At 32.8% G+C, this 230,686-nt stretch carries 196 protein-coding genes, 7 tRNA genes and 4 pseudogenes (2 of these 207 only partly in view); 36 read left to right on the forward strand and 171 right to left on the reverse strand.

Features of this window, described 5'->3' with window-relative positions; all coding sequences use genetic code 11:
- From IPJ23_01910 to IPJ23_01935, 6 genes are all read right to left on the reverse strand, one after another.
- On the reverse strand, positions 1-2,227 hold the 5' portion of the coding sequence (locus IPJ23_01910) for an NADP-dependent malic enzyme (GenBank protein ID MBK7629475.1). The gene continues 32 nt to the left of window position 1, outside the view; the window shows 2,227 of its 2,259 coding nt (coding positions 1-2,227); the start codon lies at positions 2,225-2,227; its stop codon lies off the left edge, out of view.
- 306 nt (positions 2,228-2,533) lie between these two features.
- A complete protein-coding gene (locus IPJ23_01915; GenBank protein MBK7629476.1) occupies positions 2,534-3,292 on the reverse strand; it encodes a queuosine precursor transporter in 759 nt (252 codons plus the stop codon).
- A gap of 103 nt (positions 3,293-3,395) precedes the next feature.
- Positions 3,396-4,796 carry a hypothetical protein gene (locus IPJ23_01920; protein ID MBK7629477.1) on the reverse strand — a complete coding sequence of 467 codons (1,401 nt, stop codon included), beginning with the start codon at positions 4,794-4,796 and terminating at the stop codon, positions 3,396-3,398.
- A 141-nt stretch (positions 4,797-4,937) separates the two neighbouring features.
- Positions 4,938-6,074: a glycosyltransferase gene (locus IPJ23_01925; protein MBK7629478.1), complete on the reverse strand. Its 1,137-nt coding sequence runs from the start codon at positions 6,072-6,074 to the stop codon at positions 4,938-4,940.
- Positions 6,067-7,059 carry a flippase-like domain-containing protein gene (locus IPJ23_01930; GenBank protein MBK7629479.1) on the reverse strand — a complete coding sequence of 331 codons (993 nt, stop codon included), beginning with the start codon at positions 7,057-7,059 and terminating at the stop codon, positions 6,067-6,069. The genes IPJ23_01925 and IPJ23_01930 overlap by 8 nt, the downstream gene beginning before the upstream one ends.
- Positions 7,060-7,061: 2 nt before the next feature.
- Entirely contained in the window at positions 7,062-7,979 is a 918-nt protein-coding gene (locus IPJ23_01935) for an SPASM domain-containing protein (GenBank protein MBK7629480.1), read from the reverse strand.
- Between the two features lie 245 nt (positions 7,980-8,224).
- On the opposite strand from IPJ23_01935, the gene bshC reads away from it, so the two are divergent.
- Entirely contained in the window at positions 8,225-9,853 is a 1,629-nt protein-coding gene (gene bshC, locus IPJ23_01940; protein MBK7629481.1) for a bacillithiol biosynthesis cysteine-adding enzyme BshC, read from the forward strand.
- Between the two features lie 36 nt (positions 9,854-9,889).
- Here bshC and aroA read toward each other — a convergent pair whose 3' ends face one another.
- The 7 genes from aroA to IPJ23_01975 are packed head-to-tail and all read right to left on the reverse strand — an operon-like array spanning position 9,890 to position 15,437.
- The gene (gene aroA, locus IPJ23_01945; GenBank protein ID MBK7629482.1) at positions 9,890-11,170 is read right to left on the reverse strand and encodes a 3-phosphoshikimate 1-carboxyvinyltransferase; all 1,281 of its coding nucleotides are present in this window, start codon (positions 11,168-11,170) and stop codon (positions 9,890-9,892) included.
- Positions 11,171-11,761 (reverse strand): RNA methyltransferase, encoded by a 591-nt coding sequence (locus IPJ23_01950; GenBank protein MBK7629483.1) that lies wholly within the window; start codon positions 11,759-11,761, stop codon positions 11,171-11,173.
- Between the two features lie 5 nt (positions 11,762-11,766).
- A complete protein-coding gene (locus IPJ23_01955) occupies positions 11,767-11,988 on the reverse strand; it encodes a hypothetical protein (protein MBK7629484.1) in 222 nt (73 codons plus the stop codon).
- Complete coding sequence (gene deoC / locus IPJ23_01960; protein ID MBK7629485.1) at positions 11,988-12,761, reverse strand: deoxyribose-phosphate aldolase; 774 nt, start codon at positions 12,759-12,761, stop codon at positions 11,988-11,990. Before deoC ends, IPJ23_01955 begins: the two co-directional genes overlap by 1 nt.
- Positions 12,758-13,639: a bifunctional methylenetetrahydrofolate dehydrogenase/methenyltetrahydrofolate cyclohydrolase FolD gene (gene folD, locus IPJ23_01965; GenBank protein MBK7629486.1), complete on the reverse strand. Its 882-nt coding sequence runs from the start codon at positions 13,637-13,639 to the stop codon at positions 12,758-12,760. The genes deoC and folD overlap by 4 nt, the downstream gene beginning before the upstream one ends.
- A gap of 6 nt (positions 13,640-13,645) precedes the next feature.
- Positions 13,646-14,629: a site-specific DNA-methyltransferase gene (locus IPJ23_01970; protein ID MBK7629487.1), complete on the reverse strand. Its 984-nt coding sequence runs from the start codon at positions 14,627-14,629 to the stop codon at positions 13,646-13,648.
- Positions 14,601-15,437, reverse strand: coding sequence for a TIGR00282 family metallophosphoesterase (locus tag IPJ23_01975; GenBank protein MBK7629488.1), 837 nt, complete (start codon positions 15,435-15,437; stop codon positions 14,601-14,603). Before IPJ23_01975 ends, IPJ23_01970 begins: the two co-directional genes overlap by 29 nt.
- 106 nt (positions 15,438-15,543) lie before the next feature.
- Between IPJ23_01975 and IPJ23_01980 the strand changes: the two genes are divergently transcribed.
- The gene (locus IPJ23_01980) at positions 15,544-17,271 is read left to right on the forward strand and encodes a GIY-YIG nuclease family protein (protein ID MBK7629489.1); all 1,728 of its coding nucleotides are present in this window, start codon (positions 15,544-15,546) and stop codon (positions 17,269-17,271) included.
- Here the strand turns inward: IPJ23_01980 and IPJ23_01985 are convergent.
- A complete protein-coding gene (locus tag IPJ23_01985; GenBank protein MBK7629490.1) occupies positions 17,268-18,620 on the reverse strand; it encodes an MATE family efflux transporter in 1,353 nt (450 codons plus the stop codon). The genes IPJ23_01980 and IPJ23_01985 overlap by 4 nt on opposite strands.
- Positions 18,621-18,860: 240 nt before the next feature.
- Positions 18,861-19,076, reverse strand: a complete 216-nt coding sequence (locus tag IPJ23_01990; GenBank protein MBK7629491.1) for a hypothetical protein — start codon at positions 19,074-19,076, stop codon at positions 18,861-18,863.
- Between the two features lie 120 nt (positions 19,077-19,196).
- On the opposite strand from IPJ23_01990, the gene IPJ23_01995 reads away from it, so the two are divergent.
- Positions 19,197-20,237 (forward strand): nucleoside 2-deoxyribosyltransferase, encoded by a 1,041-nt coding sequence (locus tag IPJ23_01995; GenBank protein ID MBK7629492.1) that lies wholly within the window; start codon positions 19,197-19,199, stop codon positions 20,235-20,237.
- A 7-nt stretch (positions 20,238-20,244) separates the two neighbouring features.
- Here IPJ23_01995 and IPJ23_02000 read toward each other — a convergent pair whose 3' ends face one another.
- The 4 genes from IPJ23_02000 to IPJ23_02015 are packed head-to-tail and all read right to left on the reverse strand — an operon-like array spanning position 20,245 to position 22,529.
- Entirely contained in the window at positions 20,245-21,141 is an 897-nt protein-coding gene (locus tag IPJ23_02000; GenBank protein MBK7629493.1) for a homocysteine S-methyltransferase family protein, read from the reverse strand.
- A complete protein-coding gene (locus IPJ23_02005) occupies positions 21,134-21,547 on the reverse strand; it encodes a hypothetical protein (GenBank protein MBK7629494.1) in 414 nt (137 codons plus the stop codon). Before IPJ23_02005 ends, IPJ23_02000 begins: the two co-directional genes overlap by 8 nt.
- A gap of 29 nt (positions 21,548-21,576) precedes the next feature.
- Positions 21,577-21,852: a hypothetical protein gene (locus IPJ23_02010; protein MBK7629495.1), complete on the reverse strand. Its 276-nt coding sequence runs from the start codon at positions 21,850-21,852 to the stop codon at positions 21,577-21,579.
- Positions 21,853-21,857: 5 nt separating this feature from the next.
- Positions 21,858-22,529, reverse strand: coding sequence for a corrinoid protein (locus IPJ23_02015; protein ID MBK7629496.1), 672 nt, complete (start codon positions 22,527-22,529; stop codon positions 21,858-21,860).
- Between the two features lie 188 nt (positions 22,530-22,717).
- Here IPJ23_02015 and IPJ23_02020 point away from each other — a divergent pair, with 188 nt between their 5' ends.
- The 5 genes from IPJ23_02020 to IPJ23_02040 are packed head-to-tail and all read left to right on the forward strand — an operon-like array spanning position 22,718 to position 24,956.
- Positions 22,718-23,443 carry an amino acid permease gene (locus IPJ23_02020; protein ID MBK7629497.1) on the forward strand — a complete coding sequence of 242 codons (726 nt, stop codon included), beginning with the start codon at positions 22,718-22,720 and terminating at the stop codon, positions 23,441-23,443.
- Positions 23,341-23,910: an amino acid permease gene (locus tag IPJ23_02025; protein MBK7629498.1), complete on the forward strand. Its 570-nt coding sequence runs from the start codon at positions 23,341-23,343 to the stop codon at positions 23,908-23,910. The genes IPJ23_02020 and IPJ23_02025 overlap by 103 nt, the downstream gene beginning before the upstream one ends.
- 16 nt (positions 23,911-23,926) lie before the next feature.
- On the forward strand, positions 23,927-24,127 hold the full coding sequence (locus IPJ23_02030) for a hypothetical protein (protein ID MBK7629499.1): 201 nt from the start codon (positions 23,927-23,929) through the stop codon (positions 24,125-24,127).
- A 20-nt stretch (positions 24,128-24,147) separates the two neighbouring features.
- Positions 24,148-24,510, forward strand: coding sequence for a sulfite exporter TauE/SafE family protein (locus IPJ23_02035; protein ID MBK7629500.1), 363 nt, complete (start codon positions 24,148-24,150; stop codon positions 24,508-24,510).
- A 44-nt stretch (positions 24,511-24,554) separates the two neighbouring features.
- Positions 24,555-24,956, forward strand: a complete 402-nt coding sequence (locus tag IPJ23_02040) for a response regulator (protein ID MBK7629501.1) — start codon at positions 24,555-24,557, stop codon at positions 24,954-24,956.
- Positions 24,957-25,510: 554 nt separating this feature from the next.
- On the opposite strand, the gene IPJ23_02045 is transcribed toward IPJ23_02040, so the two are convergent.
- A complete protein-coding gene (locus tag IPJ23_02045) occupies positions 25,511-26,020 on the reverse strand; it encodes a UpxY family transcription antiterminator (protein ID MBK7629502.1) in 510 nt (169 codons plus the stop codon).
- Between the two features lie 108 nt (positions 26,021-26,128).
- Between IPJ23_02045 and IPJ23_02050 the strand changes: the two genes are divergently transcribed.
- Entirely contained in the window at positions 26,129-26,470 is a 342-nt protein-coding gene (locus tag IPJ23_02050) for a hypothetical protein (GenBank protein ID MBK7629503.1), read from the forward strand.
- 61 nt (positions 26,471-26,531) lie between these two features.
- On the opposite strand, the gene kduD is transcribed toward IPJ23_02050, so the two are convergent.
- The 48 genes and pseudogenes from kduD to IPJ23_02290 all read right to left on the reverse strand — a co-directional run bounded on the left by kduD (position 26,532) and on the right by IPJ23_02290 (position 91,295).
- Positions 26,532-27,290 (reverse strand): 2-dehydro-3-deoxy-D-gluconate 5-dehydrogenase KduD, encoded by a 759-nt coding sequence (gene kduD, locus IPJ23_02055; GenBank protein MBK7629504.1) that lies wholly within the window; start codon positions 27,288-27,290, stop codon positions 26,532-26,534.
- 73 nt (positions 27,291-27,363) lie between these two features.
- Positions 27,364-28,662, reverse strand: a complete 1,299-nt coding sequence (locus IPJ23_02060) for a TRAP transporter large permease (GenBank protein MBK7629505.1) — start codon at positions 28,660-28,662, stop codon at positions 27,364-27,366.
- 14 nt (positions 28,663-28,676) lie between these two features.
- A complete protein-coding gene (locus tag IPJ23_02065) occupies positions 28,677-29,180 on the reverse strand; it encodes a TRAP transporter small permease (protein ID MBK7629506.1) in 504 nt (167 codons plus the stop codon).
- Positions 29,177-30,160, reverse strand: coding sequence for a TRAP transporter substrate-binding protein (locus IPJ23_02070; protein ID MBK7629507.1), 984 nt, complete (start codon positions 30,158-30,160; stop codon positions 29,177-29,179). Before IPJ23_02070 ends, IPJ23_02065 begins: the two co-directional genes overlap by 4 nt.
- 53 nt (positions 30,161-30,213) lie before the next feature.
- On the reverse strand, positions 30,214-31,047 hold the full coding sequence (gene kduI / locus IPJ23_02075; GenBank protein MBK7629508.1) for a 5-dehydro-4-deoxy-D-glucuronate isomerase: 834 nt from the start codon (positions 31,045-31,047) through the stop codon (positions 30,214-30,216).
- Between the two features lie 31 nt (positions 31,048-31,078).
- Positions 31,079-32,445: pseudogene (gnd, locus tag IPJ23_02080) on the reverse strand (decarboxylating NADP(+)-dependent phosphogluconate dehydrogenase).
- A 57-nt stretch (positions 32,446-32,502) separates the two neighbouring features.
- Entirely contained in the window at positions 32,503-33,777 is a 1,275-nt protein-coding gene (locus tag IPJ23_02085) for a DUF2088 domain-containing protein (protein ID MBK7629509.1), read from the reverse strand.
- Positions 33,778-33,779: 2 nt separating this feature from the next.
- Positions 33,780-34,670, reverse strand: coding sequence for an HAD family hydrolase (locus IPJ23_02090; GenBank protein ID MBK7629510.1), 891 nt, complete (start codon positions 34,668-34,670; stop codon positions 33,780-33,782).
- Between the two features lie 139 nt (positions 34,671-34,809).
- Positions 34,810-35,889, reverse strand: a complete 1,080-nt coding sequence (locus tag IPJ23_02095) for a sugar kinase (GenBank protein MBK7629511.1) — start codon at positions 35,887-35,889, stop codon at positions 34,810-34,812.
- Positions 35,890-35,951: 62 nt separating this feature from the next.
- The gene (locus tag IPJ23_02100; protein ID MBK7629512.1) at positions 35,952-36,797 is read right to left on the reverse strand and encodes an SDR family oxidoreductase; all 846 of its coding nucleotides are present in this window, start codon (positions 36,795-36,797) and stop codon (positions 35,952-35,954) included.
- Between the two features lie 11 nt (positions 36,798-36,808).
- A complete protein-coding gene (locus IPJ23_02105) occupies positions 36,809-37,456 on the reverse strand; it encodes a bifunctional 4-hydroxy-2-oxoglutarate aldolase/2-dehydro-3-deoxy-phosphogluconate aldolase (protein ID MBK7629513.1) in 648 nt (215 codons plus the stop codon).
- A 5-nt stretch (positions 37,457-37,461) separates the two neighbouring features.
- Positions 37,462-39,021, reverse strand: a complete 1,560-nt coding sequence (locus IPJ23_02110; GenBank protein MBK7629514.1) for a hypothetical protein — start codon at positions 39,019-39,021, stop codon at positions 37,462-37,464.
- Positions 39,022-39,035: 14 nt separating this feature from the next.
- On the reverse strand, positions 39,036-40,448 hold the full coding sequence (gene uxaC / locus IPJ23_02115; protein MBK7629515.1) for a glucuronate isomerase: 1,413 nt from the start codon (positions 40,446-40,448) through the stop codon (positions 39,036-39,038).
- Between the two features lie 12 nt (positions 40,449-40,460).
- Positions 40,461-41,705 (reverse strand): DUF4861 family protein, encoded by a 1,245-nt coding sequence (locus tag IPJ23_02120; GenBank protein MBK7629516.1) that lies wholly within the window; start codon positions 41,703-41,705, stop codon positions 40,461-40,463.
- Positions 41,706-41,714: 9 nt separating this feature from the next.
- On the reverse strand, positions 41,715-42,482 hold the full coding sequence (locus IPJ23_02125) for a rhamnogalacturonan acetylesterase (protein MBK7629517.1): 768 nt from the start codon (positions 42,480-42,482) through the stop codon (positions 41,715-41,717).
- A gap of 66 nt (positions 42,483-42,548) precedes the next feature.
- Positions 42,549-43,583, reverse strand: a complete 1,035-nt coding sequence (locus IPJ23_02130; protein MBK7629518.1) for a pectin esterase — start codon at positions 43,581-43,583, stop codon at positions 42,549-42,551.
- A 37-nt stretch (positions 43,584-43,620) separates the two neighbouring features.
- Positions 43,621-44,664: a LacI family DNA-binding transcriptional regulator gene (locus IPJ23_02135; GenBank protein ID MBK7629519.1), complete on the reverse strand. Its 1,044-nt coding sequence runs from the start codon at positions 44,662-44,664 to the stop codon at positions 43,621-43,623.
- Between the two features lie 55 nt (positions 44,665-44,719).
- Positions 44,720-45,898, reverse strand: coding sequence for a glycoside hydrolase family 88 protein (locus IPJ23_02140; GenBank protein MBK7629520.1), 1,179 nt, complete (start codon positions 45,896-45,898; stop codon positions 44,720-44,722).
- A 32-nt stretch (positions 45,899-45,930) separates the two neighbouring features.
- A complete protein-coding gene (locus IPJ23_02145) occupies positions 45,931-47,334 on the reverse strand; it encodes a glycoside hydrolase family 28 protein (GenBank protein ID MBK7629521.1) in 1,404 nt (467 codons plus the stop codon).
- A 3-nt stretch (positions 47,335-47,337) separates the two neighbouring features.
- On the reverse strand, positions 47,338-48,855 hold the full coding sequence (locus IPJ23_02150; protein ID MBK7629522.1) for a right-handed parallel beta-helix repeat-containing protein: 1,518 nt from the start codon (positions 48,853-48,855) through the stop codon (positions 47,338-47,340).
- Between the two features lie 47 nt (positions 48,856-48,902).
- Positions 48,903-50,603: a T9SS type A sorting domain-containing protein gene (locus tag IPJ23_02155; protein ID MBK7629523.1), complete on the reverse strand. Its 1,701-nt coding sequence runs from the start codon at positions 50,601-50,603 to the stop codon at positions 48,903-48,905.
- A 67-nt stretch (positions 50,604-50,670) separates the two neighbouring features.
- On the reverse strand, positions 50,671-53,691 hold the full coding sequence (locus tag IPJ23_02160) for a TonB-dependent receptor (GenBank protein ID MBK7629524.1): 3,021 nt from the start codon (positions 53,689-53,691) through the stop codon (positions 50,671-50,673).
- 216 nt (positions 53,692-53,907) lie between these two features.
- Positions 53,908-54,876 carry an alpha/beta hydrolase gene (locus tag IPJ23_02165; protein ID MBK7629525.1) on the reverse strand — a complete coding sequence of 323 codons (969 nt, stop codon included), beginning with the start codon at positions 54,874-54,876 and terminating at the stop codon, positions 53,908-53,910.
- Positions 54,866-55,993, reverse strand: coding sequence for a pectate lyase (pelA, locus tag IPJ23_02170; GenBank protein MBK7629526.1), 1,128 nt, complete (start codon positions 55,991-55,993; stop codon positions 54,866-54,868). Before pelA ends, IPJ23_02165 begins: the two co-directional genes overlap by 11 nt.
- 94 nt (positions 55,994-56,087) lie before the next feature.
- Entirely contained in the window at positions 56,088-56,567 is a 480-nt protein-coding gene (locus IPJ23_02175) for a cupin domain-containing protein (GenBank protein ID MBK7629527.1), read from the reverse strand.
- 12 nt (positions 56,568-56,579) lie between these two features.
- The gene (locus IPJ23_02180) at positions 56,580-60,125 is read right to left on the reverse strand and encodes a glycoside hydrolase family 88 protein (protein ID MBK7629528.1); all 3,546 of its coding nucleotides are present in this window, start codon (positions 60,123-60,125) and stop codon (positions 56,580-56,582) included.
- Positions 60,126-60,162: 37 nt separating this feature from the next.
- On the reverse strand, positions 60,163-61,353 hold the full coding sequence (locus IPJ23_02185; protein ID MBK7629529.1) for an alginate lyase family protein: 1,191 nt from the start codon (positions 61,351-61,353) through the stop codon (positions 60,163-60,165).
- Positions 61,354-61,367: 14 nt separating this feature from the next.
- Positions 61,368-63,137 (reverse strand): T9SS type A sorting domain-containing protein, encoded by a 1,770-nt coding sequence (locus IPJ23_02190; protein ID MBK7629530.1) that lies wholly within the window; start codon positions 63,135-63,137, stop codon positions 61,368-61,370.
- Positions 63,134-65,527 carry a heparinase II/III family protein gene (locus tag IPJ23_02195; protein MBK7629531.1) on the reverse strand — a complete coding sequence of 798 codons (2,394 nt, stop codon included), beginning with the start codon at positions 65,525-65,527 and terminating at the stop codon, positions 63,134-63,136. The genes IPJ23_02190 and IPJ23_02195 overlap by 4 nt, the downstream gene beginning before the upstream one ends.
- A 92-nt stretch (positions 65,528-65,619) precedes the next feature.
- Entirely contained in the window at positions 65,620-66,888 is a 1,269-nt protein-coding gene (locus IPJ23_02200; protein MBK7629532.1) for an MFS transporter, read from the reverse strand.
- Between the two features lie 29 nt (positions 66,889-66,917).
- Positions 66,918-67,280: a cupin domain-containing protein gene (locus tag IPJ23_02205; GenBank protein ID MBK7629533.1), complete on the reverse strand. Its 363-nt coding sequence runs from the start codon at positions 67,278-67,280 to the stop codon at positions 66,918-66,920.
- Positions 67,281-67,293: 13 nt separating this feature from the next.
- Positions 67,294-69,489 carry an alginate lyase family protein gene (locus IPJ23_02210; GenBank protein MBK7629534.1) on the reverse strand — a complete coding sequence of 732 codons (2,196 nt, stop codon included), beginning with the start codon at positions 69,487-69,489 and terminating at the stop codon, positions 67,294-67,296.
- A 14-nt stretch (positions 69,490-69,503) separates the two neighbouring features.
- Positions 69,504-70,259 carry an SDR family oxidoreductase gene (locus tag IPJ23_02215; GenBank protein ID MBK7629535.1) on the reverse strand — a complete coding sequence of 252 codons (756 nt, stop codon included), beginning with the start codon at positions 70,257-70,259 and terminating at the stop codon, positions 69,504-69,506.
- 45 nt (positions 70,260-70,304) lie between these two features.
- Positions 70,305-71,102 (reverse strand): FadR family transcriptional regulator, encoded by a 798-nt coding sequence (locus tag IPJ23_02220; protein MBK7629536.1) that lies wholly within the window; start codon positions 71,100-71,102, stop codon positions 70,305-70,307.
- Complete coding sequence (locus IPJ23_02225) at positions 71,092-72,126, reverse strand: sugar kinase (protein MBK7629537.1); 1,035 nt, start codon at positions 72,124-72,126, stop codon at positions 71,092-71,094. The genes IPJ23_02220 and IPJ23_02225 overlap by 11 nt, the downstream gene beginning before the upstream one ends.
- A 14-nt stretch (positions 72,127-72,140) precedes the next feature.
- Positions 72,141-72,803 (reverse strand): bifunctional 4-hydroxy-2-oxoglutarate aldolase/2-dehydro-3-deoxy-phosphogluconate aldolase, encoded by a 663-nt coding sequence (eda, locus tag IPJ23_02230; protein MBK7629538.1) that lies wholly within the window; start codon positions 72,801-72,803, stop codon positions 72,141-72,143.
- Between the two features lie 32 nt (positions 72,804-72,835).
- A complete protein-coding gene (locus tag IPJ23_02235; GenBank protein MBK7629539.1) occupies positions 72,836-74,212 on the reverse strand; it encodes a T9SS type A sorting domain-containing protein in 1,377 nt (458 codons plus the stop codon).
- A 138-nt stretch (positions 74,213-74,350) separates the two neighbouring features.
- The gene (locus tag IPJ23_02240) at positions 74,351-76,135 is read right to left on the reverse strand and encodes a T9SS type A sorting domain-containing protein (protein ID MBK7629540.1); all 1,785 of its coding nucleotides are present in this window, start codon (positions 76,133-76,135) and stop codon (positions 74,351-74,353) included.
- Between the two features lie 36 nt (positions 76,136-76,171).
- Positions 76,172-78,082 carry a T9SS type A sorting domain-containing protein gene (locus IPJ23_02245; protein MBK7629541.1) on the reverse strand — a complete coding sequence of 637 codons (1,911 nt, stop codon included), beginning with the start codon at positions 78,080-78,082 and terminating at the stop codon, positions 76,172-76,174.
- A 4-nt stretch (positions 78,083-78,086) separates the two neighbouring features.
- Entirely contained in the window at positions 78,087-80,804 is a 2,718-nt protein-coding gene (locus IPJ23_02250; protein ID MBK7629542.1) for a T9SS type A sorting domain-containing protein, read from the reverse strand.
- Between the two features lie 59 nt (positions 80,805-80,863).
- On the reverse strand, positions 80,864-82,333 hold the full coding sequence (locus tag IPJ23_02255; GenBank protein MBK7629543.1) for a T9SS type A sorting domain-containing protein: 1,470 nt from the start codon (positions 82,331-82,333) through the stop codon (positions 80,864-80,866).
- 57 nt (positions 82,334-82,390) lie between these two features.
- Entirely contained in the window at positions 82,391-83,914 is a 1,524-nt protein-coding gene (locus IPJ23_02260) for an outer membrane protein transport protein (GenBank protein MBK7629544.1), read from the reverse strand.
- A gap of 22 nt (positions 83,915-83,936) precedes the next feature.
- The gene (locus IPJ23_02265; protein MBK7629545.1) at positions 83,937-84,917 is read right to left on the reverse strand and encodes a PorV/PorQ family protein; all 981 of its coding nucleotides are present in this window, start codon (positions 84,915-84,917) and stop codon (positions 83,937-83,939) included.
- A gap of 23 nt (positions 84,918-84,940) precedes the next feature.
- Complete coding sequence (locus IPJ23_02270) at positions 84,941-87,244, reverse strand: T9SS type A sorting domain-containing protein (GenBank protein ID MBK7629546.1); 2,304 nt, start codon at positions 87,242-87,244, stop codon at positions 84,941-84,943.
- Between the two features lie 24 nt (positions 87,245-87,268).
- Positions 87,269-89,710, reverse strand: a complete 2,442-nt coding sequence (locus IPJ23_02275; GenBank protein MBK7629547.1) for a TonB-dependent receptor — start codon at positions 89,708-89,710, stop codon at positions 87,269-87,271.
- A 51-nt stretch (positions 89,711-89,761) separates the two neighbouring features.
- A complete protein-coding gene (locus tag IPJ23_02280; GenBank protein MBK7629548.1) occupies positions 89,762-90,133 on the reverse strand; it encodes a carboxypeptidase-like regulatory domain-containing protein in 372 nt (123 codons plus the stop codon).
- Between the two features lie 529 nt (positions 90,134-90,662).
- Entirely contained in the window at positions 90,663-90,920 is a 258-nt protein-coding gene (locus IPJ23_02285) for a transposase (GenBank protein ID MBK7629549.1), read from the reverse strand.
- Between the two features lie 288 nt (positions 90,921-91,208).
- Positions 91,209-91,295 (reverse strand) — tRNA-Ser (locus IPJ23_02290).
- Positions 91,296-91,399: 104 nt separating this feature from the next.
- On the opposite strand from IPJ23_02290, the gene IPJ23_02295 reads away from it, so the two are divergent.
- Positions 91,400-91,488: transfer RNA gene (locus tag IPJ23_02295), tRNA-Ser, on the forward strand.
- 334 nt (positions 91,489-91,822) lie between these two features.
- On the opposite strand, the gene IPJ23_02300 is transcribed toward IPJ23_02295, so the two are convergent.
- The 13 genes and pseudogenes from IPJ23_02300 to IPJ23_02360 form a co-directional block, all read right to left on the reverse strand.
- The gene (locus tag IPJ23_02300; protein MBK7629550.1) at positions 91,823-93,991 is read right to left on the reverse strand and encodes a T9SS type A sorting domain-containing protein; all 2,169 of its coding nucleotides are present in this window, start codon (positions 93,989-93,991) and stop codon (positions 91,823-91,825) included.
- Between the two features lie 556 nt (positions 93,992-94,547).
- On the reverse strand, positions 94,548-94,796 hold the full coding sequence (locus IPJ23_02305) for a helix-turn-helix transcriptional regulator (protein MBK7629551.1): 249 nt from the start codon (positions 94,794-94,796) through the stop codon (positions 94,548-94,550).
- Between the two features lie 102 nt (positions 94,797-94,898).
- Positions 94,899-95,156 (reverse strand): response regulator, encoded by a 258-nt coding sequence (locus tag IPJ23_02310; protein ID MBK7629552.1) that lies wholly within the window; start codon positions 95,154-95,156, stop codon positions 94,899-94,901.
- A gap of 216 nt (positions 95,157-95,372) precedes the next feature.
- Positions 95,373-96,017: a hypothetical protein gene (locus IPJ23_02315; GenBank protein ID MBK7629553.1), complete on the reverse strand. Its 645-nt coding sequence runs from the start codon at positions 96,015-96,017 to the stop codon at positions 95,373-95,375.
- Positions 96,018-96,243: 226 nt separating this feature from the next.
- Positions 96,244-96,510, reverse strand: a pseudogene (locus tag IPJ23_02320) (hypothetical protein).
- Between the two features lie 297 nt (positions 96,511-96,807).
- Positions 96,808-97,326 (reverse strand): hypothetical protein, encoded by a 519-nt coding sequence (locus tag IPJ23_02325; GenBank protein MBK7629554.1) that lies wholly within the window; start codon positions 97,324-97,326, stop codon positions 96,808-96,810.
- On the reverse strand, positions 97,293-97,730 hold the full coding sequence (locus IPJ23_02330; GenBank protein MBK7629555.1) for a hypothetical protein: 438 nt from the start codon (positions 97,728-97,730) through the stop codon (positions 97,293-97,295). Before IPJ23_02330 ends, IPJ23_02325 begins: the two co-directional genes overlap by 34 nt.
- A 289-nt stretch (positions 97,731-98,019) precedes the next feature.
- Positions 98,020-98,373 carry a hypothetical protein gene (locus IPJ23_02335; protein MBK7629556.1) on the reverse strand — a complete coding sequence of 118 codons (354 nt, stop codon included), beginning with the start codon at positions 98,371-98,373 and terminating at the stop codon, positions 98,020-98,022.
- 902 nt (positions 98,374-99,275) lie between these two features.
- Positions 99,276-99,656 carry a CxxxxCH/CxxCH domain-containing protein gene (locus IPJ23_02340; GenBank protein MBK7629557.1) on the reverse strand — a complete coding sequence of 127 codons (381 nt, stop codon included), beginning with the start codon at positions 99,654-99,656 and terminating at the stop codon, positions 99,276-99,278.
- Positions 99,611-100,216 (reverse strand): hypothetical protein, encoded by a 606-nt coding sequence (locus IPJ23_02345; protein MBK7629558.1) that lies wholly within the window; start codon positions 100,214-100,216, stop codon positions 99,611-99,613. Before IPJ23_02345 ends, IPJ23_02340 begins: the two co-directional genes overlap by 46 nt.
- Entirely contained in the window at positions 100,209-101,423 is a 1,215-nt protein-coding gene (locus IPJ23_02350) for a cytochrome C (GenBank protein ID MBK7629559.1), read from the reverse strand. Before IPJ23_02350 ends, IPJ23_02345 begins: the two co-directional genes overlap by 8 nt.
- Positions 101,424-101,433: 10 nt before the next feature.
- Entirely contained in the window at positions 101,434-102,552 is a 1,119-nt protein-coding gene (locus IPJ23_02355) for a hypothetical protein (GenBank protein ID MBK7629560.1), read from the reverse strand.
- Positions 102,553-102,730: 178 nt separating this feature from the next.
- Entirely contained in the window at positions 102,731-103,276 is a 546-nt protein-coding gene (locus IPJ23_02360) for a cytochrome c family protein (GenBank protein ID MBK7629561.1), read from the reverse strand.
- A gap of 477 nt (positions 103,277-103,753) precedes the next feature.
- Between IPJ23_02360 and IPJ23_02365 the strand changes: the two genes are divergently transcribed.
- On the forward strand, positions 103,754-104,164 hold the full coding sequence (locus tag IPJ23_02365) for an SET domain-containing protein-lysine N-methyltransferase (GenBank protein ID MBK7629562.1): 411 nt from the start codon (positions 103,754-103,756) through the stop codon (positions 104,162-104,164).
- Here the strand turns inward: IPJ23_02365 and IPJ23_02370 are convergent.
- Complete coding sequence (locus IPJ23_02370) at positions 104,161-104,451, reverse strand: ATP-dependent Clp protease adaptor ClpS (GenBank protein MBK7629563.1); 291 nt, start codon at positions 104,449-104,451, stop codon at positions 104,161-104,163. The genes IPJ23_02365 and IPJ23_02370 overlap by 4 nt on opposite strands.
- A gap of 165 nt (positions 104,452-104,616) precedes the next feature.
- Here IPJ23_02370 and IPJ23_02375 point away from each other — a divergent pair.
- From IPJ23_02375 to IPJ23_02385, 3 genes and pseudogenes are all read left to right on the forward strand, one after another.
- Positions 104,617-105,367 (forward strand): annotated as a pseudogene (locus IPJ23_02375) (electron transfer flavoprotein subunit beta/FixA family protein).
- Positions 105,368-105,375: 8 nt separating this feature from the next.
- Complete coding sequence (locus IPJ23_02380; GenBank protein ID MBK7629564.1) at positions 105,376-106,344, forward strand: electron transfer flavoprotein subunit alpha/FixB family protein; 969 nt, start codon at positions 105,376-105,378, stop codon at positions 106,342-106,344.
- Between the two features lie 16 nt (positions 106,345-106,360).
- Positions 106,361-106,948, forward strand: coding sequence for a bifunctional nuclease family protein (locus IPJ23_02385; protein ID MBK7629565.1), 588 nt, complete (start codon positions 106,361-106,363; stop codon positions 106,946-106,948).
- Here IPJ23_02385 and IPJ23_02390 read toward each other — a convergent pair.
- From IPJ23_02390 to IPJ23_02440, 11 genes are all read right to left on the reverse strand, one after another.
- Positions 106,945-108,420 (reverse strand): DUF2851 family protein, encoded by a 1,476-nt coding sequence (locus tag IPJ23_02390; protein MBK7629566.1) that lies wholly within the window; start codon positions 108,418-108,420, stop codon positions 106,945-106,947. The two genes, IPJ23_02385 and IPJ23_02390, sit on opposite strands and share 4 nt — an antisense overlap.
- Before the next feature lie 133 nt (positions 108,421-108,553).
- On the reverse strand, positions 108,554-109,357 hold the full coding sequence (gene pyrF, locus IPJ23_02395; protein MBK7629567.1) for an orotidine-5'-phosphate decarboxylase: 804 nt from the start codon (positions 109,355-109,357) through the stop codon (positions 108,554-108,556).
- Between the two features lie 8 nt (positions 109,358-109,365).
- Complete coding sequence (gene rodA, locus IPJ23_02400) at positions 109,366-110,595, reverse strand: rod shape-determining protein RodA (protein MBK7629568.1); 1,230 nt, start codon at positions 110,593-110,595, stop codon at positions 109,366-109,368.
- Positions 110,585-112,387, reverse strand: a complete 1,803-nt coding sequence (mrdA, locus tag IPJ23_02405) for a penicillin-binding protein 2 (protein MBK7629569.1) — start codon at positions 112,385-112,387, stop codon at positions 110,585-110,587. Before mrdA ends, rodA begins: the two co-directional genes overlap by 11 nt.
- Positions 112,384-112,875, reverse strand: coding sequence for a rod shape-determining protein MreD (gene mreD, locus IPJ23_02410; GenBank protein ID MBK7629570.1), 492 nt, complete (start codon positions 112,873-112,875; stop codon positions 112,384-112,386). The genes mrdA and mreD overlap by 4 nt, the downstream gene beginning before the upstream one ends.
- The gene (gene mreC / locus IPJ23_02415; protein MBK7629571.1) at positions 112,875-113,705 is read right to left on the reverse strand and encodes a rod shape-determining protein MreC; all 831 of its coding nucleotides are present in this window, start codon (positions 113,703-113,705) and stop codon (positions 112,875-112,877) included. Before mreC ends, mreD begins: the two co-directional genes overlap by 1 nt.
- Complete coding sequence (locus IPJ23_02420) at positions 113,705-114,733, reverse strand: rod shape-determining protein (GenBank protein ID MBK7629572.1); 1,029 nt, start codon at positions 114,731-114,733, stop codon at positions 113,705-113,707. Before IPJ23_02420 ends, mreC begins: the two co-directional genes overlap by 1 nt.
- An 8-nt stretch (positions 114,734-114,741) precedes the next feature.
- Complete coding sequence (gene purH, locus IPJ23_02425) at positions 114,742-116,259, reverse strand: bifunctional phosphoribosylaminoimidazolecarboxamide formyltransferase/IMP cyclohydrolase (protein ID MBK7629573.1); 1,518 nt, start codon at positions 116,257-116,259, stop codon at positions 114,742-114,744.
- Positions 116,260-116,296: 37 nt separating this feature from the next.
- Positions 116,297-116,902, reverse strand: coding sequence for a phosphoribosylglycinamide formyltransferase (locus IPJ23_02430; protein MBK7629574.1), 606 nt, complete (start codon positions 116,900-116,902; stop codon positions 116,297-116,299).
- 77 nt (positions 116,903-116,979) lie between these two features.
- The gene (locus IPJ23_02435; protein ID MBK7629575.1) at positions 116,980-118,488 is read right to left on the reverse strand and encodes a DUF3808 domain-containing protein; all 1,509 of its coding nucleotides are present in this window, start codon (positions 118,486-118,488) and stop codon (positions 116,980-116,982) included.
- Positions 118,485-120,134, reverse strand: a complete 1,650-nt coding sequence (locus IPJ23_02440; protein ID MBK7629576.1) for a CTP synthase — start codon at positions 120,132-120,134, stop codon at positions 118,485-118,487. Before IPJ23_02440 ends, IPJ23_02435 begins: the two co-directional genes overlap by 4 nt.
- A gap of 279 nt (positions 120,135-120,413) precedes the next feature.
- Between IPJ23_02440 and IPJ23_02445 the strand changes: the two genes are divergently transcribed.
- Genes IPJ23_02445 through IPJ23_02455 form a run of 3 tightly spaced genes read left to right on the forward strand, consistent with a single transcriptional unit; the run spans position 120,414 to position 124,173 of the window.
- The gene (locus tag IPJ23_02445) at positions 120,414-122,000 is read left to right on the forward strand and encodes a sel1 repeat family protein (protein ID MBK7629577.1); all 1,587 of its coding nucleotides are present in this window, start codon (positions 120,414-120,416) and stop codon (positions 121,998-122,000) included.
- Between the two features lie 8 nt (positions 122,001-122,008).
- Positions 122,009-123,163 carry an aminotransferase class I/II-fold pyridoxal phosphate-dependent enzyme gene (locus IPJ23_02450; protein ID MBK7629578.1) on the forward strand — a complete coding sequence of 385 codons (1,155 nt, stop codon included), beginning with the start codon at positions 122,009-122,011 and terminating at the stop codon, positions 123,161-123,163.
- Between the two features lie 23 nt (positions 123,164-123,186).
- Complete coding sequence (locus tag IPJ23_02455; GenBank protein MBK7629579.1) at positions 123,187-124,173, forward strand: cation transporter; 987 nt, start codon at positions 123,187-123,189, stop codon at positions 124,171-124,173.
- A gap of 14 nt (positions 124,174-124,187) precedes the next feature.
- On the opposite strand, the gene IPJ23_02460 is transcribed toward IPJ23_02455, so the two are convergent.
- From IPJ23_02460 to IPJ23_02525, 14 genes are all read right to left on the reverse strand, one after another.
- Positions 124,188-125,405 carry an MFS transporter gene (locus IPJ23_02460; protein MBK7629580.1) on the reverse strand — a complete coding sequence of 406 codons (1,218 nt, stop codon included), beginning with the start codon at positions 125,403-125,405 and terminating at the stop codon, positions 124,188-124,190.
- Positions 125,405-125,890 (reverse strand): transcription antitermination factor NusB, encoded by a 486-nt coding sequence (gene nusB / locus IPJ23_02465; GenBank protein ID MBK7629581.1) that lies wholly within the window; start codon positions 125,888-125,890, stop codon positions 125,405-125,407. The genes IPJ23_02460 and nusB overlap by 1 nt, the downstream gene beginning before the upstream one ends.
- A gap of 29 nt (positions 125,891-125,919) precedes the next feature.
- Positions 125,920-126,939 carry a YdcF family protein gene (locus IPJ23_02470; protein MBK7629582.1) on the reverse strand — a complete coding sequence of 340 codons (1,020 nt, stop codon included), beginning with the start codon at positions 126,937-126,939 and terminating at the stop codon, positions 125,920-125,922.
- Between the two features lie 153 nt (positions 126,940-127,092).
- Positions 127,093-127,752 (reverse strand): energy transducer TonB, encoded by a 660-nt coding sequence (locus tag IPJ23_02475; protein ID MBK7629583.1) that lies wholly within the window; start codon positions 127,750-127,752, stop codon positions 127,093-127,095.
- A gap of 94 nt (positions 127,753-127,846) precedes the next feature.
- Positions 127,847-128,278: a VanZ family protein gene (gene vanZ / locus IPJ23_02480; protein MBK7629584.1), complete on the reverse strand. Its 432-nt coding sequence runs from the start codon at positions 128,276-128,278 to the stop codon at positions 127,847-127,849.
- Positions 128,271-129,827 carry an NAD(P)H-hydrate dehydratase gene (locus IPJ23_02485; protein MBK7629585.1) on the reverse strand — a complete coding sequence of 519 codons (1,557 nt, stop codon included), beginning with the start codon at positions 129,825-129,827 and terminating at the stop codon, positions 128,271-128,273. Before IPJ23_02485 ends, vanZ begins: the two co-directional genes overlap by 8 nt.
- 112 nt (positions 129,828-129,939) lie before the next feature.
- A complete protein-coding gene (locus IPJ23_02490; GenBank protein ID MBK7629586.1) occupies positions 129,940-131,367 on the reverse strand; it encodes an NADH-quinone oxidoreductase subunit N in 1,428 nt (475 codons plus the stop codon).
- A gap of 25 nt (positions 131,368-131,392) precedes the next feature.
- Complete coding sequence (locus IPJ23_02495) at positions 131,393-132,943, reverse strand: NADH-quinone oxidoreductase subunit M (GenBank protein ID MBK7629587.1); 1,551 nt, start codon at positions 132,941-132,943, stop codon at positions 131,393-131,395.
- A 1-nt stretch (position 132,944) separates the two neighbouring features.
- Positions 132,945-134,882 (reverse strand): NADH-quinone oxidoreductase subunit L, encoded by a 1,938-nt coding sequence (nuoL, locus tag IPJ23_02500; protein MBK7629588.1) that lies wholly within the window; start codon positions 134,880-134,882, stop codon positions 132,945-132,947.
- Between the two features lie 24 nt (positions 134,883-134,906).
- Positions 134,907-135,212 (reverse strand): NADH-quinone oxidoreductase subunit NuoK, encoded by a 306-nt coding sequence (gene nuoK, locus IPJ23_02505; protein ID MBK7629589.1) that lies wholly within the window; start codon positions 135,210-135,212, stop codon positions 134,907-134,909.
- 15 nt (positions 135,213-135,227) lie between these two features.
- Positions 135,228-135,743 carry an NADH-quinone oxidoreductase subunit J gene (locus tag IPJ23_02510; GenBank protein ID MBK7629590.1) on the reverse strand — a complete coding sequence of 172 codons (516 nt, stop codon included), beginning with the start codon at positions 135,741-135,743 and terminating at the stop codon, positions 135,228-135,230.
- A gap of 52 nt (positions 135,744-135,795) precedes the next feature.
- A complete protein-coding gene (gene asnS, locus IPJ23_02515; protein ID MBK7629591.1) occupies positions 135,796-137,091 on the reverse strand; it encodes an asparagine--tRNA ligase in 1,296 nt (431 codons plus the stop codon).
- Between the two features lie 171 nt (positions 137,092-137,262).
- The gene (locus IPJ23_02520) at positions 137,263-137,910 is read right to left on the reverse strand and encodes an HAD family hydrolase (protein MBK7629592.1); all 648 of its coding nucleotides are present in this window, start codon (positions 137,908-137,910) and stop codon (positions 137,263-137,265) included.
- The gene (locus IPJ23_02525) at positions 137,900-138,568 is read right to left on the reverse strand and encodes a CoA pyrophosphatase (GenBank protein MBK7629593.1); all 669 of its coding nucleotides are present in this window, start codon (positions 138,566-138,568) and stop codon (positions 137,900-137,902) included. The genes IPJ23_02520 and IPJ23_02525 overlap by 11 nt, the downstream gene beginning before the upstream one ends.
- Positions 138,569-138,692: 124 nt before the next feature.
- On the opposite strand from IPJ23_02525, the gene IPJ23_02530 reads away from it, so the two are divergent.
- Complete coding sequence (locus tag IPJ23_02530; protein ID MBK7629594.1) at positions 138,693-139,394, forward strand: hypothetical protein; 702 nt, start codon at positions 138,693-138,695, stop codon at positions 139,392-139,394.
- 472 nt (positions 139,395-139,866) lie between these two features.
- On the opposite strand, the gene IPJ23_02535 is transcribed toward IPJ23_02530, so the two are convergent.
- From IPJ23_02535 to IPJ23_02580, 10 genes are all read right to left on the reverse strand, one after another.
- Positions 139,867-139,940 (reverse strand) — tRNA-Ile (locus IPJ23_02535).
- A gap of 874 nt (positions 139,941-140,814) precedes the next feature.
- The gene (locus IPJ23_02540; GenBank protein ID MBK7629595.1) at positions 140,815-141,330 is read right to left on the reverse strand and encodes a toxin-antitoxin system YwqK family antitoxin; all 516 of its coding nucleotides are present in this window, start codon (positions 141,328-141,330) and stop codon (positions 140,815-140,817) included.
- Positions 141,331-141,361: 31 nt separating this feature from the next.
- On the reverse strand, positions 141,362-141,865 hold the full coding sequence (locus IPJ23_02545) for an HIT domain-containing protein (GenBank protein ID MBK7629596.1): 504 nt from the start codon (positions 141,863-141,865) through the stop codon (positions 141,362-141,364).
- A gap of 45 nt (positions 141,866-141,910) precedes the next feature.
- Positions 141,911-144,004, reverse strand: coding sequence for an elongation factor G (gene fusA, locus IPJ23_02550; protein MBK7629597.1), 2,094 nt, complete (start codon positions 144,002-144,004; stop codon positions 141,911-141,913).
- A 42-nt stretch (positions 144,005-144,046) separates the two neighbouring features.
- Positions 144,047-144,433 (reverse strand): hypothetical protein, encoded by a 387-nt coding sequence (locus tag IPJ23_02555; protein ID MBK7629598.1) that lies wholly within the window; start codon positions 144,431-144,433, stop codon positions 144,047-144,049.
- Between the two features lie 10 nt (positions 144,434-144,443).
- Positions 144,444-144,860 (reverse strand): YtxH domain-containing protein, encoded by a 417-nt coding sequence (locus IPJ23_02560; GenBank protein MBK7629599.1) that lies wholly within the window; start codon positions 144,858-144,860, stop codon positions 144,444-144,446.
- 236 nt (positions 144,861-145,096) lie between these two features.
- The gene (locus IPJ23_02565) at positions 145,097-146,071 is read right to left on the reverse strand and encodes a flippase-like domain-containing protein (GenBank protein ID MBK7629600.1); all 975 of its coding nucleotides are present in this window, start codon (positions 146,069-146,071) and stop codon (positions 145,097-145,099) included.
- Positions 146,072-146,650 (reverse strand): septum formation protein Maf, encoded by a 579-nt coding sequence (gene maf, locus IPJ23_02570; protein MBK7629601.1) that lies wholly within the window; start codon positions 146,648-146,650, stop codon positions 146,072-146,074. It lies immediately after the preceding gene.
- On the reverse strand, positions 146,643-147,917 hold the full coding sequence (locus IPJ23_02575) for a SpoIID/LytB domain-containing protein (GenBank protein ID MBK7629602.1): 1,275 nt from the start codon (positions 147,915-147,917) through the stop codon (positions 146,643-146,645). The genes maf and IPJ23_02575 overlap by 8 nt, the downstream gene beginning before the upstream one ends.
- A 6-nt stretch (positions 147,918-147,923) precedes the next feature.
- Positions 147,924-148,319, reverse strand: coding sequence for a hypothetical protein (locus tag IPJ23_02580; protein ID MBK7629603.1), 396 nt, complete (start codon positions 148,317-148,319; stop codon positions 147,924-147,926).
- A gap of 135 nt (positions 148,320-148,454) precedes the next feature.
- On the opposite strand from IPJ23_02580, the gene IPJ23_02585 reads away from it, so the two are divergent.
- Complete coding sequence (locus IPJ23_02585; GenBank protein ID MBK7629604.1) at positions 148,455-149,630, forward strand: MFS transporter; 1,176 nt, start codon at positions 148,455-148,457, stop codon at positions 149,628-149,630.
- Here IPJ23_02585 and IPJ23_02590 read toward each other — a convergent pair.
- Together IPJ23_02590 and IPJ23_02595 are read right to left on the reverse strand one after the other, a co-directional pair.
- The gene (locus IPJ23_02590) at positions 149,627-150,988 is read right to left on the reverse strand and encodes an MATE family efflux transporter (GenBank protein ID MBK7629605.1); all 1,362 of its coding nucleotides are present in this window, start codon (positions 150,986-150,988) and stop codon (positions 149,627-149,629) included. The genes IPJ23_02585 and IPJ23_02590 overlap by 4 nt on opposite strands.
- Positions 150,989-151,091: 103 nt before the next feature.
- Positions 151,092-151,164, reverse strand: a tRNA-Ala gene (locus IPJ23_02595).
- A gap of 115 nt (positions 151,165-151,279) precedes the next feature.
- Here IPJ23_02595 and IPJ23_02600 point away from each other — a divergent pair.
- On the forward strand, positions 151,280-151,687 hold the full coding sequence (locus tag IPJ23_02600; protein ID MBK7629606.1) for a hypothetical protein: 408 nt from the start codon (positions 151,280-151,282) through the stop codon (positions 151,685-151,687).
- Here the strand turns inward: IPJ23_02600 and IPJ23_02605 are convergent, their stop codons facing one another.
- Positions 151,688-152,680, reverse strand: coding sequence for an NAD-dependent epimerase/dehydratase family protein (locus IPJ23_02605; protein MBK7629607.1), 993 nt, complete (start codon positions 152,678-152,680; stop codon positions 151,688-151,690). It lies immediately after the preceding gene.
- A 106-nt stretch (positions 152,681-152,786) separates the two neighbouring features.
- On the opposite strand from IPJ23_02605, the gene IPJ23_02610 reads away from it, so the two are divergent.
- From IPJ23_02610 to IPJ23_02620, 3 genes are all read left to right on the forward strand, one after another.
- Positions 152,787-153,977: a pyridoxal phosphate-dependent aminotransferase family protein gene (locus IPJ23_02610; GenBank protein MBK7629608.1), complete on the forward strand. Its 1,191-nt coding sequence runs from the start codon at positions 152,787-152,789 to the stop codon at positions 153,975-153,977.
- Between the two features lie 63 nt (positions 153,978-154,040).
- Entirely contained in the window at positions 154,041-155,162 is a 1,122-nt protein-coding gene (locus tag IPJ23_02615; GenBank protein ID MBK7629609.1) for a hypothetical protein, read from the forward strand.
- 1,490 nt (positions 155,163-156,652) lie between these two features.
- Entirely contained in the window at positions 156,653-157,201 is a 549-nt protein-coding gene (locus IPJ23_02620; protein ID MBK7629610.1) for a peptidylprolyl isomerase, read from the forward strand.
- 4 nt (positions 157,202-157,205) lie between these two features.
- On the opposite strand, the gene IPJ23_02625 is transcribed toward IPJ23_02620, so the two are convergent.
- Positions 157,206-158,081 carry a DUF4835 family protein gene (locus IPJ23_02625; protein MBK7629611.1) on the reverse strand — a complete coding sequence of 292 codons (876 nt, stop codon included), beginning with the start codon at positions 158,079-158,081 and terminating at the stop codon, positions 157,206-157,208.
- Between the two features lie 74 nt (positions 158,082-158,155).
- Here IPJ23_02625 and IPJ23_02630 point away from each other — a divergent pair, with 74 nt between their 5' ends.
- A complete protein-coding gene (locus IPJ23_02630) occupies positions 158,156-159,010 on the forward strand; it encodes a hypothetical protein (protein ID MBK7629612.1) in 855 nt (284 codons plus the stop codon).
- 1 nt (position 159,011) lies between these two features.
- Entirely contained in the window at positions 159,012-161,024 is a 2,013-nt protein-coding gene (locus IPJ23_02635) for a helix-hairpin-helix domain-containing protein (protein MBK7629613.1), read from the forward strand.
- A gap of 118 nt (positions 161,025-161,142) precedes the next feature.
- Here IPJ23_02635 and IPJ23_02640 read toward each other — a convergent pair whose 3' ends face one another.
- From IPJ23_02640 to IPJ23_02660, 5 genes are read right to left on the reverse strand one after another with little or no spacing between them, the layout of a single operon-like run.
- Positions 161,143-162,369 (reverse strand): ABC transporter permease, encoded by a 1,227-nt coding sequence (locus IPJ23_02640; protein MBK7629614.1) that lies wholly within the window; start codon positions 162,367-162,369, stop codon positions 161,143-161,145.
- Positions 162,370-163,605: an ABC transporter permease gene (locus IPJ23_02645; protein ID MBK7629615.1), complete on the reverse strand. Its 1,236-nt coding sequence runs from the start codon at positions 163,603-163,605 to the stop codon at positions 162,370-162,372.
- Positions 163,606-163,627: 22 nt separating this feature from the next.
- Positions 163,628-164,341, reverse strand: a complete 714-nt coding sequence (locus tag IPJ23_02650) for an ABC transporter ATP-binding protein (GenBank protein MBK7629616.1) — start codon at positions 164,339-164,341, stop codon at positions 163,628-163,630.
- Positions 164,342-164,362: 21 nt separating this feature from the next.
- The gene (locus IPJ23_02655) at positions 164,363-165,664 is read right to left on the reverse strand and encodes an efflux RND transporter periplasmic adaptor subunit (protein ID MBK7629617.1); all 1,302 of its coding nucleotides are present in this window, start codon (positions 165,662-165,664) and stop codon (positions 164,363-164,365) included.
- A gap of 26 nt (positions 165,665-165,690) precedes the next feature.
- Complete coding sequence (locus IPJ23_02660; GenBank protein ID MBK7629618.1) at positions 165,691-167,037, reverse strand: TolC family protein; 1,347 nt, start codon at positions 167,035-167,037, stop codon at positions 165,691-165,693.
- A 277-nt stretch (positions 167,038-167,314) separates the two neighbouring features.
- Here IPJ23_02660 and IPJ23_02665 point away from each other — a divergent pair, with 277 nt between their 5' ends.
- On the forward strand, positions 167,315-167,743 hold the full coding sequence (locus IPJ23_02665) for a hypothetical protein (GenBank protein MBK7629619.1): 429 nt from the start codon (positions 167,315-167,317) through the stop codon (positions 167,741-167,743).
- A 17-nt stretch (positions 167,744-167,760) separates the two neighbouring features.
- On the opposite strand, the gene IPJ23_02670 is transcribed toward IPJ23_02665, so the two are convergent.
- From IPJ23_02670 to IPJ23_02685, 4 genes are read right to left on the reverse strand one after another with little or no spacing between them, the layout of a single operon-like run.
- A complete protein-coding gene (locus IPJ23_02670) occupies positions 167,761-169,173 on the reverse strand; it encodes an HD domain-containing protein (GenBank protein MBK7629620.1) in 1,413 nt (470 codons plus the stop codon).
- A gap of 29 nt (positions 169,174-169,202) precedes the next feature.
- Complete coding sequence (locus IPJ23_02675) at positions 169,203-171,407, reverse strand: hypothetical protein (protein MBK7629621.1); 2,205 nt, start codon at positions 171,405-171,407, stop codon at positions 169,203-169,205.
- A 48-nt stretch (positions 171,408-171,455) separates the two neighbouring features.
- Complete coding sequence (locus tag IPJ23_02680; GenBank protein MBK7629622.1) at positions 171,456-173,390, reverse strand: protein kinase; 1,935 nt, start codon at positions 173,388-173,390, stop codon at positions 171,456-171,458.
- The gene (locus tag IPJ23_02685) at positions 173,387-174,115 is read right to left on the reverse strand and encodes a serine/threonine-protein phosphatase (protein ID MBK7629623.1); all 729 of its coding nucleotides are present in this window, start codon (positions 174,113-174,115) and stop codon (positions 173,387-173,389) included. The genes IPJ23_02680 and IPJ23_02685 overlap by 4 nt, the downstream gene beginning before the upstream one ends.
- Positions 174,116-174,358: 243 nt before the next feature.
- On the opposite strand from IPJ23_02685, the gene IPJ23_02690 reads away from it, so the two are divergent.
- The 6 genes from IPJ23_02690 to IPJ23_02715 all read left to right on the forward strand — a co-directional run bounded on the left by IPJ23_02690 (position 174,359) and on the right by IPJ23_02715 (position 180,649).
- A tRNA-Leu gene (locus IPJ23_02690) sits at positions 174,359-174,440 on the forward strand.
- Positions 174,441-174,482: 42 nt separating this feature from the next.
- The gene (gene tig / locus IPJ23_02695) at positions 174,483-175,799 is read left to right on the forward strand and encodes a trigger factor (GenBank protein ID MBK7629624.1); all 1,317 of its coding nucleotides are present in this window, start codon (positions 174,483-174,485) and stop codon (positions 175,797-175,799) included.
- The gene (clpP, locus tag IPJ23_02700) at positions 175,789-176,409 is read left to right on the forward strand and encodes an ATP-dependent Clp endopeptidase proteolytic subunit ClpP (protein ID MBK7629625.1); all 621 of its coding nucleotides are present in this window, start codon (positions 175,789-175,791) and stop codon (positions 176,407-176,409) included. Before tig ends, clpP begins: the two co-directional genes overlap by 11 nt.
- Positions 176,410-176,484: 75 nt before the next feature.
- Positions 176,485-177,936, forward strand: a complete 1,452-nt coding sequence (locus IPJ23_02705; protein MBK7629626.1) for a serine hydrolase — start codon at positions 176,485-176,487, stop codon at positions 177,934-177,936.
- Between the two features lie 93 nt (positions 177,937-178,029).
- Positions 178,030-179,130: a hypothetical protein gene (locus tag IPJ23_02710; GenBank protein MBK7629627.1), complete on the forward strand. Its 1,101-nt coding sequence runs from the start codon at positions 178,030-178,032 to the stop codon at positions 179,128-179,130.
- Positions 179,131-179,137: 7 nt separating this feature from the next.
- Complete coding sequence (locus IPJ23_02715) at positions 179,138-180,649, forward strand: AAA family ATPase (protein ID MBK7629628.1); 1,512 nt, start codon at positions 179,138-179,140, stop codon at positions 180,647-180,649.
- Positions 180,650-180,707: 58 nt separating this feature from the next.
- On the opposite strand, the gene IPJ23_02720 is transcribed toward IPJ23_02715, so the two are convergent.
- The 37 genes and pseudogenes from IPJ23_02720 to IPJ23_02900 all read right to left on the reverse strand — a co-directional run bounded on the left by IPJ23_02720 (position 180,708) and on the right by IPJ23_02900 (position 224,711).
- On the reverse strand, positions 180,708-183,599 hold the full coding sequence (locus IPJ23_02720) for a T9SS type A sorting domain-containing protein (GenBank protein ID MBK7629629.1): 2,892 nt from the start codon (positions 183,597-183,599) through the stop codon (positions 180,708-180,710).
- Positions 183,600-183,731: 132 nt separating this feature from the next.
- A complete protein-coding gene (locus tag IPJ23_02725) occupies positions 183,732-185,075 on the reverse strand; it encodes a c-type cytochrome (GenBank protein MBK7629630.1) in 1,344 nt (447 codons plus the stop codon).
- A gap of 24 nt (positions 185,076-185,099) precedes the next feature.
- Positions 185,100-185,966 (reverse strand): protoheme IX farnesyltransferase, encoded by an 867-nt coding sequence (locus IPJ23_02730; protein MBK7629631.1) that lies wholly within the window; start codon positions 185,964-185,966, stop codon positions 185,100-185,102.
- A 4-nt stretch (positions 185,967-185,970) separates the two neighbouring features.
- Positions 185,971-186,621: a cytochrome c oxidase subunit II gene (coxB, locus tag IPJ23_02735; GenBank protein MBK7629632.1), complete on the reverse strand. Its 651-nt coding sequence runs from the start codon at positions 186,619-186,621 to the stop codon at positions 185,971-185,973.
- A gap of 2 nt (positions 186,622-186,623) precedes the next feature.
- Entirely contained in the window at positions 186,624-186,929 is a 306-nt protein-coding gene (locus tag IPJ23_02740) for a cytochrome C oxidase subunit IV family protein (GenBank protein MBK7629633.1), read from the reverse strand.
- Between the two features lie 10 nt (positions 186,930-186,939).
- Positions 186,940-187,503: a cytochrome c oxidase subunit 3 family protein gene (locus tag IPJ23_02745; GenBank protein MBK7629634.1), complete on the reverse strand. Its 564-nt coding sequence runs from the start codon at positions 187,501-187,503 to the stop codon at positions 186,940-186,942.
- 53 nt (positions 187,504-187,556) lie between these two features.
- Positions 187,557-189,220, reverse strand: a pseudogene (gene ctaD, locus IPJ23_02750) (cytochrome c oxidase subunit I).
- 8 nt (positions 189,221-189,228) lie between these two features.
- Positions 189,229-190,020 (reverse strand): SCO family protein, encoded by a 792-nt coding sequence (locus IPJ23_02755; GenBank protein MBK7629635.1) that lies wholly within the window; start codon positions 190,018-190,020, stop codon positions 189,229-189,231.
- An 11-nt stretch (positions 190,021-190,031) separates the two neighbouring features.
- Complete coding sequence (locus IPJ23_02760) at positions 190,032-190,961, reverse strand: cytochrome c (protein ID MBK7629636.1); 930 nt, start codon at positions 190,959-190,961, stop codon at positions 190,032-190,034.
- Positions 190,962-190,985: 24 nt separating this feature from the next.
- Positions 190,986-192,020, reverse strand: a complete 1,035-nt coding sequence (locus IPJ23_02765; GenBank protein MBK7629637.1) for a quinol:cytochrome C oxidoreductase — start codon at positions 192,018-192,020, stop codon at positions 190,986-190,988.
- 142 nt (positions 192,021-192,162) lie between these two features.
- Positions 192,163-193,329, reverse strand: coding sequence for a DUF3341 domain-containing protein (locus IPJ23_02770; protein ID MBK7629638.1), 1,167 nt, complete (start codon positions 193,327-193,329; stop codon positions 192,163-192,165).
- Positions 193,322-194,614, reverse strand: coding sequence for a polysulfide reductase NrfD (gene nrfD / locus IPJ23_02775; protein MBK7629639.1), 1,293 nt, complete (start codon positions 194,612-194,614; stop codon positions 193,322-193,324). The genes IPJ23_02770 and nrfD overlap by 8 nt, the downstream gene beginning before the upstream one ends.
- Positions 194,615-194,697: 83 nt before the next feature.
- Positions 194,698-197,787 carry a TAT-variant-translocated molybdopterin oxidoreductase gene (locus IPJ23_02780; protein ID MBK7629640.1) on the reverse strand — a complete coding sequence of 1,030 codons (3,090 nt, stop codon included), beginning with the start codon at positions 197,785-197,787 and terminating at the stop codon, positions 194,698-194,700.
- On the reverse strand, positions 197,780-197,956 hold the full coding sequence (locus tag IPJ23_02785) for a hypothetical protein (GenBank protein ID MBK7629641.1): 177 nt from the start codon (positions 197,954-197,956) through the stop codon (positions 197,780-197,782). Before IPJ23_02785 ends, IPJ23_02780 begins: the two co-directional genes overlap by 8 nt.
- A gap of 33 nt (positions 197,957-197,989) precedes the next feature.
- Positions 197,990-198,562, reverse strand: coding sequence for a cytochrome c3 family protein (locus IPJ23_02790; GenBank protein MBK7629642.1), 573 nt, complete (start codon positions 198,560-198,562; stop codon positions 197,990-197,992).
- 660 nt (positions 198,563-199,222) lie between these two features.
- A complete protein-coding gene (locus IPJ23_02795) occupies positions 199,223-200,884 on the reverse strand; it encodes a S41 family peptidase (protein ID MBK7629643.1) in 1,662 nt (553 codons plus the stop codon).
- The gene (tmk, locus tag IPJ23_02800; GenBank protein ID MBK7629644.1) at positions 200,885-201,505 is read right to left on the reverse strand and encodes a dTMP kinase; all 621 of its coding nucleotides are present in this window, start codon (positions 201,503-201,505) and stop codon (positions 200,885-200,887) included.
- Positions 201,506-201,547: 42 nt separating this feature from the next.
- On the reverse strand, positions 201,548-202,462 hold the full coding sequence (locus IPJ23_02805) for a hypothetical protein (protein ID MBK7629645.1): 915 nt from the start codon (positions 202,460-202,462) through the stop codon (positions 201,548-201,550).
- A gap of 8 nt (positions 202,463-202,470) precedes the next feature.
- On the reverse strand, positions 202,471-203,352 hold the full coding sequence (locus tag IPJ23_02810) for a BMC domain-containing protein (GenBank protein MBK7629646.1): 882 nt from the start codon (positions 203,350-203,352) through the stop codon (positions 202,471-202,473).
- A 5-nt stretch (positions 203,353-203,357) separates the two neighbouring features.
- Positions 203,358-203,636 (reverse strand): BMC domain-containing protein, encoded by a 279-nt coding sequence (locus tag IPJ23_02815; protein MBK7629647.1) that lies wholly within the window; start codon positions 203,634-203,636, stop codon positions 203,358-203,360.
- A gap of 70 nt (positions 203,637-203,706) precedes the next feature.
- Positions 203,707-204,153: a Holliday junction resolvase RuvX gene (gene ruvX, locus IPJ23_02820; GenBank protein ID MBK7629648.1), complete on the reverse strand. Its 447-nt coding sequence runs from the start codon at positions 204,151-204,153 to the stop codon at positions 203,707-203,709.
- Entirely contained in the window at positions 204,153-206,324 is a 2,172-nt protein-coding gene (locus IPJ23_02825; protein ID MBK7629649.1) for a bifunctional (p)ppGpp synthetase/guanosine-3',5'-bis(diphosphate) 3'-pyrophosphohydrolase, read from the reverse strand. The genes ruvX and IPJ23_02825 overlap by 1 nt, the downstream gene beginning before the upstream one ends.
- Positions 206,325-206,419: 95 nt before the next feature.
- Positions 206,420-207,460, reverse strand: a complete 1,041-nt coding sequence (locus IPJ23_02830; GenBank protein ID MBK7629650.1) for a tetratricopeptide repeat protein — start codon at positions 207,458-207,460, stop codon at positions 206,420-206,422.
- Positions 207,435-208,064 carry a uracil phosphoribosyltransferase gene (gene upp / locus IPJ23_02835; protein ID MBK7629651.1) on the reverse strand — a complete coding sequence of 210 codons (630 nt, stop codon included), beginning with the start codon at positions 208,062-208,064 and terminating at the stop codon, positions 207,435-207,437. Before upp ends, IPJ23_02830 begins: the two co-directional genes overlap by 26 nt.
- 14 nt (positions 208,065-208,078) lie before the next feature.
- On the reverse strand, positions 208,079-209,389 hold the full coding sequence (gene der, locus IPJ23_02840) for a ribosome biogenesis GTPase Der (protein ID MBK7629652.1): 1,311 nt from the start codon (positions 209,387-209,389) through the stop codon (positions 208,079-208,081).
- A 213-nt stretch (positions 209,390-209,602) separates the two neighbouring features.
- Positions 209,603-210,457 carry a hypothetical protein gene (locus IPJ23_02845; protein MBK7629653.1) on the reverse strand — a complete coding sequence of 285 codons (855 nt, stop codon included), beginning with the start codon at positions 210,455-210,457 and terminating at the stop codon, positions 209,603-209,605.
- Positions 210,458-210,468: 11 nt separating this feature from the next.
- Positions 210,469-213,594, reverse strand: coding sequence for a PD40 domain-containing protein (locus IPJ23_02850; protein MBK7629654.1), 3,126 nt, complete (start codon positions 213,592-213,594; stop codon positions 210,469-210,471).
- A 29-nt stretch (positions 213,595-213,623) separates the two neighbouring features.
- Entirely contained in the window at positions 213,624-216,674 is a 3,051-nt protein-coding gene (locus tag IPJ23_02855; protein MBK7629655.1) for a T9SS type A sorting domain-containing protein, read from the reverse strand.
- A gap of 6 nt (positions 216,675-216,680) precedes the next feature.
- Positions 216,681-217,838, reverse strand: a complete 1,158-nt coding sequence (locus IPJ23_02860; GenBank protein MBK7629656.1) for a PorV/PorQ family protein — start codon at positions 217,836-217,838, stop codon at positions 216,681-216,683.
- A gap of 104 nt (positions 217,839-217,942) precedes the next feature.
- Complete coding sequence (gene porU / locus IPJ23_02865) at positions 217,943-221,923, reverse strand: type IX secretion system sortase PorU (GenBank protein ID MBK7629657.1); 3,981 nt, start codon at positions 221,921-221,923, stop codon at positions 217,943-217,945.
- 122 nt (positions 221,924-222,045) lie between these two features.
- Positions 222,046-222,495: a redoxin domain-containing protein gene (locus tag IPJ23_02870; GenBank protein MBK7629658.1), complete on the reverse strand. Its 450-nt coding sequence runs from the start codon at positions 222,493-222,495 to the stop codon at positions 222,046-222,048.
- Positions 222,492-223,058, reverse strand: coding sequence for an HDIG domain-containing protein (locus IPJ23_02875; protein ID MBK7629659.1), 567 nt, complete (start codon positions 223,056-223,058; stop codon positions 222,492-222,494). The genes IPJ23_02870 and IPJ23_02875 overlap by 4 nt, the downstream gene beginning before the upstream one ends.
- Positions 223,055-223,714: an endonuclease III gene (nth, locus tag IPJ23_02880; GenBank protein ID MBK7629660.1), complete on the reverse strand. Its 660-nt coding sequence runs from the start codon at positions 223,712-223,714 to the stop codon at positions 223,055-223,057. The genes IPJ23_02875 and nth overlap by 4 nt, the downstream gene beginning before the upstream one ends.
- Positions 223,707-224,042, reverse strand: coding sequence for a (2Fe-2S) ferredoxin domain-containing protein (locus IPJ23_02885; protein ID MBK7629661.1), 336 nt, complete (start codon positions 224,040-224,042; stop codon positions 223,707-223,709). Before IPJ23_02885 ends, nth begins: the two co-directional genes overlap by 8 nt.
- A 46-nt stretch (positions 224,043-224,088) precedes the next feature.
- Positions 224,089-224,162 (reverse strand) — tRNA-Glu (locus IPJ23_02890).
- A gap of 35 nt (positions 224,163-224,197) precedes the next feature.
- A complete protein-coding gene (locus IPJ23_02895; protein ID MBK7629662.1) occupies positions 224,198-224,440 on the reverse strand; it encodes a GIY-YIG nuclease family protein in 243 nt (80 codons plus the stop codon).
- Positions 224,441-224,636: 196 nt separating this feature from the next.
- A tRNA-Gln gene (locus IPJ23_02900) sits at positions 224,637-224,711 on the reverse strand.
- Positions 224,712-224,847: 136 nt separating this feature from the next.
- Here IPJ23_02900 and IPJ23_02905 point away from each other — a divergent pair.
- Genes IPJ23_02905 through IPJ23_02920 form a run of 4 tightly spaced genes read left to right on the forward strand, consistent with a single transcriptional unit; the run spans position 224,848 to position 226,987 of the window.
- A complete protein-coding gene (locus IPJ23_02905) occupies positions 224,848-225,693 on the forward strand; it encodes an NHL repeat-containing protein (GenBank protein ID MBK7629663.1) in 846 nt (281 codons plus the stop codon).
- Between the two features lie 7 nt (positions 225,694-225,700).
- The gene (locus IPJ23_02910) at positions 225,701-226,183 is read left to right on the forward strand and encodes a DUF2085 domain-containing protein (protein ID MBK7629664.1); all 483 of its coding nucleotides are present in this window, start codon (positions 225,701-225,703) and stop codon (positions 226,181-226,183) included.
- Positions 226,173-226,691 carry a DUF4199 domain-containing protein gene (locus tag IPJ23_02915; GenBank protein MBK7629665.1) on the forward strand — a complete coding sequence of 173 codons (519 nt, stop codon included), beginning with the start codon at positions 226,173-226,175 and terminating at the stop codon, positions 226,689-226,691. Before IPJ23_02910 ends, IPJ23_02915 begins: the two co-directional genes overlap by 11 nt.
- On the forward strand, positions 226,688-226,987 hold the full coding sequence (locus IPJ23_02920) for a hypothetical protein (GenBank protein MBK7629666.1): 300 nt from the start codon (positions 226,688-226,690) through the stop codon (positions 226,985-226,987). Before IPJ23_02915 ends, IPJ23_02920 begins: the two co-directional genes overlap by 4 nt.
- On the opposite strand, the gene IPJ23_02925 is transcribed toward IPJ23_02920, so the two are convergent.
- The 4 genes in view from IPJ23_02925 to IPJ23_02940 are tightly spaced (at most 21 nt apart) and all read right to left on the reverse strand, a layout consistent with a single transcriptional unit that may run on beyond the window.
- Entirely contained in the window at positions 226,959-227,657 is a 699-nt protein-coding gene (locus IPJ23_02925; GenBank protein MBK7629667.1) for an energy transducer TonB, read from the reverse strand. The two genes, IPJ23_02920 and IPJ23_02925, sit on opposite strands and share 29 nt — an antisense overlap.
- An 8-nt stretch (positions 227,658-227,665) precedes the next feature.
- Positions 227,666-228,070, reverse strand: coding sequence for a biopolymer transporter ExbD (locus IPJ23_02930; GenBank protein MBK7629668.1), 405 nt, complete (start codon positions 228,068-228,070; stop codon positions 227,666-227,668).
- 8 nt (positions 228,071-228,078) lie between these two features.
- Positions 228,079-228,735 (reverse strand): MotA/TolQ/ExbB proton channel family protein, encoded by a 657-nt coding sequence (locus IPJ23_02935; GenBank protein MBK7629669.1) that lies wholly within the window; start codon positions 228,733-228,735, stop codon positions 228,079-228,081.
- A 21-nt stretch (positions 228,736-228,756) separates the two neighbouring features.
- A protein-coding gene (locus tag IPJ23_02940) for an SPOR domain-containing protein (protein MBK7629670.1) crosses the window boundary here: on the reverse strand, positions 228,757-230,686 show its 3' portion. Its footprint extends 134 nt past the window's final position; only the last 1,930 of its 2,064 coding nucleotides appear in the window; its start codon lies off the right edge, out of view; the stop codon is at positions 228,757-228,759.

Genomic DNA, 230,686 nt, shown 5'->3' on the forward strand with positions numbered 1-230,686 from the left:
CTGCGATTGCAGTCATATTATAAATGTCATCTACAGTAGCTCCGCGCTGCAAAACGTGAACAGGTTTTCTCATACCCATTAAAATTGGTCCAATAACTGTCGCTTGTCCAATTCTCGCCATTAACTTGTATGCAATATTTGCGGCATCAAGATTTGGGAAAACGAGAACATTTGCGCCTCCTTTAATTCCGGTAAAAGGAAAAGTCTTGTCCAAAATTTCAGGAACAATTGCTGTATCAGCTTGCATTTCACCATCAATAATTAAATCAGGTTTTTTAGCTTTTACAATTTTAACTGCTTCTTTTACTTTTATTGACTCTGGATATAATGCAGTTCCAAAATTACTAAATGAAAGCATAGCTATTTTTGGTGTTATATCGAATGCAGTTACCGTTTCTGCAGCAGAGATAGCTATTTCTGCAAGTTGCTCAGCAGTTGGATTAACATTAACAGTACAATCTGCAAAGAAATAAGTTTCTTTCTTTGCAATAACAATGTACATTCCTGACACAATTTTAAATCCATCTTTAACACCAACACAATGTAAAGCAGGCTTAATTGTATTTGGATAGCTCGTTGTGTAACCGCTAATAAGTGCATCAGCTTCGCCAACTTCAACCATCATAGCGCCGTAATAATTTGGTTTGCGAATTAAATTATTCGCATCCCAAAGCGTTGCACCTTTTCTTTGTCGTTTCTTAAAATAAGCTTCAGCATAAGGGTCACATTTATCACAATTTCCCGGATCAATTATTTGAAATTCTTTTTCATCAAAACCAATTCTTTGAATTTCTCTTTTGATTATTTTTTCATTTCCTAAAAGAATCGGAAAAGCAATTCCATCATGAAAAACAGTGTGCGCTGCACGAATTATATTTTCTTCTTCGCCTTCGGGATAAACGACTTTCTTGGGTCGTTTCTGAGCTTTATGAATCATTACCCTCACAACTTCTTTTGAAAGCCCTAATCTTTCTTTAAGTTGTTCTTCATAAGCAACCCAATCCATTTCTTTAATTTTTGCAACTCCTGTTTCAATTGCAGCTTTAGCAACTGCTGGTGCAACGTACCAAAGAACTCTTGGATCAAAAGGTTTTGGAATTATATATTCTTTACCAAATACAAATTCTTCACCCCCGTAGGCTTTCATTACCATTTCAGGAACTTTTTCTTTTGCCAATTTTGCTAGAGCTAAAGTAGCAGCCATTTTCATTTCATCATTAATGCTTGTTGCTCTTACATCTAAAGCACCACGGAAAATAAATGGAAATCCAAGTACATTATTTACTTGATTTGGAAAATCACTTCTACCAGTTGCCATTATTAAATCTTTTCTAACAGATGTCGCATCATCATACATAATTTCCGGATCCGGGTTAGCCATTGCAAAGATTATTGGATTTGGAGCCATAGTTTTTACCCATTCTTTTTGAACAACACCACCTACCGAAAGCCCAATAAATACATCAGCATCTTTGAATGCTGCTTCTAAAGATGGAAAACCTTTTTCCTGTGCAAATCCATCTTTGTATTTGTTCAAATCTTTTCGATCCGTTGTAATGCAGCCTTTAGAATCAAACATATAAATGTTCTCTTTTTTAACTCCTGCACGCACATAATGTTTACAGCAAGAAATTGCAGAAGCACCGGCGCCATTTACAACGATTCTAACTTTATCTAATTTTTTCCCAGCTACTTCAACAGCGTTTATTAAAGCTGCACAAGAAATAATTGCCGTTCCGTGCTGATCGTCATGAAAAACAGGGATTTTCATTGTTTCTTTTAAAGCTTCTTCAATCTCAAAACATTCGGGAGCTTTAATATCTTCTAAGTTAATTCCACCAAAGGTCGGCTCAAGCATTTGAGTAAGCCTGATTATTTCTTTCGGGTCGTGAGAATTAACTTCAATATCAAAAACATCAATGTCGGCAAATCTTTTAAACAAAACTCCTTTTCCTTCCATCACTGGTTTACCGGCTTCGGGACCGATATCGCCCAAACCTAAAACGGCAGTTCCATTTGAAAGTACCGCAACTAAATTTCCTTTAGCGGTATATTTATATACATTTTCTACATCCTCGTGAATTTCCCGACAAGGATCTGCAACACCCGGAGTGTATGCCATTGAAAGATCTCTTGCAGTTAAACAGGGCTTTGTAGCAACAACTTCAATCTTTCCTTTACGCTCGCTGCTGTGATAATTAAGTGAGTCTTCTTTAGTAAGTTTCATTCTGAACTCCTTTTATGTAAGGATAAATTATTAATTAAAATCTGGTTAATTATTTTATTGAAATGTGAAATATATGGCATTTTCATTAGGCTCTGTGAGTTTATAGAATGATTTGATACTTGAAAATTAGTTATCAATATATCATCGTAAACATTTGAACCGAGGTAATAGTAGATTTTCATCTAAAGGTACTAAACACAATTAAATTTTTATGTAAAAATTAGTAATACTAATATTTGATACATCAAAATTAGCGAAAATTAAATTGTTGTGCTAAATAAATTATTCTATTAAATCTTAACTTCATTATTTACTCATTGCTTCAGTTTGAAGTTTTTCGGATAACTCTTTTCCCAGATATTTATCTATTATGGAATGAATCAGATACAAAACAGGAGTAACAATCACAGCAATAACGAACTTATAAATATAATTTACCAAGCCGATAATAAGCACCAATTTCAAATCCCAACCGGCCCCGATATAAAAAGCTATAAACAAAACAACAAAACTATCAACTAGTTGAGAAACCAAGGTTGAACCAGTAGCTCTTAACCATATTTTAGATGAACCGGTGAAAGATTTGAAATAGTGAAAAACCGTCACATCAACTAATTGCCCAACTAAAAAAGCAATTAGCGAACCGATAATTATCCAAAGCCCTTGACCAAATATTATGTTAAAAGCCTGATGCATGTCAACTGTGCCATTAGGAGTAATACGCTCAATCCAGAAACCAGCTGGTGTTAGATTCATAGCAAAGTAAACCATTAAAAAAGCATAAGCGATGAGAATTGCAGCAGTAAAGGAGAGAAATCTTACACCCTTTCTACCAAAATATTCGTTGATAATATCAGTCATTACAAAAACAACTGGCCATAGTAAAACACCGGCTGTGAGATTAAATGAAAGATTTTCCACTCCAAGAAATGTGAGATTTAACGGTTCAAATCCAAAAGTAGATTCTAAAGAAAAAATTTTAACACCTATAAACTCAGCAAGAATTGCATTAGCTACAAAAAAAGAACCGAGTATATAAAACAGAATTGAGGATTTATCTTTCATACTTTATCCAAATTTTAATCTAAAATTATTCTAATTATGTTTTAAAACAAAAAAGCGGCTCTGTTAATTCAGGAGCCGCTTTATGGAGAGAGTTGAATCAGGTTTATCTTGTACGTCCGCTACTATTTTTATCTGAAGTTCTTGTATCTTTTTTAGTTTCTGTATTTGTATTGTTTCTTTTTACTTCAGTATTTCTGTTAACGTTATTGTTCTGATTTCTTTGTTCAACTTTTTGAGTTTCTTGTCTTTGCTGAACTTTTTGCTCGTTATTCTGTTCACGTTTTTGAATTGTAACTTCGTTTCTTTTTTGTGTTTCTTCTTTGGTTTTTTTCTGACGTTCGATTTGTTCATTATTCTTAATTTGTTCGTTACGTTTTATTTCTTCTGTTCTTTTAATCTGTTCATTCCTTTTTATTTCTTCATTTCTTTTATTCTGTTCAATATTTCGTTTTTCGATTTCAGAGTTTCTTTGTTCAACTTTTTTTCTTTCTTGAACTTTTCTTTCTTCTTCAACTTTGTTACGAGTAACATCATTGTTTGTTTCTTTTCTTGTGTTTTCGGTTCTTACACGAGTATTATCATTATTTTCTTCGCGAGATGTTTTGTTAATTTCACGAGTCTCAACTTTTCTTGTGTCATTTGTTTTATCAAGAGTTCTATCTCTACCAAGCTCCAATTTTGAAATTTCAAGAGTAGATTTTCTCTCTTTTCGTTCAATCTTTACATCTTGTAAACCGTCGCGAGAAATATCTTCTCTGCTTGCAATGTAAGTTCTTATTTCACGATTATTTTTCTCATTATCTCTAACCTTAGTTCTCTGCATAGGATTACTGTAAGTTACAATGTTTCTCTTTTCGATATTTCGTCCGCTTCGTTCACGGATTCTATCAAAATCAACCCCATCGTTTCTAACTCTACCCTCATAATACGAGTAGTTAGTTCTCATCTTAGTTTTATTATATACAGCATATTTGTACTTAGGCGCTAAATAATAGTTATAAACATTGTGATCACAGAAGTTATTATACTTTACGTAATTCCAATGACTATAAGGAACGTAATAATCATAAGTGTAATGTATTCCAATATTTATCGTAAATAATGCATAAGGTGATAATGGAGCCCAGCCGATATAATCATCATCATATCTCCAATCAACCCAAGCAGGTGCCCATTCATAATCAGGAATCCAAATCCAACCATAAAAGTCATCATAGTACCATCTTCCGTAATGATAAACTATTTCACCAAAATCTTCGTAAGAATCCCAGTACCAGCCATAATCAGTATAAATCCATTGTCCTTGTGTATAAGGTGACCAATTTCTTCTCATATTTATTGGGCGCCAAACGGGCGTTCCGAAACCAATTTCCATCCATGTTCCGTAAGGTGAGAGTGAAGTATAAAAATATCCTCCAACTCTGTTTGCGTAGTTTGTGTTCGCATCAGCACTTGCTGATAAAGCAAAAAGTATTACGATTACTGCAAATATTAACTTTTTCATGACGTTCTCCTTTGTGTCTTGGTAATATAAACCAACGTTTGTGCCACCAAAAAAGATTTGATTTTTAATTATAATTAATGGTTTTAGAATAAAATTGTATAGAATAGTAAACAGTTATGTATGATCGAATTAATTTAAAGTCTAACGCTTAATCTTGCGTTCTTTCCAGATAAGATTACCAAACATTCCCATAAACCCAGAAATTATTATATATGGCACTTGTAGAATTTCAGTAATGAAAAATGGTTTTAAAATTTTAGAATCGAATAATAATCCGGTTCCCCTTTTAAGAATAAAATACTCGGCAGAGATTTTAATTACATATGAAATAAAAAAAGTTAAGAAAAATTTTGAAGATAATAATATTCCTAAAAATGGTTGAATAATTAGTGATAGATAAAACAGAAAAATCAATATAAGTTTAAGAAGAAGCAATTTATCACCATAAAACAATCCTTTACTTGCCCATCTTTTGCGTTGATGATAAAAATCTTTTAACGTTGGATTTGCCTTTGTCGATACAATCGTATTCTTCTCAAGAGCAAATCTTATTTTATAATTAGTAACACGATGAATCTTCTGCATTAACAATTCATCATCCCCGGATGAAAGACCCATTTGATATGTAAATCCACCAACTTCTTCAAATGCTTTTTTGCGATAAGCTATATTTGCAGCATTACAAATAATTGGATTACCTGAACCAATTAATCCGGCACCAGTAATCACCAAACCAGCAAATTCTAATCTTTGTATTTTACTAAACATATTTGGATTAGAAATAAATTCAACGGGACCCGAAATAAATCCGGTTTCTTCATCCATAAACTTCAAAAGATTTTTTAACCAATCATTTTTGTGGACGCAATCAGCGTCGGTAGTAACAATTATCTCTCCTTTTGATTTTTCTATTCCAAATCTTATTGCTCTCTTTTTGTGAGCATTTATGGAATAGTCATTTGGTACTGAATAAATAGAAACATTTTCTTGAATATTAAATTTTTCTAAAAGATTTAGTGAATTATCATCCGAACAATCATTAATAAATATTATTTCAAATTTTTCTTTGGGATAATTTTGGTTTGAAAGACTTTCATATGTTTTTAAAATATTTTTTTCTTCATTCCTAAATGGGATGATTATTGAAACAAATTCCTTTGGAATGAATTGCTGTGGAGTACCAGAAAGTTTATTTAATCCCAAATATATTTGAAGAAGAAACATTGCATAATGTATAGTAAGAATCAGAATAATTGTAATTAAAAAAATCTCAATCATCATTTTTTTTGAGTAGAAGTATCATTCCAATTAAAGATGGAATTAACACATTAATAAAGAATAAAAAAATTGATGCATTAAATCCCGTTGAAGCAGTTTCATTAAACTGGGTTATAAAAAAGACAGACGCGCCTTCACGGATTCCCAATTCACCCAATGAAACAGGAGGAATAATCGTTTTAGCAAACATCATTAAATTACCAGCCCAAAAGAAATCCATAAAATTATTGTGATTTGAGAATGCAGAAACGAGTAATGCATATTGCAAAAGAAAACACAAATAAAAGAGCAATGAAACCACAAACATTTTAGTTGCATATTTTTTATCGAGCTTGCGAAAAACTTTTATTTTTTCAAATAACCAATGCAGCTTTATTGAATCTCTTAATTTTGTAAAAAGTATGTTGTCCCAAAACTTATCGTTAAAAATTAACATAAAGAAAAAATAAAATAGAATGATGAGCGTTATGAATAAACCAATTGTTAAATAATAAGCGACGTGATAGTAGTAATGCAAGAATAATATGCTGGAAACCGAACCAAGAAATACAACTATTACTAAAGGGAAAAATTTATCTAAAAGAGTTGCAAGAGTTACACGAATTAATGAGTGATTTTTAAAAACTAAAGCGCGGCCAAAATATTCTCCTATTCTTGCTGGTGTAAAAATTCCCGCAGAAAATCCGTAAAACATTGATAACCAAATTTTGGAATTATGATTTTCTTGCAAAACTACTTTTGCGGTAATTTTCCATTTATAAAACTGCAAATAAATATTAATAATACTTAATAGAAAAGCAGCAGCAATCAAATAAACATTTGCTTGTTTTATAGCTATTAGTATTTCTTGAAGATTTACTGAATAAATAATGTAGAGGAGTAACCCAGTCGCAATTGCAATTTTTGCAGATATAATAATCGCAGACTTATAACGAGAGATAAAACTATTTTGCTGTAAAATATTTTTTACTTGTTCTGTTGTCACTTTTATTGTTCAATTTCAAGAATATTAATTTTTAATCCTTCAGTGCAATTTGTGCACATTGAATTTTGTGTTCTATCGTCTAAAACTGAGGTTCTAAACTTTTGGTACTCATCCGAAATCCAAATATCTGAAAATTTATTTCCATTTTGAATTCCTAAAGTGAATTTCGCATCTTTATCAAAACAGCACGGAACAACTTTACCATCCCACGTAATTACAGAAGTGCGCCACAAAGCAAAACAATGATTCTTTAATTTATTCTTTATAGAAAATTTTCCATCCTTAACTAAATATCTCCTAAACTTTGGGTTACTTGGCAGAAACTTTACCGCATTTTCGTAAGATGATATTTGCATAGTTTTAAAAACAAGTTTATCAACTCCAACTTCATCACAATATTTTTGTACTTCATCAAGTTGATGCTCGTTTTGTTTCATCACAATAAATTGGAATTCAACAAACGGCTTTTGTTTCTTCAAATCCTTTTTACGATTAATTAAAAGTCGCAATCCTTCATCAGCTTGTTTAAATGTACCGCCTACACGATACTTTTGATAACTTTCCTCATCAAGTCCATCCACTGAATAAATTAATTTGTCTGGAGCATTTTCTAAAACCTGATCAACATTTTTTTCATTTACAAAATGCCCGTTTGTGCTGATGGAAATGTAAACATTATTTGCTTGCGCATACCTTATCATTTCTGGCAGATGCTTGTTAATGTATGGTTCACCTTGAAAAAATAATTGAACATAAAACCCGGTATCTTTTATTTGGTCAATCCAGTTTTTAAAATCATCAAAGTTAAGTAAACCCAAGGGTCGTGTAAGTGTTCCCAGCCCTGAAGGACATTCCGGACATTTTAAATTGCAATGATTTGTTGGCTCGATAGAATAGGAAATCGGTAAGCCCCAAACTATGGGTTTTCTTATCACTTTTGAGACACTAAAAGATGTAATGATTTTAACAATGTTTATTACACGTTTGAATGTAAAATATTTTATTAGATTTATTTCCAAAGTATTCCAGTTTTTTCAGGTATGAAGATAACCAAAGGCATAGTTTGATAAAAGTTAATCTCGCCTGTGATATGTATGTAACAATATTGTGATGCAAACTGCTTTTTCTTACTTTTGTTTATACTTTTTCAATACTTGAGGCAAATATGTTTATTAATTTCAGTGATATTCCTAAAAATCAAAATTTGTTTCTTGACTATATATATGAGTTCGAGAATGTAAAAGGATATTATAAACATGATTTCCGTAACAAAGATGGTTATGCACAATTATTCAAAAATATTTCCGAATCAAAGAAGAACAAATCATTCAATTTATCACCAATAATAAAAAATCAATACGCTTCATTACAGAATATTTCAGAAATAACTTTACAGAACATCGAACAAATTGATAGTCTAAAAACAATTGCAGTTGTTACGGGTCAGCAGCTTGGCATTTTAGGTGGACCTCTTTATACGATTTATAAAATTATAACTGCCATAAAATTAGCAAATCAATTATCCAAACGTTATGATGAATACAATTTCGTTCCTGTATTTTGGTTAGAAGCTGATGACCACGATTTTAATGAAGTTCGCTCTATAAATTTATTTGATAATGAAAATCAGGTTATTAATGTTGGATACAAAGAACAGATTAGCGATGATGATGCAAAGCAAAGTATCGGCAATATTAATTTTGATGAATCATTAAATGACTTTTTAATTCGATTTGAAAGCTGTTTAAGAGATACTGATTTTAAAAATGAATTAATTCTTAAAATCAAAGATTGTTATAAAGTTGGAAATTCATTTAAACAGAGTATTAAAGAATTATTGTTCTGGCTTTTTGATGAACGTGGGCTTATAATATTTGACCCACAAGATTCAGCAGTAAAAACTTTGCTTAAACCTATATTTAAAAAAGAAGTAAATGATTTTGCCACTCATACACAAAAATTAATTCAAACTAGTGCTAAGCTTGAGGAAAATTATCATGCTCAAGTAAAAGTTAAACCCGTAAATATGTTTTATCATACTGATGATGGAAGATATTCAATTGAACCTGTTGAAGATATTTTTAAACTAAGAAGAAAACGAAAACAATTTACAAAAGAAGAGATTCTTAAGGAGATTGAAAACTCACCTGAAAGATTTAGTCCAAATGTTTTGTTGAGACCAATTTGTCAGGATTATCTTTTACCGACAGGCTTTTATATAGCTGGTCCAAGTGAGATTTCCTACTTTGCGCAGATAACTCCGCTCTATGATTTTTATAAAATTATAGCTCCAATTATCTACCCAAGATCTTCTGTTACTCTGATGGAAAAAAATGTGGGAACAGCATTGGATAAACATGATTTAACTCTAACGGATATTTTTCTTGGATTAGACGAACTGAAAGAAAAAGTTATTGCAGGACTTTCTGAGTACAACATCGAAAAAGCATTTGAAGACTCCGTAAATGAAATTGATTTAACTTTTGATAAGTTAAAGGAAAATCTTTTTGCGATTGACAAAACACTGGTCGATTCAAGTGCACGATATAGAGAAAGAATTATTTCTTCAATTAATGAATTAAAATCTAAAGCCACTAAAGCCCAAGAAAACAAGCACGAAACTACAATTCGCCAATTAACACGATTATCAAATTTACTCTATCCATTAGATAATTTGCAGGAACGGGAGATCAATTTTACATACTTCTATAATAAGTATGGAAAAGATTTAGTTAGCAAAATTCATAATGATATTTCAATAAGCGAGTTTGAACATCAGGTGATTACTTTATAGAATTGATGTAGTGCTTATATAAGATTCTGAAATTACTTAACTAACAATTTGTTTTATTTGTTCTTCAAACTTTGGATTTGAAATTGCGACACATTCAAATCCGTTTATTTCTCCCCCACTATCTAATAACATACTTAGAATTGCAAATGCCATTGCTATTCTGTGGTCACCAAAACTTTCAAAAACTGGATTTGAATTTTTAATTGAACCACTAACGCTAAACCCATCTTCAAATTCATCAACATTTAGTCCAAGTAACTTAAGATTGGAACAAATAGATTTGACTCTGTCTGATTCTTTAACTCTTAGTTCATTAGCATTTTTAATTAAAAAATCGCCGTCAGCAAAAATTCCAGCTATAGTTAATATTGCAATTTCATCAATAATATTTGGAATGCATTCCGAATCAATATTAATATTTTTTAGCTGGGATGATTTAATGATTACATTTCCATATTCTTCATTGCTGGAAGTTTTAACATCCTCAAATAAAATATTAGCACCCATTTTTTTAAGTATATCAATAAATCCAATTCGCGTTGGATTTAAGGAAACAGCTTTAATTAACAATTCCGAATTTGGTGTGAGTAAAGCTAGGACAATGTGGAATGCAGCCGAAGAAATATCACCGGGAATAAAATAATCATTGGCATTCGGATAGAATTGTCTTGATGAGGATGAAAATATTTTTCCATCAGTCTTTTGTATCGGCAAACCAAGCATTTTTTCTGTATGATTTCTAGTTTGCTCATTTTCAATAACAATGGTTTCATCTTCTAAATGAAGCCCGGCTATTAAGATTGAACTCTTAACTTGGGCACTTGCAACAGGCATTTCATAACAAATATTCTTTAATGTTCTACTTGACTTAATTATCAAAGGAAGTGTTTGATTTTTGGAAGTTTCAAATTCAACACCCATTTTTTGAAGAGGATCAGTTACTCTTTTCATCGGACGTTGAGAAAGTGATTGATCTCCCACAAGCGTTGAATTAAAATCCTGAGCAGCTAACAATCCAGAAATTAATCTTGCGGATGTTCCAGAATTTCCACAATCTAAACTTGATGAAGGAGCCATAAAACCTTTATAACCAAGGCCACCAATGATTATTTTTCTATCTTTAGTTAAAATGCTTGCACCTAATTTGTGCATTATAACCATTGTTGAAACTACATCTTGCCCTTGAGATAAATTTGTAATAATAGATTTGCCAGAAGCCATTGCTGAAAAAATAACTGCACGATGCGAAATTGATTTATCACCTGCTAAAGCAATCTCACCACCTACTTTTTTTATTTTTTCAAAACGTTCTTTCAACTATTTCTCGCACCAATTATCAATCATTTTTTCGAGCATATTTTCATCAAGTTCACTCAAGTCGTACATTCCCGCTGAATACCTTTGGCGCATGGCCTCATAAAGAATCACAGCAGTTGCTACTGAAACATTTAAGCTTTGCACCATACCAAATTGAGGAATAAGAAATGTTTCGTCTGCTAGGCGTGCTGCTTCATCAGAAACACCACGATGCTCATTACCAACCACTATTGCTGCTTTTTGCGCCAAATTAAGTTCATAAAGATTTTTTGAATTCCCAGAAAGCGATGATGCGAATATTTTAAATCCATTTTTTTGTAATTCAGAATAACATTCTTCAATAGTTTTATATTTTTCTTTATCAACCCATTTAAAGGCAGAGGCGGAAGATTTTTTTCCAATTCTTGGAAATGTTTCATAGTTGTAAACTAAATTAACATTTGGAATTCCAACTGCATCACAAGTTCTAAAAATTGCAGAAACGTTGTGTGGGTCGTGTATATTTTCCATTACAACTGTTAGAGAATGCTGGCGGGAACTTATTACACGAGTGATTTTTTCTAATCGTTTTTCAGTTTTACTACTTCGCAAATATTTTATTTATTAAAAATAAGTTTGTAAATAATTTTATTTTCTTCTTTACGTGCTCTATCTAGTCTGAATTCCTTAGGCGATAGTTTTACATAATAAGAAGTTAGTTCTATTATTTTTTCGATAACTGTTTCTTCATCGTGAGCCCAACATTCGCATCCTTTAATCGATGGAACTTCAGCAGTATAGCCATCATTAGTTTTTATTACAACTAAATCAATGACCACTAATAACTGCTTTCAGACTTTTGCCCTGCTATTATTTTAACTCCTGCACTTGCACCTAATCTTGTTGCGCCTGCATTTATCATCTCAATTGCATCTTCATAAGAGCGAATTCCGCCAGAAGCTTTAACTTGCAATTTATCTCCAACAACAAATTTCATTAATGCAACATCATGAATCGTTGCTCCACCCTTAGAAAATCCGGTTGAGGTTTTTACAAAATCTGCTCCAGCTTCTTTAGACAATAAACAAGCAACAATTTTTTCTTCATCGGAAATTAAACAGGTTTCAAAAATCACTTTTGAGGAACATAGATGTTTTTTAGATAAATCGGCAATAGATTTAATATCATTATAAACATAATTGTAATCTTTGTCTTTTAATTTTCCAATATTGATTACCAAATCAAGTTCTTCAGCACCATTTTTTATTGCTTCTTCAGCTTCTAAAACCTTTGATTGAGTGGTCGTTGCGCCTAATGGAAATCCAATAACAGTACATACTTTAACATTTGATGATTTTATCATCTCAAAACATTTTGAAACATAAGAAGGGTTTACGCAAACGGAAGCAAAATTATACTGCATCGCTTCATCACAAAGTTGTTCTATTTCTAAACTGGTTGCATCTGGTTTTAATAAAGTGTGATCAATCATTCCGGCAATTTCTTTTGTAGATAATCGTAATTCAGTTTTTTGGTTTGATTTTTCAATCAAAGAAATATCATTCAATATCTTTTTAATATTTTCTTCAGTTACTAATTCTTTCCAATTCATTTTTCACCATATAAATTATATGCCTTAAAAGTATTACTTAACAACATAGCAATTGTCATTGGTCCAACTCCACCAGGCACAGGAGTAATAAACGAAGCCTTTTTTGAAACGGTTTCAAATTCAACATCACCAACAATTCGGTAACCTTTTGGTTTTGTTGAATCTTCAATCCGATTAATTCCGACATCAATAACAATAACACCATCTTTAACCATATCTGCTTTTATCATTTCTGCTTTACCAATTGCAGCGATCAAAATATCAGCTTGTTTTGTGTAATAAGAAATATCTTTTGCGGCTGAGTGAACAATTGTAACAATTGAATTTGCACCTTCAGCTTTTTGCAGCATAATATTTGCAATTGGTTTGCCTACAATATTACTTCTTCCAACAACTACAACATGTTTACCTTTTGTTTCAATTTTGTATCGCATCAATAATTCCTGAATGCCGGCTGGAGTGCATGATGCAAAAGTATCTTTTCCAATTACAAGATTGCCCACTGATATTGGATGAAACCCATCAACATCTTTTTTAGGGGAGATTGTTTCAATTACTTTATCTTCATTTATATGTTTTGGCAAAGGGAGTTGAACAAGAATACCATGATAATCTTTATTTTCATTGTAAGATTCTATGATTGACAGAAGTTCTTCTTCAGAAATATCAGGGCTAAGTTTTTCGGTTTTACTCAGCATCCCTATCTCTTCACATGCTTTACCTTTGCTTGAGACATAAATATGTGATGCCGGGTCATCACCTACAATAATTGCCACTAAACCAGGAATATTTTTTCCATCAGATTTAAGCTTTGTAATTTTTTCTTTTAGTTCATTGCGGATTTCTGCAGCAACTTTTTTACCATCAATTAGAATCATAATTACTCAACTATAAGTTATGTTATATTTTTTCTTTAGGTGAATTAGAATTTTTTTATCTTCTAAAATTTCCTTGTAAAATGGATTTGAATTTTGCCAACCCGTTTTACCATTACTTCTAAAATTTTCTAATCTTCGCAAAGTTATTTCGCAGTAAATTGGGTTGTAATCAAAAGTGATACATTTTCTATTTAGCATTTCACTTGCTATTAATGTTGTACCTGAATGAGAGAAGAAATCTGTAACCAATTCATTTTTATTTGATGAAGCTTCAATAATTCTTTGAATTGATTTTATAGGTTTTTGTGCATAACAACCATTTACATTTTCTTCCATTCTGTAAAATACCTGTTGTATATCTATCCAAACATTTCCTGCACGAATAAATTGTGATTTACTTCGTTCCAGGTTTTCAGTTTTACTACCACCAACATCTTTAAAATATCCTTTTAAAACTTTTGGAATATCAGTGTATTCTGATTTGATATTAAAATTTGGTTTACCCTTTGTATAATAAAGTAGCTCTTGCCGAATTGCCATCCAATTGTACTGCGTGCCATAACCTCTTTGGTTGCGCATCGTAATAAAGCTGCGAGAATTTAATCCTGTTGATTTCATCATCTCAATAAATCCGCCAAAAGGTTCAAAATGATTTGATTGGTCAGCACCGAGCCAAAAGTAAAATGAGGAATTTTTATCTGATATTTCTAAATTTAATTTTACCCAATCACTGCACCACTTTATAAAATCATCATTCCCTTTTTCTGTGAAAGCAATAAAATTATATGGTGGATCTTGAACTGATAATTTTGTTTTCTTATTTCCAAAGGTTTTTTTTACTTCATCACTTTTGGATACATCGACACAAGCAATTTTATGTCTTTGTTTTTCATCAACCCAAACTGTGCCCTCTATAAATCTGCAATATTGCAGAAGCATCTCTCTAAGTTTTTCATCTTTATCAATTCTGGGCAGCGGATGATTGAGCATCTTTGTCTACAATTATTTTATCAAATTCCGGAAAGAAAATTCTTTCCAGCTCTAAAGTTTTTCCAGTTTCAGTGTCAATCTTAAAAAACATTCCTGTTAAGTGAACATTGTCTTTAGCTGTTTCATACTTCTGCGGTGTTGCAAATAAAAATCTATTAATTGCTGCACTGGATTTCATTCCAATTACAGAATCATATGGTCCCGTCATTCCAACATCTGTGATGTAGCCTGTACCGTTTGGTAAAATTCTTTCATCAGAAGTTTGAATGTGTGTATGAGTTCCAACAATAGCACTAATTTTCCCATCTAAATAAAGACCCATTGCCATTTTTTCAGCAGTAGCTTCTGCGTGAAAATCTACAAACACAACTTTAGTTTCTTGTTTAATTCTTGTAAGTATCCAATCCATCGTTCTAAAGGGGCATTCGATTGCAGTCATAAAAGTTCTTCCTTGTAAACTAATAACCGCAACTTTTCCTTTTTTTGTATCAGCAATATGATAACCATTTCCGTGTGTGCCACGTGGATAATTAAGTGGGCGCAGCGAACGAGGTTCAGCTTTTAGATAATCTTGAGATTGATGTTTATCCCAAGTGTGATTTCCACCGGTGATAACATTTACGCCAATATCAAAAAGTTTTGGGCCTTCTTTATCAGTACAGCCTTTTCCATCAGACAGATTTTCACCATTCACAATGACAAAATCAGCTTTATGTTTTTGGATTAAACCCGGAAGCCAAGTTTGTACAATATCCATTCCGGGTTGACCTATTACATCCCCAACAAATAATAAATTAATTGAACTCATACTTTCCTAAATCTTTAAAAGAAATATATCTAAATTGAGAGTAATTGAGAAATAAAGTTGTAGTGGAATACTTTGAATGAAATGATTTTATCAGTTAGATTTAAATATGAAATTTGAGAATCCTTTAGATATTCCATTAGAAAAAGCCGCATTTAGTGTTGTGGATGTTGAGACCACGGGATTATCTGCAAATAAAAATAGGGTTATTGAGATAGCCTTAGTTAAAATTGAGAACTTAAAGATTACCGATAAACTTAATTATTTAATTAATCCACAAACTTACATTCCACCTTTCATTACTTCGTTAACAGGAATTAGTAATGATGATATTATTGGTGCCCCAATTTTTTCAGAAATTGTTGACGAGATAATTTCTTTTACTGATAACACAATCTTAACCGCACATAATTTTTCTTTTGATTCTTCATTTTTGAACACAGAATTTATGATTTCAGGACGCGAATTTATTAATGAAAACTCCTGCTGCACTTTAAAGATTGCACGAAAAATTTATCCTACTTTAAAAAGTAAATCGCTTAGTTCTGTTGCCCAATCATTAAATCTAAAAAACACAAATGCACACCGTGCTTTGGGCGATGCTGAAATTACTGCAAAAGTTCTTATAAAGATGATTAAAGACTTACAGAAAAGTGATAGTATTAAGACTGTAGGTGAATTACTTTCATATCAAATGGGATTGAATGAATCTCCTCTGTTAAATATAAAAAAAGAACTTCAGGAGGATTATAGAGCTTTACCAAATGCACCTGGGATTTATTATTTCACAAATAAAAAAGATGAAATAATTTATGTGGGGAAAGCAAAATCAATTCGTGATAGAGTTAAAACATATTTTTCAACTTCTGCTCCGCGCAAAGCACAAAAGATTGTTAAACAAGCGGCCAGATTAAGGCATATAATTACAAATAGTGAACTAACGGCACTGCTAACTGAAGCTGAAACAATTAAAATTTTAGAGCCAAAACATAATGCACAACTAAAAAAATTTGGCAATAAGTATTTCATTCGTATTACACACACTCACAAAGCACCTGCAATTGAGTTAACAAATCATTTTGATTTTGATGGGAACGATTATTTTGGGTTATTTATTTCACGCAAAAGAGCAGTTGAGATTATTGAATTTATACACAAAGCATTTGCCATTAGAGAATGTACGGATAAAGAATTTAAGAAAAGTAAAACTTGTTTTCTTTATGATATTCATCGCTGTACCGGCCCATGTATTGAGATAGAAAAAAACAAAAAAGATCATTCGGATGAATTGGAAAAAATATACGATTTTCTTTATGGAAAAAATCAATTTGCTTTGGATAGACTGTTAAATAAAATGAAAGACTATTCTACAAAACAAAAGTATGAGCAAGCTGCCGAGATAAAAGATTTAGTTGATTTTATTTTAGACCAAACGCATAAATCTTCGATACTTGCTGAGCCTGTAAATCGTGCTAATGTTTTGTTTGAAATATATTCTCGTTTTGAAAACGATTACGTGTTAATGCTGGAGGGAAAGTTTTATATAAAAAAATATATACACGATAAGAAAGACAAGTTTGAACAAGCATTGGATGATTACTACAGTGATACTATTAAATCTGACTCAAATCCAACTGAAGAAGATTTAGAAAAAATGAAAATTACTTTAAACTGGTTGATTAAAAATAGAAATCAAGTGAAAGTTTTTTATTTAAAAGACTATTTTTCAAAAAATGAATTGTTTGAAAATATTTCACGCACTTTTGATAAAATAAATGGAGAAACAGAAAAAGTTATTCAAGTAAAAGATGATCCAACTTATGATTATGATTTTTAGATATGGATAATCTTTTTACTTTTATGATTAAATCGCATAGTCAAAAGAATTGCCGAAACCGTAAGTCCGATTAACAAACCTATCCAAACACCATCAACTCCTAAATTAAATTTAAATGCCAGTAAATAAGCAATTGGAAGACTTATAATCCAATACGCAACGAATGTGATAATTGTAGGACCTTTAACATCAGTTAAGCCTCGCAAAACACCAATCCCAACTGCTTGTGTTCCATCAGAAAGTTGAAACAACGCTGCGATAATTATTAGTCTTGATGCAATCGATATTACTGCCTTATCATCGATATATAAGGTCGGTAAAAATTTATTTAATAAAATAAAAGTTAGTCCAGCTATCGACATAATTGCTGCGCCAAGACCGATTGCAGTAAACCCGGCTTTGCGAACATTTGGAATATTTTGTTCACCCATTGCGTTTCCAACTCGAATGCTTGCGGCTTGTGAAATTCCAAGTACAGCCATAAAAGATATTGAAGCAAGATTTATTGCAATCTGATGCGCCGCAAGCTCATTTGAACCAATCCATCCAATCATAATAACAGCAAAAGTAAATGCTCCAACTTCAAAGAAATATTGGAATCCGCTTGGTAGGCCTAAACTAAGAAGTTTTTTCATTACTGGAATATTGATTCCACGAAAATGAAATGTTACATCATATTGTTTGAATTTTTTATTCCGCATAACATAAATCATAATCACAATAACCATAAAAACTCGCGATAAAAAAGTTGCCCATGCTGCTCCAGCCAAACCAAGTTGCGGGAAACCAAATTTGCCAAAAATTAAAATCCAATTAGCAAATGCATTTATAATGTTTGCCAACAGTGAAATTATCATTGCAGGTTTCATTATCGATAAACCTTCAATGAATTGTTTATAGGTCTGAAATAGCATAAGTGGAATTGCAGAAAATCCAACGATTGTCATATAAATAATTGTTGATTCAATCACTTCCGGTGGTTGGTTTAAGTATTTAATATAATTTACACTGATTAAAATTATTCCAACCATCAATAAAGAAAGAATAATATTTACTAAAAGTGATTGTCTAAAATAAATTCCACATTCAGAAAACCGCTTTCCGCCAACAAGAATTGCAACCAATGGACTTACAACAATTGAACTGCCGATTCCAATAATTAAAATTAAAAAAATCAAACTGTTCCCAAGAGATGCTGCTGCGAGTGGAACAGACCCAAGTCTTCCTACCATCATACTATCTACAACACCCATCATAATTATTCCTAGTTGCCCAATAATTACGGGGTATGCTAATTTGATAGTTTTGGATATCTCTGTTTTAATATCTTTTAATTGCTTTGGATTCATTTTTTAGATTTTTCCTGAATCTTAAAATAGGTTTAGGATAGCTATAAATAAAGAATTGTGAAAATAAAAACCCGGTCTTTCGACCGGGCCTTCAACCAACCAGGAGCACTTATGCGGAATAGATGTATAACATCTGTGACAATTATAGAGTAAAAATATTGAGTTATAAATTGATTATTGATGAAAGGTAATTCAGCTGGATAAATCTAAAAAATCAGTTTCGAACAAAGAACCAGATTATTACCTAAGAGAATTTGAAGAAGTAAATCGATAATTATCTGCAGCAGTAACTGATTCAATTTCTTTTATTGAAAGTTTATTATCTTTCTTTTCAGACACTTGAGCTACCACATTGTAATCATCTATGTTTGATGAGCTAAACATAATATTAACTGTACCAATTAAACCAGCAAATAAAAACAATGTTAAAGTGAAAGATAATAAAACACGAAACATAGAATTTCTCATATTATTGTTTTGATATTAGTGAAATTGATCAATAATAATCTAAAAATCAATAGTTGTAACAATTAAATAATTTTTATTTTTGATCAACACAAATTGATTTACAAGAATATGTCAAAAATCGTTAGTCCAAATATCAATGCATTTTTAAATACATTAAGAAAAGAAAAAGTTAACTACTACCCACTTGCTGAACTTGGTGTTCATCCAAAAATAAAAGAACAATTCCTTTCAAAAAGTATTTTAAACCTAAAAGATGAAATTCAGTTTTGGCATCAAGCAGGATATGATTATGTAAAACTTCAGCCAAAAGCGGATTTCAACCCAATGAGAATAGGATTAGGCAATAATGTTTCATACAACGATGATGGAACTATTTTTAGAAAATGGGCTTCAGAAAATAACGGTGTGATTTCAAATTTGGATGACTTTCAGAAATATGTGTTTCCATCAATCTCTGATTTTGATTTTTCAAATTTCGAAAAAATCAAATCAATATTACCCGATGGAATGGGTGTTGTTGGACAATACGGAGATATTTTTACAATGACATGGGAGATGATGGGATTTGAATCGTTTTCCATTGCATTATTTGAAAATGAAGATCTCGTTAAGACACTTAATGATCATTTGGGCGAGCGAGTATTATGTATGTTTGAATATTTTGCACAGTCTGATGTTGTAAATGCAATTTGGTACAGTGATGATATTGCATATACAAATAGTCTTATGGTTTCTCCCGCTATTCTTGATAAATATTTTTTCCCTTGGTTAATAAAAATTGGTGATTTAGCAAAAAAATATAACAAACCTTTTATATTCCACTCAGATGGAATTTTATATGATGTGATTGATAAAATAATTGATTGCGGAGTAGACGCAATTCATCCAATAGAACCAAAGGCGATGAACATTGCTGATGTAAAAAAGCGATATGGAAATAAGTTGTGCCTTATTGGAAATATTGATGTTGATTTGCTTTCCAGGGGAACAACGGATGAAATAAAAAATAATGTTTATAAGAATATTGAAGAAGCTGGTTTAAATGGTGGTTACTGCGTAGGATCAGGAAATTCTATTCCGGAATACGTTAAACTTGAAAATTATATGGCTATGATTGAAACTGTTAAAGAAATTAATTCTAATCTTTAATTTTCCATTAAGACCGATTAAGGTTATACTCATTAATAATTTCAGAAATTACTTTAATATGATCCGGAGTTGTACCGCAACATCCGCCGATAATATTTGCACCTGCTTGGATGATTTCAGGAATAATTTCTTTTATTATCTCTGGAGTTTCAGAATAAATTAAGTTTCCTTTTTCTATTATCGGTAAACCCGCGTTGGCTTGAATTATTATTGGAATTACACTGGAAACCTCTCTTATATTTTTTACAATTTCAATCATATCCTTAAATCCGGCACCACAATTTGCACCAATAATATCAGCACCACAAATAATTAATTTTTCTGCCATTGCTTGAGGAGTGATTCCCATTAGAGTTTTTATCCCGGTCTCAGTTTTATCAAATGTAAAAGTACAAATTACCTCTAATGAAGTATTTTCTTTAACAGCTTTTATCGCTTGCTCAGCCTCATCTAAATCATAAAAAGTTTCTATACAAACGGCATCAGCGCCACCACTCTCAAACGCAGTTGCCTGTCTCGCAAATGAATTATACAATTCTTCTTTAGTAACATCACCCATAATTAAAAATTTACCAGTTGGCCCAAGTGAAGCCATTACAAATTTGTTCTTACCTGCAGCTTTTCGAGAGATCTCTGCCGAAATCTTACAAATTTCAGCAAGCTTATCTTGAAGATTGTATTGAGCAAGCTTAAATGAATTTGCGCCAAAACTATTTGTTGAAATTATATCTGCGCCAGCTTGTACATAACTGTTAGCAATATCAAAAACATCGTCTGGATGTGTAAGATTCCACTCCTCAGGACAACTTCCATTTACCAATCCTTTTTTGAATAGATAAGTTCCCCAAGCTCCATCGGATGTTAGCAGTATGTCGTTACTTACAATATCTGAAATCTTATGCATTTCTTTCCCTCTTATAACAAAATTCTATATCGCAAATTGAGCACTCATATTCTTTTTTCTCAACATTTTTTCCGACACCAATTACTGCGCTAACGGATTTAACCGGCATCATCATTGAGTTTTGATTTACGGAAACTCCACAAAAGTTCAAAGGGAGAAGAGAAAATAAATTGTTTTGATCTGCAACATTCCATCCACAATAACCAGGACTATAACGATTAGTTACTTTTAATTCAAATTCATCTAATTCATTTTCAAGTACTAATTGAGTTTTATCAGCAAGCTGTTCAACCAATTCTGATGCTATTTTATCAATTAAATATCCTTTTAACATTTCATTATTATCCATAAAGTGTTTGGATAACTTTTCTATTTCTTCACCAATGGATGCAACAATAAAAGTCATCGTTTCAGAATCTTTTAATTGAGCATAAATTATCTTTTACAATTAAAATTTCTGTTATCTATTATAAAATGATAATCTTCAATTTTTACTTTTCTTGGATTAAAAATTTTATAACCGCTTTTTAATCGTACTCGATTAGGAATTTCTTTAATTATTGAATGGATAGTTTCAGACACTGGTTCGGGAACACAATCAGAATCATAACCTAGTAATGCAATAATTTTATCTTCAGTTATTGAACAAGCTTCATAATTGAATTCAAATTCCTTTACTATAGATTTTTTTATTTGAATTATACCATCCATGAATATTAAATTTTTATATGCAGATTTAGATAATCAAGCATTCCTTGTGGGTCAGGGAAATACTCATCAGCGTTTACTGAATCTGCAAAAACTTTTGTAACAGGTGCACCGCCAACAACTACAAAAACATCTTTTGTTTCTAATTTTATTTTTCGAATAATCTCATTCATATTTTGCATAGTGGTTGTAAGTAAAGCACTTAATCCAACTACTTTAACAGAGTTAGTTTTTATGGCTTCAATAAATTTTTCCGCCGGTACATTTGTCCCTAAATCTATAACTTGCCAGCCACCTCCCTCTAAAACCATTTTAACAATACTTTTCCCAATATCATGTAAATCGCCTGTAACAGTACCCATAATTACTTTACCTTTATAATTTATTTCCCCTGATTGGAAATACGGTTTTAATAATTCCATTGAATTTCTCATTGCTTTTGCCGAGATGAGAACTTCAGGTAGAAATATTTTTCCATCTTTAAATTTATCACCGACTTTTTTCATCCCGGTTAAGAAGCCAATATTCAAAACATCTTGTGCAGATATACCTTCGCTTAAAGCTTGTTGAGTTAATTCCACCGCACCGAATTGTCCTTTCATATCTGTTGGGTAATTTGAATCTTTGTTTATTCTTCCCTTTTCGATACAAAGGCTTAGTTGATGAAGTGTTTCTTGCATAATAATTTTTTTATAATAGTTATTTGTTCTTAGGTAAAAATAAACATTACTTTATTGATTGGAAATTCAATATTATTTTTATTTAACGATTGTTCCTTTTAAAAAACTTAATTATGTTCATGCACAATTTATTCTTTAGATATTATCAACCGGAGAAAACATCTTAATCATCTACAAAATCCAGCCAAATGAATAAACCCAAAACAGAACTTGTTCGCGGATTAACATTAACTGCCGCCATTATGATTGCTGCAGGCTCAATGATTGGTTCAGGTATATTCAGAAAGCCAGCAACAATGGCTGGTCAACTGATGTCACCAGAATTGCTTCTTATTGTATGGTTAGTTGCCGGTATCATTACTTTTATTGGAGCGCTTTGTAACGCAGAAGTTGCTGGTATGATAGATGCAACCGGCGGACAGTATGTTTACTTTCAGAAAATGTATGGAAATTTTGTTTCCTACTTGTACGGATGGTCTGTTTTTGCTGTAATCCAAACGGGTGCACAGGCTGCAATCGCTTACGTGTTTGGTGAATATATTTGTTACTTCGTTAAATTTCCTAATTTACCAGCCTCTCTACAGAATTTTTCTTTTTATATACCAATTGTTGGAAACATTTTCCCTCTTGCGGAGTATGGTGCAAAGTTATCTGCTATCATTTGTATTCTATTTTTAACGGGAATCAATTATGTAGGCGTGATGTTTGGTGGAGCTGTTCAAACATTAATTACATATATAAAAATTGGTTCAATGGTTCTGTTATCTGTACTTTTATTGACAAGTGGTGTTGGCAGTATAAATAATTTGTCATCCGGATTCGTAATTCCAAATGCAATTTCATCAAACTTATTTACTGTATTGGGGTTGGCGATTGCAGGTGCTTTTGGGCTTACGATGGTTGGAATAATTTAACATTTGTAGCAGGCGAAATTAAGCAGCCTCAGCGAAATGTTCCGCTTGGATTGTTATTTGGTACGCTGATAGTGATAGTAGTTTATATGCTAATTAATGCAGCTTACCTGTATGTACTTCCAATTGATATAATGGCAAAATCACCATTAGTTGCCGCATCAGCTGCAGAAGTAGTTTTTGGATCAAGCGGTGCAGCATTAATTTCAATAGCTGTAATTATTTCAACTTTTGGAGCACTTAATGGAAGCATACTTGCAACTGCAAGAGTTTGTTTTGCTATGGCAAGAAACAATATGTTTATTAAGAGCTTAGATAAGATTCATCCAAAATTTGCAACACCGCACACTTCACTCGTTGCTCAAGGATTATGGTCTTGTCTGCTTGTTCTTTCCGGTAGTTTTGATACAATTACAGATTACGTAATGTTTGCAGATGGTTATTCTATATGCTTGGCGCTTATGGAGTAATAGTTTTAAGAAAAAAATGCCCGATGTTCATAGACCATATAAAGTTTGGGGTTACCCTTACACACCAATGATTTTTGTGATCTTTTCATTTTTGTTTCTTTTAAATACTTTAATTTCTGATTATGAAAATGCTGCAATGGGATCTCTTCTCATTTTATTAGGTCTGCCATTGTACTTTTGGAGAATTGCAAAAAACAAAAAAAACAATAATAATTGATCTAAAATTTAGAGGTTTACATGCCAAAAGAAGTTCTATTTATAATTCTTGGGTTATTAGCTGGAACATTTAGCGGTGTAATTGGCTTAGGCGGCGGTGTAATAATTGTACCAGCTTTAGTTTTTTTATTTGGACTATCTCAGCAGCAAGCACAAGGTACAACTTTAGCCCTAATGGTTCCGCCAATTGGAATACTTGCAGCTTATGCATACTATCAACAAGGATTTGTTGATTTAAAAATCGCCGCACTAATTTGTGTGGGTTTTATAATTGGCGGCTGGTTAGGCGCTAAATTAGCCGTAAATCTATCTCAAAATGTTCTTCAAAAAATATTTGCAGTATCTTTATTTTTAATATCAATAAAAATGTTTTTTTCAAAGTAGTGATGTATAATTAATAATTTGTAAAATTGAACCAACTAGATTAAATGGAATTAACTCTAAAAAGAAATATTAAAATTCTTATAGTTGAAGATGACGAACTTAATATTAAGATGATTTCATCTTTTCTTAAGGACAAATATGAGATTGAAGCTGCACGATCAGGGGATGAAGCACTAAAGAAATCCGTTGATGATCATTTTGATATTTTTTTAATGGACATTGGACTAAAAAAAGAAATGAGTGGATTAGATGTTACAGCAAAACTTAGAAAAACCTCTGAATATAAAAACACACCAATAATTGCAATAACAGCCTATGCGCTTTCTGGTGATAGAGAAAAGATTTTAAGTGCAGGATGTTCACATTATTTATCAAAACCTTTTACAAAACAACAATTATTACATCTATTAGGAAAAATTGTAAATGATATTGAGAAGATGGATTAATAAATAATAGTAATCCCCCAATAAACCAAAATTTGCGGAGAGGGTGGGACTTTCTATTCTGTCCATATTTCTTTTAATTTCAATCTAAAATTACCTTTTTTATTACACCTCCTTACAATGTCTCCATCTATTATGCAAAATATTAGATAAAAAAATAGCCATCATCGATGGCTATATCAATTAAATTTATGTTTAAACTATGCGGTTAGAAGATTATCCAGCTTCTGAACATCCGAGAAGTTACCTGCACCACCCTATTTTCAATTTCGATTTACGGCATTTACAAATATTAAAAGGGAAAATAATTACAATAAAATTGTAATAAATTTTTAATTGTTAAATAATTTTACTACTCGTAAAATTATTCATTATCGAGGGGTGATGTTACATTAATCAATCTGCTTTTTGCTGATTTTTAAATTTTCAAACAGGGATAATATTTGTGTTTTAAAGCGTTTTAATTGAGGGATGAATGTTTTTTAATTTCCAACTATTGTAAAAAAATTTTATCAAGATCAAGCAAAAAATATAATCATAATAAACTCAAAGATTACTCATAATTTATTAATCGATGTCTCACTATTTAAATGGACAAGTACTGTTCTGTTTATGAGTTCTATAGAAATCGCCAAATGGCTTTTATTATCAATATTAACAATCACCCCTCGAATGCCTTTAAAAGGTCCAGAATTTATTTCAACTAATGTCCCTTTATAAAAACCGTCGATAACATTTATTCTAGGATTTACAATAATCATTTTTTGTAAATTTTCTATTTGCCAGTCTGGTACAATTGAAGGTTTACCTGCGTCTGATAGACATCGTGTTACTTGCTTATTTTCAAGTGAGATTAGTCTTTCTTTTTCTGTAGCATTTATAAAAATATAACCAGTAAATAAAGGCGAGATGATTTCTTTTGCTCTATCACTCCATTTTTTTATAGCCTTTTTTACAGGTAGAAAGACTGTGATACCTTGAGCCTTGAACGATTCTTCAACTTTAAACTCACAACGAGAATGAGTGTAAAGGACATACCAATATTTAGTGATTTGTTTATCTGTCATATATGTCTACTAAAACAATTAATTATTAAAAATAATTAATACTAACATCATCATAACTATAAATTAACGATTGATTAAATTATATTTATTAAAAAGATAAAGATATTTATGAAATTTTCAATACTAATAATAATTATTACCCAATTGCTTTTTACAGGAAGCGATTTATTGGCCAGATTTAATATGACTAAATATGGCTTTAAGTTTTCAGCTTTTTTATCGATTTGGTTTTTACTTTACTTTATTATCAGAAATGTGGCCATGTTTGGTCAGTTATATATCTTTACAACTATTGAATTGGGCAAAACAATGGCATTGTTTGGCGCTATTTCCATAATCCTTTCTAATCTATTGGGGTTTTTAATTTTAAAGGAGGTTTTACCGCTTGGAGTTTATATAGGCGTGTCTTTTGCAGTAGTAGCTTTTTTGATTTTAGCTGTAAGTAAATAGCGTATTGAATAAAAAATATTATCGTAGTAAAGAATTAAATCTTTACTAGGAGAAATAAGATTCATCTGCCCATCCACCCGCCATCAACCGTAACAACGCTACCATTGAGATAATTTGAAGCATCTGAGCAAAGAAAAATTATTGTGCCCATTAAATCTTCTGGTGTTCCCCATCTTCCGGCAGGAATTCTATCCAATATAGATTTATTTCTTACAGCATCCTCACGAAGCGCTTTTGTATTTTCTGTCGCGATGTATCCAGGAGCAATTGCATTTACGGTTACTCCTTTTGATGCCCATTCATTTGCGAAAGCCATAGTTAATTGTTTTATTCCACCCTTAGATGCAGCGTAACCCGGGACAGTAATTCCACCTTGAAAAGAAAGTAATGAAGCAATGAAAACAATTTTGCCATAGCCCCGTTCCGCCATTTCTTTCCCGAATTCTCTTGTAAGAATAAACTGTGCGGAAAGATTAACATCAATTACTTTATCCCAGTATTCATCAGGATGTTCTGAGATTGGTTTACGTAAAATCATTCCAGCATTGTTTACAAGAATATCAATCTTATTAAAATCAGATTTTACATCTTTGATAAATTGATAAATTGAATCACGATCAGAAAAATCCGCCACATATGATTTAAATTTCCTTCCTGTTGCACCAATAATTTTTTCTGTTTCTGTAAAATCACTTTGAAATGAAACTCCAATTATATCTGCACCAGCTTCTGCAAGTGCTTGAGCATAAGCCTGGCCAATTCCTTGATTTGATCCTGTGACAATTGCAGTTTTTCCATCTAATTTGAATTTATCCAATATCATAAAAACCTACTCTGTATTATTTTTATTTGTACTACTTTATTTAACGATAAATGATAGACGAGTATTAATTTTAATATCCAAAGTATTTTGGAATAAACAAACTTAAATCTGGTATATATGTAATTATTAACAGCGAAATAATCATAGCAATAAAAAAAGGAATTAATGGCTTAATAACTTTCGTGATTGGAAGATCAGCTACAGAACATCCAACAAATAAAACACTGCCGACCGGAGGAGTGCATAATCCAATACTCAGATTAACAACCATAATAATTCCAAAGTGTATTGGGTCAACTCCAAGTTGAGTTGCGACAGGTAAAAATATTGGAGTGAAAATTAAAACCGCTGGGGTCATATCCATAAACGTTCCAACAAAAAGTAAAATCAAATTTATTAATAAAAATATTACGATCTTACTATCTGATAGTGCAATTAAACCTGAAGCAACATTCTGCGGTATGTTTTCGTAAGCCATCACCCAGGACATTGCCATTGAGGTAGCAATTAACATCATTACTACTGAGGTTGTTATAGCACTGCTAAGTAGTATTTGAGGTATGTCTTTAAACTTAACTTCTCTATAAATAAATACTGAGAGAAAAAACGCATAGAATACTGCTATTGCAGATGCCTCAGTTGCTGTGAAATAACCGGCAACAATTCCACCAATTACTATTATTATAAGTAAAAGACTTGGTACTGCTTTAAAGAATACTACAACCCCTTCTTTTGAAGTAGTGCTACTTTCAACTCTATAATTATGTTTTTTCGCATAAATGCCTGCAACTACCATTAATGATACACCTAATAAGATTCCCGGCAAATAACCTGCAAGAAACAAAGCAGCAATCGATACTCCACCACTTGCAAGTGAATAAACAATTAGAATGTTGCTTGGCGGTATTATCATTCCAGTTGTGGCAGAAGTGATATTTACAGATGCAGCAAATGCAGGATCGTAACCTTCTTTTTTCATAACGGGAGTCATAAATCCACCAATTGCAGAAGCAGCAGCAACAGCAGAACCAGAAATGGCACCGAACAACATAGCAGCAAGTATGTTTACAAATGCTAAACCTCCTGGTAATCTACCAACAAGAATTTTGGCGAAATCAATTAACCTTCTGGCTATACCGCCACTGTTCATCAATTGACCGGCTAAGATGAAAAACGGTATTGCAAGAAGTGCAAAACTATCCAACCCAGTTGCCATACGCTGTGATACTGTTGTTAATGCAGGTATTACTTTAATACTAACCAGCATTGTTAAAATGCTTGATATACCAATACTATAAGATATTGGAACGCCAAGTGATAATAGAACAACAAATGAAACTACAAGGATTAAAATTTCTACTATTTCCATTACATCCCTAATAACTATCTTTTATCAGTTACAATATGTTTTAATTTGTTTATCTCTTCGAAAATAAAATAGAATGAATAAAACATCATCAATAAACCACTTATCGGTAAGATTAGATAAACAAATCCTAATTTTATTTGCAGTGCTGCAGATATTTGATTTAATGCTAATGTAATCGTAACCAATCTCATTCCTCCGATTACCATTACAAATAATGCAAAAACAAAAACGAAAAATTGAATGAGAATCTCTAGAAATGATTTATACTGAGTTGATAATTTTGTTGCTAGCAAGTCAATTGCAAGATGCATTTTCTGACCTGCAACATAGCTCGCCCCTAAAATGCCTATCCAAACAAGCATGTATCTTGCAAGCTCTTCAGTAAAAGAACTTGGTTTTGCTAAAATAAATCTTGATAACACCTGCCAAAGCACATTAATTGTCATAATCGCAAAGATGATTATAACAACCCATTTTAAAATAAAGTCAATATTTTTTTTAATTGAAGTAAGAATCATTTGATTGCCTTTATTTTTTGAATAAGTTCATAGATTTCAGGTTCACTATTAAATTCATCGATTAAAGATTGGACTTTTTCATTAAAAAGATTTTTATCAGGATAATAAATTTTAACTCCAGCTTTTTGGACTTCATCTAATGCTTCAATTGTTGCAATCTGCCAAAGTTCTTTTTGATACTGATACGATTCATCTGCCGCTTCTTGTATCCATACTTTTTCTTCTTGTGATAAATCTTCCCAGATAATTGTACTAATTAATAATACATCCGGTACAGAAGTATGTTCATCAAGAGAATAATGTTTACATACTTCATAATGCTTAGATAAATAAAAACTGGGTGGATTGTTTTCTGCTCCATCAACAACACCTTGCTGTAATGCGGTATACAATTCACCCCAGGAAATTGGTGTTGCAGAACCTCCCAAAGCATTCACAAGCTTCACCGAAGTCGGACTTTCCTGTGTTCTTATCTTTAATCCTTTAAGATCATCCGGCTTAATGATAGGTTTATTTTTAGTATAAAAACTTCTGCTGCCAGCATCGTAATAACATAAACCTCTTAACCAGAATTTTTCGGTGCTTCTTAAAAGTCCTCTTCCAAAATCACTTTCAAAGAATTTGAACTTATGCTCATCATCTCTAAAAATGTAAGGAAGAGAAAACACTTTAAAGTTTGGACTAAAGCCCTCCAGCACTGATGATGAAACTTTTGTCATTCCCAAACTGCCTATTTGCAATAGCTCTAAGCATTCACGTTCAGTTCCAAGCTGCTGGCTTGGATAAATTGACATCAAAATTTTTCCATTGGATTTTTCAGCAACTCGACCTGCCATAAATTCCATCGCCTTGTGTACAGGATGAAATTGGTCAAGCCCGTGCCCAATCTTAATGGTTCTAATATCAGTTGTTTTTACACAGCCAGAGAAAAATATTAATACAAATATTCCAGCAATAAAATTTTTATTTAGATAATTCATTCGAAACAGATGTTTTTAAAAAATTAAGTATTTAAGTCTTTAAATGATTATAACTATTTCAGATTCTGCATTGGTATCCAATCCATATCATCAAAAACCTGATTCTCACCACCCATTGCCCAGATGAATGAGTAATTTTGAGTCCCAACACCTGAGTGCATTGACCAGCTAGTTGAGAGAACGGCCTGTTTATTTCTTATTATTATATGTCTTGTTTCGGTTGCTTCTCCAAGAATATGTATAACAAATGAATCAGGTTTCAAATTAAAATACATATAGACTTCAGATCTTCGTTGATGTGTGTGGGCAGGCATTGTATTCCAGACGCTTCCTTCATCCAGTTCGGTCAATCCTAAAACCAATTGACATGTTTTCATTGTGCCGGGATGGATGTACTTATAAATTGTTCTTTTATTTGAATCTGATGATGAGCCTAATTTTACTGGAGTTGATTGTGAAAACTTAATATGCTTATCGGGATAAGTCTTGTGAGCAGGATAACTTACGAAGTAAAATAAAGCTGGTTTACTAGCTGATTTACTTTTAAACTCAATGGTTTTTTCACCACGACCTATATACAGCCCATCTTTATTATCCATTTTATAAACTTTCCCATTAACTAATACGGAACCGTTATCGCCAATGTTAATAATTCCAAGTTCTCTACGTTCAGTAAAATAATTTGCTGCCATTTCTTTTTTTGTCGCAACGAGTTTAAGCGCTTTACCTGCCGGAACAGCTGAACCTGTTATTGACCTATCAACATCAGAATAAGTCATCAGCATTTTATTTTTCTGAAAAAGGTCTTCAATCAAAAAAGATTTTCGTAATTCATCTGTTCCAAGTTTTTTAAATCCATTTTGATTGGGTGAATATCTTACATCCATTTTGTATTCCCTTATTTAATAATTAATTCTCTCACCAGTTTGTATGAAAAAACTCTCCACGAGGTTTATCTGTTCTCTCATAAGTGTGCGCACCAAAGTAATCTCTTTGTGCTTGAAGCAGATTTGCTGGCAATCTTGAATTTCTATATCCATCAAAATATGTAAGCGCACTGCTTAACGCAGGAACCCAAATACCATTATTGATTGAAGTTGAGACAACTCTTCTCCAAGATTCCTGTGATTCTTCAATTTTTTGTTTGAAAATTGATCTAGCAAAAGATTCATAAGATTTGGATTTTTATCAAATGCTTCCTTAATCTTACCAAGAAAAACCGATCTAATGATACAGCCTCCGCGCCACATCAAAGCAATCCCGCCGTAATTAAGATTCCAATTATATTCTTTTGCAGCATTACGCATTAAGATATAGCCCTGTGCGTAAGAAATAATTTTAGAAGCATATAATGCTTTGCCAATATCGTCTATAAATACTTTCTTATCGCCAGTAAAATTTGGTTTAGGACCAGACAATATTTTTGATGCCTCGACTCTTTCCTCTTTTAATGCAGAAAGCGCACGAGCAAAAACTGATTCACTTATTAACGTTAAGGGCACCCCCATATCCAGCGAAGCTATTACTGTCCATTTACCAGTTCCTTTTTGTCCTGCAGTATCAAGAATCTTTTCAACAAGGGGCTCACCATTTTCCTTTGTATTTAATATATCTCTTGTTATTTCAATTAAATAACTTTGCAGTTCCCCTTTATTCCATTCCTTAAATATCTCAAACATTTCTTCATATGAAAGGTCAAGTAAATCCTTCATTATTTGGTAAGCCTCACAAATAAGCTGCATATCTCCATATTCAATTCCATTGTGAACCATCTTTACAAAGTGTCCTGCACCATTTTCTCCAACCCATTCACAGCAGGGAATATTACCTTCAACTTTTGCTGAAATAGATTGAAAGATTGGTTTAACAAATTCCCATGCTTTGAACGACCCACCGGGCATAATCGATGGACCCGTAAGCGCACCTTCTTCCCCGCCAGAAACTCCGGTTCCAACAAAAAGAAAACCTTTTTCTTCAAGATAGCTTGTTCGTCTTGTTGTATCAGGGAAGTGTGAATTGCCTCCGTCAATGAGAATATCACCTTTATCCAAATAGGGAATTAATTCTTCAATCAATTCATCAACCGCTTTACCAGCAGGAACCATAATTAGTATTTTCCTTGGTAGTTCCAATTTTTGAACCAACTCTTCTAATGATTTTACACCAGATATTTTTTTGCCAGACGATTTCTCTTTAAGATACTTTTCAACTTTTGATGAGTCTTTATCAAACACAACAACTGAATAGTTTTTGCTTTCCATATTTAAGGCAAGATTTCCGCCCATAACTCCAACCCCAATTAATGCAATATTTGAGAGTTCCAATTTTTATTCTCCAACCAATTAAATATTAAAACGATTTTTAGATGCCCATAACCCAAGCGCAGGATTTGAAATGTAAAAGATTTCTTCTCCATCAGGCATTTTATTAATTCCATCAATAAGTTTTTCTGGGTTATATTTTTTTATCATCTCATCTAATGATGCATATTCAAAATTTACACTTTCAATTTCTTCTTTTGTAAGATTACCAGGACAATAAGTTATCTTAAACCTGTTTTCTGATGACCCATGAATTAAATGAGCTGCCGCAGCAAGATTATTATTTATATCGCTATAATTTTTAACATAGTTTAATATCTCTGGAGTCGTTTTATATCCATACTTTCTAATGAGTGAATCAATTTCCTTATCTTCGCCAAAAGTGCTTAGCCCTGGTGCAAGGACTATCAATTCCCCATCATCAGCAATTGCCATTCGGGTTCGATAAATACTTTTGTTTCCAAGCCAGGTACTTTTGAATTCCATAGGGTCAAGGTAAACCACAACTTTATTGAGCGGTTTATCAAGCATAATAAAGTTTGCTTTTAAAGATAATTCTGCTGCAAGCTTGAAGCATTCATAATCATCTCCAATAAACAGACCTTTAATTACAAGCTTATTGTTTTCATCTTTTCCGATAACAGTTAAGATATAAATGATAGGCAAATGTTTTGCAAAGTTGTCTGATGCATAATTCAATACTTTTCTTACCGGTGTATCTGCCCTTCCCATAATTCTTTCCATTCCATAAACAGCCCCAAGATAATGGCTTTTGTGAATTCCACCCTTCCCGCCGGTGCCAACAAAAATATTTTTATTGTAGTTAGCCATTCCAATAACTTCGTGTGGAACAACTTGACCGATTGAAAGAATTAAATCGTGATTTCCTTTTGCGAGAAGATTATTTACTTGTGCCGGCCAGGTAAAATCTAATTTACCTTCGGAAATTTCTTTAATGTATTCAGAAGGAACTTCACCTAAAGTCGCAAGATCTTCTTTCCACTTGTGTACTCTAAATAGATTTGCGGGGACAGAACCAAACATCATTTTTTTTTCTTCATCACTAACAGGAAAGTGTGTTCCTGTTGCTGGAAGAACATCAACTAATTTCTCTTTATAATATTCATAAACAAATTCTGTGATTATTCCAGCTTGCGAATGATATCTTGTGAAATCTGGTGGAACAGCTAATACTTTTTTTCTATCGCCAAGTTTTTGCAAGGTAGAAAAGATAAATTCTTTTAACTGTGCATTACTTATTGATTCGTTCTCTGATCCTTTAGAAAAGTATAACATATTTATTTTTCCCATCCAGGAAGTTCAGGCAAATAACTTTCAAACTCTTTTAAAAGTTTTTCTTCATAATCGCCAGCAAAAGTTCCTGAAAAAAATTTATCCGCAGACTCTTCATAAAATCTTTTCCAGCTTTCTTCTTCATGTCCGGGATTGATCGGATAAAACAATACACCATTTGATTTTGCCGCTGATTGATCACCAGGAGCATCACCAATCATCAATATTTTTTTATCAGAATATTTTCCTTTTGCTGCATATTTAAGATGTTCAGTTTTAGTTCCATATTCTTGCCCGGCAATCACTCTAACATAGTCCTGAATGTTGTGTTCTTCCCATTCTCGAGTTAATGCTTCCCCAGGGGTTTGAGACACCACAATCAAATCCGCTTTCTCCTTCATTTTATCTAACGATTCTTTAACAAATGGAAATGGTGGAATATCAAATACCATTTCTTCAATAATTTTATTTACTTCTTTGGACCAATCTAAAGTTAAATTTATCAAGTAATCGTCTTTTTCTTTAGCATATTTTTCAAGAGCGGGATTACCAAGTTTGTTTTCTATGTTAACCCATTCAGCTACAGCAGTCATATCTAAAAATTTCATTCCACGTGCTTTAACTTCAGGTCTCCTTTCAAGAAGTTCAATTGCTCGTAACAATGCTTTAAATCTATTTACACCACGAGTTTTTGAATAAAGATTTACAAACTCCCAAACTTCACGAGCATATTTAGAAATCTTTTGCAATTTGTAATGTTTGATGAACGTTGGACAAAAAGCCTCTTTCTGTTTTATTTCCATTGTATCAAACACACAACCATCAGAATCTATTCCAACAAAAAATTCTTTTGTGGGTTTTAAATCTTCCAACACTTTTTGTGGATTGTCAATCATCTATCACTCTAATATAAATTTAATTAAACAGTATTCTAATTTTGTGTAAAAGAAACCGGAGTGAAAAAGGAGTAACACTCCGGCTCTACTAACTAACTGCAAATTAACTAACACGATTAATTTGCTCCAGAAATTTCGATTATCGTTTTACTCTTGCATTACCTTCCCAAACACTCCAAACCATTTCTTCATCAGCAGGCTGAGCATAATCTGTTTGGAAAGTTGTGGCGAGCGCACCGGAGGCCCATCCGAATTGAATCCATTTTGCTGGTTCCCAATTCTTTAGAATTGCATAAATTAATCCACCAACAAAACCATCGCCGCCACCGATACGATCAAGTACATTTATCTCTCTTGGATTTACAACATGCCAGTTGCTGCCTTCCAGCATTATTGCTCCCCACAAATGTTTATTTGAATTTACAACTTCACGTAAAGTGGTTGCAAAAACTGATGCATTAGGAAATGTTTTCTTTACTCTTCCAATCATCTCTTTAAAGTTTCCAATTTTTTCTTCAATCTCTTTTCCACCTGCTTCAGGTCCCTCTATACCAAGACAGAGTTGATAATCTTCTTCATTGCCAACGAGTATATCAGAGAGAGAAGCTATTTCAGTAAATGCTGATCGTAATTCTTTATCACGATCTTTCCAGAAAGTAGCGCGATAATTTAAATCGAAAGAAATTTTAGTACCATGTTTTTTTGCAGCTCTTGCTAATTCTAAACAGAAGTTACAAGTTTCTTCAGATAGCGCAGCAATTAATCCTGATAAATGAATTATCTGAACGCCCTCTTTTCCAAATATTCTATCCAAATCAAAATCTTTTGCATTCAATGTTCTGCCAATCTCACCAGCTCGATCATTATGAACTCTTGGTCCACGTGAACCAAACCCGCTATCAGCAATATTAAATTGATGACGATATCCCCAAGGGCCACCTTGAGGAACATCTTTACCTTCAAAATCCATATTTCTACTTTTCAAATTGCTTTTTATGAATTTTGCAATAGGACTATCTTTTACAAAAACGGTTAAGACTTTTACAGGAAGTCCAAGAAAAGAAGAAATACTCGCCACATTCGTTTCTGCACTTGTCGCTTGAAGTGTATATGTATCACTACAATGAACAGGTTGTCCATTTATGGGAGTTATTCTAACGCCCATACTTGTTGGTACTATTAAAGAATATTTGTAATCTTTTTTTAATTCTAGATCCATTTACATTAACCTCGTTATAGATTTATTTGGATTAACATTTTAATGTTTTTTTATTATGATTTTTAAACACCACTATAAGAATTAAAGCCGCCATCAACGGGAATGACAATTCCTGTAACGAATTTTGATAAATCAGAAATCAGGTAAAGTAATGTTCCGATAAGTTCATCAGGTTCACCAAATCTGCCCATAGGCGTGTTGGATAATATTTTTTCTCCACGTGGTGATAGCTTTCCTGATTCTTTATCATAAAGTAAAAATCGATTTTGATCTGTTACAAAAAAGCCCGGGGCTATTGCATTAACACGAATATTAACTTTAGCAAAATGAACTGCGAGCCATTCCGTTAAATTGTTTATACCAGCTTTTGCTGCTGAATAAGCTGGAATCTTTGTTAGTGGATGGAATGCATTCATTGAAGAGATATTAATTATACTTCCACCATTTTTTAGAAGATCTTCAGCGTAAACCATTGTTGGAAGAACTGTACCCAAAAAATTCAAATCAAATACTTTTCTAAATCCATCAATGTCTAATCCAAATAAAGTTCCAGATAAATCATCAAGCTTAGTATCAACTACAAATTCTTCTTTTGTTGTAGCAGATGGAGCATTACCGCCGGCACCATTTACTAAAACATCAACCTTACCTAGCTTGGAATGAATTTGATTTCTGCTTTCAATCAGTAAATTTTTATCAAGTACATTTGCAAAAATTCCGATAGCACCAGAATTAGTTTTTTCATTAATAAGATTTGCAACTTCGTTGGCACGTTCAAGATTAAAATCTACAATTGCAACTTTAGCTCCTGCTTCTGCTAATCCTAACCCAAGCGAAGTGCCGATTACACCGGCACCACCTGTAATTACACAAACTTTATTTTTAACACCAGGTATTTCGTATTTCATTTACTATCCCTCTAATTTTTATTTACTGAATTGATACTGTTCATAATTGTTTTAGCATTTTCAGTAAGCTTCAAATAATTTTCTTCTTTAATCGCTTTATCATCAAGCAAAGCAGAACCAATTCCAACTGCACAAGCACCTACTTTCAGCCAATCGCCAGCATTAGTTAACGTAACACCTCCAGTCGGCATTAGTTTAAGATGAGGCATTGGTGCTAAAATAGCTTTGAAAAAAGGCATCCCAACTACATCAGCAGGAAAAACTTTTGCTATATCTGCACCCATCTCAAAAGCTGAATAAATTTCACTCGGAGTAAAACAACCAGGCATAACTGGAACATCATACTTTTGCGCCATCTCAATAATTTCTTTTTTTAGGATTGGACTAACAACATATTTGGCTCCAGCTTTTATTGCATCTTCGGCAGTTTGTTTATCTAATACTGAGCCAACTCCAACGATAATATTCTCATCTAATTCCTGAGACATTTTTTCAATCAATTTAATTGCGTTTGGAACCGTCATTGTTATTTCAACAATTGATACTCCGCCATCAGAAATCGCTTGAATTACTTTCTTAAGCTTGTCCTCCTCTTTTACTCTTAAAACAGCAACAGCTTTACGTTTAAATATTTCATCAAGTATTTGTTTTTTATTCATAATATTTATTTAAAAGGATCTAAATGTTTATGGAAATGAATTTCTATTATCTCGTAATAAGTTTCTTCATAGGTTTTTAAATAATCCAAAAGTCTATCTTTAAACTTAGAATCACCATTTGTAGTCTTGTCAGTTAACACACGGCCAAAAGTAACATGAAGTACTTGCCTTACATTATCATCATAGAATAAAGATTCTAACTCTTCATCGGAATAATCTTTAGCGGATTTGATTTTATTTAAATTGGCTGAAACGTGGTAAGTTTTCTTTTCCTGTTCATATAGTGCAGTGCAATAATCAAGTATTTCTCTAAAAAAATTTGGTTCTTTTATTGCCATAACTTTTAGTGCTTCAAGGTAACTTGTCCCGGCAGTTTTAATATGTGTGTATGCACCTTTAATACTTCCGATAACTTTATAAACACTAAACTTATCACTTCCAGAATGCAAACTGATTTTATAGTTTCCGAAATATTTTGTGATTGAAAGATGTTTCAGATATTCCTGCTTAAACAAATCTAAATCACCTTTGTAATCAATTCCCTTTTCAAAATCACCAATGAATCTTGGAGCTAGACTAATAAACTTAACACCTAAACGATTTAATTCTTTTACAAAAAAGAAATGTTCAAATGGAGTTGTAACCGATTCCGTTTCATCAACAGATATTTCAACTTCTGAATCATAATCAGGATAATTTGTCACCAAATGGTCATATAATTTTTTTATGTGGGCAACGGCATTACCATATTTTACAAGTGCCTTTTTAATGCTTACTAAATCTGAAGTAATAGTTAAACTTTCTGTAAGCACAAATTCTTTATCTAAATATTGAGCACTTAATTCTTTGATGTTAGATTGTAATCCTTTCCAGTTCAAATTATTAATTCTTTTATCAAGTTCAGTTTCATTTATGTGATCTGCTTCATTTACAACAAATTCACTTGGATCGAATGTAAACATTCTAAATCCATTTTCAACCATCAAATCAATATCTTCAGTTGTTTTTAAATGATCAGCATCTGCACCAAATCCTTTTTCATAACCTTCCTGAAAAACAGCCCATACAGCTGCATCCATTACCTCAACCGGAGTACGATTTGTGCGAGATAATTCTCGAATTGATTGCTGTGCAAGTATTGGTTTAAATTCAGATTTCAATACCGAGCGAATATGAGCAGGATTTGCTAACCCAAGTCTATCGCCAAATCCAAACGAATTTTCTAAACCAATACATACTGCATTTGTAAATGGGAATACTCTTTGTAAAGCCTTTCTATTGTAAGTATTTAGCAAGCATTTTTTGATAAAGTAACCCTTTTTTTCTGCGGGAACAAAAACTAATCCCTTAAACTTTGAGCAAATATTATTAGATGTGCTTTCACAATACAGAAACAAATATTTTTTCTTGTTTTCACGTGCAATAAAAAATATAACTCCATTATATTCTCTAACAGATTTTGGGTACAGAGCTATTTCTTCTTTTTCTAATAGATATTTTTTGATAGGAGTATTTTGCATTGCTCGATAAGAAAACAGTTCTTCCTTGAATTTTAATTTATCCATTTTCAATAAGTCCATTATAATTTATAGGCTTTTTTAACTAAGTTATAAGTAAGGTCTTTGGCGACAATCATCGCTTCGTTCAAACTGACTATATGTTTTGCAACCAGTTCGCCTAAATAATTTGAATCAACTCTTCTTGCTAAATCGTGTCTTGCAGGAATTGAAATAAATGCTCTTGTGTCATCATTAAATCCAACTGTATTATAAAATCCCGCTGTTTCAGTAACCATTCTTCTAAATCTCATCATACCTTCAAGACTGTCATGAAACCACCATGCCGGTCCAAGTTTCATTGCAGGATAATGCCCTGCCAACGGCGCTAGTTCTCTTGAGTAGGTTGTTTCATCGAGAGTAAATACTATTATGGTAAGATTAGCATTATTTCCATATTTATTTAAAAGTTCTTTAAGATTAAAAGAATATTCAGTCTGCATTGGAATATCGCAGCCTTTATCCAGTCCGTGCCTATTAAATATAATTTCGTTATGATTACGGTAGGAGCCGGGATGAATTTGCATTGTCAAGCCGTCTTCCGTGCTCATTCGTGCCATTTCCATCAGCATATTAGAAGTAAATAATTCCGCATCATTTTCTTCAAGTTTATTATTAAATGCACGATTGAATATTTTTTCTGCTTCATTTGAAGACAACTGATGAGTGTAAGGAGAAAATACTCCGTGATCAGTTGATGTTGCTCCAACCTCTTTAAAGTATTTTCTGCGCTCTTCTAATGCTTGAATAAGTTTTTGATAATTAGAAATTTCATACCCAACAACTTTTTCTAATGCTGATAAATTTTGTTTCCAGCTTTTTGAGGATAAATCAGTTACCGCATCAGGTCTAAAACAAGGAATAACTGTTTTATTCCAGCCAGAATTTTTTATTTGTTTATGCTGATCTAAAGAATCGCTAGCAGCATCAGTGGTGGATAGTACTTCAATATTAAATCTCTCAAATAAGTTTCTAGGTAAAAATTCATTAGAATTAAGTTTTTCCTGAAGTCTATCATATATTGATTGTGCATTTGTACTATTTGGTTTTTCTTCAATGTTAAAAATTTTATTAAACTCATAAGCAAGCCAATTACCAGAAGGAGTTCCAACAAATAAGTGATAGTTATCTGCAAATAACTGCCAGATTTTTCTTGGATCCGTTTCTACTTGTGTTCCATCAATTGATGGGATTCCAAGCAACTCCAATTTAATTCCCTGTGAATACAACATTCTGTAGACATAATGATCAGGAATCAAAAATAATTGTGTTGGATTAAGGAATGGTTTATTTTCCACAAAAATCTGCGGATCAACATGCCCATGCGGACTAATAATTGGTAAATTTTTTATTGATTCATAAATTTGGCGAGCATAATTTCGCACAGATGAATCCGGACTAAAATATCTGTCCTCATTTAAATCATACTTTTCCATTTAAATATTCTTTTATTTGATTTCAACAATAACTGGATTATTTAGAGTTTGTAATGTCTCTTCCAAATAGCTTCTAAACTCCTCAACATTCTTAATTCCATTTTCTTCTTGTTCCCACGCAGCGGCAAAATAGTATATTAATTTTCCATTGTCAGGTTTTAGTTTTATAATAAAACTAAGTTCATTTTCTAACAATTCGATGAGTTGATCAGTATTATAAAAAACAACGATACCGAGCTTATCATTATCACTAACCAATGTTTGATTGCCATAAAGAGCTAAATAATTCCAGCCGTTGCTATTATTACTTTTGATAAACTCAGTCTTGTCATACTTAGCTAAACCTGTAACAATATTTTCAGCATTGTTAGAAATTTGCATTTCACATTTAGTTAATCGACTGCCTGCAGAAATTGAAAGACTTGAACTTAAATCATATTTTTTATTTCCAACTTGCCAGCCATAATAATCGGTAATTATTTTAGCTTCAATTGGACCTGTGTAAGGAATTGAGCAAATAATACTGTCTGTTTTTGAAACCATATTAACTTTACCATCAGCCCACATGCCAATTGAACCAATTCCTAATGAGCTGCCAACTTTAAATATATCCATTCCCCATTCCTGCATACTATGATAGGAATCATCATTTGCAACTGTATCGTGCGTTCCAACCTGATCAAGAATTAATTGATTTTTCTTTTTGCCGAAAATATCTGTTGCATTCCGCCAATCAAGATAAAATCTATAACCAACTTTTTCTGATTCCCAACCCGGACCTTCATACTTAAATAATGCATCATGATCAGTATGTATTGATGGAACTTTTAAATAAGATACACTCTCAAACTTATCGCCGCGGAATCTCTCATCGTAGTATACATCACCTTTTTTTGCAGATAGCTCAGCATAAGTTCTAGCTTTAAATCGCTTAACATCCAGCAACAAATTTTCTTCTAATCTAATTGTTTTTGTTTCATTCGCACTTAAATCAATAACAAATTTTAATGTTCTTTTTTCCCCATCATTAATTATCTGGAATGGAATATCGCCATTATCAGAATTTAAAGTGAAACTTTTTAGTTTAAAATTAATTGGGGTTTCTACTTCTGCATCTTTAATATTTTGATCTATTGAATTGGTAACATTTATTATCGTAACATTTTTACTGCTGCATGCTGCAAGAAATAAACTTAGAACAAGTATTATCATTAGTTTGAATTGATTTGGCATAGTTATTTTGGGTTTAATTATCATAATGATTATTTAATTTTTTAGATATCTGGCTAGTTGAGGTATTTTAAGTTTAATTTCATCAGCAGCAAAATCACAAATTCTAAATGCGCCGCAAGGTGAAAGATGTGTATTGTCTTCCAATCTATTGGGTAAAGAATTGTACTCATCCGCATCTATATGAAGATAAAATCCTTTAGACCTTTCCTCACCAAGTTTGATTATATACTCTTCAGATTTTTTATGAAGATCTAATAGAAGAACATTCATTTTTACAGATATGTCTCTAACAACATTTGGATAATCGCCGTGAACATCATAGAATTTTCCAAGCTCATCAAATCTTCTTCTAACTATTGGAGTGGCTAAAATTGGAATACCCCCTCTTTGTCGAGTTTCATTTATAAACTTTTGAAGATTCCATTTATAATCCGTGTTTGCATCTGCAAATCTTTTAGGATCATCTTTTTTGGCATCGTTATGCCCAAACTCCATAATTACATAATCCCCAGGCTTAATTTTTGGAACAACTGTATCCCATCTTCCTTCATCAATAAAACTTTTTGTGCTTCTTCCATTAACTGCATGATTTTCTATTTTAATTCCGTCACTAAAATAGAGTGGAAATATTTGCCCCCATCCTTTTTCAGGATTGCCATCTTTCAATGGTTTATCAGCCATAGTTGAATTACCAATCATAAAGATTGTTATGTTTTTTGCTGGCTCATCAGTTTGGGCATATATAACAACAAGATTTGCTACTAACACAATAAATAAAAAAGAATACAATATTTTTTTCATATGGAAATAATTTTTAACACAAATTTTTGAGATTAGTAGTATTCTGCTTCTACTTTAGAACTAATGCTATTTTTTCTGAAATGATTCCAATATATCGTTAATATTTTTAAGAACGCTAATTGGATCCCATTTACCAGCAAATACCCAATTAGAATTTATTTCACTTTTGGCAGGATGTTCTTTAGATTTTTCTAAATTATCTTTTAGCCAGTTATATTCTTTCCCTTCAACTTTACAATCAGAAAAGTAGATTCTATCCTCACCCCACTGTAGTATTCTTGGTGGATTTGATGGTGCAAAAAATATTTGTTTATCAGCCATATTATGTGAGAATATACAATCAATTAAATAAAACTGAGCATCGCGATGAAATCTTCCTAATGGAAAATTTTCCACACCATCGAAATAGGAATTTTTAATTACAAATTTATAATCTTCATTTTTACTTCCATCATGCCAAATTGATGCAGTTAAATTATGACCATAAAATTTACTGTCCTCAATAAGACAATATCCTCTTGGGCATACATAGTCAACCCAACCTTCAAAAAAACAATTATGATGATAATACATTCCACCGTCAGTGTTCCATAATGAAAGAGCATCACCACCATCAGATATAACTGCACAATCATCTAAAATTATTCTGGTTGATCCTTCAAACGATCTTATTACAAATGCATGATCATGATCGCCATAAAGACTACCATAATTATTTTTTATTGTGATCGATTTGAAAATAATATCTGATATGTGCGGTTTGATATTTACGATGGCAGAACCGTAATCGTCATCGTGTGTAAGCTTCCAGTTTTTTCTTAACTCAGCAAATTCAATAATTGTGTTTACTCTACTTTCTCCACATATAATAATATTACTATGTTCTATAAAAATCTTTTCGTTATAATTACCATTTTTAATGAAAATAGTAAAATAATTTTTACAACCTTTAGGTATTGAATTTAAAGCTTCCTGAATGGAAACAAAATCACCTGTTCCATCTTTGGCAACGATAAAAAAAGATATACCATCATTACCTTGCGAGAATGATTGAATGGAAAGGGTAATACAAATGAAAAAAATGAATAAAGAATTTTTCATTTTAAGAACTAGTTGAATTTGAGGCTATTGGTTTAATTTAAGCTACTATGGCTGTATCAACCGGATTTCGACCGTTTAGCAATAAACGTGTTGGTAATTCTATTTGTCTATCAAATTCCTTATCAGGATTATTCATTAAATTACACAGCAAACTAACTGCAGAGGTTCCTAATTGGCGAGTTGGCTGATCAACATAGTTAAAAACAGAAGGTGCCATATATTTAAATATATTATTACCAAAGCAAGTAACATTTATATCTTTAGGAATTTTTATCCCAACTTCAGAAGCTGCTTCGTATAAACCAAGAGCAACAGGATAAGTGACAGCAAGAATTGCTTCAGGTAATTGACCACTTTTTAATAATCCCTTAAAAGCATTATATCCATCTTCCTCGCCAAATCCACTTTTAATAATCCATTCGTTATTTACAGGAACATTGTATTTATTCATTGCATCAAAAAATCCCTGCGTTCTTGCTTTTCCAATGTTTATATAATCGTGCCCTCCAACTAAACTAATATTACGATATCCTTTGTTAATAAAATATTCCACTGCAGAAAAAGCCCCGCCTCTATCATCAACAGTTACACTTGGAACTCCCGGTATATCCGGAACTCTATCAATAAAAACCATCGGAACATTCATTTTAATAACGCGATCAAAAATCGAATAGTCTTTTGTCTGTTCTGTTATTGATACTATTAAACCATCAATTCGCATCGAAAGTAATGATTCAATATGTTGTTTTTCTCTTGCAGCTATCTCCTGCGATACCGTAATGACACTTTCATATTTTTTTTCAAATGCAGAATCATAAATAGCTTCGATAACTGAACCAAAAAAGAAATGTGCAATTTTTGGTACAACAATACCAATAATATTAGATTTTCTAGAAGACAGATTTCTTGCGTTGATGTTTGGACGATAGCCTAAACTTTCAGCAAGTTGTTTTACTTTTATTTTTGTTTCATCAGAAATATCCGAATGATCTCTAAGGGCTTTAGAAATTGTAACCTTGGAAACTCCCAGGATTTTTGCCAAATCTTCTAATTTTGCTGGTGAGACTCTTTTGTTGGGCATAAAAATATTTTACTCTCTTTCCAATAACTTCTAATACGATTATTCTAAATCTTACTTATTCAATTTTAATAATTTCATGGGCTGCTAGTATTAATGCTCCATATCCTTTAAAATCATTATCTCTTTTGGGTTCGCTAATATAGTATTCAAAACTACCATCGCGATACGGATTGCCGCCCAATCCTCCAACTGAACAAACATTAGTTAAGACATAACGACCATCATTATCCTCTATGATAAAGTTTTTAACCAATGAAGAAAATGACTCTTTTGCTGCTTCTTTAAAATGCTCTTCCAGATATCCTTTATTATACCCTTTTGCAAATGCATAAATAAACATAGACGATGCTGATGTTTCTATATAATTTCCCTTCTGATTTGATTTATCCACAACTTGGTACCATAGCTTAGACTTTTCATTTTGATATTTTAATAGCGAAGATGAAAGTTCTTGAAACATTTTAAGTATTTCATTTCTGTCTTTGTGATTTTCAGGAAACGAATCAAGCACATCAACCATCGCCATCATAACCCAGCCAAGAGATCTTCCCCAAAAATTTGGTGATGTTCCTTTAATTGGATCAGCCCATTTTTGCTGTTTACTTTCATCCCAACCATGAAAGTATAATCCAGTTTTTTTATCATACAAATGTTTTTTGATCAATAAAAACTGATTTGCAATATCATCAAAATTTCCTCGGGAACTGAACATCACAGAATATTCTGAATAGAATGGTTCAGCCATATACAATCCATCTAACCACATCTGGTTTGGATAAATTTTCTTATGCCAAAACCCACCTTCACTTGTTCTTGGATGTAACTTTAATTGTTTAATTAAATTATCTGCAGCGATTTTATATTTTTTTTGTTTGGTTGTTTCATAAAGATGTAAAAGCACCCTGCCTGATGCAATATTATCAATATTAAAATTATTTAAGTCATAAGTCTTAATAGAACCATCATCATTTACATAATAATCAATATTCTTTTTTATGTAATTAAAATATTTTTCTTCTTTTGTATTAATCCAAAGTCTATAGATTGATTCAAGAATTAATCCTTGTTCATAATTCCATTTATAACTCTTAGCTTCAGTTTTATATGCTACTGTATCAGGATAGATATCTATAAAACTATTTACCAGGATTTCTGGAGTGATTGCAATAACTTCTTTCTTACTTGTATTAACTGAACTGCAGCCAATCAAAACTAAAAGAAGAATTACCGAAATAACATTTTGAAAAGGAGTTTTGGAAATCATAATTAATTGATCACCTTATTATTAATAGTCACATCTTCAAATGAAATGCTTTCAACATTCTCTAACAAATTATTATTACCAACATTTTCAAATCTTGAATTTCTTATAACTAAATTTTTTACTTTTGAGTGTTCATAAGCTTTAATCCATAAAGCATAAGAACTTTTTTTACTTATAATATTCTCAAGAACTATATTATTAACGGATGGTGTAAATTTTCCGGCATCACCTTCTTCATAGTAAAAATTTATTTTTAATATTGCTTCCTTCACTTCTCCGATAGTAAGATTTCTAACAAAAATATTTTCAATCTTTCCACCTCGAACCGAATTAGTTTTAATTCTAATTGCTCTATCAAGTTCCGGACTATCCATAACGCAATCTTCGATAAAAATATTATTTGCACCACCAGAAATTTCACTTCCTAAAACAACACCGCCGTGTCCATTTTTCATTTCACAATTTTTAATAATAATATTTTCACTTGGAATATTGATCCTTCTTCCATCATTATTTCTGCCAGATTTTATTGCAATGCAATCATCTCCATTATTGAAAAAACAATTTTCAATTAAAACGTCTTTTGAACTTTCAGGGTCAAACCCGTCATTATTTGGTCCTAATCCTTCAATATTAACACCTATTAGTGAAACATTTTGACAAAGGACAGGATTAATAAACCACATGGGGGAATCCTTAAAACTAACACCTTCAATTAAAATATTTTTTGATTTATAGAATTGAACAAAATTTGGTCTTAAATAATATCCATCCCCTAAAACACGATGTTCAACCGGAATATCCTTCTCACCCATTTCAAAGAGTTTGTCCCTTCCGATTTTTTGATTTGGCATTCCGTCTTGCCATCCATATTTCTCAATACCCTTCCAACTCCACCAATTACTGTTACTTCCCTGGCCGTCTAAAATTCCAGTTCCAGTAATAGCAATGTTTTCTTCACCAAAAGCATAAATTAGAGAAGAATAATTCATACACTCTACACCTTCCCATCTACTATAAACAAGTGGGAGATATTTACTTTTATCATCAGAAAATATTAAAGCAGCACTATCTGCCAAGTATAAGTTAACATTACTTTTTAAACGAATTGCTCCTGTTAAATAAACTCCTTTTGGTACCAGCACTTTTCCGCCGCCATTTTTAACACAGTCATCAATAGCAAGTTTAATTGAATTTGTACAATCGGTTATTCCATCTCCAACAGCACCATAAACCTTAATATTAAATTCTTTATCAGGAAATATTGGAGGAATAATTCTATCGAGCACAACATCAATCTTTTCCCATCCATCAGTTTTCGTTGGGGAATGTGTACAACTAATTACAACACTAGTAAGTGCTACCAAGAAGGTCAAGATAGCAATCGATTTAAAATAATTATTCATATACTATTTTAGCAGAATAAGTTTAATTGTTTGATTCATTCCCTGAAAATGAAGCCGAGCGAAATATATACCACTAGACAAAATATTTCCGTTACCATCAGCAGCAACCCAATTTGATTCAAATTGTCCGGAGGTTAAATAGTTGTTAAATACTTCAGCAACTTTGTTACCAAGAATATTATAGATTTCTAAAGTTACATTGCCAGCATTTGGAATTTCAAAAATAAACTTAGTATTTGGGTTAAATGGATTCGGATAATTCTGGTTAAGTTTAAATTCGTTTATTGGTCTTATTTCAAAATTAATAGAATTTGGAATTCCAGCGGTTTCATATGCGCCTAAATCGGGTGCTGAGCCATTAAATGGCAGACCAACAGGAACACCCGCATCAATTAAATCACTGCCTGATGCAAGATGCATAAACTGTAGGTCTGGCAAACTTCCATCGGCATTACGTGGTCCACGAACTCCAAGTGTATCAATAGAAATAAAATCTTCATTTGTAACAATAAATGGACTTAACCAACTATTAGATTGTTGAATAACAAATCCGGCTAAAGAACCGTAATTACCTATTGATACATTATTAATTAAGGTTGCAGTTTTACTGCTGTCTAAGTTAGTAGTAATCGAATAATTTGTACCATTTCTATAAGCAGAGCAATTATAAAGAGTCATTGAACCTTTATTATTGTTCTGATCAAATCCTTTTACACGATTATCAAAAGCAACACAATTTTTTAAAGTAAAATTGTGCATAAGATCTTTATTATCACTTCCTCCCATTTTATAACCATTACCATTACCACTACTAGGACTCCCGTTGCTTAAATACCCATTAGCAAAACACCAGCAATTTTCTACCGTTGTACTAATATCGTTCGAAGGTCGAAGATAACCATCCCAGCCATCATCAGAATTTTGCCATGCTCTACACCCATAAAAATAATTATTTGTTCCCACATTTAGCTTTGGAGCGAACCCATCTGCATTGCCTTGGCTTGGGTCAGAATTAAAATAGGAATCACAATTGATGATCTGATTATTTGAAGCTCCGCTGCTTAGCTGCAAGCCAGTATCATGGTTTTCATAAAATGAACAGTATTCTATGATATTATTTGAGCCTCCTATGTTCATACCATTATCACCGGCTCCTTTGATATCAATACCTTTTAAGTGCCAAAAACTCCCATTCAATGTAATAGCGCGATTACTTCCGGTTATAGTCATTGAAGAAAAATCAAGTATAGGTCGTTCACCATTGTAAGCAAATAAATAATATTTACTGCTTTCATCCCCATTTTTAGAAATACTAATTTTATCATTATCTGATAGAGTATAATTGCCGCCTCTAACATAAATCGTATCACCTAATTGAATTCTGTTAACAGCGGTTTGAATACTTTTTAACGGAAGATTAATAGTTCCGGGATTATTATCATCACCATCGGATGCAACAAAAATTTGAGCCCAGGAGTTTGAAATAAGAATTAATATAAAAAAGTAAAGTATTTTTTTCATAATAAGAATCGGCATCCGGCTTTAACCGGATGCCATTAAATTGATAATTATTTCAATAACATCATTTTCATCGTTGTAATGTTCTTGCCAGATTCAATTGTATAGAAGTAAACACCAGAAGATAAATTTGATGCATCAAAATCAACTGTATGTCTGCCAGCAATCAACTCTTGATTTACAATTGTTGCTACTTTTTGTCCAAGTAAATTATAAATAGCTAAATTAGTAAATCCAGCCTGTGAAAGATTGAAGGTAATTTTTGTTGAAGGGTTAAATGGATTTGGATAGTTTTGTTCAAGTGAAAAAGTTTCCGGAACATATCCTTCCTCAGTTTTAACATCAGTTACCCAAACTTCCCATTCAGCTTTTTTAGTTGGGAACCAGTTTAAATCTCCAGCAGGAAAACCACCTTGGGATCCAGTATAAGCCGCTGAAGATGTTTGATATGCAGCATCTAAATCATTTATCCAGAATGCAATTGGTCTTCTGTCCATATCATCCGTCGCACGATTCCATAAAGTTGATGGTGTGTTCTTTGTTTTATTGCCGCCAGTAGGACTTACATACCATCGCATTAGATTTGTCATTAAATTTTGAGTGTTGGTAAGAATAGGATCACTAATTAATGTAAATGCATTTACAGAATCTGCGCCAAGTCGGCTATTAATATGCCAAGAAAGTTGTGAGCCAACAACAATTGGTTCTGCTGTATGTGCATTAAAAAATGCCTGACCAGAATCTGAAACAGCATAATAATTATTACTTATTGTCCATTGTGTTGTATCATTTGGTGCAGTAAATATCCACGTCATTCTATTAAGATCATTAGGATATTTTTCGCCAGTGTTTGCCCACTCAGCAGTTCTAGTTGCATCTGTTGAATCTTCTCCTGCAGCAAATGCGTCTTTAAATAAGTTATTAGTTATAATAACTTTTTCTCCCACATTACCTAAAGAAAGTAATCCGTGGAAGCCCATACCATTAAACATTGTATTATGGTCTATTCTAGTATATTTAATATTTCCTGTACCTGCCAAAGGATTACTAAAATTATAATGGCGCACAACTCTATCCTGATAATTTGTCCACGTATTATTGACTAGTATTAAAGAGTCTACTGCAACAGCACGAAGATCGATTCCTTTTCCTGCACCAAAATTTGAAGTACTTAAAGCACCCAAATTTGTGAAAACGCAATTAGTAACTTTAATTGTACCAGTAGATCCTTCGCAACGAATTACCTGACCGTTAATATTTGAGAAAGTACAATTATCAAATTTGTAGTTTGAACCTTCGTTATCGTTTCGGAACATACCACCCTGAACATTATTAAAATTTGAGTCAATTGGCTCAAAGAATCCAGTAAGAGCTATACCCGACATTTCAATATCACCGCCTCTTAATCTAACAAAATATCCTGGTGGATTTTGAGGAGTACCGCCTGACCCTGCTGGGTACAAGTAGATTATTGGTTTCGGACCAGCAGCGGCTCTCAATCTTAAAACTTGATTATTTTCAACATAGAAAATCTGTTGACAAATATATGGAAAACCACCACCAACAAGTTCATACACACGATCCGGTAAAAGACCTCCGGTTGCTGTTGTATCAGCAATAATCTGGGTCATAATTTCTGTACTTGGCTGGCCGTTAAACGGAACAAGTTGAAGCACATTTTGTCCAAAAGTAAATCCGGACAAAAAGATCATTACGAACATAGAAAGCACGATGTATTGTTTTTTAAACATAACATCTCCTTTGTTTAGTGAAAGAATTTAGTATTTAGAAATTTGAAACTATAGAAATTGGGAATAATCATAACTCAATTATTACACCCAAATCGCCAGTCAATCCATAATTTTGACTAGTGTTTGGTAGTACGTATTGGTTGACTTTGTTATCGATCTGATTTATATCTTTTAGATTTGTAAGATTATTAATGTTTAATAAAATTGTTAAATAGTCAGTTATTTTTTGTTTTAAAGCTAAATCTATTCGATTATACCCAGCTATTAAAACATCGCTTCTTCTACTAGGTGAAAAAGAAGAATAATAATCAGACTGATGGAAAAGGGATATTCTTCCAGAGAATCCACCAATATCATAACCCAAAGATATGTTTCCGAAGAATTTTGGTTGATTCTCTAATTGCTGCTTGTACTTAATAGCTCTTTCTTTATATTCAGGTAAAGGTGGAAATCCAGGAAGTACAATATAAGTCGTATCTATCGTTGATCCGATTAGTTGAGTTTCCGATTTTACTATCGAAGCATTGTAGCTTAAAACTATATATTGTAATAAACCTGGCAGAAAAGTAAAGTTAATCTGATGTTCTAATTCAAAACCCCACACTTTTGATGGATCTGTTGAATTATAAGGAACTGTTAATTGGTATGATGAATTACCATGCAATGATCTAGTCTCTAAACCAAGATCATCAAATATAATATTGCCACTAGTATTTATTTGATTCAACATATGGTACATATCTTTTATCTCTTTATAAAAAGCAGAGATAGATAATAATCCTATATCATTTCCATAAAAAGTTGTGTTTATTTCAAAATTCCAAGCTTTTGCGGTTTTTAATTTTGGATTGCCAACAATTAATTGTCTGTTTCCTCCAACTGCGGCTGGTCTCCACGCAAAATAGGTATTCAATCGCATGTTAAAATCAGGACGGGCAAGAGCTCTATATCCGGCGAGACGAATATTCATAAAGTCAGTAACCTTAATATTAAGATGAAAATTTGGTAAAACTATAGTTTCCGAATAAGTAGAACTAGTATCACGAATTGGAAGTGTAAGATACGGGAATCCGCCAGCCTGTACGTTTGAATACTTGTTTTGATAATCATTATTTTCTTGTTCTACTCTTACTCCCGAAATAAAAGTTATATTCTGACCAATTTTTAAAGTATTAGTAATGTATGTTGCAGCTACTGCCTCAGTTATATCATAGTAATATGCTGCATATGTTGGATCATTATTATATTCATTTGTTTGACCTGTCTGGTTAACTCCATATTTGTTTAATTCATACCATTGACGAAGTTTATCTCTATTAATAAGCGGGTATAAACTATACAGATCAAATAGGTTTCTAGATTGAGGTGTAGAATCAAGAAAGTCACTGAAAGGGGCGTTTATAAATAAAGGATTAGATAAGTATCGTTGGTAAAAAGCGTCAAATAAAGAACCACTCAAATTTTTTTGTCTAATCGTGCCATCAGGTAACCTTTCATATGGTTGCCACCCGCCCAAATAATAGTAAGAAGTAACTTGTGTTTGGTTGTTTGTTCTGCTTTTAGAAGTATACTTGCCACCCAACTTTAACTCGCCAGCAAATAAATCTCCAAGCACATAATTGTGGGACAAATTTAGAAAAGCAGTTTTATTTCTTTCTAGATTGTCCTGTGAAGTATAATAGGCCCCCGCAAGCGAGGCAGCTTGAAAATTATTATAAGCATAAGGGATTAACTGTTCCGGGTGATCTTTGATTTGTGGTGGTGAACGCATTCCTGAATTGGCTCCTGAATCGGAGGGTTCACTAAAATCTAATTGATAATCGTAAGGAAATTCTGAGGTAGATTGGGCTAGTGATAATCCCCAATTAATATTGATTCCTAAGAGATTATTATTTCCAGTTAACGCGCTACTAAAAGTTTCTAAATCTTGTTCCCTGTCTCGATACAGATAAGTTACACCACCTAGATATTGTGTTTCCCCACCACCGTTTGGATAATCTCTTTCAAAAGTAATATAATTTCTACTTGTGCTGTTATAGCTGCTATTTAACATTATATTTCCTTCGTCGGGTAATTCATAGTCTAAAATCAGATTTAAACCGTTTCTCTTTCTCAACTCATCAACAAATCTCAAATTAAAATTATTAATAAAATATGTTGTGTAGTTGTTTCCATTTTGATCATAATCAATGTCTGATATTTCGGTACTTCTAATTTTGTTTTCAATATTTCCATTTATCTGAACTCCCAACAAATCATCAAAAAATCTCTCGCCATATTTTAATGAAAAATCATACTGTTTTGCAGATTGCATTAAACCATTATAACCGCCTTTTAAAACTGACTTTAATTGTCTTTGTGATGGTGCTTTTTTAGTAACAAGATTTACACTTCCTGCAATAGCATCAGCATCTTTATCCGCAGTTAAAGCTTTAAATAATTCAATACCAGCCAACGAATTTTGAGAAACAGTACTCAAATCAATTCCCCTCCCTAAAGCATCAGTAGAAGGTACTCTAACGCCATCTATTGTTACCGTAACATATTTGTCACTTAACCCACGTAAAATTATTTTATTTGCTTCTCCTCCGGATCTTGTTACAGAGACACCAGGAAGTCTGCCTATTGTTTCTGCGGCATTGGCGTCAGGTAATTCCTGAATCTTTTCTTCTGAAACAACATTAATAATTGTATTTGAAGAAAGTTGTTGATTTATTGCAGAAATTTGTCCCATCATTTGACCAGTCACCACAACTTCTTCACCAACCAAGACATCCAATGATAATGGGATATTAAGTTCCGTTGCTACATCCTCTTTAATGGTTACTGGAATTTCTTTTGCCTTATAGCCTATATAAGAAATCTTCACAGTATAATCGCCGGCTGGTACAGTTTTGATTATATACTTACCTTCAATATTTGTAGCGGATCCTATAGATGTACCAACTAGGAATACATTTGCACCAATCAATTCATTATTAGTCAGGGAATCGGTCACAACTCCTTTAATAGAGCCCTGGGAGAAAAGTTGTGATAGACTAATTAAGAATATCAGAGTTGTAAATTTTAAGTAGTAAAATAATTTCATTCTGCCTCTCCTTTGGTGTAATGAAATAGTTTAGAAGGGATTTATTTATGGTCTGAACACAGCTTCGCCACTTGAGTCACATAATGGTTTACTTTAACGATAAAGTAAACGAAAAAGCACATCTGAAAAAAAAGCAAAATATTTCACATTGTCAAGAAAAATATTTTGATAGAATCATTTTTTTTTGATTTTATAAGAATTTTGGTCAAAATTAAACTATTTTTTTAGGAAATCAACAATGAAATTTACTGTAGGTTTAAACCAGGGATCAAATAACCAGAAAGTATGGGGTGTATAGTGCAAAGTCTCAATTTTAAAATTTATCTTGTATTTTTCAAATAGAACAACCGCGGAATCTCTTCCAGCGTGGAATCTGTCCGATGCACTGTTAATGAAAAAAAACTCTGGACTGTTTTCAGAAACATAACTTAATGGCGAGGCTTCAATCCAAAGTGAAGGATTTTCTTTATATGTTTGGCCAAACCACAGTTTTCCAACAGACGGAAACAACTCGGAAGTATCCTTACCACTCTCTGCAGGATGTGTAAAATCTAGAATACCATCTAGATCAATAACTTTTTGAACTTTAGAAGATATTTTCGGTAAGTATTCATTCGGTTCAAATTTGGAAAGATTAACAGTAACACCACACAATGCCGCCAAATGTCCGCCTGATGAACATCCTAACAACGTTACTTTTGAGGAATCGGCATTATATCTTTCTGCATTTTTCTTTAGCCATTTTATTGCACTTTTAATATCAAGCACTGCTGCCGGATATTTTGCTTCGGGAGACAGACGGTATTCTATAGAAGCGCATAAAAATCCTTTAGCGGCTATTTCATTTGCTAAAGGATGCTGAAATGATTTGTTACCTGATCGCCAACCTCCTCCGTGAATAAAAACAACAATGGGAATTGGTTTTTCTGATGAGTCAGGAATAAATAAATCGAGTTTAAGATTTCTTTTCCCTATTAACTTATAAACTAAATTATTTTCTTCTTTTACATTTGACTTAATACTTTTCCTGGCGATTTTAATAAAAGGAAAGTTCTTTAGCTCTTTTTGATAATAGCCATAAACCGTGTAAGAAGAATCCTTTGGAATTCCTTCATCAGATAAATAGGATTGTGGAAATACTAAAAGTGTACAGAGAAGGAATTCAGTCAAAAATTTACTTTTCATTTATTGTTTCCAACCATTTAGGATATTTATCTAAAGCAACTTGCGGATCATAAACATACCAAGCATAACCGATTCTTCGTTCCCTCTCAACTTCAGAGAATGAATAAACAATTATTCCATCTCTGTTACAAAAAATTGGAATGTGAGTTTCAAGACTGTAGTATCTGGTCCAAATTGGTTTTGCATTTTGATCATCTATCAATATTCTATCATCGTTGGAATTCCGATATTGATACTCGGTATGAGGAGCTTTTATTGTCTGGACTCTTCTTCCAAATATTTTTGATGCTTCAAACCATTTTACCGCTGATTTTATTGATTTAATAATTCTAGCATTTGGATTTTGTAACGTCATTAGAAATTCAACTATCTCAGAACTTTCGCCATTACAAATAGCAGCTGGCTCAAACGTTCTTGCATCTTCAGGTAAGAGAGTTATATTATTATGCTGCTGGCACCAAACTAATAATGAATCGGATTCTTTTATTTGTGAGTCTAATATGCATTCAATTCCTTTGTTGAAAGATGTTTTAACTTTATTATAAATATCAGAATCAACTAAAATATAATCGCTTTCTTTATTCACAATTCGCTTTAATAATTTCATTACTCCCATCATTGCACCATCATTAAATGTAATATATTTACGATAGCCACTAGTATCAGGATAAAATTGCGGCCAACCACCATTATCATACTGTGCTGATAAAATAAACTTTATTCCATCAATAAAAGCCGTTTTATATTTTTCCTTTTTGGTAAAACTAAATGCTTTTGCTAAATAGTTGAGCTGAGAATATGTAGCAGAGTTATCAAAACAAGTATTAAAAAGATTTTTTGATTGAATGACTGAAGATTCCTGTTCACTTGTTAAAATCGCTTGCATATCATAGTTCTTTGGCCACCCACCATTGCGTTTTTGATAAAGTAAAATGTTATCTGCAATCTTTTCAAATTCATTGGCTGAGTATTTTTTTTGATTTCCCAAGGGTTCAATGATTTTATCTGTGTCTTTTATATCATACCAATGATGAGCACTATTTAGAAATTCTGTCGTGTCGATATATGAAATTTGATTAAAGTCGGAATTGGTCTGTGCTGAACAATCAATGAACATCAATGAAGAGAGCAAAAAATAAATGATTTAATACATTTTTTCATTAGGCTGTGTTTCATATTTTTTTAGACAGAATAGATAAAAGAATAATTCGTTAATTTATGTTTTCATATTTTTTAATAACTAAATATTTTAATTCAGTATCACCAACATTCTTTATACCATGCTCAATATTTCTGGGACAATAAAAGGCTGAATATTGTTTACCCACAGTCATTTTTCCATCAAGATAAAATTCTGCTGTTCCCTCAAGGACGAAGAAAAATTCATCTTCTGAATGTGTATGAGGAGTATGCGTGGCTGAGTGTGGCGCCACAACACTCATTTTAAGAGTTCTTCCATCAATAAAATCTTTATTAAAAAACCAATATTGATATCCAACACTTGTACCTAGGGTATCCTCAAAATTAAATTCATTTACACACTCATCAATCGTCCAATGTTTTTTCTGATCTGATGAATCATTGCTTTCTTGTGCTAATGTGTTTGATGAGATCAGAATGCACAAAGAAATAAAAAACGTTTGGAACCTACAAACGGATATGGTCGAAATATTTTGTTTACTAATAATCATTTTTATATCCTATTAATCATCATTGATAATTAAGTATGCACCTTTAAAATCCTGATTTCTTACTTCGATGGTAGCTTTATCAAAACCTAAAGGTTTAAATTCAATTTGTACTTTACCATTTGCAGCTTCAATAGTTGAGCTCCCGGTAGGTGTTCCCATATTCTCAATCAAGTTTCCGGAACCACTTACTGAAAAATATATTCGCTTATTATAATCAAGACATCTTGATCCATTTTTATCAACAACCACAGCTTCAATTAGATAATTTCCGCTTTGCATTTTCATCCCGGTCACTTTTATCTCTTGGGGAATTTCTTGCTTCTTGAATGAATAATTTATTACAAGTGTATCTATTGCCACTTTTTTCTCATTATTATAACCAACTGCAACCAATTGATTTTTACCTTCAATAAAATTTACTTGCCAGGAAAGACCCGAGGCCGGGTATAAATTGATATCTTTTTCTTTTTTACTTATTAATAATTGATTAAGAAATAATTCCACTTTATCACAATTACTAAATACATTTACTTCACGTGATTTGTTCTGGGGTCCGCTTCTATCAGTCCAACTCTTAGATTCGATATAACAAAATGGATCATTGGTATTCCAGTAACTTTTAAATACATAAAAAGCATCCTTTGGATTTCCTGAACGATCAACAAGACCTTTTTGATTCATATAAGGTATTGCATTTTCCGGTCGTAGTGGCGTTCCGAAATCTTTAAATGCCCATTGAACATTGCCTGTGAATGACTTTGATAATTCTGAATATCTTAAATGCCAATCAAATAAATCCACAATGTAGTTTTCACTCCAATCTCCCATTGAGGCAATGTTATCTATTTTTACCTGGTTAGGTCTTTCTTCCCACTCGTTGGGATTCAAAACTCCTTCTCCATCAATTGGTTCCTCGTCATGTCTACCGACATGACTTGATCCGCCGTATTCAACATGAAGCATTTTAGGATATTTTTTTTGAGCATCTTCAATTGCTTGTGAATAATTTGTATATACACCAGAATACCAGCCAGACCAAACTGAAGGTGAAAACACGTCAACTATATCTGCTCCTTCATAATATTTACGAAGTCCGGTTAGCCGTGATGGATCTAAATCGTGTGCAATCTGATTTAGTTCTTTAAGGAAAAATCTAATCGAATCATTATTATCACCAGAAGGAAAATCGGGAATCCAATAGATTTCATTACCGAGTGACCAGATAATAATGCTTGAATGATTAAAGTTTTGTTCTATCATTTCAGTTAGCAATCTTTTTGAATTGGATTTCCATTCATCCCCACCTACTCCGCCTCTGCACCAAGGTAGTTCATCCCACGCAAGCAGACCAAGTTCATCACATAACTCATACACTTTTGGATCTTGCGGATAATGAGCAAGCCTTACAAAATTTGCTCCCATCTCTTTGATTAATTTAAAATCACCTTCTTTTACCTGATCCGGAAGAGCATTACCTAATCCGGCAAAATCTTCATGCCAGTGAGTACCCCGAATTAAAAATCGTTCGCCATTAAGAAAGAATGCACCATGTTCTTTAAACTCAAACCATCTGTATCCATAATTTCTATGAATTTCATCTATCAATTTTCCTTTTTGAAGAATTTGAATATTTACGGTATAAAGATTTGGATTTTCAGGTGACCATAATAATGGGTTTGTAATTTCTGGAAAATTAATTTCTATTGAATTTTCTCCAGAATTAGCTGAGAAGTTTTTTGTTATCTCAGATACAGTTTTACCTAAATTGTCCACAATTATAGTATTAACCTCAAAATCATTTTTTTGATCCGAAAATAAGTTTAATTCGAGTTCTGTCTTCGCTAATGTTTTATTAACAACCGGCGATTTAATTTTTGGTTCAAGTAAATATGACGAAGGTAGAACTTTTAACCATACATCTCTGTTAATTCCACCATAAATAAAAAAATCTGATTTTTGTGACGGGATAATATTTGGATTTACAGAATTGTCTACCCTCACTAGAATTTCATTTTCCATATCCATTTTTAGGTAAGGGGTAATATCAACATCAAATCCTATGTAACCGCCTACATGACCGCCAGCACGATTTCCATTTACAAAAACCTCAGAGATAATATTTACTCCTTCAAAGTGAAGGAATAGATTGAGATCAGAATTTATTTTAGGAATATAAATTTTCTTTAAATACCAACTTGCATCTCTTCTGTATCCAGGAATCACATCGGTTGCATCAAAATTATTCCAGGTATGTGGAAGATCTATTTTTTGCCAGTTACAAACCGATTTAGAGACTTCCGTTACACTCAAACAATTATCCTCTAAGTAATACCAATCGGTATTAATATTATATTCCTGTCTAAAAGGAATATCTTTAATAAAATTTTTTCTATTTTCTGACTCCATTGCTTTTTCTAATGCTTCCATAAAATAATAATCACCCGCCGGAAAGGATTCATCCACCCCCCACTTTTTATGATAATGATAAATCGTGTGTAGTAAAATTCCTTCTTCATTTTTTCTTGAACTAGTTATAAAAGAATATTTATTTGTAAGAGATGAAGTGATTTTGTAAGCAATATCTAAATAATTTTCAGTTAAATCTTTTGATTTAATAAGTTCAGAAAGTTGGAATAAACCAGAAGCAGCGATTGCTCCGGCAGAAGCATCGCGTAAATTGTTTTCGGAATCTAAATCCAAATCCCAAACAGGGATAAAATCATTTGGTAATTTTGATATGAAGTAGTCTGCCATTTTTTGTGATGCATTTAAAAATCTTTCATCGTTGGTATATTTATAAGCAATAGCAAATCCATATATCCCCCATGTCTGTCCTCTTGCCCAAGTTGATTCATCACTAAATCCTTGATGAGTTTTCTTTTCTAAAACTTTTCCTGTCAAAGGATCAAATTCTACAACGTGATAACTGGAAAAATCATCTCTAACAATTTCTTTTAAAGTAGTGAGAGCATGTTTGTATGCAATCTCATACATTTCACGGTTTCCAGTCTTCTCAGCTACCCAGAATAAAAGCTCAAGATTCATCATTGTATCAATTATTATCCAACCAGCTTTATCCGGATCATCGATGGTTCCCCAAGCTCGAATAAAAGATCCCTTGCCACTAAATCTTTTTACCAGCATTTCTGCGGCAATGATTAAAGCATCCAGATATTTTTTTTCACCGGTAAATTCGTATGCATTTTTGCAACTCGGAAGAAAAATAAATCCCATATCATGGGTGTAGTCAATTCCAGAATAGGTTAATAAATTATTAGCTTGTGCAATAGCTAAATTCTTAAATTTTTCATCACCGTTTATCTTATACATATTCCAGAGTTCGCCAGAAAGAAACCCTGATAGCCAATTAATCTTGTTTCGAAATTTCCATGAACCATTTTCTGTATATTCAGGAAATTTATTCCCAATTATTTTTTCTTTCTTAATTAATTGTTCTGATAACTGATCAAGAAAGTTTGAATCACGCAATGTTTTTTGAGAATATGATATATTTTTAATTAGAGCAAAGATTATTAAAACTGATAATATTTTTTTCATAGCAAATTTGTATTTATTAAACTCAATTAAATGTTTTTTAATCATCAATCCATAAAATGGGCTGCCGAATAAAATAATTTCTTATAATTTCATCAACTTTTGGTACAGGATCAAGAGTCATCCATAATGAAATATATTTTTCATCGTTATAAGCCAATCCTGAAAATAATAATGAGGGTTGCCTAACAGGCCAATTATCAAAATACATTACATCTTTTGCATATGCCCAACTTTTCTTATCTAAAATAAATGGGTATATAAATTCCATTGCATTTCGAATGTTTTTATTACCATCCGTATAAAAATTCCAAAGATTTTCATTAACTGATAATATCTTTACAACCATTACCATTGCGTCAAGATTAAATAATGAATAGCCGTAAGGTTTAGTCCTTTCTAATTCTAGCGGAAAACTTCCATTTTGAGCCATTTGCTTCGGTAGCAAATCATTTTTAAAATGATTTGAGCAATACTCCATTTTCTCTAAATCATTTGTAAACTTTGCATATTGCGCTACCTGCATATTCCAGCAAGTGCTATGATTATTTCCGTTATCCCGTTCATCAATTCCAAACTGATCGGTAAAAAGCCATTCATTGTATTTACTAAACCAGTCCTTTACTGCAGTTAATTCTTCCTCAGAAATTAGGTTTAATTTTTCCATAACAATTATTGCTTGTACTATTTCAACAAGATGAATTGTATCAATTATTCCAATCCCTCTTCCGGATGTTATGCCTTTAATAGCTTGTGCATATCTTAAGTTGGGATTCATTCTTGTTTGATTGTTAACAAACCAGGCATTTAAATGTTTTAAGGCATGCTCAACATATACATTATCCTTAGTAAATATATATGCTGCAATTAAAGTTGGTACCTGAATACTAAAATTAATTAAAGCCTGCCTGTGAGAATTGAAATTATTTGGATTAGATAATCCGTCTTTTCGAATATATGGTGCTTCAGGGTCAGAAGGATTTGGCCACCAGTAATCACCTTCAGAATAATAATCGTGTTTACCGCCAAAACTTCTGTCCGCTGGGAAAGATGTAATGGTAATTGGGGTTTCTTTTAAATATAGATTTGCTTCCTTAATAACTCTGTCAGAATCAAGACCTGTTATCACACTTCTAATATTTTGTACCGGAGATTGAGCCCAAATAGAGTTTACGAAATACAACGAAATAAATGTTGTATAAAATAGTATTTGAAGTTTACTATTAATCATTTAGTAAATATTTATTATTTGAGTAACACTAGTTTTTTTGTTGCAACAAAATCTCCGGCCTGCAATCTATAAAAATAAACTCCGTTTGAAAATTCCGATGCATTCAACTTGACATCATAACTTCCAATCTGCTTTTCTTCATTCAATAAAGTGATAATTTCATTGCCAAGTATATCATAAATTTTAATAATTACGCTACTTTTCTGTGGGATAGAATATTGAATTGTTGTGACTGGGTTAAATGGGTTTGGATAATTCTGATATAAAATAAATGAACCAAGATTTAAGCTTATGTTTGAACCTGTTCCGATATCTGTTACAATTTCGTTTGCATATGGTCCAACATCATTAGCAGTTAGTGGTTTTCTTGTGATTGAATCACTTGAGTATTCGTCAGATCCAATATCTTTAAGACCTAATCTTTGTTGTCCATTAAAATCATCCCCCACATAATCATACAATCCAGTAGCACTATCAATTGCTGGACTAGAGCTTGAAATAAAAAACAGTGAGTCTATTTCAGTCAATAAAGGATCAATTTTCTTTATCTGCCCATAACTTGCTGTTATACCTAATACCGCATTTTCCGTTGGAAACATAATATTAGATTCCCATCCCATACTAATTGGTTGAGTATAAATATGGACTAACTCATTCTCCGATCCTTTCACAATGTTATTTACAATTAAATTGTTACTTGGAGCCTTTGAATAGCTGCCATTGTTAGTATATCCAATTTCAATATTGTGCAAATTGTTCACGAAGGTATTGAAAGCGATTACAGTATTTCTGGGTCTAAAATGTTTAGACCAACTAGTTGAAGTGCTGTAGTCAGCATCACCGTTTGTAATCGTTAAAGCCGCGTCCCAAATATTTCCTGTTAATCCCTCGAAATAGTTGTTGTATATTTTATGATCATCACCATAAAATCTTATTCCTCCGGTTCCTGCTTTGCTTTGTCCAAAGAAATAATTTCCGTTAACTGTTGTACGATCACCATGCCTTAAACACAAAGTTCCCTGAGAAGAAACAAAAGTATTATACCGTACTATGTTATCACAAGTTTTTACAGAAATAATCTCCGGATCACCATCACAGTTTTCAAATAAATTATACTCGATTGTTGTAAATCCACTGGACCTTGAAAGTTCGCTCCAGCCAACTCTAATTGCCTCCATTTCGTTTACTATGCGTGGTCCAATATTTCTAAAATGATTATGATCAATTAAATCATATTGAGATGATAGATAAACAGGATCGCCGCTCCCATCAACTGTTATATAATTTCCAGCGAGATATTTGTTTTCAAATAGGTTGTGGTCTATTCGATTATGATAGCTGACAGCATTCGGATCGTTCCAAACACCACCAATAATAATCCATTTAAGTGAAGTTGTCTCAACCAGTCTGAAGATGTTTCTAGTAATTCTAATATTATTGCTAGCCTGCAATTTTAATACTGTTGCATCCGTGCTGGTAAAAAGAAATCCCTGGATGGTTATATATGCACATTGTCTGAAATCGAAATAGGAATTCCCTTTTAGCTCTGATAAACCAATGTTTTTAGCTTTGATTAATATTGGTAGCTCTATAGTCCCATTGTTATACATCGTAATAGATCCGATGTTATTGTAAACACCATCTGCCAGCTCAACTGTATCGCCGGGAACAGCATTTACACAAGCACTTTTAAAACTTGAGGAAGTACTAACTTGTATTATCCTTGCAAATGAAATTTGTCCTAAAAGGAAAAAAGTAATTACTACTAAAAGTTTTATTTTCATTGATTCACTTCTAAATTAATTTTAATTGATTTGCCATTTAGAAATAACTCACGGGCTATTTTATCGAGTGATGATATTTTTATTTGATTGCCTTCAATTATTTCGACCTCTAAACTTATTATATCTTTTGATTTTATTTTGATCCCATTAGCTATAAAAAAGGTGCCATCTTTTATCAATATATTTTTTAAAGAATCATTAATAAAAGTTGTTGCGATCAATTTGGCATCGGTTTCAAATTCATCTAATTTTAATTTTGGTTGATTAATTATGTACGCTGTTAATTTCAGACTGTCGGCAAACAATACAATTTGTTTATTCCCATCTCGCTCAAATAATCTAATTTCTGGAGAGAGTAAAGATTCAGTTTTTTGAGGATAGAGTACTGTTAAAAATGAATAATCCTTCACACCCTTTTTTTCGAATTGTACTGAGTTTGTCCAGAAATTTTTTCGAGAGGTAATTTCCATATTTGTAGGATCAGCTTGAAGAATATCCAACACTGCTGTTTTACCTTTATATCTTGCCCAATTACTTTGTGAATCGATTGAATAATTTCCCTGCCATATCTGTTGATATGAGTGAATTTGATCAGAAATAAATTTATCAACAACTAACCAACAGTATGGTTTGAAGAATAGTATCGACCTTTCGTACTTAATACTTAGTGATTCAAATCCATTATGAGATCCGGAAAAGAAATCATAATGATTCCCAGATAACCAATCATTTATGACTGGTTTTGGTAATTTTTCCCAGATACCAAAACCTGTTCTTGCTGTATTACTAATCCAATTTTGTCCCTGAAGATAGTTATCTGCGATTGCAACATTTTTAACTAAAGAATTCTTCATTGTTCTATAGGATGGATTGCTGTATTTCACTCTATAGTTGGGGAGAATTTCTTCCCCATTGGCATAAGCTATAATTCCTAAAATTCCACCGTGCGTATGATCAGGTTTGTATTTAGCCAAGCCTCCATCAACTACCATATATAGATCACTTTTATTCCAGCCTGTTCGCATCACATAATAATTCGATGAATCAAGAGCAACTGAGCCAAGCGATGGTTTTTCAATAGAAATATTTTTGTATTCCGAAAGAAAATTGCTTGAAAAGAACCAATAAAAATCAGGAGGAAATGTTTCCTCACCGAAATACTTATAGATTGGAGAATTAAATAATAAAGCACCTAAACTCATAAATCTCGATTCTCCTGGATCTCTTAATTCAGCTGCGTCATTAGACAATGGTTGGCCAGTAGTTGAAATTGTATCTGTAGTGTGGAATTGATAACTATCCTGTGCATCCTGTAAAACAGGTAAACTTTTATTGGGCTGGGATAACTTAATTATTGCATCAAACATTTGGTGAAATCGATTCACAAAATTAGACGGCAGTTCAACTTTATTTATTTTTGATATCTGATATACTCTGAAGTAATTAATAATATCTAACTTGAAATAATGTGAAGCTCGTTCAAATTGAAAACCATCTGGTTTTATTTCTTTTTCAATATGTTCAATTATTACTCTCTTTGCTTCACTATTCCAAAAATTCATAACAGAAATCTCAGGAAACATAATTGACATTTCATATAAGCCAGCAAGACCATGCAGTTGGTGATTACCCCAATTAAATTCTTTGCATACATCGTATAACCTGGCTCCGTGCAGAATAAAAACTTTTATCATTAAAATCTGATCCTGCCAATTATAGTCATCAGCACCTAATAAAATCTGATGCATAAACAACCAGTTTCTTGTTCTGTGTCCTGCATAAAATCTTTCGAAGATATCATTCCTGCCAGTCTCAACTTTTCCATTTTCAAAGTCAGAGACAAAATCTCTTATTTCATTCATCAAGTATTCTAAGTAAAAATTTTTATGATTTGTTAAGAAATAAGCTAATGAAATAGTAGGAGCTACTTCTTGTCTGGCGAGATATCGGACTGTATTTGGTGTATGTATTCTTCCAAGTAAATCTATACCTGGCTGAAGCCAATCAATATTAGTTCCATATGTTTTAATAAACTCATCGGCATTTTCAATTATTTTATCAGATTGATTAGGATATGCATTCTTAAATTCAGCAGCTCTTTGTTCAATATCTTTATAATTAAAAAAGTAAGAAGGTGATTTCCTTGTCCTAAAATATTCAGCCAAGTATCTTAATGCTGTGATAGTATCCTGTTTTTGAAGTGATTTATGGAAAGATCGTGTTGAATCTTCAGGCAAGCTGATAAGAGTAATTAACTCTTTATCGGTCACTAATCGATCACGAGGAATTTTCTCTTGGTTCGAAATATAATCTTGTGAAGACAAATTAAAATTACAAAGCAGAATAATTATAAGACTGAATTGGGGAAATATTTTACTTGACATTGTCATTATATCTCACCTTTAAAAAGTAAATCGCGCTCATATATTTGTCTGAGATTGAGCGCGATTACTACTATAATGTACATAGTTAATTTGTTATATCACTTCTCGACAGGAGCAATTTGCTTTGCAAAGAAAAATATTGCAAAGACTCCTAATGGAACAAATACAGCGATCATTATAAATATTGGTATATATGAATATTTGGAAATTATAGGAACAAGAAAATTCATCACAATCACAGCAAATACTCCGACTGATCCACCAAATCCAGCTAATGTTCCAACCGATTTTCCGCTAAACAAATCACTAGGAATGGTTTGGATATTGCCAATCGCAAATTGAAATCCAAATAAAACAAAGGCAACAATTACGACAAATTTAAGTGGAGTATCTGCCAATAATATAGTAGCAACCAATCCTAAAAACATTATAACTCCACCAATAACTATTGCGGTTTTTCTGGCTTTATTTAAGTTAGTACCCTTACTCATCAATTTGCCTGCATAGTAACCGCCTGAAATACTTCCAATCGCAGCACCGACATATGGCACCCAAGCAAAGAATCCAATTTCTTTAACATTAAATCCATAAACTTCTGCCAGATAAATCGGCATCCAACCAACAAATAACCACCAGATAGGTTCGAGAAAAAATCTTCCAACAAGTACGGCCCAAGATTCTCTATAAGACAGAATCTGTTTTATAGTTAGTCCTTTTCCCTTTACATTTTTCCTATCCTGCTCACTTTGACCCGAGAGAATATGTTCTCGTTCTTCTTCTGAAAGCCAAGGATGTTCTGCTGGAATTTTCTTGTTGATAATTAACCATGGAATTAACCAGATTATTCCAAATGAACCAACTATCATAAAAGTAGTTTGCCATCCAAATGCTGCCCAAAGAGTTGCAATAAGAGGTGGTGCGATAACAGAACCAATGGAAGCACCGGCATTAAATATTCCCTGGGCGATTGCTCTTTCCTTTATTGGGAACCATTCTGCATTAGATTTTACTGCTCCAGGCCAGTTACCTGCTTCTCCAATTCCAAGAGTTGCTCTTAAAAAACTGAACGATAAGATTCCACGAGCAAATGAATGCATAAATGATGAAATTCCCCAAACTCCAATAGCAATTACATATCCAAGTCTAGTTCCAACCTTATCAAAAACTTTTCCGGAAACTAACTGTCCAATAGCATAAGCGACCATGAATACATTAAGAATAAATGCATAATCATTCTTGTCCATACCCAAATCTTTTGAGATGCTGGGCCACATTAAGGAAAGTGTGCTTCGATCAATGTAATTAATAAGAGTGGCCAGAGCAATTAGACTGATTATCCACCAGCGTAAACCTTTAACTTTTTTCACTCACTCTCCTACTTGTCTTATAAATTAAATTATTTTGTATATCCGGACATTCCTGCAAGAAAATCTTCTCGCACGGGACTAAATACATCAATTAATATTCCTGCTTCAAGACACACTGCACCGTGTTCAATATGTGGAGGGATATAAAAACCATCTCCACCATTTAGAACTTCTGTTTTATCACCAACTGTTACTTCAAATGCTCCGCTAACAACATACGTGGTTTGACTATGTATGTGTGCATGTTTGGCACCAATTCCTCCTTTATCAAAATGAACTTTTACCATCATAATTTCATCATTAAAGCCCATAAATTTTCTTTTCATTCCCGGCGCAACTTCTTCCCATTCCATTGGTTCAGTCTTTATAAAAATATCACTCTGGTTTTGCATAATTACCTCTTTTTTACTTTTGAATCGCAATCGGTCCAACCCAACTAAGTTCGGAACCGTTATCTAATTTTACTTTGTGATTAGCTTTATCATCAGCATTATTGTTACAAATCATAACTTTCCAACTAAGATTATTTTTTCCTAAAATACTTGCGATAGTATATTCATCATCTGATTGAAGAACTTTAATTACTTCAAATGCTGAATATGAATTAAAAGAATATTCAAGAGTAGGATTAAAATCACCGTGGGGCTCAATGATATTTACAAATGTGTGATTATCATCCTTAACTCGAAACATAATTCCCTGATCATTTCTTAAATTAAAGCTTGGATCGTTTGCACCAACTTCAGTGAATAATATTTGTGTGTTCTTATCAGTGTTTGAAGTAATCGAATAGTAGCGCTCACCATTTAACCAAGTAAATGATGAAGTAATATCAGATTTTCCTTCGGCGGTTAACCAAAGATGCTGATAACCATTTTTTAGACCCAATGGATTTCGTGATGTAGTTTTGGCATCATAATCATATGTTGTTGACATAAAATGTCCCATATAATAAAATGGAAGATCATATTGGTGCTGTTTGTCGGATTTAACTCTGAATACATCAATAACAATTGGTCTTAATAATCCAGGATCATTTACCATTAATAGAGTACGATGCATCAAGACCCCATCATAAGCATTAACATCTTTTGCACTTGTAATCTGGATATCAGGATTTGTTAGGCTGGAATAATAAAGATCTGGATGAAATTTTTGTGATTCTGATTGTTTACCATTAAAATTTGTAGTTTCATCAATTACCAAGGTATTGTGTGCGACTGTTTGCAATGCATAAGTTTTATTTTCAAGCAAATATCTTCCACCGGATTTCTGTTCGACATTTAGAAATCTTGCTGCGCCGTAATCTTGAATTACTTCTCTGCCCTGATCATAAAATAGCATGCTCATTTTATCGAAATGCCCGTGAGATAATCCATGAGCGCTATATTTAAATAGTAGGCATTCCATATCGCTATTTGGTCCCCAACGTAAAATACTTACACCGCCTTCATCGCCTTTGGGTCCATCAACATAGTTTACACTCATCCATTTAAATTCAGGAATAGTTTTTAATTCACTAATCGCTTCTGCGACTTTAATTCCACCTTTAGAAAAGCTAACTCTATCCTGTTTCTGTGCAATACTGAGTAATGATTTATCTTCGCCATATCTGTCGTAAACAAAATTAAGAGCATAAACAATTTCTGAAGATAAATAGGTCTTTTCTTTTAGAGCATCATTGATAGGAATAAATTCACCATTGGTATACGTCATCTGCATCGCGGAGTAAAAAGCATTCTTAAGTATCTGATTTCTAACTTCATAGATTTTTAGATCTGGCATATTATTTTGAATTGACTCAGCAAAAATGAAGAATGGCCAAAGAGCATATCTCACATAATATCCTCCTTCTGTATAATAACCATCTGGAGAAAAGAGTAAATTAAGCTGAGCAATAAATCCACCCTCACCATCTTTTTTAGATCCATACAATGATTTTTGGATTAACTCTTCATTATTTAAAACAAATCCTGTCATTCCAACAGCAGCAACCATCCAGGTTCCATGGTTATGAATAAGGTTGAACTCGTGCTCAGATTCTTCTGAAAAGAATTTTGCCATTGGGAGGAAAATATTTTTTTCATAGTTGTTTCTATCACCTTTAGACAGCCAATCATATATACAATCATAAGCCTGGATTGTGTGTAGAAGCCAAACAGTTTCATTCAGTGATTGCCAAAAAAGTCTTCCAGGGGTTTGATCTTTAGCTTGCGGATGCAATCCGATAGTAGGATAAAGCTTAGCATATTTATCTAACATCGTTTTAATAACTTGTGCGTACTTTGAATCATTAGTAACAGAATAAAGAATTCCGGCTTTGTACATTAAGTCATAATTTTGTTTATGTCTTTCATGAGTGTACCCACCACCAGGATCCAAAGGTACTGGAACATCAATATCATCATTCAATACATCATCAATATCATTTTCCACTGATTCATAAGTTTTATCAAATAAAGGAATCTTACCAAGATTGTTTTGTATCTCAGCAATAACCTCTTTTGTAAGGATTAATTTGGGATGTTCTGTTTGAGCATTAACATAAATACTACATATCAATACAAAAAACGATAAAACAAATATTGAAAATTTTCTCATCAACCAATCCTTTGTTAAATGAAATATGTTCCACCATTAATTTCAATTGAAGCTCCTGTAATAAAGGAAGATTCGCCTGAACATAAATAAACTACTAAGTCTGCAACTTCGTTAGCTTTACCTTCTCTTCTTAATGGTGTTGAGCCCGCAACTTTTTCTCTAACTTCTGGCTTTGTAAATGTATCGTGAAAAGTAGTGTTTATCATTCCTGGTGATACCGCATTTACTCTTATGCCTTTTGGACCTAATTCCTTAGCTAATCCACGAGTAAAAGTTAAGACACCACCTTTGGCTGTTGCATAAGCAAGTGCACCGGGTCCGCCACCATCACGAGCAGCTTGAGAAGAAAAATTAACTATTGCTCCACCTGTACCCATAAATGGCAATGCTGCTTTTGTAACCATAAAAACGGTTTTAAGATTAAGTGTCATTAGAAAATCCCAGAATTGTTCATCCATTTCCTCAACTGTCTTTCTGCCAACTAGCCCGCCCGTTACATTTACAAGTAAATCTATTTTGGAACCATAAGCATCGGTACAAGATTTAACTAAGTTATCAATGTCTTTTTGTTTGGTAAGATCGCCTTTAACCATTATTGCTTCACCACCACTATCCTTAATATCCTGTAAGGTTAAATCACCTTTCTCATCACTATCAAAATAATTGTAACATACTTTCACTCCGAGTGATGCTAATTTTTTAGAAATTTCTCCGCCAATATCTCTGCCACCACCAGTTACTAATGCAACTTTATTTTTTAGATTTACCATTTAAATCTCCTATATCTATTTTTATGTAATGTTTTACAAATATGATTAAATATCACTGACTATTTTTTGTTTTTGTGCTTCTAACATTTTTTCAGCATGTTCTTCAGCAATTTTCAGATGCTCTTCCATGGCCGTCCTAGCTTTTTCTGCATCCCTGCTTATTACCGCATCGAGAATCTTCTGATGCCAAATAACTGCAGAGCCTTTTGCATCATCTACGGTTGCATATATCGTTGATTTTACTTCAGGGATAAGTTCGTGAATAGGATGCAACAAAAGTGGCATAATTCTATTTCGTGATGCACGGGCTAAATCTAAATGAAACATTGTATCCAGATTTGCTAGTTCCACATAATCACCGGAGCATTTTTTCAGATTTTCAATATCCCCTGTCAATCGCTCAATATCTTCCTCATTAAAATTTAACGCTGCGTAATATGAAATAGCTGGTTCTATAATTTGTCTTGCATGAACTAAATCCATTACAAAATTTCGATCCGCTCTAAGTATTAAGTATTTTCGCATCAGGTTAGTAACTGTTTCAGTAGAGATCTTTTTTACAAACATCCCTTTGCCTTTAACAATCTCAATAATCCCTTGGGCCTCAAGTGTTCCTAAGGCTTCTCGAACAGATGTACGACTTACACCGAACTGTTCACATAATTCATTCTCTGAAGGTAATTTGGAACCAGCAATATACTTATTCTCCAAAATAGCTTGTTCTATCTGTTGAATTATCAACTTACCTATAGGTTCTCTAGTTTCTAATAAAGTAAATATATTTTCTCCGTTCATTCCTTTATCCTTTTTAATATGCACAAAGAGATTTTTTTTATCTATCAACTCGTCCAGACGCATCTCCTTTAGCAAGCTTCTCCACTTCGTCCAATGAAACTAAATTAAAGTCTCCCAAAATCGTTTGCTTTAAGCACGATGCTGCAACCGCAAATTCAAGTGCTTCTGATGTGTTGTTCTTAGTTAGGAGACCATAAATTAATCCGCTAGCAAAAGAATCTCCCCCACCAACTCTATCAACAATTTGAATATCATATTTTTTAGAACGATATGGTTTCTTGCAATCTTTATCATCTAAAAGCAACGCGCTCCATCCATTTCTTGAGGCAGAATAACTTTCTCTAAGTGTAATTGCTACAGCCTCAAATGAATATTTTTCCTTCAATGATTTTGCCAATTTAAAGTAACCTTCTTCATCTAGCTCAGCATGAGAGACACTTGTATTTTGTGCTTTCATTCCCAAACTCTTTTCAGCATCCTCCTCATTTGCAATACAAACATCAACATACTCCATAAGTGGAATCATGACACTTTGTGCTTCTTTTTCAGTCCACATTTTTTTTCTAAAGTTAAGATCACAGCTAACCTTAACACCTTTTTTTTGAGCAACCTTACATGCATTAATAATTAATTCCTGAGAATTTTTTCCTAAAGCCGGGGTGATTCCTGTCCAATGGAACCATTTGCAATTATTAAAAATATTATCCCAATTTAATTCATCTGCCGTAATTGATCGTACTGCTGAGTTGTCACGATCATATATCACTTTTGAGGCTCTTTGACTTGCACCAGTTTCTAAAAAGTAAATGCCAACTCTATCCCCCCCACGAACGATATAGTCAGTTTTTACACCAAATCGCCTAAGATGATTAACAGCAGATTGTCCTATCTCGTGTTTTGGAAGTTTAGAAACAAAGTAACTTTCAAATCCGTAGTTCGAAAGGGCAACAGCTACATTTGCTTCACCGCCACCATATGTAACATCAAACTTTTGAGACTGTACAAATCTTTCATATCCCGGTGTAGAAAGTCTCATCATTATTTCACCAAGAGTAACAACCTTATGTGACATATTATCTCCTACGCCTATGCAAATATTAATTTTGGTTTATCAACAGAACTAATACTGTTCATTATTTGTTTTGCGTTTTCTGTAAGTTTACTATAATTATTTTCTTCAATGGCTTTTTCATCTAAAAGTGCGGAACCAATTCCAACTGCACATGCACCAGCCTTAATCCAATCTCCCGCATTATCAAGTGTAACTCCACCAGTCGGCATTATTTTCAATTTGGGCATTGGCGCTTTTATAGATTTAAAGAAACTCATTCCAAGCACATCTGCAGGAAATACTTTAACTATATCCGCACCTGCCTGTTGTGCATTAAATATTTCTGTAGGGGTAAAACACCCGGGCATAACTGGAACATTATTTTTATTAGTAGTAATTAATATTTCTTTATTAAAAATCGGACTTACAACAAATTGAGCACCTGCATCGATTGCTTTTTGTGCAGTATCAGTATCCAAAACAGATCCTACCCCTACTAAAATTTCTGGGTTAGCAAATTTAGAAACTTGAGCAATCATTTCTAAGGCGTTAGGAACTGTCATTGTGATTTCAATGCTTTTTATACCACCTTCAAATATTGCTTCAACCATTCTGATCAATTTATCCGGGTGTTTTGTTCTTACAACAGCAACCACAACATTGTCTATAATATTTTTAACAATTTCTTCTCTAGACATTTACTAACCTTAATTTAAATTTCATATGATCTTTATTTAATAAAGAGCATTTTTTTGGTTGATATAAAATTGTTTGTCTCAATTTTTAAGAAATAAACTCCGCTATTTATATTATCTGCATTCCAGTTTATACTATAAAATCCTGGTTCTTTGGTTTCATTCACTAATTTTTTAATAGATTCTCCAAGCGCATTGTAAATAGTTATCTTAACTAATCCAGTTATAGGTATAGCATATGATATAGTCGTACTTGGATTAAATGGATTTGGGTAATTCTGATAAAGTTTAAAATCTCGTGGTTCATTTAAGACAGTTATTTCATCTGAAAATTCAATAGTGCCATTAAAATCTATTTGCTTTAATCTATAATAAAATTTAATCGCACTTATTTCTGAAATATCATCCTGAAAAACATATGCTGTTTTTTCAGATGTTGTTCCCTGTCCTGCCCTAAACCCAATTGTCGTCCAATCGGAGTTTTCTAGTTTTCTCTGAATTTCAAAACCTTGATTATTGAGTTCAGTAGCAGTTTGCCAATTTAATGATACAGTAGAACAAAACGGTTCTGCAGTAAATGAAGTTAGTTCTACAGGAAGTACATAATGTTCAGAAATATAAAACCCAGCAAAACGCACTGCCTCATCGCGCAAATCTGATGATGAGAGTAAACTGCGGTAAATTCCCCACTTCGGTCTGATAAAACTATTAGTAGGACGAATGGTCATAATATTATTATTGCTGTATGAAAGTAATGTTGTTCCATCATTGACTTTTTTAATTGTCATTGAATATCCACCATTAACAGGATCGACAAAGATTACTTCTGTACATTCAACCCATACATCCTCAAATAAAGAAAGTGCAACAATTGCAACTTTAGTAATATTATTATGAATAAGTTCTAATTTATTTGGTGAACCTTTTCTTGGAGTTAAAGTAAAAATCGGATTACCATCATCGCCATCAACAGGTTTTATTTGATGAATGTGCGTAAAATTACTTGATGGTTGAAATCCTAATGGCAGTTTAAATTTCCATTTGTAAGTAACTGTCTCACCGACTAAACCTATTAAACTATCCGGGGATTGATCATATGTTTTTATCTCAATTCTCTGCCGATCATAATTTATACAGCGGTCATTATCAGGCGTAACATGACTATAAAATTCAAATACATATTGATTTAATTCCACATCCCATACTTCGGCAATATGTCTCCCAAATTGCGGATGAACACATTCGGGATGTTCAACAACATCGTAGCCCGGTGCTAAAACGCTGTTGATTAATTCATAAGTATTACCAGGGCCATCAGCTTCTAGTATCGCCTGTGAATAGATAGGTGAATTAATCAGCACAACGACTGTAAAAACAGCAATGATTATTTTTATACTTGTAATACTTGTCATATCATTGGGTGTTAATTTTTTCTTTATTATAAAAATCAATTCCTTGAAAAAAAAATCTCCATACTTCTCAAACAGACATAAAGTGGAAATAAGAATGAAGCAATACTGCATTTAATACAGTATGCTTCATTAAAAATATTATTTAATCAGCATCATTTTTTTAGTTTGAATCTGATTACCAGATTCCAGTTTATAGAAATAAACTCCACTTTGTAGATTTAATGCATCAAATTGTACATTGTAGGAGCCAGCTTCTTGATTTTGATTAACTAGAATGCCTACTACTTCACCAAGAAGATTGTAAACTGATAATTTTACCAAACCTGATTCTATAATAGAATAATTAATTCTTGTAGATGGATTAAATGGGTTTGGATAGTTCTGTTTCAATTCAAATTCTGCCGGGGCAGAAACATCTGAACTTATAACTTTTGAATAATTAACTGATCCATCAAAATCGATTTGCTTTAATCGATAATAATATATTCCATTGGTTGCATTTTCATCTACAAAAGAATAGTATTTCTCTTCAGTTGTTGTACCAAACCCGCTTACAAAACCAATTTTAGTATAGGTTGAATTATCTATACTTCTTTCAATTTCAAATCCTCTGTTATTTAATTCAGTAGCTGTATTCCAATTTAATTTAACTAAACCGTTGTTGTTGGTTAAAGTAAACGAAATTAGTTCTACCGGAATGGTATTTACGCCACCTGTTGCATTAGCTAGAGAAATAAAAATGCTTGTACCTGTACTAACTACAAGTGCTGCGCTGAGAGAATCACTTGAAATTGTAGTTGGTACATTAGTCAAATCGGTTAAGTGGTCTAAGGGACCAATACCATTCCAAGTTGCACGGTTATCTGATGAATATGCAACACGTAAATCCATATTACCCACAGCAACACCATCATCTGTGGAATAAGTTGGGCTTAATTTATAAACCGCTTGCGAAGATGCAGAGCCGGCATTCTGTAAATATCCGGCTTCATAATATCTTAGTGTGGATACTTTATCAATGCCACCAGTAAATGTGCTGCTACCTGTATTAGCATTACCAGATAACATATTCACCCAAAAATAATGTCCGGTTGCGTTTGCAGGAGCACTAATATTAATGGTTATTGGTCTAAATTTCGTACCTTCACCTACCGGGAAAGTAAATTCTACCGAACCACCGCCATTAGAAACTCCACGTCCCAATATTCCACTAAAATAGCTATTGTCAGAACCGCCAACTATTCCTGATGAGCCTGTTCTTAAAAATGCCCAATGGTTTGTACCTGTTTCAATAATGCCGTCTGTTAAAGTGAGTACAACACCGCCCGTGCTTGAATTGTTAGATTGAAATAAATTACCAGCAGCTAAAATTACTTTTGCTCCGCCAGTCTTATTAATAGTAATGCTATTAAACTCTTCAACGCTTGCTTGGTATGTTGTGCTAGTTAAGGAAATAGTTGAATTAGTTGTTCCACTAAATGCAAGTAAAACACCATTTGCTGTACCACCACCATTACTTCCACCACGGAAATCAATTACTCCATTATTTGTTAAATCACCCAGTAAATCCATAGTATGTTCAATGAAAGTATTAGCTGTACCTGCGGGGTTTCTTGATTCAACACGGAATACGCCGCCTACGTTAACAGTTACGTTACCACCAACTGTAAGACCAGTTACAGTTCCATCAATGGCAAATCGTAATTTGTTATTTATGGTTAGATCATTACAAGCAGCATTTGGAACATCTAAAGTTACAGTATGATCAATAACAACATTATCTGCAGCACTAGGTACAACACCACCAACCCAGGTAGTAGTTTGATTCCAGCCGCCATCGCCAGCAGATACTATCTGGCCATAATTTAACTGTGCTCCGATTAACAATACAGTTAATAATAGAAACAGTTTAAAAGCTTTCATTGTCACTCTCCTTGTTTGTTAATAAATAGAACCTACTCATTTTATTAAAATCATTTTTTTTGTTTGATGAAATTGAATTGCTTCCAATGATATGAAATAGACACCACTCGATAAATTTTGCCCATTAAAATTTATTGAGTATAACCCTTTTGGTTTTACCTCATCAACCAACTGAGCAATCTTTTCACCTAATATATTTTGAATGGAAATAGAAATTTTTTCTTCATTAAGAATTGAAAAGGATATTGTCGTCTCAGGGTTAAAGGGATTTGGATAATTCTGAAAGAGAGAATACTGACTACCATCATTTTTATTATAATTGAAATTTTCTACTGAAGTTGCAGAAAGTCTATCTTCCAGCTGGGCAAGAAAAAGTGATCTGGGATTTAATCCTAATTGGTTACTGCCTTCAATAAATCCCTGCGGATCATTGAATGGTGCTGGTGGATACTGCCCTGTTATCCTCGCCCCTGAACAACCTATAGCATAATTTTGTGCAGTAGGAGGTTTTTGAACAATTAAATCTCCATTTGCTACATCACAATTCCATGCAACCGAATGGGCTACCGACCATCCATGACTAGTCCCGTAATAACCTCTGTTGTATAATCCAAGTAATCTTGCATTTAAACCTGCCCTTGGACCATTTAAATCAACAACATTATCATATAATAAACCTTGGCTCCATCTTCGATGTCCCTCGCTGCTTGTATAAGCACCTGAAGAAGTGCAGTCTAAAAAAACACATCCGGAAGTGTAGCTATACCCATTGGATACATAATGATGTCTGCCATTTGTAGCACTGCAATTTTTAAAAAGTATTAATTGTGAAGCAGTATACACGTTAAAGTTATATCTTCGCTCTCCTTCTATCGTGCTAATAGGATCAAGCGCATTACAACTATCTATAGTTATTCTGGTTGCAGTATTTGTTCTTACGGCTGATTGCCCGAAATGCAGCATAGTACAATTTCTAACCCAAGCATCTTCTATTTGATACATATCAATTGCCTGCCAGGCATGATTCTCATCTAGACCGCCAGCAGTTTCTATGTCTATTCTTAAATTCTCAACACCGATGTTTGTTACAATACCACTGCGAGCATATTTATAAATATAAGACTGAGATAAGCTTCTAAATAATGTATTAAAGACAGGTGCATCAATTGTAATTTTATTAGCATCAATTGCTGTTATATATCTATTGTAAACTATGTTTTCCTGTCCTGGCACCCATGGTAAATCAACACCCACTTCGGCACCAGACTCTGTGTAGTGAGTACCACCGTATTGTATTGATAATAACCAAGAATCTGTTGATGGATGAAATATTATAATATTATCTCCTACAGAATAAGGAGATGAATCTTCAACATAAAATTCTTTATCACCAACAAAAACTGTATCGGAAATAATATTTTTATTAGTACCGCTTACCTGATCAAACCATTTAGAAGTTCCTCCACCACCAGCAATTATTATCGAACGTTGAGCAGGATTGTTTTCTCTCCCAACAATAATTGTATTGGATGTAGAATCATCACCATCCCCCGCACCTCTTATCACAACTCCGCTTATATTTAATCTGATCGTGCCATATACATTATAAATTCCAGGTTCCATATAAAGTGCGCCTCTAAACCCATCAGAATTAGGCGGTAAAGCAGCAACCTGATTTAGAGCTGTCTGAATATGAAGTGTGTTATCACCAACTATTGGAGAGATCGTAAGGACAGATTGCACGAATGGAATTTCAACTTCACTATTTTTATAACCTGCATAACTAAAATCTGGTATCTTGTTTCCTTCAGCATCGGAAGTGTATTTTAATTTATCATTCTCAAAAAACACTCGTGTTGATTCCCAAGTTGTTTGTGCAGTTACAGATAACGTAAGAATAAGTGATGTGAATAATACTTTATTAATATTTAATCTTTTAGTAATCATTTACTTAAGTAAAATCATTTTTTTTTGTTGAGCTGTTATTTCCTTGCTGTAACCTATAAAAATAAATTCCACTTGGAAGATCATTTGCATAAAATGCTATTGTGTGAGAACCCGATATGTAAAATCCATTGGCAATTGTTTTTACCAATGAACCCGTTAAATCATATATCATCAAAGTTAAGTTTCCATCGGTAACAACGTTAAATGTTATATTGGTAACGGGATTAAATGGATTTGGATAATTTTGCATCATATAAAAGCTCTGTGCAATTACAGAATTGTCCTCAACTATAGCGGTTAGAGTTGGATCCCATCTCAAATCACCCATAGCTCTCCAATCACTTGCTTTTCCGAGCAGAGGTGAACTGCTTGAAAGCATATAATAACCTGAAGGACCTGATTGATATAAAGGATCGAAGCCTAAAATTACAAATACAGCGGAAGAATTTCTTTCTAAAACAAATGAACCAACATTGAATGTATCTGAGAAGGATATTTGAGAACTAGTACCCGAGATTAAAATAGATTCACTGTTACAATTTGAATTGCTAAAAATTGAGTTTTTAACAGTAGTGTTATGCGCTTCAGGAAAACTGAGCAGCCTAGTACCGGAAAGTCCGATACTATCAAAAGTACAATGATTAATATTAATTACAGGTCCCGGTGTTGCCTCAAGTGTATCACCTCCATAAATACTAACAGCTTCTTTGTTCAGATTCCATAATGTTGAATTCTCAAGCGTAAACTTTTTAACATTATATCTACCAGAACTAATACTTTCATCGTCCAGTTTAATCCCAACACCTTCTGAACGGGTAAACAAACATTTTTTTAATATAATTGAATCAGCCACCGTGAAAGGTGATGCCAGTAAGAAACTACCAGTACCATTTCCACCAACAGAATTAAAATAACAATCCTCAGCAATTATATAAAAGTTTGAGAGACTAGAAGACTGGGTTTTGATGATTGCTTCTTTATAATTAAGAGTACCGCCGCCACCGTTTAATTCCACTTTAGAAATTCTTAGTCTACCACCAACACTAATTTCAAATACAGATTCACTGTTATTTGAACTAACATTTAAAATTATTGGTAATGTTTGTAATCCAGCTGCACCGCGTATTTCAATTTCTTTATTAACTACAATTACACTTGAGTTCTCATATGCTCCGCCGCTAGTTGTTAGTTCAAAGATATCATAATTCTGAGCATTTTGAATTGCATTGAACAATGAGTCTACACCAGCACCAACTGTAATAATATTTCCGCCACTCAGGATAAAATTTAGAAATGTTGGCCCTGTATTCAACCGACTAGCTCTTATTATGGTTGTAGGTTCAGTCGAAAGCTCATCACACCCGATGTCTTTCAGAGTATCTCTTTTCTGACCGTCAAAATCATCAGCGACTAAGTTATATACTCCAAAAGAACTATCTTTTGCAGGACTGTTTTGAGTAATTCTCCAAACGGTATCAGCAGCAAATTCAATTTGAGGATCAACCATTGTAATTCCTGAAGGCTGCGGAATACCAAGATTGGCACCGAACATAATATTTCCTTCATAAATTAAATTTATGGGCTGATCTGTATAAGTAATGATTGGAGAAGACTGAGATTGCACTAAGTTATTTGCAATTTTGCAATCCAGGGGAGGTAAGGATTGTTCAGTGCTTTTACCCGTACCTATATCAAAATTACTCATGTTATTTACAAACGTGTTGTATGCTACAAGAGCATTTTTAACTTGAAAATATCTGTTTAAAGGTGAGTTTGGGACACCGTTTACCATCGCCAGAGCAGACCAATAACCTGTTCCCTTCAAATCAGAGAAGTAATTATTGTAAACTTTATGATCTTCACCAATTATTCGAACTCCACCTGTACTTGTCTTATTATCACCAAAAAAGAAATTTCCATATACCTCACAACGATTTCCGTGACGTAATGTTAAAGTTCCTGCAGTACGATAAAAAGTATTATATCTATAAATATTTTCACAGGACTTATTGGAGATAGTTTCTATTTCACCATCACACTCTTCAAAGTAATTATACTCAACAATACAATTACTGTTGTACATAGACCAATCACTTGTACCAATTCTGATAGTCTCAGCACCGTTTGCACCGTACTCAGGCCTGTATCCAAAGTAGTTGTGATCAATCGTATGAAAATCGGGACTGCTATCCATCCACACAACCAGTAAAGTTCCACTGTGATTTTTTCCAACAAAATAGCAATGATCCACTCGATTATTTGATCCGTAAAGTGATACCCATTTGTAATCTGTAGAAGTTGAAGGCGGATTATAATTTATAATTGCAGTATTTGTTAAACGTGAGTAATTGCTTAACTCTGAGCTGCCATTTCTGAATTCGATAATCGAACCTGAGGGACTTTTACCATCTTTAAAGAAAAGGCCATCAACAATTAGATAATCACCATAAATTCTAAGATTAGAATTTCCAGTAATATAGGTTCGCCCAGGTTCTTCAGTAGTTAAAGTAATAGGATTATTCACAGTACCATTACCACGAAAAATTAATCTTACATCTACCCAATTGCCTTTTTTAAGTACAATTGAATCTCCCGGAACAACGACCAACACTGCACTATTAAATTCTTGAACATTAGCTACAACATAAGACGTTGCCTCTAGCCTGAAATTAGCAAGTATCAATAAAGTAATTAGTGTAAATGTTGTTAAGGTTGATCTCATTTAATTTTCCGTGAAAGGTTAGGAAATGCCGGATGTCGTTAAACATCCGGCAAAAGAAATTATTTCATTACAATCATTTTTTTTGTAGAAACAAAATTATCAGTCTTCAAAGTGTAGAAATAAACTCCACTTGATAAACCAGCTGAATCAAAAGTATATTCAAAACTTCCAGAGTTTTTGAATTCATTAACAAGTTTGGTTACTTCTTCTCCAACAACATTATACACAATTAAAGAAACATTACTAGGATTAGCTAAAGTAAATTGAATTTTTGTTTGGGGGTTAAATGGATTTGGGAAATTTTGAGATAATGAAAAATCAGATGGAACCTGTCCATTGTTTATTTCTTTAATTCCTGTTAATTGCCCTGTCCATCTCCTATCTCCAATGGCTAATCCATCATGTCCAAGTGTTAACAACGTGTTACCCTGTGGAATTGTAAAATTACCATTAGTAGGGTCAACAAATTGTGGGTCTATTCCGTATAACGTAGCTAAATCAATTGTCCCAGTTTGTGAGCAGAATGACCACGAACTAGGTGTTTCAGCGCGATAAGCACCATCATTAATTTTTACTGTATCAAGACCTACTATTCTTTGACAAGCAAATGAATCTACATTTGCTAGAGTTGAGCCCTCTCTTTGAAATGAAACCAAAGTACCTGCACCTCCAAGTGTAGCATCATTTCCTGTAATGCTGTAAGTAATTAAAAGATTTCGCATAACAGAATTGGCAAATTCTCTTTCCCAAATAACTCTTCTATAACAGCCATAAAAAGTATTATTTTCAATCACCCCATCACCATCCACCGTTGTTGAATCGCCATCACTTTCAATTTTGATTGAGGAACCTCGAATATTTTTAAATGTACAATTACGAACTGTAAAAGAGTCCCAACATTTATTATCAAGAGCAACCGGCGTTTTGTGAGTGTTGATTGATCGTAATGCTTCATCTCCAGTATTTGCTAAAGTAGTTCTTTCAAAAATCACATCACCGCATCTAGCAGTCGTAGCGATATCGAAAATATTTCCATCCTCGCTAAATTCAGGGTTAGCATATCTATAAACGTTTCTAATTTCGCAATCATAAACTTTAATGTCTGGTGTTTCATTAAAACTTCCAGCAGTTGTTGAGATTTGCATAATATATCTAATTGAATCATAAGTTGTGGTAGCAGCATCATAGCCATCAATAATTAAATCCTTCAAAGTAAGGTCGTTTCTTGGCCATATAACTCTTGCTCCGGCAGTGCTATGCGTAACGATAATTGGTTTATTATTTGTACCATCGTTTCCTCTTATAACTAAAGGAACTTGAATTTCAGCAGGGAATATTGGATAGATACCACCATCAGTTTCAAGAATTAATGTATCTGCAAAACCAGGATTTGTATTGAGAAAAGTAATAACATCATTAATACTTTGTCCTGGAACATTCGGCTGAATGCTAATGTGCTGCCCGTTAGTTGGGGCTATAAGAAGTGCAGTAAAAAATAGTGCACTAAGAAACAGTTTCATTTTGTTCATTTTTTTCTCCTTTTTATGAAAGTAATTAATTATGACAAAAAGCTAATAGAAAATCTTTTACAAAGTAATTGTATATCCAAAATGGAAATTGCTTAAAGCTTCGTATGAATAGTTTGTGCTGCTATAATAAATTTCATTGTATTTCATAAATCTATATTCATATGCAAAGTCAAATCTGCCTATTAAAAATGATGCGCTCAAACCCACAGAATATATATTGGTTCCGGGTCCACTATCCTTAATTCCGGCTCCGTCAGGTACAAAAGTATCTGTAAGATATCTATAACCTGCAAGTAGGGATAAAAAGTCGAAAGCTTTATAGTTTACACCAAAACCAATAACAGTTTGATTCACCCACCCTCTGTGAGTACTGTCTGGAGCGGCAAAACTAAATTCAGCACTACTGAAATTAGTTTTTCTTAAATCAAAAGCGAATGTAATTTCTTCAACAGGTTTAAAACTAATTCCAAAAGAATAAGAAATAGGAACCGATAATTCATCTTTACCTGATCTGGATTCTGTGGTTATTAGTCCGGAATCTGTAGTAGTTATTGTGTTACTCCAATCCCTTGTAACAGTATATGGTAATCCAATATTTACACCAAACGAAAATGCGTTAAGATTAAATATTGTTCCAATGTTTAGTTTGGTTGCAGAAAAATCAGATGTACCTCTTGTACTAACATCAACAGAATCATAAGTAAATTTAAATCTGTTTGGTCCACCAACAAGATCAAAATAGCCAATTTGACTTATTTGTTGTGATTCATCTGATTGGCTAGACAATAAATTTAAACTAAAACCAACTTTAATATTTTCATTAACTTCATAACCTAATCCAAATAAAATATTTTTAAGATCGCCTTCTCTCATACGATTATAATCAGACCAATTTACTCTTACGCTGTCTTCCGCAGCTGTAATTCGTTCGATTACTGCACCATATTCATCAGAACCGATATGTGGATTTAAATAAGTCGTATTGCGATCATAATCTAGAATTCTATTTTGAGTAGCGTATGCCGCTGATATTACAAAGGACTGTTCTGCAATTATAAATGGATAAGCCCCGGAAACATTATTAAAAACTGTTCCGTTTTTTTTAACTTGCCAATCGGCAGCTTCTTCGCTGTACTCATCTAATCCAAATTTTGGATCACTAATGATATAAGATTGCGTGGTATCAAAAAATATTTCATTATCCCAAACGCCATTATTAGCTGGATCTGGTACATACAGACCATCAAGATAAAAAGCAAGATTTACAAATTGTCTATTGGGTCTATAATCCTGATTTTCTCTCCAAATTTTGTCATATGTATTTCCAGAAATAGAAAACTGAGGTCCTTTAAGTCCAATCAATCCTGCGGGATTCCAAAACAGTGAGTTTACATCTCCCGAGATGGACGTATAAGCCCTGCCCATTGCAATTGATTGCACACCATTATTACTTTCCTCAGACCATCCTTGAAATGATAAATTATCACCTCTATGTTGAGATAAAACTGAAACATTAAAAATGCCAAGCAATAGCATGCTGTAGCAAACAAATTTAAAACTATGTCTAATATTTTTGTGCATTTCCATCTCCGGAAAACCTTAATTAATTAAAATTAAAACCAAGAGTAAATCTGTGAACATTTCCAAGAAATTCTCCATAATCGTTAAATGAGTAATCAACTCTATATCCCTGATAATTTACACCAGCACCAAGAGTTAAACCTTCTTCATCATAATTGATTTTATAACCTGCTCTTAAAAAAAGCATCTGGGAGAACGAATATTCTAGTCCAACATTGTGCTGCTGACTGTAATCTCTAGGCTGCGATAAATTATAAGATATCAATAATCCCTGATCTTTAATATCTGAAATAAGTGAGTTTTGATCTGTAAATAGATAAGCTGAAATTCCTAAAGTTAAAGTTTGTGGAAGCGGATAACCTTTATGTACAAATTTTACCTCTGGTCCAAAATTTCTTAATGCAATTGCAACATCTATAGTTTTAAAACCAGTCTGATAAATCAGACCACCATCAAGCATCCATGAAGTAGCTGATTCGGCGACTAAATTTTCGTGAGCAACTTTAAACGATAAACCAAATGAAAACTTATCTGTTAAACTTTTTGCATATGACAAACCAACTACGGTAAAACCAGGACTCATAGTTTCACCAGTTGTACCAGGATTATAAACACCAGTTACTGGATCTCTGTACAAATTATCCACTCTGGTAACAGGAATATCTCCGATATCATTTACTTGAACCTGCAAACCAAGCGTTCCAAAATCTTCAATGGAGTATGCGGCTGATAGAGCAAGATGAGATACATCTAAAAAGTAATCAACATAATAAAAGGATGCATCAAAATTATTTACTTTAACTAAAGCAGCAGGATTCCAGAAAACTGCTTCTGAGTTGTTCACAACAGATATAAAAGATTCTCCCATCCCTGTTGATCGGGCACCAGGCATTACTTTTAAAAATTGAAAAGAGGTTGTGCCTACTTTATCTATGCCTCCGCCTTGAGGGAATAAAAATGTAGAATTTATTATTAGTAAGGCAGCAATTATTTTAATCTTCATTTTAAATACTCGCTTATAAAAAATTATTTAATTACCACAAATTTTCCGGTACTGGTATCACCCTCGGGTGTAGTAATCACAAAAAAGTAAACACCTGAAGCTATATCTTGATCATTTCTAGTTACTTGAAACCAAGCAGTTGAGAAAACTAGTTCATTGTGTTCAATAGTTTCAACAAGTTGTCCGGAGTATGAAAATATTCTTATAGTACATTTTTCTGGAAGTCCATAAAAGCCTATTGCATTTTCTTGTGCCAGTCCAGTAAATCCAGAATTAACAATAAATGGATTTGGTACAACATAAACTTCTCCTAACTTATCAACAGACCTAACATTTTTTACGTGATAATTGATATTCGTCTTACCGCTTTGTTTATTGTTATTATCAATAGACGTTACAGAATAATACTTTCCTTCACCAAGTCTAAAGGTCTCGTCCTCATCAATAAACTCATACAATCCTTCTGTATTTACTTCTCCTTTTTGTAACTCTGCAATAAGCTTCCAAGGTCCCATTCCATAATCAGTACGCCAGATTTTATATCCAGTAATAGTTCCTGTTAATCTCGTATGAGTAAAATTTTCGGCAGCGGTGTTCCAAGTAATTTTAACTGTAGCAGAAGAAGTATTCTCAACACTAATTATTGGAGCTGGTACTGTAATAGGTATTTTATATTTTTCTGTATTCATTGATGGTTTAGGATTCAATTCCGGAAATAACATCCCACCTGCCGGACCCATTCTCGTTGAATCATAAGGAATATCTGTACCTAAATATGTTTCCCACGCATTATGTGCAACCTGATTAACACTTATCACATCCGAGTTAATATAGTCCGGGTATCCAAAATCATCGAGATAGTGTTCAGTAACAGTTTCACCATTCAAAACTATTTTTTTATTCATAGTTCTGATGGGATAAAACTGTACATCAGTTTGACCGCCACAAATTGTTTTACCAGCAGTTCCGCCATAGCCAACAACTTCCGCATATGCAAATTCTAATTTATCACCAAGCTTCATAACATATGGACCAAACCCATTATAGACAGCAATTCCGTTATAACTTTCGTCCCATTCAAATCTTGCGCGTCCTTTCCAAGTTCTTCCACCTGGAAGAACAAATCTTCCTCCATCTGATGGAGTGCCAATAGGAGCACCCACTTCTCCATAAACAGTCCACCATCTCTCATCCATGGTCGTTGCTCTGTCCATAATTTTATCTGGTCTTGTATTACCACTCTCACCTTTCATTTGCCAGGGTTGTAGAATATGATCATTTGCATCGGTCTCGAAGTAATTTCCACCTGCATCTCTTAACATATAACTGATGTATTCAGATTCATTTCTAGCAGTATTAACTCTATCTACTATTGCTAAATGATCGATGTCCCAGTACAACATACAATATCCTGGTGCTTGTGGACTAAGAAATCCACCACCATTTAAACCAGTATTTGCAAATTCAAGAAATAATTCTTTATTTGGCTCAGGTTTTGCAAATAAGTTTTCGACACCTTTATCAGGTGCACCGGTATGTGTTGTTTGATTAAATGTCAGCCAATAATCAGGATCGAAAGATTGTCTGTTATCACCACGGTACATACCACCATCATATTTCCACTCACCGTAATTTCTCTGGTATCCAAGCATTGAGGGTGAAAAACCATAGTTGATTGTAAATAAAACATCAACAAGATCAACAGTTCTTTCGATTGTGGATAAATCCCCATCAGTATCACCGGTATATTCAAGTTCATATTCATAAATTATCATATCATCATATTCAGGATAACTCCAAGCGCGCGATGTACGTGTAACGGTAATTCCAACATTAGTAGAAAATTTATTAATAATTATTTCTTCTGCTTCATCGGGGTTATAATTAGGATTTAAAGAACCATCAGGTAATAGCGGGTAATTTTCAATTCTTTCTAAAGAGATAGGAAAACTCCATCTACCGATTGGTAATTCTGCACCACTACTTGTACCAATTGCTCCGCAAAATGAAAATAATCTATTTGGAATTCCAGGATTGCCTTTTTCATTAGCTGTTATATAAACACCGGCACCCAAAATATTGTGCTGCCCGCTATATTCAATTCCATTAATTACAGTTTTTGATCTTGGAGGCCATTCAAAACAGGGTGAGCTTATCTTTTCACCACCAGCGCCATAAAGCCAAGCTCTTCCAATACTGCCATCATTAAAAACCGTTTCGTGCAACATTCCGCGAGTGTGAATTTTAGAATCTCTTACTTGTGCAAATATTGCTGACAAGTTGAAAGCAAATAAAATTAAAAGAATTGTAAGTGATTTATTTTTCATCTGATAACAAACTCCTGTTAAACTTTAAAACTTAACTGTCAAACCAAGTCTAAAATGTCTTGGTTGATTACCAATTAGATAGGCTTCAATATCTGTTACATAAGGTGCAAATTCGGTTTCTGTAAAAATTTCTTCCCGGTTTTCAATGTATCTCTGTCTATAAGGATTGTCTGCACTCTCAGAAAATGTATTGTCGTAATCAAAGACTTGCTGATTTAGAATGTTGTAACCCTCTAAATAAATATTGAAACTAACATTATTAATTGAAAACGATTTATCAATTCTTAGTGAAAGGTCATTCTCATCCGGAGTTCGTTGATTATACCTTAAACCTTGACCTGTGGCATCCCAGGTAAATGGTCTTCCTGTAGCAAACTTGTATGTGGCACTAACTGAAATACCAGCCAATGGATAAAAATCACCGACAGCAAACCCGAAATCATCAGGAGCTAAAATTCTAAGATTTCCTACCAATTTATGAGTTCGATCATAATCAAGTGGAATATCTTCAGGAGATGGGACTATAGTCCTTTGCGGATCGTTTTCATAGTAAACTGCTCTGCTAACAGGTCCTATAACTTGGGCGCTTTTTCCTGTTGTCGATTCCCAATTATATCTTAAGAAACCGTTTAACCAACTTGAATATTTTTCAATACTTATATGAAATCCTTTTACATCCGCATATTCTTTATTATCAAATGTTTGGTATTGATTACCACCAACGTCTTCATATATCGCATATTGGATTAGATTACTAACATCTTTTAAATAAGCACTTAAATCTATTTGCAATCCACCAGGAAGGGCTCTAACAATTCCGAAATCATACATTATTGTACGCTCAGGTTTAAGTTCAGGATTACCTAATCTTACATAATTCGGAGTTCCTTCTAGTTTAAAGCGATTTACGAAAATGTATTCAAAGGCTGGTCTTTGAGTAAATACACCATAATTAATATGAAGGACTGTCTGTTCTGAAACAGGAAATGATATTCCTATACGAGGTTGTAAAAAAGTTTCAATTTTAGTTTCTTTTGTTGCTGCTAAAGATTTGTCATAATACGATGAAGTAGGATTCGTTTTATCATAATTAGGATTTCGATAAGGTGAATACTTATCAAGGTAATAAGTCGTGTTAAAATCATAATAATCTAATCTTAAACCAATATTTGTAATCAAACCTTCAAATTCCAATTTGTCTTGGAGAAAAAATGAACCTTCAATAGGAAAAACATGATAATTTTCTGATCTTAGTGAAGAAGCATTTGTTGCACTCAAACGGTTATCAACATTGATGTCATAATAAGAAAATGACACCCCACCCTTTAATAAGTTTGTTGTATTTAGCTGACTTGTAACATTTGCAATTAAATTGTAGGTATTGGATTTAGATTTTCCTGCACTTGTGTTCATACTTCCAACGGTTTGTCCTGCCGGGCTTGTATAAAATCTCCAATTACTAAAATCATTAAATACGGTTGAGTACTGATCATCTTTTAGCAAATTGATTCGGTCTTCATCTTTTACATAAAGATTACTTAGTTTAAAATCATAAAAGGTTGATTTTGAGGCAAAATAATTCCACTCAATTGCAGTTTGTCTGCTCTCCAAGGTATTAAACGTAACATCCAATTGTCTTTCAAACCATCTAAAGAAATCAGAAGTAAAGACATTCCTGTCCTGATGATTATAATTTAAGGTTACCTTAAACTTATGTTCAGATGATGGTCTAAATACTACATTACTCATTATTTGCCTTTGAACATCTGGCTCAACAGAAGGCAAAAAAGGATTTACAACATTTTGAGTAGTTGCAAAAAATAAGTTTAAATTTTTAGTTAACGGTCCACCAACTGAAAAATTAAATCTATAATCAGGTTTATCATATTCTAAACCTATGTTCTTTAAGCTTTGTAGCCACATTTTTCTAACAAGTTCAGAGGTTTTTAACGAATCTGCCCTTGTTAGTTTAGTTGGAGGAAAAGTAATTGGAACAGGTGGTAAATAGTTTTCCGGAAAATTTAGTCCAAAATATGTCCAAAGAACTTTACCGGATTTTGGATCTGTACCATCCAACCATTCATCTGGATTATTTAACATATCAAAAAATGTCTGGTTTCTTGTACTATAAACACTACCACCAAAAGTTTTGTAATAAGGATTAGAACTGGAAACTTCTGCATTTGTTTTCCATGTACTTCCACCTTCTTTTTGTATAATATTTATAACACCTGATTGCACGTTTCCATATTCAGCACTAAAACCACTTGTGTAGACCTCCACTTGGTCTAAAGCAAAACTGATTGGTTCAAATGATTTTTCATTATTTAAAGGATTAGTAATACTTGAACCGGAAATAAAATATCCAGCTTCACCACTTCTACCACCACGAAAATGACCACCAACAACATCAGCCTGAAGTTTTAGAATATCATCGATATCATTTATTCCCGGTAAGTTTCCCAAATCATCTAAATTGTACGATTGTTTTGTGGCCGTTAAATCTTTTTCTACTGTTTAAGTCTCGAATGATTCCGGAGTCAGCTCAAAATCTATCCTGGTTGTTCTGTCTATAACAATCTTTATCTTTGTTATTATTTCTTCTCTATAACCAATATATGATACTTTGACATTGTAAGTTCCGGAGGGAATATTGAGAATATAATACTCGCCATTTATGTCAGATGCCGCGCCAAGATTTTGTTGTAATGTTTGTTCTTTACCGTCCACCCACTCTGCTGTAAAAAGTATATTTGCTCCAATTAAGGCTTCCCCATTAGACTTGTCAGTGATTTTTCCGGCAAGTTTACCAGTATCACCCGCAAATAAATTGATTGAAAGGAGCATTGAAACAGCAAAAACGAAAGGCACAATTTTTTTAAATATCATTGCAGTTCTCCGGAAATAACCGATAAGAATTTTGATTTTTTTTTAATTTCAGATTTATTGTTTGAGAGTCTATTAGAAGAGCAGTTCAAGGTTGGTATTATATTGGAGGAAACAATGAGTAAAATTTTAATCATCGCATCTTTCAAAGATAGTTAAGTTTTTTGTTGTTAGCTTCATAAAACTAACTCCATTTTCTTTTTCATCAAGCTGTACTTTTTTTTGCCAATAAATAAAGATTTTTTATAACTTGTATGACAACATACATAATATAGGTTTTGATGTCAAGCAGTTTTAGAAAATAAATAACTAAATAAAAAAAGTGTCGAAAACACTAACAATGGTTAAATGATATAACAAGATTTGATATCTATTAATTATTGTTAGAGTATGATAAAATTAATTTCTTTTAACCAAATATAGATGAATTGGTGTTATAATATTCTTAAACGATAGATATGGAGATTGCTAAACAAAAAATAAGTTAAAAATTTTTGGGGGTTTTTTATTAACTCTTGTATCTCACTCCACCCTACTGCAAACGAATTAAAATCTTCTCATATAAATCAGTGCCTTTATAATTATCAACCTCATCAACCATTCTTCGCATCCTGACCTTTGGGAGAATATCTTCCTTACCATACTTCTTAATCCAACGACTGATAATGCTAGAACCTTTTATATTAAACATTCTCCTTGCAGCCTCTATTGATTCTAAAGTCCCATCTTCCAAAAGTTTTATAACAGTAAGCTTAAAGTCGTCGCTATATTTTATTATCTCTTTCTTCATCCCTCTCACCTCCTAGTAAATAAGAATAGAAAGTTTGAAACTAAGAGTCAATAGTTAAATTATTTTAGAAGTGATAATGGTTAGTAGTTGAAGATAGATGGAATAGTTTTCATAAAGCAGTTTTAATTATCAAGTGGTTTTTATATTCTAAGTAATAGAGGATGTCTCCAAAATGTCTCCAAACCAGGTAAAATTTGGGTGAATTTGAGTGTATCTGGGAGGTTTTGCAGAAATGAAAAATGCGAAAACTGCTTAAAATCCAAGTCTTCGCATTTATTTTTTACGGGGCGGAGAGGGTGGGATTCGAACCCACGGTACCCTTGCGGATACACTACCTTTCCAGGGTAGCCAATTCAGCCACTCTTGCACCTCTCCGAATTTGCGTGTCAAATATATCTAATCAATCTAACTTGACAAAACTTTCTTTGACATTAAGCCGCAAATAAAATTTATTTTGTTAATTTTGTTCAGTTTATTTTGGAAAGGTGGCAGAGTGGCTGAATGCGGCAGTCTCGAAAACTGTTATACCGGGTAACTGGTATCGAGGGTTAAAATCCCTCACTTTCGGCTTCCTGATTTCTATATGCGAAGACTTGGATTTTAAGCAGTTTTCGCATTTTTATTCTCCCTAGTTCACTCAAATACACCCTAATTTAACTAGGTTTGGAGACTTTTTGGAGACCTTATTATATCAGCAGATAAAAAATAAGCCATCATCTAATGGCTTATAAAAGTTTTTTTGTGTGAGTGTAGTTATGGATTAAGAAGATTATCAAGTCTGTTTACATCAGAAAATAAATGATCAGCTTTGTTGTGTGCATATCTTTTAGAACTAATCAAAATTAAAAATATTATGCCCCGAAAAAATATTTCTTCGGGACTAATACGACGTTAATTTGAGGCTATTTAATTAACGTCATCTTTTTAGTTTCTGTAAAATTACCAGCTTTTATTGTGTAGAAGTAAACTCCACTTGAATATTTTGAAGCATTAAAGTCTACACTATATCTTCCTGCTTCTTTTGTTTCATTAACCAATGTTGTTACTTCGTTTCCAAGTACGTCATATATCTTTACACTTACATCTGATTTTAGTGGAATTGAAAATGATATTGTTGTACTTGGGTTAAATGGATTTGGATAATTCTGTGCTAAGTCAAAATTAACAGGAGTTCCAAATGTAACAGTTTCTGCAAGATTGTAAACTGTTGCGCTTCCATCATAATCAGTTTGTCTGATTCTATAGTTATAACTGATTCCTGAATTTACATTGAAATCCTGGTAAACATAAGTTTTTGGTTCACTGCTTGTTCCACGTCCTTCAATAAATCCTAAGTTGGTCCAATCATTTGATGTGGAGACTTTTCTCTCAACTTCAAATCCGCGGTTATTTAATTCTGTTGCAGTTGTCCAGATTAATGAAATGTTATCTGAATTTACATTTGCTATAAATGAAGAAAGTTCAACTGGCACAATTGGGTCAAGAGCAATTTTAACAACGCTTGATCCGTTACCGCCAACGATGACAGTGTCTGCACTTATAAAATTAACACCAATAACCTGGCTTTGAACAACGTTTAATAATCCAAGATTAATTTGGTTCCAGCTTTGTCCATCATTTGTTGTGTGGAAAACACCGCCACTATAACCAACAACAACATATTCAGAATCACTTCTGAAATCAATATTGTACAACATAGTCGTATTAAAAGGGAAATTCATATTTGTCCAGGTATCTCCAGCATCGGTAGTTTTAAATACATATCCAGTTTGGCTTGTGCCCGAACCACCAATCATATACCCTACTGATTGTGAACGCATCCTTATCCTTGACATTGGTCCAAGCGGAATGCCAGGAGTAATTGGTGTCCAGGTAGTTCCACCGTCAGTAGTTTTATTAATTATTGAGCTACCAGCTACTAATGCAGAAATACTGTCAATCATCGCAATACTATTTTGTCCAGTGGTGTTACCAAGATTACTGATCGTAACCCAGCTATTTCCAGAATCAGTAGTTTTCCAGATTTGTCCACCATTACCCGCAACCATACCATATTGAGTATTATAAAAATTTACGTCATTAAATGCTTGGATGGTTGTTGCACCTGCATAAACTTCAAAACTATGACCACCATCTGTTGTTTTCCAGACTTTACCACTGCTGCCAACTGCATATCCATTTGTAGCATCAAACATTTGTAATGATCTTAAATCCGCTGAAGGTAATGATAACGCAACGGGACTCCAGCTTGCACCAAAATCATCAGAGACTATAACTTGAGTTGGGCCATTTGTACCAACTGCTATTATTTTACCTGTTTGATCACCATATAATCCTTGAACAAATCCACCCGCTGTTATTTCGCTCTGTGTACTCCAATTATTACCAGCATCAGTAGACGTAAACATGTAACCATTATCTCCCACAACAACCATATTTGAGCCGTTAACACCAACTCCTCGCATTATTTGTTTGGTTTTACCTGTTGGTAAATATTGTGATGTTGTAAACGTGTTTCCACTATCAGATGAAACAAAAACTAAAGAGTCATCATCAAGGAAATAAAGAGTAGAGCCATCAATAAATGAACTATTAAAAGTTGAAGATGTCGGAGCATTCATTGAAGTCATCTGATTCCAGGTAAATCCGCCATCTGTGGTTTTATAAGCACGTCCGGAAAAACTACCTGCAAATCCAACTAAAGAATCAAAACAAGCGAGTGTGTAAATTGTGCTTGTTCCAGCAGCAGCATCATTCCAAAATACACCGCCGTTTGTTGTGAAACGGATATTAAAAGTACTGCTCACACTTCCGGCAACCATAACTCTATTTTCACTAAAAGCGTGAACGTTGTAATAAGTAGTTGCTGGCAAAAGTGGGTCAACTGTCCAAGTTGCACCGCCATCGGTCGTTTTAGACATTTTGGTTGCAGAAGTACCAACTACATAACCAATATTGTCATCAATAAACTGAATATCTCGTAAAGTTGAAGTTGGAAAATATCCAGCACCAACTTGATTAAATGTTTGTCCGCCATCTGTGGTTTTTGTAACTCCCCAAACTCCGCACAAATAAAAGTATTCATATCCACAAAATGAGCACCATAAATATCATTTGTAGTATTGTAAGGTAATGAATTTGGTACGCCGGCGAATGGATTTAATGTGAAAGTCTGTCCGCCGTCTGTGGTTTTAACAAATGTGCCTGCCTGACCAAATGCATAAAAATTATTTGCATCCCAAACCTTTACAACCCCTGTTGAGGTACCGAATGGTTTTGGATGAACCCACTGGTAAGCTGGATAATTTTGAGCAAATTCTGTACTTACAGCTAAGAAAAGCAATAAAAACAATGTAAGTTTAATTTTCATCATAGCACTCCTTTAATTTTGTTAATAATTAAAACACCAAAAAAACAACACTTTTATCTTTTCAAGGGGAATCTGTATAGTTTTCTAATATTTAAGAGTTGTAAACTTAATCTTCAAACTAAATCTAACTATTATCCAAAATGATCAATGACTTATTAGAATTAAGCATATTGTTGGTTATTGTGGAAAGAATCCTAAAAATTGATAACAAAGATGATTTTTGGGGAAATTTCAAATAAACCTATTCAAATTTATTTTTACTTACGCGGCTGATCCTGTTCGATGTTAAATTCTGATGGTGCAACCCCAAAATACTTCTTAAAACTTTTCGCAAAATTTGATTGTTCTGTAAATCCAACAGCAAATGCAATTTCTTTAACTGATGCCACTTTATTTCTTAACATTTCCGCAGCTTTTTCTAATCTAATAGTTCTAATATAAAGTCCTGCAGGCTGATCAATTAAAGCTTTTAATTTTCTGTTCAGTTGAGAAACACTGAAAGCCACTTCATTTGCCAGTTGATCTACCGAATATGCAGTATTACTTATGTTATTATTTATGGACTTTATTACTTTTTCTAAAAAATAATTGATCTATTGAAGATTCGGTTACATCCGAAGGATTAAAATTTGCTGTTTTGCTGTATCGTTCTCTAAGTTTTTTCTTGTTGTGATTAGATTTTTTACTCTAACAATTAATTCCTGTGTACTAAACGGTTTAACAAGATAATCATCAGCTCCTGTTTCAAGTCCTGTTAATTTATCTTCCTGATCAGATTTTGCCGTTAAAATAATTATAGGGATATGGCTGGTTAGAGCATCTTGTTTTAATTTTTTACTCACTTCAAAACCATCAATACCCGGCATTCTTACATCAGTGATAATAAGATTTTGGAATTAATTCTGCAGACTAATTTTATTCCGTTCAGTCCATCACTTGCTTCATAAATCTGGAAGGAATCTTCGAGTTGTTCTCGAATAAATTGCCTGATATCAGAATTATCATCAACGACTAAAACTGATTCTTTGATATTCTTTTCATCCTTAAATCTTTATCAAATTCTTCATCTGCTTCTTTCAGTATTAGAGGTGGATCAATTTCGAAATCAGAGTCTTCATTTGCAAATTCTCAGAAATTTCATCACTATTAAAATGATCTTTACCTAAAAGTAAAATAACTTTTATAGAAGTTCCATTGCCAAACTCACTTTCAACTTCAATTTTACCTGAATGCAGGTCTACCAATTCTTTGGCTAAGGTTAATCCAATACCTGTACCTTCTATATCACTTCTATCAACACGATCAGCTTGATAAAATCTATCAAATACATACGGCAAGCGATCTTTTGGAATACCTATCCCGGAATCTTTAACAACAATTTCTACTGTCTCTCGCTCTTCTAAACTAAGCTCCTTTTTCTTTGAGATATCAACAACAATTTTGCCGCCTTCATTTGTAAACTTGATCGCGTTGCTAATTAGATTTGTAAAAACTTTATCCATTTTTTCAGAGTCAAAGTATACAGTGATCTTATCTGATTGCGATTGAAAATCTAAAGTAATTCCTTTTTGATCAGCAATTGATTCAAAAGTAAAAAGATATGACGTACAAAATAGAACAATATCTTTTTTGTTTACTTTAAGATGATGCATACCGGATTCTATTTTGGATATTTCTAAAAGCTGATTTATCAAGCGTAAAAGTTTTTTAGCATTTTGATAACCCATTTGAAGTTTTTCTTAAGATTTAAATCCTGAAGTGAACCCATTACAGATTCAAGCTGTCCAAGTGTGAGTGTAAGAGGAGTTCTAAATTCATCTTGAGATGTTTGTAAAAAATCTGGACTTAATCTCATCAAGCTGTTTAAGTTTTTCTGCTTGGTCGCTTATAACCTTTGTTCGCTCATCAATTATGTGTTCAAGTTTTATATTGCTTTGAGTTAGATAATTAACTCTAACTTTTGTTATCAAATAAATAATCAATCCTAACAAAATTAAATAAACTAAAAACATATACCACGATTGAAACCAGGGGGTTAAAACTGAAAATGTAAATGTTGATTCCTGGCTTAATGTTATTGTAAATATTTTTAGCCCTAACTCTAAAAACATATTTACCCGGAGAAAGATTTGTGTAATCTTTTCTGCTCTCTAATGTCCATGCAGACCAATCGTCATCTAAACCATCTAACTTGTACTGATACTGGCTGAGATTGCCATCATAAGTTAAAGCTGAAAACTCAAAACGTAATGAATTAAAGTTAGGTCAAGCTTGATCTTTTCACCAGAACTAATCGATGTTTTGTAATGTCATCACCTGCAAATAAAAGCGAATCACCTTTCAATATTACTTTTCTAATAAGCGCATTAAATTCAGAACTTTGCTCATCGTATTTATTTAGGTAGCGGCTGTTAAAACTTACAATTCCATCTGCACCGCAAAACCAAACTACACCCGTGTTTTCATCTTTAAAGATTGTAAAAACCGCATTACTGTTTGAAAAATCTATAACACTTTTTAGGAAGGAAAGATCTTTCCATTCATAATTATTATTAGCAAATGCAGTTGCAATAAAAAGCTCTGATGAATTTTTACTGCTGAAACCCAGTATGTTCCATCATTATCTTGCAGGATAAAAAGTATCTCAGCTTTTGCAAAATGCTTATTAAACCCGATTGTTTTTTCAGGTTCAAATGATTGATTACTTTCATTAAAAACAAGTACTTCTCGTTTAGTTGTAAAGAGTAAGCCATTATTAGTTTCAAATAATTTAACTTCATCCTCTTGCTTGATATGTTTATCAGAAATATGATTTATAGTTGGCAACGTATTTAAATCTTGTGTAAGATTTGAAACTTTATAAACTCCATCATAAGAACTGCCAAGCCAAAGATTACCATATTTATCTTCATTGATACTTCTAATAGCAGTATTTACACCTGCTAATTTACCTCTATCAATCCAAACACCATTAATTTCATCGAGTACGGCAAAACCCGTCTCTAATGCTGCATAAATTCTATTTGGAAAAAAGATGAGTTATAGATTGAATAACAGCCGCTCCATTTTGAACTTAATTTTATAAGTGTTAAACCATCAACCTCATAAACGCCATCTGTTAATGCAGTTAAGATTTTATTTTTATATTTTAAGAACTGCCAACCTTCTTGAGTTATATTTGGTATTTCTAAAAAACGTGGTTGTGTAGATTGTGGATTCTGTAAATCAACTATAAATATTCCCGCTGTTGATGCAGCATATAATTTGTTATTAAAAATCTTTACGTCACTGATAGAACCTTTTAAACCTGAATTTTGATTTAAATATGCGACTGGTGATGGAAGATCAATTGCTGAAATTCCGTTTTGTAATGCCAGCCATAATTTATCATTTGAATAAAACGTATAAATTACGCCATCATCAGGAATACCGGTTGCCATATTAATTTTCTGATAATCTTTCCTGAACTATTAATAAACACCACTCCCTTTTAGATGTATTATAAACGAAAGAATTATCAGAAAGCTTTACACCCGGAAAATAAATATTATTTTCTAATAAGAATTGAGTTGCTTCAGTTTTAAATGGAATAAATTCAGACCCATTGTAAATAAAAAATTACCTTTTTTGTTGCGATTAAAATTTTTTTCTGCATCATCATAGGGCGACATATAGAATAGATTGTGTTATCCTAAAAAATTTCACTGCCATTTATTTTACTAAACGATTTTACCAAAGCGCAAGTAAACCATCTTCGGAATCAAGTACAAATAATTGTTCATTAACTTTATGGGCAATTCTATATCTGGGATTTGTTTTCCAATAATTAACAACCGGCTTTAAGTAATCGTTGTTTGGAAATGTAAATTGAAAAATGAAATTTTTGGTAATGATGAAAACACTGCTATCAATATAAAATGTGTACCAAACGTGTCCAAAAGCTTCTTTTATTGGAATATACTTTATCAAAGATTTGTATTTTAATGTTGCGTTCTTAGAATCACGAACTAAATATCCTAAATCATCTGCGGCACCAATAAACACCGTACCGTTATCATCAACACATTGAACGAACAATACCATTGGTTACTTCTATCAAATTCCAGTTTTGCCCATCAAACTCAAGCACGCCGGCTGAATTTCCGAAATACATAATTCCGCGTTTGTCTTTACGATCGCCCAATTTTGATTGTGTGCTTTGTATTCTTTAGGAAGATAATTTTTGATTATTGGAAAGCCTGTTGGAATATTAATTTGATCAGAATTTAAATTATTTTGTGCAAAAAATAATTCAGATAGAAATAAAAATAATAGTATTCCTGAATATGTACTTATTAAATAAACAGTTTTCATTTTGGGGTAAACAAAAGCAACTTAATCATTTTTTCTCAATGAAGAACTTGTAATATTAACAAAAAATTTTGGAAAAAATAGCCTTATAGTAACTATTAGAATCATTTATAATTGACTATTTTTTTAAACAAATAATCATTTAAAACAAATAATTAAAATTTTAGGTGACCCAGGTAGAATTGAACCCGCAACCTACTGATTACAATTAATCAAGTTAGATCAATTATTGAACTACATTTACTAATAGTACTTATCAAAAATTTCATTTTTGTCTTGATTTCAGAAATAAAGTAAAATAGATTTGCTGTTGTTTGTATAAGTTCACCTCCGTTGCCGTAGGTAACAATTCCTCATCAATATACCAGTACTTTATGATGGATTTACTAACTTACGCATTTGTACAACTATTATGGGCAGGACAACAGGTGTTTTTCTTTTTTAAGGACAAAATGAAAATTCCTTAAAAAGGATGGAGACATTATGGAGAGTTGCTAAAAAATACTTTGAAATTAAGCTAAATATATAAGATATTCTGGAGTGTGGATAGTCCCTCCCTTTCCGCTAGGTTGGCCGTAAATCAAAAAAGCCGCTGTAAAAAAGCGGCTTTTCTTACTTAACTATAAAAATTAGTCCTAATAAGTTTCCTCATTACCAAAAACATTTAACTTTCCATTAATGTGTTTGTTCTTATCAATGATTGTATAATTATTACCTTGAACTGAAACAACATCAAGATGGCAAAGTTCGCAATTCTGATTTGGTGGGTGTATACCTCCTTGAGATGAAGTTTTTGGTAACGGATTTCCTGTTGCAGGATCGCCGTGACATGTACCACAAGCAGCACCTTGAGATTGAGCAGTAAATGAAACTACATTATTTAAATTGCCATTCTTAAAATAACCATGGCAATATATATTTGCACAAGTTCCGTTAGAATAATCAAAAGAAGGATTTGGAATAAAATCCCCTAAGCTTTGTTGATAATTAAATCCACCAGGAATATTTGTTGACATTCTCGTAAAGTTACCAAAACTAATTCTGCACCTTGAGTTTTATCAATGTGAATTGGATCAGAAAAACCATTTGGAATTGTATGACATTCAGTGCATTCTACAACCTTTCCAATAAGATTACCACTTAAATGTTTTGTATGCGCTCCAACACCTTTTTCACTTGATAAGATAGCTCCATTTAAAGCTCTTGGTGGAGCTACTAGTAATGGATTTGCAAAATCACCATGGCAAGTATTACAAGCTTCTGGTCCACCTGGAGTATTATGACAACCCGAATTGTAACAACTTGTTCCTGCTGTTCCACCTGAATAATTTGCGGAATGACATTGCTGACATTCTTTCATATCCCAATTTGCACTCCTTACAATATTACCATGAAAATCTGGTGACGCTGGATTTACAATTCCATCCTTATGCAGTGAAATAACCGGAGCCGAAGTGTTAAGGTCTTCTTTTAAATCACTACAGGAAATAAAAAATATTGAGCTTAAACAAAACGTTAAAAATAAAAGTAAATACTTCATTAGTTTTTCCGTAAAAATATTTTCAGTTTTAATCATTTACATTTGTTCCATGGCAATATCCACAGAACCCTAATCCAGATTGAGATTGTGGTGAAGCACTAGTATGACAATTATAACAAGTTGAGCCGTTATCATTATGCCAATCACCATGTTCATCTTTCATAAATCCAATTGCATGTGTTTTTGAATTAGTTCCTTTTATTCCATCTGCATCAAAATGGCAAGTAATACAAGTAGGATCTGCACCATTAACATCATGGCAAGACATACATCGTTCAATATCTCGTTTCGCTAAAGTAGCATGATCTCCACCGCCCGATCCAACACCAAATGTTTTAAAGGTTGCTTTTAAATGAGAAGCAGGAACAATTCCACCAAAAGCGAAATCTTCATTGTCGGATTGGTGACATTCCACACAAAAAGTTTCAACCTGATGACAAGTCTGGCATTCAGAAGTTTTTCCTCTTGAATCAATTCCGTGTGTAAATCTGTAGTTTAATTCATGTACTCGATTTATTGATTGAACTTTAGTTCCATCAACAAAATTGCTTGGATAATAAGGTTGATAGAAATCGTTTAGAGTATTTGTCTCGGTGATACCAACTGTAGCCACATGGCAATCTTCACAACTTTGATTATCATGACACATCACACAGTTAGCGTTAAATTCTTGAGCTGCAAATTTATGTGTCTTAGCAAAGCTTACAACCCTATGATCCTGTGGCAGTAGATTTGCCGTAGAAATATGGCAGGATTCACAAGCATTTGAAGCAACTGTTTTATCATTGTGACAGGTATAACAGGTTGCCATCTGTGGATGAGCACCAGCAGATTGCCAGCTGTAATCAACTTCACCTAATCCTTCATGGCAGGTTTCGCAATTATTTACTTCGTTAGCTAAATGGATCTTATGATTAAATATTAATCCTTTATCACTTTTAACGAGTGCTTCAAAACTATCCTCATAATGACATGTTGAACATTCTTGTTCATTATCAACTTCATGACAAGTTGAACAATTATCATGATTTGGGAAAAGTTGATCCTTTAAACTTACACTTTGGCTTACTGCAGAGTGACATGTTTGACAGTCAGCTAAATCTTTATGAAGTGAATGAGAAAACTTTATTCTACCTTCATTTGAAACAGGCATTTCATCTTTTACAGAACTATTTGCACCTATTAATAGAAAAACAATGGTTCCAAAAAAGACAAACAGATATAAAACTTTTAATTTTTGCATAGTTGGAATATTAAATGTTTAAGTTAAACCAGTAATTAAGTTTGAAGAACAATCTAAGATCATTCTTATAAATTTTATTATCCATGTACTGACCTTGTAAATCGAATGAAAGTACACGGAACGGGCGAATATTTGCTCCAACCATCAACGATGTAATATTATTTGCTTCATCATCTGGATTAAGTTTATAATTAGTAAATGATAATCCTACAGTTGGTGTAAATAATCCTTCAAAAAATGTATAACCTGAATAAAGGGAAACAGCATCTAACTCTCCGGCATATCCAAATGTTTTTCTATAATTAATGCTGCCATAAGTTGTAGATAATCCAACTCCTAATCTTTGAGAATTCTCATCCTTATACTGAACATTGCCGAATTTTCCGATTACAGTAAACATGGAATTGATCTTATAATCCGCACCAATTTCGATTTCGTGTGTGTTGCCGTAATCAAAGACTGCAAAGATTGAGTTATATCTTATTTTTGGCTGACGATAATTGTAGTAAAGGTTTATTCCTAATCTATCAACAGCTTCAGTACGAGCATCAAATTCAACTTTGGAAAGTTGATTAAAATTCAAATCATAATCACCACGAGTAAAAATGGAAACTAATCCTTTTTGATTAAAATTAATTTCACCAGTAACAAATTCGTATTGATTTGATTTATTCTCAATTTCAACTTCAACAAGATTGAGTTCAGGATTCAAACGATTTGCAGTATACTTTTGTGGTTGAAAGTTCTTGTTTACATAACCAATTCCTACTTGAAAATTAGGAATAACGGTAGTTGTAAATTTTCCACCATAAAGAAAATTCTCTCCAAAATTTTCAATCAACTCAAATTTTTGGTAAGCCGGAACATTTCCACCAAAATAAGCATTAAATTTGTAGTCAGATTTCTTAAGTGTAAGCGATGCACCATCATAAACACCGCCGGCAATACTGTTAATAATAGGCTGCCTTCCTAAACGGATTGTAGCAATATCCATTAAGTCTCTGGCTTCAAGATAAAGGTTATAAAATCTTAATCTCGGATCAGAATCATTCTTGCTCATCACATCTGTTTCAAAATTTAGATATGATCTAACAGAAACTTTTCCATAGTTAAGATTAAGATTTAACATTTCATAAGCTCTTAAATACTGTTCAGATGAATTAACTGAATCATATCTTTCAAAAGTATAAACAGAACTTGAGAGACGACCATTAATATTTTGAACGGAGATGAATGTTGTGGCTCCTAAAAAGAGCAAGAGTATAATTTTTTCATCGATTTTCTTGCAATATTATTCTATAAATAAATTATTTTTTTGATTCAGGAATATTGTGTTTAATTTTTTGCCAGGCTTCATCAACATTTAGATCAACAAAAGTTGGACTTTCTACGTTATGGCAACCTGTGCAAAAATCTTCAAGCTTGTCATGCATAATTAAACCGTTCTTTATAGCTAAATCTTTGTCTTTCATAACTTTCATGTCTTTGTAAGCAGAACCAGGTCCATGACAGGTTTCACACTGAACACCATCTTCAACTTTAAATTTCTTACCTAACATAGAAGCATCTAAATTGTAGCCTGTAACGTGGCATTTCAAACATTCAGGTGTTTCTGAAGCTGGAGTTTTGAATCCTTTTTCTGCTGCAATCTGGTTTGCTTTTTCGGTTTTTAGGGTTTCAAATGCTTTGGAGTGTTTACTATTTTGCCAGATTGATTGTTGGCTTCCCTGTTTTTCAGTTTTGTGACACATAGCGCATCCATCAACCCCAATATAAGTGTAACCATTTTGTGCATTCATAAATACGAATGGAGTCAAGATTACGCTCATAACGATGATAATAAAGTATTTCATAATACCTCCTGAAGATAAGTGGTTAATAAAATTCAAATGCAATATTCAAAGATTTATTGATAAAGGCAACTAAAAATAGCGTTAATTATTGTACAACGAAGCATAGTTGTTTGCTTTTATCCAATTACAAACTAATCCAATTTAGATACCAATAAAATGATTGATATTTTTAGTATAAGACATTTAAATTTCTTTATTTTGAAAATATCAATCAACATTCTCCCAATACTGATAATTGTTCTGATCAAAAATTACAAAAAGATTAATATGTTCGCCACATCTTCTCCGATAACGACGTTAATTTAAGAAATGAAGTTTTTTTCTTATGTTTGTACCGTATTAAAAATATCTTTACAGATAATTTTGCTACCTGATAAACTACAGTGATTTACTTCCTTGTTATCATTAGAAACAATCAGAACAAAACAATGGTATTTCTGTTTTTTCAAATCAAAGAAAAGAATTAAAGATTAATTTATGACAATTGATAATCTACTAGTACAAGACTCATCGGTGCATGGTTTAGGCTTATTTTCTGCTGTGAATCATAAAGAAGGACAAGTAATCACTATTATTAGCGGAGAGCTAATTAATGGTGATGAGTGTGAAAGAAGAGAGGAAGAAGGAAATGTTTACATCTTTTATAAAGATGAAGATGAATACATTGATGCCTCAAAGCATTCACAACTAAGATATTTAAATCATTCGTGTGATTATAATTGTGATATTGATGAAGACGAAAATGGCAATTTAATACTATTTGCTACTACAGATATACACTCCGGGGACGAATTAACTATCGATTATGGATACGAAGAAATTTATGACTATTGTTCTTGTAACGAATGCGGCAATAAGTCAGATTTGGTTACAATAGATATTAGTTAAGTTAAAATTTGAGTGTGCAAGGCTATTTCTTCTAAAACAGAAGAAACTTGTAGACATTTGCTCATAGATCCAGAAAAAACAATTGCTTTACCTTTAACATGAACTTCAAAAGCAAAACCACGGGCTTGTTCAAAACTGCATTTTGTTGCTATGATCAATTGAGAAATAACTTCTTCAAATGTATGCCAATCATCGTTAAATAAAAGTACTCTCGAAGAAAGATCAACATGCGAAGTTTCTTCAGTAGTTATTTCAATCTGTTTGGTTTCATCTGGTTTTAATTCCATAGTTAAAAAATACTTATTTGATTTTTTTTATAAAAGCTTGAAATAAAATATAGATTACATCACAAGAAAGTCCTAATAAAAATAATAAACGCATCTTATAATTGATTTTAGAGGACCGTCTCTTTATATTTTTGTATTAAAAACTAAGAACTTTACGGAGGTTAAATGAAAATAGCAGTATGTGTTAGTCATGTACCAGACACTGCTACACGAATAAAAATCGGAGCGGATAGAAAAGCTATTGATGCTACCGGTGTTACCTATATCATCAATCCTTATGATGAATTTGCAGTTGAAGAGGCACTTAAAACTAAAGAAAAATTGGCGGCGATTCTATAGTTTATGCAATCAGCGTTGGTGGTGATGCTAATAAAGATTCAATCCGCAAAGCACTTGCAATGGGTGTTGATGAAGGCGTTTTATTAAAAGATGATTCACAAAAAGATTCTTTTGGAATTGCACACGCACTCGCAAATGAGATTAAATCACTTGGATGTGAAATTGCGTTTTTGGAAAACAATCAGTTGACTTTGATAATTCGATAACCGGGCAGGTAACAGCAGAATTACTGGGTTACAATTGTGTTCCTGTTGTTGTTGATTTTAAATTAGATGGTTCCAAAATTACTGCCGAACGAGAAATTGAAGGTGGAAGAGAAGTTGTGGAAACAGAATTGCCTGCAATTATCACCACGCAAAAAGGATTAAATGAACCAAGATATGCTTCGTTAAAAGGAATTATGGCTTCAAAGAAAAAAACTATCGCAGAAAAACCTGCGGCACAATCTCCAAACTATTCACAAATTCTTGATATGAATCTACCTGCTTCAAAACAGCCGGGTAGAATTTTGGGAACTGATAGCAGCGCAGTGGCAGAGTTAGTTAAATTATTAAGAGAAGAAGCAAAGGTTATATAGGTAAAATTATGGCAAATAAAATTTTAGCAATCCTAGAGCAAAGAGAAGGTTTTTTAAAAAAAATTTCTTTTGAAGCAGCAAGTGTCGCATCAAAAATGGCTAAAGAATTGAATCTGGAAGTTGAAGCGGTTGCTGTTGGGAATGAAATAAATAATCTTAATGAGATATTTAAATATGGAATCTCAAAAGTAGTTCTTCTAAAAAATTCTGAGTTTAGAAATTATACTTCAAGCGGATACACAGAAGCAATCAGCAACTACGCAAAAGAAGTTGGCGCAGTTTGTTTGATAGTTGGAAATACTGCACTTGGGAATGACCTTGCACCAAGATTGGCTGTTAAACTCAATTCAGGATGTATAGTTGATTGTGTTTCTCTTGATGTAGAATCCGGAGAGATTATTGCAACTCGTCCAATTTATGCTGGAAAAGCTTTTTCAAAAGTAAAATTGTCGTCTGATGTAAAAGTATTTACTCTCAGACCAAATGTATTTAAAACTGAAGTATCTGAAGATGTAAATGCAGCTATCGAAACAAAAGAGATTAGTTCTCCAAACCTTAAATCTAAAGTTGTTTCATTTAAAAAATCCGAAGGCAAATTAGATGTTGCCGAAGCTGATATAATTGTTTCAGGCGGAAGAGGAATGAAGGGACCAGAGAATTTTAATCTTATCGAATCACTAGCAGATTCACTAGGTGCTGCAGTTGGTGCTTCTCGTGCGGTTGTAGATGCAGGTTGGCGACCTCACAGAGAACAAGTTGGTCAGACAGGAAAAACTGTCTCCCCTTCTCTTTATTTCGCTTGTGGAATTTCAGGAGCAATCCAGCATCTTGCCGGAATGTCAACGTCAAAATATATTGTGGCAATCAATAAGGATAAAGACGCTCCAATTTTTAGTGTTGCAGATTATGGCATTGCAGGTGATGTTTTCGAAATTTTACCAGTTCTTACTGAAGAGATAAAAAAAATTCGTTCATAATTTTTAGGCAGAGTAATTGAATAAAATTCAGTGTGAAATTTTAGGATTGTCAACCAATCCATCGACGGGTGGGGCTTATGCAATTTTATTAAAAGAAATTGAAGGCTCACGAAGATTACCAATTATCATTGGGGCATTTGAAGCACAAGCTATTGCTCTTGAGATGGAAGGAATTAAACCACCGAGACCATTAACTCACGATTTATTAAAAACTCTGGTTGATAATCTTGGAGCAAATGTCATTGAAATAGTAGTGAATGAATTAAAAGAAAATACTTTTTACGCAAAGATTGTTTTAGAGTCTTCAGGATTAACTAACGAAATTGATGCACGGCCAAGTGATGCAATCGCATTGGCTGTGCGTACTTTTGCCCCTATTTATGTAAATGAATTGGTAATGAGTTCAGCTGCATTTATCCCTTCTGATGAAAGTGATATTCCAGGTATTGTAAATAGTGATTTTGAATCTGATAAAAAGCCACTATCAAAAGAAGCACAGCTTGCCGCATTGCAAAATAAATTAAGAGAGGCTTTGGAAAGTGAAGAGTTTGAGCGAGCAGCAAAACTTAGAGACGATATTAAACGATTATCACAGAATAATTAGTTAAAAACCTGTTTGCCAATTTCACATTCCATACATTTATTTTTAATGCAGTAATTTCTAAATAGATCAATCATTCCTTGATAATAAACACTTCGGAATTTTTCATTCTTTAATCCAAGCGTATCATTAATTTTATCAACGAGATGATTACCCTCTTTTTGATAATAATTTATGTACAAATCCAAAACTTTTTGGGAATGTTCTTTACTCCCTTGTATTTCAAAATAAACCGAAAATATTGGAAGGATAATATTAATAATAATCTCATCAGCCCTACCGAGTCCGATAAAATAATTTAATTTAGTTTTTGTTTCTTTATTAAAATTGTAATGGCCCGCCCAATAACCTTCACCTTTTATAATTATTTCATTTCTAAGTTTTGTAATTAGTTTACTAACTTCGTTATGCTCTTTAAACAAATTTATCATTCGGATGACTTGTTCATGAATAATTATCTTTTCAAGAAGTCGAGCTCCAGCAGCAATTCTAATAGTTGGAAAATTTTGAGGACGCATTTTAAAAAAGTTCCAGTCGTTTTTATTAATTAAGCCGGAATCATAACTATTCTTCATAGTAGACCATAAATCAAAGCTGTTTCTTATGTATTCTGAAGTTTCTTCATTCGGAATATCAACCACATCGGGGAACAATCCGCTAACATGAAAAAGAACACTTTCAATCTTTTCTCTGGATAGATCAGTAACTGATTTAAAGAATTTAATATCAACTGCTCTGCTTAACTTTAACATAACCTCTTTGTTTTTAGAATAACCAAGTGCTTCAAACAATTGTTCATAATAAAGCTGCTGCCATAATCCTAAATGTTCAAAATCATTTTGGGTGAATTCTCGAGAAGATATTTCTTTATGAAAATCGTGATAAACTTTTGGTTCTTTAATCTGTAGTTGATCCAAAACAACTAATTCTTTAAGGCGCTCAATATTTTTTTCACACTTTTTTCTAAATCTTAGTAATCCAAGATTTTTCAAATAATTTAATTTAACCTTTCGTTCAATGGTGTGATTTAACTGAGAGCATGGCATCTTGATTTCATCATCAGATTGGATTTCTTTTAAATCCTTTTCAATATTTTGTTTTATCGAAGATGATAAATATCGCTCTAAGGAAAGTGTGGGAACTTTTCTGCCGCTTTGGGTTATAACAAATGGATATGATGAATCGTTAGAGAGAACAGTATGCAGAATTACTTTATTATATCTTTGATTTAAATTGTGTCCGTGGGCTTTCCAATCGGAGTGTAATGTGTCTATCTCAACATCGCCAGTAAAAGTTAGGTTTCCAATTTTAATTCGGGCATGCCTGTAATCCGGGCCAGCTTCATCATTATTTCTAACTCCACAATCAATTACTTCAATTAATAATCCATCGGCAGTAGTAAGGGAAGAATCAATTCGCCGTTCTTCCCATATTTTGTAAATAAGTTCTTCTGGAATTTTAGGATTGTTTTTCAATATCTACCCTGAATAGAATTTTACAATATTAAAAGTACTTTTGCTTTTACTGTTTCAAATGTATTACTTTTTTAGGCTTAACTAAAGAGAAATATTTAGTAGCAATTATATATTAAATACAGAGGGAAATAATCTAATCAGTTCTGCTTAAACTGTTAAGATAATTTATTTCATTTAGAGCAGCTTCTGCAAAATCTTCACCTGAACTTTTGTATATGATACCCCTACTAACATTTACTAAATAATTTTTTCGATTTGAGGAATTAAAAACACTATTAACCTCTCCCAAACTACCACCCTGAGCACCAACACCTGGCAACAGAACCGATAAATCTCCAAAATTATTTATGTTAGATTTTAATTCCTCAATTTTTGTAGCACCAAAAACAATTCCACAATTATTCTTTTTATTCCATTCTTTTACATTGTGTAAAACTTCTTGATACAAGAATTTTCCGTCTTTTAATTCCAATTTTTCAAAATCATTTGCACCTTGATTGGATGTTAGTACCAAAACATAATTCATTTTATCCGTAAACTCTAAAAAAGGTTGCAAAGAATCTTTCCCCATGTATGGATGCAAAGTAACCGCATCAAATCTAAAATGCTCGTAAATTGATTTAGCATACATTTCAGAAGTGTTTCCAATATCACCGCGTTTAGCATCTGCTATGGATAAAATATTATGTGGAATTAATTCTACAGTTCGTTCAAGTTCATTTATTCCATCCGAACCTGCCTGCTCGTAAAATGCAAAATTTATTTTATATGCAGCCGCATAATCTTTGGTGGCTTCAATTATAGATTTATTAAACTTAAGAACACCATCCTGGTCATCTTTAAGAAATGATGGGATTTTATTTTTATCTGTATCCAATCCAACACAAATAAATTTGCCCTCATCATTTTTTTTTATAATTTTTTCTTGTGATGTCATAATTATTTTTAAGTATAATTTTTTCTGTTTTTATGAACATTGGCAATAATACCAAGCATAAACATATTAACTAACAATGAACTTCCACCGTAACTAACAAATGGAAGTGGGATTCCGATAACTGGTAAAATCCCAACCACCATTCCAATATTAACTAAAAAATGGATAATGTAAATCGAAAGAATCCCTATTATAGTTAAGCTTAAAAACTCATCTTTAGTAGTTGAGGCAATTTTTAATATTCTTAGGAACAAATACACAAATAGAATGAGAACGATCATCGAACCAATAAATCCAAACTCTTCCCCAATTACGCAGTAAATAAAATCCGTCCATTGTTCGGGTATGTACTGTAATTGCGTTTGGTTACCGTGCAAAAAACCTTTACCGAATAATCCACCAGATCCAATTGCAACTTTAGCTTGTATTGTGTTATAACCAGCGCCAAGAGGATCAGTATTTGGATCTATAAATGATTGAATTCTCTTTTGTTGATGGGGACTTAATGCGTTATAAAGATAATCTGTAAAAAACCCAGCTCCAAGATTAAGTGCAAAAATAGATCCGCTAAAAAAAACATCTTTACGAAAAAGTATCAGCATTGCTAAAACCAAAATCAAGGCAGCAAGGAAATAATAGAATCCAAAAATTGCAGCTATAGCTACAAAACCAGGTGATAAAACAGTAAATAAACCAAAAAGACTTATGCCTTTCCAGAAGATTAATATTAATATTGTTCCTAAAAAAACAATTGCTGTACCCATATCTGGTTCCAATAAAATTAACATTACAGGGACAAATCCTATTCCGAGAGCTAACAGAATATCTTTAAATGAATCTATATCCGTATTTTTTCTACTAAGATACGCAGACAAAGCGAGCACAGTTCCAATCTTTGCAAACTCAGAAGGTTGAAATCCAAATGGGCCTAAATCTAGCCAACTTCTAGCACCAGAAACTTTTCTTCCGATAATTATCACTACAATTAGAAGCAAGAGGGAAAATAAATATGAAGGTATCGTAATCATTCTAAAGGAATTTGTAGGAAGAGAATATGTAATAAAGAAAACAAAGAAAGCTACAAAGCTAAAAACTAATTGTCTGTTAAAGTTTCCACTCATGGTGGGGTGATTAAATGTTGAACTAAATATTGCTGTTAAACCAATAACAATTAAAAGTACAGCTGGAACAAATATTCCGAAATCAAATTTATCACTAAGTTTATAATCAATCCTCAAGATTTACACCAGCAATTGTTTGATTACTTTCTTTTTGTTTAAGACTGTCTTTTTTTAGATAAGCTTCTATCATTGCCTTTGCAATTGGAGCCGCATATGTTCCTCCAAATCCAACATTTTCTATAACAACAGCAATTGCAATTTGGGGATTATCAGAAGGGGCATAACAAACAAATAATGCGTGGTCTTTGCCATGTGGATTTTGAGCGGTACCAGTTTTACCTGAAATACTTATATCTGACATTTTAATATGAGTTGCAGTTCCTGATCCATTTACAACAAGGAACATTCCTTCTTTTACAATATCAAATACTTCTTTTTTTATTCCTGTTTTGATTTCTGGAAATTTATAAGGAATAATTTGTTTTGTTTTATCATCAAGATATCCCTTTACAATATGCGGTTGATATGATGATCCGTCGTTAGCAATTAATGCAACATACTTAGCAAGCTGTAATGGAGTAACACTAACTTCGCCCTGTCCAATTCCTAAACTTGCCATTATACTTCTTGGCCACTTTTCACCATATCTTTTAATGTAGTAATCTTCGCCTGGTATAAAACCTTCAGACTCTTCACCAATATCAATTCCGGTTTCAGAATTAAACCCAAATTTTAGAGCATATTCTTTCCACTTATCCAAACCAATTTTATAGATAAGATGATAGAAAAAACTATTACAGGATTTTTCTATGGCATGTACAACATTTACTGATCCGTGATTACCATGACATTTAAAAAATCTGCCAAATGTAAATCCACCACCGCAGTTAATGGTTGTATTCTCATCAATTATGCCTAAGTCTAACGCAGCTATAGCTGCTAGCATTTTAAATGTTGATCCAGGTGGTTTTAAAGACATTGTTGCTCGATTAAAAGAGGGTTTATCCGGATTATTATAAAGTTGCTGCAAAAATTCTCTCGAAGTAACATAAGAAAATTGATTTAGATCATAATCCGGAGCGCTAACTAATGCAAGTATCTCACCGGTTTTTGGTTCGATGGCAACAATGGCTCCGCGCTTGCCAATCATTTGTTCTTCAGCAACTTTTTGAACATCCGCATCGTAAGATAAAACAAGATCTTTTCCCTTAATGGAATTTTTATCTTCGTTTCCATCCTTGTACTTGCCGATTTCTTTCCGTTTAGAATTTACCAGTACATAGTTAAAACCTTTAACACCACGCAGATCTTTTTCGTATTGTTTTTCAATACCATTGTGCCCAACATAATCACCTGGGATGTAATAATCTTTTTCTTTATCCAACTGATTTGGTGAAATTTCTTTTGTATAACCAAATGAATGCGAGCCTTTTATACCAGTTGGATAACCTCTTTGCATTTCAACAATAAAATCAACACCTGGCAAATTTTCTTGATTTTCTTCCAACCATGAAACTACTTCAAATCCAATTCCTCGTTTAATTCTAATGGGAACGTATTTAGAATATATCCGGTTCTTTTTCAAAATCGAGGCAACGAATCCTGAATCTGATCCAATTATCTTATCTATTAGAGGATTTAATTTTGAATCATAATCAGCAGGAGTTATTCGCAGAGTATAGGCAGGAATATTATCAACTATAACTTTTAAATTTCGATCATAAAAAACTCCACGAAAAGGAGTTTGCTCAACTGCTTTAATACTATTGTCGGCAGATTTTTCTTCATAAGATTCTTGGTTAAGTATCTGCATTTGAAATAGTCTAAATGAAAGTATTCCGAATAAAATTACCACAAACGCATAAATAAACGTTCTTCGGCTTATTGAAGCGAAATTGACCGACTTCAAAACAACCTCTTCTTAGGATAAAATATCATTCCCATCAATGCGATTGCTGATGTGTAGATAGCTGGCAGTAAAGCATACTTGAAGAAAATCATAAATATATTTGATGTAAAATTTAATGAGGCAAAGAATGCACTGATTGTGGAATCAATAAAAGACGAAAGCATTACAATTAATGCAAAGTTATATGAAATTAAATATTGATCTTGTTTGTTTTCAGATGAAAAATATCCTGCTGCAAAACCAGCGAAAGTTTTAGCAATCATTGCACTTCCTAATAAACTCCCTGTAATTATATCAAACAAGAAACCGTAAATAAATCCTAAAATAGATCCATAAATTTGTCCTTGCGTAATGGAATAATAAACCAGCAGAATAAGAATGAGATCCGGGATCACAGTATCAATGGCAAGCAGCGGAATTATTGTAGTTTGTATCAACAAGAAAGGAAAGAAAAGTAAAAAGGATATTATATATTGCGGTTTAATCATTATTTGTTTAACAAGTTAAATTGAAGTTCATCGATCTCTTTACTTTTAACTATACCCAGAATAAAAACATTTTCCAATTTTTGAAAATCAACAAAAGGATGAACTCTAATTTCATTGAAAATACCTTGCTCAACATTTCCAATTTCGTAAACCAATCCTACTGGTAAAGGAAATGGAATTATTGAACTGATTTCTGAAGTGACAATTCTATCCCCTTTTTTTAAATTAAAAGTTTTGGGAACGTTTACCATAACCAATCTTTCGCCATTCCATTTCATTACGGCGTTTTCTCTAGTTCGTTCACTTTTTACTGTAACTTTTAAATCGACGTTTGTTAAAGTTCTTGCAATGGAATAGTTATCCGCAATTGAGTAAACAATTCCAACTAATCCTTTATCCGTTATCACAGGCATTCCAACTTTTACTTTCTGATTTTTACCAACATTAAGTGTAATTGTGCCTTGTGATTTAGTTAATGATTTTGAAACGACAGTTGCAGAAATGAGTGGATATTTTGAAGAGTCTTTTAGAGCTAATAATCCTTTTAAATCTTCATTTACGATTGCATATTCACGCAGTTTACTCAAGTGAAGCATCATCTCAGCATTTGTTCTCCTGAGATTTTCATTTTCTATTTTAAGATTGCTGATATTAAAAATATCAGTAAAAATGGAAGTAACAGAAGCGAAGGTGCCAAATGCTAGTGAGCGAACTTTCTGAATTCCCTGTGAATTGTTTTGTGAGAGGAGAATGAGACTAACAATTAATAAAATTACAAGTACAATATATTCCTTAAAATTTTCCCATAATGAAACAAAAAATCTAATCATCAATATCTTCTATTACGAATTAATACCTTAGAATAGTGGTTAAGATTATCAATTACTTTTCCAGCACCCCTTGCAACCGCCGTTAATGGATCTTCTGCAACGTGAACAGGAAGATTAGTTTCCATTCTAATGCGTTCATCCAATCCCTTTAACAAAGCGCCGCCGCCAGTTAACATTACTCCACGATCAAGAATATCTGCAGAAAGTTCAGGTGGAGTTCTTTCCAATGTTTGTCTTACAGCATCAACAATTTGCACAACTGCTTCGTTTAAGGCTTCTCTAATTTCTACAGAACTAACTTCTGTTGTTTTAGGAATACCACCAACTAGATCTCTTCCTTTTACCTGGATTGTAATTTCTTCTTTTAATGGAACTGCTGAACCAACCTCACATTTTATTGCTTCTGCTGTTCTTTCGCCAATTAGTATGTTATGATTTTTTTTGAAGAACTGCATAATCGCGTAATTCATTTCATCGCCCGCAATACGAATTGATTCTTCATTTACAATTCCTGATAGTGCAATAACGGCTATTTCTGTTGTACCGCCACCAATATCAATTATCATATTTCCAACAGGAGCTTCAACATCAATTCCAATTCCAATTGCTGCGGCCATTGGCTCTGCAATTAAGTGAACTTCTTTTGCACCAGCATGCTCTGCGCTATCTCTCACAGCTCTTTTTTCAACTTCGGTAACGCCGCTTGGCACAGCAACAATTACTCTTCTGCTGCCCATAACTCCGTTTCCGTGTACACGTTTTATAAAAGCACGAATCATCCCCTCAGCGATTTCAAAATCAGCAATTACACCATCACGCATTGGACGAGTAACTTTTATTTCTTTATGTTCCCTTCCCTGCATTTCCTTTGCTTTATTTCCAAGCGCAATAATTCGTTTAGAATTTTTGTCAAACGCAACGATGGAAGGTTCATTCAATACTATTCCCTTTCCTTTTACATAAATAAGAGTATTAGCAGTTCCTAAGTCAATTGCAATGTCGTTGGAAAAAAAATCAAATATACCCATTGTTCCTCTTAATGTTTAAAGTGCCTTATTCCGGTAAATACCATAGAAATTTTATTTTGATTTGCGGCGTCAATTACTTCCTGATCACGTACAGAGCCGCCAGGTTGAATAACTGAAACAGCACCGCATTTAATTATCTCTAGTAATCCATCTGCAAAAGGAAAAAATGCATCTGATGCTGCTACTGATCCGTTTAATTCCAAACCATGTTCTTTTGCTTTCATTACTGCAATCTTAGCAGAATCTATCCTTGACATCTGCCCTGCACCAACGCCCAAGGTTGCTTTGTCTTTGACATAAACAATTGCATTGGATTTTGTATGCTTTGCTATTTTCCATGCAAATTTTAGATCTTCCAATTCCTGTTTTGATGGTGCTTTATCTGTAACAATTTTTAATTCGTCTTCTTTCAACGAAATCGAATCAGAATCCTGAGTCAGAATTCCACCTGGAATTGAACGATAAATTTTTCCTTCTGTTAATACAGATTTCTTTTGGATTACAAGTCTTCTATCTTTTTTCTTTTTTAAGACTTCTAATGCCCCATCGCTAAAAGATGGGGCACAAACAATCTCTAAAAAAATCTTATTTAGCTCAACAGCAGTTTCAATATCAACTTGTTTGTTAAATGCAACAATTCCGCCAAAAGAAGAAACAGGATCGCATTTTAATGCCCGAATATACGCTTCAAATGGATTCTTACCAATAGCTGCGCCAGCCGGATTATTATGTTTGATTACTGTACAACAAGTTTCTCCAAGATCCTCACAAAGTTCAACAGCGGCAACTAAATCTAAAATATTGTTATAAGAGATTTCTTTGCCGTGAAAAACTGAAAAGTAATCTTCAAAATTTCCAAAGATGCCTGCATTCTGATGTGGATTTTCTCCGTATCGTAACGATTGACTCAGCTTTTCACTAACTCGAAAATGAGTTGGAGCAATTTGAAATTTATTTTCTAAATAATTTGCGATATGTGTATCGTAATTTGCAGTATATGAATACGAAGCTACAGCTAGTTTCCTTCTTGTTTCAGCGGAAATAGTTCCTACATTTAATTCTTCAAGAAACGCATCGTACTGATCAGGATTTGTTAATATTGATACAAATTTATAATTTTTTGCCGAGGCGCGAACTAAACTTGGGCCGCCAATATCAATGTTCTCAATTATATCATCTAAAGTAGAGTTTGGATTTGAAACAGTTTTAACAAACGGATAAAGATTAACACAAACTATATCAATTGCTTCAATTAAATTATCTGCTGCTTGTTTGATATCTGAATCGTTATCACGTCTAAAAAGTATTCCGCCAAATATTTTTGGATGAAGTGTTTTAACACGACCTTCAAAAATTTCTGGAAAACCCGTGATGGAACTTATTTCAGTAACTTCAATTTTATTATCCGAAAGAACTTTTGCTGTATTGCCTGTTGCAATTATCTGATAACCATTTTTTACCAAGCCGTTTGCAAACTCTATAATCTTTGATTTATCAGAAACACTTAGTAAGGCTAATTTTTTCAATTCGTTTTCCTGCTTGATAAGAAGTTTAATCAACTTCTTAGTTTAGTATTTTAACTCTATTCGATTCAATGCTAACTCTATTTTCAGCAAATGCTTTTACAACTGTAGGTAAAATCTCATGTTCAATCTTTAAGACTCGTTCTGCAATCTCTTCCGGACTTTTCACATCAGAAATATCAACACATTTTTGAGCAATAATTTTTCCCGTATCGTAACTTGAATCAACAAAATGTACTGTTGCACCGCTAACTTTTACGGATGATTTAAAAACAGCACTATGAACATTCATTCCATACATTCCTCTCCCTCCAAAAGATGGGAGAAGCGCAGGATGAATATTTATTATTCGATTCTCAAAATTTTTAATCAACTCGGTTGGAATAAGTTTAAGATAGCCAGCAAGAACAATAAAATTAACATCAAGATTTAAAAAATCTTGAGTAATATTATTAATACTAATCTTTCCTTCTCCCGCACCAATTGTAAAATTTTTTATTCCAAATTGATTTGCAATCTCAAAAGCTTTGCAATCAGTTTTATCACTAACTACCGCCACAACTTCAATTAGTGTTTTCAAATTGGGATAATTTAAAATTGCACTTAGGTTTGAACCTCTACCTGATACAAAAACAGCGATTTTCAATGTAATTTTACCTGATTTGATAGTGAAAATTAGTTATTCAATAAAAAAGAAGCAATTAACGAAATGCCAAAATGAAATTATTTATTGCTACCAGGAGGCAATAATCTTTGTAATGTATAAATTTTATTTTCTAAAGAATTTCGAAAATCATATTCATCAAGTTCATTTATCTGCAAAAGGAATAATTTAGAATCTGTATATTTTTTTTGTTGATAACAATTCCAGGCACCCATATAATAAGCAAAAGCGTGAACCCAAATTTCATTTTCAACATCAGTTTTAATACAATCTACAGCAAAGTTTAAAGATTCCTGATATTTTTTCTGTTTATAACTTATTTGAGCCAAACAGAGTCTTGCCTGAGCTTTTAAATCGTTTGTAAGTTTATTTTCTTCAACAAAGTTTAACAAAGAATCTTTTGCAACTGCCAGTTTATTTTGTTTGATCAAATTTGAAAACTTAATTAATCGAATTTCATTTGTGCTTAACTTCCTATCCTCAAAATCATTTCCTTTACGCTCAGCATAAAGATCTTCTTCGATATCGGAATTTCCATCAGATGAAGTCTCATAAAATTTTATTGCATCTTTTCTGTTACCAGAAATTTCATAACACAATCCTAATTGCAGATTTGTAATACCTTTGTAGTCGTCGTTTATACTCAATTTTAAATAATTTTGATAATAAACTTTTGCAGAATCAAATTGGTTGCGCGAAAAAAAAACATTACCTAGAAAATAATTTGAGTTAGAAACTACAAATGGATATAAACTATCATTGGCATTAATTACAAACCTCAAATGTTTTTCTGCATTTGTCAAATCATTCAATTCATACTCAACCCATGCAAGTGAAAAATTAAACAGTAAATTTTTTGGATAGCGTCTAACGAGATTATTTAATAATTCTTTTGCAGCAGTATGGTCAACAATTACACGAGAGTAAAGTTGCGATAAATAATACTGTGCATCAATTTTAGAAAGTTTTCCCTTTTGAACTGATTTATTAACATAAGTTAATCCCAATTCTTTATCAGCAGTGATGCCAACAAGATTTGCAGCCCATTCAAGGGTAGAAGGAATTTGCGAAAGCGCAAAATTGTAAAGCCCTAATCCCAAAAAAGCATCGTATAAATCAGGTTTAATTTTTACAGCTTCTTCAAAATTTAATTTCATCTGATTACTTGTCCAAAGCGCCTGCAAATAATTTCCGTTTCTTGCTTCAGCTATGGACTTATTATAATAGATAGAACCAATCAAGTATTTAAGATCGGCAGTGGTTTTATCAGTTAGCTTTTGATTAGCTAATTCAAGTGATTTGTCAGAGAAATAAATAAACGAATCCAAATTAGTTTCATTAAGATTACCAAGATAGTACCACAAAAAAATTATTGATTTGTAATGATAACCTCTTGGATCATCTGGATTTTTTTTTATGATTGAATTGAAAGCCTCAAATCCGGCATCCCAATTAAAATTATAAATTTTATCCAATCCTACCTGAATTTGTTTATCAGTAAGCTGCTGTGAAAATAAAATTGGCGTAACTGATGCGAAAAGAACTACTATTAACAATACTTTTTTCATTTAAAATTTAAATTTCTGTATGCTTTTCTTTTTGACAAAGATAATGCAAGTGAAGCCTTAACAAATTCTCTAAACAAAGGATGTGCTTTTGTAGCTCTTGATTTTAGTTCAGGATGAAACTGACAAGCAACAAACCATTTTTTTTCAGGTAACTCAATCATTTCAACTAATTCCCTATCTGGTGATAATCCGGACAGTACCAATCCTTTTTCTGTTAGCACGCCTCGATATTTATTATTTAGCTCGTATCTGTGTCTATGTCGCTCAGAAATATAATTGTTCTGATAAGCTTTATATGCCAGTGTTTTATCTTTGATGCTGCAAGGATATGCACCAAGCCTCATCGTTGCACCCATATCTTTAATGTTTTTTTGATCTGGCATTAAATCAATAACACTGAATTTATTTTTTTTGAACTCTGAACTATGTGCATTTTTAATTCCGCAAACATTTCTTGCAAATTCAATAACAGCACACTGCATTCCCAAACAAATTCCTAAAAATGGAATATCATTCTCACGAGCGTACTGAACAGCTTTAATCTTCCCTTCAATACCGCGTTCACCAAATCCACCGGGTACAAGTATACCGCTTACGCCATCTAATAATTTCTCAACTGATTCAGTTTCAAGAGCTTCTGCACTGATAGGACGAACAACAACTTTGCATTTATTTTCCGCGCCTGCATGTATAAAAGATTCCATAATACTTTTATATGCATCCATGTGCTCAATATATTTTCCACAAACCGCTATCTCAACTTTTTCGATAGGGTTTTTTACACTTGCAACAAACTGTTCCCAATTATCTAAATTATTTTTTCTGTCAGGCAGATGTAATCTTTCTAACACAGTTTGATCAAACTTTTCTTTATGCAGAACTAAAGGGACCTCATAAATAGATGAGCAATCATAAGCTGAAATAACTGCCTTGGAAGCAACATTACAAAACAAAGCAATCTTATCGCGCAATTCTCTGCTTAATTTTTTCTCAGACCTACAAATCAACACATCAGGTTGAATTCCTAACTCAAGTAAATTTTTAACACTATGCTGCGTTGGTTTGGTTTTCACTTCGCCGGCGGAAGCAATATAAGGTACAAGCGTAACATGAATATTCATTGTGTTTGCTCTGCCGAACTGGAGCATTAATTGTCTCATGGCCTCAATAAATGGCAAACTTTCAATATCACCAACTGTTCCACCAATTTCACTGATAATAATATCATACTCACCAAGCTCACTGAGTTTTAACATCCTATTTTTAATTTCATCAGTTATATGCGGAATTACCTGGACTGTTGCACCTAAAAAATCTCCACGTCTTTCTTTGGTAATAACTTCGTTGTAAACCTGCCCTGTAGTTGTGTTGTTAGCACGAGTCATATTCACATCTAGAAAACGCTCATAATGCCCAAGATCAAGATCGGTTTCTGCTCCATCATCAGTAACATAAACCTCGCCATGTTGAAATGGACTCATAGTTCCGGGATCAACGTTTATGTACGGATCAAATTTTTGGATTGTGACTCTAAAGCCGCGTTGTTTAAGAAGTAAACCGAGAGATGAGGCAGTGATTCCCTTGCCTAAAGACGAAACTACTCCGCCTGTAACGAAGATAAACTTAACTTTTTTTCTTGGAGACATTTTATTTTTTTTGCTTAGAAATATAGACTTACCTGTTAAGATTTCCAATCTGATTTGCCGCTAAAACAGATATTATTAATATATTTTTTGTAATTACCTCTTAAATACATCGAAGTACCGAAACTTCTTCAATCAGAGCCTTGAGCACTTCAATCCATTCAAAGTTATCCAACATATTAAAGATTCTAATTCGATAGTAAAATCACTAAATATTCATCAAAAATAATCCTATTTTTTACGCATAATAATAGAGTTTTATTCGTCTAACTCATATAACAAATGATTGAGAAAAAATTGCAGTCAAAATATCAGATTCCCATAGCGCTAGTGTTATTTTTCTTTTTTTTATTTCCGACAAATCTTTTAGCGCAAGACAGTACAAAAAGTTTAGCGTTTAAAAAAAATAGACCGTATAGAAATAATCCATACTTTTATCAACCGGATTTATCATACCAGATTTTACAACAATTTAAATTAGTCCAAATTGCTAACGGTGGCGATCCATTGGCTCAGCACGAACTTGGTTTAAGATTGTTAACTGGTGAAGGAGTTGCGGCAGATACCATTACCGCTGTTTATTGGATTAAAAAAGCAGCTTCGCAAAAACTTACATCAGCTCTTTATAATTACGGAATAATGTTGATCAATGGTTGGGGAACTGAATGGAATCCATTTACCGCATATGAAAATTTTTTAGAAGCCGCAGAAGCTGGAATGAGTCAGGCACAATACATTATTGGTGTTTTACATACGGATAATCTGATTGTCCCCCGAGATTGGAAAAAATCTTACTACTGGATTAAAAAATCTGCTGATGGAGGTTATCAACCTGCTAGTGAAGTTATGCTCGAGCTTTCACTAAAGGTTTCAGCTGAGTTTAGAGATTCTGTTGATCAAAATAAATATGCTTTAGCTAAAGATGTATTTAAAAAAGATGTTAAAGAAGATTCAAAAATGAATCCCTCACTTGGTTTGGTATTTATTGATTTTGACACTCAAACAGATTCGGTTAAAGAATTTACCGATAAGATGTTGATATCGGATTTAACGAATTTGAATCTTTCTGTTGTTAAAGATTCATTGTCTATTCAAAACGATTCATTGCTTAATACCTTTAATGATGAAATAAAAATCAAATTGCTGGATGCCCTTGCTAATGTTGGATGCCACGAAGCCCAAACTATTTTAGGCAAATTATTTGAAACTGGTGAATTTGTAATTCAAAATAAATTAATCGCTGCGGAATATTTTATTAGGGCTACAATTTTAGATTCACCGCGAGCTGCATATTTGCTTTGGCAATTAATTCGAGAAAAAGATTTTTATATAATTTTAAATGAAGCAATACAGGCTGGAAATCCTACCGCACAGTTTGTATGGTATGGATTACATAAACTTGGATATGATAACCGTTTAACAGAAAAAGATGCAATTGATCTTTTACAAAAAGCAGCAGCGCAAAATCATATACCGGCAATTATTGAACTGGGTTTTAATTATTACACAGACAAATATTTAAAGAATGATAAACAAAAAGGAATTGAGTATTGGATGCTTGCAGAAAAATTAAGTAGTCCAGAAGCTGAAGTAAGAATAGCTGCTGCAAAAGTCTTTGAATCGAATGCAAGTGTTGATTTAAGTTCAGAGATTTCTTTGTTGGAAGAGTATGAAAAAAGTGGGTCTGTATTAGCGCAATTTACTTTAGGATACTGTTATGAAAATGGAATTGGCCTAAATAAAAATTTACCAAATGCAGTTGAGCAATATAGAAATTCTGCACAACGTGGAAATCAATACGCTTATCAGCAACTAAAACGATTATATGATAGTCTTAGACCTTCAGAAAATGTTTTTAAGATTGAGTAGCAATTAAAATGGAAAATGACTTAAAAATAAATTCAAAATTACCTGAAGTCGGTACAAGTATTTTTGCAGTTATGTCTAAAATGGCAAACGACTACGGTGCAATAAATCTTTCACAAGGATTTCCGGATTTTAATTGTTCGGATCAATTGATTGAACTTGTTAATCACTTTATGAAAAAGGGGTTTAATCAATATTCACCAATGCCTGGGACAACTGAGCTGAGAAAACAAATTTCAAAAAAAATAAAACACGATTATGGAAGAGTATATAATTTTAAAAATGAAATAACAGTTACTGCGGGAGCAACTCAAGCACTTTATACAGCGTTTTCAGTATTTGTGAATAAAGGTGATGAGGTTATCATTTTTGAACCCGCTTATGATTCATATATTCCGGCTATAGTTGCAAATGGTGGCATTCCTGTTTCGATCAAACTAAATAGAAAGGATTATACTATCCCGTGGGAAGAAGTTGAAAAGGCAATCACAACAAAAACAAAGTGTATTGTCATCAACTCACCGCATAATCCGACCGGAGCTATTCTAAAAGATGATGATATTTTTCAACTTGAAAAGTTAATTAGAAATAAAAATATTTTTCTAATCAGTGATGAGGTTTATGAGCATATAAATTTTAATAGTCAAAAACATCAAAGTTTTGCAAGATACGATGAACTTGCAAAAAGAAGTTTTATTATTTCTTCTTTTGGTAAAACTTTTCACACAACTGGTTGGAAGATGGGATATTGCTACGCTCCTGAATATCTTACTACAGAATTCAGGAAGTTTCACCAGTTTATTGTGTTCGCAGTAAATACTCCCATACAATTAGCTATTGCTGAATTTTTGAAGGATGAAATAAATATTTCTTCTCTTCCGAGTTTTTATCAATCTAAACGGGATTTGTTTTCATCATTATTAAAAAATTCCAATTTCATTTTTAGAAAATGTGATGGCACTTATTTTCAATTGTTGGATTACTCAAATATTTCTTCTAAAAGTGATCTTGAGTTTGCAGAATATCTTACAAAAGAAATTGGTGTTGCTGTTATCCCTCTTTCACCATTTTATAAAAATGGAAGTAATGATAAATTAATTCGTGTTTGCTTCGCAAAAAAAGATGAAGTTTTAAAACAAGCTGCTAAAAAATTAAATCAACTATAACCTTAATGGAAAAGAAATCACAAATGGCTGACCAAATTGCAATAAGAAAACGTGCGGCAATAATTTCATTAGCTGTTGGCTTCAGCATGTTCTTCTTTAAGATCGGCGCTTATCTAATTACCGGATCAGCAGCAATTTTTTCTGACGCAGCTGAGTCCGTTGTTCACGTTATGGCTACTTCTATGGCGCTTTACAGCATCATATTAAGTTCAAGACCAGCAGATGACTCACATCTTTACGGACACGGAAATGTTGAATATTTTTCTGCTGGAATCGAGGGAGTTTTAATTGCTGTTGCAGCAATTTTTATAATTTATGAAAGTGTTCTTGCAATAATAGCAGGGCCGGAATTAAAACAATTAGGAATTGGCGCAGTTGTTATAACATTTGCTTCAATTATTAATTTACTACTTGGAAACTTTTTAATTAGAACCGGAAAAAAAACTAATTCGTTAACACTTATTGCTGATGGAAAACATGTTCTTACAGATTCCATAACAAGTTTTGGTGTAATTGTAGCAGTAATTTTAGTGATAATTACAGATATTCAAATTCTTGATCCAATAATTGCTATTGTGATTGCACTTAATATTTTACTTACAGGTTATAAATTAATTCGCGAATCAATCGGTGGTTTGATGAACGAAGTTAGACCGGAAACACTAAATCAATTGTCAGTCAAACTAGTTTCTATCAAAAAAGATTATTGGATTGATATTCACGAGTTAAGATTTTGGCAATCTGGTGATAAAGTCTTTATTGATTTTCACTTAATACTGCCATACTATTTTAATATTAAGCAATCTCACGAAGAAGAAAATATGATAGAAGCTGAGCTGCAAAAAGATTTTTCGCATGCTGATCTTAAAATACATCTCGATTATTGTATTCCACAATTATGCAGTTTTTGTGATTATGTTGAATGTGAAGTAAGAAGTGAAAATAAATCTAAATCATTTGAGTGGAATGTAAATAAACTAATTGGTGAACCAATTTTTAAAAGGATTTAATACTCTTTCAATGTTTATCCTTTTAAGACATCTGGATCTTTAACCTGAGTCAAAATTAATAATCCAACTGCAAAGAAAAATCCGACAGAAATAATTGCTAAGCGCTGATCTCCAGAGATAAAACTAACTAAACCAAAAACCAAAGGACCAACTACAGCAGAACTTTTTCCAAAAAAAGAATAGAAACCAAAAAATTCAGTTTTCTTTTCTGGCGGAGTGAGCTTGCTCATAAAACTTCTGCTTGTTGATTGACTGGATCCCATTGCAGCACCGGCAATCAATCCAACAATATAAAATCCATTTTTATCTTGAACTAAATACGCAATCAAAACCGTTATCAACCACATAACTAAAGTAATCATAATAGTTTTTTTCTGCCCGATTGAATCAGATACAATTCCAAGCAAAACAGAGCCAGCAATAGCTGTGGTTTGCACAGTTAGAAAAAATATAAGTAATTCAGTTTCTGAAAATCCCAGAGTAGTGCTTGCATAGTTGCCTGAGAAAAATATTATTGTATTTACACCTTCGATATAGAAGAAGTAAGCTAGTAAAAATAATGCAAGATTCTTATAATTTTTTAGATTTGATAAAGTGTTCCAAACTCTAGTAACACCAATTGTAAAATAAGATTCGTGTTCTAACACTTTTTTTCGATTGTCTTTTAAATAAACAAATAGCGGTAAAGAAAATATTAGAAAAAATAGTGCAGCAACAGGAAATGATTCCTTTAGCATCTCTGCCTGGATAAATGGATAAATTATTGCAAGTGTTGCCAGAGATCCTAAATAACCCATTGCAAATCCATACCCACTCACTCTTCCATAATTTTTAGGTTCAGTAATTTCAGGAAGGAATGAATCATAAAAGACTAATCCTGCTTCAAATCCGACATTTGCAAGAACAAATAAGAAAACCCCCAGAAAAACATTCCCGCTACCCACAAAATAAAGTGAGGATGTTGCCGCAATACAAAGAAGAGTAAAGAACAACAAAAATCTTTTTTTACCAGCGGAATAGTCCGCAATTGCACCAAGAACAGGAGAAATTATAGCTGTAATTATCATTGCAATGCTAGTACCAAAGGACCAGTAGAGATCGCCAATTGGCTCACCTTGAGCCACAACTTTTTTAAAATAGACAGCGTAAAGAAATGTAACAACTACAATTGAGAAAGAAGTGTTCGCAAAATCAAAAAGCGTCCAAATAAATATTTTTTTCCTATCGCGCATCAAGATTTTTTTGGATGATTTTTGGCAACTGTTTCATCAACCAAGCCTCTACCCGTTTTAGCTAAAGTACCTGCAATTTTCTCTTCTGATAAAACTTTATCAAGAATACCATTAATAAACTTTCCGCTGCCTGCTGTGCTAAACTCTTTTGCAATCTCAATTGCTTCATTAATTGAAACCTTAGGTGGGATATCAGGAAAATATAATAACTCACAAATCGCCATACGCAATAAAAGCTTATCAATAATTGCTATTCTGCCCATTTCCCAATTGCTAACTCTTTCCTCAATTTTTAAATCAAGTTCTTTTTTGTGAATTAATACACGATTTACAAGATCTTCACCATAATTTCTATCATGCTCTATTTCAATATCACCTAAAATACTTTTTGTTAGTGCCATTAAGTTTTCATTGTTCAGTTCATATGCATAAAGGATTTGCAAAACTTTTTCTCTAACAATTCTTCTCTTAAACACTGATGACATAATTTTCTCCTGTAACTCATTTTGTATAATCAAATTGCAAACAGCCAAAACACCGTTAATGCTAACGATTCTCTAATATTATTATAAAGTGCTTTCTCAAAACTCTGGGAAAGTGCTGACGCTGAAACTAAAATTTTTAATTTATGAAATTTTGCTATTTCTAATACTCTAACTAAATGATAGCCATCTGAAATAACTATTATATTTTTATTTGATTTAAAAAATAATTTTTGCTTTATAAATTGGACTTGTTCATTCGTCGATGTAGTCTCTTTTTCAAGAAATATCTGTGCGGTATCGATACCTTTAGTTTTGATATACCACAATGCAACCTCAGCTTCTGCTAACTCACCTGGCGCATTGCTGCCGGTAAGATAAATTTGTGATATTCTTTTCTCTCTATATAACTTTAGTGCTTTATCTACTCTACCTGCCAAAGATGGACTTGGTTTGTTACCCGACCAAACCGCGGCCCCAAGAACAACACCAATATTATTTTCTTTGCTTATCAATAGATCATTAAAGTGAGCTTTTTTTGCCACGATAAAGAAAAACACAACTAATAATATTGCAATCATTGAAATGGATGAGATTAAAAACGCACGTAAAAGGATCAAATTTTTAACTTTGAAAACACTCAACCAAGCAGTATAAATCATTAAAAAGTACGTAAAAATATATAGAACAAAAATTCCACCAACTAGTAATTCATCCCCGGTTTGTCCAAGATAATATATCTTTTTAAATGGCAAGGAAATAATATTTAAGATATAGATTGTAATGAGAAGCAATTGATTCACAAAAAAGATTGGCAAGAATTTTTTAGTTTCAAAAACTAAATCGCTTTTAAACCTCAAAAACAATATTCCAACTATCAAGCTAAGGGCGAAAAATAAATTACAAATGTTACCAAAACTACCTAAACTAAAAGCACTAATTGGTAGATTTTGATTTTGATATTTTAGAAAGAATAGAAAAGTAAGATTTAAAAGAATAACGATAACTATAACGATAGGGCTGGATATTTTACTCTTTTTATTCTTAGTCATAATTTCAATGAATTATTTATTTGTGTTAATTATATAATTAACTATTCAAAAAATACAAATTAAAAATTCGTAATAAAATTGCCATGTGATTAATAATCGATGGAAAAAATAAAAAAAGGGAAATAAAAAAGGCGTCTTAAAGACGCCTTACAATTATTGAAGTTTAAACACTACAGGTATTGAAACCTGAACCCTCACAGCTTTACCACGCTGCTTTCCGGGTTTAAACTTGGTTTTTTTAACTGCATCTAAAGCTGCTTCATCGCAACCAGCACCAATTCCTTTAATAATCTTTGCATCAGTAACAGTGCCTGATTCATTAACAAAAGCAAGAACATATACTTTACCTTCAACACCAGCTCGTTTTGCAATTTCAGGATAAACTATTTTTTTCTGAATTTCGGCAATTCCACCAATTGGTTCAGGCATTTCTTCAACCGCAACAAAATATTGTGGTTCTTCCTCAACTACTTTTTTATCCTCTTTTGGAGGAGGTGGAGGAGCTTCAACTTGTTCATTAATATCAATTTCTGTATCGCCTATTTCAATATCTTCTAAAACATCCGAAGACGGTGCTTCGATTGGAATAGGAGGTTTTGGAGGCGGAGGTGGTCGATTTTCTTGTTTGGTTTGATCGATTTGCTCAACCTGGAATAATTCCTGCGGTCCTTCTGAAACCACAGCTTTACCTTTTAAGTCTGGGAAAAATTTAAATGCTACTATTAATAGTGCTAAAGCAGCTATTAAACTGATTTCAAATACTTTTTTGTATTTTGCCATCAGATCCGCTTTTTTAGTTTTTACAATTGCCATTCTTTTTTTCTCCTATCTTGCAATTAGTGATGCTAACTTAATAATGAGATACTCGATTGTCAAATTATTTTTCAAGTGTTTTACAATATTATTCTTAAAAAGTTCCCGTTTTAGATTTGTTTTTTTCAAAATCAATTTGTTTCAATTTTTTGATCAAGTAACCGGTTATCAAAACTGCAGTCAAAGAGCCGCCAAAATCTGCCAACCAATCCAGGAATTCCGCGCTTCTTCCAGGGACAAACATCTGGTGGATTTCATCAAGAATTCCATAAATAGATGCAATTATGACTGTAAAAGTTGCCGGCCACTTATTAAACAATTCAATTCTATTTTGAAAATACATATTCAAATAAAGAAGTACACTTAATAAGCCATATCCACCAAAATGATTAACCTTATCGCTAATATCTGCAATTGTAATTGCAATTCCCGATGGCAACGAAGTAAGAATAAATAAAATTATCCAGTAAATTATTAACGGTAAATGGATGAGATATTTTTTGTGGGACTGAAGGTAACTATACAATACTATCCTCTAAAAATTTTACTGCAAAAGAATAGTTATTCATTATATCCGATGCAAGGTAATTTGAGATTGACTTTTCATTTAAGAGTAAATCTGCTGATAGACTGTGAAGATAAACTCCAGCAATTGCAGAAGTTTCTAAATTCTTATTCTGTGATAATAATCCTGCAATTATTCCAGTAAGAACATCACCGGAACCAAATTTTGCCATTCCACTGTTACCAGTTGTGTTAACAAATGCTTCTCCTGTTTGATTAAAAATAATGGTCGGAGCTCCTTTTAACACTAATACACACTTAAATTTTATAGCAAACTCTCTACCATATTTTAAAATATCTTTTTTGATGAGCTCTGTTTCAATTCCAATCATATTAGAAAATTCTGCAAGATGTGGAGTCAGGATACAATTTTTTAGATTAACTTTTTTTAGAAAAGTTTCATCAAGGGCAAAAAGTGCATCGGCATCAAGTACTGCTAATTTAAAACCTTGTTTAAGTAAAATATTCTGAATTGCATTTATTGTTTCTTCTTCCCTTCCCAAACCAGGGCCAATTGCCACAACATCCGCCCATTTAATTTTTTCTTGTAAAGATTTTAATCCAGTATTATCAAAGTATTTTGTTTTATCATTACCATAAGGTTCTACAACAACTTCAAGTAAATTTTTCTGGATTAGTTTTTTTACTTTATCAGGAATAGCAAGCATTGATGCACCTGCCCCTGCAATGAGTGCAGATTTAGAAGTTAAAACTGCTGCTCCCGGATATTTATAAGAACCTGCAATTGTTAAAACTTTTCCAGCAGAATATTTATGAACACTTTTTCCTCGTTTTGGAAGATTTGTAAATACATCTTCTGGCTCAACCAAATAGTTATCAGGAGTTATCGAATCAAAATAATCTGTGCCAATCCCGATCTCTTTTAAAACAACTTGGCCGCAATATTCATAACCATTAGTTATAAATAATCCTTTTTTAAATTCACCAAGTGTAACGGTTAAATCTGAATTGAATATTAAATCACCAAAACCTGTATCAGCATTTAGTCCAGTTGGAACATCAATTGCACATTTATATGCGGTAAGTTTATTTAATGATTTAACAATTGATAGATATAGCTCTTTTAATTCTCCTGTGAATCCACTACCAAGAATTGCATCAACAATTACATTACAATCTTTAAACCAGTTTATATCTTTAATTGTTTGATAGGTTTTTAATTTTATATTTTTTCTATGATTGGAAAGATTTGTTAAGATACTGTAATTGACATTACAATCCGCGCTCATGACTTTTTCTGAACCCAGGGATATAACTTTCACATTAAATCCAGCGTTTGAAAAGTGTCTTGCAACTGCATATCCATCACCACCATTGTTTCCTTTTCCACAAATAATACCAACACATTTAATATTATTTACTCGTTCTAATATGGATTCATAAATTCCTATCGCCGCGTTTTCCATTAAAACGGTTCCAGAAACTTTTAATCTTTTTATTGCGAAAGAATCAAGATTACGAATTTGAGATGTGTTGTAAAGTGGAATCATATCTTTATAATAGCAATTAAAATTTCTACAACGTCGTTGCGAGGAGGTTACAACAAAACAATCTTTTTTAGCTAAATAATGGGATCACTTGCTTCGTTTGTGATGACAATTATTAAATAAACTTAGTTACTAAACTTAAAAATGTACCCGGAAACACACCAAGCAAGATTATTACAATCACAGAAAATATTATTGCAATCATTGAATTTCTACTGTCTTCAATTACAATTTCATCCTCTGAAGATTTGAAATACATCAAAACAACAATCCTTAAATAGAAGTAAACACTTATTGCACTCGAAAGAACACCAAGTATTGCAAGCCAAGTTAAATGTGCTTTTATCGCTGCGATGAATATATAATATTTTCCAAAAAATCCTGCAAATGGTGGAATGCCAGCAAGAGCAAACATTAAAACTGCAAGGAGTGCCGCCAATAATGGTTTTCGGTTTCCTAATCCAGCATAAGAATTTATGTTAAGATTTGTTTCATCTTTTCCTTCGATAAGAGAAATGATTCCGAATGCGCCAAGATTCATAAATGTGTACGCAGCAAGATAGAATACTATTCCGGCTACGGCATCGTGATTGCCTGCAGCTAATCCAATCGCAAGATAGCCAGCGTGTGAGATTGATGAATACGCCAGCATTCGCTTAATGTTATCTTGTGCAATAGCTACTATACTACCGTAGAACATTGAAAGTACAGAGATGACAGCAAGATATGGTGTGAATAAATTTCCATCTGGTCCATTAAATAACGCTAAAAGTGTCGCTAAGATTGCACTAAATGCCGCTGCCTTTCCACCTGTTGAAAATAGTGCCGCAACGGTTGTTGGAGAACCTTCGTAAACGTCTGGAACCCACATATGAAATGGGAACGCAGCAATCTTAAATGAGAATCCAATTAAGAATAAAAGTACACCAGCAATAAATAATAAATTTTTAGTTAGCTCTGCAAAATTTGAAGTAATGTAATCTATCGAAGTTGTGTGTGCACTACCATAGATTAAAGCTATTCCGTATACGATAAATCCTGTTGCAAATGCACCGAGTAAAAAGTATTTAAGTGAAGCCTCATTAGCATTAAGTTTTTTACGATTCATTCCTGCAAGAATGTAAAATGAAACTGACATTAATTCTAATCCAAGAAAGATTACAAATAAATCTTTCGCACCAGCCATCAACATCATTCCAAGTACTGATGATTGTAAAATTATGTAATACTCTCCGAAATATGTGCCGTATTTTTTTATGTAATCTATAGAAAGCAGACAAACAACAGCAGCACCAAGAGTAAAGATTGCATAAAACACATTCGCAATTCCGCCGGTTGCAAGCATATTTTGTAATACGATTGAAACATCGCCAACATAATATAATGCGTGTAATCCAGCAGCTAAAAATAGCAGAACTGAAAACCAGGGTAGAATTGTTTCACTTTTATTAGAATACATTTCGATCAAAAGTGATATTACAATTCCTGCACCTATAATTACTAACGGAAGTATATTCCAAAATTCTTGAAAGTTATTAAACATTATAATTTTATCTTTTAAACTTCTTTTACTTTGATAATTTATTTAAGCCAAGTTCAACAGGGCTAATTTTAACTGGATTATAAATTTGTTTTACAATTTTTGCTGATGTTCTATCTGAAACTTTTAAGAATGTTGAAGGATAAATTCCTATCCAAACGATAAAAATAAAAATAGGAACGAGAACAAATATTTCTCGTCCATTCATATCTTTTAATCCATTTAGTTTTGGATTTTTAACTTCACCAAAAACAACCCGCTGATACATCCACAACAAATAAACTGCGGCAAAGATTACTCCACTTGCTGCAAACACTGTATACCACCAGCTATTTAATATTGGTGACTGAAATGCGCCGAGCAGTATTAAAAACTCTCCCACAAAACCGTTTAATCCCGGCAATCCAACAGATGAAAGCGAAGCGAACATTAATGCAAAGGAAAACACAGGAACTATTTTTGCGAGACCACCGTAGTCTGCAATCTCACGTGTGTGAGTTCGCTCATAAATAATTCCAACTAAAAGGAATAAAGCTCCTGTTGATAAACCATGATTTATCATTTGTATTACAGCACCCTGAATTGATTCCTGAGTCATTGCAAAGATACCAAGCACAACAAAACCTAAGTGAGAAACGGATGAGTAAGCAACAAGCTTTTTAACATCGGTCTGAACCATTGCAACGAGCGCACCGTATATGATTCCGATAACTGCTAAGATTGATATATATGGAGCAGCAGCAATTGATGCTTCAGGGAAAAGTGGAAGATTAAATCTCAATAATCCGTAAGTTCCCATTTTAAGCAAAACTCCCGCAAGTATTACAGAACCGGCGGTTGGTGCTTGAACGTGTGCATCAGGCAGCCAAGTGTGTAAAGGAAAAAGAGGAACTTTAATTGCAAAGCTAAATCCAAATGCTAAGAACATCCAGATTTGAATGTTCATCGGAATTTGAGGCGCAACTTTGTAAAGTTCAACCAAGTTTGTTGTAAAATATCCGAGCGGTCCGATTGCATAAACAGCCAACCAAACAATTGCAACAAGCATTAGCAAGCTGCCGAACATTGTGTAAATAAAAAATTTGATGGCCGCGTAAACTCTTTCTTTTCCACCCCAGATTCCAATTATAAAATACATTGGGATCAGCATTGCTTCCCAGAAAATATAAAAGAGAAATAAATCCAAAGAAATAAAAACGCCAAGCATTCCAACTTCAAGCATCAAAAAGAAAAATGTAAACTCTTTTACTTTACTTTCTATGCTTGACCAGCTTGAAATTAACGTTAACGGAGTTAGAAAAGTTGTTAGTAAAACTAAGAGCATAGACATTCCATCTATGCCAACGTGGTAATAAATGTTTAATCCATCAATCCATTGGATTTTATGAATGAATTGAAAATCTGAATTCGATGAATCAAACTGAAAATAAATTACAAGCGAAAGCAAAAAAGCAATTGTTGAAATTCCAAGTGCGGCATATCTTACATGGTTTGCCTGTTCTTTCTTGATAAATAAAATCAAAAATGAACCGATAAGCGGAATTAAAATTAAATATGTTAACAGTGAATTTTGTTCCATTTTATAAACTTAAAATTATCCAGAAGAAAGCCGCAACAATTCCAAGCATCATAACTAATGCATAAAATTGAGCCACGCCTGTTTGTAATTTTCTTATGTTGATAGAAATTATATCAATAAGTTTTGCTGCACCATTTACTACGCCATCAATAATTTTATTGTCTGCTATTTTCCATAAAAATGAACGAGAAGTTTTTAATATTGGATTTACAAAAACAGTGTCATAAGTTTCATCAACAAAGTATTTATTCCAAAGAAGATTGTATAATCCTTTAAACTTTTGTGATGCATTTGATGCGATGCTTGGTTTCTTTAAGTAAACATATCTTGCAAATGCTATCGCACTAATTGCAAACACAACTGAAAGAACCATTAATAAAATTTCTTCAAAGTGCGAGTGCATATTAAATGTTGCAAGTTTTCTATCTGCATCTTTAAATATTGGTGCTAAGAAATTGTGGAATTGATTTCCATGTTCGCCTGAAAATATTTCTGGTATTCCGATGAATCCACCAACAGCGGCAAGAACAGCTAAAACCATTAATGGAATTGTCATTAATGCTGGAGATTCGTGAGGATGTTTATCATGCCCAAATCTCTCTTTACCTTCAAATGTTAGAATGTAAAGACGAAACATATAAAATGCTGTCATCATCGCTGTGCCGGCACCTAAAATCCAAAAGAATAAATTACCATTGGCATAAGAGTACCAAAGAATTTCATCTTTGCTAAAAAATCCTGAGAGAGGTGGAATTCCAGAAATAGCAAGAGCAGCAATTAAAAATGTAAAATATGTACGAGGCATATATTTCTTTAGTCCGCCGTACTTTTGAATATCTTGTTCTTCGTGCATTGCGTGAATTACAGAACCTGCGCCAAGGAATAAAAGAGCTTTGAAAAATGCGTGAGTCATTACGTGAAAAATTCCAGCAGAAAATGCTCCCATTCCCATTGCCAAAAACATGTACCCAAGCTGAGAAACAGTTGAGTAAGCTAAAACTTTTTTTATATCATTTTGTACGATACCGATTGTGGCTGCAAAGAATGCTGTTAACGCTCCTATGATCGCAACAACCATTAATATATCAGGCGCACTTGCAAATATGATTGAAGTTCTAGCAACCATATAAACTCCAGCCGTAACCATTGTAGCAGCATGGATAAGTGCTGAAACAGGAGTTGGGCCAGCCATCGCATCCGGCAACCAAACGAATAAAGGAATTTGTGCTGATTTTCCAGTTGCTCCGATAAATAAGAAAAGTGCTATAAATCCAAATGTAGCTTCTGAAACATTGAATGAAACTGCGCGTGAAAAAACTTCGTTAAAATTCAAGCTTCCAAAAGTCATATAGATTAAAAACATTCCAAGTAGAAATCCAAAATCACCTATTCTATTTACTATAAAAGCTTTTTTACCAGCATCGGAAGTTGTTGATTTTTCAAATTTTCTATCATACCAAAATCCAATTAACAAATAAGAACAAAGGCCAACGCCTTCCCATCCTAAAAATAAAAGAACAAAATTATCTGCAAGTATAAGATTCATCATTGCAAAGATGAAAAGATTTAGGTAGGTAAAAAATCTCCAAAAACTTTTATCACCATGCATATAACCGATTGAATAAACATGGATAATAAATCCCACTCCTGTTACAATTAAAGCCATTACAAGAGAAAGCTGATCAACTTGATAAGCAAAACTTACATTTAAATTTCCAACGTGTAACCAGCTAAATAAAGTTACAATTTTTTGCCGCTGATCAACAGGTAAACCAATTGTTTCAAAAAAAGCACCGAGAGCGATTAGAAATGATAATCCAATTACACCACTGCCGATAATTCCAATGACTTTTTCATTTTTAATTTTGCTGCCAAAAATTCCATTGATTAAAAATCCAACGAATGGAAGAATAACAGTTAAATAAATTAATTCTCTCATACTATTATAATTATGCTCAGATTTTTACCATTTAAGAATATTTATTTCATCGATATTAAGAGTAAGCTTGTTACGGAAGATTGCTAAAATAATTGCAAGCCCTACAGCAGCTTCTGCAGCCGCAACTGTCATTACAAAGAAAACAAATAGCTGTCCAATTGAATTACCGAGATAAGATGAAAATGTCACTAACGTTAGGTTTGCAGAGTTTAACATTAATTCGATACTCATAAAAACAATGATTGCATTTCTTCTTGTAAGCACGCCGGCAACCCCGACTATAAACATAAATGCACTTAGGATTAAATAATATTCAATTGTGATATTCATAATTTGATGACTTTTTTACTCAAACTTCTTTTTAGCTAAAACTAAAGCACCAATTGTTGCCGCTAATAATAAAAACCCTGCTGCTTCAAATGGAACTACATAATTCGTAAATAACTCTCTGCCAATAGCTTCAATTGTTCCGGCTTCTATACTTTTTGCTAAATTTTTTGAAATATATTGTGATGGACGAGCAAAGAAAATCATATAAGCAAGTTGCACAAATACAACACCCGCAATAAACATCGCAAAGATTTTAGTTTTTGAATTTGCTTGTAAAAACTTCTGTTCATTTTCAGGTCGTAACAACATCAAAACAAAAAGGAATAAAACCATTATTGCACCAGCGTATACGATAACTTGTGTTACAGCAATAAATTGAGCGTTTAATGTAAGATACAATCCTGCAAGAGATGCAAAGTTTAGCACAAGAAATAATGCCGCAATAACTGGATTACTTCTTGTTATCATTATCACAGCAGTAACTGCAGCAACGATACCAAAAACAAAAAATAAAATTATGTCTAAACTCATTTAAAAATTTTTCTGATTAATTGTACACTATAAAATAGTACATTATTAATTGCTATGGAGTATTACGATAAATCATTCTAGGAAAAGGAATTGCTTCACGCAAATGGTCTAATCCACAAATCCAGCTAACAGTTCTTTCTAATCCTAATCCAAAACCTGCATGTGGAACAGAACCATATCTTCTTAAATCCAAATACCATTCAAATGCACTTTGTGGAAGATTGTGTTCTTTTATTCTTTCTAAAAGAAAATCAAGATTATCTTCTCTCTGGCTGCCGCCGATAATTTCACCATAACCTTCTGGTGCAAGAACATCCACAGCAAGAGCATACTTTGGATTTTTAGGGTCACGTTTCATATAAAATGCTTTTACTTCGGCTGGATAATGATGAACCATAATAGGTCTATCATACTGTTCAGATACAATTGTTTCATCCGTTCCGCCTAGATCATTTCCCCATTGAAAATCAATTCCGTTCTTTCTTAAAATTTCAACTGCTTCATCATAGTGTACTCGTGGAAAAGGTCTTTTGACGTTTTGAAGCTTTGTTGTATCTCGTTCAAGAACTTTTAATTCTTCTGTCATATCAGTCAATACGGTTTGAACAATGTACTCTAAAAATTCTTCTGCCAAATCCATATCATCGTTTAAATCATTAAACGCAACTTCAGGTTCAACCATCCAAAATTCTGTTAAGTGTCTTCTTGTTTTAGATTTTTCTGCCCGAAAAGTTGGACCGAATGTATAAACTTTCCCAAGCGCCATTGCTCCGGCTTCTGCGTAAAGTTGACCTGACTGGGTCAAATAAGCATTGCCTAAGTCAAAATAAGGAGTTTCAAAAAGTGTAGATGTTCCTTCAACTGCATTGGGAGTAAGAATTGGCGGATCCATTAATGTAAAACCGCGTTCATCAAAAAAATCTCTTATAGCTTTCACAACACGATGGCGAATTTTCATTATTGCAACTTGCCGGCTTGATCGCAACCACAAATGTCTATTATCAAGTAAAAATTCAATTCCATGTTCTTTTGGAGTGATTGGGTAATCATGAGCCTCAGAAATAACTTTTAAATCAGTCGCATCAAGCTCGTATCCACCCGGTGCACGTGGTTCTTCTTTAACTTTTCCAGTAACTTCAATTGAAGATTCCTGACCAATCTTATCAGCTTTATCAAAAACTTCTTCGGTCAAATTACCTTTAAAGTAAACGCATTGCAGATAACCAGAACCATCACGAAGGATGATAAATTTTATTTTGCCGCTTGAACGTTTGTTGAAAAGCCATCCTCGGAGAGTAACTTCTTGCCCTACGAATTTACCAAGATCACTTATTGTAATTTTCTGCATTAAATCTGATATTTTCTTCAAAAAATGATTGCCAAATATAAAGAGTGGGTGCAAAAAAACCAATCAATGGTAACTATTCATTATTTAATTATTACTAGATTTTTGTAAAATTCTATACGAAGAATTGATATTATGAATTTTGTTGAACAAAACTCGATATGACAACTACTATTAAATTGACAAATAAGACTTAAGTTCACCTAATTGTTCCAAAACCAAATTTGAATTCACCATCAACTTTTCTTTTACTTGATGTCCATTTGCAATTAAGATACATTTCACTCCCATTGCCTCAGCAACTTCTGCATCATGTAAAGTATCGCCTATAAACAAAACTTCATTTTTGTTTACATCTAGTTCTTCAATAAGTTTTAATCCAAGATGTGTTTTACTGCCCGCGTAAATGTTATCAAGACCAACTATGTTATCAAAATACTGTGTAAGATTATAATGGTCTAAAATGCTTACCAAATTATTGTGCAAATAAGCAGAAAGCACAGATTGCTTTATCCCTTTTTTGTGAATTACTGATAATACTTCAATAGCATTTTCGTGTAAGTTACAAGTGAGTTTTTTAGATTCATATTCATCGATAAAATCTTTACCAAGAACTTCAAAAGAAGTTTTTGAAAAATCTAAACCGGCAGCTGTGTAATAATCCTGAACAGGAAAAGTAAAAATCCCTTGATACTTTTTAAATGATAGCTGAGGTAAATTATTATCAACAAGAATTCTATTAATAATTTTTCTACAAAAATCTACATCGTTTAATAAAGTTCCGTTCCAATCCCAGATAATGTGTTTATAATTATTTATCAATTTCTTCTTTCAGTTTTTGTGATAATTCAAAAATAAGTTCGGCTGTAATTCCCCAAATAATTTCTTGGTTTGTTTTATAAACTAAAACTCTGTGTTTCCCCCGCTTCCAAGGAATGGAATACTGTTCCGGCAAACCTAATTTTTTAACAGGAAAATGGTCAATCCTTTGTCCGGTTTCATCTATTGTAAAAGGATGAATTTCTATATTAGTATGATATTCATCAGGATCGTTCTCCATAAAATATTTTAATGGGATTAAAAATATTCGCTCAACTTCTTTTTTATCAATCTCTAATTCATCTAAAGATTTTAAGTTTAAAATTCCAATGTAAGCCTCAACAATTACAGCCATTGGTGCAATTAGAGTTCCGAGTTTTCCAAGAACAGTAATTTGTTGTTCATCAATTCCAAGTTCTTCGCAAGTTTCTCTAACCGCGGCAGAAAGAAAATCTTTATCTTTTTTAGATTCAAAATGTCCCCCCGGAAAACTAACTTCGCCAGGCTGTCTAACAGTTTGTGATCGCTTTTGGAATAAAACAAATTCACATCCTTCAACCACTACCATGGGTATCAGCACGGCGGAGTTTAAATATTTTTCTCTTCCAACTATTGGGCAATCCGATGTAACTATATCTTTTAATCTATTTATGTAATCCATTAAACTTTCTATATAATTTGTGATGAATAACTCAAATATAAATAACTTAAATGGATTGCTTCTTTACTGCATTGAATAAATTGTATTTAGTTGTTATTGTTATTTGCAAATAAAAAAGGGATGTATGAAAAATTTACTTTTTTCGATAATAACCGCATTAACAATGATAATTAATTACCATACTATTCATGCTCAAACTAGTAGCAACTTAAATATTGTTGATATAAGTATCGATAAAACTTTCGGGAAAGAGTATTTTCCAACTAATTTTAAAAATAAGTTAATATATGAATCAACTTTTGGTGATCTTGAATTGAAGGTAACAAAAGAAAAAGATAATTATATATTTGGTTACGATTCGGATAAATTCAAATATAAGCAAAAACTTTTTGTTGATGATAAAGGTCTATTTGTTAATGAAACTTATCAAAAAATTAAATTACTTTTATTTATCACGAAAGAAGGTAATTACGTTTACGATAAACCTCTTTTAAGAATTCCGTTTCCAATAACAATTGGTCAGGAGTGGAGCTGGGACGGAAAGGAATTTATAAATGGTGAAACTCATACAGTAAAACTAAAAGGGAAAGCAGCTAAGATTGAAACTATTACAACTCCAGCCGGAAAATTTGAAACTTTAAAAGTAGAATCAACTTTGGAAACTTCAGAGGGATCAAAAAATCTTTTGACTGAGTGGTATGCAAAGGGTCTAGGCATGGTAAAAATGCAAGTGATAATTGAAGGCGGCGGAATGTTAGGTTTTGCTCGTGATGTTTTGGGTTACGGAACTATATTATTTGAATTGAAGGAAATTAGAAATAATTGAAAATAGAATTAAGTAATCTCAAATTTCTAAAATTATAAACTTGAGTAATCAATAAAACATATGATTTAATTTCAGTTTTTTTCTTAGCCAATCAAAAATTCTAGGTTGATTGCAAATTAAAAATTTATGCAGAATGGAGGCAAAATCAGGTGTTCTTAGAAATCCATACGACTTATGTGGATTTCTGATATCAGCAATTATAAATATCGGCTCAAATTTTATTTAGATATTAAAAGGTTGTCTGAAGCCGATTTTAAATAATTAATTCTATAAAAAATATTTATGATCACATTAAAAGTAACTAAATAGTCTGTCAGAAGTATAAAATAGAAAAAGTGGCAATCTTTGATATTCGATCTGATTAACTGTTTAAGTATTGGCTTTTTAAAATGAGAACTGCCGAAGCACAAAAATGAATTCGAACATTTGGAAATAAAAAAACCTCAAAACCGAATGATTTCGAGGTTTAATGTGGGCCCAGATGGACTTGAACCACCGACCCTCTGATTATGAGTCAGATGCTCTAACCAACTGAGCTATGAGCCCAAATTTTAAGCGCTCAAAAATAGTATTTAATCTTACTTAAATCAAGAAATTAAAACTTCTCACCTATAAAATTCTTTTACCTTCTATTTGTTAAAAGTGCAAAGCCCAAAAAATGATTATTAACTTAATATAAAGATCAATTTTAGGTCTCAGCCAGTCTTTAAATAATTCAGAAAGATTTTCAAGTTCCGCAGCTCAATCAATATTAATTTGGCACCTATTTTAATTACTCAGTTTTTCGATTCCAGTACTACCTGGCCCATGCAATAGAGAAACAATACTCCCATTAAAATGATCAATAAATCTAGTACTGGTTTCAACCACAAAAAGCAATAATCTCCCCCAAGAATAACAGGAATTATTTTTAATTCTTTTAAAAATCTAAAGTAGTTTTTATTCAGATATTTTGGATTGCTGATTTCAATACCAATTGGAATATTCGAATAGGCTCTTTGATGCCATTTTATTTTTGTTCAGATATTCAAATTGAAATATCAAACAACCAACCTGATTTTGTAAAGGTTTTATCGACTCAAGAAATTGATTAAATAAATCAATGGATAGGAAATGTGGATTTTTTATTAATCTTTCAGTTTTATTTTTTTAAAATGAGTAAGTGTAATTGAATTCGATACTTTTACGGTAAATAAAAAATCTTTAAGAACAGAATTTTTAGAATCTGTAACAATTTTTTTGAGGTAAGATCACTTTAGATGGAACAAAGAGGGACAAAAACTATTGATTAATTTCAACAGTATTAAAATGATTTGAATATTCGGCAAGATAATTGATATTTTATAACTCAGGATAGATAATTCCTTTCCAAGAATCATATTTCCAACACCAAGTTCAAATTCTAAGAGAGCGCAATTCTTTAGTTAATCCTTGTTGAATCTATTATTTTATCTGCCTTATAAACTCTAATGATATCAAGTTTGCCAGTTGAATCATAATTCTTCCATTCACCTACTCTAAGTCCATTTAACAGATTTCCTTCTTCAATAATTTTTCCACTTTGATTGTACCATGTCCATTTGCCTGTTGGTATATCGTTATCAAAACTTCCTGTAGTTTCTATTGACCCTGTTGGAAAATAATATTTCCATTCTCCAACATTTTTATTGTTCTTCATTTTTCCTGATATCTGAACTTTATCATTAGGAAAATAGGTTATGAAATCACCTTCTTTTATTCCATCCACAACTTCATATTCAATTTTCATATCAAGCATACGAGACTTGTGTCTACCAGTGAATGGCTTTGCTGAAAGTGAATCGCTGTAAAGTAATCCATCCTCAAGAACTAATGGATCTGGAAGTCTTTCAATTTTCTGATTATTACAAGAAATAAAAAGAAAAACTATCAAAACGGAAATAAAATATTTTGTCAATTGGTAACTCAGGTTAAAGAAATAAAAAAGACTATTTATTAAGTGTGGAATATGCTTCTAGTAATTTAGATTTTGTTTCTGCAAGATCTTGAGAAATAACTTTTACATCACCAATTATAGGCATAAAGTTAGAATCACCATTCCATCGGGGTACGATATGAAAGTGAATATGATCCTCAATGCCAGCACCTGCAACACGTCCAATATTTGCACCAATATTAAAACCTTGAGGATTTAAAACTTTAAGCAAAGCTTTTTCTGCAAGTTGTAATTTTTGAAATGCTTCTTTTATCTCAACTTCTTTTAATCCGGAAAAATCGTTTGTATGTCTTTTGGGTACGACCATTAAATGACCGTTATTATAAGGATAAAGATTTAACACTGTAAAAGTATTCTCCCCTCTATCAACCAAAAGGTTACTAGTATCATCTGGATTGAGATCCAACATCGAACAAAAAATGCACTTTGATTTATCCTCTTCAGATTTAAAGGATTCAATATATTTTGATCGCCAAGGAGACCAGAGTTTTTCCATTCTTAACCTTAAATTAAAAAGGCGGAAACAAGTTCCGCCTTAATATTACTTATCCTCTTCACGAGATTTATTATATTCATCAATCACTTTATGTTCAACTTCTTTTGGAACTTCTTCATAATGTGAGAATTTGCGTTTATGAACGCCTCGACCCTGAGTTATACTTCTAAGTTGAGATGAATACTTGTACAGTTCTGAAAGGGGTACATGTGCCTTAATAATCTGAAAATGCCCATCAGAATCCATTCCTAATATTTTACCGCGCTTGCTAGAAATATCACCCATTACATCACCCATATATTCATCGGGTACGATAACTTCCACTTCATAGATTGGCTCAAGCAAGCAAGGTTTACATTCCAAAAATCCTTTTTTAAAACACTGATTTGCAGCAAGTTTAAAGGACATTTCATCAGAATCAACATCGTGATATGAACCAAAATGGAGTGTAACTCTAACATCAATTACTTGATTACCTGAAAGAACGCCTTTTCCCATTGTCTCTATAATACCCTTTTCTACTGCGGGAATAAATCTACCAGGAACAACACCGCCAACGATAGCATTTACAAACTCAAAGCCTGTACCTCTTGGTAACGGTTCCATTTTAAAGTGAACATGTCCATACTGTCCTCTTCCACCGGATTGCTTTTTATGTTTGTACTCAACATCATCAGCTCTGCCTTTTATAGTTTCGCGATATGGAATTTTGGGTTCAATAAGATCAACATCAACCTTGTATCTTTCCTTTAGTCTTTTAGCAGCAAGTGAAAGTTGTAATTCACCTTGACCCGAAATAATAGTCTGAGAAATTTCAGGATCAAATTTTACATAGAAAGATGGATCCTCTTCGTGAAGAGTGTGAAGACCAGATGCAATCTTATCTTCATCGCCTTTAGCTTTTGGCAGAATTGCACTGCGAATAACAGATTCAGGAAATTCAATTGGGCTAACAATAACTGAAAGATTTTTAGAAGCAAGAGTATTGTTTGTATGAGTATCTTTTAATTTAACAACAGCACCTAAATCACCTGCAGAAACCTGAGAAACATCTTTTCTGTTTCTTCCATTTAAAACTGATAGCTGACTTAACCTTTCGGTTTTACTATTTGTTTCATTTAAAAGATCTAATCCTGCTTTTACAGTTCCTGAGTAAACCTTAAATAAGGAAAGTTCACCAACATGCTGCTCAGCAATTGTTTTAAAAACAAAAATAACAGGTTCACCATTTGCATCAGGTTTAACTAATACTTTTTCAGATTTTCCTGCAAGTGTAACTTCTTCACCGCCCCTATCAACAGGAGCAGGAAAATAGGCAGCCATAAAATCTAAGAAATTATTTAATCCAACAGCTTTGGTTGCAGAAACGGCAAAAACAGGAGTTAAACTTCTTCCTAAAATCGCTGCTTTCAAACCGGCTTCAATATCTGCATCACTCAAAGAACCAGCTTCAAAATATTTATTCATCAATTCTTCGTTTGTTTCAGCAATCTTTTCAATTAACTCAGTACGAAGCTCTTCTGCTTTAGCTTTTAAGTTTTCTGGAATTTCAGCTTCAGTAATTTTTTTTGATCCGGTATCACCGTAAGTAAATGCTTTCATTTTAAGAACATCAATTACGGTATCAAAACCTAAACCTTCAGATGAAGGAAAGGTAACCGCGATTGCGCCACTAGTTAATCTTTGTTTTGCCTTTTCTATTGTTTCATCAAAAGTAGAGTGCTCATTGTCAACTTTGTTAACAATGATAGCAGAAGGTAATCCAAATTCATCAACAAATTTTCCGCTTACTTCGGAACCGACTTCTACACCTTCAGCAGATTTTAATACCATTACTGCTGTATCACAAACTTTCATTGCAGATTTAACATCGCCTATAAAATCTGAATAGCCCGGTGTATCTAAAACATTTATTTTTTTGTTGTTCCATTCGATATGCATTAGTGAAGTTGAAATTGAAATTTGTTTTTCTATTTCATTTGATGTGTAATCAGAAACCGTTGTGCCTTCCAAAACATTACCAATTCTATTTGTTTCGCCGGCAGTAAATAACATAAGTTCTGAAATTGAAGTTTTGCCGCCTCCGCCGTGACCGATTAAAGCAATATTCCGTATAGATTCAGGTGCGTACTCTTTCAAGGGAATTCCTCCTAAATATTTTAAAGGTGAGAATTAAAACGATTACTTATTTTTGAAGTTTCTCCAAAATGATTCAACTCCTTTTCCAACAGCGTTCAAATTTTTAACAAACGGTAATACAGCTTCTTCAACACCACTGCGGATTTTATATTCTATGCTCAATAACTTATCAGCTCGCTCTCTAATATCACTAATAATTGATTTAGAAATGTTCAACTGTTCAGTTGCATTTGAAGTCATTTTATTGAGATTATCAGAAAGTTCCATCGAGGTTTGGATAAGCGGTTTGATATTTGCAGATAAATCATGAATATTGCTATTAATTGATTGCACTGATTTTACTATTTTATTCAGATAAAATATCAGTGCAATACAAAGTGCCGATGCAGACAGTAGCAATACTATTGTAAATACTTCAGTTAAATTCATATTTTTTTATTTATGAATTTTTAGCTTCTTTATATGCATCAACTCCAGCTTTAACGGAAGATTTTATTCTGTCAGCTTCAGATTCAAATTTTTCTTTACTTGTTGCAAAAACATCTGATGTTTTTACTTTTGCATCTTTAAAAACTTTTTCAGCATCTTTCAAAATATCTTCAGATTTTGATCTGGCATCATGAATAATTCTTTCTGACTTCTTCTTTCCTTCGTTAATCAACTCACGTGCTTTATCTTTTGCATCAGAAAGATATTTTTCAGCTTCGTCAAGATATTCTTCAGATTTAGATTTTATATCAGCACGTAATTCTCTACCACTTTTAGGAGCAGTTAACAAAGCAACAACAGCGCCTATCGCACCACCAGCTAAAAATCCAATTAAGAATCCTTTAGCAATATTATTATCCTGTGACATGTCAATCTCCTTTTATTTATTTATTACTCGCCAAAATATATCAATAGGGTGCTCTAAAATCAAGGAAAAGAGGAAATTTGAGTATCGAAAGAAAGGATTTAACGCTACTTTTTGTAAATGATCACAAAAGAAAATAATACAACAATTTTTATTTGAGGTGTTAGAGATTCTTAAATTTCAACAATTCTTTCGAAATTCAATCAGTAAATCAAAAATCGGCATTTAGTTGTAAAAAATTACTGGAATTCTGAAACTGAATTATTTGATTCAATTAATAATTTTCCATACCTTTTTTGATAAAAAAGAACACTAATCGCTCCAACAAAAACGGCAAACCAAAGAGTGACTACACGCACAATAAAAGTTGAAGCAAAGGCATCATTTTCCGATAAACCTTTTTGAACCATCATTAATGTTAGTGAACCTTCAGTTACTCCTAAACCTCCGGGAAGCATTGAAAGCGCTCCAACTATTGTTGCAAAACTATAACTGAAAAACGCCCATAGTATATCGATTTTTACTTCGAAATTATTTAGGATAAGGTAGTAACCATAACACTCAAATCCCCATGAAATGATGCTCAAGGAGGTCATAAAAATTAAAGGTTTAAGTGATAATAATTTTGAGGATGATTTGTAAGCTGTTGTGATTTTTGGAATTTGTTTTTCTACAAATTTTAATTTTGATAGCAGGAATAAAAACTTATCAAAAATAATTTTGTTCGATATAATTATTATTCCAACTACTAAAAATATTCCGATGAAGATTATTATAGTTTTACCATAATCATAATAGTAGGCTCCAACCAAAGCTAAAATTGTAAGTGACAAGAAATCTGTTGCGCGTTCTGCAAATACAATTGGTGCAGTTTTGCTTATCGAGGTTCCGTTTATTTGTTTTACAAGATATGATTTTAACAACTCACCCATTTTTCCGGGAGTAACACTCATAATTAACCCGGACATAAATATTGAAAGTGAATCTAACTTATGTAGTTTTACTTCAATTATTTTTAAATAATATTCCCATTTAAAATATCTTGAGATGTAGTTGCCAAATGAAAGAGCAAGTAAAATTGGCATTAAATACCAATTAAAGTTTTTGAATGAGCTTATAACTTTTTCAAAATCAGCATAAAGCATAAAAGCAAGATAGATTATTGCAGCGGTTGCAATTGAGATGAAAATTCTATCCCTAATTTTTTCTATCAACTATATTATCCTTAAAAGAGCGTGATAGAATTTAGCAAGTGGTAATCCCACAACGTTATAATAGCATCCGTTTATTTTTTTAATAAACACAGCACCAAAATCATCTTGAATCCCATACGCCCCAGCTTTATCCATTGGGCTTCCACCAGAAATGTAATCTTCTATCTCATCATTTGTTAGATAACGAAAAGTTACTTCGGTTTTTTCATACTCAGTAATTGTTTTGTCATTTTTAAAATTATAGATTGAATAACCGGTATAAACAATGTGCGTCTTTCCACTGAGTAATTTTAGAGTTCTAAATGCATCTTTTTTGTTAATCGGTTTTCCAAGTATAGATTTATTTAGAACAACAATTGTATCTGCCGTTATAATAATTCCAGCCCTAACTTTTGTTTTTGCAAGATTTAGTTTTTCTTTAGATAATCTTGTTACAGCTATGAAAGGTTTTTCGTTTTTGTTGATTTTTTCATCCATATCAACACTAAATGATCTAAACTTTAAGTTTAATTGTTTTAACAATTTTCTTCTTCGTGGAGATTTAGATGCAAGATAAATTGGAGTTGAATTGTTAATCATAAATATTTTTTATTTCTGTTCCTGGGAAGTAATGATTTAATATTTTTTTATAGTTGATGTTTTTTCTTGATTGTCCAATCGCACCCCATTGGCAAAGTCCAACGCCATGTCCGCTGCCTTTTCCTGAAATTATTATATTCTTATTACTATCAAAATTAATATCAAACAATGTGCTTTTTAATATTGATTTTCCATTACTGTTTTTAATAATATTTCTAATTTGATTTCCGACAAGAAAAATAGTTTTTTGAATTTCTTCTCCGTCATTAATAATTACGTTCAGTTCGTTAACTCTACCCGAAGTAAATCGAGAGGCTATTTTTATATCAGAAAGTTTATAATTCGGAGACTCAATAAGTTTGGCTTTATAGAATCTTTGAATAAATGTTGACTCGGAATATTTTTCTGTCCAGTCATATCTTGGAGATATTTTACAATAGGGTTCATCACCATCTTTTATTCCTATTAAATATGGAATGTTTTTATTGCTAAAAACATTTACAACATCTTCGGTATAACCCCCGCAAGTGGAATGGTAAAATATGGTTGCCGGTTTGTCGTCAAAAAATAACAACTGTCCTTTTGTCTCATCAACAATATCATTTGTAATCTTATTTTCTCCATCAACGCCGCCATATACCTGATCCCGCGTATCGGGATAAATATCAAAAAAAACTTTATTCTCTTCCATTTTAGTAAAAGCATAAGTTCGGGCGCAAATTGAAAAAGCTTTGAGTGCGTTATAATTTTCATTGCCCTTTCCTATTGGCATTTCTTTGGTCATAACACCTTTTACATAATCTTCCAATCCAATTTGATTTACAATTTTTATTTCAGAATCATAAATGGAAACTAAAATTCTTCCGCGATATTTTTTTTCATTAATACTTATTATTTCATTTTCGCTGGAGGCAGTTATATAAAACCTTTTCGAAACAAATTCCTTTGAACCAATTGAAAGATTAATCTTATCTGATTTCAAACTGAACTTTAATTTATTCCCTAAATTAACTTTAGCCAACTCATAATCCTCATCAGAAATAATAACTAAATCATTAACTGAAATCACTAAATCAGCGCTGCTATTATCTAGCAATACTCTAATTACGTATGGTGAATTAAAACCATAATTGCTATCCGTAGAAAATCTTTTCGTTGCAGAACATCCAACAAAGAAAACGAATAGTGTTATTATTAAATATTTTAAGTTAGAATTAGAAGTAAGTGGGAAATTTTTATGAGTTATAAAAGAGGAGAAATGATTCACAATTGATTATCTAAACATCGCCTTAATGCTGCCCCATGTTCTCTTTGCAATGCTAGAAATACTATGTGTTACAGTAACATCAGCTGAGTAAGAAACTTGATTATTGGTATCTACTATTTTAAGTCTGTATACGAAAACCATATCGTTGGCTTTATAAACATTTTGATCTGTGAATGTGTAAAAAGAATTATCACCTTTTGGTTGTATACTTGAGATTTCAGCGTAAGAACTTTGAGGAGTTTTTCGTTCGACAACAAAATTCTGCAGATTAGTCTCTTCACCAGTTTGCCACTCAAGTCTTATATCATCAGATTCACTTCTTGCGTGAAAATATTCAATATGAGCACCGGCATAAACCGTAGCAATTATGAGAAAAGTTATAATTATTGTCGTTAGTTTCATTTTCACAACGCTAATATATTCGCAATAGTAAAGATTGTCAAGTATTTTTGTAAAGTTTCTTCAATTACAAATCAACAAATTTTGATTAAAAATCTGGCTAAGATTAAATTTGACTAAGTTTATATTAAAAATTAAATGTTAAACTGGAAGAAAAACTTATATATAATGTGGATTTGCCAATTTTTGGCAATGGTTGGGATGAGTTCTATAGTTCCCTTTCTTCCGTTATTTGTTAGAGAATTGGGAGTTACTTCTATTGAGGAAACATCAAAATGGAGCGGACTAGTTTTTGCAGGACCATTTTTTGTTTCACTTTTTCTTTCTTCTCTTTGGGGAAATCTTGGGGATAAGTATGGTAGAAAATTGATGACGATACGTGCAACTTTTGGGTTAGCACTTGCACAAATAATTATAGGATTCTCAGGGGATATCAATCAGCTTTTTATTGGAAGATTATTGCAAGGTGGATTAAGTGGATTTCTTCCCGCAGCAATGGCACTAATCGCATCCAACACCCCAGAAGAAAAAACCGGTTATGCTCTTGGTGTACTTCAATCATCCACAGCAGCAGGCACTGTATTAGGTCCATTGTTCGGTGGAATTATTTCTGATTTTCTTTCTTTTCGTGCTGTGTTTTTTGTTGTTGCTGGTTTACTGTCTCTAGTTGGATTTGCAATTATATTTTTTGTTAAAGAAGAAAAACGTGACGAATCAAAAAGAGTTATTTCCATAATTGATAATTGGAAATATGTTTTATCAAATAAAAAGTTTTTGATTCCATCAATCTTAATAATGTTCACTAGTCTGGGAATTTCATTTGTTCGCCCAATCTTTGTTTTGTTTGTTGAAACTTTAGAAATCAACAAAAATTATTTACCAACGATTACAGGCGCACTTTACAGTATTGTTGGAATCTTTTCTGTTTTTTCAGCATACTGGTGGGGAAAAAAATCAGAAAAAATTGGATTGAAAAAAAGTATTGCAATCGCATCCATAATTACTGGTATAATGTATTTACTTCATTCAATAATTATTAATCCATATTACTTAATTCCTGTTAGAACTTTATTGGGATTTGGCTATGGCGCATTGATGCCGCTTTTGTTTACAAGAATTAGCAATCAAGTTGTAAAAGAAAGACGCGGTGGAGTTATGGGCGTTGGCTCAAGTTTTCAAGTAATGGGTAATTTAGTTGGTCCGTTGTTTGGTGGATATGCAGGAGCAGTTATCGGATTTCCATTTTCATTTGTTATTACAGGAGCAATTTTTTTAGTTATTGCTATTGGAGCTTTTTTTAACTTAAAAGATTAATCTAAATTGATTGGAATATTTGTGTGCCAACTATTTGAATTGTATTTAAGAAAAATGGAAAGTGAATAAATTATTACATATCCCGGCAAAGCTAACCATGCGCCCATTAAACCTAAATCAAATACAATTCCTAGTAAGTAAGCAAGCGGAACAAAAATTATAAGGTTTGTAATCATTTCAGCCTTCATTACAAAAACTGTTCTGCCCGCAGCTTGTAATCCATTTGCAAGTACAACTCCGGTTGCATAAAATATTTGAGCAAATCCTGCAATTCTCAAGGATGATTTTGCCATCTCAATTATACTCCAATCATTTGTTATAATTATTAGAACATATTGAGGAATTCCAATAAAAATAAAACCTAAAATAATTGTATAAATAGTAGCAACCTTAGCAGTTTCAAATCCGTAGAGTTTTGCAAGTTGGTACTTGCCCGCTCCCAGATTATTGCCAACCAATGTTTGAACAGCAATTCCAAACCCGAATAGAGGAAGAAAAGAAATAAATAATGTTGAAATGATTGCTTGTGTTGCAGCTTGTTCTTTGGTCCCGATAATTCCAGTTATAGCAACAAAACTTAAGAACCCGACTAAAACAAAAATATTTTGAAAGGATACAGGAATTGAAATTTTATAAATTCCTTTTATAATTTCTTTATCGATTTTAAAATGTCTAAAATTTTGATATTTATTTCTATATGTTGGAAGTAATATAATAATCAAATAAAAAACTACATCACTAAAAGTTGCTAGCGTTGAACCTAATCCAGCACCAGCCAAACCCATTCTTGGCAATCCAAATGAACCATAAATTAAAATATAATTAAATATAATATTGAAAAGATTGGTAAGAATTCCAGATACCATAAAGATTTTGGTCTTGCTAATCCCAAAGAAAAAACCACGATAAGAAACTGAAATTAGAAAGAATGGAATTCCGAGAAATCTGTAGAAAAGATATTGAGAAGCGTAATTACCAACAGTATCATCAGAAGCAAAAAAATGAGCAATTGGTCCTGATAAGGAGGCACCAATTGCGGCTACAATTCCCCCAATTAAAAGTGAAATTATAAGAGAGTTATTTAAAGTATTTCCACATTCTAAAAAATTTCCCTGTCCAAATCTTCTTGCAACAATTACATGTGTTCCGGTTGCCAGACTTGAAAAGAAACTCACCAAAGCCCAAGTTGCAAGTACCCCGATGCCCATTGCAGCTAAGGCATAAGTTGCTTCATCCAGTCTACCTACCATCGCAGAATCCACAAGTGAAACAACCATTTGTGTTGATAAGCCTGCAATCGCTGGAAGTGCAACGTGCAAAATCTTTTTATAATAACTATTTACAGGTAATAAATTCATTCAGTCAAAAATAGTTATACATTGATAAGATAAAAATTAAAAGATGTGATATCTGATAAAATTTTATTTAAAAATAAAAACCCACAAAATGTGGGTTAAAAAGTGGAGCTAAGCGGGATCGAACCGCTGACCTCTTGAATGCCATTCAAGCGCTCTCCCAACTGAGCTATAGCCCCTTAATTCTGATCCAAAAATAAATATGTTTTAAGCAACAATCAATTATATCTATTTCAAAAGGTAAAGAGTTATGACTTTTATTTTCAGCAGGTTGACAATATTTTTGTTGTGGATATGAATAAAATCATTAAACATATAATTATAACAGTATTAGCAATAATCTTTTTCACTAGTTGCGATGACACTTTAACTATTGATAATGTTGACGACAAACCAATGCCTGATAAGAATATTAGTTTCTCACAGAATATCTATCCAATATTGCAAGTTAAGTGTGCTTTTTCCGGCTGTCACGCAAGTCCAAATGCAGCTGATGGAATAGATTTATCAACTTGGGCTAATGTTACTGCAAATCCGAACATTGTTTTTCCTGGAGAACCCGATTTAAGCAGATTAGTTTGGGCTATTGAAGGTCGTGCAGGAATTTCTCCAATGCCGCCTGTTGGCTATGCAAGACCGGTTACTGCAACACAGTTACAGGGCATCAAAACCTGGATTAATGAAGGGGCTTTAGATAACTAATTAAATCCACTTCATTTCTTTGTACCAATCACAAGTTCTTTTAATACCGTCTTCGAGTGAAATATTTTGGTTATAACCAAGTTCTTTAACGGCTTTTGAAGTATCAAAAATCCAAAACTGTTGTGTTATATCTTTTGCCTTCTCAATATTCAATGTAGCTGGTTTTTTACTGAACATTGCAAAAAATTGTGCGAAGCCTGCAATCGTATAAACTAAAAAATGAGGTACTTTGATTATGATCGGTTTTTTACCAAGCACTTTAGAGGTTACTGAATTTATTTCCTGCCAGGTATAATATTTTTCAGAACTAATATAGTAAATCTCACCAATAGCTTTTTCATTTGTTGCTGCTTGATAAAATCCTTCTACAAGATCTACAGCATGAATTAAACTTAGTTCTTTTTTATTAAATCCTATGGTTGTGGTTAAGCCTTTACTAAAAGTTTGAAAGTAGATAAATATCTCCGTATCGCGCTCACCATAAACTGCAGGAGCACGGCAAATTGTTATTGGCAATTTATCTTTATAAGAAAGAGTGATTTTCTCCCCTTCCAATTTACTTTTACCATATGTTGTTATAGGACTACAATTACTCAACTCATTAAGCGGCTTGCCATCTTTAGATGGACCTGTAACAGTTCCGCTGCTAACTAATAAAAATCTTTTTAAAGTAGATTTGTTTTCAAGTGCAACCTCTAAAAGATTTTTTGTTGAATCTACATTTCCTTTGTAAAAGCCCTCAGCAGTTTTTGATTTTACAACACCGGCAACGTGGTAAATATAATTAGCGTCTTTAAAACATTTTCTTAATCCATCTGTATTAAATAAACCTGAATCATAAATTTCTACATCCTTTCCATCCAACCACTTTAAATTGCTAGATTTCCTGACAACACATCTAACCTTTAATCCTTTTGATAAAAGATTATCAACAAGATGGCTTCCAACAAAACCATTTGCGCCTGTAACTACTGCTATTTCTTGAGTTTGCATTTTTGTATTCATTTGTTTTTAAGTCTAATTAGATATAAATTTTGCGCGCAATTTAATAAAAAGTCGAATCAGTTTCGGTTCTAATATATCAGTTCAGGAGGATTTTTTGGATATTTTTAAAAAGTGCTACGAATTTACTCGTGCAGATGAAATTAAAGCTTTAGGTGTTTATCCTTACTTTAGACCTATTGAAGAAAATGAGGGTCCAGTTGTTCAAATTGAAGGTAAAAGAGTTATTATGGCTGGCTCCAATAATTATCTTGGATTAACCGGTCATCCACATGTTAAAGAAGCAGCTATCAAAGCGATTGAAAAATACGGGACAGGCTGTTCAGGCTCTAGATATTTAACCGGCACTCTTGATTTACACATCGAACTAGAGAAAAGATTAGCAAAATTCTTTAACACAGAAGCTGTTTTACTTTTCAGTACAGGATATCAATCTGCACAAGGTGTAATTCCAACTTTAGTACAAAGAAATGATTATGTTATTTCTGATAAAGACAACCACGCTTGTATAGTTGCAGGAACAATGATGACCAAAGGTGCAATGGGTGGATTGGCAAGATATAAACACAATGATATGGATGATTTGGAAAAAACGATTTCAAAACTTCCAGAAGATTCAGGAAAACTTATTGTTTCTGATGGTGTGTTTAGTACAGGTGGAGAGATTGTTCACTTACCTCGCCTTGTTGAAATTGCTAAGAAATATGGTGCAAAAATTATGATTGATGATGCACATTCAGTTGGCGTCATTGGGAAAGGCGGAAGAGGAACGGCAAGTGAATTCAATCTCGAATCTGATGTTGATTTAACTATGGGTACTTTTAGTAAAACTTTTGCTTCTTTAGGCGGATTTGTTTCCGGTTCAGAAAGAGTTATTAATTATATAAAGCATTTCTCACCAGCTCTAATTTTTAGTGCTTCTCCAACTCCTGCTTCTGTTGCATCTGCACTTGCTGCTTTGGATATTTTAGAAGCTCAGCCGCAGTTGGTTACACAACTTATAGACAATGCTAACTATATGAGAAAAAATCTTAAAGCAAAAGGATTCAATATTATTGAAGGAAGAACGGCTATAGTTCCTGTTATTGTAGGTGATGATACTTTAGCATTCCAAATGTGGAAATTCCTTTATGATAATGGCGTTTTTGTTAACGTGTTTATTTCTCCGGGTGTTCCTCCGGGAAGACAGATGATGAGAACAAGCTATATGGCTACTCACAAAAAAGAACATCTCGATGAAATACTCGATATCTTTGAAAGAGCCGGCAAACAATTAGGACTTATTTAGTATCGTACAATATTTTATTAAAGCATACTCAAACGGGTATGCTTTTTTTATATAGGATAAATCATGTCTGAAATAAAAATCAAAAAAATTGAAACCAAATCAGATCTTAACACGTTTATAAAATGCCAGTGGAATTTTTATAAGAATGATGCAAACTGGGTTCCGCCTCTTATTATGGAGAGAAAAACTCTTTTAAACAAAGAAAAAAATCCATTCTTTAAAAATGCTGAAGCAGATTATTTTATTGCTCAACACAACGGAAAAATTGTTGGAAGAATTGCTGCAATTAAAAATGATATGCATTTAAAATATCATAACGATAATTCAGGTTTCTTTGGATTTTTTGAATGCATTAACGATCAGCAAGTTGCAAATGCTTTGTTTGATACTGCAAAAAAATGGCTAAAGGAAAAAGGATTAACAAGAATGCTTGGACCTGCAAATCCATCTAGTAATGATGAGTGGGCAATGCTTCTGGAAGGATTTGATGATCCACCTCGTTTACTAATGACTTACAATCCAAAATATTATTTAGACCTTTGTGCAAATTATGGAATGACTAAAGCAAAAGATCTTTTAGCATACAAACTTGAAAATCATAAAGTAATGGGTTCTGAAAAATTAAAAAGAGTTCAGCAGATTGCTCGTGATAGATATAAATTAAAAATAACTTCTTTGGATATGAAAAACTTTGCTAAAGAATTAGAAAAAGTTAAAATTGTTTATAACAAAGCCTGGGCACCCAATTGGGGATTTATTCCAATGACGGATGATCAAATTGATGCAATGGCTAAAGATTTAAAACCATTGGTTGAGCCTTCACTTGTTTTGTTTGGTGAAATTGATAATCAAGTAATTGGATTTGCGTTAGTAATGTTGGATTACAATTACATCTTCAAACAGATGAACGGCAAACTTCTTCCTTTCAACTTCATTAAGTTATTTACACAAAAGAAAAAAATAAAGTGGGCAAGAATCATTACTCTTGGTTTAGTTCCTGAACAACAAAAAAAGGGGTTGGATGCTGTGTTTTATTGGGAAATAGTAAATCGCGCACACGCCATTGGAATTGATTTAGGAGAAGCAAGCTGGATACTTGAAGATAATGAGATGATGAATCGTGGGGCAGTTGTAATGGGTGGTGATCCTTACAAAAAATATAGAGTGTGGCAAGCGGATTTATAATTTATTTATGTAACTTTTCAGATGAGGAGTAAATGCGAGCCCTCATTTTCTTTATTCTATTTAGCAATATTCTTTTTGCTCAATACGATTCCACAATGTATGAGTTGATCAAAACTACTTATGCTAGAAGTTTTGACACACATATCGTTTATAAATATTTACACTCCAACTCAGAACAAAAAACTAAAGCCGCAATACTAAGTATTGCACAAAGCGAGGATACTTTATTTGTTCCTAAGCTATTAAACTTAGATTCAAATAAATATGGAAAAGAAATTTGTTTTGCACTAGCGCAAATTGGAAAGTGTGATCAATCAATAAACTTCTTGTGGAAATATTTATACTCTTCTCCCCTTCCAAAAACTTATCCAAAAATATTTTTTGCAATCGGGAAAATTGGGAATGGAAATGATCTTAAGAAACTTGTTGAGTTTTACAATTCATTCGATGGGCCAATTTTTCCATATGAAGGAATTTCAGAAGCCATTTTGCAATTCCAAATACGCGGAATTAAAAGTGATGATTCAAAATTAATTTTAGAAACTGAGATAACTCATCAACTATCTTCACCAAATAGAATAATTAAAGCACTATGTGTTCTTTCAAGATATGGCGGATCAGAGAATCTTTGGACGGATTTTGAAAATTTTCTTAATGGATCAATTTTATTAAATAGTATCGAAAAGAAAGAAATTGAATTAAAACAATTTGTTTTAATGAATATTAAAAAAGAAGTATTTATTACTAGTGTACAGACATTAGTTCTTGATGAAGTTCATAAAAATCCTTTATTGCTCATTCAATTAGTTAAAATTTTACATTTGTTACGATTTAATACAAATTCATTCACAAATTTGAATCTTAACCTATATTTCGAATTATTAAATGATGTGAACCCAAATGTTGCTTTACAAGCAGCTATATCCATAAAGAATATTAAAGACTATATTAATGATTCCTTGAAGATCGAGGTTAAAAGCAGAATAGATGAAATGTTATTTGATCAATCAAAACCAATGGGTTTTAGAGGTGAACTTCTTTTGAGTAGATATGAAATATTTGGTAATTACCAAGAAAATGAAAAAATCATTAATAAATTAAACCTTCCCATCAAATACCAAATTCAATTTTATGCCAAAAATCAAGACTCAAAAAAAGCTGCGAAAAAGTTATTTGAATTATTTGGACATACATATCGTACGAAAGATGAAATAGAAGTTTTGCAGGAATTATTGGAAATAAAAGACAAAATAACTTACTCAAGCGAATTAAGAATAATTTTTCTGCATATCTTAAAATCTGAGAAAGCGCCACTGATTTCAATAGTAGCGGATGGAATTGATTCTGTCTTCATCGCACAGAATTCCAAGAAATTAAGAGAAATTATATCTAAGCAAATAAATATTTTTAAAGACAATTCGGATTTTCTTGAAGCAACCATGTCTTTAATTAATTTATCCAAAAAGATTGATAGTGATTTTTATATATCGATGATTGAAAAAACCAAATCATCCACATTATATTCAATAAGAAAATTTGTTTCCTCAAAAACTGAGGACAAACGAATTGGATATAAAGAACTTGATAAATTTGAAAATATTTGGAGTAATTCTTTCAAATACACTCAAGCAATAATTAAAACTTCAAAAGGCGATATAACTATTCAGTTCAATTCTGAGTTAGCACCAATTTCTGTGGCAAATTTTTGTATGCTTGCTGATCAGAAATTTTACATCGGCATTGCATTCCATCGTGTTGTTCCTGGGTTTGTAATTCAAGCAGGCGATCCAACAGCAACCGGCTGGGGCGGACCCGGTTATGATATTGTTTCTGAATTTACTGATACTGATTTTGGAATTGGTTATGTTGGAATGGCAAGTGCTGGAAAAGATACAGAAAGTTCACAATTTTTTATAATGCAAGGCAGTCATCCATATTTGGATAGTAGATATACTTTATTTGCAAAAGTAATCGAAGGTATGGCTGTTGTTTATAGCATCACTGAAGAGGATTTAATAATCTCAATCGAACTTAATTAAAAATTTACCTCAACAGTTCATCATATTTTGCTGAGTGTGGCGGATCAACTTTTTTTAGCCGTTCAAATATTTTACGATCTGGGTAATCTTTTAGCAATTCAATCAACTCACCATTCTTAGTATCAAAAAAATGTTTAATAAGAACGCTATTAATACCAGTTTTCTTTTGCATATCTTCCAACACAGTAACCAAACTCACAATTTTATCTTGCGCATCCTTCTTTTTTATCTGAAATTCATCTACACCATAATGATAAACATAAAATGCTTCCCTAAAAGCTCTATATTTGTCATTTAACAAATCCTGACATAAGCCCCATCTACTGAACGAAGCACTGCTCTGTTCCCAACCTTTTTTATAAGAGCTGTTACCACTTAGATTTAAAATGTCAAAAGCTTTTTTAAAGTATGGTGTACCTCCAAGATCAGCCCAGGTTTCCCAATCAAATCCAATAATTATATTGGCATAATAATCAAAAAAACTCGTTAGAGGGTCAAACGTGGCCTGGTTAGCATAAAGTGCTTGATTGGGCACATATCTAAACGACCAGTTTCCATCGTTAATAGTTACCATTGGTGATTGTCTAGTTGATTTATAAATAGGACGTGTTGATATAATTACTACTTGAGCAGAATAATCAGTTTCGCTTGAAGCGCCGGTAAAAAATATTGTAAAGGCACAATCTATCTTTTCCCCTTCCCATGCTTCACCCGTAAATTGCGTTGTATTCAAATATGATTCAACAACACCTGCAAAATCAACTAGTAGTTCTCTGTTTTCCACTGCTAATCCCTCAAAATTAACTGTTACATTACAGTTAAGTTCTTGTGTAAACGAAATTGAAAAAGGAATTAAAACCAGAATTAAAAGATTACGCATAATAATATCAGCCTAAGTTTTTATTGATTTAATATAGGAATTTAGATATAATCGAACAATCAACTTAAAATATTATGAAACTTTACTATACAATTATAATAATTTGCGCATTAACATTAAGTGCATATTCTCAGTACAACCCGGGTGCAAAACAAATCTCTCTTTCCAATTCTGATGTTGCATTAAGTAATGATGTCTTTAGTCTTTTTAATAATCCGGCTGGACTTGCACAAATGAATTGGAGAGAAGTTGGCATTTACTACTCACCTGCTCCATTTGGATTGAGTGAATTAGCAAATGGGTATGTAGCTTATCACGAACCAACATCCATTGGGTCTTTTGCTATTGGTGGAATGAGTTATGGATTTGATCTTTATCGTGAATCAAAATTTTCATTGGGATATTCTTATAATTATTCAAATAAATTTTTTGCTGGAATTACGATTAATTATCAAACTGTTTCAATCAAAAACTATGGCAATGATGGTGCAGTATTTTTTAACCTTGGCGGATTAGCATACATATCAGATGTTTTTAGATTGGGATTTTCTTTTCAAAATGTAAATCGTCCAACTTTTGGAAATGAAGACGATCAAATCCCTGTGGTCTTTAATTCTGGATTATCTTACGACATAGCAGATGAATTAACTATTAATTTTGCACTTGAAAAGGATATCAAGTACAAAGCTTCGTTTCAGTTCGGAATTAATTATGATATAGTTGAATACTTATCACTACGAACCGGCTTTTCAAATGAACCATCAAAATACAGTGCCGGTATTGGGATAAACTACTCGATGTTTAGCCTAGACTATGCAATGTTTACCCACAACGATTTAGGGCTTACACATCAAGCCGGTGTAATTATATGTTTTGGCAGAGAACAAGATCGACATAAATCTATAAAAGAGAATTTGGGGCTAGAATAAATTGCGATTTCTATTCAGTTCGTTAGTTATCTATTTTCTATTTTCCATCACTTCAGCTTATGCGCAATTAGACAGCACATCTATAATAACTGAAGATGTTCTTGATAATATTTTAGTCGAACCGAATGAAGAATCAGATTCTGAAGATCTTGTAGAAATTTTTGAAGAACTAATGCGCAATCCGATAGATTTGAATCAAGCTGATTTCTTTGAACTATCAAAACTCCCAAATATGGATCAGCAATCTTCGAATAAAATTTTAGAGCACAGAAAAAAATTTGGTTACTTTTTTGCCCCAACCGAACTTTATGCGATACGCGAATTAGATAAGCAATTAATAGAAAGTATTTTGCCTTTTGTAAAAACGTCTCAACCAGAAATTGAGACGGGAGAATTTCAAGAAATTGAAAGTAGTCCAAAATCAATTTTTTCAAAATCAAAACTAAAGATACGTAGCAGGGCTACAAATGATTTACAGAATAGAGATGGATTTGAGAGTGGGAAATTTATAGGATCAAAATTAAAATCATACAATAGGTTATTGTATAATTATGGTAAAAATTATCAGGCAGGATTTTTAATTGAAAAAGATGCTGGTGAATCATCCTATTCTGATTTTACTTCGTTCCATTTGCAAGTTAAGGATATTGGTTTATTAAAAAACTTTGTAGCGGGTGATTTTGTTTTGGAATTTGGGCAAGGTTTGACTTTATGGAGTCCGTTCGGGTTTTCAAAAGGAGCTGATGCCGTCTTTCCGGTTAAGAAAAAAGCTCGCAACATACGTCCATACAATAGTGCGGCTGAATATAGGTTTTATAGAGGTGCTGCCACAACTATAACTTTTAGCGATTTTAATTTAACTGCGTTTTATTCCAACAATACTTTTGATGCTTCAATCGATTCGGTAACTGGTGAAATTTCTTCCGTTGGGCAAACAGGTTTTCATAGATTTGAAAGTGAATTGAATAAAAAAAATTCTGCACGACAAAAAATGATTGGCGGTGTTTTAGATTATAAATACAATGGTATATTAAATTTAGGATGTATTTATTACAATGGTTCTTTTGATAAGAACTTTGAATCAAAATCTTTATACGGCTTAAGCGGGGATAATTTTAATTACACCTCGGCTTATTATGAATTCAATCTTGCCAATATGAATTTCTTTGGTGAAGCGAGTTTTGATGGTAAATCAGTTGCATCAATAAATGGAATTCAGTTTTCTGCAAATCGTAATTTTATTTTTACAACAGCCATAAGAAATTATCCACGCAATTATAATAATCTTTATGGCTTCGGATTTAGCGAACGCTCAGGAAAAATCAATAATGAGGTTGGCATTTATTCGGGGTTTAAATGGAAAATCCCGTTTGGTGTTCTAAATCTTTACTATGATATTTTTAAATTTCCATACCGCACAAGTGAAAATTCACTTTCCAGTGAAGGCAACGAGCTACTGTTTGATTTTGTCACATCTCCTCTACCAAAATTTGAGATACGATTACGTTATAAATATGAAGACAAAGAGGTTACTGAACTTGTTAATATTAGTGAACAAATAGTTAGAAGGTTAAAACAGATTGGACGAACAGATTATATTTATAGCTTATCAAAAGATTTAAGATTAAAAACAAGAATTGAGTACAATCATTTTTTCATTAAAGATGCAGGTATTAAAGAAAATGGATTTTTAGTTTATGAGGAAATGCGATTTATCCCAAGTAAAAATATTAGCCTTTACGGAAGAATTATTTTCTTCCATACAGATTCGTTTAACTCCGCTGTTTATGAATATGAAAACGATTTGCTCGGCGTAATGCCAAATCTAGCAATGTACGGAAAAGGAATTAGATGGTATATGATTGTAAAATATAAACCACTTCAGTTTATATCTCTATCAACAAAATATTCGGAAACTTATAAACCGGATGTAACTTCCCTTAGTTCTGGTGATAATGAAATTATTGGAAATGTGGATAACCGCTTTAGCTTACAAATAGATTTGAGTTTTTGATTTTAGCAATCAAGAAAATTAGGAATTTCACCTCAAGATGTATTTGACTGAGAAATCCTCTGTTATTTATAAAACTGATTTCTCCCTTCGGTCGAAACGATTCTCAAATCAATATTAACTACTCATATCTTAATGCTTCAATAGGGTCAAGATTTGAAGCTTTATAAGCTGGATAAGTCCCAAAAATTACTCCAACAGCTATACACATTGATAATCCAATAAATACCCAATCCCACGGAATGGCAGCAGTTGCATTCAGAGCACCTCCTGCAAGATTACCAATTCCTACTCCAAAGATAATCCCAATAAGCCCTCCAAGCATACATAAAATAATTGCCTCAAATAAAAACTGAATAAGTATCCAAGTTTTTCTCGCACCGAGTGCTTTTCTAATTCCTATCTCGCGAGTTCTTTCTGTTACAGAAACCAACATAATATTCATTATACCTACACCGGCAGCAATTAATGCAATAAGAGAAATGGCCAAGGCAATTATCTTGATTGGTCCCGTAATCTGGTTGGTTTGCTCTATCATCGATTCGTTACTAAAAATATAAAAATCATTTGGTTCGCCCGGTCCCACTTTTCTAATAGTCCTCATATGTCCAGTAGCAGCTTCAATAACATCGTTGTAATCTGCTTTGCTTTGTGACATCACAGTAATATTTACTGAACGTCCATATCTTCCATACATTGATTGCCAAGTGGTAATAGGGACAATTACATAACTATCTCGACTTGAACCAAATAAAGCAGTTTGAGGTTCAATTACCCCAATAACTTTTAATGGTCTGCCATCAACCCTTATTTCCTGTCCGATCGGATTGCTATTTGGAAATAATTTCTCAACAATTGGCTGAAATACTAAACAAGTATTTGTAGAATAGTTAATATCATCATCTCGAAAATCTCTTCCTGCTTCAACATTCCAATCGTTAGTTCTCATAGCATCTGTATTAACACCAGCAACTGAAATATTTGGATTAGTTTCTTTGTTGCCATACTTAACTACTTTACCAAATTGCCATTGCTCAACACCTACATATTTGGCTTGTGATAATAATTCTCTTAATCGATTAGCTTCCTCAATAGTTAGGTCCTTTCTACTTCTAGTGCGCATTCTGGGACCACCCCCCATAACATTATCGTCTCTTTGAATCTGAAATGTGTTTTTCCCAAGCATTGATAGTCCATCGTCAATACTACTTTGTAGCATTGTTAGTATAGTCATAATAACTATGATGGAAAATATCCCTACAACAACTCCTAGAATCGTAAGTGCTGTGCGCAGTCTGTTACTTTTTAAGGATTGTAGAGATATAGCTAGTATTTGATTTATTTTCATTTATTCATACCTCAAAGCATCGACAGGATCCATCTTAGCCGCTGTATAAGCCGGAGCTAAGCCAGAAATAATACCCGTTAATAATGAAATTATTATTGCAAGAATCACAACATCATATTGTACTGATGTTGGAAAAAACTGGTTTAACATCAAACTTAATAGTATTGCAGCTATTAACCCGATTAGTCCTCCAATTAAACAAATTACTGAAGACTCTAATAAAAATTGTGCAAGAATTGTTCTGCGGGTAGCGCCAATAGCTTTTCTTAACCCGATTTCACGAGTTCTTTCTTTTACAGAAACAAACATTATATTCATAATTCCAATTGCACCAACAAATAATGACAATCCTGTTATAAATAACCCTGCAATCTTTATTACAATTGTTATAGAATCAAGAAAATTTGTTAAGCCCTCTTGTTGATTTATTGTAAAGTCATTTGGCTCATCATGTGTTAGTCCTCTCACTTTTCTCATTACTCCTTCGGCTTCTGCTTTTGTGTCTTCTAAAAGTTCAGGACTTGCGGCTCTAACATTTATTGTTACAGTACCAAAATGACGTGATGCGAAATTTTTGAATATAGTCCCTATTGGAATGAATACTTGATTATCGGGATTAAATGCACCCAAAAGTGTACTTCCTTGTTCGGTAAGAACGCCAACTACCTTAAAATTAGCAGGACCAATTTTAATTGTTTTATCAAGTGCATCACCTCTGGGAAACAATTTATTACTTATTTCACTTCCTAAAACAGCAACATTTCTAGAACCATTGCTTTCCACTTCAGAATAAAATCTACCTAAATCAAAATCGAAATTAGTTGTCTTTACATAGTCAGATGTAGAGCCATTAAGAAAAACAGTTTCAACTTTTCGATCGCCATATTTAATAGTTTGAACAGCATTGGTAACCGGAGCGACTGCCATAGGAAGTTTTGCTAAATCCTTAAATGTATGAAAATCTTCCATATCAATATTTCTGCGATTACGCATGGTCCAGAAATCTTGATTTGAAAACCAGGCATATTTATCTATGTATAAAACATCCGAACCAAGTGCGCTAACACCATTTTGAAGAGAATTATCAATCCCTTTAATCGCTGTTGACATTAGTACGACTGCTGTAACACCTATTATAATTCCAAGCATTGTTAATGCTGCCCGAATTTTATTAGCCCTTATGGCACGCCAGGCTATAGATAATCCTTCGGTTAATTCTAAAAATATTGACGACATGGTTAACTCTTTTTAATAATCATTATACAAAAGAAGCTTTAGATTTTGGGATAAATCTTTTTTCAACAACTTCATCTTTTTCTACTAAACCATCTTTCAACCTTATAATTCTAAGAGCGTGCTCTGCAATATATTCTTCGTGTGTTACAAGAATTATTGTATTTCCTTTTTCGTGGATTTCATGGAACAATGCCATAATCTCTTCACCTGTTTTAGAATCCAAGTTACCTGTAGGCTCATCCGCCAGGATGATTGAAGGATTAGAAACTAAAGCTCGCGCGATTGCAACTCTTTGCCTTTGACCACCAGAAAGTTCATTTGGTTTGTGATGCATTCTATCCTCCAGACCAACATCAACTAAAGTCTGTTTTGCTCTTTCTCTTCTTTCAGAAGCTGAAACACCAGCATAGATCAATGGGAGTTCTACATTATGAATAGCATCAGATCTCGCAAGAAGATTGAATGTCTGGAATACAAAACCAATTTCTTTATTTCTAATTCTAGCAAGTTCGTTATCTGTCATTTCACTAACACTTACATCTTTAAAGTCATATATTCCCGAAGTTGGCGTATCTAAACAACCCAGCATATTCATTAGAGTAGATTTGCCGGACCCAGAAGGACCCATGATTGCAACATATTCATTCTTATTAATTTTTAGAGAAACATCCCGCAAAGCATGAACCTCTTCCGACCCAACTTGGTAAACCTTTGCAATATGTTCTATGTTAATTATGTTCATTATTATTTACCAGTTTTATTTTTTTGAAATATTAGAACGTTTCTCTTCCACTCTTACTTGTAAACCATCATTCAACTCACGAGAAATTGCTTTGTAACTTCCTGAGACAACTTCTTCTCCGCCTTCTAAACCTTTAATCACAGCTATATAATTATCATTACTAAGTCCTGTTTCAACATCAATTTTTTTAGCTTTACCGTTTTTAATTACAAATACTACTTCTTGAGTTTTAGTTATTTTTTCTTTTTTTACTTCTTTAACTTGCTGAAAATCATCACCGTTACCCTCTTCTACACCAATTTTTTCGCCATCCTTTGGACCTTCTAATCTTGTTGTAACGCTCTGGATTGGAACACTTAAAATATTATTTATAGTTTCCGTTTCGATATCTGCAGTACAGCTCATTCCAGGTCTTAGTGTAATCATTGGATCTATTAGCTTTATCTTAACCTCAAAATTTACAACTTCATTTTGACTACCTAATCCAGTTGTGTTTGCGCTGTTACCAATTTCGGAAACAATTCCTTTAAATTCCTGATCTTTAAATGCATCAACCTTAATAGTAGCAGTATCACCAACAGAAACTAAGACAACATCATTCTCATCAACATCGACAACAGCTTCTATATTTCCTAAATCTGAAACAGTCATAATATCAGAACCCATACTAAAACCAGCACCAAATACTCTTTCTCCAAGCTCAACATTTAATTTGGTTATAATTCCATCCATAGGGGAACGAATTGCTGTTTTAGATATTTGATCCATAATCTCTCTTAACGAAGCTTCGCTTTGAGAAACATTTGCTTCAGCAGCTTGATAAGAAGCTTTTGTTGACAGGTAATTGGATTTAGATGCTTCTAATTCAGAATCACTTGCTAAACCTTTACTATGCAGTTCCTTCACTCTATTATAATCTAATTCAACTTTAGTTAATTCTGCCTCACGCATTTTTAAACTTGCTTTTGCAGATTGGAGATTAGCTTCCATTCGTTCTTTCTGCGCGACGTACTGATCACCTTTTATTCTAATGAGCAAATCACCTTTTTTAACTCGATCGCCTTCTTTGACAGGTAATTGAATTATTTCACCGGTCACTTCCGGATTGATTGCAACTTTAAACTCAGGATTTATTTTTCCAGTTGCAGCAACTGTCTGAGTTATTGTCCTCTTTTCAACTTTTTCTGTTTGAACAGAAACTATTTCTTCTTTACTGCCGCCAACAAAAGCAACAACTAAAAGCACAATAAGTAATAAACCTATTCCACCAAAAATGAATAATTTCTTTTTCGATTTGTTCTTTTTTCCGTTAGCCATTTGGGATATTCTCCTATAATTAAAATTTATTCGTACTGGTTATATTCTAATACACCAAGATTATACTTTAATTCTTCACTCAATCTTATATAATAAAACTGAGAATTGATGTAATTTGTTTTTGCATTCTGATATGATGTATTGGCAATTAAAACATCTAATAATTTGCCAGCACCAAGACTATATTTTTCTTGTTCAATCTTTAAGTTTTCTTCAGCAGCTTTTACGTTTTTTTCTGTTACAAGTAATCCTTTTTTTGCAGCTTCAAGATCAAGAAATGTTTTTTGAAGGTTTTGTTTGATAAGTCTTTCAGTATCGTTTACTTGAAGTTCATAATTCATAGCATCAACCTCCGCACTTTGGATTGCATTTTGTGTAGCAAACCCAGAAAAAATTGGAATACTGAGTGTTAAACCTGCAGAATAATTATGAGACTCAAAAATATTACCTAGACTATTTGCAAATGAACCATATCCAAGATTGCCAGATAATCTTGGTAAATGCCCTGATCTTGCAATTGTTAGATTGTCATAATATGAATCTAAACTTAATTTTTGTGCAAGATAGTCTTTTCTGTTTTCTAATGCCGTGCTAACTAGTTCATTAAGCTGATTGAAGTCAGTGTTTACATCAGTATCTAATATTTTTAATTCTTTGTTAGTGAGTGTTTTTGAGAATGAATAATTTTCTAAAACATCCAATCCTAAATAAAAAAGTAAATTACTTTTAGCGTTTTCAAGAATATTATTTTGTTGGATTACCTGCAATTCAGCATTACCAGTTTGAACCTGCTGTTGATAAACATCAGCTTTAGTTAACGAACCTAGTCTGTTTCGCTCTTCTATAGTTTCAAGATTTTTTTGCTGTTGCTTAACATCTTCTTCTCTAACTTTTAAAAGTTGATCCGCTTCAACAACTGAATAGTAAAAGTTAATTGTTTGAAAAACCACTTCCTGCTTTTTACCTTCAATTGATAACTTCAAAGCTTCAAGCGTGTTTTTACTCCTGGAAAGATTAGCATAGTTCGAAAGTCCATCAAACAAAACTATGTTAGAATTAGCACCTACGCCATATGTGCGTGATTCGCTTGTGCTTTTAGGAGCAGGTATGTTAACACCATTAATATTGGTAACTCTGCCAGCTTCTTCAGATCGATTCCAATCCCAACTTCCAAAAGCATTTAGGTTAGGTAAAAAGTTACCATAAGCAGCATCAACACCTGATTCACCCCTGGATAACTCATTTTCCTGTGAAATTAATCCTGTGTTTTTTTGCAAAGCAATTTTAATTGCTTCATCTAGAGTTAACTCTTTTTGAGCTAATAAACTGTTTGTAGATATTAATAATAAAATAGAAACTAAGAATAATTTCATTTGTTACTCCGGCTGTTGGATTGAAAATTCATGCTTACTGTAAAAATACAACAATAATTTTAATCTATCTTTGATTTCGACCACTCAAAAATAGGTTAAGAAGACGTTATAAACGGACTTTAAGTACGAATGGTAAAATAATTACACTTACGGTATCAATAATATATAACAAAAGCTACCCGACTTTGGTTCAGCAGTGATAATTATTTTATTATAGGTTGATTCTAAATGCCAAATGAATAATATTCCAATTGAAAAATTATTAACAGAGGTAGTGATGAAAAAATACTCATCAAATATTGTATCTTTTTGTTTGATCTTAGGATTGTTATTTACACTAAGCGCAAATGATCTTGCATTTGGACAACAATTCAATAAAATCAAGAGTGATATACCTGGCGGAGGTACTGGAACTACAAACACACAAGTTGAATCAAGCGATAATACTTTATTGTATGTTGTTGGTGGAGCAGTTGTTGTTGGAATAGTTGTGTACGCACTGATGCACGATAAAAAAGAAAAATCAACAAAGGATACAACTGCAGCAATTTTAAATGATGAATATTTAGATCAAAATCTTTCGTTAAATGAAAAGATTTTAAATGCTCAATCGCAAATACCAATTAATATTTCTTTTGGAATGCTGCGAGAAAAATCATGTAGTGATGAAAAAAGATATTTTATTGGATTAAATTACAATTTTTAAGTAAGCTGATTTGTTTTTTAAAGCTGGTCCTTAATCTCCATTAAATACTTAAAAGCTTCTTCATAATTGTTGCCAATTTTTCCATCAAGAATTGCTTCTTCGATTGCTGTTTTAATTTCGCCAACTTTTCTTGATGGTTTAAGATTACAGATTTGCATTATCTCTTCACCTCTTACGGGTGATTGAAATTCCCGCAGCTTATCTCTTTCTTTTACATCACGAACCTTTTGCATAACTCGCTCATAATTGCCAAGATACTTTTCCACTTTAATCGGATTTTTACTTGTAATATCTGCTCTACAAAGTGTTATCAAATCCTCCAAATCTTCACCGGCATTTACTACAAATCTTCTTATGGCTGAATCAGTTACTTTTTCATTAGCAAGTGCAATTGGTCTTAGGTGCAGCCTAACAAGTTTTTGAATATAGTCTAATTGAGTCAACGGCAATTTCATTCTATGAAATATTTTTTTCATCATCCTTGCACCAAGATCTTCGTGACCATGAAAAGTCCAACCAATTCCCTCAACAAATTTCTTTGTTGGAGGTTTTGCAATATCATGAACAAGTGCAGCAAATCTTAACCAAACATTTTCAGTTTCTTTGCAGATATTATCCACAACCTGAAGTGTGTGCAAAAAAACATCTTTATGATGAAAATCCTTTCGTTGATCCACACCGGCCATAATAAATATTTCCGGGAAAACTATTTCAAGAACAGAAGAATCAAATAACAATTTTAATCCAACAGATGGCTTTGGAGAAGCAAGAATTTTTAGAAACTCATCTGTTATTCTTTCTTGCGAAACAATTGACAATCTTTCACGCATTTGATTTGCAGCAATCATAATGCTCTCATCCACATTGAAATTAAGCTGAGAAGCAAAACGAAATGCACGCATTATCCTAAGTGGATCATCATCAAAAGTTTTAAATGGATCAAGAGGTGTTTTGATTAGTTGATTTTGGACATCATCTAATCCGGAATAAGTATCAATTAAATTTCCATAATCTTTTTTACTCAAAGAAATTGCAAGTGTGTTAATTGTAAAATCTCGTCTAGCAATATCATCCTCAAATGTTCCATCTTCAACTGTGGGTTTGCGTGTGTTACGATCATAGGATTCTTTTCTTGCGCCTACAAATTCAATATTCATTCCCTTAAATTCAAAATGAGCAGTGCCAAAATTTTTAAAGTAAGTTACATTTGCAATTCTAAGTTCTTCGGCAACTTTTTTTGCAAAATCAATTCCACTTCCGATTACGAGAATATCAAGATCGTTTCTTTCACGATTTAAAATAATATCACGAACAAATCCCCCAACTGCATAAACTTCAATATTCTCTCGATTAGCAATATTGTATATTGTTTTCATGATCTCAAGCTCAGTTACTTTTTGCTTTATCAATATTTCTAATTCTTTATTCATTACTTTATCTAATAGTAATAACGTTAAATTTAATTATAGGAATCATAAACAAATCCTTGCAAAACCCGATTTGCATTTTTATAGAACCAATCTGTTTTTTTAAACTGCTGCTGCATGGCTGTATAAAAAATATTTTTATCTTTCACCCTAAGACTTAAAGCCGCATATTTTCTGGCATTAATATAATCTTTATTGTAAAGCATATATTCTGAAAGTTTGAAGGCAGCGTAACTGCTTTCAATATTATCAACAACGAATGTTTTATTGAATGTTTTTATTGCTTCTTTGTATTTAATCTTTTGATCATTTAATAAACCTATAACAATTGGAATGGAATTATAGTTGTAGGATTTATTGTTCAGATCAAATAATATTTTAAGCTTTAATGAATCACTACCTTCTAAATAATTTTTTAATTCATTCACTTGAAGTAAACTTAATCTAGTTTTACAAAGATAATTCAATTGATGATTTGGATTATCAATTATAATTTTTTTATAACAATAACAAGAGGAAGAATCATTTAAATTTATTGAATACAAATCGCCTAATCTTAAGGAAATATTAGCGTAGTAAGGCGTATTGTTAAACTTTTTAATATTCTCTTCTAGAATATTAATTGCTTTATCAATTTTATTCTGCTTTAAAAATATTTCAGATAATCCAACGAGTGCTGAATAATTTATTGTTTTCTGATTTATCTCGTTAAATATCTTTTCAGCTTCATTAAATTTATTTTCTGAAAGTTTTAAGTAACCTTTCTTTAATCTATCTCCAATATATCTTGGGCAAACCTTTTGGATAATGGATAGTCTTCCAAAATAATAATCAGCCATTGGTTTTGTATTTATAGAATCAGAAAAAGAAAGATCCTGAAAAAATTCTTTCTGTACAGTCTCAATTTTATTTTTGAAAACAGAATCAAAACCACCAGTTCCATAAAACTTTTTAACTTTTTCTATTCCATATTTATTTATAAGAAAATCTATAAATGCACCGCTATAAATGTAAGCAAGTGTAGAATTACCTTTGAAGAAACTTAATCCTGTGAATAATGATTTTAAATCGACAGTATAACCGTTATTATATGCTACCTTGGTTAGATACTTTATAGATATATCATTTGATATTGGGTCTTGAGATTCAGCCATTCCTTCAATTAAAGCAGGGTTAAAACCAGATGCGATTTTAAATATCCCACTTCCAAATTCAGCTGTAAAAATATGAGCTAATTCATGTTTCAATGTGTTTTGCCAAGAATCTGCACTAATATAAATTGAATATTGCCATGGTTTTGCAACATCTGCATTGCCAGCACCGAATAATGTTTTTTTCTGTTCTCGATTGTTAAACAAATAAACATTTATTTTTTTTGAGGGTTTTGTTTTTAATCCATCTAATAATTCTAAAAAATAATATTCCTGATTTAATGCTATTAGCTGTGCTTGTATTGAATCAATATCATCAAAGTGCAAGATTAATGCTTCAGATTCAATTTGTTTAGGCAGGATCGAATTTAATTTTGCAAAGGTGGTGCTAAATCCAAAAGAAGTTGAAAAGTATTGAAACAAGTAAATAGTTAAGATTATAGAAGCCATAAAATAAAATTTATACTTCAAAACAAACGTTGTTCTTTTTAAGAATAGAAATATAATCGACAGTGAAAATGCTGTAACAACTACCTGATGAAAAAATAATTTCCAATCAGCGCTTAAACCTTCATCATAAATATTTCCGGGAAAGAAGCCTATTAGCGGCGAATAAAAGAAAACTTGCGGATTAAAATAAATTTCTAAAATTGGGATGAGTGCTGTAAAAAAAATTACAATAAAAAATAAAACCCTTTCATATTTTTTAGCAATGATGTCGGATAAAAAGGCTATTGCAGTTCCAAACAATATAGAAGTACCAACAATTAAAACATAAAAGATTAATCCATCAACAAAAGAGCAAAACATTGTTAATATAGAATGGACAAAAATAACTAAGAATGGAATTAAAAAAAGAATGAGAAGATTTTTAATAAATCTGCTAATTACAAAATCAGTCTTTCGAAGAAAATTTAATGTCTGCAAACCGGCAAGAACACTAAGAAGTAGACCATTTATCACAGAAAACTCATAACCAAAAGTATTTGTTAATGGTAATTGGGTTAGCAAACTACTTACTACGAATAAGACAAATCCATAAGGTAAAAGACCATTTTTATTAATAAATAATTTTTTAATATTCATTTTACTCGTTGTTCGATGATGTTCGTCTGAGATGATGTAGTAATCATACTATTTTGTAGAACTGATTTTACTCTTGTAAATATTGCCACCATTGCATGCAATTATAAAATTACCTGAATTCAACTGCTTGATGTCATTTAATATAAGAGGCTGCCCAACATATTTTTTTGTCCAGGATTTTCCGGAATCATTTGAAAAAAAAATCTCACCAATATTGGATAAAATTATCCCCTCTCCATTATTTTCAAAACTAATTTTGTACAAACCGGAATTTGATTCGAGATCAATTTCATACCACTCTTCACCGCCATTTTCAGTTCGCAAAACTTTCCCTTCGCCCCCAACTATAAACCCTAAAAACTCATTTACAAATAGAACATCCTTAAAATATGTATTAGTCTTACTTGATTGTTTTTGCCAGCTTAAGCCGCCGTTAGTTGTTTTAAGAATTGTACCATTCCAGCCAACAATAATTCCATTTTTTGAATCCGCAAAACTAATACTGAATAAATTTTCATTTACATAACTATTGGTTGCGTGCCATGTTAAACCCCCATCATAAGTATTAAGAATCAATCCTCGACTGCCAACAATAAATCCAATATTGTGATCTATAAAATAAATTTTAAATAATGTTTCGGCAGTGTTAGAATTTATTCTTTTTATTTGATTTGAATTATAGTTAATAATTCCAATAAATCCGGTTGAACCAACAATTATAAGTTTATTATCTGTATAACTCACAGAGTTAAAATTATTAGAAAACTTTGAACTAAATTTTTTCCAGTTGGTACCTCCATCTGAAGTTTGCATTACAAGTCCGGAATCACCTGCAATAAAACCCTTATAATCATCAAGGAAAGCAATGGAATTTAAATTTTCATATGGGCCTATTTTGATTAAATCCCATGTACTCTCTTTTACAAAATTTGGATTACTTGAGTAGTCTTGCGAGTAACTTAATAATTCATTATCAGTTTTTTCTTGTTCTTCCATAATTACTGATTTAACAACATTAAAAACGATTACAACTAATCCGATAAAAATTATAAAGAGTAAAATGTTACTTACTGTTTGAAAACCTTTTGTTTTTTTTTCAATAGTATGGCTCGGGAATTTGTCTTCTACGAATGGTAAAGATTGTTGGTTTTCTTTTTGAAAGGAATAATTTTCACTTAAACTGATAATCGAATTTTTAAAATCCGCTGCTGATAAAAAATTATCGTTAGAAGATTTGTCCATCGCTTTCAAAATTATTTCATCTGCGGTATATGGAATTGAAGTAATCTGCAATGATACTTTTGATGGAATTTTATTTACATGAGAATCAATTATCTCGTAAATAGTTTGCGAGTTATATGGATGAACACCCACCAGCATTTCATAAAAAGTAATTCCAAGAGAATAAATATCGCTCTTAACTGTTATTAAATTTCCACCAAGCTGCTCTGGGCTCATATAGAGCAGAGTTCCTGGTCTAGCATTTTGCTGTGTTATAGATTTTAATTCATCGATAGATTTTGAAATACCAAAATCCATTATTTTAGGATTGCCATTCAAATCCAAAATAATATTTGATGGTTTTAAATCTCTATGAATAAAACCTTGTTGATGAGCAAACTCAATCCCATTAAGAATTTGCACCATTAATTCCAGAGCATAACTAAATTCAATTCTTCCGCTGTCGTGGATAAGACTTTCAAGAGTATCGCCTTCTATGTATTCCATAGCAATACCGAGTATATCTTTCTCCTCAACAAATCCATAAACGGAAACAATATTTGGATGCATCAACTTTGCTTGATTTCTTGCTTCTCTTTTAAACCTCTCAACAAATGTAGAATTGCGCGATGTGTTGAGATTAAGAATTTTTAATGCAGTGTATCTTTCAAGCTTAACATCAAATACTTTATAAACCGAACCCATTCCTCCCTGCCCCAAAAGAGAAATCACTTTATAATGTTGTATCCGTCTGCCAATCATTTTGTTATGTCTATTACTATAAATGAGTAGTCATCAAATGCACCACGAAGTTTTACTAGTTTTTTTAATTTTGCTTTAATTTCTTCGAGATCATTAATAATTAGTATTTCTTCAAATTCTGTATTACTAATTAAATTAGAAACACCATCCGAACAAAGAAAAAATCTATTGGTTTCAGCCTCATTAAGTTTTAATTTACTAATATCAGGTTGGATATTTTCATTTTCACCAAGAGCTTTAATAATCACATTTTTTTGAGGATGATTTGCCGCTTGTTTATGTGTAATGTATCCCTCGTCCAGCAATCTTTGAACAAGTGAATGATCTTTAGTTACTTGAGAAAGTCTATTAGATTTTAAATGATAAATTCTTGAATCACCGATGTGTCCCCAAAAAGCGAGGTGATCTTTAATAAAAATCATTTCTAAAGTTGTAGCCATGTTTTTTATAGGAGCACTTGCAGTAGAATGATTTAAAACAAAACTATTCGATTCTTCAATAGCAAGTTTGACTCTTTCCAGATAATCATCACCTTCAGAAGCAGAGAAAAAATGAAGTGCTGATTTTAGGGCAATTCTTGCCGCTAAATCACCACCATTATCCCCACCAACGCCATCACACAAAACTGCCAAAAGCCCGCCGTTTAGTTCTAATAACTCTATAGCATCCTCATTATATTTTTTTTCAGCCCCAGGACTTGTAAATTTTGTATAATTAAACCCCATTAAGGGACCTCGTCTTGTTTGTTATCTTCTAAATTCATCTCTTAACCAAAAATAAGAAAATATAGTCTTATCTGCCTTAAAATTTAGAATTACATTTGTGCTCCAATAACAAAACAGCCTAATTTGTTTAACAAACGCTATAGGATTATATTTGCAAGCGATTTTTTGATTCATAAATCATTTTAGAACATCACTTTATATACTTTTTAATGATTTGGAATTGAATCGTTTTGAGCTTTTATTGCGAGAATGGCGGAATTGGTAGACGCGCTAGACTTAGGATCTAGTACCGAGAGGTGTCGGGGTTCGAGTCCCCGTTCTCGCACTTCATATCATCCCAATCAAAATATTTGAGGTTACGGTAAAAATGGAACATAATGTAGTTGATTTAAATTCTTCTGAAAAGGAAGTAGAAATAAAACTTCAGTACGATGAGATAAAAGAGGAAATTGAAAAAGAAGTAAAAAAACAATCCCAAAAAATTCAGGTTCCCGGTTTTAGAAAAGGCAAAGTTCCTGTTTCTATGTTAAAAAAGATGTACGGAGATGCACTTGAATATGAAGCTGCTGAAAAAATTTCAAATACATTTTTCTGGAAAGTTGCTGAAGAAAATCAATTTAAACCAATTGGTCAACCAACAATGACGGATTTAAAATTTGAACCTGAAAAAGAGTTAAATTTTAAAGTTAAGTACGAAACTATCCCAGTTCTAGATGTAAAAGATTACAAAGGCATTTCACTTGAAATTCCTGATTTTGTTGTCACGGATACAGAAGTTGAAAAAGAAATTGAGTACATCCGCAAATCGAATAAAACTTTGGAAGATGCTGAAAAGATTTTAGACAATAATTTTGTTATTGATGCTGAAGTTATTCTTGCCGAAAAAAACGGTGAAAGAATTGGTGAATCAAAACCTGAAAAAATGCAAATTGATTTGACGGCTGATGGAGTTGCAAAAGACATTGTTGAAAATGCTAAGAATAAAAAAGTTGGAGAACATTTTAACTTTTCTTATAAGGATGAACACAAACACAAGTTAGAAGATGGAACTGAAGAGGTCCATAAAGAAGAATTTAATTATCAAGTCAATGTATTGGGTATTAAAAAAATTGTTCTTCCAGATTTAACTGAGGAGCTTATTAAAAAGGCTACCAAAGATAAGGTTTCTACCGAGACTGAACTTAGAGAAGAAATAAAAAAAGATATTCAAAACTATTACGATCAGCAAACGGAAGAATTTGTAAGAGCAAAGCTTGTTGGAGAGATAGTTAAGAATAACGATTTTGATCCTCCTAAAAGTCTTGTGAATAATATTCTTGAAGAATATGTAAAGAATGAAGAAGAACGATCCAAAAAATCCAAGTATCCGTTTAACAAAGAAGAAACAAGAAAACGACTATTAAAATCTGCAGAGAATGAAGTAAAGTGGTATCTAATTAAAGCTGAGATACAAAAAAATGAAAAGATTGAAGTTTCAGATGATGAGATTAAAGAATTAGCTGAAAAAGAAGCCGAGAAAATTGGGATTCCTGTTGATAAAATTATTAACTATTATAAAACATCTAATCAGGCAGAAAGAATTGTTGATCAGAAACTTTTTGATTTCCTCAAATTAAATAGTACAATTAGTAAAGTTCACCCTGATAAATTAAAAGTAAAGCAAGAGGCAGTAAATGAACAATAATTTTGAAATTTATAATCAGTTAGTTCCTTACGTTATTGAACAGACTGGTCGCGGCGAACGTGGAATGGATATTTATTCCCGTTTACTTAGAGAAAGAATAATATTTTTAGGTACGGCAATCGATGATCATGTTGCAAGTTTAACAATCGCACAGCTAATTTTTTTAGAGGCTGAAGATTCTGAAAAAGATATTAATATGTACATAAATTCCCCTGGAGGTAGTGTAACAGCAGGATTAGCAATTTATGATACTATGAAATTCATAAAACCTGATGTTGCTACAATTTGTGTTGGAATGGCAGCAAGTATGGGCGCAGTTTTATTAGCTGGTGGCGCGGCAGGTAAACGTTCTTCCCTACCAAACTCTAAAATTATGATTCATCAACCTTGGACCCAAGGAATTGGTGGTCAGGTTACAGATGTTGAAATCCACGCAAAAGAATTAGTTAAAACACGCGATTCATTATATAAAATATTATCTCAACACACTGAAAAATCAATTGAACAGATAGCTAAAGATTGCGATCGAGATTACTTCTTAACAGCTGAAGAGGCAAAGGAATATAAGCTAGTTGATAATATAATTGAAAAGCGTATCCCAATTAAATAATATTAAGGGCTGATTTTTTCAGCCTTTTTTTTTGAATAGCAATTTTTATAGTAAATCTAGTAATTACTACAAAAGATGAAACCAATTCTCACAAAATTTCTGATAGCAATTTTATATTTATCAGTATATAGCAATTTTTCATTCTCACAAGAAAATCGGATTAAGCTATTTGATGAATATTTAGTTGATTATATACGAATAAAAAAGGTTCCTTCTATCTCTGCTGGCTTGTTGGAAAAAGATAAAGTAACTTGGCTTGGAAGTTTTGGGAATGCTGATCTTGAAAATAATATCCCGGTTACCTCATCCTCTTTATACCGAATTGCCTCTATCAGTAAACCAATTACAGCCGTTGCCATATTACAATTATGGGAACGCGGTCTTATTAGCCTTGATACTGATGCTAGAACATATATTCCAACTTTTCCTGTAAAGAAATATAAATTTACAATCAGACAGCTATTAAATCACACATCCGGAATCAGAAATTATAAAGAGGGTGAATTTGACAGTAAGAAATTTTATGCTACAACGGAAGAAGCTCTAAAATTATTCGCTTATGATTCACTAAACTTTGAACCGGGGACAAAATATGAATACACAAGTTTAGGTTATACTATTCTGGCTGCTATTATAGAAAAGGTAAGTAAAACTAGCTATGAAAACTATTTGAAGAAAAATGTTTTATTGCCGGCAGAGATGAATTCAACATTAATTGATAAGCAGCGTGAAATTATTCAGAACCGCGTAAGAGGATATGAGAAAAATGCAGAAAGTAATATAGTAAATGCCCCATTAGCTGATCTTAGTGTTAAAGTTGCCGGAGGTGGATTGCTTTCAACATCTAAAGATTTGCTAATGTTTGCAAAGGCTATATTAGAAAACAAATTGCTCAAGCAATCAACATTTGATATGATGGTTAGAAAATCAAGACTAAAGAGTGGAAAAGAAATTGATTATGGTCTAGGATTTTCATTGACATTTGAAAATGATTCATTAAAAAACATTTCACACAATGGTGCTGGAACAGGCTTCAGTTCTATGTTACTTATAAATCTAAAATTAAAATATGCCAGCGTGCACTTGATAAATATAAGAGACAGAAATCTTGGTTTACCCGCAAAAGATATTTTAGAAATGTTATCTTCAGGAGTGATGATAAAACCGACTAAAACATTAGCAGAAGAATTGATGAAAACCTATTTATCCTTCGACATTGATAGCGTTAATCGTAAATTAATTTTTATATACAAAGATGAACCACAAGAATATTCACTAAATGAGGATGAGGCTATCTTTTTTGCCTCTGACTTGATAGAATTAAATAAAACTCCAGATGCAATTATCTATTTAAAAGAAGTATTAAAGTTGTATCCAAAATCATTTAAAGTTTTAGTCTCTATCGCTGACTCGTATTTAAAGGATAATAATGTTGGTCTTGCACTAAGATATTATCGTTTGGCTTCACAGATAGACAATTCGAATTACAGAATAAATAGTCTAGTAAAGAGATTGAGTAATAAATAAGTCATTTCCGATATAATATTTTTTTAGTATCTAACCTTCTAAATTAAACTGCCTCTATGTGAACCATTTTAATAATATTACTGTTATTCTGTTATGATTGGATATAGATTTACAAAATATGATCCTAAGTTGGATCTGGTTGATTCTTCATTTGATAATCTATTGAAGGTGTTTCTTCAATTGTTAACTATATCATCTGGTGATGTTAATGAAGCGCTTAGCTGGATGAATGAATTAGACCGGAAATATAATCTGACCGATGATAATTATGGCATGGGTGATTTTATAGATGATTTGAAGAAGAATAATTTTATTAAGAATGAAGAATCGGGGCTTAATTTTATTCCTACATCAAAGTCAGAGAGAACTATTAGAAAACAGGCGCTAGAAGAAATTTTCGGAAAGCTTAGACAATCGATGAAGGGCAATCACAGGACCTTTATTTCCGGACACGGTGATGAGCCGACTTCTGAAAAGAGACAATACTTATTTGGTGATTTAATGGAACAAATTGATATGACTGATTCCATTAAAAATGCACAAATAAATCATGGAATTGATGAGTTTAATTTAACTGAAGACGATCTGGAAGTTGAAGAGCGGGACTATAAAACTATTACATCAACTGTATTGATGATAGATATCTCTCACTCAATGATACTGTATGGTGAGGATAGAATAACTCCCGCTAAAAAAGTTGCTATGGCTCTTTCAGAATTGATAACTACTAGATATCCTAAAGATACTTTAGATATAATAGTTTTTGGCAACGATGCATGGTCAATTACTATAAAGGACTTACCATATCTTGAAGTCGGTCCGTATCATACAAATACTGTTGCAGGTTTAGATCTTGCCGGAGACATATTGCGAAGAAGAAAAACCAATAACAAGCAAATCTTTATGATAACTGATGGAAAGCCTACATGCTTAAAGGAAGGGGCACGATATTATAAAAATAGTTTTGGTTTAGATCGTAAAATACTCAATAAGACTTTAGATCAGGCTGCAAAATTCAGAAGAATGGGAATTACAATTACAACTTTTATGATTGCACGCGATCCTTATTTACAAAAGTTTGTTAGAGAATTTACACAAACTAATAATGGAAGAGCATTTTACAGCAGTCTCTCGGGCTTGGGTGACTTTGTATTTGAAGACTATATAAGAAACAGAAAAAAAAGAGTAAGGTAAATTATTTATGATAGATATTTCAAAAATTAAAACTCTTGGTGATCTAAAGAAAACAAATTACAAGCCAAGATCGATAAAAGACGAATTGCGCCAAAATATGATTGATGCGTTAAAAAATAATACTGACCCATTTGAAGGGATTTTTGGATACGACGAGACCGTTTTGCCTGAACTGCAAACTTCTATTCTATCCAGACATAATATCTTATTGTTGGGATTAAGAGGACAAGCAAAAACCAGAATAGCTAGATTGCTTGTCAATCTGCTTGATGAGTATATTCCAGCAGTTGAAGGAAGCGACTTGAATGAGGATCCACTTGAACCCATTGCAAATGAAACAAAAAGAAGAATTAAAGAACTTGGTGATGAAACTGAGATCAGATGGATTCATCGATCTGAGAGATATACTGAAAAACTTGCCACACCAGATGTAACGGTATCAGATCTTATTGGCGATGTAGACCCAATAAAAGCTGCCACACTTAAACTTCCCTATTCTGATGAAAGAGTAATTCATTTCGGTCTAATTCCAAGATCTCACAGATCAATTTTTGTAATAAATGAATTACCGGATTTGCAGGCTCGTATACAAGTCTCTTTATTTAATATTTTGCAGGAAAGTGATATACAAATCCGTGGATTTAAAATCAGGCTGCTGCTAGATATACAATTTATTTTTACTGCCAATCCAGAAGATTACACGAACAGAGGTTCAATTGTTACTCCATTAAAGGATAGAATTGACAGCCAGATTATCACTCACTATCCAAAGTCAATTTCGGTTTCACAAAGGATTACTGAGCAGGAATCTGATATTACTGATCAACAAAATTCTTCAGTAGTAGTGTCCCCACTTGTAAAAGAAATAATTGAACAGATTGCTGTTGAAGCAAGGTCCAGTGAATATGTTGACGAAAAGAGCGGTGTATCAGCAAGACTAACAATTTCAGCATACGAAAATCTTTTAAGCTTTGCAGAAAGAAGAAAAATAATTAATAATGAGCCTAAAGCTTATTGCAGAATTAGTGATATAGTTGGGGTAATACCTGCAATTACTGGTAAAGTAGAATTGGTGTTTGAAGGCGAGCAAGAGGGGCCTGCAAAAGTCGCGAATATTTTAATAAGTAAAGCGATAAAAAGTGTATTTGAGAAAAATTTTCCAAGCCCTGAATTGCTCAAGAAAAGAAAAGAGCAAAATCCTTATGTTTTAATTACCACATGGTTTGCAAAAAATAATGTCGTTGATATTCTATCTAATGCAACAAATGATGAGTATAAAAAAGTTCTCACTAGTATTCCCGGATTGCAAAAAATTGTTGAACAAAATAAACCTGACGCAGATGAAAATTTATCTCTACTTTATATGGAGTTTATTTTACATGGTTTATCAGAATATTCGCAACTAAGTAAATTGAGATTAGATTCAGGTTTTCAGTTTAAAGATATGTTAAGTAGCATGTTTTCAATGAGTGATGTTGAAGAATTAGATCCTGAAGACGATCCTGATTATTTTAAGTAGATATAAAAAAAGCCGGATTTGATTTACAAATCCAGCTTTTAACTTAAATAATTGGAATTTACTTCAACAACATCATTTTTCTAACCTGACTATACTCACTACCATCAATACCATTTACATCTAATTTGTAAAAGTATATTCCGCTACTAACTTTCTTACCAGTAAAATCATTTGCATTCCACTGAACTGTGTGAACTCCAGAAGTCATTTCGTTATTAACAATTTCGCGTACAGTTTCACCAAGCAAATTAAATATTACTAGCTTAACATTTGAGTTTACAGGAAGTGAAAATTTAATTTGTGTACTTGGGTTAAATGGGTTTGGATAGTTTTGCTCAAGCACAAAATCTGCCGGGGTTATATCCATTACTTCTTCAACTGAAGTAATATTAGCTAAACTAAAACCAATAGATTTTACATCTGCAAGACCGATGCTTCCTACAAGTGTACCAACTGCTGTAAGTGTATCTATTGCAAATAAATCACTAATTGTAGTACCAGTTCCTTTAACACCAAATAAATTTCCAGTTCTATCAAATGTCAGAGCAGTAGTATTTATGCCAAATCCTGTTTGTCCGATTCTTGTTGTGTCACCGGTAGCTAAATTTACTTTTATAATTCTATCTTTTGGAGTTCCAATAGGATTTCTAACAGATCCCCATATCTCATTATTTAACGGATTAAATGCAATTGCAATACGTGAAGCTTGCATTGTAGATATTAATGTTGAGGTACCAGCTAGAGTATCAATCTGATATAATTCGTTCGAAGTAGTTGTAGCAAATAGATTGCCTGTATTGTCATAAGCAATGGATAGGATGTTAGGCAAATCTAAATCCTGATAAAAATATGCATCACCCAATTGACCATTAACTCTGTATAGCGAAGAGTTGACTGAGTTTGTTCTAATACCAAAAATCTGATTAGTAAATGGATGTACAGCCATATAAACAAAATCAGAATAATTGGAGTTACCTAAATTAGTACCTGTTCCTGTTGTTTTATCAATAAAAACTGTTTCATTATTATTTTGCGAGCCGGACAAGCCGTATAGATTATTGCTTACAGCAGTAAACATCTCATATCCAAAACCATTTAACTCAATTCCTGTTAAAGTTGTAGAGTTATTAGAAATACTGTAATTAATCGTTTGTGCTCCAAATGATGAAGGGCTAAATGTGAAGCTTACAACCACAGAATCAAAAGAATTTAAAGTATCTGGAAATATATTATTGGAAACCAGAGTAAAGTCACCTTGTGATGCTGGAATAGAATTAATTATTAAAGGTTCAGATCCATAATTAGACAGGATTACTTCCAATGTATCACTTGTGAAACCAATTTCGTTTGTTCCAAAATCGAGAGAACTTTCACTTTGATATGTATAAATACCTGAATAAGGTTGCAATCTAACCTGTCCAACGGCTGTAGCATAATTATTACCGCTACTGGCATATTCGGTCAACATCCAGAAACTATACTCATCCGCTGGATCCAAAAAGATTCCCATGTAATCTCCCCATCGGTTTCTTGTACCTCCAAATGTTTTAACATAATTACTCAATCCTTCTTGTAATGTATATGAATTACTCAGACCTGCCGGATCAGTTGCTCTTCTTGATGTATAATAAGCTCCAACATACTCATTATCGCCAGATCTTGAACAGGTTATCACAACATTGCCATCCTTATCCACAGCTAAAGCAGGGTAAAAATAAAAATAGTTATTAGCACCAAGCTCGGCACTTTCAACCACGGAATTTGATGCAACATCAATCTTCGCATATTTGATACTGGAGTAATTTGGGTATACACTATTACGTATAGAATGAGCAGTATATAAATAACCTTCTCTAAATATTGGAGCATTTCTAACTTTACTTCCACCTGATTCAAGCAATGGACTGCCGCCACCAAGTTGATTAGCAAGCGGTGTTGGTCCGAAAAATGGGACACTTATGTTAACGCCTGTTAAAGTTGGTGTAGTCAACACATTGGATATTTTATAAACTGAATAAAAATTACCACCATTACTATTTACATAAATCATATAATGCCCTCCTGCAGGAGAATATTGAAATGATGGACGTAAACTCCAAGCACCAGAGCCAGAATTTGGAATACTAATATTCCAAATATCTTTATAACTAAGAGCACCCGCATTACTAGCATATAATTCTGCTTTAGATATGATCCTGATTTTTGGATACTGTCCCACACCAGCAAAAGAAAAATTATTGGTTGAGATATAAATCGCTTCGTCATCAAAACCAATCTGAGGGAAATCACCCCACAGAGTAGATGGTAAACGGTACATATACCAAGTTCCAAATGGGTCTGAATCATCTGAATAAGCTATTAAATCTGCAGCTTGCTGGGCAACATCATCAACCTGCATAAATACCATTACCCATCTGCCTGCATAATGATCATAAATAATTTGGGGATCTCCGCTCTGCGATGGCCAAACAGCAGACCACCACTGAGTTGAATTAATTAATTTTAATAGATTTCCTTGTTTATCATAAATCCGAATTCCATCACCATTATTTGTAAGGACCATGACATGATTTGGACCAACAGCTATTGTAGGATCGGGTGGAATAACATTATTATCTAAGGCTATATTCCAATTTTCTATTAAAAAAGTATTGTCCCCTATTCCATTCGGATTGTCAATTACATTTGAATCTTCAACATAAGTTGGCTGAAAAATGTTTAACCCATCATTTTCAATTATCATCGGTTCCGAGATGGGATAGATTAGATTTTTATCATTAATTCTTTTTTCTATATTTCCGATTGGTGCATCAACAAAAGTTCCAGTGTTTACCATAGCTCCCGATGATACACTTCCTGTAACTGGACCAGTATAAGATACCTGAGAAAAAACCATTATTGAACTAAGCAGAGTAACTGCCAAGATAATTGTATAAGTCCTTCTTAGCATTATTTCCTCGTAATTTAATGAAACAAATTATTTAAATATTCTATTTAAGTTATTACCCAGATAAAGATATTAAGCGGGATTTTCAAGCCATAAATTGCGGTCGATACAATTCAAATTTTTAATAAAACTTCTTTACTTTCTTTTAGAAAACTCATCAAGTAAGTACTTGGCAACTGCTTCAGCTTCCTGAGGTTTTAATCCCGGGTTTGGCATTGGCGGAAATGCAGGATCCACTTTGATTGGATTTCTTATAAAGGCAACAAGTTGTGATTCTTTGCCAATATATTTTGGTAATACATCAAAGTGAGCCGGTCCAACAAGTTTTTGATCAAACTTATGACAGCTTGCACATCTTACATCATATATTTCTTTTCCACTTACTGTCGCAACAGTGCCTTCCCCTTTAAGTTCGGCCAGAATTTTATCATACTCTGTACTCAACACTAATGAATGCTTTTCAGTTGCATTTGTCATAGCCTTTTGATCTTTAACAATAAATGCAATCCATGCAAATATTAAAATAAAGAAAATTAATGAACCGAATCTATAATCATTTTTAAATTGGATCATATAGAAAAGATGATATGCAAGGAATATTAACAACACACTTATAATTGTATAGATAAATATAGAACCAGATAACGTTGAGTTTGAAAATGAAAACAGATTAATCGCTATTAAAATGGGTAATGGGATTGAAGCTCTTAATCCAGCTTTGGATGCAGTGTCTTTAACAAATTTAGTGTATAAAGGATCCTCATTCTTTCTAGATTCATTCCAGTAAAGATGTATAAATAAAATAGCTCCATTTGTAAGAGTAAAAGCAAAAGCGATGAAGATCATTAAGTTTAACAAAACTTTGGGCGCTGCTAAAGAAGTTATTAGACCGGGAAAATTCCAACTTGTAAATGTTGTTGCTGAGGTGATGGCGGCAACATAGAACCACAATCCAATAAATAAAAATACTAGACCGGCCTTGCCATAGTTTAAACTTAAATATGATGAGGTTGCTTTAATTTTTCTATAATCTTCTTCTGCAGATTTATCTGTAATCTGGGTCGCGCTTACTGAATCAAAAACATTGCTTACCATCATAGAATAACGGTAAGTATAAATCATAAACAAAGCAACAATAATTAAAGCTAATGATAATGCAAGAAAACTTACTGTTTGTATCTGAGACGTATGTAAAAGTTGAGCAAATATTAAAATTGCGGCTATAAGTGGAACAATTCCTAAAATAACGCCAACGCCATTGTTAACGGTTACATATTCAATTACGTCTTTTGAAAACTTTTTATAATAGAGCGTTTTAGTTTTTCTAAACTTTTTACCGTAATGAATAGAAGCAAATGTGCCGCCAAAAATTATGCTGATAAACGGTACAAAGAGTGCAAGAATTAGTATCAACATATAGTGAAGCAGTTCAATATGTTCCGCTGATTGAGGTAAAACTAATTTATCTAAAAAATCCATAACAGTTCACTTTGTTTTTTTGGTTTATGAAACAAAAAGTTTATCAATTGATACAACAAGCACTACAAACAAAGCAAAGTAGTTAATGCTTCTAAAAGCAAATCTAAAAGCTGATGTTTCTTGTGTCTGATGTAATAAGTTTATCGATTTATATGCTAGCCAAAGTGCAGCAATGAATAGACTGTAATTTATAAATTCATTCTGTGATATTTGAAATAATGGAATCAACAATCCAGTAACTCCTGTTGCTACAATCCAAATAAAAGTAATTCTTCCTAATTGCCTCTGATTAAATATCTGTGTTAAAGTTGGAAATCCGGCTTTCTGATAATCCTTATCCAATACCATTAACAGCAACCAAAAATGAGGTATCTGCCAGATGAAAAAGAAGAAGGATATTAAGATTATTTGCGGATCAAAAAGGTAACCGCCGCCAGCAACCCAGCCAACTAATGGTGGAATGGCACCAACAAGTGAACCCGGAATTATTGCAAGTGCAGAAATCTTTTTTAGAGGTGTATAAACACCATTGTACCAGATAAGATTAAGCAATCCAAATGCTAATGTTAATAGTCCACTTCCAATAAATAATAATAATGATCCCAAAATAATTAGGGATAACGATATAGTCAGAACTGATGAAGCAGAAATTTTCCCGGATGGAATCGGACGATTTTTTGTTCTATCCATCATTGCATCAGTTTTTCTTTCCTGAAAATGGTTTAATGCTGCTGATCCGCAAGCAAGCAATAGAATTCCAATTGTTGGTAATAAGATATTAACACCAATAGAATTTGTAGCAGCAATAAATCCAAACATAGTTGTGATAGTCACAAAAATAGTAATTCTAAGTTTTGTTATTTCAGTAAATATTTGAAATTGTTTTTTCAAATTATTAGTTGCCTGCACCGTTAATTGTTGAATCAGTCATTTTAGTAGAATCAGAATTTGTGTTTAACCACACATTAAAATCTGCTTCAGTAATAACTTTTACTTTATTGTACATATAAGAATGGTTTAATCCACAATACTCTGCGCATGCGATATCAAAATAACCCAACTCATCAGCTTTAAACCAAACAGTTCTTGTTTGATTTGGATAAACATCTTTTTTTATTCTAAACTTTGGGATATAAAATGCATGATTAACATCCAATGAAGTAAGATTAAGTTTGATTGCTTTATTAACCGGAACATATAATGAGTCAAATGTTTTTCCATTTTCATATTTAAATCCCCATTTCCACATTTGCGCTGTAACTTCTATGGGCAGCGCATCTTTAGGGACTTCCGACATATCAGAATACCCAACCCATCCATACCAAAACATAATCAATACAAGAATAGTAGGAATTACAGTCCATGCAATTTCCAACCCAACATTGCTGTGTACATTTGTTGCTTTAGGATTTTTTTTACGATTGTATTTTATCACAAAATAAATCATCAATCCGGTGATAAGCACCAAAAAAAAGACTGATACAATCAACGTAAAAAGAAAAACAGCATCAACATTATGCGAAAAATTGGATGCACCATTAAACATATTTAATTCCTTACGATAAAAGAATAATCGGAGAATAATAAAATAAACGAGACTATTAGAAACAGTAACGCAACACCTACAAACACTCTAAATGTTAAACTTTCACTTCTTAAGTGCATAAAAATTGTGAGCACTAAATAAGTTTTAATTGAAGCAATAATAAGTGCAGTTGCAATTGTTAGTCCGCCAAAATTAATACCTGCTACCGCCACAGTAACACCTGTAAGTGTCATCAATCCGAGCCAAACTAAAATGTACACTCCGTAGCCATGGCCGTGTTCTGAATGTATTTCCTGATTTTGTTCCATTAGCAAATCCTTAAGTTATCAGATAGAAAAGTGGGAATAAGAAAATCCAGATAATATCAACAAGATGCCAATATAATCCAGCTGATTCTAATTTAACATAACTATCATCATTAATAATTCCTTTTGAAGTAAACCGCATCATTACACCAATTAAAACAACTCCTATAATAACGTGTAATCCATGTAAACCTGTCATCACATAATACAAACCAAAGAAGACAATTTCACCAGCAGGTTTTGATAATAGTGTATCCGATCCGGGATAAATACCATGATGAAATTTAGCGCTCCATTCGAAAAATTTATTTACCATAAATCCAAGCGCAAGTATAATGGTGATGAATTGAAAAAATACCGACAATGATTTTTGTTTTCTTTGGATTGCAGTAATTGAAAGTGCCATTGTTAAAGAACTTGTTAGAAGGATAGCAGTATTAAAAGTTCCAACAATGGTGTTTAATTCTTTTGCCGCAAGATGGAATGCCTCAGGATATTGATAACGATAAATTGAATAGAGTATAAACATACCTCCAAACAAAACTAATTCTGTAAAAAGGAAAAGCCACATACCCATTCTGGCACCAATATCATCACGATGTACATGTGCAACTGTATGTTCTTGAGAACTCACTTAACCTCCTGAGTTTTTAGAGAGTCAACTTCATTTTGTTTGTATTGGTATGGTGTATCTGTTACTACCGGAATGTCAATAAAATTTTCGTGAATTGGCGGAGTTTCAATTTGCCATTCAAGTGTTTCCCCACCCCAAATATTTCTTTCAGTAGTTTTTTTACCACTCAACAAAGATTTTATAAGATTGCCGAACATTATTAGAATTCCGGCAACAACTATCCACGATCCAATAGTTGAGATTACATGATAGGTCTGGAATTCCGGAAGATAATCATAATATCTTCTTGGCATTCCAAGCCATCCCATAATAAACATCGGAAAATATAGAGTGTTAAATCCAACGAACAAATGCCAGAAAGCTACTTTACTAACTCGTTCATTATACATCTTTCCAAACATTTTTGGAAACCAGTAGTGCAGTGCTGCAAACAATCCAAAACCTGTTCCACCAAACATTACATAGTGAAAATGTGCAACGATAAAAGATGTATCGTGAATCATGATATCAACAGAAAGAACACCTTGCATAATTCCAGTTAATCCACCTATGGTAAATTGGAATATAAATGCAAGAACGAAAAGTAAAGGTGTTGAGAGTTCGATTGATCCTTTATAAAGAGTTGCAGTCCAATTAAAAACTTTTATTGCACTTGGAATTGCTACAACCATAGTCAGTAAAGAAAAAATAAATTGTCCTGTGTTGCTCATTCCGGCTGTAAACATATGATGTGCCCAGACTAGTGATCCGAAAACTGCAATTGCAACACTTGATAAAGCGATAAATTTATATCCAAAAATTGTTCGTCTCGCAAAAACAGGAATAATTTCAGAAACAACACCCATCGCAGGAAGAATCATAATATAAACTGCCGGATGAGAATAAATCCAAAATAAATGCTGAAATAAAACAGGATCGCCGCCAAGAGCAGGATCAAATAAACCAACACCAAAAGCTCTTTCAATAATCACTAAGAGCAATGTGATACCAATTATTGGGGTAGCTAATACTTGAACCCATGCTGTGGAATAGAATGACCAAACAGAAAGTGGCATTTTAAACCAAGTCATCCCCGGAGCTTTCAATCGATGCACTGTGGTTACAAAATTTAATCCAGTAAGTATCGAGGAAAAACCTAAAACAAAGGCAGCAAACAAAGCCAAGCTAACATTTGTACCTGTTCTTACGCTATAAGGGATATAAAACGTCCACCCAGTATCGATAGGACCGCCAGGTAATAGTATTGAAGTAACAGCAAGCAGACCACCGATAACATATAAATACCATATGACAATAAATTTAACCTTGGAAAAGAAACATCTTTAGCACCAATCAATATTGGAAGAAAGAAGTTTCCGAATACAGCTGGAATGCCAGGAATAACAAACAGGAAAATCATAATTACACCGTGCAGTGTAAAAAATGAATTATAGGTTTGAGCATCCATTATGGTTCTGCCCGGTGCAATTAGTTCTAATCGCATTAGAAATCCAAAAGTAACACCCACCATAAAAAAAGAAAGTATTGCAATAAGGTATAATATTCCTATTCTTTTATGATCGGTTGAAAGAATCCAACCAAGCAAACCTTTATGCTTTCCTTGATAATCCAAAAAACTTGGATGCGTTCCGTTTGCAGGAACTGCAATTGCTTCACTCATTTATAAAATTACCTCGCTTTAATAAAATCTTTTTTAGGTTTAACACGTAAGTACACGATAAAAATTCCAACTAAAAATAAAATTCCAAATCCAAATATTCTTGTAAAGTTAAGAACATAAGTTTGTCCTTCAGGGTCATAGCTAAAACAGAACTGTAAAACTTTTGCAATAGTTGGTGTTACTTTTCCTTCTGATGTTTCAATAACCGACATTTTAAAATCAAAAGGTAATATTCCAAATCCACTTCTTTCAGAAAAACTTGGGAAAAGATATCTGCAAATTTTTCCGGTGTTATCCACAAAAATAAACGCACCAGAATGTAAAAATTCTTTGCCTTGCCTCTTAAAATAGAATCCTGAAGCATCAGCAACTTTTTTTATTGTTGCACTATCCCCTGTTAAAAATCTCCAGCTTTCAGGAGGAATATTTTTATCAAGAACTTTTAAGAATGTCTGTTTGCGTATAGAAGCATCTTTCGAAGTTTCAAGCTGATCCATACTTATCACAACAATATTATAATCAACACCCAATACTAAATCTGACTTATTAATAATATCAGACAATTCCATCAAAAGCGGACTGCAAATCCCAGGACAATTATAATAAACAAAAGCAAGAACTGTCGGTTTTGTAAATAGATCTTTTAATAAAACCTTGTTACCGTTTTCATCAACAAATGATTCTTGTAAGGGTATTGATTTACCAAGTTGCTCATCAATTCCTACTTCTATTTTTTTATCATCTGCTTTAACAATAAATGCAAAAACAAAAAAGATAATCGATAAAAAAAATATTTTCATAAATACTAAACTTAAATCAATTTTAACATAAAACTATAAAGAGAATTCCATTCATCATTCTTAAGATTAAATACAAAACCATTAAATCCGTTTTGATTAACATTATTTATTACAACGCTTACAAAATTATTTTCATTCTGTTTCCAGCCCGTATTATTTGTAAGAAAAGAGATTGCAATTTTTTTATTCTTTACAACTTTTGTAAAAACACTATATCCATTTTCTGTTTTATATTTATTAATCGTAGATAGGACTGTATCAATTCTATTATTTACAGACTTGTTTTCTTCGATCGTTAAAAAACTTGCACTCTTAACCGGTATTTGTGCAGGAAGCTGCAAGCCGACGGATAAATTATAAGTAGCATCCAAAGCTTGCAAGTCACCATCAGAATCTGCAGCAGGATTTGGGATAAAACTTGTTCTTATAAAATGAGCTAAAGCAAATTTTTGTTGAGGTAATAAAAATTCATAAGCGATCATAGCACTAGGCGGTAATCCCTCTTGCAGTGTTGTGTAAATATTAGATAATTTTGTTCCATTTTTCCAATTATCCTTAGAGGTAAAATTTCTTGGCGCTGGATTTAATCCCATTGACGCAGTACCTCCACCAACTCCGTTTTCTCCATGGCAGGAAGCACAATTTGTTTTATATAATTTTTCACCTTCGGCTAATAATTCAGGAGTTGAATTTTTTACATCCATAATATTAATTGGTGGAACATCCATTGCATTCTTAACTTGTAAATCAGAAACGATGGTTGTATCAGATAGTACCGGAGGAACACTCTGTCTTGAAATGTTTTCAAGATTTTGAACGTAATAAATGCCAATAATTATTCCGACAACAATTATGTAGGGATATAACATTCCAAAAACTGCGCCCGGGTTTTGAGTAACACCAGCAATCTTATTTTTTATCCCTGAAATATAATCTTTCATATTAAACCTTAAATCTCATTTTTTTTAGAGATGAAAATCAATTCCTCTTTTTAATTTTGGATCACCAATTGGTATCAAGTTTTCCTTTTTAGCTTTATAGTAAAAAACCAGAATAACTAAGCCTGTACCTGCTATTGGAAAAACTAAATCAATCCAACTAAAATAATAACCGTTTTTCATAGAGCCCATGTTTGGCATGATAAGCCAGAACAAATCAAACAAGTGTGCAAATAGTAGCCAAACTGCTATAAATTTTAATCTTTTAGGATTCATTTTTGATGGCTGACTAAGTAACGCAAAATATGGGACAAGAAAATGTATCACTACTAAACCAAGTGAAAAGAAAACCCACCCACCATTCCAGCGAGTTATAAACCAAAAAGTTTCTTCCGGCAGATCAGCATACCAGATTAACATGAATTGAGAGAAGGCTATGTATGCCCAGAAGTTAATAAAAGCAAATAGCAGCGCACCCAAACTGAAAAGATGATCATCATTCATCCATTCGCCGAAGTAACCTTTTTCTTTTAGCTTTACGATCACAAAAGTAATTGCAGCTAAAGCAGCAACAACAGTTCCGCCAAAGAAATAAACTCCAAAAATTGTAGAGAACCAATGTGGTTCAAGACTCATCATAAAATCTATTGCTGTAAATGTTAGGCTTAAAGCAAACACAGGAATAAAGATAGCAGCCAGACGAATATTCTTTTTTGTAAGTGTTTGATCTTTTGAAAGATCTTGCTTTCTGGAATTTTTAGTCATCACCCAATAGAACAAACTCCACAATCCGATAAACACAAACGTTCTAATGATAAAAAAAGTAATATTTAGATACGGTGCTTTGCCTTGTAAGATTTTATCATCCGCAACAGCTTCTTTATGCGCCCAATGAAACAGATCGTGATTGAATATTAATAGTGGAACAACAAGAACTAGTAGAACCGGTAAAAGTGCGGCAAAGAATTCTATAATCCTTCTAAAAGGAGTGCTCCAATCAGCACCAGCGATATATTCTAATGCAATCAGAAATAATGATCCAAGCCCGATACTAACAATCATCAGATAAGTAACAAGGTAATTAAATATTGCTCTTTCCTGATCAACAAAAAAAGCAAGCAATGATAACGCTGAACCAACGGCAAAAAGTATAAGTCCAATCTTTGATAAACCGGCGGGTAAATCTTTTTTCTGGTAATGAAAATCAGTTTGTGACATTGCTACCGGTCTCCTTATTCATCTCAATTAAATCAGAGTCGCTTGCATTTTTAGCTCTCTGCAAAACTCTTACATAATTTACGATTGCCCATCTTTCCTCTCTTGTAATTTGAGAAGCATAAGAAGGCATTACATTTTGTCCGTTGGTTATAATGTGATATATCATACCATCACTAAAATCTCTTGCACGTCTAGAATGCAAAGTTGGTGGATTCGGAAATTGTCCTCTAAGTCTGCTGTCACCATCCGCAAAATAACCATGGCAGGGGGAGCAATATGTAAAGAACTTTGCTTTACCAAGTGCAATGTTTTCTTTTGTTGGCAATGTTGGATTTGATAAAACTTCGGTTGGATTTGTTTGACCCATATATGGATAAGGAATAAATCCTTTTGCAACTGTTCCCTCTACTGGTGTTCTCATTCCACGTCCATCTGTAAAAAGTTCACTGGGTTTTTGTGGATTAAGTTTATCTTGATCCATCATCCAATTGTAAGGTGTCATATAAATAAGTTTATTCAGCGTCACATAAGTGCCACCAGAAACAACAATAGCTACTCCAATCAGAAACATTATAAACTTTGGCTGAAAGATAGGATAAGCAACATCTTCGGGGAAATAGATAACTTCAATCTTTAAAGGATTTAAGTTTTTCAAAAAATCCATTACAGCATTTTCATCAAACTTTGCATCGGTTGATTCGATTACGATGCCATACTTATCGTAAGAAACGCTCTTCATATATTCTGTATCGTGCAATGGATGTTTATTATCCGGCAGTCTAAAGAACAATGCAATCATGGCGATAACTGTTGAAACAGTTGCAAGTAAAACCGTGAGCTCAAATGTAACGGGTATAAATGCAGGTAGAGCAAAAAATGGTTTGCCACCGATTACCAATGGATAATCAACCGACATTGTCCAGTACATTAAAAATAATGCAATTACGGCTCCTGATAATCCCATTATGAGTGTAATAAAACCCAACTTTGATGGTTTAATCTTCATGGCCGCATCCATACCATGAACCGGATACGGAGTGTTTACATCAAATTGAGTATAACCGGATTTCGTAACCTTTTTTGCTGCATTAATAATCTCATCAGGAGTTTTAAAAGTTGCTGCAATACCAAATATTTTTTGATTATTATTCATGATCAGCACCTCCGTGTAGAGTTGGCTGAGCACCATCAGAAACAGCTTTAACTTCCGAAATTGAAACGACTGGTAGTGATTTTGTAAACAGTATAACTAAAGTGAAAAATAAACCAAAGCTTCCAAGCAAGATTCCCAGATCAAAAATTGTTGGCCTGTAATATGCCCAGCTTGACGGTAAAAAATCCCGGCTTAATGATGTAACTGTTATTACAAATCTTTCAAACCACATTCCAACATTTACCAATATTACAATCACCATCATTGCTGGAACAGATCTTCTAATCTTTTTGAACCAGAAAAATTGTGGAACAATAACATTGCAGCTGACCATAATCCAGTAAGCCCAGGCATAAGGACCAAATGCTCTGTTAATAAATACAAAAGTTTCGGCTTGTACACCGCTGTACCAGGCAATAAAAAACTCCATTGCGTATGCATAACCAACCATCATTCCAGTTAACAAAATTACTTTATTCATTTTTTCAAGATGGTCTAAAGTAATTATATGCTGTAGATCAAATATCTTTCTAACAAAAACAAGAACTGTAACAACCATTGCAAATCCAGAGAAAATAGCGCCTGCTACAAAGTATGGTGGAAAGATTGTTGTATGCCAGCCTGGCAAAATTGAAACAGCAAAATCAAAACTTACAATTGTGTGAACAGAAAGAACTAACGGTGTGGCAAATCCTGCAAGTAAAATATAAGATTTTTCGTAATGCGTCCAATGTCTATTTGAATGTCTCCAACCAAGAGAAAATATTGAGTAAATAGTTTTTCTTATCTTTGATGCCGTACGATCTCTCATCGTTGCAAAATCAGGAATCAAACCAACGTACCAAAAAACAAATGAAACTGTAAAATATGTTGAAACTGCAAAAACATCCCAAACAAGTGGCGAAGTAAAGTTAACCCATAAACCATGCTGGTTTGGATATGGTAACAAATAACCTGCTAACCATGGACGACCAGTGTGGATGACAGGAAATATTCCTGCGCACATAACTGCAAAAATTGTCATTGCTTCAGCAAACCTTGCAATACCGGTACGCCACTTTTGTCTTAATAAAAACAGGATTGCAGAAATCAATGTTCCTGCGTGTCCGATACCAACCCAGAATACAAAATTAACAATAGGGAAAGCCCAACCCACAGGTTGATTATTTCCCCAAAGTCCGGTTCCATAATAAAGGCTAAACGCTAAAAAGATTGCACCCGTAAGCAGCAAGGAAACGGAAATGGAAAGCGCGATAAAATATTTTTTATTCGGCTTTGTATCCATTGGTTTCGCTACCAGCTCTTCAATTTGAGCAACGGTTAACCTTCCGGCTACAGTGGGAGCCTCATGGGAGTAATCGATATTCACTATACTTCCTCCGAGTGGATGTTTCTTAGTTTAGCTATGTATGTAACATTTGGTTTGATGTTAAGTTCTTCAAGAACATAATAGCCAAGCTCATGATTTCTATATTTATAAAATTCTGACTCTTTATCATTTATATCTCCAAAATGAATTGCGTTTGATCCGCAAGAATCTTGGCAGGCAGTAGTAACATCGCTTCCTTTAAGTGTTCGAGTTTCATGTGTTGCATCTGCTCTTGCTTCAGAAATTCTTTGAACACAGAAAGTACATTTTTCCATCACTCCGCGTGATCTAACAGTAACTTCAGGATTATGCATTAAGGCAAGAATAGGACTTTCCTGATAACTGTCTCTAAAATGATCTCTGAAATTGAAGAAGTTAAATCTTCTCACTTTGAATGGACAGTTGTTAGAACAATATCTTGTTCCTACGCAGCGGTTATAAACCATTTGATTCAAACCATCTGGGCTATGATTTGTTGCAACTACAGGACAAACATTTTCACAAGGGGCTTGATCGCAATGTTGACAAAGCATAGGCTGAATGCTTACGCTTGGTTCATCTGCAGTGCCGGAATAATATCTATCAATTCTTAACCATTGCATTTCCCTGCTTTTTAGAACCTGATCTTTTCCAACAACAGGAATATTATTTTCTACATTACAAGCAACAACACAATCGCCACAGCCGGTACATTTATTAAGATCGATTGCCATTCCCCATTTCAAATCATTATATGGATGCGGGTCATAAACACTAATTAGTTCACCGTGATGTTTTTCTTTAATCACGTGTGAGTTTTTAATGTATCCGGCAACTGTAGATTCCTGTATAATATTTCTTGATTTGTGTAAATCCTGTACTTTTGGATCATCAAAAGCATGATGTTCCTGAGATGAAGCTAATTCGTATGTATCTCCTGTTTTCTTAATAGAAGCGTTTGTAAAAATCCAATTAGAAAAATTTGATGTTTTGGATAATAATTGATTTACATTAAATCCAACATTGGTTGCAACTGTACCTGAATAATTTTTTCCATAACCAGATTCGATCGTTATGACTCCATCAGCAGAACCTGCTTGCATAAAGACAGGAAGTGAAAGTTTGCGATTACCAACAGTAATCTCAACCATATCATTATTTTTTAATCCTAAATCTTTACATGTTTTTTCTGAAACGGCAGCATAATTATCCCACGTAATTTTAGAAACTGGATGAGGCAATTCCTGCAACCAACCGTTGTGAGCAAATCTTCCATCAGCTAAAGAATAATTTTCTTTGATGACAATTGTATGTCCACTAATATTTGCTGCACTTCCGCCTAATAATCCAGTAGTATTTGCTAATAAGGATGGTAATGAAACTGATTCGTTAGTTAAGACAATTCCGTCATGCAGAGCGCCAAGCCAAAATCGTTTAAAATCTAATTTAGAATTAAGTTTAGGGTATATCGAATCTTCCCAATTCTTCATTAAAAATTCATGATAAAGCATTTCAGAATAGTTGTCCGCAGTTCCGCCTAACCAGGTTAACAGAATTGCTTCTTTTTGTCTTGTTTCGTTAATTGGTGCTATAACAGGCTGCTGCAATGAAATAACACTTGTGCGTAATTTTGCGTCACCCCAACTTTCAAAGTTGTGATTTATTGGTAAGACAAAATTACTTAGATGAGTTGTTTCATTTTCTCTTTCGGAAAGACTTACAACCAATCCAACTTTACCTAGAGCATCTTTGTAACCAAGATCATTTGAAAAATGGTAAACAGGATCGCAATCAAAATGCACTATTGCTGCAATATTTCCATCTTTCATTTTTTGTGTAAGTGATTCTAAATCCTGTAATGATGAATAATCCACCAACCTGTTTGCAGCAGAATCATTTCTAAACATTGCTGTATTTCCAAGCGCTTCATTTAACAAGTTAACAGCTATCTGAACATTTTCTGGTAAAGAGTTTCCAGCATCTATTATTGCTTTACCTTTATTGGAAGCTAAATCAGAAACTAAATGATTTAATATTTCTTTTTTAAGACTATATTTTGAGGCAAATGTGTTTAAAGAAAAACCAAAAGTGTTTACCGAAAACTTTAATACACCTTTATTACCAAGTTCATTCATTAAACTCATCACAAATTCATATTGTGCTTCTGGTCTTAATCGTAATCTATAATCAGCATTTATACCTGTAATTGTTAAACTGCTATCCACACAATAAAGTCTGCTAAAAGATTTTGTTTCAACATCTCTTCCTTCAGCAAATAATCTTGCAGTTTCAACTCTGTTACCTTCTGTCCCAAGAAAGTCAGACTCAAGTGATAAAATTACTTTTGCTTCATTCCATCTTACTAAAGGATAATTTGCAAAACCATGTGTTTTGTTCCAAGCCGAATTCTTCACTGAATTGTTAAACAACTCATAAGAATAAATTTTTGTAGTGGGATATTTTGCTTTAAAATCCTCCATCACTTTTAATGAGGTTGGCGAAGTAACAGTGTGTGTTACAAGTGCGATTTCTTTACTTCCAGCAAAAGACAACGCCGCTATTATGTCTGTATCTGCCGATTTCCAGCTAACAGAATTAAAAATACCATCTCGTTGTTTTAGTGGGCTCTTTAATCTTTCAGGATCATAAAGATTTAATATGCTTGCCTGCCCTTTTGCACAGATTTTTCCTTGGTTTACGGGATGATCCGGATTTCCATCAACCTTAATCGGTCGGCCTTCACGAGTCTTGATTAAGATACCGCAAGCATTTGCGCAAGATGTACATGTTGATGAATAATAATTTGGTTTGCCAACTGTTATTTCTTCAGGTTTATTGTTATAAGGAACAATCTCACCTTTATCACGATAATCTGTGCAAGCTGTTCCGGCTAATGCCGCTGATGCCCCAAGTAAAGCAAGAAATTTTCTTCTTGATAAACCTGATAATCCTGCTGGAGAAAAATCATCAGTAACGCCTTCTTTAAACTCGTGATTTTTTGCTTCCAGAACATCTGGATCATCGTGGAGCGCTTCAAAACTTCTCCAATAATTAACATCAGGTGTTTGATTTTGTGATGAATTTGTTTGATCAGCGTTAAACTCAGACATTCTTTTCACCTACTTTTTTTCTACTAACTGCAAGCGGATTAATTTTTACTTCAATTTTATTTTTCAAAATACCAGACTGTTTAGAAAAGTATTTCATTGGAAATGAATTATAAATTGCAAATCCAACAGCGCCCAAAGAGATTGATGTAAAAAAAATTTTTCTATTCATACCAACTTTACTTTATTGATTTTGAAATAATCATTATCTATGACAAGCGGAACAATATTCCGGACCAGGTTTTATTTTGTCTTTTAACTCAGGTAATTTATCGTGTGCATTTCTGTGACAATTTAAACAGCTACCCATAGTAAATGAGTTCATTTGCCCAACTTTTTCCATTTGAGTAATTTCACCATGACAGGCTGTACAATCAATCCCCTTATTTACGTGAACGGAATGGTTGAAGTATGCATAATCAGGCACTTTGTGGATTCTCTTCCATCTCAAAGGTTTGCCATCGCGATAATACTCTGTGAGTTTAATAATTTCAGGTTTATCTTTACGCGCAACGGTGTGGCAGTTCATACAAGTCGCAACAGCAGGAACCATTGCGTGTCTTGATTTTTCAACACCGACATGGCAGTACTTACAATCAATTTTCATATCGCCGGCATGTAGTTTATGCGAATATGCAATCGGTTGCTCTGGCGTATACCCGATTCCATCTCTTTCAGCTCTAGAGATATAATACGTAAGTGTAAATGAAGCAACAACTACGAACAAGGTAACAGGTAATCTGTTTCTAAAAATATAATCCAGAAAAGATTTTTTCATCAATATCCCTTTTACTATTTAGGGCAAAATATTAAAATATATATTATTAACAGGAACAATTTCCTGAATCTTCATTAACTATTATTTCGATTAAATTTCGCGGATTACACAGGGAAAAAAGTAGGTTTTCCCTAATTGATAGCTACCAATTAATTCTTAATTTGACTGCTCAAAATTATAAATTAATGCTTTTAAAACAAACGAATCCATTAAATATCAAAAATAAGTTTTTCACTTGAATAAAAAGATCATAGGATTGATAAAATCAATTGTTTGCATCGATAATATTTGATTAGGGTTCCAAGAGTGCTAATCTAGTCAAATTAAATAATTAATATCACAAAAAACTATAAAAGTCTTTTTAGGATTTGATAGGTTATAAAGCCTGAACCAATAATCATAAATATATATAGCATAATCACTAATAGTGAAGCTGAAGTAATTCTGAGGATTGTTAATGATCCCCTTCAACCACATTGTTTGCAGCGATAATACTTATAGAATGAAATATTATTAATAAATTTTTCTTTCAGACCTCTGCTGTGGGATCGCATTATGGTACCCAAACTTTTACAAGACGGACAACTATTAAATGTTGGGTTTATCCTATAAAAGGCTTTGTATCTACGAAAAAATGATTTAATACAATCTTATAAAATATTAATTGGATTTTCCATTACTTAACAATTTGGAATAATTCTCATTGTCTTTAAATAATGCAAGAGCAGTCTTGAATTGCTTATCAAACTTTAATCTTTCTTTTATTCCACTCTGATTTCCTGAGTACCTTTGAGCAAGTTCAATTCTAAGAGCTTCTAAAATTTCCGTTTTACTATCAGCAAAATCATCTTCAAACAATGTTTTTATTTCAGAATTTAATTTTTCAAGTGTCTTGTTTAAATTTTTCGTGTTATGATTTTCATCCAAGTGTTTAACAATTTCATTTATCTTTTTTTCAACATCAGATTCATATTTGTAATCAGAATCTAAAAGATACTTCTTAAAATCAGAGACAACTTTCTCATCATTTAATTTTCTAAAATCTAAATTTTTATTTTCGTAATAATATTTATCTGCAAAGCTAAACAAAGTACCTTTAGCCAAAAGATCTTTCAATAGATCGCTTTCAATTGAGTTAACCACTGTTGTGTCTGGTGTAATTCCACCCGCACTGTAAACAACTCTTTGGTTATCAGTTGCAAACTCATCTTTTTTTAATGAATCTGGGTCAGGAATAACTTGATTATCTTTCGAATAATCAATCTTCTGAATACATCTACCGCTTGGGGTGTAATATTTTGCAGTAGTTACCTTTAAAGAAGTATTAAAACTTAGTGGAGTTATGGTTTGTACTAATCCTTTACCAAAAGATTGAGTCCCAAGTATGACGCCTCTATCATGATCTTGTATTGCCCCAGCAACAATTTCTGAGGCTGATGCACTGTTACCATTAACTAAAATAATAAGTTTTTCATTACCAACGAGCGGTTCTTCTAATGCAAAATATTTTTTTTCACTATTTGGATCTTTTCCACGTGTTGATACGATGAGCAAATCTTTCTTTAAAAATTTGTCACAAATATCAACCGCAACATCTAATAATCCACCAGGATTTCCTCTAAGATCCAAAACGATTGAATTAATTTCTTTTTTATCTTTCAATTGTTTTAATGCACTTCTTACTTCATCACCCGCGGAACGACTAAAGTTTGATAATTTAAGATAAACATTGTTGGAATTTTCAGGATAGAAATCTGCAAAGAGAAGATTTTTAACAATTACTTCTTCACGAACAAGATTAAAAATTAAAGTGTCTTTTTCTCCGGCTCTCAATATTTTTAATTGAACAGCCGTTCCAGGTTCACCTTTAACGAGTGAAGAAATATCATCTAATTTTTCAGGCGTAACTTTTGTATCTCCAACAGATTCGACAACATCACCAATTCTTATTCCCTGATTTTGTGCTGAGTAACCATCTATCACCTCAAGTATTGTAACTTTATCATTCCTAACACCAATTGATATTCCTACTCCACCGTATTTTCCATTAGTAAGCAGGTCAATATCTTCTTGATTTTTTTCATCGATAAAAACTGTGTAAGGATCAAGCTTACTTAACATACCCTTAATACCAGCGCGCATAAATTCTTGAGGATCAACTTCATCCACATAATTAAAAGAAATTTCTTTATAAACTTTACCAAAAAGTTCAAGATTTTTACTTATCTCAAAGTAGATGTCACTTTTACTTACAACAAATCCAAAAGTAAATAGCACTATAATTGTTAGCGCTGATATTAATATTATTCTTCGTGACTTCATTTATTTATTACCTTCAAGTGATTTGATTGCATTAATAATCTGTTCATTTATCTCTTTGATATTCTGTGTACCGTCAATAACTCTAAAACGTTTTTCTTTCTTTGACAAGTAAAGATAGCCTTCTCTTACTCTTTCGTAAAAAGTATTATCCGATACTTCAATTCTATCCAAATCTGAATGTGAAACACTGCGTTTTCGTTCACTAGCAATTTCATTTGGAATATCGATAAAGAATGTAATATCGGGTATTGTATTTCCGATTGCAAGATGATGAATATTGAGAATAGCATCAACAGACAAACCTCTCCCAAATCCTTGATATGCAGTTGATGAATCGTGAAATCGATCTGAAATTACATAGTATCCTTTTTGCAAAAACGGACGAATAACTTCTCTAACTAACTGCGCCCTACTTGCTGAGAACAAAAATATTTCTGTTTCCATAACCATAGCGTTATTTTTTTTATCAAGCAGAATTTCCCTTATCTTTTCAGAAATTTCCGTTCCGCCTGGTTCTCTAATTAAATAAACTTCTTTGTTTTGTTCTACAAGGTAATCCTTCAATAATTTTACTTGGGTGGATTTTCCACAGAAATCTATTCCTTCAAAAGTTATGAACATAAAACTGATTGCCTTTATTTACAAAAAATAAACGACTTAAAACTATTCGAAAGTTTTAATTATATAATTAAGCCGCACAGGTTTGATAAAAACTAACTGAGTGTTTTTGGGAAGTACAATTTTCGGTTGCACACTACCAAGTGTATCGTAAACAATTTCCCTGTAGTCAATAGCAGCACTAATTTCTTCTGGATTGATTTTTCCGAGAATATTAATTCCGCCCCTTAAACTGCAATTAATTGTGTTTGGAATTAAAACAACATCACGATCTTTCGGCAAACCTTCAATATTAACTTTTATATTCTCAAATGTTTTTTCGACAATCCGTTGAACATCAAAAGTAAGCTCAGCTTTATTTTGTTCTAACTTAAAACCAGTCGGTTCTTCAATATCAGCTATCATATTCAACCTGGTATCCAATGATGAAAGTGTAACTAACTTAGTTTTAATGGTTGATGTGTTATCAAGTACACTTGATGGACCAGCGACAAGTATGGAATCAGGATATATTCTGATTGGTGTTGCTAAACCATATTCCTCCCCAAAAGTCAAATCTGTTTGCGCTTCGAGCTTTAATTTTTTGAATTTAATTTTTTCAACATTAAAAGAAATTTGTCGTGGAATTATTTCTGTAATTGATAAACCTGCATTTAACCATGTGTTTTCATTTATTTCATTAATTGGATCAACTTTAATCAATCCGCTATCCATATTAGCGGATACTGAATAATCCGATTGTGAGCCAAGGTAAAGTGATAAAAGCTGCCAGCCTTTTGCTTTTAATTTTAATGAAATCGCTTCAGGACTTATAACTCCGCAAGTATATCCTGTTGGCTGATTTACAACTTTAACATTAAAATCCATTGAAGTAAAAAAATCATCAGACAAAGTAACAGAACCCCAAATGAGTATTGAGAACAGTACCGACAATACTATTATGTTAATTTTACTTTTCACAATTTAAATTAATTATTCTTAATATTTTTAAACAATTCAACAAGTTCATTCCTGTTTGCGCGAGAAATTTCTCTGCCCTTAATGGGGAAATTGGGAAATGCTCTTGCATAATGTCTAAGCTTATGTACGTTCATCTGGCTAATGGCATCAAAATTAATTTCACTTTTTTCATTTAACTGAATTTTATTATTTGCTTTTTCTTTTTTCTTTTTAGATTGTGCCCCTATATCGTTTGTTTTATTTTCTTTGCTTCCTAATCCAAGCGCTTCAATACGTAACCGTTCGATAGTGCTTATTGGTTTCGTTGTTTCTGTTTCTTTATCAATCTCTTCACTAGTTTTATCAAATTCTGTTTTAACATCTTCAACTTTTATCGTTGATGAATTATCTTTTATTTTATTTTCCTGATTTGATTGATCCTTAGATTTAAGGACTTTATGGATCGGAGTGATTTTTGTTACTTGCAATGGTTTAGATTTTTCACGTTTAGATTCAGTTTTTGGTTTTACATTTGTAGTTGGAATGTTATTAGAATTTTTATTTAATATTTGATCACTCGAAATTATCTTCGTAACAGAATCAGTTTCATTTAATGTTTTAGATTCTTCATCAGTAGGAAACAAATCACTAAAAATATCTAATAAAACTTTGCTAGGATTATCGACAACGGAAAATGAATAAATTTCTCCCACTCGCCTGCCGGCCTCAGTCCCACTTTCGATTGCGGTTTTTACGTATTCTGAATCACCACTTACTGCTAAAGTTACTAAACCGTTCTCAAGTTTATGTATACCTAAAATTTTTACTGGGGAATTTTTAAGTATCACATCTGCTGCTTCAATTAAAGCGACAAGTCCTTTTGATTCTATTAATCCAATTGAGTTTGACATAATTATTATTTTTTTACTCCAACAATGGAAAACAAATTTTTATGAGGAAGCGGAATCACGTGTGAGCTTCGAAATTCATTTGTTGAAACAATCGCATCTGCTCCATAAACAATCGCACGTTTGATTGCTCCCAAATCACCTCTTAAAAATATTGTAACTATTCCATCACCTAAAAGCTTCTTTCCGATAATATTCACAAGTTTTTCTTTCTGAATACCTTCTAAAGCTTTTAAGGATGAAGATACGCTACTTGTTTCAAAAACACCTAAAGACTCAAAAACCATTTATTTGCTCCCGATGCAGATTTTGATAAGAAAAAATAGTTTGTATGTTAAGCAAAGTCAATTAAACTAATCAGTTATTTCGCTTACCGGAATCAAGATATTCCTGTAAAATTATTGCTGCTGAATACATATCCAGTAAATCTTTATTCTGTCTTTTTACTTTTTTGTTTACAGATTCTAGAATTTGCTGCTGTGCGATTACAGATGTATAAGTTTCATCCCACAGCTCTACCTCTAGACTATATTTTTTTTCTAAACTATCCTTAAACTTTTTAACATCATTAATAACAGATGTTTTAGAATCTTTTTTTTGTCTTTCCTCATTCGGAATACCAAGAATGATCTTGGAGACCCCTTTTTCTTTAATGATTTTTTCAAGCTCAATAAAAGTTGTTGAATTATTTAAGATTGTCTTGTGTGCATATGCAAACATTTTAAGCGAATCTGAAAGTGCAATTCCAATTCTTTTTAATCCAAAATCAATTGCCATTATTCTGGTTTCAGTATTCTCAGACACTAATTGCTCTCAAATCTTTCAACAGCATAAATTCCTGTTAATCGTTTTAGTCTTTCCATCATCCTGTTTAAATGATCAAGATTATTTACATATAAAGTCACACTTCCCTCAAAAGCAGAATCACTGGTATTAATATTTATGGATTTAATATTTGTATTTTGAAATGAAACAATTGAATGAGAAATATCATTTAAAATTCCAGGTCTATCTTTACCACGAATTGTAATTCCAGCCACAAATAATGAGCCTTCCGCTTCGGGCCACTGCACGTCAACCAATTTACTTGTATCAGTAGATGATAAGGAAATTAAATTTCCGCAAGATTTACGGTGAATTTTAATTCCTTCTCCAACAGTTATATATCCGATAACAGGATCACCGGGAATTGGATTGCAGCACTTTGCATAAGTATAAAGTATTCCAGACTTTTTTCCATCAACTAAAATTCCGCCAATTTCATTCCTTGAAATTTTAGCAAACTTTTGAAATTCAACTTCTTTCTCAAATTCCTTATCATCTTTTTGAGTAGTTGCAGTTAGCACTTCATCAATATTTACAGAGCTTTGTGCAATCGCTCTAAAGAATTGTCTTGAGTTATCAAATTTATTGGAGTGGGCAATTTTTAAAACATCATCTGGAGTAAAAGAAAGTTTCATTTTTTTTATCTTCTTTTCCCAGATTTCCATTCCTTTTTCAACAACAGATTGCTCTTCTTTGTTCAACCATTTTCTGATTTCATTTTTTGCTTTGTGTGTCTGTACAAACTTTATCCAGCTTTTGTTTGGATGTTGATTTTTGGAACTAATTATTTCAACCTGATCGCCGCTGTGCAGTTTTGTGTCAAGTGGTACAATCTTTCCATCTATCTTTGCGCCAATGCAATGAAATCCAACTTTACTGTGAATGTCAAATGCAAAATCAACTGGTGTTGATCCAACAGGTAATCTCCTCAAATCGCCTTTGGGAGTAAAAACATAAATTTCATCCTGGTAAAGATTTAATTTAAAACTCTCCATCACATCTTTTTTCTGATCATCGCGCGAAGCATTTTCAAAAACATCTCTAATCCAGTTTACCCATGCTTCAAGTTCACCATCGGTCGCAGTTTTATTTTCTTTGTAACGCCAATGTGCTGCAACTCCCTTTTCAGCAACTTCATGCATTTGCTTTGTACGAATTTGCACTTCAACCAATCTACCTAAAAGTCCTACAACAGTAGTGTGAATTGATTGATAATTATTTGTTTTAGGGATGGAAATGTAATCTTTAAATCTATCTGGAACAGGTAAATATATTTGATTAACAACTCCTAGTGTTGTGTAGCAGTCATTTCTGTTTTGTGTATCCAGAATAATTCTTATTGCAAACAGATCATAAATTTCTTCAAATGGTTTGTTACGTCTTACCATCTTACGATAAATACTGTAAAGATGTTTTGCTCTTCCGCTTAATTCAAATTTTATGTTTGCTTCATCCAGCTTTTTAGTGATTGGATCAGCAAATTTTTTAATGTACGATTCTCTGTCTTTACGTTTGGCTTTTAATTTTCTGGCAAGTTCTTCGTAGGCTTCTTTGTTAAGATATTTGAATGATAAATCTTCAAGCTCCCATTTAACTTTTCCTAATCCAAAACGATTAGCAAAAGGAGCATATATTTCTAAAGTTTCTTGTGCTATTCTGCGCTGCTTATCCGGATTTACAAATTCTAATGTTCGCATATTGTGTAATCGATCAGCAAACTTTACTAGAATCACTCGAACATCTTTAACCATCGAAAGTAATAGTTTTCGATAATTCTCTGCTTTAGTAATTTCATGTCCACGAAATATCCCACTGATCTTAGTAACTCCATCTATTATTTCAGAAACTTCTTTACCAAATTCACGTGTCATAAATTCAATCGTGTATTCAGTATCTTCCACAACATCGTGAAGCAGAGCAGTAACAATAGTAACATCATCAAGCGGAAACTCTTCCGCAACAATCATCGCAACTTCATAAGGATGAGTAAAATATGGCTCACCTGATGCACGAATATCGTGCTTGTGCGCTTCTAAACTTAACTCAAATGCTTTTGCAATTAATCCTGCATTAACGACAGCAAGATTATTCTTACAAACATTTATCAGGTTATCCAGCATTTTTTGGTATTTAGGATTTTCGACAGCCATCAATTTCAATCTATATGAAAAATTTTTTAAGTGAAATCAATTTAGTTTTTTTTAATGATTAGTTAAAGAGCAAGATAAAGCATATCACACAAATTTTAGTTGCGTATAAGTTCTTTTTTTAAAGTTCGAACTCTTTCTAGTCTATCCTTTACATTGTCGAATTCAAATTTTGAGTAATCGGTAATCGTTAAAATTTCATCACAGATTTTTAGAGCCTCGTTCTGTTTTTCTATCTTAACTAATTGCTGAGCAATAATATGTTTAAGGGTAACTTCGTTAATCTTGTTTGAGTTTAAATTTTTAGGATAAGACTTTAATATTTCTTTGTATAAAGTTATTGATTTGGCGGGATCGATCTCTTCGTATGCACGTGCTAACCCCCATTTAAATATTCTTGAATTTGGATAGTTTTTAAGTGCTAACTCTGCAACTTTTTCAGCGGCTTCAAAATCTTTTTGTTCAACATATATCCATATTAAAGAATGGATTGCTAGATGTGAATTATACCCTGAATACTTAATTGCATTCTGTAGATATTTAATACCTAGATCTTTTTCATCATCTATAAAAGGCAGCCAATTGATAAATTCCGTTTTGTTGCTTTTCCAAAATTTAAAACTTCCGATAGCAATTAAAGATTCATAAAATTTTTCATCAATCTCTAAACAGTCTTCAAATCCGGAAACCGAACTCAAACCAGTTGAAAAAGCTTGCAGCCAACTCTCACGCAGTGCATCATAATAAGCGATATAGCCTTCAGTTAATGCAAGAAAATAATTGTTCCAGATATTTTTAGGATCATTATGCAGTAGTCTTTCAGATATTTTTTTTGCACCCTCAAGATATTTTATAATAAGATCATCATCGTATGGTTCCTGATAATCATAAGATTTTGAGATATGAACTGCGGCAAGATATATTTTACCAAGTGGAATATCTTTTCTTGTTTTATCCAATTGATCAAAAAGTTTTTCTGCTTCATCGTACTTTTGATTAATTATTAAATTGATTCCTGATTTTAAAATTTTATGAACAGTTTTATCAGGATAGACTTGTCCAAAATTATTTTGTAAGAAAATAAATAGAAAGAAAAGGAAAATGTTTTTTTTGTTAAAGCGTGCCGAAAGTTCTATCACCAGCATCACCTAATCCGGGAAGAATATAACCTTTGTTGTTTAGCTCTCGATCCAATGCAGCTGCAAATATTTTAACATCGGGATGTTCAGATTCTATTTTTTCAATTCCTTCTGGCGAAGCAACAAGACAAGCGAAAACTAATTTTGAAGCGCCCCTCTTCTTCAGATATTTTAAAGCCTCCGCTGCACTACCACCTGTTGCAAGCATAGGATCAAGCATCACGACTTCAGCCGTTTCTAAATGCTTGGGTACTTTATAATAATATTCAATCGGTTTCAGTGTTTCTTCATCTCGCTGTAAACCAATGTGTCCAACTTTTGCTTCTGGAATTATTTGAAGAAAACCATTTACCATTCCTAATCCAGCCCTTAAAACCGGAACAAGAATAACATCGTGCGTAAGCTTCGCACCTTCTGTTTTTTCAAGAGGGGATTCCACTTCAGTTTTAGTCAAACTAAATTCTTTTGAAAGCTCAACAGCTAAAATATTTGATACCCTTTGTAACGCAGCTCGAAAATTTTCTGCGTCAGTACTTTTATCTCTTAATATCGTAACATCACGCTTAATTATTGGATGATCAATCAAATAAAAGTTTTTTTTCATATTCTACTAAAAATTTATTTTTCTCTAAAACTTACGGTAATTGGAACACCTTCAAAACCATATACTCTTCTTATTGTTCTTTCCAAAAATCTTCGGTAATGATCCGGAATATGATTTGGATAATTAGAGAAAAAAAGAAATATGGGATAATAATCACCAACCTGGTTTATAAATTTTATTCTGATTTCTTTACCGGTTGGTGATGCCGGTGGCGGATTTTTTTCAATCTCCGGAAGTATCGAATCATTTAATTCTGAGGTTGGAATTTTCTTTGATCGTTCAGCCTGAACTTTTTTGCATAAATCGATTAACTTATAAATTCTTTGCTTGGTTAATGCTGAGGTGAAAATCAACGGAGCAAAATCTACAGTGCCAAGTTTTTCTTTAATTGCATTTTCATAATCGCGAGCTGTGTTGGTTTCTTTTTCCATCAAATCCCATTTGTTAACTGCAATAACCAATCCTTTTCTCCATCGTACAACTTCATCAATAATTTTTTGATCTTGCTTTTCAAATCCGGTTTGAACATCAAGCATCAGAACTGTAACATCACTTTCACTAATTGCTTTAAAGGTTCTGATGTTAGAAAAGAATTCAATACTTTCTTCAACTTTCTTTTTCTTTCTTAATCCAGCGGTATCTATTAGTACAATTTCATCGCCGTAATATTTTAATACGGAATCAAGGCTATCTCGAGTTGTTCCCGGAATATCAGTTACAATACTTCTTCCTTCCCCAAGTAAAGAATTTGTTAGTGATGATTTGCCAACATTGGGTCTGCCAACAATTGCAATTTTTAATCTTCTATCTGCCTCAATTAAATCGTCATCCGGAAAATCTTTTGTTATATCATCAAGCAAATCACCGGTTAATCTTCCACTTAAGGCAGAAATATCATAAACCATATCCACACCAAGTGAATAAAATTCAGCAGCGCCAACTGCATGAGCTTGAGCATCAACTTTATTTACAACTAAAAAATATTTTTTACCGGATTGCCTTAACATATCAACAATAACCTTTTCAGCCGGGTTTACACCACTTTTAACATCAACTAAAAAAATAATTGAATCAGCTTCTTCTATTGCAACCTCAACTTGCTCTCTAATCGCAGTTTCAAACAAATCGGATGATTCCGGAACATATCCGCCTGTATCAATCAAACGGAACCTTTTTCCGCACCAATCACCTTCACCATAGTTTCGATCGCGTGTGACTCCGCTTTGATCATCCACAATGGCTTCTCGCTTGCCAATTAGTCTGTTAAAAAGAGTTGATTTACCAACATTTGGTCTGCCTACTATTGCTATCAAAGGTATTTTCATAATGGAAAAATAAGGAATTATGGTGTGGGAATGAAAAGAAGAATTACATGATGAATTGAGAATTAATAAGTAAAATTAGATAATCTCATAACTCGGTTTTATTGACATTCCCTTGAAAACGGGAATCCAATCATCTATTAAAAAATAGATTCCTACAAAAGTGGGAATGACCATAATGGATTGATAATATTTTTAGATGTTGAGCTTAAATGATCAAAAAGTGTAGGTTAAATATAATTTTGGATAAAACTCAGCATGATTTGCAAACTGAGTATTTTCTAATCGTACTTTAACTGCTAAATCTTTATTAAACTGAGCAGTTGACCAAACAGCATCCAGCGCACTTAAAAAGTGATTAATGTAAATACCAATTACGGCAGTTGATGCAACAGAATATAGGTCATTAGCATCGCCTCTTAAACCCGAGTAATACAAAAATTTCTGCGAAACATCATGATAATCTTCTGAATTAAAATCGTTCCAGCCACCGCTGTACTGAGGATATTTGCCAATTAATTCAAAATACTGCTGTTCGCCATAAGCTGGCAAACTGTGTGAGTAGCCTCTACCAATAGCTCTTTCCAATCGATTTAGCTCAGACCAATTAACTGAACCATCATTATTGTAAACATTATAATCCGCAGCATTCAATGAGGCATTTAATATTGGAAGATGATCCAATGTCCATTGAGCATATCTATTTACGCTCCAATTTTCATCAGCATAAGTTTGAAATTCAATAGTTTTATCATCTCCTTTGCCATCGTAAATAACAGCGGTTGTAATTACTGCGGCTTCTAATGCAAGAAATATTCCTGCTTTTAGATATTCTTCGGAATAAATTTCACCTGAGCCCGGAACTAATAATGATAGAACTCCTGCAAGAACGGGAGATTTTTTATTCTGTGCTGGAAATGAAAACTGAGGTGTGTTCCGATAAATATAACTATTCAAAACAATTCGTGAATCTAGCGAAAGATTACCGGATAAAAGTATTTTATCATCAGTTTGTGATAGAATGAATGATGAGAAAAAACTTATTAACAATAAAACCTGAAGCGTTTTCATTTTAATATCCTTTACCTTTGTCTTGAAGACTTATTAAAATTAAGTATCTCAAATCCAAACAAAACACCACCGTAGAAGTTCCACTCTTTGCCATACTTAACAATCTCTTTATTAACTGTTCTTTCAAATTGATCAAATCCATAAGATGCATTAAAGAAAATGCTAGTTGGAAAAAGATAATATGAGTTTAACTGAATTCTTAGCTCAGCCCCAACACCTTTTTTGAAATCATCCAACTTAGTTGCATCGCCATTCCAAGCATTACCGATATCACCATTAAAGGATAGAAAGATTTTATCTATGTATAGATGTCCGACTTTGGCATCGATATTTTTAAATAACGGAAAACGGTAAGTAAAGTTTAACCAGGCAAGTTCATTTCCACTAACTGCATAAAATGGATATGCTTTCATTCCAATCAAACCCCCTAGGTAAAAATCAAAAAAGTCCGGTTGTTGTGGTCCTAGTATTGAACCAACTCTCACGGTAGTATTAAATGTATGTGAATCAAAAACTGGCATATATAAACCAGCTTTAAGTTCTAGCCTATGGAAATTGAAATTAGAATATTGTGGTTTTAGGATTCCATCTTCAATTGTGTATTCTCCATTTTCATTAAAATCACTAAACTCATAATTGTAAGTTAGGTTAACATCTAACCCAACAGGATTAATTTCATCATCTTTTGTTGGAACAATGGAGTGCCAAGTGTATTTGGCTTCTAGGTTATTTCCATTAAAGTAATTATCCTTGGTTGTAGGATATAAGGTGCGATTTTCGTCAGGAAGAATAAAGCTTCCAAGCGTTGCAACGTAACTGCTATAGGCATACTTTAATTGTAGATTTTGATCCCTTGAGAAAAGTCTGTGACGAATAATAAAATCAAACTCAAAAAGATTATAAGAAACATCTGTTGGAATTATAAAATCATAATTTACTGTTCCATTGTTCAGCGTATCTGCTCCAAAAGAAACATCAACATCTGCTTTACGGCTAATGCTGTATAGTTCCAATGATATTTCGGGTTTTAAACCTATTGAACTGAGTAACGGAAGTTTATTTCTGTAATCAAAAACTAAAAATAAATCTCTTTCCATTCTTGCATTTAAAGAACCGCCCGCAAATATCGAGTAACGATCCAGCATATCACTCGATGTTACAAAAACTCCGGGTTTAAATTTTTCTATAAACGAATTACCTGTGTTATAATTATCAAATCTTAAGAATGGGAAAAAAGTTAATCGTGAGAAAACACCGGTGTACTTTTGTTTTTCAACACCCTTTGTGTTTTTGTCTTCATAATTTTTTAAGGAGGAGATATTAAAACTGTTGATGTTACCTATTGGTTTATCAGTATCTAAAGGTGGATTAACCAATCGGACATAATCATTACCAGCAATAACTTTTTGCTGCTCTGATCTATCTAACTTAAAAATCTTATAACCTGAAGAAGTATAACCTGAATAAAGGATATCACCATTAGTTGAGATATTAGCCATAAATGCACCGCCAAGTACATTTGTTAATTTGGTTTTTATTTTTGTTTCGGAATTCAAAGAATAGAGGTTATAGATTCCGGTTTCATCGGATGAATAAATAATATTTCCGTTTTTATCAAAGGTTGGATTTCGTTCATCATTTTCTGTAGCCAGAATAAATTCAATATTACCACCCTCAGAATTTACCTTTGCCAAATCACGAGTGTTAGCATAAGAGTAATCAAAAATAATGTAAGAATCATCTGGTGAAAATTTTGGATTATAAACCTGTTCACCGTTTTCAAAAAAAGTTAACCGTTTAAAGTTCTTAGCATCAATATCAACCATACCAAGGTTTGTTGTGCCATCTTTTTGATAAACAAAAACAATTTTTTTGCCATCGTTGGAAACCGAAGGATTATTGGCCCTAAGATTATGAGTTAAACGAGTATCATCTTCATTATCTAAATCATAAACAAAAAGATCGTGAACATTATACCAGTTTTCATTATCCTCAGAAATTTTTGCATAGATAATTTTATTTTGTTGGGGAATAAATGAAAACGTTGATCGCACACCGCTAACAATATTTTTTTCTTTTTTAGTTTCTACATCATATTCATAGATTCCAGCCGGACCAAAATAATCTGAAGTTTTATTCGATATGTAATAGATTTTTTTACCGTCTTTAGAAAAAATTGGATAAAAGTTTCCAAAACCTTCTTTAGTAATCTGCTCCCCACTTACTAAGTTTGATACAACTTTTTCGCTTCTTTTTTTATAATCGCTTTTAAGAAAACTACTCCACTCGTTATAAATCGCGTTGCCGTCTTTACCAATCACATCTTTAAATGCAGCATCGATAGTAAAATTACCAAACTTGCCAAGAGCTTTTGTAACATCACGAAGTTTATCTTCTCCATACTTTTGTGCGATATATTTTGTTAGAGCAAAACCAGAGTTGTAAACAGATTCATTACCCAAACTTGTTTTTCCAAATACTCCCATTTCATTCCAGGATAACATGTTGTTATCAAGGGCATAAGAACGCAAAATCATATCGCGATGCGAATCCCAGTTATCATAATTAAATTCTTTGCGCATATATTGTGCAGTTCCTTCAGCAAACCATGCCGGAACATTTATTGTTGCAAGCGGATACGACACAACAACATTTGGAAATCCATAAAGAATATCTGGTCTTCGTTCATCCTCATAAGCTAAGATTTGTAAAAATAGGGCTGGCACACTTCGGTTTAATTTCATTGCAGATTGAATTTGCACCATGTGGGTAAACTCGTGAGAGATAACATTTCTTAACCAATTGTGCGCACCACGCAAATCAAAGTCTAAAGCGCTCGTCCATATTTCAATTTTGTTATCAAAAAAATATGTCGCTCCGTTAGAATAGTCATCAATATCTTTTATAACAAAATGAACAATATCTGGTTGATAATCATATAGGCTACAAATGGGATCCCAAACTTCATCTGCAATTTTTAGAACTACTTGAGCAGTTCGTTCTGCTCCTTCGTGAAAGTGAACTTCAACATGCTTGCCTTTAATTGTAAACCAATCAAGTTCAGGATGAAACTCCGTGAACTGTGCAAAAATGTTTGAACTAAGAACAACAATAAATAAAGCGATTAATAATTTCATAAAAAGATTAATTGAGATTGTAAAGGGAATTATTTAACAACAGCTATTTTAATAACAACTGATTCAGATTTACCGCTTGAACCATTTGCTTCTATTCTGGCAAGATAAACTCCGCTCTGTATATCGCTAACATTCCAAATCGTTTCATTATCAAGTCCACCTTGAGCATTGGCATTAAGTTCAGCAACAAAATCGCCGGCAAGATCAAATATCTTTATATTGATTTTGGAGTCTTCATTCACAAAATATCTGATTGCCGTTTGTCCGTTGTAAACTGGATTTGGATAATTATATGCCCGGTTTGTTGGGAAAAAAGAATTAATTTTTTGAGTCTCAGATGCAATGCCAAGACTAGATGAATTGAAACCATTTCCAAAAGCTTCGGCCCAATCAATCCTTGAAGGAATTGAAGAAATACTCCATCCATTAAATATTTTGTTTTGATCAAGACCGGCTAATCCAATTTTATTGTTAGAGTAAAAGAGAGCACCATCACTTAAAAGTTGACTACCAAATGAGATCGGAAAACCATCAACTACTTTACCAGTGCCACCATCAATGGTGTATACTAATCCGTTTTTAGTAAAAGCAATAATTTCAGATTTTTCATCACCTTCGATATCCGCAGCAAGTGGTAAACCAATAAATTCATCTCCATCATTTAAAACAAATGGAAAATTATCGGCAGCGGCACCATTACTATTAATTGCTAAAATTTTATTTCCGGAAGTAGTGAGAATGTAATTATTTCCGTCATTCTTTAGATCTGCTAATGCAAATGATTTTGCAGCTTCAAAAGAAGGAGAACTAATTTCTGATAAAATTTTATCTGATGTTGTTACATAAAAAAAGTATTGCCCAAGTTTCTCAGAAGATAAAATTGATATATCATTTCCTTTAGCATCAACCGTCGCTGAAATATTTAACAATTCTTCATCATTAAACTTTATGATGTTTCCATCATTATAAACTAAATCATATTTGGTATTGTTAGTAATCTGAGTTGCAGTAGCAAATACTTTTGAATTAAATGTGGCAATTTTTTTTACCTGAGCTCCAGGTTCAATAACCAAAGAATTCTTACGAACAGGATTTTGTGTAATTAATGATTCAAGATCATATATAATAATTTCACCATCAGAAGTACCAAATAAAACTTCGTAATTTTCGGTTGCGGGTTTGCGGATTACGGGTGCAGTTGTTATAACTTTATCAATCACAACAAAACTTCCGCTGGTATCACTAATTCCATTTGAATACCAAAAATTAATTCTCATTGGATTCTGTTGAGCTGGATTATTTAATTTTGCCCCGATTAGATATGTATTATTTCCAACCTTAGCAGATGCTGGTTTAAAATCTGAAAAATCTACATATGATCCGATAATTGAATCGCCATTAGTAACTACTAAAATAGAATCAGAATTTATTGCAAAAAGTTTTGGATCACTTTCAATTGGAGTGATACTTGATCCGGATAACGATGAAAATACAGTGGATGAAAAAAGTGGTTTTATTACTGAATCCCCGTACTCAACTTTAAAAGACATTCTATTTGATAATGCTGAAAAATCTTTAATAGTAATTAAACTGTTGGCTCCGGAATTTGTGTTTGTATTAGGGCGAGTATCTTTTGAAAATTTATTTTGAAACAAATCAGCTTTGTTACCTGCGTACCAAAAATCCTCATCAGTTCCTTCGCCAATAACTTCATCACCGAAAATTGTTATAAATCTTTCTCCAATATCCTGAATACCGTCAGCTTCTTCAACATCAACGCCGCGTCTATTTATATCATTATTAATTTTGTTAGCAGCTAATTTTTCATCAATAACATTTTGATCAATATGCCAGATTACAATCCCATTACCGGGTAGAGCCCAATCAAATTCGTCAACATCAAGCACGACGCCGGAAAGTGAATCAGTATTATAACTATAAAACCCTTCCGTATCTTTTAAGAATGTTCTATTAATAATGTTTCCATTGGATTTGTAAGTTATTTTAGCTCCATCCTGAAAAACATCTCTTTGTCTGTTTTCGATTAGATAATATTCTGATGAGTTGAGCGGTACTTTAAGAATTACAGTATCAGATAAAGAAGCTGCTAAATTTGCAACTACGTTTAATGAATAGATTCCAGGTGAGATTTCCGTTGGCTGCACCCAGCCAAGATATATTTTTTCCCACGCAGATGGTTCTGAAGGAAAGCATCCGTTGTAAGCAAAAATTGATTGTCCATCCATTAAACCAAATCTTCCAATTGCAGACAATCCTGTTTCAGTATCAAATAAATCAGGCAATCCTAAATGGCTTGCTACACTAGCAACTAATAATCCGTTTATGGTTATTTCAAATAAAGATTTTCCGGTAATGGTTTCTAATTCCCTGCTTTCAGTTTCAGGAATAATCATACTATTCTTTATTTTGAAAGCACCGTTTGATACAGGAAATCCATTAAATGAAGCACCGTATATTTTTTTAAGGGAATTCTCTCCAAGATAAACAGATGGTAAATCACGTTCATTGCCAATACTACCCGGCAGTGAAATATCTCTTCCAACACCCGCGTGAAATATTACAAAAAGATTGTAATCTGCAAATGGAAAACCGGTATACATTTGATCTGCATTTGCCCAAACCTCTTGTGCAAAATCACCCATTGGAGTAAAGTCATCAGAACCTGGTGTTGGTGAATAGTTTCTCATTGTTTTTGTAACAGAAAAAGTATCGGGCAAAATTGTGAACTGTACAGTTACTTTTCCGTTAGAAACTTTTTGGTAATAATTTTGAACAAATGTAAGATGAGATTCAAAATAATCTCTATCATGTGGTAATGGATCTAGGATAGTATCGCCATAGCTTAGCGAGTAAATTGACCCAAATTTTCCATTACCAAATGTGGCTCCATCTCTATCTTCCTGAAAATTAACCATAACAGCTAAAATTTTTACTGTGTCTTCAGCAAGAATGGATGAAACAGGATTTGGATTAGAATTTATTTTGCTAATAAAACTTTGGGCAGATAAACTGCCCAAAGTTATTACACAAATTGCAAGGGTGAGAAGATTTCTATTCATAAAAAATTAAATTCCCCTTGGTAATCCTCTTGTTGATTCAGGAACAGCTCCCCAACCGATAAGAATTGTAAATCTAAGAGTATCAGAAAGTGGATGATTTTCACCGCCTTTAAATACTGAAGTAGTTATATAACTAAAATCAAAACCATAAATATCATATCGGATACCGGCGCCAAAAGTTATAAACTTTCTATTTCCATAGGAAGGATCTTCATAAAAGAAACCAGATCTTAGAGCGAAAAGAAAGTCTCCAGGAGTTCCATACCAGTATTCAAGTCCCATTGATGTTACAATATCCCTTAGCTCATTGCTAAAGGGTTCATCACCCCAAGCAGTAAAAATAGCTTTATAGAACTCGTCAGAGCTTGTTGTATCTCTACTAACTAAAAGTTTGCTAAAATCTAAAGTATAAATAAGGCTGTTAAATTCATCATCAATTACTTTATAAGCAAAACCTAATCTAAAATTAGTAGGAATAGGATCTGCCTGTGCTTTATCTATATAGTAGATCTTTGGTCCAAGGTTACTAAGGTTAAGCCCGATACTAAATTTTCCACCAATGTCTTCATCCAAAAGAGGAATAACAAAAGTTTCAGGTCGCCACATTGTTGCAATATCAAAACTAACTGATGTAGCTACACCGCTGCCCTGCTCTTCTTCTGTTCCTTTATCAGACAAACGGCTATGAATTAATCTAAAATTAAAACCTAATCCCCAATCATTTGAAAGTTTAGTTGCATAACCAAGAGTAATGGCTGCATCAAAAGATCTAAATGTACCGATTGGATCAGGGCTATCAGCAGAAGTTCTAACAAATTCACCGAAGTTCATATATGTAATACTGCCTGTAACACTTCCGCCGAGTTCTTCAAAATATTGTCTATAGGTAAGATAATCGTAAAACAAATCTAGGTTAAATTGTGGCAGCCAGTTACTATGAGTAATACTAACTTCAGTTCCAGATAGAAACGCAATTCCTGCAGGATTCCAGAATATTGCAGACGAGTTATCTGCCAAGCCGGAACCTGATTCACCAATACCACCAGCACGGGAATCCGGCGCTAAAAGTAAGAATGGAACAGCAGCTTCACCTTGTGCATACGAAACTTTGCCAAAGACCCCAAACAACATGCTGATCATCATAAGCTTAAGAACTATTTTCATGTTTTATCCTCCGAGATAAATAAGATTATAAAAAATTTCTAATCAAGTTTTAATACTAAATATAACTAATAACACATATATAAAACACATTTTTTAATAGTGGATTATTTAATCACTGCAAGTTTGCCAAGGACACTCTTGTTAAACTCACCATCAACTGATTTTATAATAACTTTGTAAAGATAAGCACCATTGGCTAATTGATCTCCATCAGCATCTCTTCCATCCCACTCAACAACTACAAACTTGTCATTTACGTTAAAATGTTCAATCTCTTTAATCAATCTTCCGGCAATTGTATAAATTTTAATTTTAACATCAATTGGTTTTGCCAAATTTTGCTGGAAAGTAAACTGTGTTTTATCACTAAAAGGATTTGGATAGTTATAAATATCTCTAATCACCAAATCGTTGCCATCAACAACTGAAAAGAATGTGTTTTGTTCTGAAAAATTATTAAAAACATCCCAAGCCTTTACAAGCAGTTCGTGATCACCACTTTCGATTGAAGAAAATTTATAGTTGATTGAACCTGATTTACCACCGGCATCTAAATCTCCGGTAAAATGATTGGTAAAATCTATCGGGTTATTCTGTTTTTGATCTAATATTCCTTCGAGTTTATGGCCAACGCCTGTTCCGGTTGTGTTTAATCCGGTTTCATCAGAAAGTTTAACTATTAAATCAGGATTTTGATTAACAAGATATCCGTTGTTGTATGCAACATCATCAAAATATATTTCTATTTCCGGACCTTTACCATCATTTGATAGTGAACTATCGCTACCGCCAACTATAATTTTATTTGTATAACCCAGTCCATCAGCAGAATTATTAAGGAAGTATAATATCACTTTACCGTTTTTATTTTCGTAAGATATATCCTTTGGTACGATAAAACTTTCTGAAAATTTACCATTTGTGATACTAACTCTACCATTAAAAATCAATCCGCCAGGAATATTTACAATATAATTTATAGCATTAATAAGAACTTTTCTTTCAGAATCATAAATAGATAATATTCCTTCACCATTAAAATCAGTCCATGGTGTGTTATCAGGCTTTAGAATAGTTCCATCTATTTTAGTTTTGCTTAAAGCTTTAACTTGTACATCTATTGATAAATTCTGACCGTTAACCGAATCAATTCCAGCAGAATATTGGGGAACTTTAAGTCTTAATGTAGGATCTCCAAAAATATTATATTTCTGATCGTTAACCGTCGTTGTTTTGGATTCAAATGCTGCTTTACCAATTGGAATAGCGAGGTTTAAAGAATCTCTTCCAGAGTTAAATAATTTTGTAATAAATCTATACATCAACGCTTCATTTGAACCAGCAAATACTAATCGAGAAGCGGTAAAACTTGCAATTGCACCACTATTTGGTAAGAACATTATTGCTTCCGCAGCGCTTTGATAATTTGGAATATCAAAATATCCAAAATCACAAGTTGCAGCTCCCAAGAAAAAATACTTATCGTTTTTAAGTTGAGGTACAATAACATTTTTTTCAAAGATGTGTTCATCTGCCCATAGTTCCGGACTGCCGTGCCCAAAATAATTAACAAGCAAAGTACCACTATTCATTGCATCAATAATAGCTTTATTAACATCCGGTTTTCTTCTTCCCTGTCCGGTTATCACATCCGGATATGCGGCAGAATAAATCTTATTAAAGTTAAATGATTTTGGGAAATTAAACGTAGAAAGATTTTCTGATGGCAATGTATGCATGTTACCTTCAAAACAAGTAGTTGATTTGCAGCCATCATCAGAAACCAAGGTAATTAGATTTCTCCATTCACCTTTTTCTTGATTCAATTCATAATCTTCTATTTTATTAACCATTGCCTCAGCGCTAGCACTAGTAGTACAGGTAATTCTACCAATTATTAAGTCGGGATTTAGATCTGTACCTGAGACCCTAGCAAAAAAATCGTCTGTTGTATATGAGTCACCACCATAAACTAATATTAATGATTCTTCGCTCTGCCAGGTTGGAACAAAATTATCTCCGTAACCTTCAATGTTCTTATAATCATAAGTACCTTTACCAAAAAGCAGAACATATTCAGGTTTTATTTGCCAATTATCGTAAGCATATTTTAAGTAATCTCTAACTGCTGTGGGATCCACAACTCCGCCGGAAAATTCATTGTATATCTGATCAATATCAACAACATAAGTTGAAATAGTAATTGGAGCCCTGTTTTCTTTATAGTTTTTAAGTTTATTTGCTGCATCCATAAAATTTTTGTGAGTTACAATTATGTACTTTGCTCCAACAACTTCGCCATGTAAATTAGAATTTGTAACTTCGGTTGGATTAGAAGGAGATTTAAATCCAGAATTTTCAACAGCAACATATTTAGATCGTTGTTCAGAACTTTCATCAAATTGAAATTTACAATCGCCGCCGCTGATTAGCGTATGGTTAGTTACTAATTTTACGTCAGAATAATTTGTGACATCAAATACCCTGATATTGGACGAAGAAAAACCATTTAAATTGTATTCAATCAATCCACCGGCTGAGTTAGAAAAAAACATAATATAATCTGAAAAAGCTTGTAGTACTTTTTCATATTTGATTGTAAAATAATCAAGATAGCCGATTGTGGAAATTGATGAGGGAGTTATACTCACATTTAAAACACTTCTATTATCTACCAAGTTTCCGGAATAAGTTGCGTTTACAACTTGGGCTCTTCCTACAACGTAATCACCAAAATATCCGGCAAGGTTTTGCTCAAGGATTTGTGTTCCATTTTCTGATAATTTTAAGGTTAATGCCGAAGGTGCGGCTACAGCAAATCTTAAATTATAGGTAATTGGAACTGTATTAATTCTTCCATTTAAAGAATTTGTGTATGTTCTTGATGAATTTGAATTTGAAAAATCATCTCCAAAAAACTGCCGCCCGGTTTTACCAATGTTAATTTTATCCAATTCCCAGCTTGCAAAAGCTTCAGAAGTTGATTGACTAATAGTGGGAGTTGCATTTTGCCCCGGTTTATCTAAAACTCTTTTGCCATTAGCCCCGCTTGAAGTTATCCAAAAATAATTTTTAGATGAATAATTATGATAGAACCTTCCAATTGTTTTGCCATCTAAACCGTAATCCCAAAAACTATTACCTCTGCCATAAAATAATATGTAATCAGCATCATCAAATTTACCATCGGTTTCTCCAATAACTAAAATTGCATTCTCTTCAAGATCGTTCGGTCTTGGCAATGAATTATTTTCAGGAAGAACTTTTCCTCCGTTGTTATAAATTTTAATTGTTCTCGGATCAACAGTATTCGCATCAATTCCGTATAACGATAAGTCTGATTTTGCTATCTTGTAAATTCCTTCTTCCGGTGCTTCAAATCTTATCCATTTACCGGAAGCAAGAACGCTGTTTGTAACTGTTACTTTATTTAATTTCCTGTTGGCACTTTCGTTATTCCAGTATTTTGCAACATCGTAATTAATTAATAATCCATCAAGAAAATCATCTGCAGGTTTTTCGGATATAACTCCGTTCGGACTGAAATAAATTTTAAGAATAATCTTCGTGTATAATCTTATTTTATTTTGCGCCGCAATAAATTTTATTGGAAATATTTGGATTGATTGAGAATAAACATCGCGTACTAAACCAAATTCACCAAAAGATGCTAAATCTTCTTTAGATTCATATAAAGCGTATTCTTCATTTTTATTAAAATCAAAGGAAACTCCCACGCTATCTTTTTGGCGATAAGGAACAGGAATGATCTGACCTGATACTTCTTGATAAGCAGTGGAAAGCACTTCTATTGTATTGCCAAATTCGGATGGAACGCCAACATTAATAATTCGTTCCTGTATTGCAGGCGAACCCCACTCATTAGGATTCATTAACGATCCAAAGTATAGATCGGCTTTTCTAAAATCAATTCCTTCATAGGATACTACAGAGGTATCCGTATAAATGGGAGAATATTCAATTGTAACAGAATTGAAATCTGAAGAAATTACTCTAACATCATGTTGGGAATATAAAACAGATGTGGTGATGAGAAACAGTGTTATAAAGATCTTGCTTTTCATGTCAATCAAACTATTATTAATTGATTTTATTTAATTATGAATTTCTAATGTAGCAAAGATCTCTAAAGTTTCTCCTAATTTTTAGACAAAAATGGTATCTATTTACCAAAAAAGCAAGTCTTTTATATTAGTTGCATTTTTCTCAATTCAGAAAGTAGTTGCTTAGTATCAACAAAAAACACAGACAATGTTGTCTTTTCAAACTTAACTTTTTTGTTTTTTCCGATTAAAACCAATTTTCTTTTGTTCTGGCCAAATAGATTTAATGAGTTGAACTGTTTACTTACCTTTTTTTCAATATCACTCAAAACTGGAAAATCAATTTTATTATTTCTACAAAAATTCTCGTGAGAATCTATTCCATCGATATTTACACCAATAATTTTTATCCCATACGTTTCAAATTCTGTTTTGTTTAAGGAATAATCAACCAATTGTGTTGTGCAAACCGGAGTGTTATCTTTTGGATAGAATACTAATAACACATCATTATCAAGATTTTGGAATAAATCAAATCCATTTCCAAGCTGATCTCTCAATTGAAAATTTTCTACAGAATCCCCAACTCTCATAATCCGAGCGATTCTTTATTTTTTTTCATTGCATTAATACAGAACTGAATATGTTCATCGAGTGGAATCTGCAATTCTTCAGCCCCTTTTATAATATCATCTCTGCTAACTGTTTTTGCAAATGCTTTGTCTTTCATTTTCTTTTTTACAGAATTTACTTCAACTTCATCAATAGATTTTGATGGACGAACATAAGTTACGGCAGTAATAAATCCTGCTAATTCATCGCAGGCAAATAAAACTTTTTTCAGAAGTGTATCTCTCGGTTCGTTGCTATAATCTGCGTGAGAAAGTATAGCTTTAACAAACTCTTCATCAAATCCTTTTTCTTTTAAAATCTGTGCACCTTTAAACGGATGTTCTTCAGCAGTGGGATATTTTTCATAATCAAAATCGTGAAGCAAAGCTACGTTACTCCAATACTCAACATCTTCATTAAATTTTTGTGCAAAAGCCTTTACACAAGTTTCAACTGCATAAGCATGTTTAAGTAAGCTTTCGTTTTTTGTGTATTCTTTTAAGATATCAAGACAAAATTTACGGTCTCTATTTATGTCAATCATTTTTTACTTTTTGTTAGATGATAATTAAAACTCGGGCATAAATCTCCAATCACACATTCGCTGCATTTGGGTCTATTCGCAATACAAATTTTTCTACCATGAGTTGCTAGCCAATGAGATGATTTTATCCAATAAGATTCTGGTAATAATTCTTTTAATCTAATTTCTATCTTATCTGGATTTTGAGAATCAATAAATCCCAGCAGGTTGGATAATCTTTTTACGTGAGTATCAACAGCGATTGCGGGAATTCCAAATGCGTTGCCAGCAATAACTGAAGCGGTTTTTCTACCAACTCCCGAAAGTTTTACCAGCTCATCAAAATCAGGAGGAACTTTTCCTTTATGATTTTCTAATAATTCTTTACAACAAGCTTTAATGCTTTTTGCTTTCTGTTTATAAAAACCTGTTGAAAAAATTTCTTTTTCTAATTCTTCATTCGTAAGATCAACAAAATCCTGCGGCTTTTTATATTTATTAAAAAGAGGTTTTGTAACAATGTTTACTCGTTCGTCTGTACATTGTGCAGAAAGAATTGTTGAGATTAAAAGTTCAAATGAATTCGAATAAATAAGTGCAGGTTTAACTTTTGGATATTGTTTTTTTAAAATATCAAAAATCTTAACTGCAATTTCTTTGCTGATCTTTTTAGGCATCTTTGTTATATCTTGGATGTGAGATTTTTAGTCGATCAACAGGTTTATTATTTATTATGTGGGATTGAATAATCTCTTCGACATCGTTTAAAGTTATTCCACCATACCAAACTTGCTCAGGGTAAATCACAATAGATGTCCCAAATTCACACGCATCTAAACAACCTGCAGAATTAGCTCTAATATGAGCATTTAATCCAAGTTCTTTTAATCGAGATTTGAACTTTTCCCTTATTACCATACTTCCCTTTTCAGCACAGCAACCACGCGGATGACCATCGGGCCTTTTGTTTTCACAAACGAAAATATGTCTATTAAATCTCTTCATAGGATTAAAAATAAGAAAAGCGAACCATAAGTCCGCTTAAAACTTGTAGCGCGTACGGGATTCGAACCCGTGATCCCCGCCTTGAGAGGGCGGTGTCCTAAGCCACTAGACGAACGCGCCAGTGTAATATTTCATATCTTTGAATTTAAAAGTAACTAAATAATACGATTACTTTTTAACCAATTATAGCCATCAATGGATTTGAAAAACTTTTCTCGTAACATCGCTTCACTTCTTGTTTGAAATTTTTCAAAGTAATGAAGTTTATAAGGATGATGACCTTTGGTATATCTCACTTTTCCGGCATTGTGAGTTTTGAGTCTATCATCCAGATTACTGGTTGAGCCATAATAATAAGTTTTATCTTTTTCACTTTTCAAAATGTATACAAAGAACATTTTCAAATCTTTCTTGAAACCGTACGGGATTCTTCCATAGGAATCCCTTTGGGAGAACCCGTGATCCCCGCTTTGAGAGGGCGGTGTCCTAAGCCACTAGACGAACGCGCCAGTGTAAAACTTTTAATTAAAAATGTACAATAATCAATCTTAAATGTTTTAATTGAGCATTCTAAATTGTTCATTGTACATTCTTTGGTTGTCCTATTAGGACTCGAACCTAAAACCCAGCATCCAGAGTGCTGTGTGTTGCCAATTACACTATAGGACAATTTATTTTTATTACAATTTTCGTTTCGAAATATATCTAAGCAATAATATAAATGCAATTTATAAGCGCGCCATTATTTGCTTGAGATTGGATTTATCTTAACCTAATTTGTTGAAGAAAATAAGAAGAATTATGAATGAAAAACTTATTGTTACTATTTACCATTTTGTGTTCAGGCTTATTTGCACAGAATTTTGAGTACGATACATCATTTGGTGATTTTAAAAATGCATCATCATTTTACATCACCGCAAACGGAATGATTTATGTTTCCGATTCTGGTTCTGATGAAATAGTTCTGCTGGATACTTTGGGAAATCAACTAAAAACGTTTGGCGGATATGGTTGGGATGAAAATTCATTCGACAATCCTACCGATGTTTTTGCAGACCCACTAACAATTTATGTGGCAGATAAAAACAACCATGCCATTAAGCGCTTTGATAAAAATCTAAACTATTTATCTTCATTGTATAAAAAAGAAAGTGATAACTCAGAAGAACGATTTGGATATCCATTAAGTTGTGCTACTTCTAATCAGGGTGATTTATACTTTATCGATTCTGAAAATTCAAGAATAATGAAATTTGATCTTTACGGTAATTACAAAATTAATTTTGGCGGATTTGATGCAGGGAAATATCAGCTTTCAGATCCAACTAAACTTGCAATCTCTTCATCCAATAATATATTTGTTATCGATGGTGAAGACATTATCGTTTATGATGACTTTGGGAATGGGATTAACAGAATCAATATTGGTCAAAGAATAAACAGCATAAGAATACTTTTTGATCAATTAGTCCTCACAATCAATGATGAGATTTATCATATTTATTTAAGATCCCCTGATTTAAATATTACTAAATTTAATCTTAGTGGTATTGATGTATTAACAAATATAGTTTCTGCAATATTATTGAATAACAATCTTTACGTATTAACTTCAAAAGATATTTTGATTTTTAATAAAGTGGATTGAGAATCTATTGCTCACGTCTAAATCAACAAAAAGAAGATTTTTTAGATTTACTCTTTCGCTTTTTCTTACTCTTTGGATAATTGGTTTTCTATCTCCCTGTTTAGACTTTAATTTTCTTCATCAGCTTTATCCTTTTCAAAAAATAATTTATTCTAATGTCTGCCATCAAAACCCGGCAAAATCTTTTATTTGTAATAATGCAACCTTTTTAGTTTGCGCACGCTGCTCGGGTATTTATTTTGGAGCTTTGTTCAGCTCACTAATAATGCTCTTGTGGAATCATTCATACAATCTTAAAACCAAATATCTTTTTCTGTTTTCAATTCCGATGCTTTTAGATGTAATATTATTGACATTAGAGGTCTACGACTACAACAAATTGGTTTCAAGTTTTACCGGTTTTCTTTTCGGTTCAGCGGTATTTGCATATATTTTGGGTGGGATTGAAAATTTACTTTTTACAGAACAAAAAAATACAAATGATAAATAAAAAATATCTTCCAACTTTAGTTTGCGGTTTTGCAGCTGCCGTTCTTTCAACTGTTCCGGGAATAAAAAATTTTAGCTGCTGTCTTTTAGTTCCAGGTGCTGCTGCAATTTCTATCCTATTGGATAAAAAAATTAATCCATCTAACAATCAAATTCTTATGGGTAAATCATTAGGATTTGGATTTTTAACTGGGCTATTTGCCACAATTTTTATTACAACTTTTGAAATACTTCTCACCTACTTTACTAAATCAAATGATTTTGTTCAAAATTTACCGGAAATCGAACTAACAATTCGCCAATGGAATCTAGGTGCCATGATGGATGAATCTTTAAAATTAATTAAATCAACTGCTAAAGAAATTGGAAAGAATGGATTCTCATTCATTTACCTGCTAATGATATTATCTAGCAATTTTATCACAAATTCTATTTTTGGAATGATAGGCGGCGCACTAGGAATGAGTTTAGCTAATAGAAAATTGCGAGAAGGTGATTCTGGGAAATGATAACCGCATTTATTTTTTTCGTTCACTTAATTTTTAGTTTGGTTGTTTTTACAAAAAAATGGCAAGATGAAAATCTTGCATCAGGTTTTCAAAATATTGCTCTGATTGGAATACTTTTTGCCGTTGGCTGGACTATAACTGGAATGGTTGCAAAACTTGTTATGGAACCAAAAGGATTGGGAATGCAGTTTGATCGTGATACATTTTCACTAACATTACTATTAATAATAGAATATTTCTTTTACAAATTTTATTACAACGATGAACCTACTGCAGCCGATAAGGAAATACAATAACTGCTGTTTGATCATTTTGAACCTGGTTAGCATTTAACGGTTCAAATCTCCATTGCCATAAAGAATTTATTGCAGCGTTTTCTAATCTTGTATCCGCTTTAGTTAATAAAAATATTGATCCAACAGTACCATCAGGTTTGATTGTGAACTTTAGTCTAATATCGATCTCTTTATTTACACCATCCGGATAAACAGGTAGCGGATAACCAGGTAAAATTTTTCTTGTACCTAATCCACCACCTTCAAAATAAAAACCAAAATCACCTGTTCCTTTATTTATATTGCCCTTTTTATCACCTGTTGAATTGTTACTTTCCCGCTGCTCTGTTTGTTTTACAGTCTCCTTTTTTACTTCTTTATCCTTTTGTGCAGGACTAACATCGCTAACATCAGTGTTTTTGGCTTTTGGTAATTCAACTTCTTTTACTTCAAGATTTTTATCTTTCGTGATATCTTTTTCCTTCGGTTCAGATTTTTCTAATACTTCATCAAAAGCTGCTCCATCTGATCCTGAAGAACCAGTACCTCCTAATATTCCAAACGATAATTCAACTGCATTATCTTTGGTATATTTTAATGGAATAAAAATCACAAGAAAAAGTATAAGTAATATTAAATGAAATATTACTGAAGCTGAGTATGAAACACGCGTTACGTTTTGATTGGACAAATACATAATTATAGCTTCTCTTTTTCAGTTTCGATTGTAAATTTTTCTATGTTTGAAATCTTTGCCGCATCAATAACTTTTATTACAAGATCAATTGCAACAGTTTTATCAGCTCTGATTATAAGATTATCTTCACTTGTTGCTGCTTTCATTTCACCAAGCTTAACAGGAAGTTGATCGATTGTAATTACATCTTTTCCCGCAAACACTTCACCGGCAGTTGTTAAAGTAACAACCATCAATGATTGCTGTGATTTTTCATTCATTTTTGAACCGGGTAATTTTACTTTTACTCCTGTTTGAATAACAAATTGCGATGTAAGTAAAAAGAAAATCAATAACAGCATCACAATGTCAGTCAAAGAAGAATAAGAGAAAATACTCAATGGCTCTTTGGATAATTTAAATTTCATAGTGTAACCTATAATTCCATTTCAATTTCGTCATCAATTTCTACTTCATCTTTTCCACCATCTTGAATAACATCAATAACATCATTTGCAACTGTTTCCATTTCACCAACTAATTTTTTAACAGCGCTTAAAAAATAATTGTATAGAGCTAAAGCTGGAATACCAATAATTAAACCAAATGCAGTTGTAATTAATGCTTCCCAAATTCCACCTGCAAGATCACTTGGATTTGCCGCACCCGCTAAATCTTGAATCGTCATAAAGGCTTGAATCATTCCTGTTACCGTCCCAAGAAATCCTAACAAAGGGGCAATACCTGCAACTGAAGCGAGAACAGATAAACCTTTTTCTAACTTGCTGACTTCCTGGCTGCCTGCGTTCTCAATTGCATCTTTAACCCGGTCGTGTCCGTATTTATATTTTTTTAATCCTTTACGAACGATGTTTGCAACCGGAGATTTTTCCTGCATACAATAACTTATCGCACCGGAAATATCTTTCTTTTTTATAAATCCTCGTATCCTAACCATAAAAGCGGGCACATTAATTTTTGCTTTTCGCAGCATTATAAACCGGTCGATAGAAACAGCAAGCCCAACAATAGAGCTGGCAAGTATCAACCACATTATAAATCCGCCTTTTAAGAATATATCTAATAAGTTCATATCTATCCTTTAATGAATTAATTATCTAATGTTTTTATCTATAAAACTTTGAGCTTCTTCTTTAGTAGAAAAATTTCCAACTCGCACTCTATACCATTTACCACGATTTGGAATTTCAGCAACTTCTACAAATGCATTGTAACCTTTATTCCTGAATTTTCCCGCTTCATTTTCTGAGATAGAACTTGCGCGAAATGAAGCGACTTGCACAACATAATTATTTCCGTACTTAAAAATATTATTCCCAACATTTAATCCATTACCTGTTAGCGTTATATTTTTATCAAGTTTTTCTGTTTCAGTAATTGGTGGTTTTACATTTTCTTTATTTATTGATTTCAATTCTGTTTTTTTCTCATCTAATTTTTTATCTATTGTTTTTTCAGAATTGATAATAGACTCATCTGTTTTGGGAGGTAAAGATTCTGAGATTGTCGTTTCATTTACTTTTGGCAGATAAGGATAAGTTACAGGGATACTAAAATCTCTTTCTATAAAATTCGCATTTTCAGATTTTAAAACAATTTGTTTAACTTTTGGCGTAACATCACCTTTTTTGTAAAAGTCCAAGTACCAATAAAGTGCCAACGATAACCCAATAACCAGTAGTGGAAATACAATAAACGGAACTAAATTTTTCTTTTTAGTTGGCTCAAAATATTCCGCTTTTTGTTCAGTAGCAGGTTCCAATACAATATCGTCTTCAACACTTTCTTCTGAATTATTTTCATCCATCGATATTTTCTGATTTTCTTTTTTTGATTCGGAGTTAATTTCTTCATCCGCGATAACAGAATTTAAAATATTTTCATCAATTATTTCTATATTATTTCCTTTAGTAGAATCATTTTCAAGTTCAAGTGTATCAGAGGGATTGAATTTCAGATCAGTTTTCTCTTCAACAATACCTTCATCAACTTCTTCTATACCCGGTTTATAAGGCTCAAAATATTTTGATGTAGTTTTCCAGAATTCTTCATCAGATTTATCATCCCCTAAAGAAATTATATTAGTAGTTTCAGATTTTATTTCAATAATGGTTTGATCAGCAACTGATTCACTTACAATTTCATCCATCTGTTCATCAAATTTTTCAAGAATATTTTCTTCAAGAATTTCTTCTTTAAATACTTCTTGGGGTTCGTTTTCACTTTCTAATAACTCATTCAACTTTTCTGATGATTCATCAACATGTATTTCTTCAACAAATTGATCAATTTCGGTTAGATCTTTATCAGGAATCAAATTTTCATGTTCTGATTGAGTATTTTCCAACACAATATCAGGTTCCTGTTTTTCAATAACAATAGTTTTTTCAATCGGTTTTGAATTTAGATCCATATTTATTCTTTCATCAGCAATATCAAGAATTGATTCAGCTTCTATTTGCTTAGAAAGATCTTCACCAAAATCCCATGCAATGTTCTTTAATTCTTTAGATTGTTTTTCATACTCACTTAATTCCGGTTTGGTAGTTGTTGCACTTTCATAGTTTGAAACCAGAACTTCACTAGTCCCTAATTCAGTTTTTTCATCCCAAAGCAATTGTACCTGATTGGAATTGTATGAACGCGCATCAATAACAAGAGTAGGAAAATTTTCAACGGATTCTGCAATCTCTGAGGCTGCAATAATCTTTTCAACCTTTGATTCAATTAAACGTCTATATTCATATCCGGAAGTTGGGATGTAAATATTATCGAATGGAACCCCACGTAAAGGAATTAAAGGCTTACCAATGCTAAGGCTAAAAGTGGAATCTATAGGATGATAATCTTCTTCATCAAAACTTGGGATGTTAAATACAATTCCTTTTGTATCTGATTTTCTAAGATCTTTCTCTTCAGAAAAAAGTATAAGTTCTACAGCTTCTTCAGAAACTTCATTATCCTTAAAACTGAAAACAGGTTTTTTGATACTTCCTTTTATTAGATGGAAATAGCCAAAATCT

It is taken from the genome of Ignavibacteriales bacterium, from assembly GCA_016709765.1.
Lineage (GTDB): Bacteria > Bacteroidota > Ignavibacteria > Ignavibacteriales > Ignavibacteriaceae > IGN3.

What these genes read in the sequence shown, in the direction of transcription:
- IPJ23_02040 (MBK7629501.1), top strand. Translation starts at nt 24,555, where the DNA reads ATGGAATTAACTCTAAAAAGAAATATTAAAATTCTTATAGTTGAAGAT.
- IPJ23_02030 (MBK7629499.1), top strand. Translation starts at nt 23,927, where the DNA reads ATGCCCGATGTTCATAGACCATATAAAGTTTGGGGTTACCCTTACACA.
- IPJ23_01995 (MBK7629492.1), top strand. Translation starts at nt 19,197, where the DNA reads ATGTCAAAAATCGTTAGTCCAAATATCAATGCATTTTTAAATACATTA.
- maf (MBK7629601.1), bottom strand. Translation starts at nt 146,650, where the DNA reads ATGATTAACAATTCAACTCCAATTTATCTTGCATCTAAATCTCCACGA.
- IPJ23_02810 (MBK7629646.1), bottom strand. Translation starts at nt 203,352, where the DNA reads ATGTCAAACTCAATTGGATTAATAGAATCAAAAGGACTTGTCGCTTTA.
- IPJ23_02095 (MBK7629511.1), bottom strand. Translation starts at nt 35,889, where the DNA reads ATGGATCTAGAATTAAAAAAAGATTACAAATATTCTTTAATAGTACCA.
- upp (MBK7629651.1), bottom strand. Translation starts at nt 208,064, where the DNA reads ATGAAAAAAAACTTTTATTTGATTGATCATCCAATAATTAAGCGTGAT.
- IPJ23_02245 (MBK7629541.1), bottom strand. Translation starts at nt 78,082, where the DNA reads ATGATTACTAAAAGATTAAATATTAATAAAGTATTATTCACATCACTT.
- IPJ23_02715 (MBK7629628.1), top strand. Translation starts at nt 179,138, where the DNA reads ATGATAGATATTTCAAAAATTAAAACTCTTGGTGATCTAAAGAAAACA.
- IPJ23_02815 (MBK7629647.1), bottom strand. Translation starts at nt 203,636, where the DNA reads ATGGTTTTTGAGTCTTTAGGTGTTTTTGAAACAAGTAGCGTATCTTCA.
- IPJ23_02660 (MBK7629618.1), bottom strand. Translation starts at nt 167,037, where the DNA reads ATGAAATTATTCTTAGTTTCTATTTTATTATTAATATCTACAAACAGT.
- IPJ23_02240 (MBK7629540.1), bottom strand. Translation starts at nt 76,135, where the DNA reads ATGAAAGCTTTTAAACTGTTTCTATTATTAACTGTATTGTTAATCGGA.
- bshC (MBK7629481.1), top strand. Translation starts at nt 8,225, where the DNA reads ATGTTTATTAATTTCAGTGATATTCCTAAAAATCAAAATTTGTTTCTT.
- IPJ23_02545 (MBK7629596.1), bottom strand. Translation starts at nt 141,865, where the DNA reads ATGGAAAAACTCTGGTCTCCTTGGCGATCAAAATATATTGAATCCTTT.
- IPJ23_02685 (MBK7629623.1), bottom strand. Translation starts at nt 174,115, where the DNA reads ATGGGGTTTAATTATACAAAATTTACAAGTCCTGGGGCTGAAAAAAAA.
- IPJ23_02125 (MBK7629517.1), bottom strand. Translation starts at nt 42,482, where the DNA reads ATGAAAAAAATATTGTATTCTTTTTTATTTATTGTGTTAGTAGCAAAT.
- IPJ23_02085 (MBK7629509.1), bottom strand. Translation starts at nt 33,777, where the DNA reads ATGTTATACTTTTCTAAAGGATCAGAGAACGAATCAATAAGTAATGCA.
- IPJ23_02490 (MBK7629586.1), bottom strand. Translation starts at nt 131,367, where the DNA reads ATGTTTAATAACTTTCAAGAATTTTGGAATATACTTCCGTTAGTAATT.
- IPJ23_02905 (MBK7629663.1), top strand. Translation starts at nt 224,848, where the DNA reads ATGAAAAACTTATTGTTACTATTTACCATTTTGTGTTCAGGCTTATTT.
- IPJ23_02580 (MBK7629603.1), bottom strand. Translation starts at nt 148,319, where the DNA reads ATGAAACTAACGACAATAATTATAACTTTTCTCATAATTGCTACGGTT.
- nuoK (MBK7629589.1), bottom strand. Translation starts at nt 135,212, where the DNA reads ATGAATATCACAATTGAATATTATTTAATCCTAAGTGCATTTATGTTT.
- IPJ23_02195 (MBK7629531.1), bottom strand. Translation starts at nt 65,527, where the DNA reads ATGACAATGTCAAGTAAAATATTTCCCCAATTCAGTCTTATAATTATT.
- IPJ23_02280 (MBK7629548.1), bottom strand. Translation starts at nt 90,133, where the DNA reads ATGATATTTAAAAAAATTGTGCCTTTCGTTTTTGCTGTTTCAATGCTC.
- IPJ23_02770 (MBK7629638.1), bottom strand. Translation starts at nt 193,329, where the DNA reads ATGAATAATAATCAAAAAATATTTGGTATTGCAGCAACTTTTAAAACT.
- tig (MBK7629624.1), top strand. Translation starts at nt 174,483, where the DNA reads ATGGAACATAATGTAGTTGATTTAAATTCTTCTGAAAAGGAAGTAGAA.
- IPJ23_02010 (MBK7629495.1), bottom strand. Translation starts at nt 21,852, where the DNA reads ATGGATGGTATAATTCAAATAAAAAAATCTATAGTAAAGGAATTTGAA.
- IPJ23_02185 (MBK7629529.1), bottom strand. Translation starts at nt 61,353, where the DNA reads ATGATTAATAGTAAACTTCAAATACTATTTTATACAACATTTATTTCG.
- IPJ23_02120 (MBK7629516.1), bottom strand. Translation starts at nt 41,705, where the DNA reads ATGATAATTAAACCCAAAATAACTATGCCAAATCAATTCAAACTAATG.
- nuoL (MBK7629588.1), bottom strand. Translation starts at nt 134,882, where the DNA reads ATGAGAGAATTAATTTATTTAACTGTTATTCTTCCATTCGTTGGATTT.
- IPJ23_01915 (MBK7629476.1), bottom strand. Translation starts at nt 3,292, where the DNA reads ATGAAAGATAAATCCTCAATTCTGTTTTATATACTCGGTTCTTTTTTT.
- IPJ23_02455 (MBK7629579.1), top strand. Translation starts at nt 123,187, where the DNA reads ATGGCTGACCAAATTGCAATAAGAAAACGTGCGGCAATAATTTCATTA.
- deoC (MBK7629485.1), bottom strand. Translation starts at nt 12,761, where the DNA reads ATGAATTGGAAAGAATTAGTAACTGAAGAAAATATTAAAAAGATATTG.
- IPJ23_02780 (MBK7629640.1), bottom strand. Translation starts at nt 197,787, where the DNA reads ATGTCTGAGTTTAACGCTGATCAAACAAATTCATCACAAAATCAAACA.
- IPJ23_02590 (MBK7629605.1), bottom strand. Translation starts at nt 150,988, where the DNA reads ATGAATTTATTACCTGTAAATAGTTATTATAAAAAGATTTTGCACGTT.
- IPJ23_02310 (MBK7629552.1), bottom strand. Translation starts at nt 95,156, where the DNA reads ATGCCGGGTATTGATGGTTTTGAAGTGAGTAAAAAATTAAAACAAGAT.
- IPJ23_02135 (MBK7629519.1), bottom strand. Translation starts at nt 44,664, where the DNA reads ATGCCCAACAAAAGAGTCTCACCAGCAAAATTAGAAGATTTGGCAAAA.
- IPJ23_02265 (MBK7629545.1), bottom strand. Translation starts at nt 84,917, where the DNA reads ATGAAGATTAAAATAATTGCTGCCTTACTAATAATAAATTCTACATTT.
- IPJ23_02655 (MBK7629617.1), bottom strand. Translation starts at nt 165,664, where the DNA reads ATGGCTAACGGAAAAAAGAACAAATCGAAAAAGAAATTATTCATTTTT.
- IPJ23_01985 (MBK7629490.1), bottom strand. Translation starts at nt 18,620, where the DNA reads ATGAATCCAAAGCAATTAAAAGATATTAAAACAGAGATATCCAAAACT.
- IPJ23_02755 (MBK7629635.1), bottom strand. Translation starts at nt 190,020, where the DNA reads ATGAAAATATTTTTTTTATCGATTATCTTTTTTGTTTTTGCATTTATT.
- IPJ23_02015 (MBK7629496.1), bottom strand. Translation starts at nt 22,529, where the DNA reads ATGCAAGAAACACTTCATCAACTAAGCCTTTGTATCGAAAAGGGAAGA.
- IPJ23_02745 (MBK7629634.1), bottom strand. Translation starts at nt 187,503, where the DNA reads ATGGGTATGTGGCTTTTCCTTTTTACAGAATTAGTTTTGTTTGGAGGT.
- IPJ23_02340 (MBK7629557.1), bottom strand. Translation starts at nt 99,656, where the DNA reads ATGTCAACAAATATTCCTGGTGGATTTAATTATCAACAAAGCTTAGGG.
- IPJ23_02155 (MBK7629523.1), bottom strand. Translation starts at nt 50,603, where the DNA reads ATGTTTAAAAAACAATACATCGTGCTTTCTATGTTCGTAATGATCTTT.
- IPJ23_02710 (MBK7629627.1), top strand. Translation starts at nt 178,030, where the DNA reads ATGATTGGATATAGATTTACAAAATATGATCCTAAGTTGGATCTGGTT.
- IPJ23_02485 (MBK7629585.1), bottom strand. Translation starts at nt 129,827, where the DNA reads ATGATTCCACTTTACAACACATCTCAAATTCGTAATCTTGATTCTTTC.
- IPJ23_02605 (MBK7629607.1), bottom strand. Translation starts at nt 152,680, where the DNA reads ATGCAAACTCAAGAAATAGCAGTAGTTACAGGCGCAAATGGTTTTGTT.
- IPJ23_02130 (MBK7629518.1), bottom strand. Translation starts at nt 43,583, where the DNA reads ATGAAAAATTCTTTATTCATTTTTTTCATTTGTATTACCCTTTCCATT.
- IPJ23_02215 (MBK7629535.1), bottom strand. Translation starts at nt 70,259, where the DNA reads ATGGTAAATCTAAAAAATAAAGTTGCATTAGTAACTGGTGGTGGCAGA.
- IPJ23_02270 (MBK7629546.1), bottom strand. Translation starts at nt 87,244, where the DNA reads ATGAAAAATAAATCACTTACAATTCTTTTAATTTTATTTGCTTTCAAC.
- eda (MBK7629538.1), bottom strand. Translation starts at nt 72,803, where the DNA reads ATGTCTAGAGAAGAAATTGTTAAAAATATTATAGACAATGTTGTGGTT.
- IPJ23_02335 (MBK7629556.1), bottom strand. Translation starts at nt 98,373, where the DNA reads ATGGTATTGTTCGTTCAATGTGTTGATGATAACGGTACGGTGTTTATT.
- nusB (MBK7629581.1), bottom strand. Translation starts at nt 125,890, where the DNA reads ATGTCATCAGTGTTTAAGAGAAGAATTGTTAGAGAAAAAGTTTTGCAA.
- IPJ23_02060 (MBK7629505.1), bottom strand. Translation starts at nt 28,662, where the DNA reads ATGGAAATAGTAGAAATTTTAATCCTTGTAGTTTCATTTGTTGTTCTA.
- IPJ23_02625 (MBK7629611.1), bottom strand. Translation starts at nt 158,081, where the DNA reads ATGCGTAATCTTTTAATTCTGGTTTTAATTCCTTTTTCAATTTCGTTT.
- IPJ23_02315 (MBK7629553.1), bottom strand. Translation starts at nt 96,017, where the DNA reads ATGGGTTATCAAAATGCTAAAAAACTTTTACGCTTGATAAATCAGCTT.
- IPJ23_01920 (MBK7629477.1), bottom strand. Translation starts at nt 4,796, where the DNA reads ATGAAAAAGTTAATATTTGCAGTAATCGTAATACTTTTTGCTTTATCA.
- IPJ23_01980 (MBK7629489.1), top strand. Translation starts at nt 15,544, where the DNA reads ATGAAATTTGAGAATCCTTTAGATATTCCATTAGAAAAAGCCGCATTT.
- IPJ23_02285 (MBK7629549.1), bottom strand. Translation starts at nt 90,920, where the DNA reads ATGAAGAAAGAGATAATAAAATATAGCGACGACTTTAAGCTTACTGTT.
- IPJ23_02785 (MBK7629641.1), bottom strand. Translation starts at nt 197,956, where the DNA reads ATGAATAGAAAAATTTTTTTTACATCAATCTCTTTGGGCGCTGTTGGA.
- IPJ23_02560 (MBK7629599.1), bottom strand. Translation starts at nt 144,860, where the DNA reads ATGTCACAGGATAATAATATTGCTAAAGGATTCTTAATTGGATTTTTA.
- IPJ23_01925 (MBK7629478.1), bottom strand. Translation starts at nt 6,074, where the DNA reads ATGATTGAGATTTTTTTAATTACAATTATTCTGATTCTTACTATACAT.
- IPJ23_02175 (MBK7629527.1), bottom strand. Translation starts at nt 56,567, where the DNA reads ATGATTATTAGTAAACAAAATATTTCGACCATATCCGTTTGTAGGTTC.
- IPJ23_02885 (MBK7629661.1), bottom strand. Translation starts at nt 224,042, where the DNA reads ATGAAGAGATTTAATAGACATATTTTCGTTTGTGAAAACAAAAGGCCC.
- nrfD (MBK7629639.1), bottom strand. Translation starts at nt 194,614, where the DNA reads ATGGATACAAAGCCGAATAAAAAATATTTTATCGCGCTTTCCATTTCC.
- IPJ23_02675 (MBK7629621.1), bottom strand. Translation starts at nt 171,407, where the DNA reads ATGAATATTAAAAAATTATTTATTAATAAAAATGGTCTTTTACCTTAT.
- IPJ23_02345 (MBK7629558.1), bottom strand. Translation starts at nt 100,216, where the DNA reads ATGATTAAAACTGAAAATATTTTTACGGAAAAACTAATGAAGTATTTA.
- porU (MBK7629657.1), bottom strand. Translation starts at nt 221,923, where the DNA reads ATGAAAAGCAAGATCTTTATAACACTGTTTCTCATCACCACATCTGTT.
- IPJ23_02050 (MBK7629503.1), top strand. Translation starts at nt 26,129, where the DNA reads ATGAAATTTTCAATACTAATAATAATTATTACCCAATTGCTTTTTACA.
- IPJ23_02090 (MBK7629510.1), bottom strand. Translation starts at nt 34,670, where the DNA reads ATGATTGACAATCCACAAAAAGTGTTGGAAGATTTAAAACCCACAAAA.
- IPJ23_02235 (MBK7629539.1), bottom strand. Translation starts at nt 74,212, where the DNA reads ATGACAAGTATTACAAGTATAAAAATAATCATTGCTGTTTTTACAGTC.
- IPJ23_02630 (MBK7629612.1), top strand. Translation starts at nt 158,156, where the DNA reads ATGAAACTTTACTATACAATTATAATAATTTGCGCATTAACATTAAGT.
- IPJ23_02920 (MBK7629666.1), top strand. Translation starts at nt 226,688, where the DNA reads ATGATAACCGCATTTATTTTTTTCGTTCACTTAATTTTTAGTTTGGTT.
- IPJ23_02645 (MBK7629615.1), bottom strand. Translation starts at nt 163,605, where the DNA reads ATGTCGTCAATATTTTTAGAATTAACCGAAGGATTATCTATAGCCTGG.
- IPJ23_02450 (MBK7629578.1), top strand. Translation starts at nt 122,009, where the DNA reads ATGGAAAATGACTTAAAAATAAATTCAAAATTACCTGAAGTCGGTACA.
- IPJ23_02160 (MBK7629524.1), bottom strand. Translation starts at nt 53,691, where the DNA reads ATGAAATTATTTTACTACTTAAAATTTACAACTCTGATATTCTTAATT.
- IPJ23_02895 (MBK7629662.1), bottom strand. Translation starts at nt 224,440, where the DNA reads ATGTTCTTTGTATACATTTTGAAAAGTGAAAAAGATAAAACTTATTAT.
- IPJ23_02795 (MBK7629643.1), bottom strand. Translation starts at nt 200,884, where the DNA reads ATGAAGTCACGAAGAATAATATTAATATCAGCGCTAACAATTATAGTG.
- IPJ23_02205 (MBK7629533.1), bottom strand. Translation starts at nt 67,280, where the DNA reads ATGCAAAACCAGAGTGATATTTTTATAAAGACTGAACCAATGGAATGG.
- IPJ23_02825 (MBK7629649.1), bottom strand. Translation starts at nt 206,324, where the DNA reads ATGGCTGTCGAAAATCCTAAATACCAAAAAATGCTGGATAACCTGATA.
- IPJ23_02260 (MBK7629544.1), bottom strand. Translation starts at nt 83,914, where the DNA reads ATGCACAAAAATATTAGACATAGTTTTAAATTTGTTTGCTACAGCATG.
- kduI (MBK7629508.1), bottom strand. Translation starts at nt 31,047, where the DNA reads ATGGATGTAAGATATTCACCCAATCAAAATGGATTTAAAAAACTTGGA.
- IPJ23_02100 (MBK7629512.1), bottom strand. Translation starts at nt 36,797, where the DNA reads ATGAAATACGAAATACCTGGTGTTAAAAATAAAGTTTGTGTAATTACA.
- IPJ23_02380 (MBK7629564.1), top strand. Translation starts at nt 105,376, where the DNA reads ATGGCAAATAAAATTTTAGCAATCCTAGAGCAAAGAGAAGGTTTTTTA.
- IPJ23_02005 (MBK7629494.1), bottom strand. Translation starts at nt 21,547, where the DNA reads ATGACTTTTATTGTTGCATCCATTGGTGAAGAAATAGAAAAGTTATCC.
- IPJ23_02330 (MBK7629555.1), bottom strand. Translation starts at nt 97,730, where the DNA reads ATGGCAACCGGTATTCCTGATGATGGCGTAATTTATACGTTTTATTCA.
- IPJ23_01990 (MBK7629491.1), bottom strand. Translation starts at nt 19,076, where the DNA reads ATGTTTCGTGTTTTATTATCTTTCACTTTAACATTGTTTTTATTTGCT.
- IPJ23_02190 (MBK7629530.1), bottom strand. Translation starts at nt 63,137, where the DNA reads ATGAAAATAAAACTTTTAGTAGTAATTACTTTTTTCCTTTTAGGACAA.
- IPJ23_02670 (MBK7629620.1), bottom strand. Translation starts at nt 169,173, where the DNA reads ATGAATAAAGAATTAGAAATATTGATAAAGCAAAAAGTAACTGAGCTT.
- IPJ23_02720 (MBK7629629.1), bottom strand. Translation starts at nt 183,599, where the DNA reads ATGCTAAGAAGGACTTATACAATTATCTTGGCAGTTACTCTGCTTAGT.
- IPJ23_02210 (MBK7629534.1), bottom strand. Translation starts at nt 69,489, where the DNA reads ATGAGAAAATTTTCAATATTTGTTTTATCGTTTTTTGTATTGATATGT.
- IPJ23_02065 (MBK7629506.1), bottom strand. Translation starts at nt 29,180, where the DNA reads ATGATTCTTACTTCAATTAAAAAAAATATTGACTTTATTTTAAAATGG.
- IPJ23_02740 (MBK7629633.1), bottom strand. Translation starts at nt 186,929, where the DNA reads ATGGAACAAAATCAGGAAATACATTCAGAACACGGCCATGGCTACGGA.
- IPJ23_02460 (MBK7629580.1), bottom strand. Translation starts at nt 125,405, where the DNA reads ATGCGCGATAGGAAAAAAATATTTATTTGGACGCTTTTTGATTTTGCG.
- IPJ23_02875 (MBK7629659.1), bottom strand. Translation starts at nt 223,058, where the DNA reads ATGATTGACATAAATAGAGACCGTAAATTTTGTCTTGATATCTTAAAA.
- IPJ23_02470 (MBK7629582.1), bottom strand. Translation starts at nt 126,939, where the DNA reads ATGACTAAGAATAAAAAGAGTAAAATATCCAGCCCTATCGTTATAGTT.
- IPJ23_02020 (MBK7629497.1), top strand. Translation starts at nt 22,718, where the DNA reads ATGAATAAACCCAAAACAGAACTTGTTCGCGGATTAACATTAACTGCC.
- IPJ23_02145 (MBK7629521.1), bottom strand. Translation starts at nt 47,334, where the DNA reads ATGAATAATTATTTTAAATCGATTGCTATCTTGACCTTCTTGGTAGCA.
- IPJ23_02000 (MBK7629493.1), bottom strand. Translation starts at nt 21,141, where the DNA reads ATGCATAAGATTTCAGATATTGTAAGTAACGACATACTGCTAACATCC.
- IPJ23_02845 (MBK7629653.1), bottom strand. Translation starts at nt 210,457, where the DNA reads ATGAAAACGCTTCAGGTTTTATTGTTAATAAGTTTTTTCTCATCATTC.
- IPJ23_02680 (MBK7629622.1), bottom strand. Translation starts at nt 173,390, where the DNA reads ATGATTGGCAGACGGATACAACATTATAAAGTGATTTCTCTTTTGGGG.
- IPJ23_02150 (MBK7629522.1), bottom strand. Translation starts at nt 48,855, where the DNA reads ATGAAAAAAATACTTTACTTTTTTATATTAATTCTTATTTCAAACTCC.
- IPJ23_02355 (MBK7629560.1), bottom strand. Translation starts at nt 102,552, where the DNA reads ATGTTAAATCTTAATCTTAACTATGGAAAAGTTTCTGTTAGATCATAT.
- IPJ23_02585 (MBK7629604.1), top strand. Translation starts at nt 148,455, where the DNA reads ATGTTAAACTGGAAGAAAAACTTATATATAATGTGGATTTGCCAATTT.
- IPJ23_02850 (MBK7629654.1), bottom strand. Translation starts at nt 213,594, where the DNA reads ATGAAATTATTAATCGCTTTATTTATTGTTGTTCTTAGTTCAAACATT.
- IPJ23_02915 (MBK7629665.1), top strand. Translation starts at nt 226,173, where the DNA reads ATGATAAATAAAAAATATCTTCCAACTTTAGTTTGCGGTTTTGCAGCT.
- IPJ23_02035 (MBK7629500.1), top strand. Translation starts at nt 24,148, where the DNA reads ATGCCAAAAGAAGTTCTATTTATAATTCTTGGGTTATTAGCTGGAACA.
- IPJ23_02620 (MBK7629610.1), top strand. Translation starts at nt 156,653, where the DNA reads ATGATTGAAAAAACCAAATCATCCACATTATATTCAATAAGAAAATTT.
- folD (MBK7629486.1), bottom strand. Translation starts at nt 13,639, where the DNA reads ATGATTCTAATTGATGGTAAAAAAGTTGCTGCAGAAATCCGCAATGAA.
- IPJ23_02110 (MBK7629514.1), bottom strand. Translation starts at nt 39,021, where the DNA reads ATGGATAAATTAAAATTCAAGGAAGAACTGTTTTCTTATCGAGCAATG.
- IPJ23_01970 (MBK7629487.1), bottom strand. Translation starts at nt 14,629, where the DNA reads ATGCTCAATCATCCGCTGCCCAGAATTGATAAAGATGAAAAACTTAGA.
- IPJ23_02435 (MBK7629575.1), bottom strand. Translation starts at nt 118,488, where the DNA reads ATGAAAAAAGTATTGTTAATAGTAGTTCTTTTCGCATCAGTTACGCCA.
- coxB (MBK7629632.1), bottom strand. Translation starts at nt 186,621, where the DNA reads ATGTTTAATGGTGCATCCAATTTTTCGCATAATGTTGATGCTGTTTTT.
- IPJ23_02510 (MBK7629590.1), bottom strand. Translation starts at nt 135,743, where the DNA reads ATGAGTTTAGACATAATTTTATTTTTTGTTTTTGGTATCGTTGCTGCA.
- IPJ23_02705 (MBK7629626.1), top strand. Translation starts at nt 176,485, where the DNA reads ATGAAACCAATTCTCACAAAATTTCTGATAGCAATTTTATATTTATCA.
- mreD (MBK7629570.1), bottom strand. Translation starts at nt 112,875, where the DNA reads ATGATTAAACCGCAATATATAATATCCTTTTTACTTTTCTTTCCTTTC.
- IPJ23_02475 (MBK7629583.1), bottom strand. Translation starts at nt 127,752, where the DNA reads ATGGCAATTGTAAAAACTAAAAAAGCGGATCTGATGGCAAAATACAAA.
- IPJ23_02370 (MBK7629563.1), bottom strand. Translation starts at nt 104,451, where the DNA reads ATGGAATTAAAACCAGATGAAACCAAACAGATTGAAATAACTACTGAA.
- IPJ23_02045 (MBK7629502.1), bottom strand. Translation starts at nt 26,020, where the DNA reads ATGACAGATAAACAAATCACTAAATATTGGTATGTCCTTTACACTCAT.
- nth (MBK7629660.1), bottom strand. Translation starts at nt 223,714, where the DNA reads ATGCCTAAAAAGATCAGCAAAGAAATTGCAGTTAAGATTTTTGATATT.
- mreC (MBK7629571.1), bottom strand. Translation starts at nt 113,705, where the DNA reads ATGATTAGATTTTTTGTTTCATTATGGGAAAATTTTAAGGAATATATT.
- IPJ23_02760 (MBK7629636.1), bottom strand. Translation starts at nt 190,961, where the DNA reads ATGAAAGATTATATTTCAGGGATAAAAAATAAGATTGCTGGTGTTACT.
- IPJ23_02350 (MBK7629559.1), bottom strand. Translation starts at nt 101,423, where the DNA reads ATGCAAAAATTAAAAGTTTTATATCTGTTTGTCTTTTTTGGAACCATT.
- IPJ23_02600 (MBK7629606.1), top strand. Translation starts at nt 151,280, where the DNA reads ATGAATAAAATCATTAAACATATAATTATAACAGTATTAGCAATAATC.
- IPJ23_02365 (MBK7629562.1), top strand. Translation starts at nt 103,754, where the DNA reads ATGACAATTGATAATCTACTAGTACAAGACTCATCGGTGCATGGTTTA.
- IPJ23_02930 (MBK7629668.1), bottom strand. Translation starts at nt 228,070, where the DNA reads ATGAAATTTAAATTATCCAAAGAGCCATTGAGTATTTTCTCTTATTCT.
- IPJ23_01975 (MBK7629488.1), bottom strand. Translation starts at nt 15,437, where the DNA reads ATGAGTTCAATTAATTTATTATTTGTTGGGGATGTAATAGGTCAACCC.
- IPJ23_02525 (MBK7629593.1), bottom strand. Translation starts at nt 138,568, where the DNA reads ATGGATTACATAAATAGATTAAAAGATATAGTTACATCGGATTGCCCA.
- pyrF (MBK7629567.1), bottom strand. Translation starts at nt 109,357, where the DNA reads ATGACATCACAAGAAAAAATTATAAAAAAAAATGATGAGGGCAAATTT.
- IPJ23_02440 (MBK7629576.1), bottom strand. Translation starts at nt 120,134, where the DNA reads ATGTCTCCAAGAAAAAAAGTTAAGTTTATCTTCGTTACAGGCGGAGTA.
- IPJ23_02725 (MBK7629630.1), bottom strand. Translation starts at nt 185,075, where the DNA reads ATGGATTTTTTAGATAAATTAGTTTTACCTCAATCAGCGGAACATATT.
- IPJ23_02250 (MBK7629542.1), bottom strand. Translation starts at nt 80,804, where the DNA reads ATGAGATCAACCTTAACAACATTTACACTAATTACTTTATTGATACTT.
- IPJ23_02860 (MBK7629656.1), bottom strand. Translation starts at nt 217,838, where the DNA reads ATGAAAATAGTTCTTAAGCTTATGATGATCAGCATGTTGTTTGGGGTC.
- IPJ23_02420 (MBK7629572.1), bottom strand. Translation starts at nt 114,733, where the DNA reads ATGGGTATATTTGATTTTTTTTCCAACGACATTGCAATTGACTTAGGA.
- uxaC (MBK7629515.1), bottom strand. Translation starts at nt 40,448, where the DNA reads ATGGAAAAGTATGATTTAAATGAGGACAGATATTTTAGTCCGGATTCA.
- clpP (MBK7629625.1), top strand. Translation starts at nt 175,789, where the DNA reads ATGAACAATAATTTTGAAATTTATAATCAGTTAGTTCCTTACGTTATT.
- IPJ23_02180 (MBK7629528.1), bottom strand. Translation starts at nt 60,125, where the DNA reads ATGAAAAAAATATTATCAGTTTTAATAATCTTTGCTCTAATTAAAAAT.
- asnS (MBK7629591.1), bottom strand. Translation starts at nt 137,091, where the DNA reads ATGCAGAAAATTACAATAAGTGATCTTGGTAAATTCGTAGGGCAAGAA.
- IPJ23_02360 (MBK7629561.1), bottom strand. Translation starts at nt 103,276, where the DNA reads ATGAAATACTTTATTATCATCGTTATGAGCGTAATCTTGACTCCATTC.
- IPJ23_02105 (MBK7629513.1), bottom strand. Translation starts at nt 37,456, where the DNA reads ATGAATAAAAAACAAATACTTGATGAAATATTTAAACGTAAAGCTGTT.
- IPJ23_02445 (MBK7629577.1), top strand. Translation starts at nt 120,414, where the DNA reads ATGATTGAGAAAAAATTGCAGTCAAAATATCAGATTCCCATAGCGCTA.
- IPJ23_02855 (MBK7629655.1), bottom strand. Translation starts at nt 216,674, where the DNA reads ATGAATAGAAATCTTCTCACCCTTGCAATTTGTGTAATAACTTTGGGC.
- IPJ23_02615 (MBK7629609.1), top strand. Translation starts at nt 154,041, where the DNA reads ATGTCTGAAATAAAAATCAAAAAAATTGAAACCAAATCAGATCTTAAC.
- IPJ23_02530 (MBK7629594.1), top strand. Translation starts at nt 138,693, where the DNA reads ATGAAAAATTTACTTTTTTCGATAATAACCGCATTAACAATGATAATT.
- IPJ23_02640 (MBK7629614.1), bottom strand. Translation starts at nt 162,369, where the DNA reads ATGAAAATAAATCAAATACTAGCTATATCTCTACAATCCTTAAAAAGT.
- IPJ23_02765 (MBK7629637.1), bottom strand. Translation starts at nt 192,020, where the DNA reads ATGATTGTTAGTATCGGGCTTGGATCATTATTTCTGATTGCATTAGAA.
- IPJ23_02495 (MBK7629587.1), bottom strand. Translation starts at nt 132,943, where the DNA reads ATGGAACAAAATTCACTGTTAACATATTTAATTTTAATTCCGCTTATC.
- IPJ23_02665 (MBK7629619.1), top strand. Translation starts at nt 167,315, where the DNA reads ATGAAAAAATACTCATCAAATATTGTATCTTTTTGTTTGATCTTAGGA.
- IPJ23_02935 (MBK7629669.1), bottom strand. Translation starts at nt 228,735, where the DNA reads ATGAACTTATTAGATATATTCTTAAAAGGCGGATTTATAATGTGGTTG.
- tmk (MBK7629644.1), bottom strand. Translation starts at nt 201,505, where the DNA reads ATGTTCATAACTTTTGAAGGAATAGATTTCTGTGGAAAATCCACCCAA.
- der (MBK7629652.1), bottom strand. Translation starts at nt 209,389, where the DNA reads ATGAAAATACCTTTGATAGCAATAGTAGGCAGACCAAATGTTGGTAAA.
- IPJ23_02790 (MBK7629642.1), bottom strand. Translation starts at nt 198,562, where the DNA reads ATGAAAAAATCTTTTCTGGATTATATTTTTAGAAACAGATTACCTGTT.
- IPJ23_02225 (MBK7629537.1), bottom strand. Translation starts at nt 72,126, where the DNA reads ATGTCACATAAGGTTGTTACTCTTGGTGAAATAATGATGAGACTTTCT.
- IPJ23_02070 (MBK7629507.1), bottom strand. Translation starts at nt 30,160, where the DNA reads ATGAATTATCTAAATAAAAATTTTATTGCTGGAATATTTGTATTAATA.
- pelA (MBK7629526.1), bottom strand. Translation starts at nt 55,993, where the DNA reads ATGTTCATTGATTGTTCAGCACAGACCAATTCCGACTTTAATCAAATT.
- IPJ23_02870 (MBK7629658.1), bottom strand. Translation starts at nt 222,495, where the DNA reads ATGAGAGTTGGGGATTCTGTAGAAAATTTTCAATTGAGAGATCAGCTT.
- IPJ23_02255 (MBK7629543.1), bottom strand. Translation starts at nt 82,333, where the DNA reads ATGAACAAAATGAAACTGTTTCTTAGTGCACTATTTTTTACTGCACTT.
- IPJ23_02555 (MBK7629598.1), bottom strand. Translation starts at nt 144,433, where the DNA reads ATGAATTTAACTGAAGTATTTACAATAGTATTGCTACTGTCTGCATCG.
- IPJ23_02165 (MBK7629525.1), bottom strand. Translation starts at nt 54,876, where the DNA reads ATGAAAAGTAAATTTTTGACTGAATTCCTTCTCTGTACACTTTTAGTA.